Source organism: Novosphingobium sp. BL-52-GroH (assembly GCF_044813085.1).
GTDB lineage: Bacteria > Pseudomonadota > Alphaproteobacteria > Sphingomonadales > Sphingomonadaceae > Novosphingobium.
In genome coordinates this window covers 1,962,162-2,130,000 of sequence record NZ_CP171152.1, presented here as the reverse complement: position 1 = coordinate 2,130,000, position 167,839 = coordinate 1,962,162, and the positions used below count along the sequence as shown (strand labels likewise).

Here is a 167,839-nt window from a genome sequence, read left to right as displayed (position 1 = left end):
GTGCTGCCGGCGGCAATGTCCCGCGCACGCCCACTCCCGAGGCCGCCGCTCCCCGGGATGCCGCACCCGCACCCGCAGCCCCCGCGTGGTGGCGGGAGGCGGGTGATCCGGTGCTTGCGGCCCTGGTGCAGCAGGGGCTCGATTCGAGCCAGGAGATAGCCTGCCGCGTTTCCAGCCTGCGACAGTACGATCGCGAAGTCGCCGAAGATGCCAGGCGCATCGGCGTCAGGCTCGGGCGGCTGCTCGGCGACAAGCGCGTTCGCCCCGATCCCGAGGCCCGGGAGCAGCGCATGGACCGCGTGGCGGCCCGCCGCGCCCGCCTGGCCCGCCAGATCGCGCTAGCCTATGTGGAGGTTCGCCGGCTCCAGCAGGACATCGCCCTGCGCAACGCCCTGCGCGACCAGTACAAGGACAATGCCGAAGTCGCCCAGTTCCGCCGCGAGGCGGGCCTGGCCCCGGCGATCGACGGCGCCCTGGCGCGCTCGCAGGACGAGACCGCCCGGGGCGAACTGGGCTTCGCGCAAGGTCGCCTGGCCGATGCCATTGCCGAACTCGCCCGCCTTCTCGGCGATACGGCCGAAAGCCTGGCCGGCAAGCTGGGCACGCCCGGTGCAATCCCCGATCCGCCCGTCGATCCGCTCGCGATCGCATCGCCCGAAGACCCGCGCCGCGCAGCGCTGGCCGATGGCGTCCTGCGCGAGGCGCGACTGGCACAAGCGCTCGAGGAAGCCCGGCGCACCGTCCGCGATGCCCGCGCCGCCTATCGGCAAGGAGCCGCCGGCTTCTCGACTCTGTATGTCGCGGAAGCTGCCGCCACCGCAGTCGACCTCGCGCTCGTCGATGCCAGGGCGGCCCGGGTGACGGCAACGCTGGACTTGTGGTCCGGGCAGGATGCAGGCTGGTCACGCGAGGGACTCGACCCGCTCTTGGCCGCTTATCCGCCAGTGAAGGACGAGACGATAACGGTGACTGCCGCCTGTGAATGAAGTCGTGACCGAACAAGATGCGCATACGCCTCTCGACGCCCTGCTGGGCGCCGCGCCGCGCCATGTCATGCGCCACTGGCTCAGCCTTCTGGTTCTGGCGCTGGCGGCGCTGGGCGCGGTGACGTTCTTCGTCCGGTTCGTCACGGGCGAGGATTCGCCCTACTATTCCGCACCCGTCGAGCGGGGAAATCTCGTGCCTCTCGTGTCGGAGCGCGGACAAGTGCGCGGATCGGGCGAAGTGACGGTGACGGCGCTTCTCCCGGGCCAGGTCACCTGGGTTTCGGGCAAGAGCGACGGCGAAGTCGAGAAAGGCGAGGTGCTCGCCGTGATCGACGCCGGCCAGGCCGAGAGCACCGTCGCGATCGACCGCTCGCGCCTTGCCGCCGCCCAGGCCGCGCTCGATGCGGCCAGGGTTTCCGCGCAGGACACCGGCTCGCGCCTCGCCCGCTTCGAAAGCGTATGGAAACGCTCGGGCGGACGCGCGCCTGCGCTGAACGAGATCGAGCGTGCCCGCGCCGAGGCGCGCCGGGCCGACCTGGCGGTAACGGGCGCCCGCGCCGAAGTCCAGGCGGCCCAGTTGCAGCTCAAGGACGACCAGGCGCGGCAGGCGGGCTCGGAAGTGCGCGCGCCGATCTCGGGTACGCTCGTGATACGCCATGTCCAGCCGGGACAAAGGGTCGCCGAACAGCAGCCCCTCTTCACGATCGCTGCCGGGCTCGCGCCGCTGACGGTCGAAGTCCCCCTCACCACCCAGTCCACCGCGCCGATCAAGGCCGGCACTCTGGCCCGTGTCCGGCTCGATGCCATGCCCGACACGCCGCAGTCGGCCACGCTCACCCTGCTGCGCATCAGCCCGCCGCCACAGGCCGCGCCGCCGCACGCGGTCTTCACGATCGAAAAGCCCGATCCCAAGGTGCGCCCCGGCATGGCCGCCACCGTCGAGATCGAGCTGCCGGAGCGTCGCAACGTTCTGCTGGTGCCGGATGCCGCGCTGGTATTCGAACCGGCGGCCCGCCAGGGACACCGGCGCGAGCGGATCTACGTGCTCGACGATGGCGAGCCCAAGCGCATCTACGTCACCGTCGGCAGCAGCGACGGCAAGCGTACCGAAGTCTTTGCGAACGACCTTGAACCGGGCGATCGGGCGATCATCGGTTGGCGGGATGCGACGAGCGGTGAGGGCCGGTCAGGCCGCTGACAGGTTTGCAGTGCAACAATACGGGGCCTCGCGCGTATTCGGACCGAGGCAGTTGCGACTACAAAAGGGGTTCATTTTCTGAGCATCGACGGCCAGATGTCGCGCCGCACGGCCGTCAGGCTCTTCGCGGCGCTCGCGGCGGCAAGCGCCATGCCGGGCGGAGTCCGGGCGGCGACGGCAGGGCGCCTCGGGGAAGCGACGCCGTTCTCCTGGGCCACGCTCGTCACACGCGCCCGCGCGCAGGCCCGCAAACCTTACGTCGAAACTCCCGATTCGCCCCGCGCCGCTGCCGACTACGATGCCGCCGTCAAGCTGACCTATGGCGATGCCCAGGCCATCGCCGGCAACGTCCGCCTGTTCCCCGCGACCCGCGGCACCGCACCCAAGCCGGTACGCATCTCCATCGTCGAGAGCGGGCAGGCGCGCGAGATCGTCGATACTGCCGGGCTGTTCGTGAGCAGCCAGAACACCGATGCCGTGGGTTTCCGCGTCATGGACGCCACCGGCCGCAGCGACTGGCTGGCCTTCCAGGGCGCCAGCTACTTCCGCTCCTCCGGATCACGCGACCAGTACGGACTCTCGGCCCGCGCCATCGCCATCGACACCGGGCTTGCCACGGGAGAGGAATTTCCCGCCTTCACCCATTTCTGGATCGAGCAGACCGGGCCGGACACGGTGCGCGTCCATGCCCTGCTCGACGGGCCCAGCCTGACCGGCGCCTATGCCTTCGAGTGCCGAAAGGGCCAGGAGAGCGTGACGCAGGACGTCACCGCCGCAATCTTCCTGCGCAGGAACGTGGCGCAGCTCGGGCTTGCCGCGGCTTCCAGCATGTTCTGGTACGACCAGTCGAGCCCGGCGGCCCGGCGCGACTGGCGCCCTGAGATCCACGATTCGGATGGTCTGGCGATCTGGGCCGGCAATGGCGAGCGCATCTGGCGGCCGCTGGAGAACCCTTCCGCCGCCAAGCTCCATTCGCTGCGCGCGCCCTCGCCCAAGGGCTTCGGACTGCTCCAGCGCGACCAGGCCTTCGATCATTACCAGGACGACGGCGTCTTCTACGACCGCCGGCCCTCGCTCTGGGTCGAGCCCAAGGGCGACTGGGGCGCGGGCGCGGTGTGCCTCTACGAAATGCCGACACAGAGCGAGACGCTCGACAACATCGCCCTGTTCTGGCGCGGCGACAAGCCGGCCAGAGCCGGGGAACGGCGCGACTTCGCCTACCGCCTGACCTGGACCTCGCAGGACCCGACCGCAGACCGCGCCTCGCGCTGCGTCGACGTCCACGAAGGTCCGGGCGGCATTCCCGGCGCGCCGCCGGTCGCGGGCGTGCGCAAGTTCGTCTTCGATTTTGCCGGACCTGCACTTGCCGGACTGACCCGCGACAGCGGCGTTACCCCCGAAACCGACCTACCCAAGGGAGCCATTGTCTCCGCCGTCGCTTATCCCGTTGCCCGCAGCGACGCGCTTTGGCGCGTGATGCTCGACGTGAGGACCGAAGCCTTGAACCAGCCCCAGTTCCGCCTCTTCCTCAAGCGCGGCGATACCGCTCTCAGCGAAACCGTCATCAAGGCTCTCGAAGCATGAGCGTGACGCCTTTCCCCAATCCGCCGATGCTGCCTGCCGAGGCGCCGATCGCGATGCCGGTGCAGAACCTCTACGGCAATCCCCCCGGCGCGCGCGAGGTGCTCACCAGCCCGCACGGAATGCTGGTCAAGCGTCTGCTCCTGCTGGCGCTGACCGCAGTGATCGGGCTGGCCGCGTCGAGCACGGTGCGCATGGAGCTTTCGCGTGACGGGCTGGACTGGGTCGAAGTGGCGCTGCTGTTGTTCTTCGTGCCGCTGTTCTGCTGGATCGCCTTCGGATTCGTCACGTCGACGATCGGCTTCCTCAAGCTCATCACCGGCGAGCATCCCGGCTTCACCGCGCTGCCGAGCCCCGCTTCCAGCCTGCGCCATCGCACCGCCGTGCTGATGCCGGTCTACAACGAAAGCGTCGAGGAAGTCTTCGCCCGCGCCCGCGCCATGGCGAACTCGATCGCCGCGTCGGGCGGCGCGCCGTGGATCGACTTCTTCGTCCTGAGCGATTCCAACCCCTTCCACGGCAAGCGCGAGGAAGCCGCTTGGCGCGAGCTGGCCCGCGAGGCGCCGATCAAGGTCTATTACCGGCGCCGCGAGCAGAACACCGCGCGCAAGCCCGGCAACATCGCCGAGTGGGTCCGTCGTTTCGGCGCGTCCTACGAATGCATGCTGATCCTCGACGCCGATTCGATGATGAGCGGTGACACCATCGTCGGCATGGCCTCGATCATGGAGGAGCGCCCGTCGATCGGCCTGCTCCAGACGGTGCCGATGATCACCAACGCCAGGACCCTGTTCCAGCGCTGGATGCAGTTCGCGAGCGAAGCCTATGGGCCGATCGCCAGCGCCGGACTGCTGTGGTGGTCGGGCTCGGAAGCCAATTTCTGGGGCCACAACGCCATCGTGCGCACACGCGCCTTCGCCGAATCCTGCGGTTTGCCCGAACTGCCCGGCAAGGCGCCGTTCGGCGGCCATATCCTGAGCCACGACATGCTTGAATCGGCGCTGCTGCGGCGGCGCGGATGGGCCGTGCACATGGTCATGATCGGCGGCAGCTACGAGGAATTCCCGCCCACCATCGTCGACATGGCGATCCGCGACCGGCGCTGGATGCAGGGCAACCTGCAGCACCTCCAGTTGCTCGGCGCATCGGGCCTGCACTGGGCCAGCCGCCTGCACCTGCTGATCGGCGCCTCGGCCTACCTCACTTCCCCGGGTTGGCTGCTGCTGATCCTCACCATGATAGGCCAGGTCGCCACGCGCGGCACCGGCGGTTTCGTCACTCTCGCCCCGCCGAGCGTGCTGGTGCTGACGCTGGTGCTGCTGTTCGGCCCCAAGCTGATGGGCACGATCTGGATGCTGGCCGACCGCGACCGCCGGCGCAGCTTCGGTGGCGCTGGCGCGATCCTGCGCACGGTGCCGACCGAGATCGTGCTTGGCATGCTGCTCGCACCGATCACCATGGTCACTCAGACCAAGGCGCTGCTCGGCCTGCTGCTGGGCATTTCGGCGGGCTGGAACACCCAGGCTCGCGACGCTCGCCGCATCACCGTGCGCGAGATCCTGCCGGACTTGCGCGAACACCTGCTGCTGGGCGCCGCGCTTGCCGGAACCGCCTGGCTGGACCCGATGACCGCCTTGTGGCTCTCGCCGATCATCGTCGGCCTCGTCGCCTCGCCCTGGCTCATCAGCGTGACGTCGAGCGAAACGCTTGGCGCCCGGGCCGCGGCGGCGAAGTTCTTCCGCGTCCCCGAGCCCGGCATCACCGAAGCCTCGAGCGGGCCCGAGCCGGAAACCCCGCGGACCACGGATCAGGCGCTGGTCGAAGCCTGAGAGGGGCGTTCAGCCCTCGGCCCGCCCCGCGAAAAGCGCTGCCGCAGCCAGCGGCGCCGAAGGAAAGTAGAAGTGCATGTAGCTCGCGGTGAGCGAGCCGGTCCGATAGAGCGCCTCGCCCTCGCGCCCGTCGGGCGTGCGGGCTAGGCCGCTAGGCACGGCGGGCGTTTCCAGCCGCGAATAGTGGAACGTGTGGCCGCGCAGCGTCCCGCCTTCCAGCTCCATCTGCTGCATACCGAGCCGGGCAAGCCGTGCCTGCATGACCGCCTCTCCCGGCATCAGTCCCAGCATCTCCGCCCGCGTTCCCCGCCCGTCGTCGAGCGCGGTGCAGGCATAGAGCATGCCCCCGCACTCGGCGAGGATCGGGCGGTTGGCGGCGTGATGCGCCCGGATCGAGGCGCGCATCGACGCATTGGCGGCCAGCGCTTCCAGATGCAGTTCGGGATAGCCCCCCGGCAGCCACAGGGCATCGCAGTCGGGCAGCTGCGCGTCGCGCAACGGGGAAAAGAACGCCAGCTCGGCGCCTGCCCGTTCCAGCCATGCCAGGTTGGCCGGATAGAGGAACGCGAAAGCCCGGTCGCGGGCGACGGCGATGCGCTTGCCGGCAAGGCCCGGGGCGATGCCCAGGCGGTCCACTGGCGCTGCGAAGGGCACCGGCGGCGGCAGGTGCAATGCCGCCTCGGGCAACAGCGCCGCAGCCCGCGCCAGCCGCGCATCGAGATCGTCGACTTCGCCCGCCTGCACCAGCCCGAGATGCCGTTCGGGCAGCGCCACGTCCGCCTCGCGCGGGAGCGCGCCGAGCCAGGTCACCGCTGCGGGCACGCTCTGTTCGAGCAGGTGCGCATGGCGCTCGCTGCCGACCCGGTTGGCGATCACCGCATGGAGGTCCAGCCCCGGCCGGTATGTCGCAAGCCCATGGACGAGCGCCCCGAACGTCTGCGCCATCGAGGAACCGTCGACCACCGCCAGCACCGGCAGGCCGAAGCGCTGCGCCAGGTCGGCGGCGCTGGGATCGCCGTCGAACAGTCCCATCACGCCCTCGACGAGGATCAGGTCCGCCTCGGCCGCCGCTTCGTGCAGCAGGGCACGACACTGATCCTCGCCGCACATGAACAGGTCGAGCTGGTGCACCGGCGCCCCGCTGGCCACTTCCAGGACCATCGGGTCGAGGAAGTCGGGGCCGCATTTGAACACGCGCACCCGCCGTCCCGCGTCACGGTGGCGGCGGGCGAGCGCGGCGGTGACCAGCGTCTTGCCTTGGCCGGAGGCGGGCGCGGCGACCAGCAGCGCAGGACAGTGCCTGGATGTTTCCTCGATCATGCACCGCCGCCTATGGAGCTTCGCCGATCCGCGCAAGCACCGGCCTCTTGCGCCCCGCCTCCGGGCAAGATAGTTGCCGCATCGCGCCAGGTTCCCCGCAAGGGGATCAAAAGGGAACTCGGGTGAAAGACCCGGGCTGCCCCTGCAACTGTAAGCGGCGAGCCATTCGGCCACTACGCCATTGGGACCCACGGTCCTGAGAAGGCGGCCGAACTGGCACCGACCCGCGAGCCAGGAGACCTGCCCGGCGCAGTCGTTCTTCGACCGGACAGGGTGCTCCGGCCGGACGAGGGTGCAATTCCTCGCGTGACGACACTCGGACTTCAGCGGCCTGCGGGCCGAGGAGGTCGATGTCGTCTGCCGAAGGAAGTGCCCGTGAATCCCCGATTGTTCGCCATAGTCGCGCTGTCTTCCACCGCCAGTTTCGGAACAAGGAGCTGCCTGTGATGCTCGAACCCGTCGTGCCCGGACCATCGGTCGTCGTGTGCAACACTTGCCGTCTCAGCACCGAAGCCCGCCAGGACGAGCAGGGCCGGCGCGGCGGCGCCTTGCTGGAAGACGCGATGCGCAGCGTCCAGGCCGCCGATCCGGCGCTGCAGGGCGTGGCGATCCAGGCCATGCCCTGCCTCTTCGCCTGTGCCCGCTCCTGCACCGTCCACATCCGCGCACCGGGCAAGGTCGGCTACGTGCTGGGCGATTTCACGCCCGACGCCGAGGCGGCCCGCGCGATCCTCCAATATGCCGCCGCCCATGCCGCCAGCGACGAGGGGCGCGTGCCCTTCCGCGAATGGCCGCAGGGCGTGAAAGGCCATTTCATCACCCGCACCCCGCCGGAAGGCTTCGTCTGTACATGATCCGTTTCGATGACCCCGCCGCCTTCGCCGCCGCCCTCGCCGCCCTGCCCGAGGCCGATGCCGCAGGCCGGGCGGCCGCGCTCGACCGCCAGTCGCGGCTGACCAAGCCGGCTGGCGCGCTCGGGCGGCTCGAGGACGTCGCCGTGTTCATGGCGGGTTGGCAGCGCACCGGGCGGCCCCGTGCGGACACGGTGCAGGCGGTCGTCTTCGCCGGCAATCACGGCGTCGCGGCACGGGGGGTAAGCGCCTATCCGCCCGAAGTCACCGTCCAGATGGTGGCCAATTTCCAGGCCGGCGGCGCCGCGATCAACGCCCTGACGCGAGCCTGCGCGGCGAACCTTTCGGTGGTCGCGCTCGATCTCGACCGGCCGACCGGCGACATAACCCGCGAGGCGGCGATGAGCGTGGAGGAATGCCTCGACGCCCTCAACCAGGGCGCAGCGGCGCTGCTCGACGATACCCAGCTTTTGCTCGTTGGCGAGATGGGCATCGGCAACACCACCCCCGCCGCTGCCCTCTGCGCACAGGCGCAGGGTGGCGAGCCGGGCGACTGGATCGGGCGCGGCACCGGCGTCGACGAGGCGGGGCTGCTGCGCAAGGCGGCAGCGGTCGAGGCGGCACTGGCGCTGCACGGCCCGGCCTGTCTGAATGCCTTCGAGACCTTGCGCCGGCTGGGCGGGCGCGAGATCGCGGCGATGGCCGGGGCCATCCTTGCCGCCCGGCTCCGGCGCGTGCCGGTGCTGCTCGACGGCTTTATCGCCTCCGCCGCGATCGCCCCGCTGGTCCGCGACAACCCGCGCCTGACCGGCCACTGCCTCGCCGCGCACTGCTCCGCCGAAGCCGGTCACGCGCGGCTGCTCGAAGCCTTCGGGCTCGAACCGCTGCTGCGCCTTGGCCTGCGCCTTGGCGAAGGGACCGGGGCAGCGCTCGCCGTGCCGATCGTACGCGCGGCGCTCGCCGCCCACGACGAGATGGCGACTTTCGACGAGGCAGCGGTAGCCGGCCGGCCATGAACGGTTTTCTCGTGCACCTGATGCGCCATGGCATACCGGCCCGGCCCGGCCGCCTGCTCGGCCAGCTGGACGAGGCACCCTTGCCGATCGGCGTCACCCGCTGCGTGGCGGCGGCGGATCGGCTCGATTTCAACCATGTGATATCCTCCGACCTTGCCCGTGCGCTTGTTCCTGCGCGCCGGATCGCCTCCGCGCGTGGTGCTTCCGACACGGTGGACGCGCGCTGGCGCGAACTCGATTTCGGCGCCTGGACCGGGCTCGATCCCGCCGAGGTCGAGCCGGGCGCCTATGGTCGCTTCTGGGACGATCCCGACGCCTGCGCCCCGCCCGAAGGCGAACGGTGGTCGCACTTGTGCGCCCGCGTCGGCGAGGCGGTGCTGCACCTGCACCAGCCCAGCCTCGTCGTCACCCACGGCGGCGCCATGCGTGCGGCGCTGGCCGCATTGTTCCACATGGAACATCGCCAGGTATGGGCTTTCGACCTGCCTTACTCCTGCGTCCTGAGCCTGCGCCTCTGGCCCGACGACGGAATGCCGGCCGCGCAGATCGTGGCATTGAGCGCGTGAAGCACCTCGTCCTCGCGCTCCAGTTCCTGACCCGGCTACCGCTGCCGCCGGTAGAAGCCGATGCGCGGGACTTCGCCGCCGCGATGCGGTGGTTCCCGGTCGCGGGACTGGCGGTGGGCGCCACTGTCGCCATGCCATGGTGGCTGCTCTACGCGCGCGACCCGTGGCTCGGCGCCCTGGCGGGCCTCACTGGCTGGGTGGCGATGACGGGCGCTCTCCATCTCGATGGCCTGGGCGACGTGGCCGACGGCGCAGGCGCTGCCCATCGCGGCCGCGAGCGGCTTTCCGCGGTCATGGCCGACCCGCACGTCGGCAGCTTCGCCGTGGTCGTCATCGTGCTCCAGTTGATCGCCAAGCTGGTGCTCCTCCACGCCATTCCCGCCGACAAGGTCGCGGCGCTGGTGGTGGTGCCGGTCCTGGCCCGCATCGCCCCGATCGCCTGGAGCCTGTTCCTGCCGCCGCTGCACGATGGGCTCGGCACCCGTTTCCGCAGCGGCGTGGGGCGCTGGCATCTCGCGGTCTGGGCGACGATGGCGATCGGGATCGCCTCGGCGCTCGCCCCTGCCTTGCTGGTCCTGTTCCCCGCCGCCGCGATCTGGGGATTGTGGCTGAAAACACGGCTGGGCGGGATATCGGGCGATGGCCACGGCGCCGGGATCGAACTGGTCGAAACCGCGCTGCTCCTCGCACTGGTCCTCGGCGCATGACCAGCGCATTCCTCCACCATGGTGGCCGCCTGACCGAGGCCGCACGGCGCTTCGGCGGTGATCCCGGCGAATGGCTGGACCTGTCGACCGGCCTGAATCCGGCGCCGTGGCCGCTCGCTACGGGCACCACGACCGACTGGGCCGCCCTGCCCGACCCGGACGCCCTCGCCGCGCTGGAGTCCGAGGCGGCCCGCCACTTCGGCGTGGCCCCGGCGCTCGTCTGCGCGGTGCCGGGCAGCGAGACGGCGCTGCGCCTCCTGGCCCCCATGCTGGCCATGCCCGGTCGCGCGCTCGTGCCCGCCTACCGCACCCATGCGGAAGCCTTCGCCATATCGCGTCCCGTCGCTTTCGGTGAAAGTCCCGAGCGCCCCGAAGCGATCGTCCTCGCCAACCCGAACAATCCGGACGGACTCCTGCATACCCCGGCCGCCATCCTCGACTGGCACGCCGGCATCGCCGCCGCCGGAGGCTGGCTGGTGGTCGACGAGGCCTTTGTGGACTGCCATCCGCAAGCGAGCGTCGCGCCCGAGGTCGGCGACGACGGGCGACTCGTCGTGCTGCGCTCCTTCGGCAAGTTCTTCGGCCTTGCCGGCTTGCGCCTGGGCTTCGTGATCGCGCCCGGTGCCCTGCGAGAACCGCTGCGCGCGGCGCTGGGAAGCTGGCCGATCCACGCCGCCGCGCTCGCGATCGGGCGCGCGGCCTATGCGGACGGCGAATGGATCGCCCGGACCCGCGCCGAACTGCCGCGCCGCGCCGCCGCTCTCGACCGCGTGCTGGACCGCCACGGCCTCGCCCCGCAGGGAGTCTGTCCGCTTTTCCGCTATCTGGCCGGTTGCGATGCCGAGGCACTCTTCACGCGCCTGGCCCGGGCCCGTATCCTGTCCCGCCCCTTCGCCAATCAGCCCGATACCTTGCGCCTCGGCGTCCCGGCCGACCCCGCTTCGCTGGACCGCCTCGACAGGGCTCTCGCCCGTGGCTGAGCCGATCGCCGCTACCGCGCTGGGAATCGAGGCGCTGCTGGGTTGGCCGCCGCGTATTCACGCCCTGATCGGCCATCCGGTAGGCCTCTTCGCGAACGTCATCGGGGTGTGCGACCGACGCCTCAACCGCCCCGATCGATCGGACCGCCATCGCCGGATCGCGGGCATCGCCGCGATGGTCCTGCTGATTGCGCTCACCGCCTGCGTCGTCGCCCTCGCCGAGGCCGGCGTGCGAACGCTGGCAGGCGCCTGGGCCTGGCCCGTCCTTGCCCTGCTCGCCTGGCCGGCCATGGCCGCGCGCAGTCTCGACGATCATGTCCGCCCGATCCTGTCCGCGCTCGAGGCCGGCGACCTTCCCGCCGCGCGCCGCGCCGTGGGCATGATCGTCGGGCGCGACACCGCTGAACTGGGCGAGGCCGGCGTCGCCCGCGCCGCCATCGAGAGCCTTGCCGAAAGCTTCTGCGACGGGGTCGTGGCGCCGCTCCTGTGGCTCGTGCTCCTCGGCCTACCCGGCGCGTGGACGCTCAAGGCGATCAACACCGCCGACAGCATGATCGGCCACCGCGAGGAACCCTATCGCGCCTATGGCTGGGCCGCCGCCCGGATCGACGACGTCGCCATGCTGGCGCCCGCGCGCCTCTCGGCGCTGCTACTTTGCCTCGCCGGTGGCGGAGGCTGGTCCACGATGGTCCGCGACCACGGCCTTCATGCCTCGCCCAACGCCGGCTGGCCCGAGGCCGCGATGGCCGGGGCACTCGGGGTCCGCCTTGCCGGGCCGGTCGCCTACGACGGGCTGCTTGCCGCCAAGCCGTGGATCGGCAAGGACGGACGCGAGGCCCGCCCGCAGGACCTGCGCCGCGCCCTCGCTGTATACCGGCGCGCCTGTGCCGTACTGGGAGCGATCGCCTTGATGGTGACAGTGGGAGTTGCCGCATGGCCGGCCTGATGCTGCAGGGAACCGGCTCCGACGTCGGCAAGTCGGTGCTGGTCGCCGGGCTGTGCCGCGCGGCGGCTAACCGGGGCCTACGCGTCCTGCCCTTCAAACCGCAGAACATGTCCAACAACGCCGCGGTCACGCCCGAGGGGGGCGAGATCGGCCGTGCCCAGGCGCTCCAGGCCCTCGCGGCCCGCGCGCCGCTCCATGTCGACATGAACCCGGTGCTGCTGAAGCCCCAGGCCGATCGGACCTCGCAACTGATCGTCCATGGCCGGGTGCGCGGCACCCTGGGCGCGGCCAACTTCCGCGAGGCGCGCCGCCCGCTGCTGCCCGAAGTGCTCGCCAGCTACCGGCGGCTGGAGGCGCGCTGCGATCTCGTCCTCGTCGAAGGGGCCGGCTCGCCGGCGGAAATCAACCTGCGCGAAGGCGACATCGCCAACATGGGCTTCGCCCGCGAAGCCGGCGTGCCGGTGGTGCTCGCCGGCGACATCGACCGCGGCGGGGTCATCGCCGCGATCGTCGGCACCCGCGCCGTGATCGACCCGCAGGACGCGGCGATGGTCCACGGCTTCCTCATCAACAAGTTCCGCGGCGATCCCGCGCTATTCGCCGACGGCTATGCCGCGATCGAGGAGCGGTCGGGCTGGCGCGGCTTCGGCGTGTTGCCCTGGGTGCCGGCCGTCGCGCAATTGCCCAGCGAGGACGCCGTGGTGCTGGAGCGAGGTCTGGGAACGAAGCCCGGCAAGTTGCTCGTCGCCTGCCCGATCCTGCCGCGCATCGCCAATTTCGACGACCTCGACCCGCTGCGCCAGGAAAGCGGCGTCGAAGTCGCGATGATCCCGCCCGGAACCCCGATCCCGGCAAGCGCTGCGCTGATCGTCCTGCCCGGTTCCAAGGCGACGATCGCGGACCTCGCGTTCCTGCGCGCGCAGGGCTGGGACATCGACGTGCTCGCCCACCACCGGCGCGGCGGCGCGGTACTGGGCATCTGCGGCGGCTACCAGATGCTGGGCCGCACCGTGGCCGACCCTCAGGGCATCGAGGGCGAGCCGGGCGAAGTAGCCGGGCTTGGCCTGCTGGACGTCGCCACCGTGCTCGGCGATCGCAAGGCCCTCGCCCAAGTCCGGGGCACCGCGCTTGGCGCCCGTTTCGCCGGTTACGAGATGCACATGGGCATGACCCGGGGGCCCGACGCCGTCCGTCCCTTCGCGCGCCTCGAAGGCGGGCCGGCCGGTATCCGCGAGGACGGCGCCATCAGCCGCGACGGGCTGGTGCTCGGGACTTATTGCCACGGCCTGCTTGCCGGACCCACGCTGCGGGCCGGACTGCTCGCCCGGATCGGCGGCACGTCGGACGGTTTCGACCACGATGCGCGGGTCGACGCCGCGCTGGATGCGCTGGCCGAGGCGATGGAGACCCACATCGACATCGACGGCCTGCTCGCGCTCGCCGGGGTGCGCCCATGACCGGCGCCCTGTTCGTGCTCGGCGGCGCGCGCTCGGGCAAGAGCCGCTATGCGCAAGGCCGGGTCGAGACGCACGCAGGGCCCCTCGCCTATGTCGCCACCGGCCAGCCGTTCGACGACGAGATGACCCTGCGCATCGCTCGCCACCGCGAGGATCGCGGCCCGCGCTGGACGACGCTGGAGGAACCGCTCGATCTTGCCGGGGCCATCGACCGGGCCGCGCAGAATGCCGCCGCAATCCTGGTCGACTGCCTGACCTTGTGGCTTTCGAACCTGATGCTGGCGGAACTTCCCCTCGATGAACCCGTCGCTGCGGCATGCGAGGCCATGCGTCGCTGCCGGGTGCCGCTGGTGCTGGTCTCGAACGAGGTGGGCCTCAGCATCGTCCCCGAAAATGCCCTCGCCCGGCGGTTCCGGGACGAGGCCGGCCGCCTGAACCAGACGATCGCCGCGACGGCCGTCGAAGTACAATTCGTCGCGGCGGGCCTGCCGCTGCGCTTGAAGTGACGGTGGGCGAATCGCTCTCCCAGTCGCCGCCGCCTCCGCCATCGCTCCCGCCGTCCGAACAACCGGCGGACGAATCCGCATCGCACCCCTCCCTCGGCGCCGCCATCGCCATAGCGGCCATGCCTGGAGTTCTCCGGCCGGGCTATGGCGATCGCCTTGAAAAGCGATCCGAAAATGACGGCAAAGGCCAGCGCCGAAAGGACCTCCCAAAAAACCAGTGGGCCAAAAACGGCTCCCATTACCCCGGCGAATATCCATGAGCCCATCGACCGTCTTTCGTATTGTCGATGGGCATGAGATGCTGCGAACGGGCGCGAAGGGTCAGGTCATGCCGACCCCCCCGGCCGTCTCGAGAAAGCAACCAATGCCCGGATTACGCATTATCATTTAGCGAACAAACGGAGAAAGCTCATGGCCAGCGAATGCACCGCCTACCGTGATTCCAAGGGCGGACTCCATAGCAGTCCAGAGAAGGCGACTCTGGAAGACCTTGCCGGCGTGCTGGGCCGCGTCGGTGACGAAGGCGGGATGACCGGCGGTGTCGCGCGCATGATCTTCGACAAGCGCGTCGAAATCGAAAGGGTCTTTGCCGAACACGACGCGATCGTCGCACGATCCGCCGAGGCGAAGGCCGCCGGGGAAAAGCACGAGGGCGGCAGCCCGCCTATCCACGTCGTCAAGTAAGATAGCGCGGAGCAACACTGCCCGAATTTTTGCAACGCGATGTGTGAATCATTGCGTTTGATAGAGCGCTCCGAGTTGACGAAGACCATGGAAACGACTCCCCAACGGAAGAATTTCCATGGCCACCGCTGCTGTCATCGACACCCGCCGCCCTGCCCTGCCGCTCCGCTGCACTTTCGATCCCGAGGACTGGTTCGTCCTTGCCCGCCACTGGTATCCCGTGGCCCTGGCACGCGAGGTCGGACCGAAGCCGATCGGCACGAAGCTGCTCGACCAGCCGCTGGTGATCTACAAGTCGGGTGACGAGGTGGTCGTCGCACTGGACGTGTGCCCCCATCGCGGCGTGCCGCTGAGCCTCGGCACGCAGCAGGCGGGCGGCGTCGTCTGCGCCTACCATGGCCTGAAGTTCGGCACCGGCGGCAAATGCGTCCATGTACCCGCACACCCCGCGCGCGACATTCCCGAGCGCCTCAATCTGACGACTTATCCCAGTTTCGAGCGCTATGGCCCTTCCGCTGCCACCTGCCGTTCACCGCGACGCTGGAGATTCATTTCCCCGACAAGGACCGGCTCGTCATCATGAACGCCGCCTCCCCGGTTTCCGCCAGGGTCACCCGGCTGTTCGCGCCCATCGCGCGCAATTTCGACACCAACCTGCCAGTGCAGGACGTCTACGACTTCAACCAGCGGATATTCGAGGAGGACAAGGCCATCGTCGAGGCGCAGATGCCCGAATGGCTCCCGCTCGACCCTGCCGACGAAGGGCATATCCCGGCCGACATGAGTTCGATGACCTACCGCCGCGGCCTCAAGGCGCTCGGGCTCAAGCGGTTCTTCGGATACTGAAGCCGACTGTCAGGCCGGCCCGGAGCCCGCGTCCCATTCAGGCAGGCGGGTGCTCCGCGCCGCATGCGTGAGCAGCGACGGGAAAGCGCCGGCCAGCCGGCAACCAATCCGTCGCAGGACAGGCCGGTCCAGCATGTTCTGGAGCACCATCGCGCGCAGGATCTGCGATCGTGCCTGCTCGGCAAGGCGCCGGTGGTAGGTCGCGGCATCCTCTCCCGCCACCAGGCAGCGGGCGGCGACGAAGGCACTGCGCAAGGCGATCGCCATGCCGTCGCCAGTCAGCGAGGCGGTCATCGCCCACTGGTCGCCGAGACGCAGCACGCGCGGGTCGCCGAGGTCGCGCGTCGGCAGGCCATAGGCGAGGTTGGCGATCGTCACGGGCCGTTCGAATAGCGGCTCCGCGTCGGCGAGCATGTCGCGCAAAGCCTGCGTTTCATCGAGCCGGTCGCGCACGGCCGGCCAATCCCCGCCGACCTCCACGAACTGCCTGCGCCGCAGGACCACGCACAAGTTGGCGCGCCCGTCCTCGACCATCTGCAGGCCCGCATAGCCGCCTTCGAACAGGACGAGCAGGATCGTTCCGGCAAGACGACGGGATGCGGCCGCGGCAAGCCGGTAGTGCATCTTGAAGCCGACGTAGCCATCGTCGGAACGGCCTGCCGGAGCGGCCCCGTTTTCGCGTATAGGCAGCTTGCCGGAGGCCAGCAGGACATGGCGGCCCTCGCGGCTTCCCCTGTTGGTGCGCGCGGCGGCGCCGTCGAGTTCCAGCACGCGCACCCCGCGTTCGACTTCGGCCCCGGCCTCTACGGCAAGGGCGAGCAGGGCTTCGTCGAGCGCATGGCGGCTGAGCCCGAATGCCCCGAACGGCAGGCGCGCCTCGGCCTCGTTGCGACCCGAGACCAGGCGGACCCGGTCGATCGACGTGGCGCCCAGCGCGCGAAGGTCCAGCCCGAGGTCGCCCAGATGCTGCGCCGCCTCGACCGAAAGGAACTCGCCGCAGACCTTGTGGTGGGGCCCGGTCTGCCGGTCCAGGAGCACCACCTTGCGCCCTTCGCGCGCCAGCAGGCAGGCGGCGGCACTGCCCGCAAGGCCCGCGCCCACGACGAGCACGTCGGCAGGCCCGGTGTCTACCAACTCAGGTCTCGAAATCGAAGCGGAAGCTCTCCGCCGCCATCCCCGGACCGAACGCCAGCGCCAGCCCGGCACCCCGCGCCTGCCCCGCGAGCATGCGGGCGAGGATGAACATCAGCGTGGCGGACGACATGTTGCCATGATCGTTCAGCACCGCCCGGGAGGGCGCCAGCGCCTCTGGCGAAAGGCCCAGGCCGTGCTCCACCGCGTCGAGCACCGTGCGGCCGCCGGCATGGACGGCCCACAAGTCCACCTCGTGCGGCGCGGCGCCGCGCAGCAGGCCGCCGCCATCGTTGCGCCGGGCATCGGCGGCGAGCGCTTCGGCGATGCGCGCCGGCACTTCGCCGCCCAGGTGCATGTCGAAACCCTGGTCGCGGATCGTCCAGGTGATCGCATCGGCCGTGCCGGGAATGGTGACGGCGCGAAAGTCACGCATGGCGATGCCGGCAGGCTCCGCCGTGACCAGCGCGGCGGCGGCGCCGTCACCGAACAGCAGCATGGCCAGCAGGCTCGCCAGATCGCGGTTGCGCTGGAAATGGATGGTACAAAGCTCCAGCGTCACCACCAGCACGCGCGCCTCGGGAGTCGAGCGGACGATGTGATGGGCAAGACGCAGCGAATTGACCGCCGCATAGCAGCCCATGAAGCCCACCACCGTCCGCTCCACGCCGGGATCGAGGCCGGCTTGCGCAACGATCACCTGGTCCAGTCCCGGCGCCATGAAGCCGGTGCAGGATGCGACAACGAGGTGCGTGATCCCCGCCGTCCCCGGATCGAGGCCGAGCGCATCGATCGCCGCAAGCGCGAGGCGCGGGGCATCGCGCTCGTAGCGTTCCATGCGCAACGCGGTGGAGGGCCATGGTCCCTTGCCGTAGAAGCGCTCGACATCGGTGACGGTCCCGTCGGCCAGCGTCACCGGTTCGAGGAAGGAATGGCGCCGGGCTATTCCCGAACGGGCGGCCATGCGCTCGAACAGGCGGCGGGAGCGCTCGTCGCCCAGTTCGGACGTCACGAAGCGGACGAACGCGTCGTGCACCTCGAACGGCGGGTCGGCGGTGCCGATGCGGTTGATGTGGGCCACGGTCGCGCTCACACCCGGCGCCCCACCAGCACGGCATTCAGGCCGCCGAAGGCAAAGCTGCTGGAGACCAGCACGGCGGGCGCGAAGGCCTCGGGCTCCAGCACCAGCGGCAGGTCGCACTCGGGATCGGGGCCTAGGTGGTTGAGCACGGGAGGCGCCACCCCGTCGGCCAGGGCCTTCATGCCCAGGATGAACTCGATGGCGCCGGTCGCGCCGATCATGTGGCCGTGTGCGGACTTGGTTGCGATGACGCGGTGCCTTTCGAGATGGTGGCCGTAGACCTGGCGCAAGGCCGCGGCCTCCGCCTTGTCGTTGAGCGCAGTGCCGGTGCCGTGGCTGGAGACAAGCGCGGGAACGTCGAACGCCAGCCCTGCATCTTCGTGCGCCGCGCGGATGGCGGCGGTGATCCCGGCGATGTCGGGCGCGGTCATGTGGCCGGCATCGCTCGACAGGCCGTAGCCTGCCAGTTCCCCGTGGACATGGCCCCCCCGCGCCCGCGCATGCGCCTCGCTCTCCAGCACCAGCACGGCGGCGCCTTCTCCCAGCACGATGCCGCGCCGATCGCACGAGAAGGGCCGGCAGGTGTCAGGCGAGAGGACGCCCAGCGATTGCCAGCCCACCATCGATCCGCGCGTCAGGCAGGCCTCCGCGCCTCCTGCGACGACGACGTCCGCCCGCCCGCTGCGGATCATGTGCATCGCCTCGCCCAAGGCATGCGCGGAAGAGGCGCAGGCGCTGGACAGCGTGAAGACCGCGCCATGCACGCCCAGCACCATCGCCAGGTGCGCGGCCGGCGCGGTAATCATCGAACTGGGAATGGTCTGGGGATGGACCCGGCTCTCGTCCCTGGCGAAGAGGCGCTCGTAGGCCGTCTCGATCGTCGCGTTGCCGCCACTGCCACAGCCGAGCAGTATCGCGGTGCGCCGTTCCAGCGAGGGGTGCCCGTCCAGCCCGGCATCGGCGACGGCTTCCAGTGCCGCCTCGATCGCGAATGCCGAGATCGGGTCGAGCTTGCCCAGGCGCCGCAGGCGTTGCGCATCGATGCCGGGAAAGCGGTCTTCCCCGTCGGCGGGAGCCTCCACCCATGCGCCCATGCCCGCAGGTGCCGGAGGGACGAGCGGGCGGATCGCGCCCCTGCCCTCGCGCACGCGCGCCCAGTTCGCCGCGACGCCCCGGCCCAGGCCGCTGACGCAGCCCATCCCGGTGACGAGCACGCGGGGGGCCGCGCTTTCGATCGAGGCCTGGGTCACCGGGGTGCCGCAACCCCGATGCGTTCGAGCAACTGGCCCAGCGTCGTCTCGCGTGACAGTTCTTCCGGCTCTATTTCCACCCCGTACCTGTCTTCCAATTCGAACAGCAGGCTGACGAGGTCGAGCGAGGAGATATCAAGGGTGGCGAGAGTCGCTTCCGGCCTGAGCTGCTCCAGCGGCAGGCCCGTTTCCTTGGCGATCAGGGCCATGACGTCGTCGTGATTCAACGGGCTTGCTCCGTGGTCGCGCGGGTCCAGTGCCGGGTTCGGCAGAACAGGAAAAGGCAGCCGGTCACGTCCAGCCTGTCGGCAGTGCCGAGGCGGATGCTGGCCCGGTAGGTGCGGCCGGCCTTGGGATCGTATGCCTGGCCACCGCTCCATCCCGCACCATCCTTCCCGGAATCGCGCACGAGCCCCGAGAGGATCGGAATTCCGACCAGCATACGGCCGCGCAAGGCGCGATCGGGGTTGTTGACGTCGTGGCTGGGTGCCTTGGGATCGCGCACGGCGACCAGTCGCCCGCACAGCGCAGGCCCGCAGGGCGCAAGCTCGACCACGCCCGACCCGTCGTCGGTCAGCCAGCGGCCGAGCACGCTCGCCTGCGCTTGCGTGGACGCAATGCCCAGGCCGACCACGAGAATGCAGGCCATTACCATGCAGACGCTTCTCATCCGGGCATCCCGCTTCCATTTCAAACGGAGACTGCGCGCTTTTACCAGCCCCCGCAAGCTGCGAGCGCGCAAAGAATATCCTTCGGATAGGTCGGAAACGATGTGATAAATGCACTCGGCCCGCATTGCCGGAGTCGTGCCCTTTCACGGGGATACTGGAGACCGGACATGATCGTTTGGCGTCTCGTCGCTGCCGCTGCCCTCACTCTTGCCACCCAGACCTTCGCCCCGGCGCCCGCCATGTCGCAGGCACCATCGGTTGCGGCAGGTCCCGGTGACGTCAGCACGCTCACCGTGCAACTGTCGAACTTCCAGTTCAGCCCCTCCACGATCACTCTGGACCATGGCAGGGCCTATGCCCTGCGATTCGAGAACCTGGCCTCGGGCGGGCACGATTTTGCGGCGAAGGACTTCTTCGCCGCCGCGACGATCCCGGAAGCGGACCGTGGCAGGATCGTCGGCGGCGCCATCTCGCTCAAGGGCGGGCAGAGCGTCGAGGTTCACCTGGTAGCGCCGCCGACGGGCACCTACAAAGTCCGCTGCACCCACTTCATGCACGGCGCGTTCGGGATGACCGGCAAAATCGTCGTGCAATGAGATCGCTCGCGACCCGCTCCCTCCAAGAAGAGCAGATGGACGCGGCCGAACTCGACGTCGGCACGTACGGCCGGGTGCTGCACGACCTGGCCCGGGTCAACCGCTGGACGCTCACCACCCGGCCGACGCTCGCCTTCCTGTCGCGCGCGATCGGGGATGCGCGCAGCTTCAGCATCCTCGACGTTGGTTTCGGCCATGGAGACATGCTGCGCGCGGTGGCGCGGTGGTCGGCCCGGCGCGGGATCGAGGCCAGGATGGTCGGCGTCGACCTCAACCCGGCGAGCGAGGGGCTCGCCCGGGCCGCCACGCAGCCGGGGCTTGCCATCGACTATCGGACGGGAGACTACGCCGACCAGCCCGAGCAATTCGACTTCATCGTCAGCAGCCAGGTCGCCCACCACATGAGCGACGATCAACTCGGCCATTTCCTGCGGCACATGGAACACGCTTCGAGGCGCGGCTGGCTGGTGAGCGACCTGCACCGCCACGCCTTCGCCTATCACGGCTTCCCGCTGCTGGCGCGCATGATGGGAGTCCATCGCATCGTTCGCGAGGACGGGCAGCTATCGATCGCACGCTCGCATCGGCCGGACGAATGGCCCGAAATTCTCGCACGCTCGGGGCTCGACCCCGGCGCGGTGCGGATTGCGAGACGATTTCCCTTCCGGCTCGCGGTAGAGCGGATTTTCGCGTGAGCGCGGGCCGAGCGGCCCCGCTCGACATAGATCCGGAAGGTATCGGAGAAATGGTGCACCCGACTGGATTCGAACCAGTGGCCTACGCCTTCGGAGGGCGTCACTCTATCCAGCTGAGCTACGGGTGCAACGGAAGGCCGGTTAGCAGAGGGCGGCGGGGGTTTCCAGCGACAAATTCGACTTCGACGCACGACCTTGCGGGACGACTTGTAAGTTCCCGCTATGTTCCTATCATGTGCGCATGGCCGAAGCCGATTCTCTCTCGCTGTCCCCTGCCCCGTCGCAAACCGCATCGGGCGTCGCGCGCGGCATATCTCGCCTGTTTGCGCGCAACGGTATCTGGTGCGTACCCGAAATGCCGCTGCGCTGCGGACGCCGGGCCGATCTCATGGGGATCGATGCCAAGGGTCACGTCATCATCGTCGAGATCAAGGTGTCGCGCGCCGATCTGCTCGGCGACGGGAAATGGACGGACTATCTCGACTATTGCGACCGTTTCTACTGGGGCCTTTCCCCTGCCCTCGACCGCTCGCCGCTGGAAACCGGCGCATTCCTGCCGGAACGCTGCGGCGTGATCGTGGCGGATGGCTACGACGCGGAAATCCTGCGCCCCGCCCCCCTGCACCAGATCGCCGCCGCCCGCCGCAAGGTCGAGACCGAGCGTCTTGCCCGCGCCGCGCTGCGCCGGCTGGTGACGCTGGGCGATCCCCATACGCTCCAATGGGGTTCGGAAGATTGAAAGAACCCGCCTTGCGGCTCGGACCTTCGCCGCAAATGTCAAGCCTGGGCGTAATTTTCTTGCGCTTCGCTGCACCGCACACTATGTAGCGCCTCAGCAACCGGCGCGTGGGGTTATTCCCGCCGCAATCCGTGAGCAGCGTGAGGTCGAGGCGCAAGCCGCCAAGACCGGACCGGACTAGCGGTTGCCACCAATCCCAAGCTTCCTTCCTCACGCAGGGTCGCCCGTAACGACACCTTGCCGTGCGCGCGCTCTTCCTAAAGATTCGTCTTTTCGAACGTGCTCGCCCCCGTGCACCTTTGAAAGTGACTTGATGTCCTATTTCTCCGAACTTGGCCTGGCCGAGCCCATTCTTCGCGCGCTTGCCGTCAAGGGATACACCGATCCGTCGCCGATCCAGCGCAAGGCCATTCCTTCGCTCCTCGAAGGCCGCGACCTGCTCGGCATCGCGCAGACCGGCACCGGCAAGACCGCCGCGTTCTCGCTGCCTTCGCTGCACCGCCTGGCCCAGGACCCCAAGCCGCGCCAGAACGCCGGCTGCCGCATGCTGGTCCTCTCGCCCACGCGCGAACTGGCCGCCCAGATCGCCGACAACATGAAGGGCTATGCGAAGTTCCTGAATCTCACGATCCAGTGCATCTTCGGCGGCGTCCCCGTGGGCAAGCAGGCCCGTGCGCTCGAGCGCGGCGTCGACATCCTCGTCGCCACGCCCGGCCGCCTGCTCGACCTCATCGACCAGCGCGCGCTGACCCTCAAGCACGTCGAGATCTTCGTGCTCGACGAAGCCGACCAGATGATGGACCTGGGCTTCATCGTGCCCTTGAAGCGCGTCGCCAACATGCTGCCCGCCGGTCGCCAGAGCCTGTTCTTCTCGGCCACCATGCCGCAGGCGATCGCCGACCTGGGCCGTCAGTTCATCAACAACCCGGTCAAGGTCGAAGTCGCGCCGCAGTCGACCACCGCGGAGCGCGTCGAACAGTACGCGATCATGATCAACCAGGCAGAGAAGCAGGCCCTGCTGACCCTGTCCTTGCGCGCCGGCCTTGCCGATGACGCGGCCGAGAACGCCACCCACGGCGCCATCGACCGTGCCCTGGTGTTCAGCCGCACCAAGCACGGCGCCGACCGCATCGTGCGCCACCTCGTCGCCGCCGGCATCCCCGCCGCCGCGATCCACGGCAACAAGAGCCAGGCCCAGCGCACCGCCGCGCTCGGCGGCTTCCGCCAGGGCGCGATCCGCGTCCTCGTCGCCACCGACATCGCCGCCCGTGGCATCGACGTCTCGGGCGTGAGCCACGTCTACAACTACGAGATCCCCAACGTCGCCGAACAGTACGTCCACCGCATCGGCCGCACCGCGCGCGCCGGGGCGACCGGCGTCGCGATCAGCTACGTCGCGTCGGACGAGAAGCCCTACATCCGCGACATCGAGCGCCTGACCCGCGTCAAGCTCGACCTGCTGCCGCTGCCGGAAGACTTCCAGAACCAGGCCGCGCGCCTGCCGGCTCCGGCACGTGCTGCCCCGGCCCAGCCGCAGGGCGGTGGCCGTGGCCAGGGTGGCGGCCGCAGCGGCCAGGGCGGTGGTCGCAGCGGCGGCCAGGGCGGCCGTGGTGGCCAGCGCAGCGATCGTCCCCAGGGCGAGCGCCGCGAAGGCGCCGCCGGCGAAGAGGGTGGCGAGCGCAAGCGTCGCTTCCGTCCGCGCGGTCCCAAGGGCCTCGGCGCGCACAAGGGCGCGGTTCGCCGCGCCAGCTGAGCGCCCTGAACGACGCCCGGAGCCTTCGCTCCGGGCCGACTTCACGGTCCAGTAGAAAGGGGCCCGGAGCTGCAGCTCCGGGCCCCTTTTCAGGTCGTCGTCGGGGAGAACGCCGGCGGTCAGTCCGCCAGCAGGTGTTCCTCGGCGATCTTGGCCTTCCAGTGCTGCGGTGCGAGAGTGTGGACGTTGGCACCTTCGCTATCCACCGCGACGGTCACCGGCATGTCCTGCACCGTGAACTCGTAGATCGCCTCCATGCCGAGGTCCGCGAAGCCGACGACCCTGGACTGCTTGATCGCCCGCGCGACCAGATAGGCCGCGCCGCCCACGGCCATCAGGTAGGCCGACTTGTGCCTGGCGATCGACTGCGTGGCGGCCGGGCCGCGCTCGGACTTGCCGACGCTGGCGAGCAGGCCGAGATCGAGCATGGTGTCGGAGAACTTGTCCATGCGGGTGGCCGTGGTCGGGCCTGCCGGGCCGACCACTTCGTCGCGCACCGGATCGACCGGGCCGACATAGTAGATCACCCGGCCCTTGAAATCGACCGGCAGTTCCTCGCCCTTGGCCAGCATGTCGGCGATGCGCTTGTGCGCCGCGTCGCGTCCGGTCAGCATCTTGCCGTTGAGCAGCAGGCGGTCGCCCTGCTTCCAGCTCTGCACTTCCTCGGAGGTGAGCGTGTCGAGATCGACCTTCTTCGCTTCCTTGCTCGGCGCCCAGTGGACCTTGGGCCACTCGTCGAGGTTCGGCGTCTCGAGATAGCTCGGGCCCGAACCGTCGAGGGTGAAGTGCGCGTGGCGGGTGGCGGCGCAGTTGGGGATCATCGCCACGGGCTTGCCGGCGGCGTGGCACGGCCAGTCGAGAATCTTGACATCGAGGATCGTGGCGAGACCGCCCAGGCCCTGCGCGCCGATGCCCAGCGCGTTGACCTTGTCGAAGATCTCGATGCGCAGCGCCTCGATGTCGTTCTGGGGGCCGCGCTGCTTGAGCTGGGCCATGTCGATCGGCTCCATCAGGCTCTGCTTGGCGAGCTTGACGCAGTGCTCGGCGGTGCCGCCGATACCGATGCCCAGCATGCCCGGCGGGCACCAGCCGGCGCCCATCTGCGGCAACATCTCGACCACCCAGTCGACGATCGAATCGCTGGGATTCATCATCTTGAACTTGGACTTGTTCTCCGACCCGCCGCCCTTCGCCGCGACGTCGACCGAGATCTTCGAGCCCGGGACCATCTCCACCGAGAGCACGCAAGGGGTGTTGTCCTTGGTGTTGCGGCGGGTGAAGGCGGGATCGGCCAGCACCGAGGCGCGCAGGCGGTTCTCGGGGTGGTTGTAGGCGCGCCGCACGCCGTCATCGACGACTTCCTGCAAGCTGCGGTCGCTTTCGAGACGGCAGTTCTGGCCCCACTCGATGAAGACGTTGACGATGCCGGTGTCCTGGCAGATCGGGCGGTGGCCTTCCGCGCACATGCGGCTGTTGGTCAGGATTTGCGCGATGGCGTCCTTCGCGGCCGGGCCGACTTCGGCGTCGTAGGCGTCGCCCAGGGCGCGGATGTAGTCCATCGGATGATAGTAGCTGATGTATTGCAGCGCGTCGGCGACGGACTCGATCAGGTCGTCTTCGCGGATAGTCACCATATCTGTCATGGAATTTGCGCTCCCGTTCTGGCGGATAACGTGGATTTGGCCCGAAATCCGCTGAAAGGCGGATTGCGGCGCCGGCCCGCGCCCCCGCCCGACCTCCCACTCAAGTGTACCCTGTCGGGAGGTCGCGCGGGGGCGCGGGCCGGCGCCGCGAACGGGCAGACTTGCGCGCCATAGGCCGCATGGGCGCTATCGTCAAAGTGCTTGAATTGATCGACCGGGGTATTCTCAAATGGCTTGGCGTGATCGGCGCCTTGGCCTAGAAGCGGCCGATAAGTGCCGTCTTCGCCAACCGACTGTTTGGCGCGAATGCCGGTCCTGCTGAACGAATTAGGGAACTTCACCTGATGACCTTGACCGAGGATCGGTCGGTGCCTGCCGGCGCCGCAATCTCCGAAGCGCGCCGCGCGATGATTTCCAGCCAACTGCGCACCAGCGGCGTGAACGAGCCCTGGGTGCTCGAAGCGATGGCCGGTCTCGCCCGTGAGAACTACGTGCCCGCCACCATGCGCGACGCGGCCTATATCGACCGCGCGATCCCGCTGGGCGACGGCCGCTTCCTGGCCGCCCCGCTGGTCCATGCCCGCATGCTGGCCGAAGCCGAACCCGCCGCGACCGACAAGGTCCTGCTGGTGGGCGACGCCGACGGCTATCTCGCCGCGCTGCTGCGCCCGCTCGCCGGTTCGCTCGATACCGTGGCCACCGCGGATGCCGCAACGGCGGGCGAGGGCGGCTATTCGCTCGTCGTGGTCGACGGTGCGGCCGAAATCCTGCCCGAAGCGCTCACTGCCCGCCTTGTCGACGGTGGCCGCGTGGTCACGGGTACGGTCGTGCGCGGCGTCACCCGCCTCGCCATCGGCACCAAGGCCGCGGGCACCGTCTCGCTGCTGCCGCTCGCCGAAATGGGCATACCCGTCCTTCCCGAGTTCGCGGCTCCCAAACGCTGGAGCTTCTGAGCATGGCCCGGTTCGCTAGGCGTACCGGGCTGCTCGCGGGGGGATGTCTGATACTGACGGCTGGCCCGCCTGCGTGGGCCGACACCCTGCGCGATGCGCTGGTCACGGCATACCAGACCAACCCGACGCTGGAATCGGCGCGCGCGCAGCAACGCGCGACCGACGAGGGCGTGCCGATCGCCCGCGCCGCCGGCCTGCCCACGGCCAGCGCATCGGGCACCTACACCGAATACCTCAAGCAGAGCGAGAACTCGTTCAGCGCTCCCTTGCGCACCTTCAACGCCGGGGCCGACCTCGGCGCGCCGATCTATTCGGGCGGTGCGGTGAAGAACCGTATCAAGGCTGCGAAGATCCGCGTCGAGGCCGGGCAGGCGGACTTGCGAGCGACGGAAGCCTCGGTCTTCTCGCAGGTCGTCGCGGCCTACATGGACGTGATCCGCACCGAGGCGATCGTCGGCCTCAACCGCAAGAACGTCAGTGTCCTGCAGACCAACCTGCAGGCGACGGGCGACCGCTTCGAAATCGGCGACCTCACCCGCACCGACGTGGCCCAGTCGCAATCGCGCCTCGCAGTGGCGCAGAGTGACCTGCTCACCGCCGAAGCGAACCTTGCCGGCGCGCGCGAAACCTACATCCGCCTGGTGGGCAGGGCGCCCCAGGCGCTCGAATCGCCGCCGCCGCTTCCGGGCCTTCCCGCCAGCCCGGACGAGGCAGCGGCCATCGCGCTGGATTTCAACCCCGATCTGATCGGCGCCCGTGAGCGTACGCGTGCGGCCGAGAAGGACATCGACGTGGCCGGGGCAGGGCGCCTGCCCACGGTCAGGCTGTTCGCGCAAGGTTCGTACAACAATTACTTCAACACCCTGGCCCGTGGTGTCACCGGGTCCGGCGTGTCGCAGACGGACTCCTCCGCCCAGGCCGGGGCCCAGCTTTCGATCCCGATCTTCCAGGGTGGCCTGCCCGCCGCGCAGCGCCGCCAGGCGCAGGCCACGGCATCGGCCTCCCTCGAACAGGAGATCGCCACCGAGCGCGACGTGATCGCGCAAGTGCGGTCGTCCTATACTTCCTACGTCGCCTCGAACGACCTGATCCGCTCGTCGCAAGTCGCGGTCGATGCGGCCATGCTCAGCCTCGAGGGCGTGAAGGCCGAGAATTCGGTCGGCAACCGCACGATCCTCGACATCCTGAACGCCGAGCAGGAACTGCTGAACGCGCAAGTCACCCTGGTGACGGCGCGGCGCAATGCCTACGTCGCCGGCTTCAGCCTGCTCGCCGCGATGGGCCGCGCCGAGGCGCGCGACCTCAATCTCGACGGCGGCACGCTCTACGACCCGCAAGTCAACTACGAGCGCGTCCGCGGCAAGTTCCTCGACTGGGACGACGATGCCGCACCCGTCGCACGGTCGACACGCACGGTTGACACGCCGGCGCAGGACGGCGAAATTCCGGATTCGCAGCAGCCTTGATCCTGTCTCGGGAAACGGGCAAGCTCATGAGCGAACGGGGAATTTTTGCAATGCGTCAGAACGGTGAACCTTCGGTCGAGGAGATCCTCCAGTCGATCAAGCAGGTCATCGCCCGCGATACCCGTCTCGATGCCCGGCCTGCCTCGCGTCCACGCCGCGACGATCCCCTGTTCGATCCTCTGCCCGATGCGGACGACGAAGACGACGTGCTCGAACTCCAGGAAACCGCGCAACTGCCACCGCCGCCCGCCGCCGAATATCCGGATGATGGTCTCGACGGCACCGATTCTCCGCTGCTGCAGCCCCAGGCGCGCAATTCCATGCGTGAATCGCTGGCCGCGCTCGCCATGCTGTCCGAACCCGGTGCCCAGCCGCAGATCGTCCGTTCGGGCGAAACCTCGCTCGAGGCACTGACCCGCGAACTCCTGCGCCCGGCCCTGGCCGAATGGCTCGACAGGAACCTGCCGCCGATGGTGGAACGCCTCGTCGCACAGGAAATCGCACGGATCGTCGGCAAGAAGGCCTGATCGGGGCAGGGGTGGACCAAAGGTCTCCCGCTCCCTACCTTCGGGGCCTATGCCCAGACCCGATCCCGCGCTGCTCGATCCCGCACGCTACCCGTTTTCCAGCAGCATCGAGCCGCGCTTCAGCGACCTCGACATCAACAAGCACATCAACAACGTGGCGATGGCCGCTTTCCTCGAAGACGGACGCGTGCGTTTCCACCACGAGAGCGGCTATCGCGACGGGCTTGCCGGCCTGTCCTCGATGATCGCCAGCGTCGCGATCGAATACATGGGCGAGGCGCATTATCCCGATCCGCTGACGGTCCATTGCGCGGTGGAGGACACCGGCCGCACCAGCCACCGCCTCGTCCAGCTGGTCATGCAGGACAATCGCATCGTCGCCTTTAGCCGCAGCGTCATGGTGGCGGTCGGACAGCACGGCCCCGCCCCGCTTCCCGCCGCCTTCGCGGACCACGTCGAACACTGGAGGCTGCGGCCATGACCGGCACCCGCGACATCGAGAAGGCCGCCGAGGCCTTCGCCAAGACCGGCAGCGATTCGATCGAGCGTCACATCTTCATCTGCGCGGAACCGCAGAAGGGCGAATGCTGCTCGCCCCACGAAGGCCAGGCGGCGTGGAAATACCTGAAGAAGCGTCTCAAGCAGCTCGGCCTCGACGGGCCAAGGACGGCAAATGGAGGCGGAGTCGCGCGGACCAAGGCGGATTGCCTGCGCATCTGCCACGCCGGCCCGGTGGCGGTCGTCTGGCCGGACGGGGTGTGGTATCACTCCTGCAACGAAGAGGTGCTGGAGACGATCATCCAGGAGCACCTGATCGGCGGCCGCCCCGTCGAGCAGTTCCGTCTGCTTCGCCCCCAGGGCTGAACTTCGTCCCGGCCCGATTCTAGCGCCAATTTACTTGTAAGGGTTGTCCTCGTCGAGCGGATCGTCGATCGACTCGTCATGCCCCGTCCCGCTCGACAGGAACACCAGGCCCATCAAGGCCGAAGCCAGCAGCATCGTGAAGCCCACGCCCAGCGCGGTCGCGATGTAGAAGTGGATCGAGACCATCCCGTTCGAACGATAGAGCAGGATCACCGAGCCTGCGACGAGGCCCACCGTCACCGTCATCATCCAGCGCATGACACGCAAGTAGCGCGCCCAGGCATGCGCGGCCTTCGCGGGATCGTCGAGGGGAGAGCGGGAAATCATGGCCCCAATTTGGCCCCCCCGCGGCCTCGTCGCAAGCAAATCATGGCGGGTGCACGACGCCTTGCGGGCGAATTGGCAGAGGGCGCGCGCCTGTGATACTCTACCGCCGGGGCGATCGGTAAAGACAGGGGCCCTGCGACTTCGCAACAGGGAGAGCATGACGATGACCATTGGTCGCATTATCGAAGGCCGCGACAACGTTGTTACCTGCGACGTTTCCACCACCGTGCGCGAGGCGACGGCAATCCTCGCGGATCGGCGCATCGGCGCCGTGCCGGTGCTCGAGAACGGTGAGATCACGGGCATATTTTCGGAACGGGACGTCATCTACCGCCTGCGCGAAATGGGCGCCGGCGTGCTCGACCTGCCGGTCGGCGAAATCATGACCGCATCGCCGGTGATGGTGGAGCCGGAAACCTCCGTCATCGCGGCGCTGTCGCTGATGACTCGCCGGCGCATTCGCCATCTGCCGGTGGTCCGAGACGGGCGCATGATCGGCTTCGTCTCGATCGGAGACCTGGTGAAGCACCGGATCGACATGATCGAAACCGAAGCGGCAGCCATGCGGGACTACATCCAGACGGCATGACCGTCCGATTCCGGCGACACCGGCAGCGCGCCGGTGCCGCTCTCGTGAAGACAGGCGTCTTGCCGCAGCCCCCCCGCGCGCCTACATCCGGTGCATGGACACCAACAGCCTGACACTGAGCCCCTCGGCCGCGGCGCGCGTTGCCGCGATCGCGAGCAAGCAGGGCAAGCCCGCCATCCTGCGCCTTGCCGTCGAAGGGGGGGGCTGCTCGGGCTTCCAGTACAAGTTCGGCCTCGCCGACGGTCCCGAGGCTGACGACAGCGTGACCGAGACCGACGGCGTGCGCCTGGTGGTCGATTCCGTCAGCCTCGACCTGGTTTCGGGCTGCGTGGTCGATTTCGTCGAATCGCTGGGCGGCGCGGCCTTCAAGGTCGAGAATCCGAATGCGGCGGCTGGCTGCGGATGCGGGTCCAGCTTCTCGGTATGAAAATCTCCACGTTCAACATCAACGGGGTGAAGGCACGCCTTCCCCGCCTGCTCGAATGGCTGGACGAAACGCGCCCGGCCGTCGCTTGTCTGCAGGAGATCAAGAGCCAGGACGAAGGCTTCCCGATCGCCGAGTTCGAGAAGCTGGGCTACAAGGGCATCTGGCACGGCCAGAAGGGCTTCAACGGCGTCGCCATCCTGGCCGACGGCGAGATTCCGGTCGAAGTGCAGCGCGGCCTGGAGGGGGAGCCCGAGGACGAGCATTCGCGCTATCTGGAAGCGGACGTCTTCGGCGTGCGGGTCGTATGCATCTACCTGCCCAACGGCAATCCGCTGCCGGGTCCCAAGTTTGACTACAAGCTGCGCTGGATGGAGCGGCTGCGCCGCCGCATGGCCGCGATCCGTGCCGAGGAGGTGCCCGCGATCGTCACCGGCGACTACAACGTCATCCCGACCGACCGCGACGTCTGGGCACCGCCGGCGATGGCCGCCGACGCGCTGATGCAGCCGGAATCGCGCGATGCGTACTTCCGCCTTCTCGGCGATGGCTGGACCGATGCGCTGGCCACCCACAACCCGCGCGGCGGCGTATGGACTTACTGGGACTACCAGGCCGGCGCGTGGCAGCGCGACCACGGGTTCCGCATCGACCATTCGCTGCTTTCGCCCGAACTGGCCGACCGCCTGGTCGCCTGCGGCGTCGACAAAGTCCATCGCGGCCGGGAAAAGGCCAGCGATCACGCTCCGGTGTGGGTGGAACTTCGCGCCTAGCGAGGAAAAGCGAAGGGCCGGCGATTTCGCTCCGGCACTTCCCCTTATCCCGATCAACGATAGAAGATGTGGTTGTCTACCCGCGCCAGGCGGGTCAGGCGCCACTTGGGCGATACGCGCGTGGCGTGGAAGAACAGCGCGCCCTTGGCGGGGCTCTTCCAGCTGCCTTGGTTGGCGATTTGCGCCACGGCGACGGCTTCGCGCCAGTCGGCCGAGCCTTCGCGCACCGACGGCATCGAGCGGCCGCGAATGAAGGAAAATTGCGAAGGCTGGTACACTACGCCGCAATAGCTGGCGGGGAAGCGGCCCGACTTGGCGCGGTTGACGATCACGCGTCCCACGGCAAGCTGGCCTTCGAGGGTTTCGCCGCGTGCTTCGAAGTAGATGGCACCAGCTAGGCAGCGCATTTCGCTCGACATGTCACCGGGCATCGACTGCTGCGACACCAGTTCCTGGAGCGTATCTGCGTCTTCGGGCTCCGCCTGATCCGTTGCTTCGGCACCGTCCTGCGCGGGCAGGGCCTGGATCATCGGGCGCGATTCGAACTGAACGGGCGGCTTCTGTTCGGTCAGGACCGGAACGAAATCCGATGCTGCCGCGCCCGAGCCCTGGGCGCTCAACAATGCGGTAAATACCGTTGCGGCCAGCGCCATCGCGCTTGCCCACTCAAACTTGGTTCGCATCAAATCATATCAAGGGCGGTGAACCGGTCCGACACAGGCTGGAACGGAATGCCGAGTTAGGGCGTTCTGTCTCCGTCGAGCCTGCCGACGATTCCCCGTCTGCGTGCTAGCAGGGCGACCGAAGTGTAGCCCATGCCGCTTTCGCGCTTGCGAATGGGGCCCTTAAACAGTGCGCCCCGCAAGTCAACCTTGCTCGGGAGCAACCCCGATGAAGCGCTCGGCGTTTGCGATGTCGAGTTCAACGACCCATACGTCGGGGTCCTGCGCCTTGCGGCGATCGAGGTAATCCCGAAGATCTCCGGGCTTTGCCGGGTCCTCGCGACGGGTACACCGCCACGGGCGGGTGCCATCCAGTTCGGGCATCCGCTCGTAGATCCGGGTACCCGCGCCGTTATGCGTCAGGACCGCAAGGATCGTCCCGGCGTCGCGTTCCCCTTTGGCCAGCACCGTCGCGAAGCCGCCGTCGGCCCCGACCTGGCGAATCAGCGCCGAGACTTCGAGATGCGCGGGTAGCCGGGCGTCCAACGTTCAGCTCGAAACTTGCGGCACGGAGTAGCCGGGCAGGCTCGAGAGGGCGATGCGCGAGCGCATGAACGTGCCGGTGCCGCGCCCGCACTCGTCCCCTTCCTCGTCGAGAAGCCAGGATTCGGCCACCAGGACGCGGCGCCGACCGCTTACCCAGCGGCCCTCGGCCACGATGCGCCCGCCCTTGATCGGCTTGCTCAGGTGCATGTTGAACGACGTCGTGAGCAGGAATCGGTCGGTGACGTGCGTGTTGGCGGCATAGAACGCCGCGTCGTCGAGCATCTTGAAGTAGATCGTCCCGTGCGCTGCCCCGGCCGCATGAAAGCTGTCCGGGTCGACCAGGAAGGTGATGCGCGAAAGGCCCTCGCCGGTGATCTCCAGCGAGGAGCGGAACATGTGGTTGATCGGCGCCGAGGCATAGAGCCCCTCCAGCGCGCGCCAGTGCAGCGCTGCACCGGCGGCCTCGCCGCCCGCCGTCAGGTCATGCGGCATCGCGGTCGATGACGTTGCTCAGGAGCCCGTAGAGCGCTTCCGCGCCTGGGGCCGCCAGCAGCGCCTCGCGCATGCGTTCGTCGCGCATCATGCGCGAGATCGCCGCCAGGGCATGGAGGTGGGTGGCGCCGGCACCGTCGGGCGAGAGCAGCCCGAACACGAGATCCACCGGCATCCCGTCCGCCGAATCGAATTCGACCGGCGATTCCAGACGCATGAAGGCAGCCACCGGCCGGCCGAGCCCCGGCATGCGGGCGTGCGGAATGGCGATGCGCCGGCCGAAACCGGTGCTGCCAAGCTGTTCGCGTTCGGTGACGCGCGCCAGCACGGCCTGGTGGTCGAGACCATAGACCTGTGCGAACTGGCCCGCGAGCCTGTCCAGAATGATATCCTTGCTGTCCGCAGCGACCGTGGTGACGGCCTCCGGCAGCAGTGCAAAAAGCCCGCTCATTTCGTTTCTGATACTAGAATTCGACTGGTTTCCAACTTGAATACCCCCAAACCCCCGGCGTTACCCGGGGGTTTCCTTCCTCTCGTCATAGATCAGAAGCGGTTACGCCCAGAAGGCGAATCCGGGCGTCAGTGCGGTTCGACCCAGCCAATCGAACCGTCGCCGCGGCGGTAGACCATATTATGCCGGCCAGTGCCAGCATTTTTGAAAAGCAGCGCCGTAGTATTGCGCAAGTCGAGCATCATGACTGCATCGGAAACCGTGGCTTCCGGTACGTCGACCCGCGTCTCGGCGATGACGACGGGCGCATCGGGTTCGACGTCGTCATCGTTCTCGGCGTGCGATTCTTCGAAGATGATGTAGGCTGCTTCTTCGACCGCGGCGGTGTGGGCGGCCTGCTCGTGGCGGTCCTTGAGACGGCGCTTGTAGCGGCGCAGTTGCTTGTCGATCTTTTCGGCCGACTGGTCGAACGAGATGTGCGCGTCCTGTGCGCTTCCGGTGCCCTTTAGCACCAGATTCTGCATGACGTGCATGATGATGTCACACCGGAAGGCGCCGGCCGGGGCCTTGCTGAAGGTGACGTGCGAGGACAGCGCCCGGCTGAAATACTTCTCGATGATCGCCGTGAGCCGTTCGTTGGCGTGGGCCTGCAGGGCCTCGCCGGTATCGACCTGGTGACCGGAGACGCGGATATCCATGGGCGTATTCTCCTTCGTTAGAGTTCAGGCACCCCAGAGCGGGGTATCGACCGACTTGAGAAACGCCGCGTGCGCGACAAGTTCCTCTTCGGTGGCCGCATGGGGACGCGGCTGACGAAAGATACGGTCCTTCGTGGTGAGAACCTTGATTTCCGTCACGATCTTGGTGGTTTCTGCGACAAGTTCGAGGCCGATCTGGCGACCGCCGCGCAGCTCGACGTAGACTTGCGCCAGCAGTTCGGCATCGAGCAGTGCGCCATGCTTGGTGCGGTGACTGCGATCGATGCCGTAGCGCGAGCACAGCGCGTCGAGCGAAAGCTTGGCGCCGGGATGGCGCACCTTGGCGAGGGCCACGGTGTCGACCATGCGGTCCAGCTTGACGATGGGCATCCCGCACATCGCCAGTTCGGCGTTGATGAAGTTGAAGTCGAACCCGGCGTTGTGCGCGATCATCGGGCTGTCTTCGATGAAGTCGAGGAAGTCCTGCGCGCTCGCCGCGAACAGCGGCTTGTCGGCAAGGAACGTATCGGACAGCCCGTGGACCGCCTCGGCCTCGGCCGGCATCGAGCGCTCGGGGTTGAAATAGGCATGGAAGGTGCGACCCGTGGTCACCCGGTTGACCATTTCGATACAACCGATTTCCACCATTCTATCCCCGTTTTTCGGGTCAAATCCGGTCGTCTCGGTGTCGAAGATGATCTCTCTCATCCCTCTCCATATCTGCCTCGACGCACCCGAGCGCAAGGCCCTGAAAGGGATTATTCCGCTCGGGTCAGCGTCCGCACGATACCGGCCACCTGTTTGCGCGTTTCCTCAAGTGGGATGCCGGTGTCGACGACGAAGTCGGCGAGCGCGCGCTTCTGCGCATCGGGCACCTGAAGTGCCAGAATCTGCTCGAATTTCTCGGTCGTCATGCCAGGCCTGGCGAGCACTCGGGCACGCTGCGCGTCAGCCGGAGCGGAAACGACCGCGACCGCATCCAGCCCCTGGTGACCGCCCTTTTCGTAAAGCAGAGGGATGTCGAAGACGACCAGCGGCGCCTGCGCATTATCCCGTAGAAAGTCGCCTCGCATGGCCGCCACCGCAGGGTGGACGATTCGCTCCAGCCGCGCGAGCTTGTCCTTGTCGCCGAAGACCGCGGCACCCAGCTTCGGACGGTCCACCCCACCGGCCCCGGTAGTGCCGGGAAAGGCCTCCTCGATCAGCGGCAGGAGGGCACCTTCGGGCCCTTGTAATTCGTGCACGGCGGCATCTGCATCGAAGACCGGCACGCCCAGCTCGCGCAGCATGGCGGCGACGGTCGACTTGCCCATGCCGATCGATCCCGTGAGACCCAGGATTTTCGGGCGGGTGTTCATTACACTCATTTCTCGAGCAGCGCGCGCAGCGCCGCATCGCGATCGCGCGGCGGCCTCGCGCCGAAGAAGCGGGCAAAGGCCTCGTCCGCCTGGCCGATCAGCATGGCGAGGCCGTCCACCGTCGCGAAGCCGGCGGCGCGGGCGCTCTGGAGGAACCCGGTGTCGAGCGGGCTGGTGACGATGTCGTAGACCACGCTGCGCGGCGGCGCATGGCTGAAGTCGAAGGCGAGGGGAGGCTGCCCGGTCATGCCCAGCGGACTGGCGTTGATGACGAGATCGAAGCAATGCTCGCGGTCGTCGAAGGCGAAATCGGTGGGATCGGCGAAGTGATCGAGGCCGATCGCATGGTGCTCGCCGCCCGGGGCCAATTCGTCGAGCATGGCGCGCGCCTTGGCGGGATCGCGGCCGGCCAGAACGACGACGAACTTGGCGTCCGCCAGCGCCGCGACGATCGCCCGGGCCGCACCGCCCGTCCCAAGGACGCGGGCCATGCGGAACAGATGGATCTTGTCCACTTCCTCCCGGATCGGTTCGAGGAATCCCGGCGCGTCGGTGTTGTAGCCCGTCAGCGTGCCGTCGGCCTCGCGCACGACTGTATTTACCGCGCCGATCCGCGCGGCCAGGGGGTCGATCCGGTCGAGCAGCGGCATGATCGCCAGCTTGTGTGGCATCGTCACGTTGCAGCCGCGCCAGTCGGGGTCGCTCCGGCGACGCTCCAGGTATTCGTCGAGTTCGTCCAGCTTGACGAGACAATGGGCGTAACGGCCTTCGACCCCCAGTTCGGCGAGCCAGAACCCATGGATCAGTGGCGACTTCGATTGCGCGATCGGATCGCCGATCACTTCCGCATAAGGAACACTCACGAGGCCATCACTCCCAACTGGCGTAGACCCGCCTGCACCTTGAGCAGGGGCATGCCAAGAATCGTGAAATAGTCGCCCTCGATCCGTTCGAAAAGCTGCACTCCGCGCCCCTCGATGCGGAACACGCCGACGCAGGCGGCGACTTCGGGCCATTCGGCGTCGAGATAGCGCTCGATGAAGGCGTCGGAGAGGGGGGCGACGTGGAGCTGCGCGAGCGCGCCTTGCGCCCAGAGCACTTCGCCATCACGCACCAGCGCGGCGGCGCTGTGCAGTTCCATCACTTTGCCAGAGAAGAAGCGCAAGTGCGCGGCCGCGTCTTCGCGCGAGGCCGGCTTGTCGAACCGGCGGCCCTCGCATGAAACCAGCGAGTCGCTTCCCAGCACGAGTTCGCCCGATGTTTCACGTGAAACAACTTCGCCCTTTGCGCGAGCAAGAGCGAGGGCAACTTCCGCAGGTGGGGCATTCCCGAGCGTGGCCTCGATCGCCCGTTCGTCGACGTGCGCTGGCTGGGCACGGAAGGGGACACCGGCGGCGGTGAGCATGGCCTGGCGCGAGGCGCTTTTCGAGGCGAGGACGATCATGGCATTTCCGTTGTTAGAAGACGCGTCTTCAAAGGCGCATCGTCGTCCCGGACTTGATCCCGGACGACGGCGTTCCGTGCGTCAGATCGGCTTGGGGCCGACCTGGCCGGTTTCACCGGCAGCCTTGCGCTCGTTGTAGAGGTTGATGACGGCCGCGGCCGTCTCCTCGATCGAACGGCGGGTGACGTCGATCACCGGCCAGGAATTGTCCGCGAACATGCGCCGTGCATACTTCAACTCGCTGTCGACCGCATCGTTGTCCACATAGTCGGTGTCGGGCGACTGGCTTAGCGAGAGGAGGCGGTTGCGGCGGATCTGGATCAGCCGGTCGGGTGCGGTGGTCAGGCCTACCACCAGCGGACGCCGCAGGCCGAACAGCGCGTTCGGGGGAGGGCTCTCCACCACGATCGGGATATTGGCGACCTTGTAGCCCCGATTGGCGAGGTAGATCGAGGTCGGCGTCTTGCTGGTGCGCGAGACGCCGGCGAGCACGATGTCCGCTTCCTCCCATTCTTCCCAGGCGATGCCGTCGTCGTGGGCAATGGTGAACTGGATCGCATCGACACGCGCGAAATAGGCGTCGTCAAGCTTGTGCTGGCGGCCAGGCCGGCCCTTGGCTTCCTGGCCGAGCAGCGCTTCGAGCGCGTCGGTCACGCCGTCGAGCACGGCGATGGCGGGCAGGCCAAGCTGCTGGCAGCGCTCCTCCAGCCGCCCGCGCGTCTCCTCGTTCACCAGGGTGAAGAAGACCAGGCCCGGGTTCGCGGCGATTTCGCCCATGATCCGATCGAGGTGCTGCTGGGAGCGGACCATCGGCCAGAAATGGCGCAGAACGTCGGAATCATCGAATTGGGCGAGCGCCGCCTTGGCGATCATCTCCAGCGTTTCGCCGGTGGAGTCCGACAACAGATGCAGGTGGAATCGTGCCATGGTCGGCTTCGCGGGCCCCTTGTGCGCGTCGCCCGGCATGGGGTGACGGCTTGTGGATATGTCCCGGCATAAACCACGGGAGCAAACGGGTGACAACTCGTCCCCACCGATTCCTGCCCACTAACGCGATTCAACGAGTCAGGTTCTGGACAGGGCGGCTGACTCGATCCACAGCCTGTGGACAAGGCGGACAACCTTTCGTTGACTCAACCTCGTCCAAGAGTCGCATGCCGCGCTTTGGTCTGTTCATCCGGGCACAAATCGGGCAGTGCGCGCTCGTCCCCGATATCCACAGGACCAACAGACTCCATCATCCTTATATAAAATCTCTATATTTTTTGATTGGACGAAAACGCGATGCCCGGACTGCTTCTCGACACCCTGCGCGGCACCCCCGCGGCGACAAGCCCGATCTGGCTGATGCGCCAGGCCGGACGCTACCTGCCCGAGTACCGCGAACTGCGTGCCGAAAAGGGCGGATTCCTGGCACTCGTCTACGATACGGACGCTGCCGCCGAGATCACGGTGCAGCCGATCCGGCGCTTCGGATTCGATGGCGCGATCCTGTTTTCCGACATCCTTATCGTGCCTTACGCGATGGGGCAGGACCTTCAGTTCCTCGCCGGCGAAGGGCCCAGACTCTCGCCCCGGCTGGTCGATCATGCGCTCGAAAGCCTCATCGCGGTGCCCGAACGGCTGACTCCGATCTACGAGACCGTGCGGAAAGTGCGCGGCGCACTGGCTGTGGACAAGACGATGCTCGGGTTCGCCGGCTCGCCCTGGACCGTCGCGACCTACATGGTTGCGGGCGAAGGCAGCCGCGACCAGCACGACACGCGGGCCATGGCCTATCGCGACCCGTCGGCGTTCCAGGCGATCGTCGATGCGGTGACCGAGGTGACGGTGGAATACCTGTGCGGCCAGATCGAAGCCGGCGCCGAAGCCGTGCAGTTGTTCGATTCCTGGGCCGGGAGCCTGAGCCCCGTACAGTTCACGAAATGGGTGATCGCGCCCAATGCCGCCATCGTCGCGGCAGTGAAGGCGCGCCATCCCGAGACTCCGATCATCGGCTTCCCCAAGGGCTCTGGCGAAAAGTTGCCTGCCTATGCTCGTGAGACAGGAGTGGACGCGGTCGGCATCGACGAGACCATCGACCCGCTCTGGGCCGCGCGCGAACTGCCCGCCGGAATGCCGGTACAGGGCAATCTCGACCCGTTGCTACTGCTCTCGGGCGGGGCGGAACTGGAACGCGGTGCGCTTGCAGTGCTTGATGCCTTCGCCGACCGTCCCCACGTCTTCAACCTCGGCCACGGCATCGGCCAGTACACGCCGATCGCCCATGTCGAGCAGTTGCTGGCCATCGTCAGGGGCTGGTCGCGCTGAATCGGGGCTGACGGCCAAAGGGGGCCCAGGCGCGAGGGGCCCGGACGCTAGAAGAGGTTACATGGAGCAGATATTGTCCACCACCTATCTGTGGCTGAAGGCCGGCCACATCATCTTCGTGATCTTCTGGATGGCCGGCCTGTTCATGCTGCCGCGCTACTTCGTCTATCATCAGGAATCGGAACCCGGCTCGGCCGAGGAACTGCGCTGGATCGACCGCGAGGCGAAGCTGCGCAAGATCATCCTTACCCCGGCGATGATCCTGGCCTGGGTGCTGGGCATCCTCACTGCCACGGCGATCGGCGCCTGGGGCGAGGGCTGGCTCCATGCCAAGCTGCTGTTCGTGCTCGCCCTGTCGGGCTATCACGGCTGGCTGGTGGGCTATGCGAAGAAGCTGGCCAGGGGCGAGCGCCCGCTGACTGGCAGGAAGCTGCGCCTGCTCAACGAAGTGCCAGGGCTGGCCATCGCCGTGATCGTCATTCTGGTGGTCGTGAAGCCGTTCTAGGTGCGCCGGGCTCGGTGATCCTGTCCACGGCATAGCGAGGGGGGTATCGGCTGGGCCTTTCCGCCCGCCCCACTCACAAACCACCCCGCAGATTGATACGTTGACCAAGCCTCGGCCAGCGATTATCTCCGCTCTCGTTCCGGCACAGGGACGCGACACTCGTTCGCGTGCCCGGATCTGCTTTCCCCAAGCCCATCGATCCGCCGGCCGACAGCTCCAATTTCCATCCGGAATCCAAGAAATGCATCTCAAAGAACTCAAGAAGAAATCGTCGGCCGAACTGGTCGAAATGGCCGAGGAACTGGGCGTCGAAGGCGCCTCCACGCTGCGCCGCCAGGATCTGATCTTCGCCATCCTCAAGGAAGTGTCCGAAGACGGCGAGGAAATCGTCGGCCAGGGCACCATCGAAGTGCTGACCGACGGCTTCGGCTTCCTGCGCAGCCCCGAGGCGAACTACCTCGCCGGCCCAGACGACATCTACGTCTCGCCCAACCAGGTCCGCAAATGGGGCCTGCGCACCGGCGACACCGTCGAAGGCGAGATCCGCGCTCCGCGCGACGGCGAGCGCTACTTCGCGATCACCAAGCTCGTCACCGTCAACTTCGACGATCCCGACGCGGTGCGTCACCGCGTCAACTTCGACAACCTGACGCCGCTCTATCCCGACCAGCGCCTCAAGCTCGACTGCCTCGACCCCACGGTCAAGGACAAGTCGGCCCGCGTGATCGATCTCATCTCGCCGCAGGGCAAGGGCCAGCGCGCGCTGATCGTCGCGCCGCCGCGCACGGGCAAGACCGTCCTGCTGCAGAACATGGCCAAGGCCATCACCGACAACCATCCCGAGGTGTTCCTCCTCGTCCTGCTCGTCGACGAGCGGCCCGAGGAAGTCACCGACATGCAGCGTTCGGTGAAGGGCGAGGTCATCTCCTCCACCTTCGACGAACCCGCGCAGCGCCACGTCCAGGTCGCGGAAATGGTGATCGAAAAGGCCAAGCGCCTCGTCGAGCACAAGCGCGACGTGGTCATCCTGCTTGACTCGATCACCCGCCTCGGCCGCGCCTACAACACCGTGGTGCCCAGCTCCGGCAAGGTGCTGACCGGCGGTGTCGACGCCAACGCGCTGCAGCGCCCCAAGCGCTTCTTCGGCGCCGCGCGCAACATCGAGGAGGGCGGCTCGCTCTCGATCATCGCCACGGCCCTGATCGATACCGGCAGCCGCATGGACGAAGTCATCTTCGAAGAGTTCAAGGGCACCGGTAACTCGGAAATCGTCCTCGACCGCAAGGTGTCGGACAAGCGCATCTTCCCGGCGCTGGACGTCGGCAAGTCCGGCACCCGCAAGGAAGAGCTGCTGGTTCCGCGCGACCAGCTCTCGAAGATGTGGGTCCTGCGTCGCATCCTCATGCAGATGGGCACCGTCGACGCGATGGAGTTCCTGCTCGACAAGATGAAGGACTCGAAGAGCAACGAGGACTTCTTCGCGACGATGAACCAGTAACACCAGCAAGCCATAGGGCAGGGGGCAACCTACCTTGGATATCGTCTCGATTCTCGCAGCCGCGGCCCCTGGTATCCAGGGGCCCGGCGAGATCTGGAACCACATCGTCACCGACTTCTCGAACATCGGCACGCCCGCGGCGATGTCGGCGTTCCTGCAGGTGCTGATGATCGACGTGGTGCTTGCCGGCGACAATGCGATCGTCGTCGGCGCCCTTGCCGCGGGGCTGCCGGCGGACCAGCGCAAGAAGGTCATCGCCATCGGCGTGATCGCGGCGCTGGTGCTGCGCATCGGCTTCGCGCTCGTCGTTACGTGGCTGCTGGGCATCGTCGGCCTCGTCTTCGCGGGTGGCCTGCTGCTGCTGTGGGTGGCGTGGAAGATGTACCGCGAACTGCACCACAGCCCGGCCGACGGACAATCGCCCGGCTCGCCCGAGATCGAGGGCGACGAGACGTCCGGCCTCAAGTCCTCGAAGAGCTTCGCCTCGGCGGCGATTTCGGTGGCGGTGGCGGACGTTTCGATGTCGATCGACAACGTGCTTGGCGTTGCCGGGGCGGCGCGCGAGCATCCCGGCATCCTGATCGTCGGCCTGATCGTGGCCGTGGCGATGATGGGCCTGGCCGCCAATTTCATCGCCCGCTACATCGAGCGCTTCAAGTGGATCGGCTGGATCGGCCTGCTGGTGATCGTCTATGTCGCCGGCAAGATGATCTACGAGGGCTGGGTGGACCCGCAACTCGGGATCGCTTCTCTGTTCTGATAGGGTTAGAGCGGAGTTCCGGGGCCATCTCCCCGGAACTCCGCTTCAGCCTCTCACGGAATCAGCAGGGTAGACCCGGTCGTCGCGCGGCTTTCCAGCGCCCGGTGGGCATCAGCTGCATCCGACAGCGCGAAGGTCTGTCCGATTTTCGGGTCGAGCACGCCGCTCGCGATCCGGTCGAACAGTTTCTTCGCATTCGTCGCCAGCATCTCGGGCGTCGCGATATAGTCGGCCAGCGTCGGGCGAGTGACGTAGAGCGATCCGCCGCGCATCAGGTCGAGCATGGTGATCGGGGGCACCGCTCCCGAGGCGTTGCCGTAACTCACCATGACGCCGCGCCGCGCGAGCGAGGCCAGCGAGGCGTCCCACGTGGCTGCGCCGACGCCGTCGTAGACGACATTGCACATGGCCCCGCCGGTGATCTCGCGAACGGCGGCAGGCAGATCCGCGAAGGCGCAGGACAGCGAATGCTCGCCGGGCACCTGGGAGGCCTTTTCGGGAGAACCGGAATGGGCGATCACCGTCACGCCCTTGTCGAGCAGCCACGGCACCAGCAGCGAGCCGACGCCGCCGGCCGCCGAATGGACGAGCGCGACGTCGCCGGCCTTTGCCGGGAAGGTTTCTTCGGCAAGGTAGCAGGCTGTCAGGCCCTTGAGCATGACGGCGGCGGCGATCTCGGGCGAGATGCCTTCGGGAATGCGCATAGCCTTGGCGGCGGGGATCACGCGGTGCGTGGCATAGGCCCCGCCGTTCTGCGTGGTGCCGACGCGATCGCCGACCGCGAGCGCGGTCACCCCGTCACCCAGGGCGACGATCCGTCCGACGCTTTCCGATCCGAGACCGATCGGGAGGGCGTCAGGGTAGAGGCCTTTGCGGTAGTATGTATCAATGAAGTTGAGGCCGACGGCTTCGGTCTCTATCACCACGTCGCCGGGCCCCGGGGAGGGTAGGGCGAAGTCCTCGCGTTCGATCACTTCGGGCCCGCCATGGGCGCGCACGATCATGCGGTATCCGGTCGTCATTATTATGGTGTCTTTCAGCCGATGTGTTCTGCAAAGAACGCCGCAGTGCGTTCGTCAGCCAAGGCCGCTCCGGCCTCGTCGCGGCGGGCGCCGATTTCTGCAGCGAAGCCGTGGTCGAGACCTTCGTAGTCATAGAGAGTGACGCGCGGGTGATCGTCGAGGCCATCGTGAATCGCCTTCTGCGCGGCGGCATCTACGAAATGGTCGGCGGTGGGGATGTGCAGCATCAGGGGCCTGGCGATGGCATGCTTCTCGTGCAGCATCTGGTCGATCATCACGCCATAGTAGCCCACCGAGGCATCGATGTCGGTGCGTGCGGCAACCATGTAGGCGACGCGCCCGCCCATGCAGAAGCCGACGAGGCCGACCTTCTGGACGCCTTGTTCGCGGCGAATCCAGTGGATGGTGGCTTCGAGATCCCGGATGCCGAGGTCGAAGTCGAACTTTGACATGTGGCCGAACGCGGCCTGCAATTCCTCCTCGACATAAGGGCTCAGCTCGATGCCCGGCTGCTCGCGCCAGAAGCTGTCGGGGGCGACCGCGAGGTAACCCTTGGCGGCCCACTCGTCGGCCTTCTTGCGGATGCCGGCGTCGACGCCGAAAATCTCCTGCTGCACAATGATGGCGCCGCGCGGCGTGCCTTCCGGCCGGGCCACGTAGGCCGGGATCATGCCGTCGCCGTCGAGCGTGGGAATTTCGGTGTTGGTGGACATTGGAGTCTCCATGATGGCAGGGGCGCGAGTTAGGCACTTGCAATGGACTTTGCCAAGCGCATGTGTCACCCATGCTGCGAAAATCCAGCGGGAGCCTGCAGATGAAGGTCAATGTCGAGGTCGAATGCTCCCCCGAGGAGGCCCGGCGTTTTCTCGGGCTGCCTGACGTCACCAGGGCCAACGACGTCTACGTCGATGCACTGACCAATGCTATGAAGGGCACCGGCAATTTCGACCAGCTCAACGAGCTGACCAAGCAGATCGCTCCTATGGGCCAGTTCGGGCTGAAGATGTTCCAGCAGTTCCTCGAAAGCGGCGCGGCCATGGCCATGAGTGGATCGAACAAGCCCAGGAAAGACGGCGAGTAGTCGCACCGAGGCTTCTACAAACGCAGCCTCCCGGTTCCCATGGACGATACGATCTTCGCGCTCTCCAGCGGCTCCCCTCCTGCCGCCATCGCCGTCGTCCGCGTAAGCGGGCCACGCTCGGGCGAAGCTCTCGCCACGCTTGCCCAAGGTCTTCCCGAGCCGCGCCGCGCGAGTTACCGCAGCTTGCGTGTTCCACGTGGAACAGTGCTCGACCGGGCACTGGTCCTGTGGTTCCCGGGTCCGCAAACTGCGACGGGCGAGGACTTGGCGGAACTCCATTTGCATGGGGGCAGGGCGGTGCTGGCTGCGGTCGAAGCTGCGCTGGCCGCAATGCCGGGCTTGCGCCGTGCCGTGCCGGGTGAGTTCACGCGGCGGGCTTTCGCCAATGGCCGCATCGACCTGGCCGAGGCGGAAGGTCTCGCCGACCTGCTTTCCGCCGAAACCGAATTGCAGCGCCGCAGCGCCATCGCCATGGCCGGTGGCATGTTCTCGGCCCAGGTCGAGGGCTGGCGCACGCGCGTGCTCACCGCTTCGGCAGCGGTGGAGGCGGTGCTCGATTTCGGTGACGAGGACGACGTCTCGGATCTGCCGCTCGATTTTGCCGCGCGCATCGAAGCACTGGGCGCCGACCTCTCGGCCTGGTTGTCGCGCCCCCGAGCCGAGACCTTGCGCGAAGGCTACCGCGTCGTCCTCGCCGGTCCGCCGAACGCAGGGAAGAGCACGCTGTTCAACGCACTGGTCGAGGATGAGGCCGCGATCACCGCACCGCTCGCCGGCACTACCCGCGACGTGCTGACCCGGGCGGTGGCGATCGAGGGCGTGCCTTTCGTCTTTGCCGACACCGCCGGCCTGCGCGACGAGACGACCGACACCATCGAGGCCATCGGCATCGACCGCGCCCGCGCCGCGCTCGATCGCGCCGACCTCGTGCTGTGGCTGGGCGAGCCAGGGCAGGGTCCGCACGGTGGCTGGGAGATCGCCGCCCAGATCGACCGGGCTGACCATGGGGTTCACCATAGCGGCAGTATCGCCGCGCGGCATCGCGTCTCCGCCGTCACCGGAGAGGGGCTCGATGCGCTGCGCCGTGATCTCGTCGAGACCGCCCGGCACGCGATGCCCCGGCCGGGCGAGGCGGCGCTGAACGCGCGCCAGCATGGATTGCTGGCCGAGGCGGAGCATGCCCTTCGAGCGTCTTTGCATGAACGCGATCCGCTGCTGGTGGCGGAGTGCCTGCGCCGCGCGCGCGTGGCATTCGACGGGCTGGTCGGCCGCGCGACAACGGAAGACATGCTCGACACATTGTTCGGACGCTTCTGTATCGGCAAGTGAACCGATGTTTCACGTGAAACATCGCAAAATGGCTGCATGTCGCTTTGACGCGAATCCCGCTCTGCGGTAAGGCCGCGCGCATGCACTCCTTCGACGTGATCGTGATCGGCGGCGGCCATGCCGGCTGCGAGGCGGCAGCCGTGGCTGCACGCATGGGCGCGCGCGTCGCGCTGGTAAGCTTCGACCTCGATGCCGTCGGGGCAATGAGCTGCAACCCAGCGATCGGCGGCCTCGGCAAAGGCCACCTCGTGCGCGAGGTCGACGCATTCGATGGCCTCATCGCCCGCGCTGCCGATGCCGCCGCGATTCACTACCGCATGCTCAACCGCTCCAAGGGCAGCGCCGTCCAGGGCCCGCGCGTGCAGGCCGACCGCAAGCTGTTCAAGGCGGCGATCCATCGGTTGCTGGACGAGCAGGGCGATCTGACCCTGGTTGCGGGCGAAGCGGCGGCTCTGGTCCTCGAAGGGGAACGGGCGGTCGGCGTCGATCTTGCTGATGGAACCCGGCTCGATGGCCGCGCCGTTATCCTGTGCACCGGCACGTTCCTGGGCGGCACTCTGTTCCGGGGCGAGGAGCGTCTCGTTGGCGGACGTATCGGCGAATTGTCGGCGCAGCGGCTGGCCGCCCAGATGCGCGAGGCGCAGTTGCCGATGGCGCGCCTCAAGACCGGCACGCCGCCCCGGCTCGATGGCCGCACGATCGACTGGTCCCGCCTCGACGAGCAGCCCTCCGATGGCGAGGTCTGGACGATGTCCGCGATGGAGCAGGCGCGGACGGTGCCGCAAGTGTTCTGCGCGATCACCCGCACCAACGCACGCAGTCACGACGTCATCCGCGCGAACCTCCATCGCTCGCCGCTGTTCTCGGGTGCGATCGGTGCGCAGGGTCCGCGCTACTGTCCGTCGATCGAGGACAAGATCCACCGTTTCGCCGATCGCGATGGCCACCAGGTCTTCCTCGAGCCGGAAGGTCTGAGCACGCACCTGGTCTATCCCAACGGCATCAGCACCTCGCTCCCGGCCGACGTACAGCTGGACATGCTGCGCACGATGGAGGGGCTGGAGAAGGTCGAGATGGTCGTGCCCGGCTACGCCGTCGAATACGATCACATCGACCCGCGCGCGTTGCGCACCACCCTCGAGGTGCGCGCCATCCCCGGGCTCTACTGCGCCGGTCAGATCAACGGCACGACCGGCTACGAGGAGGCGGCAGCGCAAGGGCTGGTCGCCGGACTCCATGCCGGCGCGGCAGTGCTCGGGCGCGAGGGCCCGGCGCTCGACCGGGCCAACAGCTACATGGCGGTGATGATCGACGACCTGACCCTGCACGGGGTCAGCGAGCCCTACCGCATGCTCACCGCCCGCGCCGAATATCGCCTGCGCCTGCGAGCGAACAACGCCTCTACCCGCCTGACCCCGCTTGCCATCGAAGCAGGCGCAGTGGGCGCGCAGAGGCGCGACTGGTTCGCGCGGCGCGAGGTGTCGCGCGCGGCGCTGGCAGAGGCCTTCGACGGGCCGATCTCTGCGACTGAACTTTCAGGCGCAGGCCTCCCGGTGCGCAGCGATGCGGGTCGACTGCCATTGCGCGAGTGGCTGCGGTTCGGAGGCGTCGACATGGACGGCCTCTCGCCATGGGTCGATCCCGCGCTGCTGGCCGATGCCGGGCTGGTCGAGGAGATGGCCGAAGACGCCGCCTATGCCCCTTACCTTGAACGGCAGGAGCGCGAGTTGCGCGACTTGCGCGCGAGCGAGGCACTGCCGCTGGGCGATGCGTTCCCTTATGCCGAGATCCCGGGGCTCTCTCGCGAGATGATCGAGCGGCTGGGCAAGGCGCGGCCGGCAACTCTCGCGGCGGCCGGGCGTCTTCCCGGAATCACTCCGGCGGCGCTGGCGGCGCTGCTCGTCCATGCCCGCAGGGAGGCAGCTTGAATACCACCGAGGGACTGACGACGGAGGAGGGCGCACTCGAATGGCTGCGCGCGCTTCCCGAATGCGACGATGCCGCCATGGCGCGGCTTGGCCTGCTGGTGGACATGCTGGCCGAGGAGAACCAGCGGCAGAACCTCGTCTCCGCCGCCAGCCTCGACCAGGTCTGGCTGCGGCATATCGTCGATAGCGCGCAACTGCTGCCGCATGTTCCACGTGGAACGTCGCGGCCCTGGATGGACCTCGGCACCGGGGCGGGATTCCCCGGACTGGTTATCGCGGCGCTGCGGCCCGAGAGCGAAGTCGTCATGGTCGAATCGCGCAGTCGGCGAATCGAATGGCTCGATCGCGCGCGAATCGCGATGGGACTCGAAAACGCCCGCGTCGTCGGCCAGCGCCTCGAACTCGTCGAATCACAGGCATGCAGTGTGATCTCTGCGCGCGCTTTTGCGCCTTTGGAGAAATTGCTGACGTTATCTTCGCGATTTTCCACAAGTGACACGATCTGGCTGTTGCCCAAGGGGCGTTCTGCCAGCCAAGAATTGGACGACCTTCGCAACTGGCGGCATGTGTTCCACGTGGAACAGTCTTTAACGGACCCGCAGGCAGGCATCATTGTCGGCAAACTTGTCGGCGGGAAGGGTAAGACCAGATGATCCGCATTGCCATTGCCAACCAGAAAGGCGGCGTCGGAAAGACGACCACCGCGATCAACGTCGCCACCGCCCTGGCCGCCACGGGCTGGAAGACCCTGCTGATCGACATCGACCCCCAGGGCAATGCCTCCACCGGCATCGGCGTTTCGGCGTCCGACCGGGGGGCGTCCTCCTACGACGTGCTGGTCGATCGGGTGCCGGTGGCGCAGTGCGTGATGCCCACCAAGATCCCCGGCCTCGACCTGCTGCCTGCGACGGTCGACCTGTCGGGCGCCGAAGTGGAGTTGGTCAATGCCGACGACCGCGCCCACCGGCTCCAGCGCACTCTGGGTCCGGAGCTGGGCTACGACGTCTGCCTCATCGACTGCCCGCCCTCGCTGGGCCTGCTCACGCTCAATGCGCTGACCGCTGCGGATACTCTGCTGGTGCCGCTGCAGTGCGAGTTCTTCGCGCTCGAGGGCCTGAGCCAGTTGCTCCAGACCGTCGAGCGGGTCCAGCAGCGCTTCAACCCGGACCTTGGCATCATCGGTATCGCGCTCACCATGTTCGATCGACGCAACCGGTTGACCGAGCAAGTCTCCGAAGACGTGCGCTCGGTGCTCGGCAACATGGTGTTCGAAACCGTCATTCCGCGCAACGTGCGCCTTTCCGAAGCGCCGAGCCATGGGGTTCCAGCGCTCATCTACGACCACGCCTGCGCCGGCAGCCGCGCCTACATGGCGCTTGCCCGCGAACTCATTACCCGCCTGCCTGAAAAGAGGATAGCGGCATGACCGACGATTCCATCGTCCGCTTCAGCGTACCCGGTATCAACCAGGCGGCTTCGCCCGCTGCTGCCCGGCAGAAATCCAAGGGACTGGGCCGCGGCCTCGGCGCGCTGCTTGGCGAGACCCGGCGCGAGGAGCCGGTGGCGCCTGCCACCGGCGGCAGTGGCGGCGGCGGCGTTCCCGGAGCGTCCTCGCGGGCAGGGGGCCTCGCGGTGCTTTCGATCGCCGAAATCCAGCCCGACCCGCATCAGCCGCGCCGGGTCTTCGACGAATCCGCTCTCGAGGAACTGGCGGCGTCGATCGCCCAGCGCGGGGTGATCCAGCCCATCATCGTGCGCCCGCTCGACAATGGACGCTACCAACTCGTCGCCGGCGAGCGGCGCTGGCGCGCGGCACAGAAGGCGCAGCTCCACGAGATTCCTGCGCTGGTGCGCGAGCTGACCGATCGCGAGGTCATGGCTCTCGCCCTGATCGAGAACCTCCAGCGCGAGGATCTCAACCCGATCGAGGAGGCGCGTGCCTACAACCGGCTGTCGGAGCTGGAGGGAATGACCCAGGCCGAGATCGCCCGCATGGTCGACAAGAGCCGCAGCCACGTCGCCAACTTCCAGCGCCTGCTCGCACTGCCCGACGGGGTGATCTCGCTGGTCGAGAAGGGTGATCTGTCGATGGGCCATGCCCGCGCGCTGATCGGCTGCGACGACGCGGAGGACATCGCGGAAGCGGCTGTCGCCAAGCAGATGTCGGTCCGCGAAATCGAGAAGCTGGTGCGCAAGAAGCAGCGCGGTGATGCCGCTCCGCGCCGTGCACGCACGGCCCGCAACGCGGCCGAGGATGCGGACATCCGTGCCGTGCAGAGCCAGTTGGAGGAGTTCCTGGGCATGCCGGTGAAGATCGCGGCGGACGTCGATCCGACCACCGGCACCGTGACGATCCGCTATGCCACGCTCGACCAGTTGGACCTGATCTGCCAGCGCCTCACCGGCGGCGGGATCTGAGCTGTCGGGTGGTTGGTTGGAGCGGAATGACTTTGTCCTGAATCGTGATCGCGAGCGGAGCGAAGCGACCCGGGCAGTGTGCAATGCCTTTGGTTGCTTCGCTTCGCTCCGCTAGCGATCACGAAGATGGCTATGTTGCGTTACCCAATTCCAGGATGGCCTGCGCTCGAAGCCCCCAAGCCCGACCGGCGGTTCGACGATTTAGAGCACGATTCCTGTCGTTCCGGGCTTGATCCGGGACCGCTGGCAGAGCCGCGCCCACCCCTCGGCAAGGCCCTCGATTACCTTGTCGGGACGATCTTGACGCGCTTGTCCGGCACGACTTTCGAACGCCGGGGAATGACGCGGCGGGCGGGGCGGACCGGAACGTCTTCGTAGACGTATTCGACCGTCTCGGTGCAATGCGGCTGCGCTTGCGGGGCCGGGACCATCATCGCCGGCTGCATGCAGCAGCCCTGCGCGCCGTAGCCGTAGCCATAGCCATAGGCGGGATAGTAGCCGTAGGCCGGACCGCCGGGATAGCCGCCGCCGTGGGTGTAGCGGGCATAGTAGTCGTCGAGATAGGCCTCGCACTCGTCGCGGTTGCGGCCGCGGTCCTCCGCCTTGTCGATCGCGGCGCCTGCCACGGCACCAACGGCGGCGCCGGCCACGGTGCCGACCGTGCGGTTGCCGCGCCCTGCGATGCGGTTGCCGGCGAGGCCGCCGACCGCGCCGCCGATTACGGCACCCCCTATGCCCAAATCGCGCGACGACAGGCGCTGGCGGCAATCGACCAGCCACGCCTCGCGGGCATCGCGATCGTAGCCGCCGTAGGCCGGAGCCTGGTAACCCTCCCGGTCGTAGCCGCGATCGTAACCGTGATCCTCGGGACCTTCCTGGGCAAGCGCGGGCGTTGCGGCGAGAGAGAGCGCGGCAAGGCCGGCGGCACGGAGACGAAGACGCATGGGGGCACCCTTTTCGCGATCGAGGCCCAGTCAGCCCCGTAAGTTAACGCGAAATTTAGCATCGTGTTGCCCGCAAGACCAATGGTCTTGGGGGCGAGCCCTGCCGGGTGTCCCGTTTCGGTGCAGCTTGAGCCGCGGCGGTCAGATCGCCAGCGAGGCGACGGTTGCCAGCAGTTGCAGGCCTGCCGCGTCCTCGTCGTCGAAGCGGCCGGGGGTGGGGCTGTCGAGGTCGATCACCGCGATCACATGCCCGTCGCGCAGGATCGGCACGACCAGTTCGGACCGGCTCGCCGCATCGCAGGCGATGTGGCCGGGAAAGGCGTGGACGTCCGGCACCACTTGGGTCGAACCCAGCGCGGCGGCAGTGCCGCAGACGCCCGTGCCGAAGGGGATGCGGATGCAGGCGGGCTTACCGATGAAGGGGCCGAGCACCAGCTCGTCGTCGATCGCGCGGTAGAAGCCGGCCCAGTTGAGGTCGGGCACGAACTGCCAGATGACGGCGGCGATGTTCGCCATGTTGGCGACCGGGTCCGGCTCGCCCTGGACGAGCGCATCGGCGGCGCGGGCGAGGGCGGAGTAGAGTTCGGGCTTGGCGAGGTCGCTCCGGGGGGCAAAGTCGTACATACGCTCCGGTTAGCGCAACTCGTGGTTGTCGGCTAGGCGGCGTGGCCTTATCTCGATGCCATGAACCCGATCCTCAAAAAGACCGCCATTGCTTCCACCGTGATCGTCCTGGCTGCGGCCGGGTTCGTATATTGGAGCCTGAATTCCCAAACCTCGGACCTGCCGAGCGATGCGACCGCGGGCAAGAACCCCCAACTGGTCGAGCCCAGCGCGCAGTGGATTCCCAGCATCGCTCTCGCCAAGCCGGTGGGCTGGGCCGCAGGCGAGGCGCCCAAGGCGGCCAAGGGCCTCGCCGTGGCGCGGTTCGCGGACGGGCTCGACCATCCGCGCACGATGCTCACGCTGCCCAATGGCGACGTGCTGGTCGCCGAGACCAATGCACCGGCCGGTAACAAGCCCAAGGGCGTCGTGGGCTCGATCATGGGCATGATGATGAGCCGGGTCGGCGCCGGCGATCCCTCGCCGGACCGCATCGTCCTGCTGCGCGATGCCGATGGCGACGGCAAGGCCGAGGTCAGGGAAACCTTGCGCACCGCCGACCTGCACTCGCCCTCGGGCATGGCCTATCGCGACGGCAAGCTCTACGTCGCCAACCACGACAAGGTCCTCGAATTCGCCTTCACCCCGGGCCAGACCAGGCTCGAGGGCAAGCCGCTGCGGACGATGATGGACCTGCCCGGCGGCGGCAACCACTGGATGCGCAATCTGCTGCTGAGCGAGGATGGCAAGCATCTCTACGTCGCGGTCGGGTCGGCCAGCAACATTGCCGAGAACGGCATGGAGGCCGAGACCGGCCGCGCCATGATCTGGGAAATCGACGTCGAAACTGCCCGCCGACGCCAGTTCGCGGTGGGCATGCGCAATCCCAACGGCATGGGCTGGAACCCCTCCACTGGCGAGATGTGGGCGACCGTGCAGGAGCGCGACATGCTGGGCCCGGACCTCGTGCCCGACTACTTCACTAACGTTCCCGTCGGTGCGCAGTACGGTTGGCCCTGGGTCTACTGGAAGACCACGTTCGACGAGCGCGTCGAGTGGCCGATGCAGACTTATATGCTCGAATATACCCGCAAGCCCGAATACGCGATGGGTGCTCATGCCGCAGTGCTGGGCATGACCTTCGCCGGGGGCGGCAACCGCATGGGCAAAGGCTTCGAGAACGGGGCTTTCATCGCCCGCCACGGCTCCTGGAACCGCCGCCCGGCGGCGGGCTACGACGTGGTGTTCGTGCCTTTCGACGCCAACGGCAATCCCAAGGACGTCAAGCCGCAGCCCGTGCTCACCGGCTTCCTCAAGGACAATGGCGATACGCACGGGCGTCCGACCTGGGTGGCCTGGGACAAGACCGGCTCCCTGCTGGTCAGCGACGATACCGCCGGGATCATCTGGCGGGTCAATGCGCCTGGAGCGCAGCCCTCGGCAGCAATCAAGCCGGTGGTGACCGAGCACATGAAGCCGCTCGAGGAACTGCGCGACCCCACCTCGCCGGGCTCGCTGCCGCCGACGATGACCGGGGGCTTCCGCAAGGAAGACGACCGCCTGCTGCCGTAAGCGAGGCGGCAGGGGAACGATAACGGAAACTCGTGGTCCCGGAATCGATCCGGGACCACGTACCGGTTCAGATCGCCTTGCCGGCGCGTCCGGCCAGTTCGTTGACGTATTGCCACGCCACGCGGCCCGAGCGTGCCCCGCGGCGGCGAGACCATTCCAGGGCGTCGCCCGGCTCCCAGTCGAGCCCGAATTCGCTCGCGTAGCCGCCGATGATCGCGAGGTAGGCGTCCTGGTCGCAGTTGTGGAAGCCTACCGAGAGGCCGAAGCGGTCGGCCAGCGCCAGCTTCTCGTCGACGAGGTCGCGCGGGTTGATGGGGTCGTCCTGCTCGGCCATCGAGCGGCCAACGATGGCGCGGCGGTTCGACGTGACGGCGAGGCGCACGTTGGCGGGGCGGGCCTCGACGCCGCCTTCCAGCCATGAGCGCAGGACCCGCGGGCCGGCGCCGTCGCCGTCCTCGAAACCGAGGTCGTCGATGAAGACGAGGAAGCTGCGGTCCACTTTCCCGAGCAGTGCGAAGAGGGTGCTGACGCCGGACAGGGCCTCCTGCGCCACCTGCACGAGGGCGATGCGGCCCGGATGGACGGTGTCGGCGGCGCGGATGGCGGCGCGCAGGACTGCGGATTTGCCCATGCCACGCGATCCCCACAGCAGCATGTCGTGCGCCGCGTGACCGGCGGCGAGGCGCTCGACGTTGGTGACGACGCGGTCCTTCTGGTTGTCGATACCGCGCAGCAGGTCGAGGGCAGGGGCGTCGAGCCGCTCGACGGGGCGGGCGGCACCGCCGGTCCAGACGTAGGCGGGGTCGGCGAGCCAGTCGACCTGCCGCGCGGCCGGCGGGACAAGGCGTTCGAGCGCCTCGGCGATACGGGCCAGGACGGCGGTGTGGTCTTCGGTGCTCGCGGTGGGGGCAGTCATTGCGCGCTTTTCCTTGGCTTTCGTCGCGCGCGGCTATAGCGGCGGGGCATGGACCACGCCAGTCGACCCGTCATGCTTCAGGATGGCCCGGAAGATATTTCCGCGGCCGCCGACCTGCTGCGCGCCGGCAAGCTGGTCGCGGTGCCCACCGAGACCGTCTACGGCCTGGCCGCGCGCGCCGACCGGGACGAGTCCGTTGCCGCGATCTACCGCGCGAAAGGGCGGCCGAGCTTCAATCCCCTGATCGTGCATGTCCCGGACCTGGCCTCGGCGCAGGCTCTGGCACGGTTCGACGAGCGCGCGTTGCAACTGGCGGCAGCGTTCTGGCCGGGGGCGTTGACGATGGTGCTGCCGCTGCGCGATGGCGCGGCGATCGCCCCTGCCGTGACTGCCGGACTGCCCACGCTGGCGCTGCGCTGTCCGGCGCATCCGGTGATGCGCGCGGTGATCGCGCAAGCCGGCCTGCCGCTGGCGGCACCCTCGGCCAACCGCAGTGGCGGGGTCAGCCCCACCGACGCCGCCCATGTCGTCGCCTCGCTGGGTGGCAACGTGGACGCGGTGATCGATGGCGGGGCCTGCGAGGCGGGACTGGAATCGACGATCGTTGCCCTGCGCGAGGACGGGCGCTGGCAGGTGTTGCGTCCCGGACCGATCACGGAGGCGCGGATCGCGGCCGTGCTCGGCACTCCGAGTGAGCCGGTGACGTCGCACGAAATCGAGGCGCCCGGCCAGCTCGCCAGCCACTATGCGCCGGGCAAGCCGGTGCGGCTGGACGCGGCCCAGGCGGAGCCGGACGAGTTTCATATCGGATTCGGAGCCGTGACGGGGGATGCCACGCTATCGGCTACGGGTGACCTCGCGGAAGCGGCGGCGCGGCTCTATTCGCTGCTGCATGCGGGCGCTGCGGCCCCGCATCCGCGCATCGCCGTCGCGCCGATTCCTGACAGCGACATCGGTACCGCCATCAACGATCGCCTCCGCCGCGCGGCGGCGTGAGATGCGGGGTTACCCGCGAGGGTAGTGCAGACGTGCGGGCGTATCGCCTCCACTCGGAAAATGTCCGCGCGTTCCCTTGTCCTCATTGCGAGCCCGGCGAAGGCCGGACGAAGAAAACCAGGGCGATTTACGCAAGATCTGGATTTGCATCGTTGCGCTCGCGATGACGACGAGAGGAAGCGGGTTGCTTGAGAGATCATACCTCGTTGCGTACGCAGACCTGCGCCTTCAAGGCTGCTGATAGCGCGTGCCGGGGTTGAGGTCCTGTATCCTCGCATAGTCGTCGCGGGCCGTGGCGCAGGCGCGTTCGTCGCCGGCGCGGCATTCGCGCAAGTGTTTCTGGTACTGGCGGTCGACCTTGCCGAGTTCCTCCTCGCGCTTGCGCAACTCGCGGCCGCGCTTCTCGTCGGATTCGGACTGGCTTGTCGTGGTCCAGTCCACCGCCTTGCCGGCGACGCGGACCGGGGCGGTCACCACGCTGGCGACGGTACGGACACAGCCGGAGAGCAGGGGCAGGGCGACGATCGCCATGAGGAGGGCAGGGCGCTTGTACATGCCCGTAGGTTCACACGACCGGGATGACAGCGCAATGAACGATCGCGTCGATGCGGTGCCGTTCACCGCAAATGCCGGTCTTCCCGAAATACGAAAGGGCCGCCTCCTTGCGGAAGCGGCCCTTGCGATGTTCCACGTGAAACGGCCGATCAGGCGGTTTCGGCGGTGTCGTAATACTTGGGCGCATGCTCGTTGAGGATCGCGAGGATCTTCTTGAGCGCGGCCGGTTCGTCGGTCTTTTCCATCGCCGCGAGTTCGCGAGCGAGGCGCGAGGATGCAGCCTCGAAGATCTGGCGCTCCGAGTAGCTTTGCTCGGGCTGGTCGTCGGCCCGGAACAGGTCGCGCGTCACTTCGGCGATCGACACGAGGTCGCCCGAATTGATCTTCGCTTCGTATTCCTGGGCGCGGCGCGACCACATGGTGCGCTTCACCTTGGGCTTGCCGGTCAGCGTCTGGAGCGCTTCGCGCAGGGTCTTGTCCGACGACAGCTTGCGCATGCCGATCGATTCGACTTTATTGACGGGAACGCGCAGGGTCATGCGCTCCTTCTCGAACCTCAGCACGTAGAGTTCGAGCTGCATCCCGGCAATTTCCTGCTTCTGCAGCTCGATGACACGACCCACGCCGTGCTTAGGGTAAACGACGTAATCTCCAACATCGAAGGCATCGGCCCTAGTTGCCATGTATCGTCCTTTCACCTGCAGGGTTCCCGTTGTCCCGAACTGGAAGAGAACCGGGGGTGCGACTTCGGCGGCGCATAAACGCCACCACCGCCCGGTCAGATCACTCTCCCAACCGTCTGCTTTCGAACCCTGCCTCACAAATGAAGATGCCTGCCGAACGAGCAGAGGGCTCGGGCAGTTGCACGATCATATAGCACCGATATGCGAAAATTGCCAGAGGTACGAAAACGTTTTCGTTTTCGCGCCTCTGGGCTTGCCCGTAGTAGGGCGGAACGGCGCGATTCCAAGGAAAATCGCACTTCCCTTCAACGACCGGGCGCTGCCCGGTCGCGGTATGCCAGGCTCAGTCGCCCTCGCCGGGTTCCGGGGAGAAGTACTTTTCGAACTTCCCTTCCTCGCCTTTCATCTCGTCGGCGTCCTCCGGTGCGTCCTTCTTCGAGGTGAGGTTCGGCCACTCCGCCGAGTACTTGGCGTTCAGCTCCATCCACTGCTCGAGGCCGCTCTCGGTATCGGGAAGGATCGCCTCGGCCGGGCACTCGGGCTCGCACACCCCGCAGTCGATGCACTCGCTGGGATTGATGACGAGCATGTTCTCGCCTTCGTAGAAGCAGTCCACGGGGCAGACTTCCACGCAGTCCATGTACTTGCACCTGATGCAGGCGTCGGTGACGACGTACGTCATGAGTGCGGCTTCCTTCCTTCAGGCGTCGTTCGAATGGGGCGCTGCTATGGGAAGAGCGGCACCGCCGTCAAGCACTCTGTAGCAGGCTTGCGCTTCGCTGGAAGGTCCACGGCGGACAGGAAGGGATAGGACTTCTATCACCCGCACTTCGGCAGCTATCGGCACCGTCAGCACGTCGCCGGGCGCGATCTTCTGGTGGGAGCGGTCGATGCGGCGGCCGTTGAGGCGGATATGGCCTTCCTCCGCCATCGCCTGCGCGACGGGGCGGGTCCTGGCAAGGCGCAGGAACCACAGCAGCTTGTCCACCCTCATGTGGGAGCGCCTCGCGTCATCCGCGCACCATGTCGGCCAGGGCCGCGAAGGCACCGTCACGGCGGGCGGGGAGGGTGCGTTCCGGCTGAGCCTGGCGGCGGGGCGGTCGCCAGCGCCAGCGGATCGGGGCGGGCGGCCCGTGCGCGTCGCCTGCCAGCGGGCGCGGTACGATCGGCTGGAAGCCGCCGAGGCGGAGCAGCCGGGCATAGCTGGCGGTCGTGAGCCCCATCGACACGGCGCGCGCCGGATCAAGCGTGAAGCCGGCACGGCCCCGGTCGCCCGAGGCGCGCGAATCGTGCGCCTCGCGCAGCAGCTTCTCGGCCATGTCGAGGCGCAGGAGCTGCTTGCCTAGATGACGGTAGCCGGGAGGCGGGCGGCGGTTCCCGGCGGGCAGGGCCGGCGCCATCTGTGGTTCGGGAGCACTGCCGGCCGGCTTGCCGGCGACGTGGGCGAGCTGGCGCCACAAGGCGATCGCCTGCGGGCGCAGCATGGCGGGCACGAAAAGGTCGAGCGCGCCCACCCGTACGCCGAGCCGCGCCAGCATCGGGCGCCGCGCCTTGTCGAGCCGGTCGACGCCGGTTTCCTCGCGCGCCGCGATGCCGCCGCGCTCGACCAGGGTGATGAGCAGGGCGCGAAGGTCGGGCCCGGCATCCGCCGCGCGGCTCGCCTCGTCGAGCCTGGCCAGCGGGGCCAGCGGCGCGAATGCGGTGTCGAGCCAGGCCTCCAGCGCCGCGACGAGCGCCTTGCGCGAAGGTCCGGGCACCGCATCGAGCGTGCGGTCCGGCACCAGCAGCGGTGCCAGCAGCGAGCGGCCCGGGGCCAGGCTCGCCAGCTTGTGGCCGTCCCAGACGAGCGCGCCGTCCTTCAGTGCGATGGCGGCGGTGCCTTCGTGGATGCTCTCGACCAGCGTGTCGGCGCGTTTCTGGAGCAGGATCGACAAGTGGCGCTCGGCCGCCGCCAGCAGCAGCTTGCGGTCGGACAGGCGCGCACCGGGATCGACCTGGAAGGCGAAGCCGCGCAGGGCGCCGATGTGCTCGCCTTCGACCAGCAATTCCTCGTCTTCGAGCCGTACCGAGAGCAGCCCGGCGTCGGTGCCGAGCTTGCGCATCAGCACGGCCGTCCTGCGGTTGATGAAACGTTCGGTGAGCTTGCCGTGGAGCGCGTCGGACAGGCGCGCTTCCACTGCGCGGGCGCGCGCGGCCATCTCGTCGCGGGCGAGCACCCAGTCGGGGCGCTGGGCGATGTAGGCCCAGGAGCGGATCGCGGCGATGCGGCCCTGGAGCGTGTCGATGTCGCCGCCGGTGCGATCGAGCTGGGCGATCTGCCCGGCGACGAAATCGGCGCCGAGTTCGCCTTGCCGCAAGTCCTCCCACAGCCGCGCGACGAAGCGCGAATGGGTTTCGACGCCCTGCTGGCGGAAGTCGGGCAGGCGGCACACCTCCCAGAAGCGGCGGACCTGGGCGAAGCCGCGGACACTGTCCGCCACGGGGCCTTCCTCGGTGAGCCGCTTGAGTACGGCGAGGTCGATCGCCTCGGGAGCGGGGGCGAGTTCGGGGCGGTCCGGCGGGGTCTCGAGATCGGCGATGAGAGTCGCCAGGCTGTCGAAGCGCGGGTCGGGCTCGCGCCAGAACAGCTTGGTCAGGGGTGCGAAGCGGTGCTCCTCGATGGCGTAGATCTCGTCCGCCTCGAATTCGCTGTCGTGCCCGCCGGAGCCGGTGAGGGTGCCGAAGGTGCCGTCCTTCTGGTGGCGCCCGGCGCGCCCGGCGATCTGCGCCATCTCGGCTGTGGTCAGGCGGCGGTGGCGGCGGCCGTCGAACTTCGAGAGTCCGGCAAAGGCGACGTGCTCGACGTCGAGGTTGAGGCCCATGCCGATCGCATCGGTAGCGACGAGGTAGTCGACCTCGCCCGACTGGTAGAGTGCGACCTGGGCATTGCGCGTCTGCGGGGAGAGTGCGCCCATAACCACTGCCGCGCCGCCGCGGAAACGGCGCAGCATTTCGGCGATCGCATAGACCTGCTCGGAGGAGAAGGCGACGATCGCGCTGCGTGGCGGCACCCGGCTCAGCTTTTTCGCACCCGCATGGGTCAGCGTCGAGAAGCGCGGGCGGGTGACGATCTCCACCCCCGGGACGAGGGCGCGCACCAGCGGCTCGATCGTGGAGGAGCCCAGGATCATCGTCTCCTCGCGACCGCGGGCATGGAGCAGGCGGTCGGTGAAGACATGGCCGCGCTCGCGGTCGGCGGCGAGCTGGGCCTCGTCGATGGCGACGAAGGCCATCGAGCGTTCCGTCACCGGCATCGCTTCGGCGGTGCACAGCAGGTAGCGCGCGTCCTTGGGTTCGATGCGCTCCTCGCCGGTGATGAGCGCGACGCTCTTCTCGCCCTTGATCTTGACGACGCGGTCGTAGACCTCGCGCGCCAGCAGGCGCAGCGGGAAGCCGATCATGCCGCTGGAGTGGGCGCACATGCGCTCGATGGCGAGGTGGGTCTTGCCGGTGTTCGTCGGTCCGAGCACGGCCTTCACCCCCGAGGGGGCGTCGTTTCGTGCCGAGGCATTCCGGTCGTAGGCCATTACGCCTTTGAATGTGGCACCGCCGCTCGCCGCTCGCAAGAGTCGGGCTGCCGAAACACCCCCCGCGAATCCACAATCTTAGGCAGGCCTTAACCTTGTAAGGGCATGGAATTGGCGCAAGGCCGCCGTGGGCGGACTCACGCATTGTTACGACATCAGGGTTGCAAAGGGACCGCAGGGTTTGTTCGAGGCGCTCAAGCACGACGGCAGCGATCGTGCCGACATTCAGGACGACGGACGGGTCACCCCACCGATGCGCGAAGCGTCGGTCGTCCTCGCCTTCCCATCGCCTTTCGCCAAAGCCCAGCCTGCCCCACTCGAGCCCGCTCCACTCGAGCCCACGCCACTCGAGCCTGCACCCCGCGAACCGCTTGCGCGCTTTGCCCGCATCCGCGCGGCCATCGAGACCTGGTGTGCCCGCAGCGACCTGGCGCCCGACCTCGCCAGCGACATCGGCAGCCGCGCCTGGCTGCGCGGCATGGCGACGATGCTCGGCCTGGGCGCCGCCGCGATCACGTTCTGCCCCGACTTCACCGCCGTCGAGGCCGCCACCGCGATGCCGCTGCAGGCGCACGAGCGTGACGAATTCCGCAGCCAGTCGATCGCCCCGCTGGCGCTGGGCGCCGACAGCGGCCGCCACATGGGCGCGACGCCGCAAGTGCGCCGGCTCGCCAACGTGCCCGAGCGACCGGCAATCCAGCTCGTCTCCACGCTCAACGGTGGCGACAGCCTGGCGCGCATGCTCGAGCGGGCAGGGCTGGGCGACGGCGACATTGCGCAGGTTTCGCACCTGGTGTCGCAGGCGGTCCCGGTGGGCGACATCGCCTCGGGCACGCAGTTCGACATCACCCTGGGCAAGCGGCTGACCGCCGGAGCCCCGCGTCCGCTCGCTTCGCTCGATTTCCGCGCCCGCTTCGATCTCGACCTGTCGATCGAGCGCAGTAACGGAGGCCTCGCGCTGGTCCGCCATCCGATCCGCGTCGACGAGACCCCGCTGCGCATCCGCGGTACCGTCGGCTCCAGCCTCTATCGTTCCGCGCGCAATGCCGGGGCGCCGGTCTCGGCAATCCAGTCGTACTTGCGCGCGCTCGACAAGTACGTGAGCCTCGAAAGCGACCTCGGCGCGAGCGACCAGTTCGACTTCGTCGTCTCCTACAAGCGTTCGGCCAAGGGCGAGCGGCAGGTCGGCGACCTGCTCTATGCCGGGGTCGAGCATGCCGGGAAGCCGACGCTGCAACTGGTGCGCTGGGGCAAGGATGGCGAGATGTTCCCGGCCGGTGCGGCAGGCCAGGCCCGCAGCGTCGCCATCGGACAGCCGGTCGCCGGCCACATCACCTCGGGCTACGGCGCGCGTCGTCATCCGATCCTGGGCTACGTGCGCATGCATGCCGGCATCGACTTCGGTGCCCCCTACGGCTCGCCGATCTACGCAGTGGCGGACGGCATGGTCACGTTCGCCGGGCGCCACGGCGGCCATGGCAATTACGTGCGCCTCCAGCACGGCGGCGGGCTCGACACCGGCTATGGGCACATGAGCCGCATCGCCGTCTCGCCGGGCACCCGGGTCCGTGCGGGGCAGGTGATCGGCTATGTCGGCTCGACGGGGCTTTCCACCGGGCCGCATCTCCATTTCGAGGCCTATCGCGGCGGCCACACGATCAACCCGTCCGGCATCGCGGTGGTTTCGCGCCCGCAGATCGACGGCAAGGAGCGCGATGCATTTCAGGCGCGGCTCAGGGCGCTGCTGGGTGTCTCGCCCGGCGCGGCGCTGGGTTCGGTGGCGTCCCGTGAGCCTGAAGCGACGCAAGCCGGGCGGGAGATCGACAGGCTGGGGTTTTGACGTCATCCCGGCACGCGCCGGGGTGACGGGCCATCGGGCCAGTACGCAACCTTCACCTCGTACTTCGCAACCCACCCGCGATTGAACGCGTCCCGTTTTTGCGGCAAGCAGCCGGGCATGACCGGCAGCTATCCCCACACCCGCCTGCGCCGCACGCGCGCCACCGCCTGGAGCCGCGCGCTCCACCGCGAGACCGTCCTGACCCCGGCCGATCTGATCTGGCCCCTGTTCATCGCCGACGGCGAAGGCGTGGAGCAGCCGATCGCGGCGCTGCCGGGCGTTTCGCGCTGGTCGGTCGACAAGATCGTCGAACGGGCGAGGGAAGCGATGAACCTGGGCATTCCGGCGCTGGCGCTGTTCCCCTACACCCAGCCCGAACGACGCACCGAGGACGGGCGCGAAGCGCTCAATCCCGACAACCTGATGTGCCGTGCGTTGCGCGCCGTGCGCGATGCTCTGGGCGACGGGATCGGCCTGCTTACCGACGTCGCGCTCGATCCCTACACCAGCCACGGACAGGACGGGCTGATCGACGAGGCGGGCTACGTGCTCAACGACGAGACGGTGGAGGCGCTGGTCGGCCAGTCGCTGAACCAGGCGGCCGCGGGCGCGGACATCATCGCCCCGTCCGACATGATGGACGGCCGCATCGGCGCGATCCGCGATGCGCTGGAGGATGCCGGCCACGTCAACGTCCAGATCATGAGCTACGCCGCCAAGTACGCCTCGGCGTTCTATGGCCCGTTCCGCGACGCGGTCGGCTCGCGCGGGCTGCTCAAGGGCGACAAGAAGACCTACCAGATGGACCCCGGCAATACCGAGGAAGCCTTGCGCGAAGTGGCGATGGACCTCGCCGAGGGCGCGGACACGGTGATGGTCAAGCCAGGCCTGCCCTATCTCGACATCGTGCGCCGCGTGAAGGAACGCTTCGAGGTGCCGGTCTTCGCCTACCAGGTGTCGGGCGAATACGCGATGATCGAGCACGCCGTCGCCGCCGGTGCGGCGGACCGCGATACGATGGTGCTGGAGACGCTGCTCGCCTTCAAGCGCGCGGGCTGCTCGGGCGTGCTGACCTACCATGCCGCACATGCCGCGCGCCTGCTGGGCGGCTGAGGCGAGGAATGTTCCACGTGGAAACCTCCAGGCTGGTGCTGCGCAACTGGCGCGAAGGCGACGTTGAGCGCTTTGCCGCGGTGACCAACACCGCCGCCGTCATGCGCTGGCTCGGCGGGGTCATGGACGCCGACCGGCTGGCGGCATTCGAGGGCCGCGTGTTCGGCTACCAGCAGGACCTGGGCCACACTTTCTGGGTTGTGGAGCGCAAGGCCGATGGCGGGCACCTCTCGGGCGAGATGCTGGGGTTCTGCGGCCTCAAGCTGATCGACGCGCCGGGCGCGACCTTCACCGGCGAGATGGAGATCGGTTGGCGCCTGCGCGAGGAGGCGTGGGGGCAGGGTTATGCCAAGGAGTCTGCCGCCACTTCGCTCGACCTCGGGTTCGACCGCTTCGGGGCCGGGGCGATCTTCGCCATCACCAATATCGAGAACACAGCCAGTTGGGGCCTGATGACCCGCCTCGGCATGGCCCGCCGCAAGGACCTCGACTTCGTCGATCCGCGCTTCGAACCGCCGCTGGGCGATACCATCGTCCATTCGATCACGGCGGACGAGTGGCGCGGCCGGCCGGGATGACCGGACCCCCGCCGAGTTAACTTGTTCTTAGCCATGATCGGCAAGTAGTTGACCTTGCACATGGCTCCGGGGGGCAGCTTCGAAATGACCGATACCGCTCAAGATTTCGCGAGGCCCGCCGATTCCGGCGAGCGGTCCCACGTCCGGCGCGGCCTGTTCGTCGCCACGATCCTGGTTGGCAGTTTCCTGCTTTTCCTGGTGCAGCCTATGGTCGCGCGTATGGCGCTGCCCCGTCTCGGCGGCGCGCCCAACGTGTGGAACAGCGCAATGCTGGTCTATCAGGCACTGCTGCTGGCTGGGTATGCCTATGCCCACCTGCTCGGTCGGCTGACGGTGCGGCGCCAGGCGATGGTCCACGTCGCGCTGCTGCTGCTTGCCGGGCTGACCCTGCCGGTAGGGCTTGTCCCGCTGGCGCCGATCCCCAGACTGCCCGAGGCGCTGTGGGTGCCACTGCTGCTGGGCCTGAGCATCGGGCCGGTGTTCTTCGTCGTCTCCGCGCAGGCGCCGCTCATGCAGCGCTGGTTCGCCGCCGATCCCCGCGCCGGAGAGCCCTGGGCGCTTTATGCCGCGTCGAACCTGGGTAGCTTCGCCGGACTTCTCGCCTATCCGCTGCTGGCCGAGCCGCTGCTGACCCTGCGGCAGCAGAGCGTGGCCTGGACCGCCGGTTTCACGCTGCTCGTGGTCCTGGTGGCGTTGGCAGCCTTCAACCGGCGCCGCCTTCCCACCGCCGCCGCGACGATGGTGCAGGACGAGGAAGCCGCGAGCTCCGTCGGCTGGCGTACCGTCACGCTCTGGCTGCTGTTGTCCGCGGTCCCGTCGGGTCTCATGCTGTCGACCACCACGCACCTCACCACCGACATCTTCGCCATGCCGCTGCTCTGGGTGATCCCGCTCGGCCTCTATCTGCTCAGCTTCGTAGTCGCTTTCTCCGACCGCCGGGGCGGCGTGGCGGTGGTAAGCCGCGCTACGCCGGTGGTGGTGCTTTTCGCGGGCAGCTACGCGATGCTCTCGAACGGCTCGGGCACGCTGTGGATCGTGGGCGGCACCTGCCTCCTGCTGTTCTGCGTGGCGACCGCGCTGCACGGCCGGCTCTACGACGTGCGGCCCGGCTCCGCGCAGCTCACGCGCTTCTACCTCACCATGTCGGCGGGCGGCGCGCTGGGCGGCGCATTCACCGCGCTAGTGGCGCCGATGGTGTTCGACTGGGCCTGGGAGCATCCGCTCCTCGTCCTTGCCGCCGCCGCGCTGATCCCGCTCCGCCCGCTGCTCGACTGGCGCGGCGACGACGGCATCGAGCCGGGCATGGCGCGCATCGCATTGGTCGTGCTGCTCCTCTTCACGCTTTTCCTCGGCTGGCTGCTTGCGGATTTCACGGCAGACGACGACGGTTCGCTGGGTACGATCATGCTGACCGTGTTCCTGACGGGCATCGGCGTGATGCTCATGCCGTGGCGTTGGGCCTTCGTGGCGACACTGGTGATCGCGATGGTCGGGCAGGGCGGCCTGGCGACGATCCTGGCCAGTGCCAGGGGCGAGCGCACCCGCAGCTATTTCGGCATCTATACCCTGCGCGATCATCCCGAAGAGAAACTGCGCACGCTTGCCCACGGCACCACGCTGCACGGCGAGCAGTCGCTCGACCCCGCGCATTCGCGCGATGCGCTGACGTATTACGGTCCCACGTCCGGGGTAGGGCTGGCTCTGGCCGCGACCCCCGCGATCGAGGGGCCGGCGGCGCGAGTCGGCGTCGTCGGGCTGGGCACCGGATCGCTGGCCTGTCGGGCGCAGGCCGGGCAGCGCTGGACGTTCTTCGAGATCGACCCGGCAGTCCTGCGCTTCTCCACCAGCGGGCGCTTCACGTTCCTCAGCCAGTGCGCGCCCAGGGCCCCGGTCGTGATCGGCGATGCAAGGCTGGAACTCGCCGAACTGCCGCCGGCCTCGTTTGACGTGCTGGTGATCGATGCCTTCTCGTCCGACGCGATCCCGATGCACCTGCTGACGCGCGAGGCGATGCAGGTCTACTTGCGCGCCCTGGCACCGCGCGGGCTGCTGATGCTGCACATTTCCAACCGCTACATCGACCTTGCCCCGGTGATCGGCTCCAATGCGCAGGACGCAGGGCTGGCCGCGCTGTCGCGGCTCGACTTGCCCGAGGACGAGACGCGCTATACCCCTTCGCGCTGGATCGCCCTGTCGCGCGATCGCGGCGTGCTCGAGACGCTTGCGCGGGCCCGCCCGGATAGCCCATGGAAGGTGCTCGACGAACGGGCGGCGGGCCCATGGACGGACGACCATTCGTCCATCCTCTCGCACGTCCGCTGGGACAAGCTGGCAGGACATCCATGATCGAGACACGTACCGACATCACTCTGGCCGCGATCAACGGCAAGGCGCCGCGCATCCACTCCAGCGCGTTCATCGCGCCGGGCTGCCGCATCATCGGCGACGTCGAGATCGGACCCGACGTCAGCATCTGGTACAACTGCGTGATCCGCGCCGACATCCACCGGGTCGTCATCGGCGCGCGCAGCAATATCCAGGACGGCAGCGTCGTCCACTGCGACAGTCCCAAACCCTCCAACCCCGATGGCTTCCCGACCATCATCGGCGAGGACGTGCTGGTCGGCCACCTGGCGATGATCCACGGCTGCACGCTGGAAGACCGCGCTTTCGTGGGGCTGGGCGCAATCGTCATGGACGGTAGCTACATCGAATCCGACGGCATGCTGGCGGCCGGCGCCCAGCTCACCGGCAAGCGTATCGGCGCGCGCCAGTTGTGGATGGGCCGCCCGGCCAAGTACCTGCGCGATCTCGACGACGTGGCAATCGCAGCGAACCAGGCCGGCGTGCGCGGCTATGTCGTCAATGGCCGGATGCATGCCGAGGCACTCGGGCTCAAGGGCTGATGGCGCGGCCCAAGGCGGCGCTGCCCGGGCCCGAGGTGCTGCATGCGCTGCTCGACGCCGAGGGCCGCCTCGTGCTGCGCGTGACGCCCGGCGCGAAAACGGAAGCGCTGGAGATCGTCGACGGACGCCTCCTCGCCAAAGTCCGCGCGCAGCCCGAGGACGGCAAGGCCAACGAGGCGGTGCGCGCCTTGCTGGCCCGCGCGCTGGGAATAGCGGGATCGCGCGTTGAACTGATACGTGGGACCACTTCGCGACAAAAGCAGTTCCAGGTGACGATCTTGTAAGGAGCGTTCCACGTGGAACGCTTTGCCTTCCTCAATCTCGGATCAGGCCCCGCAAAGTCTCTATCCGGTCGGCCTCGTGCGCGGGCTTGTCGCTGCGGATGCGGCTGATGCGGGGGAAACGCATGGCGACGCCGGACTTGTGCCGCTTGCTGGCGTGCACCGAATCGAAGGCCACTTCGAAGACGAGTGACTTGTCCGTCTCGCGCACGGGCCCGAAGCGATTGACGGTATGGTTGCGCACGTAGCGGTCGAGCCATTTCAGCTCTTCGTCGGTGAAGCCGAAGTAGGCCTTGCCCACGGGCAGCAATTCCGACCCGGCATCGGGATCGCCGTCCCAGCAGCCAAAGGTGTAGTCGGAATAGAAAGAGCTGCGCTTGCCCGAGCCACGCTGGGCATACATCAGCACGCAGTCGACCAGCAGCGGATCGCGTTTCCACTTGTACCACAGTCCGGTCTTGCGTCCCGCGACATAGGGGCTGTCGCGCCGCTTTAGCATGACCCCCTCGATCGCATCGTCGCGCGCCCGCTCGCGGATCGCGGCAAGTTCGGCGAAGTCGCCGGCCGGGATCACGTCGCTGATGTCGAAGCGCTCCGGATCGAGGCGGGGCAGAAGCGCTTCCAGCGCAGCGCGGCGCATGGTCCAGGGCAGGGGTCGCAAGTCGTCTCCCTCGACGATCAGTGCGTCGTAGAGACGCACGAAGGCAGGGTATTCCGCGCGTATCTTGCGGCTCACGGTCTTGCGCCCGAGCCGCTGCTGGAGCGCGTTGAAGCTGGCCGCGCCGCCCGTCTCGCCGCCCTGGTGGGCGCCGCGCACGAGCAGCTCGCCATCGAGCACGGCATCGATCGCCAGTGCCTCCGCGATTTCCGGGAACGTGGCTGAGATGTCGTCGCCCGAGCGGGAGTAGACGCGGGTTTCGCCAAGGCCGGTTTCCCCCTTGGCGTGCACCACCTGCACGCGGATGCCGTCCCACTTCCACTCGGCGGCATAGTCGGCGAGGTCGACTTGCGTCTCCTCCAGCCCATGCGCGAGCATGAACGGGCGGAACAGCGGCAGGTTCTCGGAACTGGGCGGCGCGGCGCCGTGGGCGGCCCAGTCGAACAGCGCGGCATAGGGCGGCGCCTGGCCGTGCCAGTGCTCTTCGACGTCTTCCACTGCGACGTCGAAGGCTTGCGCGAAGGCGGTCTTGGCGAGGCGCGCCGAAATGCCGATCCGCATGGCACCCGTCGCCAGCTTGAGCAGGGCATAACGCCCATTGGCATCGAGCCGATCGAGCAGGCGCGGCAGGTCGGTCATGACATTGGCGCGGGTCATGCGCGACAAGGCGTCGACTGCCTCGGACACAGTGGGCGGGGAGGGCGCCTCGGCCGGTTCCGGCCAGAGCAGGCTGGCAGTCTCCGCCGAATCGCCCACGTATTCGCGGCTGAGCGTCCACAGCACCGGATCGATGCGTTCGGTCAGCAGGTTGCGGATTGTGGAGCTTTTCACCGCCGGGAAGTCGAGCCCGTCGGTCAGCGCAGCCAAGGCCCAGCCCCGGTCGGGATCGGGCGCGGTGCGCAAGTAGTCGGCCAGGAGCTTGAGCTTGGCATTGCGGCTGCGGGTATAGACCAGCGCGTCGAGGAGGGCAGCGAACTCTTCCATCAGAACTGGAATGGCGCGCGGAGGCGCGAAGGCCTGGGACGGCGCGGGACCTCTTTGCGTCTCCGCGCCGCCGCGTGCGATAATCCTTCAGTCATCCTCGTCCTCATACCCGACCAGCGCCAGCGCCCGGGCCTTGCGTTGGTTAAGCTGGCACCAGCGCAGCATCGCTTCCTCCCGCCCGTGGGTGATCCACGTTTCGGACGGATCCACGTCCAACACCGTCTGCGTCAGTTCGTCCCAGTCGGCGTGGTCGGAGATGATGAGCGGCAGTTCCACCATCCGCTGCCGCGCCCGCTGACGCACCTGCATCCAGCCCGAGGCCATGGCGGTGATCGGATCGGGCAGGCGTCGGCTCCAGCGGTCGCTCAGGGCCGAGGGCGGGGCGATGACCACGCTGCCGGTCATCTCGCCTTTTGCGGCTTCGGATACGAGGCGCAGCGGGCCGAGGTCGACGCCCCAGTCCTCGTAGAGGCGGCACATGCGCTCCATCGCGCCGTGAAGCCAGATCGTGTCGCGGTGCCCGGCAAGGCGCAGTTCGGCGATCACGCGCTGCGCCTTGCCCAGCGCATAGGCGCCCACCAGCACGCAACGCTCGGGATTGGCGGCAAGGGCGGCGAGCAGCTTGGCGATCTCGTGTTCGACCGGCGGGTGGCGGAAGACCGGGAGGCCGAAGGTCGCTTCGGTGACCAGCACATCGCAGGGCGTGACTTCGAAGGGCAGGCAGGTGGGATCGGGGCGGCGCTTGAAGTCGCCGGTGACGAGCACGCGCTCGCCGGCATGCTCGAGCAGAACCTGTGCCGAGCCCAGGACGTGACCGGCGGGAATCCAGGTGGCGTGCACGCTTCCCGGCAGCGCGATCCGCTCGCCGAAGGTAGCCGGCACGGCCCCTTCGTCGGTGGCGTAGCGCAGTTTCATGATCGCCAGCGTCTCGGGGGTGGCGAACGTCTCGCCGTGGCCGCCGCGGGCGTGGTCCGCGTGGCCGTGGGTGACGAGCGCGCGCTCGACCGGCCGGGCCGGGTCGATCCAGCAATCGGCGGGGACGACATGGATTCCCCAAGGTTCGGGTCTGATCCAGGAGAAATCGCGGGCCATCACACAAGAATGGGGCGGAAACCCCGCGGTTCCCACCCCATCTTTTTTCGGCGTCCCGGTGCGAGTCCGGGACGGCGGCCGCTCAGTCGTCCGAGCTGGTTTCCGGCTGGGTGCCGGGCTTCTTCACCCGCTTGGCCGGCGCCTTCTTCTTGGCCTTCGTCATCTTGGGCGCGGAAGGGGTCAGCTCGAAGTTGAGCGCGTCTTCCTTGACCGAGACGTGGACTTCGCCGCCATGGGCCAGCTTGCCGAACAGCAGTTCCTCGGCGAGCGGCTGCTTGACCTTGTCCTGGATCACGCGGGCCATCGGACGAGCGCCGTAGAGCTTGTCGTAGCCGCGATCGCCCAGCCATTCCCGCGCGTCCGAATCGAACTGGATGTGGACGTTCTGGTCCGCCAGCTGCAGTTCGAGCTGGAGGATGAACTTGTCCACGACCCGGCTGATGGTGTCCTTTGCGAGGTAGGCGAAGGGCACGATCGAATCGAGGCGGTTGCGGAATTCCGGCGTGAAGAGCAGCTTCACCGCTTCGTCGCCGGCGTCCTGCTTGGAGACGTCGCCGAAGCCGATGCCGACCTTGGCCATGTCCGAGGCGCCCGCATTGGTGGTCATGATGAGCACCACGTTGCGGAAATCGACGGTCTTGCCGTGGTGGTCGGTCAGGCGGCCGTTGTCCATCACCTGCAGCAGGATGTTGAACAGGTCCGGATGCGCCTTCTCGATCTCGTCGAGCAGGAGCACGCAGTGCGGGTTCTGGTCGATCGCGTCGGTCAGCAGGCCGCCCTGGTCGAAGCCGACATAGCCCGGAGGCGCACCGATCAGGCGGCTGACCGAGTGGCGCTCCATGTATTCGGACATGTCGAAGCGCTTCAGCTCGATGCCCATGATGGTGGCGAGCTGGCGGGCGACTTCGGTCTTGCCGACGCCGGTGGGGCCGGAGAACAGGAACGAACCGATCGGCTTGTCCGGATCGCGCAGCCCCGCGCGGCTCAGCTTCATCGCCGTCGACAGCAGCTCGATCGCCTTGTCCTGGCCGAAGACGACGCGCTTGAGGTCGCGTTCGAGGTTGCCCAGCGCCTTCTTGTCGTCGGAGGAGACCGACTTGGGCGGAATGCGCGCCATCGTCGCGATGACCTGCTCGATCTCCCTGGCGGTGATGGTCTTCTTGCGGCGGCTCGGCGGCACCAGCATCTGCATCGCGCCGACTTCGTCGATCACGTCGATCGCCTTGTCGGGCAGCTTGCGGTCGTTGATGTAGCGGGCCGACAATTCCACCGCGGTCTTGATCGCGTCGGGAGTGTACTTGACCTTGTGGTGTTCCTCGAAGGCCGTGCGCAGGCCGCGCAGGATCTTGATGGTGTCCTCGATCGTTGGCTCGTTCACGTCGATCTTCTGGAACCGGCGCAGCAGGGCGCGGTCCTTCTCGAAGTGGTTGCGGAACTCCTTGTAGGTGGTGGAGCCGATGCAGCGGATAGTGCCGCCCGACAGCGCCGGCTTGAGCAGGTTCGAGGCATCCATCGCACCGCCGCTGGTGGCGCCGGCACCGATCACCGTGTGGATCTCGTCGATGAACAAGACCGCGTGCGGCATCTTCTCGAGTTCCGAGACGACCTGCTTGAGGCGTTCTTCAAAGTCGCCGCGATAGCGGGTGCCGGCCAGCAGCGAGCCCATGTCGAGCGAGTAGATCACCGCTTCGGCGAGTACTTCGGGCACTTCACCCTCGACGATCTTGCGCGCCAGCCCCTCCGCGATGGCGGTCTTGCCGACGCCGGGATCGCCCACGTAGAGCGGGTTGTTCTTGGACCGGCGGCACAGGATCTGGATCGTGCGGTCGACTTCGGGGCCACGACCGATCAGCGGGTCTACCTTGCCGTTCAGCGCCTTCTCGTTGAGGTTGACGGTGAACTGGTCGAGCGCCGAATCCTTTTTGTTGCCGGCGGCGGCCTTGGTTTCGTTCTTGTCCTCTGGCGTCGGGGTGTTTTCGTCGGACGAGCCCTTGGGGCTGCGATCCTCGATCCGCTTGCCGCCCTTGCCGATGCCGTGGCTGATGTAGCTCACGGCGTCGAGGCGGCTCATGTCCTGCTGCTGCAGGAAGTAGACGGCGTAGGAATCCCGCTCGGAGAACAGGGCGACCAGCACGTTGGCGCCGGTCACGGTGTCCTTGCCCGAGGACTGGACGTGCAGGATGGCGCGCTGGATCACCCGCTGGAAGCCGGCGGTGGGGGCGGGGTCGCCCTTTTCCTCGGTCTTGAGCGACTGGTATTCCTGGTCGAGGTACTGGCGCACCACGTCGCCCAGATCGCCGAGGTCCACTCCGCAAGCCTGCATGACCTGGGCCGCGTCGGTGTCGTCGATCAGCGCGAGCAGGAGGTGCTCGAGCGTCGCATACTCGTGGCTCCGCTCGGAGGCGTGAGACAGAGCCGAGTGCAGGGTCTTTTCAAGGCTTTGCGCGAAACTGGGCATTTAAGCGACCTTCATTGTGAGGGACGACTCTCCTTGCGGGGGAGCTTGGCGGACTATGCTTTCGACATCGATATAGGAACGATCAGGAACGTTGCGAGGTTGCCGCCATCGGGCCTTGAGCGAAGCTGCTCGGCTCAAGATGATCGCGGCCTGAAAAGCGCGTCGGCAGCCTGCCGGTGCGCGGAGGACTTGTCGCGGTGCGTGCGGACCCGGGCGATCTCTGCCTCGAGGAGTGCGATTCGCGCGTCTAGTTCGTCCAGCGAATAGCGCTCCAGGCTTTCGCTGGCGAGGAGGCTGGCGGACCCGAAGTTGCCCTCGGATGACCGCAGCCGCGGTCGATCGTCGTCGTCCATTGCAGTGCAGCATCGGACTGTATTTCCTCACTGTCAATGGGTCGAAAGTGTGTTTCCCAGGGCGCAGTGGTGTGGCAAACAGGCACGACATGTTAGCTGACGTTCCTGACGCGACCACGCCTGCCACGATGACGGCCGTTGGTTACGATTCGCCCGGCGGCCCCGACGTGCTGCGCGCCGAAACCACCGCCGTGCCGCGGCCGGGGCCGGGCGAAGTCCTCGTCCGGGTGGCTTTCGCCGGCGTCAACCGCCCGGACGTCGTGCAGCGGCAGGGCAAGTATCCACCGCCGCCGGGTGCGTCGCCGATTCCGGGGCTCGAGATTTCCGGCACGATCGTCGCGCTGGGCGAAGGGGTGGCCGAATTCGTCCCGGGCCAGCAGGTCTGCGCGCTCGTTTCGGGCGGCGGCTATGCGCAGTATTGCCTGGCCAAGGCGGGGCATTGCCTGCCGGTGCCCGAAGGTCTCGCCCTCGACGAGGCGGCGGCCCTGCCGGAGACCCTGTTCACCGTGTGGCACAACGTCTTCGAGCGCGGCCACGCGCGCGACGGGGAAACGATCCTCGTCCATGGCGGCACAAGCGGCATCGGCACCATGGCGGCGATGCTGGGGCGTCATTTCGGGCTCACCGTCATCGTCACTTGCGGTTCGCCGGAAAAGTGCGCGGCGGCGCTGGAGATCGGCGCGCATCACGCGATCGACTACAAGGCGACCGATTTCGTCGAGGAAGTGGCCCGGCTCACCGGGGGGAGGGGCGTCGACCTCGTGCTCGACATGGTCGCGGGCAGCTATGTCGCGCGCAATCTCAAGTGCCTCGCGCCCGACGGCCGCCACGTCACGATCGCGGTGCAGGGCGGGGTCAAGGCAGAGCTGAACATGGCCGTGGTGATGGCCCGGCGCTATACCCTGACCGGCTCGACGTTGCGGCCACGCTCGGACGAATTCAAGGCGCTGCTGACGCAGGAAATCCTCGACTGCGCCTGGCCGCTGGTCGAGGAGGGGGCGCTGCGCCCTGTCATGGATGTCCGCTTCCCGCTCGCCCAGGCGGCGGCGGCCCATGCCCGGATGGAATCTGGCGACCACATCGGCAAGATCGTGCTCGAGGTCGCGTCCTCCCGGACTCGATCCGGGACAGTGGGCGCCCTTTAGACGCGATGTTGCGCCGGGGGATTTTGCAGACGGGCCGCTTCTAAAGACCGCGGGCGGTCCCGGATCAGGTCCGGGCCGATGATGGCTGTCGACGCTTCCTGCGGCAAATGGCGAAAAGCGACCCTTTTGCTTGCCGAATCCGCAAACTTCGCCTAAATCCGACCGGTACGGCCGTCCCGCAGGGGCGGCCCTTATTGTTTCCGCCGGAGATAGAGACATGAGCCAGCCCACTCCGCTGATGCCGCACGCTACCGCATCGTGGCTTGTTGACGTGACTTCGCTGACCTTCGAGCAGATCGCAGAATTCTGCGGCCTGCACATGCTGGAAGTCCAGGCCATGGCCGACGATCTGGCGTCCAGCAAGTATACCGGACGCGACCCCGTGCGCGCCGGCGAACTGACGATGGAAGAGATCGAGAAGGGGCAAGCCAACCCCGAGTACAAGCTGCGCATGCACAAGGCGCCGGTGACCGCGAACCGCACCAAGGGTCCGCGCTACACCCCGGTGTCCAAGCGGCAGGACAAGCCCGATGGCATCGCCTGGATCCTGCGCAACCACCCCGAGGTCTCGGACGCGCAGATCGGCAAGCTGATCGGCACCACGCGCAACACGATCGCGGCGATTCGCGACCGTTCGCACTGGAACATCAACAACATCACCCCCAAGGACCCGGTCACGCTGGGCCTGTGCTCGCAGCGCGAACTCGACGCCCTGGTTGCCAAGGCGGCCAAGAAGGCCGGCATCCAGGAGGACGAGAGCGTCAGCAACGAGCGCCTCACCGACGACCGGACGGCCCTGATCGAGGAACTGCGCGCCGAGCGTCAGGCCCAGGTCCAGGCTGCCAGCGCCGCTGCACAGGAAGCCGAAGTTGCCGCCTGGCTCGAAGCCAAGCGCGCTGCCGAGGCCGAGGAACGCGGTGCCTGAGATGTGATCCGACAGGTTCGGGCCGTCGTGGGCCGAACCTGTCGGTTGTGTTTACAGCGACACACAATCCGCTTGTCCCGCCCGCTCCCGCGGGGCAAAACGTCCGTATGGACGAGAGGATGGGCCCGCGGGCCTGGCGGGATTGTTACGCACATCCCTGTGAGTGGGAGCAGACGTTCGCTCCACTGGCGATGACGGACATGTTGGCGGCCAGCGTCGCGGCGCATGATACCCGGGCGCTCGTCGACTTTCTCGGGCGGCAGTTCAGCTATCGCGCAATCCACGCCGAGGCACGCGGCTTTGCCGCCGGGCTGCAGTCGCTGGGACTGGGCAAGGGGGACCGCGTCGGGCTCTGCCTTTCCAACGTGCCCGCCTACCTTTCGGCCTATTTCGGCGCGATGATGGCAGGGGCGACGGTCGTCAACTACTCGCCCTTCTGCTCTGCCGCCGAACTGGAAGCGCAAGTCGCCGATTCGGGCACGCGCCTGCTCGTCACTCTCGACGTGCCCACCCTGTTGCCTTCCGCGGAGCAGGTGCTGCGCGGATCGACGCTCGAATGGCTGGTCGTGGTGCGCCTGTCGAGCCAGCTTCCGTTCTGGCGCGGACTTGGCCGGCGCGTGTTCCACCGCCGCGACATCGCGACGATCCCGCAGGCGCCGAACGTCTTCGAATGGCGCGAGCTGCTGCTCGACCGCGAGCCCGATCCGGTAGCCATCGACCCGATCGTCGACGTGGCGATGCTGCAATATACCGGCGGCGCCTCCGATGCACCCAAGGGCGTGATGTTCAGCCACCAGAACCTGACCGCCAACGCGCGGCAGATCGAGGCGATCGATCCGCATGCGCACCTGCGCGACGTGATCCTGGGGGTGCTGCCGTTCTTCCACGTCTTTGCCAATGCCTGCGTGCTCAACCGCACGATCTGCAATGGCGGCATGATCGCGCTCTTGCCGCGCTTCCACCCGAGACGCGCGCTGGCGACGATCGAGCGCACCCGGGTGACGGCGATGCCGGGGGTGCCCACGATGTACCAGGCGATGCTCGAGGATCGCCGCATGGTGCGGACGGACCTGTCCAGCCTGTTCACCTGCATCGCCGGGGGCGCGCCGCTTCCAGCCTCGCTCAAGACACGCTTCGAGAGGACCACCGGGGCGAAGCTGGTGGAGGCTTATGGACTGACCGAGACGGCCGGCGTCACCGCGACCAATCCGTTCGACGGGCGCGAGGCGCCGGGATCGATCGGGCATCCGCTGCCCGGAACGGACTTGCGCCTGCTCGCCCGGGACGATGCCACGCGCGACGCCGCGCCGGGTGAACCGGGAGAACTGGCCGTCTCCGGCCCGCAGGTCATGCTGGGCTACTGGAAGCGCACCGATGCGGACGTCTTCGTGGAGAATGACGGCAGGCGCTGGTTGCGCACCGGGGATGTCGCCACGATCGACGAGGACGGCTACGTCCACGTCCTCGATCGCCCGGACAGGACGTCGCCGCCCCGGGCCTGACCCGGGACGACGGCGAAATCACTCCGCCGCGGCGGGGAGGATCAGTTCGGGTTCGGCGTGGGGCAGGCGGGCGATCGCCGGGGGCATCTGGCCACCGTTGGGGCTCAGCCGGCCTTCCAGGCGGGCGCCCTGCTCGATCGTCAGTGCGTCGTAGGCGACGTCGCCCTCGATCCGCGCGGTCTTGAGGATCACCACTTCGCGCGCGGCGACCGAGCCACGCACGAGGCCGGCGATGCGCACCGATTCGGCGCGCACTGCGCCGGTGATCTCGCTGCCTTCGCCCTGGACGAGCGCATTGCAGGCGATGTCGCCATCGACGCTGCCGTCGACGTGCAGGTCGGCGCTGGCCTGGATGTTGCCGGTGATGGCGGTATCGGCGCCGAGCATCGAGAAGCTCGACGTGCCGTGGGGGGTGGTGCGTGCGCTAATGAAGGCCTTGGCCATGTCAGCTTATCCCTTCTCTTGCTTAGTTCTTGTTCTGGGCATTGCGGGCGGCTTCGAGGAACGGGCGCGGATTGACCGGGCGGTCGTTGACGCGCACTTCGAAGTGCAGGTGAGGGCCGGTCGAGCGGCCGGTACTGCCCATGGCGGCGATCAGCGCACCGGCGTCGACTTCCTCGCCGACATGGGCGCGGAAGCCGGAAAGGTGGCCGTAGCGGGTCATCAACCCGTTGCCGTGCGTAACCTCTACGCAATTGCCGTAGCCGGACTTCTGGCCGACGAAGGTGACCCGGCCCTTGGCCGCGGCGTAGATCGGCGAGCCCATCGGGCCGGGGAAATCGAGCCCGGCGTGGAACGCGGCGCCGCCCGTGAACGGGTCCGAGCGGTAGCCGTAGCTGGACGAGACATAGGCGACATGCGCCGGGCTCACCTGCGGGATCGAGGCGAGGCCGTTCTCCAGCGCGTCCATGCGGGCCAGGCTCTGGCCCATGCGGCGGAAGCGGGGATCGACGCTGCCGTCGGCAGAGGTGGCAAGCTTGACCAGTGGGCCACCCTCGGCGCCGCGCGAGCCCGCGGCCATCGCGGCGGGATTGAGACCGAGCTTGCGGATGGCGTCGGTGGCGGCCTGGGAACGGCTGTCGGCGTAGCGGGTCAGGCGATCGACCAGGGCGATCTGCCCGGCTTCGATGCGGGCAAGGGCGCCCGCTTCGGGCAGGGCGGCGCTGATCTTGGTCGCCTGAGCATCGGTCGGCTGGGCCTGGTCCGGCTGCTCGCCCTCTGGGAGGTCGCCGATGTGGGCGTCGACCATCTGCTCGATGAACTTCTGGCGGCGGGCGAGATCGGACGCGACCGAGTCGATGTTGTGGCGATACTGCCGCACGCGGCCTTCTTCACGGGCAACCCTAGCCTCGCGCTGGACGAGGGCGGCTTGCGCGGTGCCGGTGGAGACCTGCGAGAGCGCCAGCGTGCCGACCGAGGCGCACCAGGCACCCAGCACGCCGACCGCGATTCCGGCGGCGATCTTCTGGCTCCGCGATGAAATGCGGATGAAACGGACCTGGCCCTGCGATCGCATGATGAACTCGCGATCAGGGAACGCAGTCCTGAGGCGATCGAGGAACGCCCCGGCTGAAGTGGATAACAAAACGACCCCGCTGGAAATCTAGTGTCTCAGTCCCGGCGGCCGAGTAGCAGGGGGAGATTACCAAGGCGAATCCACTGACCCCAAACGTTTGTCGAATCCGGGCGAATCGAAATGGACTCACGACGAACTGAGGGAAACAACCGGGATTGTCATTTTATTGCCGTCTCGGGCCGCAATCGCAGGGGGCGGAAAGAACAGGATGTCTCACGCGAAGATGTGAAGCCCCTTTGTCATTCGGCGTTGCCTGGGCGCGGCGTCCATCACGAGGGACGGCCTGCGGCCCGCCACTCCTCCGCTTGCGTCTTCGCGTGAAACTTCCTTCGTTCTTCTGCCTCGTGCCCCTTCGATCGGATCGGTGACAACCCAGCGTGCCGGTGGTAGTCGGTCCTCCATGAACCTGCAGACCTCCCTGACCGCCGAATCCCCAACCGACTCCGGCGCGCTTTCGCCCGAAGCGCTGGTCGAACAGCTTGCCCGCGACGGCCGCGCCGCGCAGCGCGTGCTGGCCCGGCTGAGCGATGGCCAGAAGGCCGAGGCCCTGCGCGCCGCCGCGACGGCCCTGCGCGCGGCGGGGGCGGAGATCCTCGCGGCCAACGCCAAGGATATCGCCGCCGGCGAGGCCAAGGGCCTGTCGGGCGCGCTGCTCGATCGCCTGCGCCTCGACGAGGGACGGCTTGCCGGTATCGCCGACGCGGTCGACCAGGTCGCCGCCCTGCCCGATCCGGTGGGCGAGGTCATCGCATCGAGCGAGCGGCCCAACGGCCTCAGGCTCTCTCGCGTGCGCATTCCGATCGGCCTGATCGGCATCATCTACGAAAGCCGCCCCAACGTCACCGCCGACGCCGCTGCACTGTGCCTGCGCTCGGGCAACGCAGTGATGCTGCGCGGCGGCAGCGAGGCGCTCCATTCCAACCGCGCGATCCGCGCCGCGCTGGCGGCGGGCCTCGAGAGCGTCGGCATCCCGGCCGCCGCGATCCAGCTCGTGCCCACCCAGGACCGCGCCGTCGTCGGCGCGATGCTGACCGCGGCCGGGCTCATCGACATGATCGTGCCGCGCGGGGGCAAGAGCCTCGTCGCGCGGGTCCAGGCCGATGCACGGGTGCCGGTGCTCGCCCACCTCGACGGCATCTGCCACACGTTCGTCCATGCCGCCGCCGAACCCGGCATGGCGCGGGCCCTCGCGCTCAACGCCAAGATGCGCCGCACCGGCATCTGCGGGGCGATGGAGACGCTGCTGCTCGATACCCAGTTCCCGGACAGCGAATCGGTCGTCGCCGGCCTGCTCGACGCCGGCTGCGAACTGCGCGGGGACGCGCGGGCGCAGGCGCTCGATCCGCGCATCCTGCCCGCCAGCGACGAGGACTGGGACACCGAATACCTCGACGCCGTGCTCTCGGTCGCCGTCGTCGACGGGCTGGAGCCGGCGATCGAGCACATCGCCGCGCATTCTTCGCACCACACCGACGCGATCGTGACCGAGGACGCCGAAGTGGCGGAGCGCTTCCTCGACGAGGTCGACAGCGCGATCGTCATGGTCAACGCTTCGAGCCAGTTCGCCGACGGCGGCGAGTTCGGCCTCGGCGCCGAGATCGGCATCGCCACCGGGCGGCTCCATGCGCGCGGGCCGGTCGCTCTGGAAGGGCTTACCACCTACAAGTGGCAGGTGCGTGGTTCCGGGCAGGCGCGCCCCTGATTCCCTCGATGCTTCATGCGCAGGCGCGCAGGCGCCGAGAAGAAAAGGGGCTGGTCGCGCAAGAACGCAAAGGCGCGGAGATGCCGTTTCGCGCCGCAGGCCATCGCTACAACCCTGCGCCCGCGCGACCCGCACGCTCGAAAGGGAAGGCGGATTCGCCGCAAGCGCGACACCTGTGCGTCTCTGCGTCTCCGCAGGACCGGACACTGGCTTCTTCTTTTCCGTGCCTCCGTGCCTGCGCGTGAAAACGACCTTCCCCACCCACTCGCGCCCCGGCCCGGTGACGGGCTTGCTCGGCGGCAGCTTCAACCCGGCCCACGGCGGGCACCGGCGAATCACCCTGTTCGCGATCGACGCGCTCGGCCTCGACGAGGCGTGGTGGCTGGTCTCGCCGGGCAATCCGCTCAAGCCGGCGCAAGGCATGGCACCGCTCTCCGCGCGTGTCGGATCGGCGCGGCGGCAGGCCCGCCGGGCACGGATCAGGGCCACCGCGATCGAGCGGGAACTGGGCACGCGCTACACCGTCGACACCCTCAGGGCGCTGCTCCGCCGCTACCCGAAACGGCGCTTCGTGTGGCTCATGGGGGCCGACAATCTGGCCCAGTTGCACCGCTGGAAAGACTGGCGGACTCTGGCTCGACTCATGCCGATTGCGGTCATCGCCCGTCCGGGGTATGATGGTGCTGCCCTCGCGAGCCCCGCGATGGCCTGGCTGGGCCGCTACCGGAGGCCTCTGACCAGTCTTCGCGGTCCGGAAAGGTGGAGCGCACCTGCGCTAGTGACATTGCGATTCGACCCCGATACGCGGTCGGCAACGGCGATACGCCAGGCCGATCCGGACTGGGCACGAAAGGCCGTTGGTGGACTTTCGCGGGATGCAGTCACGTACCGCCCTATCCCTGGAACGCCCATTCCCGGAACTGCAGCGTGAGAGGCCTTGGGCCCCTTTTCCTGCACACCCGGCTTACCAAGCAAATGATCGATCGCGGCCCGGCGGCTTCCGCCGTGCCCGGCCGATCCCTGAAAGGAGCAGACACCTACTAAAATGCCACAGGCACAGATACAGCCGGCCTCAACCGGCGCCACGCCCCCCCTGGCCCAGAGCGCTACCGTCCAGAACGACGATCCGCTTCTGGCTCTCGTCCTCCAGTCGCTGGACGACGACCAGGTGCAGGACCTCGTGACCATCGATCTCGACGGCAAATCCAGCATCGCCGATTTCATGGTCATTGGCTCGGGCCGTTCGACCCGCCAGGTCGCGGCCATGGCCCAGAAACTTGGCGAACGCCTCAAGCAGGGCGGCTTCGGCAGCCCGCGCATCGAGGGTCTGCCGGCAGCCGACTGGGTGCTGGTCGACGCAGGCAGCGTGGTGATCCACCTCTTCCGCCCGGAAGTGCGCAGCTTCTACAACCTCGAGAGGATGTGGGGCTTCGACGGACCGTCCGGCGCGGCCTGAGCGTTCCGCTCGCGCTGCGCCCGCGTTACGAGAGGCCGAGCCCCGGTCGTCGCATGTGACGACCTGAACGACCGGGCCCCTTTCGAATGCCGCGGACCTTTTGAAAGGATGTCGCGCCGGGACTAGCGTTCCGCGCGAATGGGACCATGCTGCTTCACATCATCGCTCGCGGGAAGATCGCCCGTTCGCCCGAGGCCGACCTGCTCGACCGCTATGCGAAGCGCATCGCCTGGCCTTTCCGGCACAGCGAATTGCCCGACGTCGGCGGCAAGGTCCCGCCGCCGGTGCAGACTCCGAGCCGCGACGTCCTGCTCGACGAGCGCGGCAAGACGATGAGTTCGGAGGAATTCGCCGCGCTGCTCGGCCGCTGGCGGGACGAGGGGGTGCGCGAATGCCGCTTCCTGATCGGCGCCGCCGACGGCCACGGCGACGAAGCGCGGACCCGGGCCGACCATCTCCTGTGCTTCGGCCGCATGACCTGGCCCCACCTCATGGCCCGCGCGATGCTGGCCGAACAGCTCTGGCGCGCGACCGCGATCCTCGCCGGGCATCCCTATCACCGCTCCGGGTGAGGGCCTATCACCGCTCCCGGTGAGGATTTGTGCGGCACAGACTAACCCGCCGATAATCTTTCGCTGCCACTAAGGGCCGGTGGAGGTAGCAAGATGATTCACCGCAGGCCGATCGAAATCCTGGGCAAGGCCCTGAACGACCTTGTGGGAGTGGCCGCGTGCTGATCGACAGGGTCCTTCGCAAGGTCCGCAAGGCCGCGCATTACCGCTCCGCGCGCGCGGTGCTGGACACGCCGCCGATCGTTGCGGGGGACGGGCCGGGCGGTGGTGTCGTGATATTCTCGATGATCGGGACGCAAGTGCTGCTGCCCTATCTCGTGGCGGTGAAGTCGCTCCATGCGCGGCTCGGCATGGGCCGGGTGGTTATCCTCGACGACGGCAGCCTGACCGACGCGGACCGCCGCGTCCTCGACCACCACTGTGGCACGCCGCAGGTGCTCCACATCGCCGATGTCGACACCGGCGAGTGCCCCAGGGGCGGCACCTGGGAGCGCTTACTGACGCTGCTCGACCTGCGGGTGCAGGACTACGTGATCCAGCTCGATTCCGATACGGTAACGGTCGGCGACGTTCCCGAAATCCGCGAGGCGATCGCCCGGAACGAAAGCTTCCTGCTGCTCGGTGGCTCCGATGCGCAGGAGCACGGCATCGAGGCGCTGCCCGACTATGTCGCCCATCGCTATCCGCAGGGACCCGTCGCCGCGCCGGCGCATATCCAGGCCCTCGTCGAATCACGCTACGGCTCCTATCCCGATGCGGCGGACCATCGCTACGTGCGCGGCTGTTCGGGGTTCACCGGCTTCGCACGGGGCGGGGCGAGCGACCGGGCAGCGGCGGCGGTGTTTTCGCGCCATGCCACGGCGCTGGTCGGCGAGGACGTGTGGAACCGCTGGGGCAGCGAGCAGGTCGCCTCCAATTTCCTCCTGGCCAACGAGACCGGCACCCGCATCCTGCCTTATGCGCGCTATGCGAACTACTGGAAGCAGGCGATCAACGACGATGCGCGCTTCATGCACTTCGTCGGCACGCACAGGTATTCCGACAAAGAGTACCGCCGGCTTTCGGCGAAGGCCGTCGACGCCTTGCGGTGACTGGCGGGCAGGGGCTCCTGCTGGCAATTTCCGCTCTTCCCGCCCCAGTCGCTCTCCCCTAGTTAATCCGGCGTGAAGCCTGTTGCCAGTTCCCTCCTGATCCTTGCCGCCATCGGCGCCGCTACCTTCGCTACCCAGGCGATGACGCAGGCGGGTGCGCTCTCCGTGCTCGATCCCGCGGTGGACGCGCGGCGGGCGCAGCAGGACATGCTTGCGGCGCGGCGCGAGGGCGCGGCGGCCAGGGTGCGGGCTGAAAAGCTGGAGGCGCGCGCGCGGCAGGTTACCGAGGAGGCCGATCGCACGGCGCGCGAGGCTGCCGCCGTCGCCGCGCGCATTCAGGAGACCGAGGCCGCCATCGCCGCCCAGCGCGCGCGGATGCGGCTGATCGCCTCGCAGCGAGCCGACCTGCGGGCGGAGCTGGCGGAGCGGCAGGGACCGCTGGCAAGGCTCACCGGCTCGCTCCAGCGCCTCTCGCGACGGCCGCCGTTGCTGGCGCTGCTGCGGCCGGGTTCGGTGCGGGATGCCGTCTACATGCGCGCGATGCTCGATACGATGCTGCCCGAAGTGGAGAAGCGCACCGCCGCCCTGCGCGGAGCGATCGAGCGCGGGCGCATGCTGGAAGGGCAGGCGCGGGCCGCCGCCGCCGGGCTTGCCGGGGCGCAGGGACAGATGCGCGAGCGGCGGCGCCAGCTCGCCGTGCTCGAATCGCGCCAGCGCCTTGCCGGGCGCGAGGCGGTGGGGATTGCCGCGCGCGAGAGCGACCGGGCGCTGGCACTGGCGGAAAAGGCGCGCGACCTGGGCGACCTGGTCGCGGAAGTAGGGCGCCAAGGGGCCTTGCGCGAGCAGCTTGCCGCACTGCCGGGACCGATCATGCGCCCGTCGCGGCCCGAGGACTCGCGCGTGGTCGATGCCTCCCAGTTCGTGCCGCTGCCGACGGGACTTTCCAGCTACATGCTGCCGGTTACCGGCCGTCTCGTCACCGGCTTCGGTGAGGATGCGCCGGGCCAGGCGCGCTCGGGCGGGCTGGTGCTGGCACCGCGCGGACAGGCCCAGGCGGTCGCCCCGGCACCGGGCCGCGTCGCCTTCGCCGGCCCCTACCGCGGCTACGAGGGGATCGTCATCATCGAGCACGCCGGCGGCTGGACCTCGCTGGTCACCGGTCTCGCGCGGGTGGACGTGGCGGTGGGGCAGACGGTCGTGGCGGGCTCGCCGATCGGCGCGGCCGGCCCGCGCAGTCCCCGCATCATGGTCGAGCTGCGCCGCGACGGTACGCCGGTCAATCCGCTGCAGTACATCCGCTCGCTTTAGGGAGCGGGTTCACCCCGAGACGCGCAGGCGCAGGGAAGGAGCGCGTGCGACGAAGCCGCCCTTAATCTCGAGGCTGCGCGTTGCGCGGACCGTGGTTCATAGCAATGGCCTGCGGGGCGCGCGACATCTCTGCGCCTCTGCGCCTCCGCGCGGCCCGACACCTTATCTCCGGGAACTTCGCGAAGATGGAGCCCTTATGGACCGATCGGGCCTGCGTTCCGCTGGCGTTCAGCGCGATCGGACGATAGGATGACACGAACCCCCGCCCGGCCCTTTGTGCCGGATGACGATGAAAGAGGCTTTTGCGCCCGATGAAGATCGCCCCGTTCCGCCCCGCTGCCTTCTTCAGGGCTGCGCTGCTGGTTTCCGCCGTCGCGGTCCTGCCGGTCGCGACATCGGGCCTTGCCGCGGTCGACACCCGTGCCAGCGCCGAATTCCAGAAGCTTTTCACCATCTACGAGATCGTCAAAGAGAACTACGTGGACCCGGTCGACGACGACAAGCTGCTCAAGGGCGCGATCGACGGCATGCTGGCAAGCCTCGACCCGCACTCGAACTACCTCGACGGGCCCTCGCTGCAGCGACTGGAGACGATGATCGACGGCAAGTACACGGGCCTCGGACTCTCGGTGATCGAGGACGAGGGCGCGGTGAAGATCATCTCGCCGTTCAAGGGCAGCCCGGCCGAGAAGGCGGGGCTCAAGGCGGGCGACTACATAACTCACCTCGACGGCGTGCTGTACTACGAGCGTGATCTCGACGAAGCCGTGTCCAAGATGCGCGGCGCCGCCGGGACTTCGATCCGCCTGACGATCTTCCGCCAGGGCCGCGATGCGCCGTTCGACGTCACCGTGACTCGCGGTGTGATCGAACTCGAGCCGGTGACCTCGGAACTGAAGGACAACGTCGGCGTGATCTCGGTGAACGAGTTCTCGCGCGATGTCGGCAACGACGTGAACAGCGCGCTGGCCGAACTCAAGAAGCAGGCGGCGCTCAAGGGTGGCAAGCTGGCGGGCCTGGTGCTCGACCTGCGCTCCAACCCGGGCGGTTCGCTGGACGAGGCAGTGGCCCTGTCCGACCTGTTCCTGGACAAGGGCGACATCGTCTCGCAGCGCGGCCGCAATGCCGCCGAAAACCAGTTCTACCGCGCCGAATCGATGTTCAAGGGCGATGCCGCCAAGGGCCTGCCGGTGATCGTGCTGGTCGATGCCGGCTCGGCCTCGGCTTCCGAAATCGTCGCCGGCGCGCTGCAGGACCAGCATCGCGCGGTCATCATGGGCGAGCGCACCTTCGGCAAGGGCTCGGTGCAGTCGTTCCTGCCGCTGGACGCCAAGAGCGCGGTCAAGCTCACCACGGCGCGCTACTTCACGCCTTCGGGGCACTCGGTGCAGGAGGGCGGAATCGTGCCCGACATCAAGGTGCCGCAGCTGTCCGACCCCGATGCCCGTGCCCGGGCCGAGCGTGCGGTGCGCGAGTCCGACTTGCGCGGCCACCTCATCAACGAGGCCTCGCTCAAGGACAAGGACCTCGAGACCGACAAGATGGACGACCCGCGCTTCAAGGTGACCGCCGCCGAACTGGAGAAGCAGGGGATCAAGGACTTCCAGCTAGACTACGCGATCTCGACGCTGAAGCGCACGGCCGGCAAGCCCGCGCTTGCCGCAGCGACCAAGCGCTGACGGCCGGCAGGAGCAGTTCCCATGGCCGTTCCCGTCGTCGCCCGCCTGCGCGCCGCGCGCTGGCTCGCATTCGGCATACCCGTCGCGCTGCTGGGCGGGGCGCTGGCGAGCCAGTACGTCTTCGGACTGGTGCCTTGCGAGATGTGCTGGTGGCAGCGCTATCCGCACATGGCCGCGATCGTACTGGCGGGCCTGTCGTTCCTCTGGCGGCCGGTGCGCCCGCTCGTCGCGGTCGCGGCGCTGGCGGTGTTGATTTCCGGACTGATCGGCGGGTTCCATGCGGGGGTCGAATACGGCTGGTGGGAGGGCCTCACCGCCTGCACCGCCAGTCCGCTGGCCGCCGGCGGCGACCCGCTTGACGCGATCATGAACGCCCCGGTGATCCGCTGCGACGTGGCGCCCTGGGACCTGTTCGGGGTTTCGCTGGCGGGCTGGAACTTCCTGATCTCGACAGCAGGGGCGCTGGCCGTGTTCGGCCTGATCGCCAGCAGCGGCAACTCCGGCGGAAAGGCCAAGCGATGAACGCAGTCTCCAGGCGCAGCGAACGGATGCTGCGCGTCGACCAGGCCGGCGAATACGGCGCGACGCGGATCTACGCCGGCCAGCTCGCGGTCATGGGTACGCGGGCGCCGCTCTCCACCGAAGTCGCCGGCATGGCCGCGCAGGAAGCGGAGCACCAGGCCCGATTCGACGCGATGATCGCGCAGCGCGGCGTGCGGCCCACCCTGCTGCAGCCGGTGTGGTCGGTGGCAGGCTATGCGCTGGGCGCCGCGACCGCGCTGATGGGCCCGGAGGCGGCGATGGCCTGCACCGCCGCGATCGAGACCGAGATCGAACGCCACTACAGCGAGCAGATCGAGGAACTTGCCGGGGACGATCCGGAACTGGGCGAAGTCATCCGCGAATTCCGCGACGACGAGCGCGAGCACCGCGACGCCGCGCTGGCGGCGGGCGCGGAAAAGGCCCCGGCCTATCCGCTGCTGTTCCACGCGATCCGCATGGGCTGCCGCGTGGCGATCAAGCTTTCGGAACGGATCTGACCCCTCGGGGGTTTGTTCGGTAAAAGCGCCGCCGCTTAAGCTATCGTTCAAGCCGCGACGCACCTATACGGGGCACATGCCCGCCGCTACCGACTGACTGGAGCCTTCGCGATGACCCGCCTCCTGACCACTGCCGCACTTGGCGCCCTTGCCGCCCTGACGCTGACGGCCTCCCCTGCCTTTGCGCAGGAGGATGCCGGGCTCGGTGGCGGGGACGAAAAGGTCAACCAGCTCATCATTTACGGCGAGGACCCGTGCCCCCCTTCGGGATCGACGGAGATCACTGTCTGCGCCCGCAAGCCGGAAGCCGAGCGCTATCGCATTCCCGAGCCACTGCGGGGCATTGATTCCCCCAAGGCCGACGCCTGGACCAACAAGGTCGAAGCCTACGAGACGGTCGGCGCCTTCGGCAACCTCAGTTGCTCGCCGGTGGGCGCCGGCGGCTCGCTGGGCTGCACCCAGCGGCTGATCGACCGCGCCTACGCGGAAAAGAAGAACGGCTCCGACGTTCGCTTCGGCGAACTCATCGCGGCCGAACGCGAGAAGCGTCTGTCCAGCATCGACCAGGACGCCGCCGCCCAGCAGGCCCGCGTCGAGGAAGCCGAAAAGGCCTACTTCGAACAGCGCAAGCGCCAGGAAGCCGAAAGCGACGCCGCCAGCGACACTACGACCACGCCCCCGATGCCCAAGTAACGCGCTGGCCGCGCACGCCGGACCGCGCATGTCGCGTCCGCTCTGGATGCCGCGGCCCCTCGGGCCTCGCAATGACGACGGAACGGGGGAGGGCGACCGTGCTCCCGCTTCTCCCACCGTGCTCGCCCATCGTCATCGCAAGCGGAGCGAAGCAATCCAGGGCGGCCAACGGCGCGCCACGTCCTGCGAACCTTCGTGCCGACGCCGCGGTCCAAGCCGGGCTTCGTGGCTTGAAACCCGAACGCGCTTGTCTTGCGCCCACAAATCCGCACAGAGAAGCGCCGTGTGGGGGCATTCGCGCCGAAAAGGCGGCGTTCTCCCCCGCATGAGGGTCGCCAACTGAAGGGAACGGGTACGCGCGATGGTCGTTGCGGGTTCGATTGACATCTTCCATGCCGTGGCCGGGCTGCTGGTCGGTACTCTGGTGGGGCTCACCGGCGTCGGCGGCGGCTCGCTGATGACGCCGCTGCTGGTGCTGCTGTTCGGGATCAGCGCCAAGACCGCGGTGGGCACCGACCTGCTTTTCGCCGCCATTACCAAGATCGCCGGATCGGCCGTGCACGGCTCGCGCGAGACGGTCGAGTGGACGATCGTCAGGCGCCTGGCCATGGGCAGCATCCCGGCCGCCCTCGTGACGCTGGCGGTGCTGGCGAGCATCGGCAAGGTCGGCAAGTCGACCGAGCACGTCATCCTGGTCTCGCTGGCCTGCCTCCTGGCGCTGACCTCGTTCGCGGTGATCGGGCGCAAGTGGCTGTTCCGCCATGCCCAGGACTTCGAAGCCATCCGGTCGCGCGGCCGGGTCATGGGCGGCACCGTGGCGCTCGGTGCGCTGATCGGCGTGGCCGTATCGGTCTCCTCCGTGGGGGCAGGGGCGATCGGGGTGACCGTGCTGCTAATGCTCTATCCCCGCCTGCAGATGGCGCGGATCGTAGGGTCGGACATCGCCCACGCAGTGCCGCTGGCCCTGATCGCGGGTACCGGCCACTGGATCATGGGCGATGTCGACGGGCGGCTGCTGACGAACCTGCTGATCGGCTCCATCCCGGGCGTGGTGGTTGGCAGCTACTTGTCCACCAATGCGCCGGACAAGGTCCTGCAGCCCCTGCTGGCGGGCGTGCTGGCGCTTTCGTCGTGGCAGCTCTTCGTGAAGGCCTATACGCCCGAAAAGGTGAAGATCGAGGCGATCTCGCCAGCCAAAGCAGGTGAAGCGCCGCGTTGAGGACCACCTCGTCCCGGACCGGATCCGGGATCGTGGGGGACTCTTGAGGCGGTAGTTCGCGATGGGCCACTGCGACGTGGCGTTCTGACGCAAGATGGGCGCGGTCTTGCCCGACGGCCCGGGTCTAGCGCCTTGCGACGAAGACGGGCGCCGACAAACGAAAGGGCCGGGAGTGACCCCGGCCCTTCGTCGTCCTGCGCTCCGGCGGTCGTCAGGCGAGCGCGATGTCCGGGGCGTCTTCCTGCTTCATGCCGACGACGTGATAGCCGCAGTCGACGTGATGGGTCTCGCCCGTGACGCCCGAGGCGAGGTCGGACAGCAGGTACAGGCCCGCGCCGCCGACGTCCTCGATCGTCACGTTGCGGCGCAACGGCGAGTTCAGCTCGTTCCACTTGAGGATGTAGCGGAAGTCGCCTATGCCGCTGGCCGCCAGCGTCTTGATCGGTCCGGCGGAGATCGCGTTGACGCGGATGCCCTGCGGCCCCAGGTCGTTGGCGAGATACTTCACCGAAGCCTCCAGCGCTGCCTTGGCCACGCCCATGACGTTGTAGTGCGGGACCACCTTCTCCGCACCGTAGTAGGTGAGGGTCAGGATCGAGCCACCGTCCGACATCATCGGCAGCGCCCGCTTGGTCACTGCCACGAGACTGTAGGCGGAGATGTTCATGGTCATGAGGAAATTGTCGAGGCTGGTGTCGACGTATTTCCCGCGCAACTCGTTCTTGTCGGAGAAGCCGATGGCGTGGACGAGAAAATCGATCCTGCCCCAGCGCTCCTCGATCTGCGCAAAGGCAGTGTCGAGGGCTTCCATGTTCGACACGTCGCAATCGATGAGGAAATCGCTGCCCAGGCTCTCGGCCAGCGGCCTCACCCGCTTGGCCAAGGCTTCACCCTGGTAGGAAAAGGCGAGTTCAGCGCCTTGTTCGTGCAGCTTCTTGGCGATTCCCCAGGCCAGCGACTTGTCATTTGCAAGGCCCATGATGAGGCCGCGTTTACCGTGCATCAGACCAGTCATTCGTTTCTTCCTGTATGTCCTTGTCGTTCGGCCGCGAGGTTCTGTCTCGGGCCGTGGCGGGGCTTGCGGGCATGTCTGGCATCTCGGGAGCCCCCGCGAGCGCCGCGTTGAGTTCGGCACCTACAACCATCCCTAGTCCCACAAGCCAGAAAAAGAAAAGCGCGATCATCACCCCGGCGAGGCTTCCGTACGTAAGATCGTACATGAAGAACGTCTGGAGCACCTTCGGCAGCGCGAACGCGACGAGTAGCCACCACCCGGTGACGAGCGCGGCGCCGGGCCATTTCGGGCATTTGCGCTTCTGGTAGGCGGAGGGTGTGAGCAGGTAGAACAGCAGGTAGATCGAGCCGAACAGCGCGCCCGCGCTGATCGCGCCGGAGATCGCGATCTGTTCGGAGAGGTCGTCGAGGCGGGGGAACAGGGCCGAGATGATCGCCTCGCTCGCCGAGATCAGGACCTGCGAGGACAGCGAGATCAGCAGCAGCAGCACCGATCCGAAGATCAGCCCGGTGGAAATCAGGCGCGAGCGCCAGAAGCGCGGGCGCTTGGTGGTGTTGTAGGCACGGTGGAGGATGTCGCGGATCGTCTCGACGAGGCTGGTGGCGGTCCACAGGCCGAACAAGCCGCCGATCCACAGCAAGTGCCCGTGCCGCGCCGCGGCGACGTCGTGGGCCACCGGACCGAGCACTTCGGCGACGCGTGGCGGGATCGCGCTCAGCACCGCGTCGATCGAAGCGCCGAGTCGGTCCTGCTCGCCCAACGCCGAGAAGATCGCGGCAAGGGCGATGAAGAAGGGGAACAGCGCCAGCAGGGTCATGTAGGCAAGGTTGCCGGCATGGATGAAGCCGTCGTCGTACGTGCCATGGACGACGCGCATGAGGATGCGGAAGAAGCGGGTGCCCGGGCCCGCCCGCTTCCTGATGTCGCGCTTGATCTTGTGGCGCAGGGCCTCCGGGCGGGGCCGGCCGCCCGTCCTGTCCGCCGGGTCGGCGGGCATGTCCGGAGTGTCAGCCCCCAAGCTTGCCGCGCACGTCGCGGCCGTCGCTCCAGCCTTCGAGCCGGTGGGCGAGGTCGGCGCCGCTCTCGCTGTCGGCTTCGGGAAGGACGATCTGCAGGATGATGTACTGGTCGCCGCGGCTGGCATCCTTGCGCGTCATGCCGCGCCCCTTGAGGCGCAGCACCTTGCCCGAGCTGGCGCCGGCCGGGACCGAGAGCATGACCGCGCCCGAAGCGGTGGGCGCCTTGACCTTGGCCCCGCGCAGCGCCTCGTCGAGCGTGATCGGCAGATCGAGGCGCAGATCGTCGCCGTCCTGCTTGAAGAAGGGATGCGCCTGGATCTGGAGCGTGACGATGGCATCGCCCGCGCCGCCGGGGCCGGATTCGCCCTTGCCGGACAGGCGCATCTGGGTTCCGTCCTCGAGCCCGGCGGGGAGCTTGAGGTCGATCGTCTTGCCGTCCGACAGGGTGATGCGCTGGGGCTTCAGTTCCGCCGCATCGAGGAGCGGGACGGCGAGGCGGTAGTTCACGTTGGCGCCGCGCGGGGCGGCACGGCCACGGCCTCCCATTCCGCCAGCACCGCCACGCGCGCCGCCGCCGAAGATGCCGCCGAAGATGTCCTCGAGGTCGATGCCCTCGTCGTTGCCGAAACCGCCGCCGAAGCCGCGCTGGCCACCGTGCCCACCGCCGAAGCCGGCACCTCCGAACCCGCCGCCACCGCCGAAGGGGCCCGCCGGATTGCCGTCGGCGTCGATCTCGCCGCGGTCGAACTGGGCGCGCTTGGCCTTGTCGGAGAGGAGGTCGTAGGCGTGCGTCACTTCGTTGAAGCGCTCGGACGCCTTGGGGTTGTCCTTGTTGGCGTCGGGATGGAATTCCTTCGCCAGCTTGCGATAGGCGGACTTGATATCCTTCTCGCTCGCGCCGCGCGATACGCCGAGGGTGGTATAGGGGTCTGCTGCCATGATGCCTGCCTAGCTAGGTTGCGTTCCGGCTTTGGACAAGCATTACGATGGGGTAGGGCGTTCCTATCCACCCCATCTTCTGCAGCGAAGGAGAGGAGTGGTGTTCTTCGACTCTGCTCGACACGAACCCGAGATTGCTGTTTGACCGGAACCTGAAACGCCAAGAGCAGGACCATATCCCAGTGTCGACCCACCCCGATGCCGAGCAGGCGCGCGAAGTCATCCCCCACGGCGATCCCTTCGCGCTGTTCAACCGCTGGTACGACGAGGCCCGCGCCGCCGAGCCCAACGATTCGAACGCCATGGCGCTCGCCACCGCGACTCCGGACGGCCTGCCCTCGGTGCGCATGGTGCTGCTCAAGGGCCACGGGCCGGACGGCTTCGTGTTCTACACCAACGGGCACAGCCGCAAGGGGCGGGAAATCGCAGCCAACCCGCAGGTCTCGCTGCTGTTCCACTGGAAGAGCCTGCGCCGCCAGATCCGCATCGAAGGCACCCTCTCGCCGGTGAGCGAGGCGGAAGCCGAGGCCTATTTCCATTCGCGCGCCCGCGATTCGCAGCTCGGCGCGGTGGCGTCGGACCAGTCCGCCCCACTCGATTCGCGCGAAACCTTCCTCGCCCGCTACGAGGAGGCGCGCGCGCGCTTCGAAGGCGGTGAGGTCGAGCGTCCGGCGCACTGGGGCGGCTGGCGGGTCCGGCCGCTCGCCATCGAGTTTTGGCACGACCGCCCCTACCGCCTCCACGAGCGCCGCCGCTTCGAACATGGCGCGAACGGCTGGGCCAGTACGCTGCTCTACCCGTGAGCGAGGCGAACGGTCAGCTCAATCGCCGGGCCGCCTACGCCAGCATCGCGGCGGCGAGCCTGCTGCTGGCGATAAAGGGCTACGCAGCGTGGACAACCGGCTCGACGGCGATGCTGGGAAGCCTTGCCGATACCGTGCTCGATCTCGTCGCCAGTATCGCGACGCTGGTGGGGGTATGGATCGCGGCGCAGCCGGCGGACGACAAGCACCGATTCGGCCATGGCAAGGCGGAGGCCATCGCCGCGCTGTTCCAGATCGTGCTGATCTCGATCTCGGCGCTGGGCATCGCCAGCCGCGCCGTCGGACAGTTCTTCGCAGGCAACCGGGTCGAGGCGGCGGGCGAGGGCATCGGCGTATCGCTGGCGGCGATCCTCGTGACCTTCGCGCTGATCGCATGGCAGCGCCACGTCGTGCGCCGCACCGGCAGCCTGGCGATCGCGACCGACAGCGTCCATTACCAGTCGGACCTGCTGCTCAACGTCGCGGTGATCGCGGCGCTGGCGCTCGACCAGTACGCCGGGCTGACCGGAGCGGATTCGCTGTTCGGGCTCGTCATCGCTGCCTGGCTCGGCTGGGGTGCGTGGAGCGCGTCCGAGCAGGTGCTCGACCAGTTGATGGACCACGAATGGCCGGCCGAGAAGAAGCAGCGCTTCCTCGAGGTGCTGGCGCGCAACCCCGACATCACCGGCGCCCATGACTTGCGCACGCGTACGTCGGGCAACCGCGACTTCGTGCAGTTCCACGTCTGGGTCGACGCGAACATGACCGTGAGGGATGCGCACAAGGTGATGGACGACCTGGAAGCGCGCCTGCGCGTCGAGTTCCCCGACACCGAGATCCTGATCCACCCCGATCCGGAAGGCCTCGTCGACGAGAAGGGCGATGCCGGCAAGGACGTGCTGCCGCCGATCCGGGTGGGGGACTGAGGCAAGGCCGCCCCGCTGCTACTTCCCCCGCAGTGCCGCCACGCAGGCGGCGCGGTCTACGTCCTGCCCGTCTGACGAACGGCGCGCCTCGACATAGCTCGCGTGGGGCTCCTTCGAGGACGTGCTGGGATAGAGGAACACGTCGAGCACGCAGGCGGTCCCGGTGAACTGCAGCTTGCGGGCATCGCCTTCCCACACGTCGAGGCGAGGCTGGCCGAACAGGTGCACGAGTTGGCCCTGGTTGGCGCCGATCACGCTCTCGAGGCCCGGCGCCATCTGCACAGCCGCATCGCGCGGCGCGGTGCGGGTGGGCTGGCGGACCGGAGGCACTGCGGACGTGCGCTTGGGAGGCTGCGGCGTGCTCGAGACCCCCCCGCTGGTGCAGGCGGCGAGGGCCAGGGCCAGCGAAGCGGCGGCCAGAGTACTGCGCCAGGCCGGCAAACGGGCCTGGAACGGGGGAAGGGAAGGGGGCGTCATGATCGGCTTGGTCATCGTGAGCGGGGCATTGCGCGGCGCCGGGAGCGAGTCAACGCCCCATCGTCCGGGCGGCGCTTGCCGAGCGGCAGGGCGCGCGCTACTCGCGAGGCAACGCCTTATCTTCCGGTTACTGAAGGACTCCCTCCCCACATGACGCAACCCAAGCTGGACGTCATCGCCATCGGCAATGCCATCATCGACGTCATCGCCAACTGCCCCGACGCCCTGATCGACGAACTCGGTCTGACCCACGGCGGCATGCAGCTGATCGACGCCGACCAGGCGCGCACCCTCTACGCCGCGATGGGCCCGGCCCGCGAGGTTTCGGGCGGTTCCGCCGCCAACACGCTGGCCGGCCTCGCCGCGCTGGGCGCGAAATGCGGCTTCGTCGGCCAGGTCGCGGCCGACCAGTTGGGCGAAGTCTTCACCCACGACATCCAGGCCGCCGGCATCGCATTTTCGATTCCCCCCCGCGTTGGCGAGACGCCGACCGCACGCTGCCTGATCTTCGTGACCCCCGACGGCCAGCGCACGATGAACACGTTCCTCGGCGCCTCGCACCTGCTGTCTGACGAGATGGTGGACGAGGCGGTGATCGCCGATGCCGCGGTGCTCTACCTCGAAGGCTACCTGTGGGACCCGGTCGAGCCGCGCGCGGCGATGCGCAAGGCGATCGCGGCGGCGCGCGCCGCCGGTCGCAAGATCGCCTTCACGCCTTCGGAATCCTTCATCATCGACATGCACCGCCTCGATTTCCTCTCGCTGATCGAGGACGGCGCGATCGACCTGCTGTTCTGCAACGAGCACGAGATGGCCTCGCTGACCGGCCTGGCCGGGTTCGAGGAAGGCCTTGCGGCGCTGAGCGCCAATGTCCCGGTGCTGGTCGTCACCAAGGGTGCCCAGGGCGCCGTGGCGCTGGCTGGCGGCGAGCGGGCCGAAGTGGCCGCCCAGCCGATCGACAAGGTCGTCGACACCACCGGCGCGGGCGACCTGTTCGCCGCCGGCTTCCTCTATGGCCACGTTCGTGGCAAGAGCCTTGCCGATAGCCTCAAGATGGGCTCGATCTGTGCCAGCGAGATCATCTCGCACTACGGCGCCCGGCCCGAATGCGACCTCGCGGACTTCGTCAATCAACGCATGTGATCGAAAGGACCCCGGCTTGAGCTGTCCCGCGCTGATCGACTTCGAAGCGAGTTGCCTGCCCGAATATGGGCAGTCCTATCCCATCGAGGTCGCCGTGGCGCGCACCGACGGCTCGAGCCGGGCCTGGCTGATCCGCCCGGTCGATGCCTGGCGCTACTGGGACTGGTCGGACGAGGCCGAGGCGTTGCACGGCATCAGCCAGCAACTGCTCGACGACGAGGGCCTGCCGCCGGCGCAAGTGCTCGCCGAGATGGCTGCGTTCGTCAACGGGTGCCCGGTCTATGCCGATGCCGACCTCGACCAGTATTGGCTCGAGGTTCTGTGCCAGGGCGTCGGCGCCGGGCTGCCGTTCCCGGTGCACTACCTCGGCGAATTCCTGAAGGAGCGCGGCTACACGCGTCCGCAGGTCGTCACCGCTCTGGAGGAGGCCAAGCGCCGGCTGCCCAAGGAACACCTGGCGCGCGAGGACGCCAAGCGGCTGGCGCTGGTGGTCCGGTTGCTGCTGGAAGGGACGGTCTGACCGGGTAGATGCCGCAGGGCGCTCCCGATCCTCCCCATCGGTTCGCGACAGGGAGGAGTTGTTCGGGCGATAGACTGCGAACGATGCGGCGTTCGCAGTCTTGAGCGCGACGCGTCACTCCGCCTCCGCAGAACCTCCGCCCAAGCCCCGCTCAGGGCATCCCGCTCGGCTCTTCCACCGGCACCGCGACCTGTGCTCGCCCCTGTTGCGCCGCTTCCAGTTGCCCGAGGCATTGCGCCTTGCGCCGTTCGCGTGCGTCGGACAGGGCCTGGGCGGTCTGTGCTGGTAGGGCGCAGTCGCGGGCGGGGCGGATCGGGCGCTTGGCGAGGCAGCCGCTCTCGGTGCTGAACAGGTCGTCGGCGCAGTCCTCGAAGGCGGACTGGTCGGCGTCGTGCATGCTCTGGCAGGTCTGCGTCCAGCGCTGCTTGTACGACAGTTCGGCGAAGTTGACGCAGTCCTGGTACTCGCCCTGCGCCGCCGCTTCGCGCCGTGCGCGTTCGGCCAGGGCCTGGCTTTGCCGCGCCTCTTGCTCCTTGCGCTCGGTCATCGCCAGCGTCTGGCGACGCACGTCCTGCGCGGGGAGGTAGATGCCATAGTAATAGCCCACGCCCGCCCCTGCGAGCAGCGCAGCCACCGCCAGCGACAGCTTCAGGATAGGGTCGGCGTGCTCAGGTCGTAACTTCATAAAGGGCACCATCGAGGTTTGCGGCAAAATGGCTCGGCGCAAGGAAGCAGGACGAAGGAATATGTCGATATTTCGAGGTCTGTCGGCACAAGTCTTTCGTCTCCAACCGGAGCGACCTTGAAGGGGCAACCAGCCCCTGGCGGCCCTTCGCCCCGAGCGGTTCGCCATTCGAGCGCCGCGATGGTGCGCTTTATGGGACTACGACCTAAGCATCGGCGCTTTCGCGCGCCACTTCGCGCCAGCCGATGTCGCGGCGGCAGAAGCCGTCGGGGAAATCGAGGGCGTCGACCGCCGCATAGGCCTTCGCCTGCGCATCGGTGACGCTGCCCGCCCGCGCCGTCACTGCCAGGACGCGGCCGCCGCTGGCCACCAGCGTGCCATCGTCGAGCGCGGTGCCGGCGTGGAAGACGCGAGCCCCGTTGGCCTCGGCAGCAGGGATGCCGTCGATCCGGCCGCCCTTGGCCGGAGTACCGGGGTAGCCCTTGGCGGCCATCACCACGGTCAGCGCCACGTCGGCGGAGAAGCGCGGCGGCTCGATCGCGGCAAGGCGGTTCTCGGCGCAGGCGTGGAGCAGTTCGACGAGGTCCGATTCCAGGCGCATCAGCATAACCTGGCACTCGGGATCGCCGAAGCGGCAGTTGTATTCGATCAGCTCGGGGCCCTTGGCGGTGAGCATCAGGCCCAGGAACAGTACGCCGGAATAAGGCATGCCCTCGTTGGCCAGCGTGCGCACGGTGGGTGCGATGATGCGGGTCATAGCCAGCGCTTCCAGCTCGGGGGTGAGCACTTTCGCCGGACTGTAGGCGCCCATGCCGCCGGTGTTGGGGCCGGTGTCGCCATCGCCCACGCGCTTGTGGTCCTGCGCCGAGGCGAAGGGGACGATGGTGGAGCCGTCGGTCAGCGCGAAGAAGCTGGCTTCCTCGCCTTCGAGGAATTCCTCGATCACCGCTTCGGCGCCGGCTTCTCCGAAGCGACCGGCGAAGATGTCGCGCACCGCGTCTTCGGCTTCGGCCATGGTCATCGCCACGGTCACGCCCTTGCCGGCGGCGAGGCCATCGGCCTTGATGACGACCGGCGCGCCGAATTTCGCCAGCGCGGCCATGGCGGCGGCCTCGTCGGTCACGCGCTCGTAGCCGCCGGTGGGAATGCCGGCGCGGGCGCAAAGGTCCTTGGTGAAGCCCTTCGAGCCTTCCAACTGGGCGGCGGCCTTGCTCGGCCCGAATACCGCGAAGCCCTCGGCGCGCAGCGAATCGGCGAGGCCGTCGACCAGCGGTGCTTCGGGCCCGACGACGACGAGGCCGATCACGTTGGCCTCGCAGAAGGCCAGCACGGCGGCATGGTCGGTGGCATCGAGCGGGATGCAGGTCGCGAGTTCGGCGATGCCGGGATTGCCGGGTGCGGCCCACAGGGTATCGCAGCGTGGGGATTGCGCCAGCTTCCACGCCAGCGCATGTTCGCGGCCGCCCGAGCCCAGTAGCAGGATGTTCATTACCCGTGCCTTCCAATCAATTCTTCGACGACGATGATTACGCGGATCGTTCGGGGGGGCTGGTAGCGAAGGAGACCGCCGGGGACAACGCCGCGCCGCTGTCGATCAGCGAGATTTCGAACCTGCTAAAGCGCACCGTCGAGGATCGCTTCGGCTTCGTGCGCCTGCGCGGCGAGCTTTCTGGCGTCAAGCGCGCGGCCTCGGGCCACCTCTACTGCGCCCTCAAGGACGACAAGGCGCTGATCGACGGGGTCATGTGGAAAGGCGGCGCCCAGCGCCTCGCCTTCCGTCCCGAAGACGGTATCGAGGTCATCGCCACCGGCAAGCTGACCACGTATCCCGGCCGCTCGAAGTACCAGGTCGTCATCGAAACGATGGAGATCGCCGGTGAAGGCGCGCTGCTCGCGCTTCTGGAGAAGCTGCGCGCCCGCCTTGCCGCCGAGGGTCTCTTCGCGCCTGAGCGCAAGCGCGCGCTGCCGTTCCTGCCGCAAGTGATCGGCGTCGTCACGTCGCCCACGGGCGCGGTGATTCGCGACATCCTCCACCGCCTGGCCGACCGTTTTCCCAGCCGGGTGCTGGTCTGGCCGGTGCTGGTGCAGGGCGAAGGCTCGGCGCAGCAGGTGGCGAACGCGGTGCGCGGCTTCTCGGCGATCCGGCCCGGCGGCCCGGTGCCGCGCCCCGACCTCGTGATCGTCGCGCGCGGCGGCGGCTCGATCGAGGACCTGTGGAGCTTCAACGAGGAAATCGTCGTGCGTGCGGTCGCCGAATCGTCGATCCCGGTGATCTCCGCCGTGGGGCACGAGACCGACACGACGTTGTGCGACCATGCCGCCGACCGTCGCGCCCCGACGCCCACCGCCGCTGCCGAAATGGCGGTGCCGGTGCGCGCCGAACTGCGCTCGCAGATCGACGAGATGGTCCTGCGCATGCGGCGCAGCGCCTTGCGTCCCGTCACGCTGGGGCGCGAGCGGCTGGAGGCGCGCGTCCAGCGCCTGCCCAAACCCGAGGCCATCCTCGCCGCCAAGGCGCAGAAGCTCGACGAACTGTCCGAACGTTTGCGCCGCGGCCTGCGCGATGAAGCCGCAGCCAAGCGCGAGGCGCTGCACCGCGTCGCCGGCAAGCTCTCGCTGCCGCTGCTGCGCCACCGCGTGCAGTCCTGCAACGAGCGGCTGGCCCGCGCCGGCCTCACCCCGCGCCTGCTCGAGCGGCGCTGGATGCTGGCCCGCGACGGGCTTGCCCCGGTCGCCCGCGTGCTGCCCCAGCTCGACCCGCGCCTGCCGCTCCAGCGCGGCTATGCATTGGTCAAGAACGCCGGCGGCAAGGCCGTCACGAGCCGCGAGGCGGCGGCGGGCGAGACCGGCCTCGTCATCGAGTTCCGCGACGGCGAGCTGGCGGTTTCGCTCGGCGGCGAAGCAGCGGGCGCGACGCCTGCCGCATTGGCCACCCCGCCGGCCCGCAAACCCGCGCGGCCGGTTTCCGCCACCCCGCGACAGGACGATTTGTTCGGATCGTGATGGTCTGCTAAGGATGTTCCATGCTGATGTCCTCCGCAGACCGCCCCGCCAAGCTCGCCTATGGCCCCAACGGCTTTCGTGTCCTAAGCGCGGGTCACTACGTGACTTGCGCCGTGACCGGCGAGAAGATCCCGCTCGAACTGCTGCGCTACTGGAGCGTCGAGCGGCAGGAGCCTTACGCCACCCCCGAAATCGCGACCAAGCGCCTGCTCGGCCAGGCCTGAGCCGGCCGCCGCCTGGTCGGCATGCTCGCCCTTTGTTTCACCCGTCATCCTGAACCTGTTTGAGGGCCCATGTCGCCGTTCACTCTGCCGGGTGATCGGCAAGATCGACCCTGAAACAAGTTCAGGATGACGGTTCCTGTTGCGCGCCAGTCGGACGGTAAGGCTCTCATGCGATTGCTCCCCAAGGCACTAACTCCCGTCCTCGTCCTCGCCATCGGCACTGCCCTTGCGGTTCCGGTGATTATCCGTGCGGCGCAGAACCCGGGCATCGCGCCGGTGGCGCCTGCCGCACCGGTCAAACCCGTGGCGATCCCCTTCACCGGCGAACTGACCCAGGGCGGCTGGATTCGCGGCACTTTGCCCAAGGGCATGCGCTCCCTCTCGCTCGATGGAGTGCCCATCAAGGTCGCGACGGACGGCGGCTGGTTCGCTGCGTTCGATCGCGATGCCGGGCCGCAGGCGCTGCTGCGCACGGTCACCGCCAATGGTTCGATCGGAGAGCAACGCATCGCCGTCGCCCCGCGCGCGTGGCAGATCGAGAACGTCAACATCGCCCGCAGCCCCGGTGGTCCCAGCGAGGCATTCATGGCGCTGCGCCGTCCCGAACTGGCGCGGATCAATGCGGCGCGCACGCTCGTCACCGATGCGCAAGGGTGGCGCCAGCACTTCATCTGGCCCGCGAGAGGCCGCATCTCCGGCCGCTTCGGCTCGCAGCGCGTCTATCGCGGCGAGCCGGGCGCCTACCACTCCGGCCTCGACGTCAGCAGCGGCACGAGCGGTACGCCGTTCGTCGCCCCGGCCGATGGCGTCGTCATCCTCGCGGCGCAAAAGCCGTTCACGCTGGAGGGCAACCTGCTGATGCTCGACCACGGCATGGGGCTCAACAGCGCGTTCCTGCACTGCTCGCAGATCCTCGTGAAGGAGGGCGACCACGTCCGGCAGGGGCAGGTCATCGGCCGCATCGGCATGACCGGCCGGGCCACTGGCCCGCACCTGCACTGGTCGATCAAGTGGAACGAGGCGCGACTCGATCCGCTGCTGTTCACAGGTCCGATGAATTGATTGGGCGGCGCGGCTTGCCAAGCCCGCCAATTCACCTATTCAGCCATGGTGCGCCGCAGCATCGCTCTCCTGATAGTCGCCCCGGCGCTCCTGTGCTCCTCCTGGGTCCACTCGCCCGTGCCGCGCAGGCCCGATGGCGACCACCCCGACCTGACGATCACCCGAGAAGCGCTCCCCGCCCCTGCGGTCATGGCCTCGTTCCTGGGCCCGTTTCGCATGGAAGGGGCATGGCAGTTCAAATCGTCGAACCGGCGGGTATTCGGCTATTCCTCGATCACTGTGCGCGGCGACGGCCGGCCCCTCGCCTTCAACGACGGCGGAGCGGTGCTGTCGTTCGCGTTTCCGGGCCAACCCTGGCGCAGGCCGGTCGCCAAATGGATCAGGTTCCGGGGAGAGCAGAAGGACAAGGCCGGGCACGACGTCGAATCGGTGGCGCACGATCCGAAGACGGGGCGCTACTGGGTGGCTCTCGAAGGCTCCAACCACATCGTGCGGCTGTCGCCGGACCTGGCCGAGACGGGCAGGGTGGCTCCCGCGGCGATGGCCGGCTGGGGCCTAAACACGGGCGCCGAGGCCATGGCGCGCCTGTCGGACGGGCGCTTCGTGGCGATTCGCGAGATACCGTCCTCGCTGTTCGAGACGCGTCTGCACGAGGCGGTGCTGTTTTCCGGCGACCCGATCGAGCATCCCCGGGCACAGCGGTTCCGGTTCGACGCGCCGGACAACTTCTCCGTCGTCGACATGGCGGTGCTGCCGGACGGGCGTGCGCTGATCCTGATGCGGCGCCTGCTTTGGCCCATGCCGATGCGCTTCGCAGGGAAAATCGTCATCGCCGATACCGCGCAGATCAGGCCGGGAGCGACGTGGCATTCGGCCCCGCTCGCCTCGCTGGCCTCGGTGCTGCCGGTCGACAACTTCGAGGCGATCGCAGCCGTGCCGCAGCCGGACGGGCGGATCGTCGTATGGCTGATGTCAGACGACAACGACATGCGTGTCCTGCAGCGCACGCTGCTGTGGAAGCTTTCGGTCGATCCGACGAAGTTACCTCGGCCTGAATGAGATGCGCCTGAAGTCAGACACGAAAAGGCGCGCGAAGCTCTGCCTCGCACGCCGTTTCAAGCGGGTATCCTGACGCGCTCCCTTGTGGGGAGCGGCGCAATCAGGCGGCCTGCTTCTTCTTCAGCTCGCGCTTCACCTTGACGGCGCGCGGCGAGAGCTTCGAGTCCGAAGCCTTCAGCAGCCAGTTGTCGAGGCCGCCGTTGTGCTCGACCGAACGCAGGCCGTTGGTCGAGACGCGGAACTTGAAGCTGCGGTCCAGGCCTTCCGACAGAAGCGTGACGTTCTGGAGGTTGGGCAGGAAGACGCGCTTGGTCTTGTTGTTGGCGTGGCTGACGTTGCAGCCGACCTGGCGGCCCTTGCCAGTCAGTTCGCAAATGCGGGACATGGTCTACTCTCGCTCGAAAAAGATCTGTTGCCGTAGAAACGGGAAGGCGCGCCCTTAGCGAGTCACCCCGGCAAGGTCAAGTTGCACACAGGTTTTTAGGCGGCTAGCGCAAACCCATGACTCGTTGGCCACTTCCCGAATACATGGCTCTAGCCCTGGCGCAAGCCCGCGAAGCCGCCGATTCCGGCGAAGTTCCGATCGGTGCCGTCGTGGTGAAGGACGGCCGCGTCCTCGCTGTCGGCCGCAACGGCCCGCGCGAGCGGCACGACCCGACCAGCCATGCCGAGATCGAGGCGATTCGCGCCGCGGCCAGGATTCTGGGAAACGAACGACTTGAAGGCTGCGAGCTGTGGGTGACGCTGGAGCCCTGCGCGATGTGCGCCGGCGCCATCGCCCACGCACGCATCGCCCGGCTCTACTACGCCGCCTCGGACCCCAAGGGCGGGGCCGTGGAGCACGGCGCGCGGGTGTTCGACCATCCGCAGTGCCTGCACCGGCCCGAGGTCTATTCGGGCATGGGCGAGGCCGAATCGGTGGAACTGCTACGGGGGTTTTTCCGCGAGCGGCGTTGAGGGAGAAGATCGTCGTCCCGGACGAGGATCAGAGCCCCCGCCAGATCTTCAGCGGCGCCGACTCGGCCGGGCCATATTGCCGCGGTGCACAGGGCCCGGGGCGGAAGTCCTTGCCGTAGCAGAGGTGGATTTCGCGCAGCCAGCCGGCCCGGCTCGTCTCGATCCCGATCGATTCGCGTCGCCAGCCGCGATTCGCCGCCACGAATTCCTCGCGCAGGTCTCCCGCCGTCAGGTCCTTGCGGCGCGAGAGACGGTCCGCGTCCGGCCAGTGTATCGACCGCCACAGGATCGCGCTGACGCGGAAATACTTCGCAGGCGTCGCCACCATGCAACTGCCGTGCTTGGCCCATTCGTGCGCCAGCAGGCCGGGCGAGGGCGTCATGCACAGATGCTCGCGCAAGTCCCGTGTCGAGGGCAACGGTTGCGTCGCGCACCACTGCGGCGAAGGTCCGCGCGCCGATTCGGGCCACAGACCGTGCAGCACGAAGCCGAACCGGCCGTTGGCCCTGGCGCATTGCATCGAACGCGTGTCGCCACTGGTCTTGCAGTGATCGGGCGACCAACTCGCGGCGAGCGTGTAGCCTGCGATCGGCGTGCGGCGCGCCGGTCCGTCGGGAGAAACCGGGCGCACGGGCGCAATCGTGCGCGGCACGGTGCATTGATAGGCCTGGGCGAGCGCGGCCCCGGGCAAGGTGGCCAGCAGCGCTGCGATCAGCGCCCCAGCCAGCCTCACAGGCCCAGTCTCATAGGCCCAGTCTCATAGGCCCAGTCTCATAGGGGCGTGAAGTCCAGCCCGATGTCGGCGGCGGGAGCGCTTTGGGTCAGGCGGCCGACCGAGACGTACGTGACGCCGGTGGCGGCGATGGCGCCGATGGTGGCGAGGTTGACGCCGCCCGAGGCCTCGGTCGGCACCCGGCCGGCAACGACCGCCACGGCCTCGCGCAGGGTGTCCGGGCCCATGTTGTCGAGCAGCAGGTGATGCGCGCCGGCCGCGATGGCAGGTTCGATCTGGTCGAGGCGGTCGACCTCGCAGATGATTTGCGAGACCCCCGCCGCCTTGGCCCTCGCCACCGCCTGGCCGACGCCGCCGGCGACGAGGACGTGGTTGTCCTTTATCATCGCCGCGTCCCACAGGCCCATGCGATGGTTTTTGGCACCGCCCTGGCGGGTCGCGTACTTTTCGAGGTGGCGCAGGCCCGGAATGGTCTTGCGCGTGTCCAGTAGCGTAGCATGCCCCGCCATGGCATCGACGTACTGGCGGGTCATCGTCGCGATGCCGGAGAGATGCTGCACGGTGTTGAGGGCGCTGCGCTCGGCGGTCAGCATGGCGCGGGCATTGCCCGTCAACTGCATGAGGTTGGTTCCGGGCGGCACCTGAACGCCTTCTTCGACGAGAACCTCGATCTCCATCGCCGGGTCGAGCTTGCGGAAGAACGCCGCCGCGATCGGCAGGCCGGCGACGGTGATCGCGTCGCGCGAATCCATGACTCCGGAAAAGCGCGCCGCGGCCTCGATCACGCTCTCGGACGTGACGTCGCGGCCGCCGCCTGGAAGGCCTGCACCGAGGTCCTCGGCCAGCGTTGCATCGACGAAGGCGGCGAGGTCGAAACCGTAGATCGAAAACGAAGTCATGCCCGCGTCTTTTGCGCGTTCACATCGCGTTGTCGACCCTTCATGCCCTGCCCGGGGAATCGGAATTAATGCACGAACCGCGCGATCACGTCGCGGTACGAGCGGCTGACTTTCACCTGCGCGCCGGAATCGAGCACCAGGAAGCACTCGCCGTTGGTATGCGGCTTCACCTGACGGACCTGGTTGAGGTTGACGATCGTCGAGCGGTGCACGCGCTGGAACACGCGCGGGTCGAGTCGGCGTTCCAGGTCCTTCATCGTCTCTCGCAGGATCAGCGAGTTGTCGGCGGTGCGGATGCACATGTAGTCGCCCGCGGCCTCGATGTGCTCGATCGAATCGACGTCGATGCGGAAGATCTGGCCGCGATCCTTGATGTTGATGAGCTTTTCGTAGCGATCCGCGTTGGGGTCGCTTTCCTCGGGCATGTGGTCGACCGCATCGGGGGCGACTTCGGCGAGGACGGTCTTGAGCTTTTCCGCTTCCTCGGACGAGCGCTTTTCCGACAGCCGCTGGCGTACGCGGGCGAGGGTGTCGTCCAGCTTGCTCTCGTCGACGGGCTTCATCAGGTAGTTCACCGCGTTGGCCTCGAAGGCGCGCACGGCGTGTTCCTGGTAGGCGGTGACGAAGACGAACAGCGGCGGCTCGATTTCCATCACGCCCTTGACCACCGAGAAGCCGTCGAAGCCGGGCATCTGGATGTCGAGGAAGACGAGGTCGGGCTTTTCCGTCTTGATCTTGCGGATCGCCTCGCGCCCGTTGGCGCAAGTGTCGATGATCTCGACATCGGGATATTTTTCGAGCCGAAGCTGCAGGCCCTGGATGGCGAGTTTCTCGTCGTCGACAAGGATCGTGCGGATGGTCATTAGTTGTTTTCTCCGGACCGGCTAACGCGCGCGGCCCAAAAAGGTTTCATCGCGCCGCCTGAACGGGCTGGCGCATGGGCTCGGAAATGTCTTCGGTGGCTTCGCGGCGCTCGACGGGGAGTTCGATGACGACGGCAAAACCGCCCTCGAGCGGCTCCACCGTCTCGAAGCGATGCTGATCGCCGTAGGCCTGCGACAGGCGGTCGCGGATGTTGGCCAATCCAACGCCGGTCGATACCGGCTCCCCTCCATCGTAGGTCATGCCCGACAACCTGTTGTCGGTGGTGGGGCTTTGCAAGCCCGGGCCGGTGTCCGAGACGGTGATGCGAAGCATGGGGCCGACGAGTTGCGAGGCGACGGTGATCTCGGCCCCCGCTTCCTGCTGGCTGACCGCATATTTGATCGCGTTCTCGACCAGCGGCTGGAGCAGCAGCGAGGGCAGCAGCGCGCTTTCGGTTGCGGGATCGATGTCGAACGTGGTGCGCAGGCGTTCCTCGAAGCGCATGCGCTCGATGTCGAGGTAGAGTTGCAGAGTCTCCACTTCCTGCGCCACGGTGACGCGGGCGGAGGGCTTGTTGACCAGCGTGTAGCGCAGGAACGAGGAGAGGCGGCTGAGCATGGCGTTGGCCGGCTCGGTCTGCTTGAGCAGCACCAGGGTGGAGATCGAGTTCAGGGTGTTGAACAGGAAGTGCGGGTTGAGCTGGTAGCGCAGCATCGCCAACTGGGCGCTGGTGGCCTGGTTCTCCAGCCGGATCATCTGGTCGTTCTGTTCTTCCACCTGGAGGTAGAAGTTGACCATGAAGTAGAGCGCCGTCCATGCGCCCAGTAGCGTCGCGTCGAGGTAGAACACCCCGACGAACAGCTGGGCGAAGCTGGTGTCGGCATCGATGCGCCACAGCGAGATCACCCAGGCGTCGATGAAGGCATGCAGGCCCACTGCCAGCGGCAGGGCCAGCAGCGTGATGCCCCAGGTCACCAGCGCGCGCTGCCGGATGAGAGTGCGGTAGACGACCGACAGCACCAGCGAGATCGAGAACCCCGTGATCGTGGCGATCAGCGGCTGCACCAGCGAGATGAGCGGCAGGTTGTTGGCCAGCAGCGACATCGAGCGCAGCACGAGGGCGCCGACCCAGCCCACCAATTGGAGGCGCCAGAAGGCTTTGTCCTTGTCGGCAAAGAAGGGGATCGGCTGAATGGGCAGAACGCTCATGCCAGGGAGCCTAGCCGAACTTGGGCCCGTTGCAAAACGCGAGAGGCCCGGATTTCCTCCGTCATCCCGGACTTGATCCGGGACCGGGGTGCACTTTTCAGGCGATCGCTCGCGATGGCCCACCGCGGCGTGGAGTCCTGCCGTAGTCGCGCGGGGCTTTGGCCGCCGTGCCGGGTCGAGTCCGGGACCGCGATATCACTTGCCCCGCGCGGCGGTTACGGCCTCGGAAAGCTGGTCGATGCCGACGGCGCCGGCGATCAGGCGCTCGCCGGCGATCCAGCTCGGCGTGCCGGAGAAGCCGAGGCGCTGGGCGATCTCGAGGTTGCGGGCCAGTTCCGCCTCCACCGTCGGGCTGGCGGCGATGCGGCGGGCGCGATCCATGTCGAGGCCGATCTTCTGCGCGACGGCCTCGATGGTGGGCTTGTCGACCTGGCCGGCGGCGAACATGGCGTCGTGGAATTGCGGGTACTTGCCCTGTTCGGCGGCGGCGAGCGCCATCTTGGCGGCCTCGGGGCTGTGCGGGCTGATGATCGGCAGTTCGCGGATGACGATGCGCAAGTCGGGGTTCTTGGCGATCAGCCCGGCAACGTCGCCCAGGCTCTGGCGGCAGTAGCCGCAGGCGAAGTCGGTGAATTCGACCAGCGTGACCTTGCCGGCGGGATTGCCCAGCACGGCACCGGGGAACGGCGTCTCGACGTTCTGGCGCACGCCGGCAAGGGCTTGCGAGGCCTGGCGCTTCTGCAGGTTCTCCATCGCCTGGGGTAGGATCTCGGGGTGGTCGAGGATGTAGTCGTGGACGACGTGCTCGACCGCGACGCGCCCGCCGTACCAGCCTCCCGCGGCCACCAGCACGAGGGCTCCGGCGATCATTGCGAACTTCGTGGCGTTGCCCATGGTCTTGAAAGTTACCTGTGTTGCTGGTGCGCGAAAGTATTCTGAAACCGGGGCCGTCGTTGCGACCCCGGCGAAGGCCGTGGGGAAGCCATCCAGGGACGTTCCTGCATATCCCTAGCGGGGCTTCTTGCCGCGCTCCAGTTCGGCGCGTGCCTGCATCTCGATGTCCTGCGCGCGCAGCCAGTCCGGCGTGCCGGACGGAAGCCCGGCTTCGGCCGCCTGGGCGCTGCGCAGGGCCTCGTCCATGTTGCCCGAGAGCACCTGCTGCTCGGCGCTGGCGAGGTAGGCGCGGGGCATGTCGCCGTTGGCGGCGTAGATGACGCCAAGCTGATACCAGGCGAAGGGGTTCTCGCGATCGCGCGCGACGGCGGTCTTGAGCACGCCCTGTGCCTCCTTGAAGTTGGCCGGGTCTTCGGTCGCGATCAGGGCGTGGCCGAACAGGGTGGCGATCAGCGGGGCGTTTCCGGACAGTTCGGTCGCCTTGCGCAGCGGTCCCATCGCCTCGGCCGCCTTGCCCGCTTCGAGCAGGATCTGGCCGTCGAGTTCCAGGAAATAAGGGTCGTTCGGGTCCGAGGCGATCAGGGCTTCGGTCTCTGCGCGGGCCTCGTCGAACTTGGACTCGCGGTGATAGGCATAGGCGCGGGCGTAGCGGGCCGGCACCGAATTGTCGGTGACGGGATAGCGGCGCATGACCTCGCGCGGGGTGGCGAGGTAGCCGAACAGCTTGGCCTTGGCGCGCACGAAGCGCTTCTGGAGGGCTGCGTCGTCCGGCCTGGTCCAGGCCGGGTCCTTTTCGTAGGTGTCCTGCAGGGTTGCGATGCGGTCGCTGGTGAGGGGGTGGCTGGAATAGAATTCGTCGCCGTCCTTGGGGCGGTAGCCATAGCGGAATTCCAGGTTCTGCAACTTCTTGAAGAACTCCACCGAGCCGCGCCCGCTGATCCCGGCAGCGGAGAGATACTGCGCGCCCGCCGCGTCGGCCGAGGCTTCCTGCGAGCGGTTATAGGCAAGGTACTTGCCCATCGCTGCCGACTGGCCCGCCATGATGACGCCCATCGCCGCCTCGCCGCCACCGGCCGCCGCGGCCGCCGCACCCAGCAGCAGCGAGAGCAGCGAGATGTTGGTCGCGCTCTTGCCGCCCAGGTTCAGCACGGCATGGCCGCCGGTGACGTGGCCCAGTTCGTGGGCGATCACGCCCTGCACTTCGGCGGCGGTGTCGGCCTCGTCGATGAGGCCGGAATTGACGTAGACCGCCTGGCCGCCGGCGACGAAAGCGTTCACCGATCCGTCGTTGACCAGCACGATGTCGACGTTGTTCACGCCCAGTCCCGAGGCCTTGACGATCGGCGCGGCCATGTCGTGAAGCAGCGCCTCGGTCTCGGCGTCGCGCAGGATCGACTGTGCGCTCGCGGGAGCGGCCGACAGGCCGAACAGCGCGAGGACGGTGAGGAACAGTGCGGGACTTCGCAGCTTCGGCATCGTTCCTCTTGGGGACCGCACGGGCTTAACCGGCGATGAAGCCGGGGGAAGGAGCACGTCTAGAGCGGGATCGCGTAAGGTTGAACCACTTTCGTCATGGCACGCGTCGGCGGCGAGTTACGGCGAGGCTGAACCTGCCGTCGTCTCGGCGACCGGAACAAGATCGGGCAGGCGCAACGCCCGCGCCTTCACGGGGGCGGCGTCAGCCCAGCAGGTGCCTTGCGGCGCGCTGGAGCAAGGCCTCGTCGCCGCTCACTTCACCCACCAGCACCACTTCGCCCCCTTCCAGCCGGCGGGCGACGAGCACGGTGAATTCCTCGCCGTCGCGGGCGAGGGCGGCCATCGGCCGGGCTTCGATCGCGCGCAGGCCGCGCACCAGCTTCTCGCGGTTTCCGAGCGGAGCCGCGGTTTTGCCGCCGTCCTCGCGGCGCAGGCGGCGCTCCTCGCGAACCAGGGCCTTGAGGCCGCCAGGGGTGGCGCCGAGATGGTCGGCGAGCATGCCCCGGCCCATGCCGAGGCGCTGGCCGTGGGCGATCGCGGTGGTGAACTCGGCAAGGCGGGTCTTGTCGTAGTCGGCGCCGAAGACGAGCTTGACCAGCGGCATCAGCGGCGCGCGCTCCTGTACCTTGAGGCCGGCGTCCTCGACCAGCTCGGCGAAGTCCTCGGGCGCCTCGATGGCGGCGAGCGCGAAGTCGTAGGCGCGCCCGATCGCGTCGTAGAGCGCCTGGTGCGAGCGTTCCTCGCTGCCCCGCGCCAGCAGGGCCAGTTCGCGGGCCGAGGCGAGCCAGTCGGCCAGGCCCATCTCCTCGTGGGTGAAGGATGTGGGCTCGGCATCCATGGCGAAGCCGGGGCGCGGCAGTTCGATAGGGGCATAGGCGCCCGGCACGGGCAGGCCGAGGTCGACGGGCCCGTCGGCCCATTCGGTCAGCGGTTCGGGTCCGCGCAGCATGGCGGGGCGGGCGTCCCTGGACCTGGTGCGCACCGGCGGGTCGCTGTCGACCGTATCGGCGCGTTCCTTCCAGTTGATGACGCCGTAGATGAAGTCGATCCGCGCGCCATCCCGCGAGAACGGCAGCAGGATGCCGCGATAGAGGATCGTCACGCCGGCATGGTTGACGAACTCCGCCTCGAACCCGATCGGCGCCTCGTTGGCGAGGATCTGCATGTAATGGTCGGTGATGCGCGAAAGCAGCGAGCGGCTCGGCACGTCCTGGATGTGGCGCAAGGGTCCGTCGGCGCCGCATTCCTGCGCCAGCAAGGCGCCGAGGTAGGCAATGGCGGGATTCTCTATGCCGCCACCCGCTTCCGTGATCTTGGTGTCCGTGACGTCGCCCTGCGTGAAGTCGAGCAGGACGCTGCGAGGGCCGAAGTCGGGCAGGGTCTCGGGGCGCAGGTCGGCGATGTCGGGAAAAGTGCGCGTGCCGAGCAGGCTGGCCCAGAAATTGTAGGCCCGCACCTGCATGCGCCGCTCGTCGTTGCCGACTACCGGTGCGCGCGAGCCGGTGTCCAGGTCGCCCGGGTCCGTATCGAGCCCGTCGTGACCGGAAAGCTGACCGCCCAAAGTATCCATTTCGATTCCCGAGTCACCCCTGTTGGACGCCCATTCTGGCGCAACAGCGTGAAATAAGGCTTAAGTTGCGCCACGTAGGCTGCCGCGGAGGGGAGCGGATCGGTGCCGCATCGAGAAAAACCCCGCAACGACGTTGGCCAAACGGCTTTTCACGCCTGTTTGAGCACGCCCTCGCCCAGTTTCGGCAGCGGCGCGACGATGCGCAGGAGCACGAACGAGACGATCAGGAAGATCGACCCGGCGTGCAGGGCGAACGGCAGGCTCTTCCAGTCGGCCAGCGCGCCCCAGGCCCACGATCCCAGCGCCATGCCGCCGAACGTCACGGCCTGGTAGATCGACAGGCAGCGACCCAGGATCGCTTCGGGCGAGCGCAGTTGCACGGCGGTGTTGATGGTCGTGAGGATCATCACCCAGGCCATGCCGGCCACGAAGGCGGCGGGCAGGGCGTAGAGGATGTCGTGGACTTCGGCGATCAGCGAAAGCGCGAAGACGAACATTCCCGCGCCGATCGCCAGGATTCCCTCAAGCCCGAACTTGCGGCGCAGCGAGCCGGTGAACGGCGCGGCGACGATCGAGCCGATCCCGAACAGGCCCAGCATCAGTCCGAAGTCCAGCTCGCTGCCGTTGACGTTGGCGCTGACGACGGCGGGTAGCAGGGCCTGGTAGGCCGCCAGGCTGAAGCCCAGCGCGAAGCCGCGGATCAACAGACGGCGCAGCGGGCCGTTGGCGGCGCAGAAGCGAATACCCACGGCCACCGCGGGCAGGATCGGGCGACGGTCGACGGGTCGCGCCTCGGGCTTCCACCAGAGCAGCACGCCGATGAGGCCGACATAGCTGATCGCGTTGATCGCGAAGGCGAAGGAGACGTCCCAGATCGAGATCAGCATCCCGCCCAACGCCGGGCCGATCGAGCGGGCGATGTTGAACGAGATCGAGTTGAGCGCGATCGCCTGCGGGATTTCGCGCGGCTCCACCTGCTGGCGCACCGAGGCCTGCCAGGCGGGCGAGTTGAGCGCGGTGCCGATACCCACGCTCAGCGTGAAGGCGAGCAGCAGCGCCGGCGTCAACAGGTGCGCATAGGCAAGCCCGGCCAGTGTCGCGGAGACGACGAGCATGCCGACCTGGGCCACGAGCATGACGATTCGCCGATCGTAGTTGTCGGCGATGGCGCCTGCGAAGACGCCGAACAGCATGATCGGCACCGTCGCCGAGGCCTGGACCAGCGCGACGAGCTGGTGCGAGGGTGTCAGCTCGGTCATCAGCCAGGCCGCGCCCACGCCCTGCAGCGTACCGCCCAGGTTCGAGAACAGGTTGGCGATCCAAATCGCGCGGAACACGGGGTAGCGGAACGGCGAGAACGCACCGGTCCGCGGCGGCGGGACCAGTCCGCTCGTCGTCGCTTCCACCGCCTTTTCGACGGCGTGCTCCATCACATCCTCGTGCCCAGCCACGTCATCGGCGTAAGACGGCCGGGGGCCGGGGGCAACCCCGCCTATAGAAGATATCGCATCCGGATCGTCAGGCGAACAGTTTCGCCCTCCACGGCGAAGGCGGCGCGCTCGAACCGGGGCGGTCCCATGCGCACCGGGGCGTCGCGGGAGAAGCCGTAGCCCTCGCGCGGGATCATCAGGCGAGTGTCGAGCTTGCCGTTGCCGTTCTCGTCGTGGACCAGCGAGACGGCGTAGTGCCCCGCCGGCACCGTGCCGAAGTCGAGATGGACTTCGGGCGCGGCCGGCACTTTCAGCTTGTGGGCGAGGGGGTCCTTCTCGCAATCGGGAAAGGCATCCGCACGGGTCGTCAGGCAGGCGAGGACCTGGCCCTTGGAGGAGCGCAGGTCTGTCACCGTGGCCGTGACCGAGGTCGCGGCAGGCGCCGTCGCCCCCAGCATCACCGCGCCGGCGGTCAGAGTGAGGACAGCCCCCGGTCGGTGCCGCACAGATGGTCCCAGTGGCGGAAGTAGAGGCCGTAGTTGCATCTGTAGCTTTCGTGGTGCCGGTTGTGATGGCTGGCGGTAATCAGCCAGCGGCCGAGGCGCGATTCGACAAGGGCGCTGGGAAACAGCTCCCAGCCCATGTGGTTGGTGATCCCCATGACCGTCATGACGAGCAGGACCGTGCCCAGCGCGCCGACGTGGATGGGGACCAGGAACACCAGCGCCGGCACCACGACGGCGCCGGTCAGGGCCTCGACCGGATGGAAGCTCATCGCGGCCCAGGCGGTGGGCGGGCGGCTGGCGTGATGGACCGCATGGGCGAGGCGGAACACGCGGGGCGTGTGCATCCAGCGATGGGTCCAGTAGAACCAGGTGTCGTGGAGCAGGAGGTAGACCAGCACCGATACGGGCAGCCACCATAGCGGCCGGGCATGGACGTCGCTGTAGATCTGCGTCCAGCCGCGCTGTTGCCAGCCCCAGGCGACGATGCCGGCGGGAATGCCGTAGATCGCGGCGGACAGCAGCGACCAGCCGATCTCGCTGCGGATCTGCCGGTCCAGCCCCCGATAATGGCCCGGCCTGACGCGTCCGGTGATCCAGGCGAAGAGGCCAGAGGTGAGCAGGTAGCGCACTCCCACGATCGCCGTCATGGCGAGGGCGGAGCCAAGGACCGCAAGGAGGGGAGCGTCGAGCGCCATCGGCGCTGGACTAGGCGCTATGGCAGGACAGGGAAAGGTAAAACGGGAGGGCGACGACGGATTCGCCGCCTCGACGAACTGCTGACGGCTTCCGATCGGCGAACTGGCGCGAGGCGCCGGTTTCGCGCTATTCCGGACAGTCATGGCTTCCGATACATCCTATCCGCGGGTTCCGGCGCGGCTCGTCCTGCTTTCGCTCGCAGCGCTCTGGGCCTGCTACTTCATCGTCGCCACGCTGCGCGGGGCGGTCATGGGGTTCGACCTCGCCTGGCCGATCATCTCGCGACGGCTGACGATCTGCATCGTCTCGATGCTGGTAATGGCGGCGGTCTGGCCGCTGCTGCAACTGCTAGACCGCAAGTCCGGGGCAATGCGCCTGGGCATCGTGCTGGTCGGCGCCCTGCCGCTTTCGCTGGCGCTGAGCACGGTCAACGACGTGATCTTCGCCGACATCGACGTTCCCGCCGCCTATGGCGACAAACAGGATGCCGCGGCGATCAAGGCCGGCAACGTGCGCATCTCGCGCGACGAGGCCGGCAACATCCTCGTCGACCTGCCCAAGATCGAGGTGCCCGAGCCGCCGGCACCGCCAGCGCCGGGCGAATCCGGGACACCCGCATCTCCGGCGTCCCCGCCCGCGGCGGGCTCCGACGAAACCGAAGACTCTGGCGAAAACTCCGGCATCACCATCCACACCGGCGAGGCGCTGGGCCATGGACTGGGGCGCTGGGCGGCGATCGCCGACACCGCCTTCGGCCGCTACTTCCTGGTGCTCGCCTGGGTCGCGCTCTACTTCGCGCTGGCCAAGGCCGAGGAAGCGCGGGCGGCGGAGCGGCGCGAGGGCGAGTATCGGCGCGCGGCAGAGGCGGCGGAGCTGCGATCCTTACGCTACCAGGTCAATCCGCATTTCCTGTTCAACACGCTCAACTCGCTTTCGGCGCTGGTGATGACCGGCCGGCAGGACGATGCAGAGGAGATGATCCAGACGCTGTCGACCTTCTACCGCCGCACTTTGTCGGGCGATACGACCAACGACATTCCGCTGGCGGACGAGATCGAACTGCAGCGGCTCTACTTCGCGATCGAGGCGGTGCGCTTCCCCAATCGATTGTGCACGAACATCGATGTTGACGACGCCGTTCTCGATGCGAAAGTTCCGGGCATGATCCTGCAGCCGCTCGTCGAGAACTCCGTGAAGTATGCCGTCGCCGCCACCCAGCGACCGGTCACGATCTCCATCGAGGCGCGTCGCGAAGGCGGCCAGCTTGTGATCGCGGTCCATGACGACGGGCCGGGAGAGCGCGGGGACGGGTCGGCGGGAAGGGTGGAAAGCTGCGGCATCGGCCTTGCCAACGTGCGCGACCGGCTGCGGGCCCGTTACGGCGAGGTGGCCACGATAAAATACGGCAGGCAGTCGAGCGGCGGCTTCGCCACGATCCTGCGGATGCCGCTGGAGGCGCAACGTGTCTGATCCCAACGGTACTCCCCCGGCCGGGCCCCTGGCCGGTCTTGCCGCGCCCTTGCGTACCCTCATCGTCGACGACGAGCCGCTGGCGGTCGAGCGCATGCAGGTGATCTGTTCCCGCATCGAGGGAATCTCGGTGATCGGCACCGCCAGCGACGGCCAGGCCGCGCTGCGGCTGATCGAGGCTCTGGGCCCCGATCTCGTCCTGCTCGACCTGACGATGCCGGAGACCGACGGGCTCACCGTTGCCCGCAGGCTCGGGGCGCAGGAGAACGCGCCGGCGGTGATCTTCGTCACCGCGCACGACGAGTTCGCGGTCGAAGCGTTCGATCTCGATGCTGTGGACTACGTGCTCAAGCCCGTGGCGCCCGACCGGCTGCAGCGCGCGGTGGCGCGCGTGGTGTCGCGCCGGGGCGAGCGGGCGCAGCCGCCGGCGAGCCGCTGGCTCGAGGAATTCTGGGTGCCGCACCGATCCGAACTGGTGCGCGTGGCCTCGGCCGAAGTGCACCGCATCGACGCCGAGCGCGACTACGTGCGGCTTCATGTGGGCGCGCAGAGCTACCTGCTGCTCCAGACCATCACCAGCCTGGAGGACCGGCTCGATCCCGAGCGGTTCATCCGGATCCACCGCAGTTGCATCCTGCAGCGCAGCCACGTCTCGGGCCTCAGGCACGAAGGGCTGGGGGTATGGTCTGCCGAAACGGCCGACGGCCAGGCCCTGCGCATCGGTCGCACGTATCTTCCCGCCGTAAAGAAAATGGCGGGCCGCTAGGGCCCGCCAGGTTTTTTCCGGGTCTTTTCTCTTTTGGGACCTGGATGAATGGGGGGAAGCCTCAGCCGCCGAGGCGGTTGTCGTCGGCCTTGTCGATCACGGCGGCGACACGCTCGCGCACGTTGCTCAGGGCCTGCGCGTAGCAGGCGCGGTCGACGGTGGACTGGAGATGGGTGCCGGTGGCCGGACGCTCGACGCGGCAGACGTTGCGGGCCGCCCTGGCGATGCGTGCGTCGAGTTCCTTCTGGCCGGCGATGGTCGCCAGGTCGAGGTCCTTGTATTCGACGGCGGTCGTCTTGGTCTGGGCGAAGGCGGCGGGGGCTGCGAACAGTCCGACGGTGCAAAGGGCAGCGGCGGCGAACAGGGCGGACTTGGGGGCGATGGTCTTGAACATGATGATTTCCTCCTCAGGGTTGAGCCTTGGGGAAGAGTTTCTCCGTCCGGCTCGATGAGTGTGATGTGCACCTGTTCGCCCCGCCGATCACGCGGGGGTCGACTGCCGGTCATGGCCGGTCGACCAACGCTGCGGCGGGCGGACGAACGACGTTCCCGGCCGACGAACGACTTGCAACGACGATGCTCCCGGCTGGCCGTTGCTTGCCGATTCGTGCGCGGCGCGCCTCTCGCACGGCGCTGGCGCCGGCGGGCGCCGCGCGTTAGAGTCTGTCCGGTCGGCTGCAAGCGGACAAACTCCAGAGTGACCGTCCATGCTGTCGATCGTCTTCGTATTCTGCTTAGGGGTGCTCAACTTCGCCGCGCACAAGGCGGTGATCGAGAGCGGGCATCCCATGCTGGCCCAGGTGCCCTGGTTCTTCCAGTCGCTGGGCGGGCGGCTGAGCCTGGTGGTCGAATTCGCGATGCTGCTCGGCGCGATGATAATGGCCGCGGCGGGATCGGTCGGTTGGGCCTGGATCTATGCCTTCTATACCGGCCTCAACGGGCTTTCGGCCTGGCTTATCTTCAGCGGCCGCGTTTGACGGGAACCGTCCGCCGCTCCGGAGGCTTTTGCGCGCATGACGAACGAGAACGCCAAGACAGTCTGGCTGGTCTGCAACCCGGCCAGCGGCAGCAACGATGACGAGGCGGTGACGGCGCTGGCCGAAGCCTTCGTCGAGGCGGGCCTGGACCTTGCACGCATCGTGCGCTTTCCCGACGATCCCGCCCCGTCGCCCGCCGATCTCGACACAGCCGGGGTCGACATCCTCGCCGTGTTCGGCGGCGACGGGACCACCCATTCGATCGTCGCCGCCGCCTATGGCTGGCGCGGCGCGGTGCTGGTGTTGCCGGGCGGGACGATGAACCTGCTGGCCAAGCGCATGCATGGCGACGTGCCGGCCCCCGAGATCGTCGCGCGCCTCCTCGGAAATCCCCTCAAGACCGCGCGTCCCAACGTCATCCGCACGCGTCACGGCATCGGCTTGACCGGCTCGCTCGCCGGGCCGGGCACGGTATGGAACGAGGTGCGCGAGGCGATGCGCAATGCCAGCGTCCTCGAATTCGTGGCCACTGCGCGCGAGGCGATCAGCCAGTCCGCCAATGGCGCCAAAGTGGTGTGTGCCGAGGTCGACTGCGGGCGCGAGGACGGCTATGCGGCCATCACCGTGGTCCCGCACGAGGACGGGCTGGAGGCCAACGGCTACTACGCGGAATCGCTCGCAGACTATGCAGGGCAGGGCATCGCCCTGCTCAACCGCAATTTCCGCGACGGCCCGCACGACGAGCTGGGCCGCCACAAGCGGCTGCGGCTGGTCTGCCCCTCGGGCGAGCCGATGGGCCTGCTGGTCGACGGCGAGCCGTTCGACGGCGGCGCGGAGGAAATTTTCGAACTGGCGCCTTGCGAGGTAGACCTGGTGACGACGAAGGAGTTTGACGGATAATGCACGGAAAGACGGGCGCCCTGTACAGCGGTCCGTTGCGGCTGTTTCACCTCAGCGACATCCACTTCGGGTTGGAGGATCGCCGGGCGATCGAATGGGCCAGGGAGTGCATCGAGCGCGAGAAGCCGCACGCGGTCGCCATCACCGGCGACCTGACGATGCGCGCGCGCCATCCGGAATTCCGTGCCGCCTGCGAATGGATATCGGCGCTCGACGTGCCGGTGACGGTCGAGGTGGGCAACCACGACATCCCCTATTTCAACCTCTACGAGCGGTTCTTCGCGCCCTACAAGCGCTTCAAGAAGATCGAGCGCATTCTCGAGACGCAGCTGGACCTGCCGAACCTCGCGATCGTGCCATTGCGCACTACCACCCGCGCACAGTGGCAGCGCTTTCCCTGGTCGAACGGCTGGGTGACGCAGCACGCGCTGGACCAGACGCTGGCCGCGATCGATGCGCTGCCCGAAGGCACTCGCGTCCTCGTCGCCGCGCACCACCCGCTGACCGAACGGCGCGCCGACGGCAAGCTGCTGACGATCAACGGCACCCGCGCGATGGAAGCGCTGGCGCAGCGCCGGATCATGGGCATCATGACCGGCCACATCCACGATCCCTTCGATCTCATCGAGCAGACCCCGGCGGGCCCGCTGCGGATGATCGGCGCCGGCACCCTGTCGATGCGCATTCGCTCGACCCCGCCCAGCTTCAACGAGATCGTCATCCACGGCGATCGGGTGGAGGTGACGGCCCGCAACCTCGAACAGGTCGCGACGAGCGACATGCAGATCGACGAAGTGCCCGAGAACGCGTTGCCCCCGCGCAGTCCCGAAGAGCCGGTCTCGCCGGTGGGTACGGTGCCGCCGGTCGATCCGCCGGTGCACTGATGGCCCGGGCTAAAGTAACAATATCGCCGTCCCCGACCTGATCCGGCCCGACCTGATCCAGGACCGCGGGGTACTCTCGACGCACCGCGTCACGACAGCCGCCCGGCCGTCCCTTGACGAACGTGCGCTCCAGCACGCGAACAGCAAAAGGCCGCTCCGTCTTTCGACGGAACGGCCTTCACATGTTCCACATGGAACATCAGTAGTCGTGGTCGATGTCCCCGATGCCGTTCATGCGGCTGCGCAGGGTGGCCGGCTTGCGGACCAGCGTCACGTTGCCCGCACCGTTGATCTCGACGTCGACGGTGCCGGTGGCGCCGAGCGTCACGTCGCCGACGCCGTCGATGCGCACGGTGGCGTCGCGGCCCTCGACCTTGCCGAGGTCGATGTCGCCCGCGCCTTGAGACGTCACGAACATGCGGGCGACCTTGCCCGAGGCGTCGAGGTCGATCGCGCCGCGCGAATTGAGGCGCAGGCTTTCCTGGTCGAGGCCGGTGAGCGTCACGTCGCCCGGGGCGTCGAGGTCCAGCCCGGCGATCTCGGGCGCGGTGATGCGCACCTTGATGCCGTGGTGGATGTTCATCGAGCCTTTCACCGAAAGGCGGCTGTTTTCCCAGACCAGCCGGTCGACGATGCCGGCGGGGCCTTCGACGGTCATCTCGGGCTTGTCGCCGCGGGTGAAGACCAGTTCGACCGGGATCTCCATGGCAAGCTGGCTGCCCGGCTGCAGCGCGAAGCTGCGGGTCTTGCGGGGATCGTTGTCGTGGTTGTCGTCCTTGTCGAAGGTCCAGTTCAGACCGTCGCTGGCCTCTACGTCGTGGCGGAAACGATCCCCGCCGACGGCCCAGGCGGCTCCGAACGCGACGATCGAGAGGATCACGCCGCTGGCGAATACGATGAGCAGCTTTCTGAGCATCTTCTTGTCCTTTCTATCGCGTTCAGTTTTCTGAGTGGATCGCGGGCTCGATCACCCGGTAGTGCAGGCGGCCGAACCACATCAGGGCATTGACGATCCAGATGCTGACCAGCGTGAGCAGCGCCGCAGCGGCCACTGCCGCGCTCATGAGGCCGAGGCCTCCCAGAATCGCGACCGCTATGCCGCCGGGAAAGCCGCTGAAGGGACCGGCGATCAGCACGAAGCCGCCCGCCACGAACACCGCGATCGTGGCCACGAACAGGCCGAACATGACGCCCAGCAGGGGTAGCACGATCGGCAGCAGGATCAGGATGTCGATGGTGGCGAGGCCCATGAAGGCCAGGATCGCGCTCCAGGCGGAGGAGGGAGTGCCCTCGCTCTTCCAGTTGCGGAAGCCCGCCTCGAAGCGCAGTTCGCGGGCCAACCTGCCGGGGTTGCCCAGTGCGGCAGCGACTTCCTCCTCGCTGCGACCCTCGGCGAGGGCCGCCTCGAAGTGCTCCTCGTAGTCGGCGACGATCTCGTCGACCGTGTCCTGCGGCATGCCCTTGAGGCCGGCCTTCAGGCGCTTGATGAACTCGTTACGCTTCATGGCTGGATTCCCCTTCCTGCACGCTGGTCGGCTCGGACGCTTCTTCGGCGACGTTGGCGGTGGTGTCCGCGGCGGCGATCAGGCCGTCGACGGCGGCGGTGAAACCGCGCCACTCGCCGACCTGCTCGGCAAGCCGCGAGCGGCCGGTTTCCGTGATGCGGTAATACTTGCGCGAAGGACCCGAGGGCGATTCCTCGAGATACGTCGCGACAAGACCTTCGGACTGCATGCGGCGCATGAGCGGGTAGATCGTCCCTTCGCCCATATCGACCGCGTCGGCCATGCGGCTCGCGATCTCGTAGGCGTAGCTGTCACCGCGTGACAGCAGGGCGAGCACGCACAGGCCGAGCACTCCCTTTTTCAACTGGATTTCGATTTCGGACATCGAATCATCTCCTCGATGACCCACTGTATATCGACAGCTACTGTGTGATGCAAGATACCTTGCGAAAGAAAGTACAGGGCGGTGCACGATACCTTGTTATGGCTAGGTATCGTGCGGTGCATGACGGGTAGGGTCGAACGACGGTCCATCGTCTCGGACCTGATCCGGGACCGTGGGTACTCTTGAGACGAATGCTGCGATGGACCAGTGACGCCGCGTTCACACTCAAGCTGGTCGTGGCCGTGCCCACGGTCCCGGGTCGAGGGCAGGACGACGAGGCTTCCTCTGCTGCTTCTCCCCGCCTACGCTGGGCTCATGGCCACTCCCTACCATCCCCCGGTGAAGCGCTCGGTCGAGATCGCCGGACACAAGACCTCGATTAGCCTGGAGCCGGTGTTCTGGGATTTGCTCAAGGAGGTCGCGGTACGCGAGGGGGTGCCGGTCAATGCGCTGGTCGCGCGCATCGATGCAGAACGGCTCGAGGCGACGACGCCGCCGGGTCTGGCGAGCGCGATCCGGGTCTGGCTGGCGACCGCGGGTGCGCGTTGAGCCTCAGGCCGCTCGGCGCAGTTCGGACTTGCCGCGCACGATCTCGTCGAGGCTGATGGGACCCCAGCCGGTCAGGTGCGCCGAGACGCACAAGTGACCGTCGATCGCCAAGCTACTGCCTGTGCGCCCGTGCAACACGGGCATTTCCAGCGGCGCCGTGGCCGGATCGCTGGCGAGGAAGAACGTGCCGTCCGGTGTTTCCAACACGCGCCCGTCGCCGACGCTGGCGTAGCGGCCGGTGGCGAGGCAATTCCAGGCCCGCGGATCGTGGGCCCCGCGTATCAAGTGCTTGGTGCCGGGCAGGTCGCCAAGGTGGACCGGGTTGCCCACGTTGCCGAGAATCCAGACCGTATCCCCCGGCGCGACGCGAGCACGCCAGACTTCGCAGATGCGGCGGGTCATTTCGGCGCTATCGGAAAAGCCGTAGGGATGGGCGTGGCGTGCGCAAGTACCGTTGAAATGCAGGTCCGCGACAAAATGGATCGCCATCGCCTCATCCTCGTTCAGCAGGTGGCGCCGGTGCCGTTCCCGCAAGCCTTTCAACGGCTTGGGAGGCCGATTCGTTCCACTGTTCCGGTTCGCTAGCGAGCCGCCGTTACGAAAATGCGACTAGGCGATGCCGCCATTCGAAAAAGCGGGCGGAAGCCTTCGCTCCCGCCCGCCTGTTTCGATGGCCCGTCCGTCAACTTAGTAGGTGGACGGAGGATCGCTCGCGGGGAAGCTTTCGTCGATCGCCTCGTCCGTCTTGCTCCAGGACTTGGGCGGATGCGTCATGTGTTCCGGTCCGGAACCACGTACGTCGGGACGCTCGCCGCCGGCAAAAGCCGCTTCGAGCTTTTCCTTGTTCGCATATTTGTAGAGCGCGTAGCCAACGGCGCCGGCCGCGGCCAACTTGATAAGGCCCATGTCGATTCTCCTCTCGATATTCTTCGAAAGGGACAACGCGTCATCGTGTCGGAAGGTTTCTGGGATTCGGCAGGGACGACGGGGCCGATCCCGTTTCGCTTGCCCACGCCGTTACCCCGAACCAGGTCCAGGGCGACGGCGTGGAACGATGAGAGCTTGGCGGCAAAGCGAGCGCTACCGCCCGCCCTGTCCCGGTCACTCGCCGCCGACGCGTTCGATCTGGGCGCCGACCAGGGCCAGCTTCTCTTCCAGCCGCTCGTAGCCGCGGTCGAGGTGGTAGAGGCGGTGGACCTGGGTCTGGCCCTCGGCGGCGAGGCCGGCGATGACCAGGCTCATCGAGGCGCGCAAGTCGGTCGCCATGACGTCGGCGCCGGTCAGGCGGTCGACGCCGTGGACGATGGCGGTGCGGCCCTTGGTCTCGATGCGGGCGCCCATGCGGTTGAGTTCGGGAACGTGCATGTAGCGGTTCTCGAAGATCGTCTCGGTCAGCACGCTGGAGCCTTCCGCACGGCACAGCAGCGCCATGAGCTGGGCCTGCATGTCGGTGGCGAAGCCGGGGTACGGCGCGGTCGACAAGGTGACGGGGCGCAGCTTGCCCTCGGCGGCGACGTGGAGGCCGTCGGCCTTGGGCTCGACGTGGACGCCGGCATCGCGCAGCGCCTGGACGGTCGCTTCCATGTCCTCGATCTTCGCACCCTTGAGCGTGACTTCGCCGCCGGTGATCGCCGCCGCGCAGGCGTAGGAACCGGCCTCGATGCGATCGGGCATGACCATGTAGGTCGCGCCGTGGAGGCGGGGGACGCCGTGGATGGTGATGTCCGAGGTGCCGATGCCCTCGATCTGCGCGCCCATGGCGACGAGCAGGTTGCACAAGTCGACGATCTCGGGCTCGCGCGCGGCGTTGTGCAAGGTGGACTTGCCGTTGCACAGCACGGCGGTCATCAGCGCGTTCTCGGTCGCGCCGACGGACACCACCGGGAAGGAGTAGCGCCCTCCCGGAAGGCCGCCGTCGGGCGCGATGGCGCGGACGTAGCCGGCCGCCATCTCGATCGTCGCGCCCAGCGCCTCGATCACCTTGAGGTGGAGGTCGATCGGGCGGTTGCCGATGGCACAGCCGCCGGGCAGCGACACGGTCGCCTCACCCATGCGCGCCAGCATCGGGCCCAGCACCAGGATCGAGGCGCGCATCTTGCGCACGAGGTCGTAGGGGGCCACCGAACTGGTGATCCGCGTCGCCTGGAGCGTCATCACCCGGCCGAAGTCCTCGGGGCGCGAACCGGCGATGGCGGTCGAAATGCCGAACTGGTTCATCAGGTGCTGGAAGCCGTCGATGTCGGCCAGCCGCGGCAGGTTGCGCAGCGTCAGCGGCTCTTCGGTGAGCAGTGCGCAGGGTAGCAGAGTCAGGGCGGCGTTCTTGGCACCCGAGACGGGAATCGTGCCGGAAAGGCGCTTGCCGCCCTCGATGATGATCTTGTCCATGGGCCCGCTTTAGCGGGAAAAGCGGCGCGAGCAACGGGACCTCTATCAAAAGAACGACGGATTAAACGTTCCTTAGGGTTAACGTGGCCTTGTTGCGTAATGCGTGTTTAGGCGCTTTAACCGCACTGCAACATGAGCGAGGCACGATCCGGTTCCATGAGTGAGAACACCTTCCGCAAGCCTGTCCGCAAGGCCGTCTTTCCCGTCGCCGGTCTCGGCACCCGCTTCCTTCCCGCCACCAAGGCGATTCCGAAGGAGCTGCTGCCGGTCGTCGACCGTCCTCTGATCCAGTACGCCGTCGACGAGGCGCGCGAGGCGGGAATCGAGGAGTTCGTCTTCGTCACGGGTCGCGGCAAGACCGCGATCGTCGAGCATTTCGACACCGCCTACGAACTCGAGGCGACGATGACCGGGCGCGGCAAGTCGCTCGAACCGCTGGAGCCGACGCGCATCCAGCCGGGCAACCTCGTCACCGTGCGCCAGCAGGTGCCGCTGGGCCTGGGCCATGCGGTGTGGTGCGCGCGCGCCGTGATCGGCGACGAGCCCTTCGCGATCTTCCTGCCCGACGAACTGATGTACGGCACCCCGGGCTGCATGGCGCAGATGGTGGAGGCCTACAACGAAGTGGGCGGCAACCTGGTCTCGGTGCTCGAAGTGCCTGTGGAGGAAGTCTCCAGCTACGGCGTGATCGCGCCCGGCGCCACGCTCGACGTTCTTGGTGGCTCGCTGACCGAAGTGAAGGGCCTGGTAGAAAAGCCAAAGGTGGAAGAGGCGCCCTCGAACAAGATCGTCTCGGGCCGCTACATCCTCCAGCCCGAGATCATGGGACTGCTGGGCAGCCAGGGCAAAGGCGCCGGCGGCGAGATCCAGCTGACCGATTCGATGGCCAAGCTGATCGGCCAGCAGCCGTTCCATGCGGTCACCTTCGCCGGCCGCCGGTTCGATTGCGGCTCGAAGCTGGGCTTCGTCGAGGCGACCCTGGCGATCGCGCTCGACCGTCCGGACCTTGGCGACGAGGTGCGGGCCATGGCGAAGAAGCTGCTCGGCTGATTTTCGAGCCGTCGGACCGAGTAAAAAGCGCGCTGCCCTCGGGCGGCGCGCTTTTTGCGTTGATGGTGCGTCGCCATCCCGGATCAGGTCCGGGACGAATCGGCCTTCAGGTGAATCGCGCCAGCAGTTCGCGCGCGCGGTCGCAGTCGCGGTCCATTTGCTCGATCAGCGCGTCGAGCGAATCGAACTTCGCCTCGGGCCGCAGGAAGTGGTGGAACGCCACCTCGATCTCCTGCCCGTAGAGATCGCCCGCGAAGTCGAAGAAGTGCGGTTCCAGCAGTTCCTTGGGCGGGTCGAAGGTCGGGCGGATGCCGATGTTGGCGGCACCGGTCACCACGCGGCCGTCGGGCATGCGGCCAGTCACGGCGTAGATGCCGTAGAGCGGGCGCAGATAGGTTGCCATGTCGAGGTTGGCGGTGGGAAAGCCGATGGTGCGACCCAGCTTGTCGCCGTGCTGGACCCGACCGCGGATCGAGAACGGGCGGGTCAGCAGGCGCTCCGCGGTCGCGCAGTCGCCGCTCTTGAGCGCGTCGCGGATGCGGCTGGACGAGATCGTGCCGGTCTCGTCGCTGACGGGGCCCACGGTGCGCCCTTCGAGCCCGTGGCGCGCGCCGATTTCGCGCAGGACCTGGGGGTTGCCGCCGCGCGCCTTGCCGAACGTGAAGTCGTTGCCGGTGACGACGCCGGCCGCGCCCATGTGGCGTATCAGCATTTCCTCGACCCAGTGGTCCGCCGGCATCTGCGCCATGGCGGCGTCGAAGTGCAGGACCAGCATGGCGTCGGCCCCGGCAGCGGCGAACAGCTCCTGCCGCTGGTCGAGCGTGGTCAGGCGGAACGGTTCGGCGTCGGGCTTGAAGTGGCGTACCGGATGGGGATCGAACGTGGCGACGATGGCCGGGCGGCCTTCCGCGCGGGCCCAGCGGATCGCCTCGCCGACGACGGCCTGGTGGCCCTGGTGGAACCCGTCGAAGTTGCCCAGCGCCAGCACGGCGCCGCGCAGCGAATCGGGAACAGGCAGGCGGTTGTCGAGGCGAATCATGGGTGCAGAAGCCTATAGGTCGCGCTCGAGCGTCACGAAAGCATATGCTGGAAAGGCGCCCTCGGCCGGGTGCTCGTCGCGGGCGACTTCGCGCCATTCGCGGCCGGGCTCGGGCATATGCGTGTCGCCCTCGTAATCGCCGTGGACCTCGGTGAGTTCGATGCGCCGGGCGAGGGCGACGAACAGCGCATAGACCTCGGCGCCGCCGATCACCGCGACCTTTTCGGATCCCGCCAGAGCCAGCGCCTCGTCCACCGAATGCGCGACTTCGGCGCCGGGGGCTTCCCACGCGGCATCGCGGGTGAGGACGATGTGCCGGCGACCGGGGAGCGGGGCGGGGAAACTCTCGAAGGTCTTGCGGCCCATGATCATCGGGAGGCCCATGGTCATCGCCTTGAAACGCCTCAGGTCGGCGGGAAGCCGCCAGGGCAACGCCCCGTCGCGCCCGATCGTGCCGTTCGCCGCACGGGCGTAAATGAGGACGATTTCGGTCATCGGTGCAAGCGCTTCGGGACGCTCATCCCAGCGTCAGCCGGGTCACGTGGCCCATCTTGCGGCCTGGGCGCGCGGCGGCCTTGCCGTAGAGGTGCAGGTGATTGGCGGGATCGGCGAGGATTGCCGGCCAGTCGTGCGCCTCGTCGCCGATGAGATTGCGCATCTCGACGCCCCTGGCGGCAAGGCCTGTGCCGCCCAGCGGGAGCCCGCAGATTGCGCGGACGTGGTTTTCGAACTGGCTGGTGACCGCGCCCTCGATGGTCCAGTGGCCCGAATTGTGGACGCGCGGGGCCATCTCGTTGAACACGGGGCCTTGCTCGGTGGCGAAGAATTCCAGCGTCAGCACGCCGACGTAGTCGAGCGCCTTGGCGACCTTGGCGGCGAGTTCGCGCGCGATGGGGACTTGCGCCAGCAGCGCGTCGGGTGCGGGCAGGGTGCTGAGCGCGAGGATGCCGCTCTCGTGGACGTTGTGCGCCGAATCGAAGAAGCGGATGTCGCCGTCCGCGCCCCGGCACAGGATCACCGAGAACTCGGCGAAGAAGGTGACGAAGCCCTCGTAGATCAGCGGTGCGTCGGGAAGGTCGAGGCCGTCGGCGTCCTCCGCGGTCATGATCCGCCACTGGCCCTTGCCGTCGTAGCCGTCGCGCCGGGTCTTGAGGATGCCGGGCGCGCCGATCGCGGCGATGGCGGCGGCAAGGTCGGCGGCGCCGTCGACGGGAGCGAAGGGGGCAGGGGTGCCCCCCAGATCGGTGACGAAGCGTTTCTCGGCGAGCCGGTCCTGTGCGGTTTCCAGCGCGCGGGCATGGGCGAGCAGCGGGGTATCGCCGAGCGCCGCGAGCGGAGCGACGGGGACGTTCTCGAACTCGTAGGTGACGACCGCACAGTCCGCGGCGAAGGCGGCCATGGCCTCGGCATCGTCCCAGGGGGCGCACGTGAACTGGGCGCAGACGTCGGCGGCGATCGAATCGGCCTCGGGCGCGTAGACGTGGCAGCGGTAGCCAAGCTGGGCCGCGGCCATGGCGATCATCCGGCCGAGCTGGCCGCCACCGAGAATGCCGATCGTTTCGCCGGGGGGGATCATTGCCTTGATTCGCCTGCCTTGTGTGCCGGCCCTTCGGGGCCGGCGGAATGGTGTGTCATGGGGGCCGGGGCCCGTTGGAGAGCCGGTCTAGGAATCAGTATCTGCCTTGCCGGGCGGGAATGGACAGAGGCCATGGCTCATCAGACCGGCCGTTCGGCCACGCTCGCGGTCTGCGCGGCGCGCAGGTCCTTGAGCCGTCCGGCCAGCGCCGCGTCGGACGTCGCCAGGATCGCGGCGGCCAGCAGGCCGGCATTGGCGGCGCCCGCCTCGCCGATCGCCAGGGTGCCCACCGGAATGCCGGCGGGCATCTGGACGATCGAGAGCAGGCTGTCCTGCCCCGAAAGCGCCTTGGACTGGACCGGCACGCCGAGCACCGGAAGATGCGTCATCGAGGCGATCATGCCGGGCAGGTGGGCAGCGCCCCCGGCCCCGGCGATGACGACCTTGAAACCCTCGCCGTCCGCGCCCTTGGCGAAGTCGACCAGGCGGTCGGGCGTGCGGTGGGCCGATACGATCCGCGCGTCGTAGGCGACGCCGAGCTTGTCGAGCATCTCGGCGGCCTTGATCATGGTCGGCCAGTCGGACTGGCTACCCATGACGATCGCGACCAGCGGCGCAACGGGGGCGGCTTGGGCCACGTATCAGCGCTCCGAGAGGTAGTAGCGGTCGAGCACCGCGAGATCGTCGTCGAGGTCGTAGACGATCGGCTGGCCGGTCGGAATCTCGAGGCCGGTGATCTCGTCGTCGGAAATGCCCGAGAGGTGCTTGACCAGCGCCCGCAGCGAGTTGCCGTGCGCGGCGACCAGCACGGTCGAGCCGGCGTGCAGGTGCGGCACGATCGAGCCTTCGTAATACGGCAGGACGCGCGCGATGGTGTCCTTGAGGCTTTCGGTCATCGGCACGTCGATCCCGGCGTAGCGCGGGTCGGCCGAGAGATCGAACTCGCTGCCGCGTTCGAGCACCGGGGGCGGGATGTCGAAGCTGCGGCGCCAGATCTTGACCTGGTCGTCGCCGTGCTTGGCGGCGGTCTCGGCCTTGTCGAGGCCGGTGAGGCCGCCGTAGTGGCGCTCGTTCAGGCGCCAGTCCTTGGTCTCGGGAATCCACAGGATGCCGGCCGCTTCGAGCGCCAGGTGCAGCGTCTTGATCGCGCGGGTCTGCAGCGAAGTGAAGGCGACGTCGGGCAGCAGGCCCTTGTCCTTGAGCAGTTCGCCGGCGGCGCGGGCCTCGGCCTCGCCCTTTTCGGTCACGTCCACGTCCCACCAGCCGGTGAAGCGGTTCTCGAGGTTCCATTGGCTCTGGCCGTGGCGGAGAAGGATCAGGCGAGGCAAGGCGTAGCTCCCTTAATGGCTGGACCGGATACGGGCGGGTCAGGCCGCAGGCCCTAGCTTTCCGGGGGCGATTTGGGAAGCCCGGCCGAATCGTCATTATTCGGAGTCGGGGAAATCGTCCTGCGCGTTTGCCGACAAGGCGCGGGCCTGGGTTTTGCGGCGCCGCAGGTTTTCGCGCAACTTGGCCGCCAGCCGATCCTCGCGGGTCGGCTTTTCCGGCGGTTTTGCGGGGCCTCCCGATGTCGCGCGCTCGTCGTCCATGGCCTCGGGAATGCCGTCGTGTTCAACAAAGCGCAAGCGGCGCTTGACAATCGAAGCGGCTGCGGACAATAGCGCCCCCCTGTCCTGGGTCGCCAGGGCACGCCCCGCTGGCCGGGGCCGGAACGGCGCTGCTGTAGCTCAGTGGTAGAGCGCACCCTTGGTAAGGGTGAGGTCGGGAGTTCAATCCTCCCTAGCAGCACCATTCCCCCTTCTTCTCCTCCATCGCGATCATCGATCCCGTCGTCCCTGGTTCGATCCGGGACCGGCGGCCCGGAACCGTGGGCAAGGCTGCGCCCACCTCGCGTCAGGCCGCGACGCCGCCATGGCTCACGGCAAGCTATCGCCTCGAGGGTACTCAGCGCTCCCCGATCGGTCCAGGACGACGGTGCGCGCTTGTCACAAAACTGTCTCCGCATTCTCACGTGAGTGTCATCAAGCCCGACTAGGGCGCCCTGCAAGACAGAACGTCACAACAGGGAATCCCTCCAGTCATGACCCGCTCGCTCCAGCTTCTCGCCGGGCTGCTTGCCTCGGCCTCGTTCGCCACCATCGCCCAGGCTGGCGAAATCGCCGGCCACGTCAATGACGCGACCGGCGCGCGCGGCCTGCAGTCTGCCGCGGTCCGCATCGTTGAACTGAACCGCACTGCCGAGACCGACCGCGCGGGCAGCTACGTGATTGGCGAGGTTCCCGCCGGCACTTATACGCTGGAGGCCCGCTACGTCGGCGCCGAAGTGACGACGCAGAGCATCACCGTGCCCGCCAAGGGGACGATCGCGGGCGATTTCAACCTTCCCGCGATCGGCGGCGGCGACATCCTCGTCGTCGGCCTGGGCGCCAACATCTCCAGCGCCCTGTCGCGCCAGAAGGCCGCCGACGGTGTCGAATCGGTCCTGACCCGCGACGCGGTCGGCCAGTTCCCCGACCAGAACGTCGCCGAATCGCTGCGCCGCCTGCCGGGCCTCAACATCCTCAACGACCAGGGCGAAGGCCGCTACGTCTCGGTGCGCGGCCTCGATCCCGACCTCAACGGCACCTCGGTCAACGGGGTTCGCCTGCCCGCGCCGGAATCGACCGCCCGTTCGGTGGCGCTCGACGTGATCTCGTCGGACACGATCGAATCGATCGAGGTGAAGAAGAGCTTCACCCCCGATATGGACGGCGATTTCATCGGCGCCTCGGTCGAGATCAACACCACCAGCGCTTTCGATTCGAAGAAGAACCGCTACTCGCTGAGCGCCGAGGGTAGCTGGAACGACTATTCGGGCAAGGTGACGCCCAAGGCCTCGTTCGACTTCACCCAGAAGATCGGCGACGATTTCGGCATCGCCGGCTCGGTCAGCTACTACAAGCGAAAGTTCGAGACCGACAACGTCGAGGCCTCCGACTGGACCGAAGCCGAGAACGGCCAGGCCTGGGTGCAGAGCCTGGAATACCGCGACTACGACGTCGAGCGCACCCGCATCAACGCGGCGCTGTCGGCCGACTGGCGCGTGTCCGACACCACCAAGGCCTACGTGCGCGGCAACTGGGCGCAGTTCGACGACCACGAGTACCGCCGCCGCACCACCTTCGACTTCAGCGAGTTCGAGGATGACGGCCCCAGCTCGATCAGCGGCGGCACCGCTTCGTTCGACACCGACGACAACGAGATCACCATCGAGCGCGACCTCAAGGACCGCTTCGAGCGCCAGCGCATCCGCTCGGTTTCGCTGGGCAGCGACACCGACACCGGGACCTGGAAGTTCAACTGGCAGGCGAGCTACGCCAAGTCGACCGAGAAGGAGACGTTCTCGCTCGACCCGATGCGCTTCGCCGCCGACTTCGACGACGAATCGGGCGTCGTCATCGATGTCGACAACTCGGGCCGGTACTTCCCGAGCTATTCGGTGGCCAGCGGCGCGGGCGCGGTCAACACCGCGTCGAACTACGCCTTCGACCGCCTCGAACTGACCACGCTGTCCGACAGCCAGGATCGCGAATGGGCGGTCAAGGCCGACCTCGCGCGCACGTTCGCCGGCGACAACGGCGACTTCACCGTCCAAGGCGGCGCCAAGGCGCGCTGGCGCAAGAAGTCCTACGACTTCAACATGACCCGCTTCGACGACTACGACGGCGACTTCACGCTCGCCGACGTGCTGGGCAAGCAGACCTACCGCCTGCTCGACATGGGCCCGGTTGCCGACAAGGGCGGCTCCGCCGACTTCTACCTGGCCGATCCCACCGGCTTCGAGGTCAACGCCGACGACAGCCTGATCGACAGCTCCAGCAGCGACTATGCGGTGACCGAGGACATCACCGCCGCCTACCTGCTCGGGCGCTGGGACAGCTCCACCCTGCGGGTGATCGGCGGCGTGCGCATGGAGCACACCCGCAACAAGCTGAGCGGCAACCTCGTGGCGATCACCGAAACCGAGGACCCGCAGGACGAGGACGAGACGATCACCACGATCGACGTCTCGCCGTTGTCCTTCAAGCGCAGCTACACCAACTGGCTGCCCAGCCTGACGGTGCGCTACAGCCCGGAGCAGAACCTGGTCGCTCGCTTCGCCGGCTACAAGACGATCGTGCGCCCCAAGCTGTCGCAGCTGCCGCCGCTCTACTCGATCAACGAGGACGGCGAGGCCGAGTTCGGCAATCCCGACCTCAAGCCCTACCAGGCCTGGAACTTCGATGCCGGGTTCGAATACTACTTCGCCAACAACGGCGCATTCACCCTCGGCGCCTTCTACAAGTCGGTGAAGGACTACACCTACACCAGCTTCACCACCGAAGAGGGAGAGATCAACGGCGTCGCCTATACCGAGCTGCGCCAGCCGGTTAACGGCGACACTGCCGAGATCGCCGGCGTGGAAGTGAGCTACAGCCAGGTCTTCTCGATGCTCCCTTCGCCCTTCGACGGCCTGCTGACCCAGCTCAACTACACCTACACGTACGCGCGCGGCACCGTGCTCGACGAAGATGGCGTGGCGCGCCGGATCAACCTGCCCAACGCGTCGAAGAACACGTTCAACGTCGTGCTCGGTTACGAGAAGGGCCCGGTCAGCTTGCGCGCCGCCGGCACCTTCCGCGACAAGTACCTCGACGAGGTGGGCGACGCCGCGGACCAGGACCGTATCGTCAACCAGCACTTCCAGCTCGACCTCTCGGCCAAGTACAAGCTGACCGAGAACATCCGCCTCTTCGCGGACTGGGTGAACGTGAACAACGCCAAGTATTATGCCTACCAGGACTTCGCCGGCGCCCAGCGCCTGCTGCAGTACGAGGAGTACGGCTCGACCGTGAAGTTCGGCGCGCGGGTGTCCTTCTGATGCGCGTCGGCATGATCGCCAGGCTGGGCTCGGGAGCGCTGCTCCCGGCCCTGCTGATCGCCGGCTGCGCCACTACGGGCACGGGCACGGGCACAGGCACGGGCACCCCGGGCCCAGCTCCCGAAGTCGCCGTCCCGCGGCCGCGCTATCCGGCGACGGACATTCCCGCCCAGGCCGAGACCACCCCGGTCGGCACCGGCAATGCCGATGCCGCCGACGATCCGGCGATCTGGCGCAATGCGGCCAATCCCGCGGCCAGCCTGCTGCTGGGCACCGACAAGAAGGCCGGTCTCTACGTCTACGGCCTCGACGGCCAGGTGCGTGATTTCGCCCCCGCCGGCGCGCTCAACAACGTGGACTTGCGCGAAGTGCCCCAGGCCGACGGCTCCACCCGCATCCTTGTCGCCGCCAGCGATCGCACCGACCGGGCCGAGCCCCGGATCGCGCTGTTCGGCCTCGACGGGCAGACCGGCAAGCTGACCTCGCTCGGCGCCGAATCGTTCCTCGCGCCCGGCCACGCTGCGGCCGAGGCCTATGGCTTCTGCATGGGCGCACCGCTGGTCGCCGGCGAACTGGCGCGCGCCTACGTCGTGCTCAAGGACGGCACCGTTGCCGAGAGCCGCCTCGTGGAGCAGGGCGGCCGCATCGCCGCCCAGCATCTGCGCGACGTCAAGTTCGCCACCCAGTCCGAGGGCTGCGTGGTCGACGACGTGACCAGGACGCTCTACGTCGCCGAAGAGGACGTGGCGATCTGGAAGGTGCCGCTTGGCGCCGCCACGCTGGCCGCGAAGTCCTACGCCCGCGTGGGCGAGGCGGACGGCCTCGTCGACGACATCGAGGGCCTCGCCATCGCCCGCCAGCCGGGCGGCCGCGCGTTCCTCGTCGCCTCCAGCCAGGGCGATAACGCCTATGCGCTGTTCGACCTCGCCACCGACAAGCCCGCCGGCCGTTTCCGCATCGACGGCGGGACGCTCGGCGGCACCAGTGATACCGACGGGATCGAAGTGATCCTCGGCGATTTCGGCCCTGCCTTCCCCGAAGGCGTGTTCATGGCGCAGGACGGCGACAATGCCCCCAACGCGCAGAATTTCAAGCTGCTGTCCTGGCGTGCGATCCGCACCAAGCTGGGGCTGTGACCATCCGTCGTCCCGGCCCATGCCGGGACGACGCGCTATGCATTTGCCGCGGATACGGTAAGGATCGCGCCATGGTGAGGGAATCGAATCGATGAGACGGATCGGCGCCGTGGCGGCACTGCTGGGCCTCGTCGTGCCCGGCGTCGCCCATGCCGACGTTCTCCAGATCGGCGATGCCGGGGCCGAATGGATCGCCGGAGGCCCCGCCGTGCCCGCCGTCGCCCAGGGTCGCGGGCAGGAGCTTGAAGCCCCGCTCGAGGTCGACACCGCGCTGCATCCCCTCTCGATCACCGAGGCGCTCGACGCCGCCGGGCCCGTCCGCTGGCGTACCCGCGTTGCCGTTCTGGCCGCGAAGTACGACATCAGCCCCTCGCTGCTCGAAGCGGTGGTGTGGCAGGAGAGCCGCTGGAACGAACTGGCGGTCTCGCCCGTCGGCGCGCGCGGTCTGGCGCAGCTCATGCCCGGCACCGCCGCGCAGATGGGCGTCGATTCCGCCGATCCCATGGCCAACCTCGAAGGCGGCGCGCGCTACCTGCGGCTTCAGCTCGACGCGTTCGGCGGCGATATCGAAAAGGCGCTGGCCGCCTACAACGCCGGTCCCGCCCGCGTGGTCCGGGCCGGCGGCATCCCGAACATCCGCGAAACCCGCGCCTACGTCGCTGCGATCATGGGCCGGCTGGCGGACCCGGTGCGGCAGTAGGCCGCGCAGAAGAAAGAGGGACTTCACGCGAACACCCGAAGCCGCAAAGGGGGCACCCGCGGCAACGCCGCCTTCTTCCCGAGGAGTAAATGGCGAAGCGCCGGGTGGCGGAAAACAGGCCCGCCGCGCGCAAGCGAAACCTTTGCGCCTCCGGACCTTCGCGTGAGCCGACCTTCTTTGCTCTTTTCCGCGTCCTTGCGTGAAACCCGGGCAGTGCGCACACGCCCTTCCAACAAACCCGCATTTGCTCTAGTGCGCGTGCCGTTATGACCGAAAAGCGCGACTACCGCAGCACCGTCTTCCTGCCGAAGACCGATTTCCCCATGAAGGCCGGGCTCCCCCAGAAGGAGCCGGGTATCCTGGCGCGCTGGCAGGCCGAGGGCATTTACCGCAAGACCCGCGACGCGCGCGTCGGCCGCGAGCAGTTCATCCTCCACGACGGCCCGCCCTATGCCAATGGCGACATGCACATCGGCCATGCGCTCAACCACATCCTCAAGGACATGGTGGTGCGCACGCAGACGCTGCTGGGCAAGGACGCGCCTTACGTTCCCGGCTGGGACTGCCATGGCCTCCCGATCGAGTGGAAGGTCGAGGAAGAATACCGCAAGAAAAAGAAGAACAAGGACGAGGTCCCGGCGGAGGAATTCCGCGCCGAATGCCGCGCCTATGCCCAGAACTGGGTGAACGTGCAGCGCGAGCAGCTCAAGCGCCTGGGCATCAATGGCGACTGGGACAACCCGTACCTGACGATGGACTTCCAGGCCGAGGCCACCATCGTCGGCGAACTGCTCAAGTTCGCCCAGAACGGCATGCTCTATCGCGGCGCCAAGCCGGTGATGTGGTCGCCGGTGGAAAAGACCGCGCTGGCCGAAGCCGAGGTCGAGTACGAGGACATCACCTCGACCCAGATCGACGTGGCGTTCGAGATCGTTGATTCGCGGTGCACCGCTGTCCGTGGTGCGCGCGCGGTTATTTGGACTACTACGCCGTGGACGATCCCGGTTAACCAGGCCCTCGCGTACGGCCCTGAAGTCGAATACGCGGTTTGCCGATTTGGCGATCGTATGGGGGATCATGATCGCCCTGCACCTGAAGGCAGTGTGCTCATCGCGGCTGGGCTGGTTGAACAATTTGCGGCACGCGTTGGTTTCCGCGTGATCCCGATGCAGATCATAAAAGGCTCCGACCTCGCCGGCACCATCGCGCGGCATCCCATGCACGCGCTCGGCGGCTTCTTCGCCGAGCCGCGTCCGTTCCTGCCCGGCGACTTCGTCACCACCGAGAGCGGCACCGGCCTCGTCCACATGGCGCCCGACCACGGCGAGGACGACTTCGACCTCTGCAAGGCCAACGGCATCGGCCCCAAGTTCGCGGTCGAAGCTGACGGCAAGTACCGCGAGGACTGGCCGTGGCTGGCGGGACAAGGCTCGGTCATCAACCCCAAGTTCAACGCGCCCGACGGCCCGATCTGCTCGGACTTGCGCGAAGCCGGCGGCCTGCTCGCGGCCTCGGCCGACTACAAGCATTCCTACCCGCACTCGTGGCGCTCGAAGGCCAAGGTCATCTACCGCTGCACCCCGCAGTGGTTCGTGCCGATGGACAAGGCGATGACCCACATCTCGCCCAAGTCCGCGAGCGAGAACAGTTGGGAAGCCGAGGGCGGGGCGATCAACCCGTCCGAGGAGGGCGAGTTCGCCTCCCCCACCTTGCGCGCGGCCGCGCTGGCCGCGATTGCCGAGACGCGCTTCGTCCCCGACAAGGGCCGCAACCGCATCGGCGCGATGGTAGAAGGCCGGCCTGACTGGGTCCTATCGCGCCAGCGCGCCTGGGGCGTGCCGATCACGCTGTTCGTCGATCGCAAGACCGGCGAATATCTCGTCGACGAGGCGGTCAACGAGCGGATCATCAATGCCGTGCGCGCGCATGGCGTCGATGCCTGGAGCGACGAAGCCGCGCAGGACCTGCTCGGCCCCGACTACGATGCCGAGGACTACGAGCGCGTCGCCGACATTCTCGACGTCTGGTTCGATTCGGGTTCGACCCACGCCTTCGTGCTGGAATCGGGTCGCTGGCCCGACCTCCTGCGGCCCGAGGGCTATACCGGCCCCAAGGCCGACCTCTATCTCGAAGGCTCCGACCAGCATCGTGGCTGGTTCCAGTCCTCGCTGCTGGAAAGCTGCGCCACGCGCGGCCATGCGCCCTACAAGGCGGTGCTGACCCACGGCTTCACGATGGACGCCAAGGGCTTCAAGATGTCGAAGTCGCTGGGCAACACGATCAGCCCCTTGAAGGTCATGGAGACCAACGGCGCCGACATCATCCGCCTCTGGGCGCTCTCGGTCGACTTCACCGAAGACCACCGCATCGGCGACGAGATCCTCAAGGGCGTGGCCGACCAGTACCGCAAGCTGCGCAACACCTTGCGCTACCTGCTGGGCGCGCTGGACGGCTTCGAGGAGGCCGAGCGCATCGGCGTGGCCGAAATGCCCGAGCTGGAACGCTACGTGCTGGCGCTGCTGGGCAAGCTGGACGCAACCTTGCGCGAGGCGGTCGAGGCCTTCGACTTCAACACCTACGTTCGCGCGCTGCTCGATTTCTGCAACGAGGACCTCTCGGCGTTCTTCTTCGACATCCGCAAGGACTGCCTCTACTGCGACGCGCATGACGACCCGAAGCGCCGCGCCTACCGCACCGTGCTCGACACGCTGTTCCATGCGCTCATCCGCTACGCCGCGCCGGTGATCGTCTTCACCGCCGAGGAGACGTGGCAGAGCCGCTATCCGGGCGAGAGCGTGCACTTGCTCGAATGGCCCGAAGTCCCGGCCGCCGAGGCCGACATCGACAAGTGGCAGGAGCTTCGCTCCTTGCGCGCGGCCGTCACCGAGGCGATCGAACCGCTGCGCCGCGAGAAGATCGTCGGCTCCAGCCTCGCGGCCGAAGTCACCGTGCCCGACACGGCGCCCGAGGCCGATCTTGCCGAACTGTTCATCACCGCGAAAGTCACGCGCGGGCAGGGCGAAGGCGTGAGCGTCACTCCTTCCCATGACCACAAGTGCGGCCGCTGCTGGCGCCACCTCCCCGAAGTGACCGAGGACGGCGACTTGTGCGCGCGCTGCGACGACGTCGTCGGCGAAGTGGAGGCGCCCGCGTGAGCGGCGCCGCCAGCCACATCGCCAACCCCTGGCGCAACCGCCTGATCGGCCTGCTGGTCGCGGCCGTGGTCTTCGCGATCGACGTCGCCATCAAGGACTGGGTGGTCTACGGCCTGCGCCTGTGGGAGATCGGCCAGCTCCGTCTGCTGCCGTTCTTCAACCTGACTTGGACGCAGAACTTCGGCGTCTCGCTCGGCCTGTTCACCGCCGGCTCGCCTGAGGCGCGCTGGGTGCTGGTGGCCTTGACCGGGGCGATCGCCGGATTCGTACTCGTCTGGCTGCTGCGCGAGCGCAAGCTGGCCGATATCGTCGCGCTCGGCATGGTGCTGGGCGGGGCCGCGGGCAACATCCGCGACCGGATCGCGGTGGGCTACGTGGTCGACTATGCCGACTTGCATATCGGCAATTTCCGCCCCTTCCTCATTTTCAATCTCGCCGATGCGGCCATCACCATCGGCGTCCTGATTATCCTTGCCCGATCCCTGCTTTCGCGCGAAAAGCCCGATGCAGCGGCGGAACCCGCCCCGGAGAATTTGAATTGATGCGCATGAAGAAAACCGGAGCCCTCGTCCTCGTCGCGACCGGCGCCGTCCTGTTGTCGGCATGTGGCAGCACCGGGCTGTTCAACCGCAGCCGTCCCGACGAGTTCGCGGTGCAGCGCCAGACTCCGCTGGTCGTGCCGCCCGACTTCTCGCTGAGCCCGCCCAAGCAGGGCCAGCCTCGCCCCGCCGACGAATCGCTCCAGCAGCAGACGCTCGACGCGCTGTTCGGTGGTCCGCAGGCCCGCAGCGACATCGAGAAGACGACGCTCGGCCTCGCCGGCACCTCGGACCCGGCGATCCGCTCGACCGTGGGCGATCCGGCGACCTACACCGTCGCCAAGGGCCAGGTGACCCGCGCCATCCTCGCCGCTCCAGAAGGCGACGGGCGCGATGCGCAGACCGCCGTCGGCACCTGAGGATTTCTAGCACAAGTCTACGAAGAGGCCGGGCGAAAGTCCGGCCTTTTTCGTTGGGCGATGGCGACACCACCCTGGATCGTCGTCACCTTCGATCGTTCTTGCGAGCCTTGCCCATCGGGCCGGGCGCTCAACCTTCGCCGCTGACCCCGTCGCCGGCATCGTCGTCGCCCCTGGTGCTGACGAGGATCTTGTCGATCTTCAGTCCGTCCATGTCGATCACCTCGAAGCGCCAGCCCTGTTCGTCGAAATGCTCGCCCTCGCGCGGGACTTTCTTGAGCACGGCGAGGACGTAGCCGGCCAACGTCGCGAATTCGCGGTCGTCGGGCAGGTCGATGCCGAGCCGGTCTGCCAGCGCATCGGCGGGCATGGCGCCGGACACCAGCAGCGAACCGTCCTCGCGCTCCACCACCATCGGCTCGTCGCCCTCGTCCTGGTGGGCGACGAACGTGCCTGCCAGCGCCGCCAGAACGTCGGACGGCGTGACGAGGCCTTCGAGGTGGCCGTATTCGTCGTGGACCACCGCCATCGCCACTTCGGCGGTCTGCAACTTGCGCAGCGCGTCCATGGCGTCGAGCTGGTCGGGGATGACTTCGGCCTTGCGCATCATCGCGCGCACGTCGACCGGGCGGCCGGCGACGAGGCAGGCGAGCACTTCGCGGACCTTGAGGATGCCCACGATGTTGTCGGGCGAACCGTCGCCGGCGACCGGCAGCAGCGAGTGGGGCGAGGCCTCGATCTTGGCGCGCAGCTGGCTCTCGTCGGCGTCGACATCGATCCAGTCGATCTGGTTGCGCGGGGTCATCAGTTCGCGCACGGGGCGTTCGGCCAGGCGCATGACCCCGGTCATCATCGCCCGTTCCTCTTCCTCGATCACGCCGGACCGCGTGGCCTCGGCGAAGATCATGTGCAGTTCCTCGGCAGTGAGCTGCTCGGAATCGCCGCGGCGGATCGAGAAGAGGCGGAGGATCAGCGCCGAGGAGCGGTCGAGCAGCCAGACGAAGGGACCCATGATCGTGGCGAGCACGCTCATCGGGCGCGCCATGACAAGGGCCACCGGCTCGGCCATGCGCAGTGCCAGTTGCTTGGGCACCAGTTCGCCGACCACTACGCTGGCATAAGTCGTCGCCATGATGACCAAGGCGAAGCCGGCCTCGCCGGCGAAGCGCACCGGCAGGCCCAGCGCGGCCAGGCGCTCGCCCACCGGGCCGCCGAGGCTGGAGCCGGAGTAGGCGCCGGCGACGATGCCGATGAGGGTGATGCCGATCTGCACCGTCGACAGGAAGCGCCCCGGGTCGGCGGCTAGGTCCAGCACGGTCCTGGCCGCCTTGCTCCCCTTGTCCGCAAGTGCCCTGAGGCGTGGCGCACGCGCCGAGACGATGGCCAGTTCGGACATCGAAAAGAGGCCGTTGACCAGGATCAGGCCGGCGATGATGAGGAGGTCAGTCCAGGGAAAGGGCGTCACAATGACCGATCGCTAGCAGAGATTGCCGCAATAGCGAAGCGCTCGTGGCATCGTGCAATGCTTTGCAACTTGCCGGGCGCCGGGAACACAATCGTACACAGAGGGTTGAGGCGGCATCATCCATTTGCCATTCATGCTCACTACCGCACACAGATGCCTGTAAGCCATGCTTTTCAAGGGCACTTAGGCAAGCGCATTTAGGAGGGACACATAATGAAGAATTCGCGCCTGATTACCTCGGCCGCCGCCGTATTTGCGCTGGTCACCGTCTCTGCCTGCGTCACCGACCCCAACACGGGCGAGCGTAAGGTCTCGCGCACCGCGATCGGCGGCGTCGGCGGGGCCGGCCTCGGCTATCTGCTCGGCAGCGTCATCGGCGGCAAGACCGCGCGTATCGTCGGTGCGGGCATCGGCGGCGTTGCCGGCGGTGTCGTCGGCTATCAGATGGACAAGCAGATCAAGGAGCTCAAGGAGCAGACTGCCGGTTCGGGCATCGACGTCAGCCAGCAGGGCGACGGTATCCTGCTGAACCTGCCCGACGTGACCTTCGCGGTCGATTCGACGGTCATCAGCCCCTCGTTCCAGACCTCGCTGGACAAGGTCGCGCAGTCGATGATCCAGTATCCCAACAGCCTGATCGACGTCTACGGCCACACCGATTCGACTGGTTCGGCCGCCTACAACCTCGACCTGTCCAAGCGCCGCGCCGATGCGGTGGGCCGCTACCTGATTACGCGCGGGGTCTCCTCTTCGCGCATCCAGACGCAGGGCATGGGCAAGGATCACCCGGTGGCCGACAACACCACGCCCGAGGGGCGCGCGCTCAACCGCCGCGTCGAGATCAAGATCACTCCGGTGACGACCGACGACGTCAACGCGGCGAAGTAACGCCAAGGCCGCGTAAAGCGGAACCCGAGGGGTCGGTGCGCAGGCACCGGCCCCTTTTGTCGACCACGCCCCCTCCCGAGGCCCGCCGTCCACCGGGTGGCTTCGAGGATGCTCGCCTTCCATCGGCAAGACCGCGCGCCGGGCACCGCCCCGGTACGTTCTTTCACCGCGGTAACTTGAAACGTCACGCCCAACAGGTAGTCTGGGTCCAAACCGGGTCCGGGGGGAACTGATGCGTTTCAAGAAGTTGGCGGCGATCATGGCAATGGTGCAGGCCGCGTTCCTCGCTCCCGGCCTTGCCCATGCGGCTTGGCTCGAATCGTCGAGCGAACACTTCGTCATCTATGCCGACGACAGCGAGCGCGACATCACCCGCTTTTCGCAGCAGCTCGAACGCTACCACGCGGGCATGGTGCTGTTGCTCGGGTCCAAGCTTGCCGCCCCAAGCCCCTCGAACCGGGTAACGGTCTATGTCGTGAAGAACGAGCGGGAAGTGCGTGAATTGTACGGCGAGAACAGCAAGTACGTCGGCGGCTTCTATCTCCCGCGTGCCGGCGGGTCGTTGGCGATCGTCCCGGCCGTGCAGGCGACGGACGGGGCCATCACCTGGTCGATGGTCGTGCTTCTGCACGAGTATGCCCACCACTTCCAGATATCCACCAGCGCGATGGCCATGCCGCGCTGGTTCACCGAGGGTTCGGCGGAATTCTTCGCTTCGGGCAAGTTCGAGAGCGACGGCAGCATCTGGCTGGGCCGGCCTGCGAACCACCGCGCCGGAGAACTGCTGTACGCCCGGGACGTAAAGGCAGCGGACCTGCTCGACCCCACGGAGTACGACAAGCGCAAGCCCGGAAGCTACGACGCCTTCTACGGCAAGAGTTGGCTGCTCTACCACTACCTGACCTTCAGCGAATTGCGCGGCGAACCGCGCAAGGGCCAGCTCTCTCGGTATCTCGCGCTGTTGCGCGAGGGCAAGGGCCAGCGCGATGCGGCTATCGAGGCTTTCGGCGATTTCGGCGTGCTGGAAAAGGAACTCGACAGGTACATGGCCAAGTCGAAGATGGGTGCGTTGCGGTTGACGGCCGACAAAGTGCCGATCGGGGAGATCAAGGTACGCGCCCTGGCGGCCGGGGAAGCCGCGATCATGCCGGTGCGCATCCGGTCCAAGCGCGGCATCTCCCGCGAGGAGGCCCCGGCGCTGCTGGTCGAGGCCCGGGCGGTGGCCGCGCGCTTCCCGTCCGATGCCGCCGTTCTGTCCGCCCTTGCCGAGTGCGAGTACGACGCCGGCCACGACAAGGAAGCCGTCGCTGCGGCCGACGCGGCGCTGAAGCTCGATCCCTCGCAGGTCAACGCCTATGTCGAGAAGGGTCTGGCGTTGTTCCGCATCGCCCCCGAGGCGGACGATACCGCGGCCGCCTACAAGGCCGCGCGGGCGCCGTTCCTCGCGCTCAACCGGATCGAGAACGACCATCCGCTGCCGCTGGTCTACTTCTACCGCAGCTTCCTGGAACAGGGCAGGGAGCCACCCCAGATCGCCCTGGACGGATTGGTCCGCGCCACCCAGCTCGCTCCTTTCGACCAGGGGCTGCGCATGAACCTGGGCCAGTCGCTGATGCGTGCCGGCCGGCGCGACGATGCGCGCAACGTGCTGCTGCCGGTAGCCTACGACCCGCATGGCGGCGGCATGAGCGAGTTCGCCCGCAAGGTGATCGCCCGGATGGAAAAGGAGCCGACCTGGAAGGGGCAATGGGACGAGGCGGAGGAGGGCGCCGCCGGGGACGCGGGCAAATGAACGGCGTGCTTCCCGTGACCGCGCGTTTTTAGGCGAGGTCGGCAAGTGAGCGGGGGCCCCGCCTGCGTGGGGACGACCGCAACCAGCTGAGCGACCCGGGATGGTTCCCGAAACCCACTCTCAGGCGTTCCCTCAGGCGGAGTAGCGCACCGCGCGATCGGCAAGGCGCTCCACGGCCGCTGCGTGGATGCCGGTCGAGGCGACCATTACCCCGAAGGCACGGGGGTCGTGCTTGTTGTAGTTGAGCGGCTTGCCGAAGGCATCGGTGACGACCGCACCCGCCTCGCGTGCGATCAGGCCGGCGGCGGCGATGTCCCACTCGTAGCCCCAGCGCAGGGTCACGAGCAGGTCCGCCTCGTCGGCGGCGATCATCGCCATGCGCAGCGCGATCGAGTTGGGCTGGTCCACCAGCAGGAGGTCCGCATCCTCGGGGGCAAGTTTCTGTGCCGGAACGCGCGAGCCGGCCAGCGAATCGCGGTGGCTGGCGACGAGGCGCGTGCCATTCCGCCAGGCGCCCTTGCCCGCCTCGGCCGACCAGAACTCGCCGCCGTCCTCGCGCTGGCGCACGGGCGCGTAGAGATAGCCGAGCAGGGGGCGGCGCGTGTTGACCAGGGCCACCGAGATCGCCCAGCCGGTCCGGCCGCGGATGAAGTCGCGCGTGCCGTCGATCGGGTCGACCAGCCAGACCAGCTCGTGCCCCTGCCGCTCGGGACTGTCGGTCGTCTCTTCGGAAAGCCATCCGGCCGCGGGCAGGAGCTTGCGCAGCTCCGTCTTGAGGAAGGCGTCGACTTCGAGGTCGGCCGAGCAGACCGGGCTGCCAGGCGTCTTCTCCCATGAGTCGAGGCTGTGGCCGTCGCCCGGCCAGCCTGCCAGGGCGATGCGCCCCGCCTCGCGTACGATGGCTTCGAGCCTGTCTCGGTCAATCATTCGGATGGGACATTGCTATTGCGTCTTCTTATCAATTGTGGTGCGGCAAATTGATCGCCGCCTGTCAACTTGCGCAGGATGCGGGCCTTTTCAAGCCGCCGGGGATGTGCTTAGGCGGCGGGGCAAAACTATGGCTACGGCGCCTTCCCAAGGAACCTCCAGCAGAAAAGCGATTTGAGCGATGAACATTCACGAATATCAGGCCAAGGAACTGCTTGCGAAGTATGGCGTGGGGATTCCCGCCGGTATTGCGGCGCTGACCGTAGAGGAAGCGGTGGCCGCCGCCAAGCAGCTGCCGGGACCGCTCTACGTCGTGAAGGCGCAGATCCACGCGGGCGGGCGCGGCAAGGGCAAGTTCAAGGAGCTGCCCGCCGACGCCAAGGGCGGCGTGCGCCTCGCCAAGTCGATCGAGGAAGTCGAGGCTTTCGCGCAGGAAATGCTCGGCAACACCCTCGTCACCATCCAGACGGGTGATGCCGGCAAGCAGGTCAACCGCCTCTACGTGACCGACGGCGTCGACATCGCCAAGGAATACTACCTCTCGATGGTGGTGGACCGCGCCTCGAGCCGCGTCGCCCTGATCGTGTCGACCGAAGGCGGCATGGACATCGAGGAAGTCGCCCACTCGACGCCCGAGCGCATCAGCACGATCACCATCGACGTCGCCACGGGCTTCCAGCCGCACCACGGCCGCGCCGTCGCCTTCGCGCTCAAGCTCACGGGCGAACTGAACAAGCAGGCGCAGAAGATCTCGAAGCAGCTCTACGAGGCCTTCGTGGCGCTCGACTGCGACATGCTCGAGATCAACCCGCTGGTGGAAACCAAGGACGGCAACCTGCTCGTCCTCGACACCAAGATGAGCTTCGATTCGAACGCGCTGTACCGTCACCCCGACGTGCTGGCGCTGCGCGACGAGACCGAGGAAGATCCGGCCGAAGTCGAGGCGTCGAAGTACGACTTGGCCTACATCAAGCTCGACGGCGACATCGGCTGCATGGTCAATGGCGCGGGCCTGGCGATGGCGACGATGGACATCATCAAGCTGAACGGCATGTTCCCGGCCAACTTCCTCGACGTAGGCGGCGGCGCCAACAAGGAAAAGGTCACCGCGGCGTTCAAGATCATTCTCGCCGATCCGGCGGTGAAGGGCATCCTGGTGAACATCTTCGGCGGCATCATGAAGTGCGACGTGATCGCCGACGGCATCGTCGCCGCGGCCAAGGAAGTGAACCTGCAGGTTCCGCTGGTGGTCCGCCTCGAAGGCACCAACGTCCAGCAGGGCAAGGACATCCTGGCAGGCTCGGGCCTGCCGATCGTCGCCGCCAACGACCTGGGCGATGCCGCACGCAAGATCGTTGCCGAAGTACAGAAGGTAGCCTGACCCGGGTCCGGTACGCCTCGCGCGTACGATCACATGTCGGTTACGGATACGGCGGGGGTTTCGCGACCCTCGCCGTTTCTGCATGGTGTCGAAGCCTGTATGACCGGCGCCGAAGCTCAGCTATCCGTTACCCAAGCTCTTCGCGTTTCGGCGGGGGTTGACGCGAGGGACGATGAACGCGATAGCTCGCCCATCAGAGTTTAATCGCGCGGTTAAATTTTCCGTCCAGCAGTGAGAGGACAGATCGCAATGAAGATCCTCGTGCCCGTGAAGCGGGTGATCGACTACAACGTGAAGCCTCGTGTGAAGGCCGACGGCACGGGTGTTGACCTGGCCAACGTCAAGATGAGCATGAACCCGTTCGACGAGATCGCGGTGGAAGAAGCCATCCGTCTCAAGGAAGCGGGCAAGGCGGAGGAGATCATCGCGATCTCGGTCGGGCCGGCCAAAGCGCAGGAAACGCTGCGCACCGCGCTGGCGATGGGCGCCGACCGGGCGATCCTGGTCGAGACCGACGCCGAAGTGGAACCGCTCGCCGTCGCCAAGATCCTGAAAGCCATCGTGGGTGAAGAGAACCCGGGCCTTGTGATCCTGGGCAAGCAGGCGATCGACGACGATTCGAACCAGACCGGCCAGATGCTCGCCGCGCTGCTCGCACGGCCCCAGGGCACGTTCGCCAGCAAGGTCGAGATCGACGGCGATTTCGTCTCGGTCACCCGCGAGGTGGACGGCGGCCTGGAGACGGTGAAGCTCTCGCTTCCCGCCATCGTCACCACCGATCTGCGCCTCAACGAGCCGCGCTACGCCTCGCTGCCCAACATCATGAAGGCGAAGAAGAAGCAGCTCGATGTGAAGTCGCCGGCCGACTACGGCGTCGACATCGCCCCGCGCCTCAAGACCCTCAAGGTCTCCGAGCCGCCGGTGCGCGTCGCCGGCATCAAGGTCGCCGACGTCGACGGCCTCGTCGCCAAGCTCAAGGAACTGGGAGTAGCCTGATGTCCAAGACTCTCGTCTGGGTCGAACACGACAACGCCTCCGTCAAGGACGCGACCCTCGCCGTCGTCACCGCCGCCTCCAAGCTGGGTGAAGTGCACCTGCTGGTCGCAGGTTCCGGCTGCGCCGCCGTGGCCGAGGAAGCCGCGCAGATCGCGGGCGTGGGCAAGGTCCACCTCGCCGACGACGCCGCCTATGCGCATGGCCTGGCGGAAAACGTCGCCCCGCTCGTCGCCGAGCTGATGGGCCACCACGACGCCTTCGTGGTGCCCGCCACCACCACCGGCAAGAACCTCGCGCCGCGCGTCGCCGCGCTGCTCGACGTGATGCAGATCTCGGACATCCTCTCGGTCGAAGGCGAGAAGACCTTCACCCGTCCGATCTACGCCGGCAACGCGATCGCCACGGTCGAATCGAGCGATGCCAAGCTGGTCATCACCGTGCGTGGCACCGCCTTCGACAAGGCTGCCGCCACCGGCGGTTCGGGCACGGTCGAGGCCGTCTCGGGCACGGGTGACGCGGGCCTGTCGAGCTTCGTGGGCGCCGAGCTTGCCAAGCTGGAGCGCCCCGAACTGACCAGCGCGAAGATCATCGTCTCGGGCGGCCGCGCGCTGAAGGACGGCGAGACGTTCGAGCAGGTCATCATGCCGCTCGCCGACAAGCTCGGCGCCGCCGTGGGTGCCAGCCGCGCCGCGGTGGACGCAGGCTACGTGCCCAACGACTACCAGGTCGGCCAGACCGGCAAGATCGTCGCGCCGCAAGTCTACATCGCGGTCGGCATCTCGGGCGCGATCCAGCACCTGGCCGGGATGAAGGATAGCAAGACCATCATCGCCATCAACAAGGACGAGGACGCACCGATCTTCCAGGTCGCCGACATCGGCCTCGTCGCAGACCTCTTCAACGCCGTGCCCGAACTCACTGGGAAGCTCTGAACACTTCTTCGGTATCGCAATAATTTAACCCCCGGATGCAAATCCGGGGGTTATTTCGTAGGCACAGCGTTTGAAATGCGGTCGCAGCAGGCTGCTAAGGGGAAGCCGTCATGAAGCATGCCCTCCTCACGGTGGCCGCTCTGGCCGTTCTTGCGAACGTTCCCATCGCACAGGCCGCCGAAGATCGTGTGGTACTGGAGCCGATCTCTCCATGGAATGTGGACTGGGGCAGCAGTTCCTGCGATCTCACGCGCTGCAGATAGGCCCACATTGCTTCGCATCCGTCAGGACGGTCTGAACGCCTATGTGGAGCTTGAAATTGCCGGGCCGTCCATCGGACGGATAAAGGCAAGCAAGGGTGTTCAGCTTGATTTCGGCAACGGATCACTTCTGGCCGCAGGCAATCCGCAACACGCGATCAACTCGATTTACGGCCAATCCCTCATCGTTCAAGCGCGGCTTACCCCGGGCGATGGCAAGCGTCCCGACGACAGGAGCGGGCCCAGCGCCGAATTCGAGCGACAGATCGTCCAGATAGGCATTGCTACGTCTGCCGGGCCTCTGGTTATCAAAACAGGGAAAATGTACGCGGCGCTGCAAGCCTTGCACAAGTGCGCCGACGACATGTTCACGGGATGGGGCATTTCCCCCAGTACTCGCTCGGAGCTGGCTCAAGAGCCGAGGATCGTTGATGGAACAGCCTTGGCAAGAGCGGTGGATCAAGCCTACCCGAAGGCCTTGAAGCGCCCCGGCAAGATCGACAGGGTCGAATTTCTCGCAGTTGTGGATGCGAATGGCGTCGCCACTGGCTGCCACGTTACCCGATCTTCCGAAGAAGGGTTCAACGAGCACGTTTGCAGTGCAGTTCTCAAGGCTCGCTTCAAGCCTGCACGCGATGATAGCGGCGCCCCTGTAGCATGGTACTACAACGGCGCGGTTGTTCACCATCCTGGCTAGAGCGGTCAGTGGTCCGTCGCCGCCGGTAACCGTTCGAGCAGTTGCAGCAGGGCGCGTTCATCCCCGTCGCAGGTCTCATGCTCCCCATAGCGCACGAAGCCCAGCCGGGCCGCCAATCGCTCGGAGGCGGTGTTGCCTTCCTCGATCATGCAGCCGATTCGGCGCGGGCCGTGTTCGCGGTCGAACCAGGCGAGCACGGCCTCCATCACTTCGCGGGCGATGCCCCGGCCGCAGTGGTCGGCGCGCACGATCCAGCCCGCCTCGGGGACATCGTCCATGCCCAACTGTGGTCCAAAGCCGCGCCACGAATGGAACACGCCGCAGCTAGCGACGATCTCGGTCCCGCCCTTCTCGCGCACCGCGAAGCTGCCGTAGCCGTGGAGCATCCAGGAACCGGCATTGCGCATCAGGCGGTCGAACTGCGCCTGCCGGTCCGCGCGGCCGGGGCCGAGGTAGCGACGGGTCTGCTCGTCCGCGAGGATGCGGCACATGCCAGGGAGGTCGGCGGCGGCGGGGCGCCACAGCTCGAAGCGGTCGGTCAGGAGGAGCGGTTCGTCATTCACAGCAGCCGATCGATGGCATGGATGCACACGCCGAACAAGCCGCCCACGAGCGTGCCGTTGATGCGGATGAACTGGAGGTCGCGGCCGACCGCGCCTTCGATGCGGTCGCTCACGGTGCGGGCATCCCAGCGCTTCACCGTCTCGGAGACCAGACGCACGATCTCGTCGCCGTAGCGCGCTGTGACGCCGACCAGGGTGCGCCGGGCGAAGCGGTTGATCTGGGCCTGGAGGCGCGGATCGTCGCGCAGGGCGCCGCCCAGTTCGCCCAGCATCGTCGTCAGTTGCCCCGCGAGTGCTGTGTCGGGGCTGCGGGCCGCGTCGATCAGCTTGCGGCGCAGGCGTTCCCAGACCGACTGCCACCACTGCCCGACCGCCGGGTTGGCGATCAGCTCGCGCTTGGCGTTCTCGACGCGCTCGCGGGTCTCGGGGTCGTTGACGAGCTTGTCGGCCAGCTCCTCGAGCATCAGGCCGACCTTGGCCTTGAGCGGGTGGTCCGGCTGGACGATCATCTCGGCGAGCAGCTTGTAGAGCCCGTCGAGCACGGAATTGGCGATGCGGCCGTCGAGGCCGGTGAGGCGCAGCAGGCTGTGCGCGCGCTCGCGGATCATGGAGCGGACGATGTCCTCGTTGGCCTCCAGCGCTTCGCCCGCCCAGCGCACGGCGCTGTCGATCAGCGGCAGGTGGCGGCCGTCGGCGATCATTGCAGTGAGGATCTGGCCGAGCAGGGGGGCGACTTCCACCCGCTCCAGTTGTCGGGCGAGGCCGGCGCGGACCTGGTTGCCGAGGCGCTCCGGGTCGAGCGACTCGAGCACGTCGGCAACGAGATTCGCGGCACCTGCACGGATGCGCGACTGCCCGCCGCGGCCGGGATCGGCAAGGAATCCGCCGGCCGCGCCAGCGAAGTTGAAGCCGACCACCCGGCGGGCGACGACCTGGGGGGTAAGGAAATTGTCGCGCAGGAACGTCGCCATCGTATCGGCGATGCGGTTCTTGTTCACCGGGATTATCGCGGTGTGCGGGATCGGCAGGCCGAGCGGGCGGCGGAACAGGGCGGTGACGGCGAACCAGTCGGCGAGGCCGCCGACCATCGCCGCCTCGGTGAAGGAGATCGCATAGCCCAGCCACGGGTCCCAGGCGGGGTGCTCGCCGCCCAGGCGCCGCAGCACGACGAAGGCCACGGCCATCGCCAGCAGCAGCCCGGTGGCGAACAGGCGCATGCGCCTGGCCCGATCCTGCGGGACGACCTTCAGCGCTGCTCCCCCTGAACTTCGCCCGGCTGGCGGCAATGTGTACCTTTCCTTATTCGGCCCTAGCTCATTTGACCAAAGTCATTCGGCCGGATGCGCCTGGGCCCGGCCCTCGGTGCTGCCCGGACCATGCAACTTGGGGTCGTACGTCAGCAGCGACTTGCGCAGCTTCGGCCCGATCCTCTTCTCGAAACCATCGGCGAGGCTGAAGGCTGCCGGCACGATGACGAGTGTGAGCAGGGTGGAGAGCACGAGCCCTCCGATCACCGTCACCCCCATCGGCGCGCGGAAGGCGCCGTCGCCCGAGAGCGACAGGGCGGTCGGCACCATGCCGGCGGTCATGGCCACGGTGGTCATGACGATCGGCTGGGCGCGCTTGTGGCCGGCGTCCATGATCGCGTCGAGCTTGTTCACGCCCTTGGCCATTTCCTCGATCGCAAAGTCGATCAGCAGGATCGAGTTCTTGGCGACGATGCCCAGCAGCATCAGGATGCCGATGTAGACCGGCATCGAGATCGGCTCGCCCCACATGGTCAGCGCCAGCATCCCGCCCAGCGGCGCGAGCAGCAGCGAGGCCATGTTCACCAGCGGCGAGACGAAGCGCTTGTAGAGCAGCACCAGCACCGCGAAGACCAGGAAGATGCCGCTGACGACGGCGACGATGAAGTTGGCGATCATCTCGCCCTGCCACTTGTCCTCGCCAACGGGGGCGTTGGAGACGCCGGCGGGCAGGTTCTTCATGATCGGCAGCTTCTGGATCGCCTCCATCGCCGGCCCCTTGACCTGGCCCTGGCCGAGGTCTGCGCCCACGAAGATGCGGCGTGACTGGTTGTAGCGCTGGATCTGGGTGGGGCCGGCGCCGAAGCGGATCTCGGCGACGCGGCTGAGCGGCACCGAGCCGCCGCTGGCCGTGGCGACGGGGAGGTTCTCGATCGTCGAGAAGTCCCGCCGCGAGGTGCGGTCGAGGATGACGCGGATCGGAATCTGGCGGTCGCTCAGCGAGAACTTGGCGGTGTTCTGGTCGATCTCGCCCATCGTCGCGATGCGGATCGTCTGGCTCAGCGCGCCGGTGGTCACGCCGAGCTGGGCGGCGAGGTCGAGGCGGGGGACGATGACGAGTTCGGGGCGCTGGAGGTCGGCCGCGATGCGCGGGGCGACGATGCCGGGGATCGAGCGCATCTGCTCGACGAGAGTCTGCGCGGTCTTGTTGAGCAGTTCGGAATCGCTGCCCGAGAGCATGACCGAGATATCGCGCCCGCTGCCGAAGCCGCCCGACTGCGTGGCGAAAGTCACGCGCGCGTCGGGGATGTCCTGCAGGGTGGGGGCCATGCGGCGTTCGAACTGGATGCTGGTCGCCTTGCGCTCGTTCGCCGGCTTGAGGACGATGTAGAGCGTTCCCGAGCCTTCGCCCGCGAATTCCAGTACGCGCTTCACTTCAGGCTGCTTTTCCAGCAGGCGGCTGACGCGGCCGGCGATTTCCTCGCTCTGCTCGAGCGTGGTGCCGGGCACCATCTCGATCTTGACCTCGCTGGTATCGTTGTTGGTGTTCGGCTGGAACTGCTGGGGGAGCCCGGCGAGCAGCGCGAACGTCACCACGAGGGCATAGATGCTGGCGCAAAAGGCGTAGAAGCGATGGTCGTGCATGCGCGCGATCACGCGGTCGGTGAAGTAGCGATACCACCGGCCCAGCGCGCCCGCGAAGGCGGCGAGGAAGCGCAGGAGCTTGCCCAGCCCCCAGATCGCCAGCGGAATGCCCAATGGTGCGAGCACCGCAGCCAGGACGAAGGCCGACTTTTCGAGGCCCACCTTGGTCAGGCCGCCCTGCAGTGCCGAGAACAGGCCGGCGGCAAGGCCGAGGCCGGCGCCCAGCAGCAGCGCGAAGGCGAGGGCGGCGATGATCGTGTACCACCAGGCGCGCGGTTGCGGCACCAGTGCGGCCTTGCGGCGATGCGCCTCGCGGCTGTCCAGCGTCCAGGCCAGGACCTTCATGTAGAGGTCCATCGCCCGCCCGCCGCCGTGTTCGGCATGGCCGTGCGACTTGAGGAAGTAGGCCGCGACCATCGGCGTGATGATGCGCGCGACGGCGAGGCTCATCAGCACCGCGGCGACCACGGTGAGACCGAAGGCCTTGAAGAACTGCCCCGGAATGCCCGGCATGAGGCCGACCGGCAGGAACACCGCGACGATCGAGAACGTGGTCGCAACGACCGCCAGGCCGATCTCGTCGGCGGCGTCGATCGAGGCCTGGTAGGCGCTCTTGCCCATGCGCATGTGCCGGACGATGTTCTCGATCTCGACGATGGCGTCGTCGACCAGCACTCCCGCGACGAGGCTGAGCGCCAGCAGCGACAGGAAGTTCAGCGTGAAGCCGAGCAGGTCCATGAACCAGAAGGTCGGGATCGCGGATAGCGGGATGGCGATCGCCGAGATCATCGTCGCGCGCCAGTCGCGCAGGAACAGGTAGACGATCACGATCGCCAGCACCGCGCCTTCGACGAGCGCTTCCATCGAGCTGGTGTACTGCCCGCGGGTGTAGTCCACCTGGCTGAAGAGCTGGGTGATGTGGATGTCGGGATGGACCTTGCGGATCTCGTCGAGCTTCTTGGCGGCCTCGTCGTAGACCGCGACGTCAGATGCGCCGCGGGCGCGTTCGAACCCGAAGGTGACGACTTCGCGGCCATTGACGCGGGCGACGTCGGTGCGGTCGGAATAGCCGTCGTAGACCTTGGCGATGTCGGCCAGCTTGACCGAGCGACCGCCGCCCAGGTTGATCCGCGTCTGCGACAGCGCATAGGCGTCCTGCGCATTGCCGAGTACGCGGACCGACTGGCGCGAACCGGCGATTTCCGACTGGCCGCCGGCAGCATCGACGTTGACCTGGCGCAGCACGGTGTTGAGGTCGTTGGCGCTCACGCCCAGCGAGACCATGCGCGCCGGATCGATCACTACGCGGATTTCGCGGTTGACGCCGCCGTCGCGGCTGACCGTCGCCATGCCGGGCACGGAGAGCAGCGACTTGGAGATGGTGTCGTCGACGAACCAGCTGAGCTGCTCGATCGTCATGTCGTCGGCCGCGACCGCGAAATAGGCGAGGCTGCCGCCGCCGCCGGCCTCGATCTTGGAGACCTGGGGTTCGAGGATGCCGTCGGGCAGTTCGCCGCGCACCTGGTCGACCGCGTTCTTCACCTGGTTGGTGGCGACGTCCGGATCGGTGCCCACGGTGAAGAACACGATGGTGGTGGAACGGCCTTCCGAAGCGGTCGACTGGATCTCGTCGACGCCGGGGATCGAACGGACCGCGCCCTCGACGATCTGGGTGATCTGCGTCTCGATCTCGGTCGGCGCGGCGCCGGGCTGCGAGACGGCGACGTGGACGCCGGGCAGTTCGACGTCCGGCATGTTGTTCACGTCCATGCGGTTGAACGAGACGATGCCGGCGATCATCACGCCGATGAAGAAGACGATCGGAATGATCGGGTTGCGGATCGACCAGGCCGAGATGTTGCGCATGGGTTCAGCCGTCCGTCAGTTGGCGGCGGCGACAAGCCGGGTCTTGACCTTGTCCCCGTCGTTCAGGAATCCGCCGGCGCGCAGCACGATCTTCTCGTTGCCCGCGAGGCCCGATGTGACGATGATACCGTTGCCCGTGACCAGCCCGGTCTTGACCGGGCGGCGATGGACCTTGCCGGCGGTGTCGACGACATAGACGAAGGCGCCCTTGGCGTCGCTCTGGATCGCGGATTCGGGCAGCATCGGCGCCACCACCGCGCCGCTTTCGATCACCGCGCTGGCGAAGCCGCCGGGACGCAGGGCCGGGTCGAACTTGAGCGCGATGCGCGCGGTGCCCTGGCGGGTGGTGGTGTCGATGATGGGCGAGAGCTGCCAGACCTGGCCGATGAAGGTGCGGCCCGAGCCGACCGGCGTGACCTTGGCCTCTACCCCCACAGAAAGTGCCGCGAGATCGTCTTCCGAAAGGTTGGCGAGCAGTTCCATCTCGCCGCCCTTGGCGAGGCGGAACAGTACGCCGCTGCCGCCGCTCACCACTTGGCCCATCTCGACGTTGCGTTCGAGCACGAGGCCGGCGGCCGGGGCGACGATGTTGAGGCGGGCGTTCTGGGCGCGCAGCTGGCCCAGGGTGGCGCGGGCGACGTCGACGCGGGCGACGGCGGCGTCGCGCGTGGCGGTGAGGCGATCGATGTCGGCCTTGGAGATGAAGCCCCGATCGACCAGCTTGAGCCCGCGATCGAGGTTGGACTGGGCGATGCGCGCGTCGGCGGCGGCGACGGCCACCTGGGCGGACTGGCTGGCCGCGGCCTGCGTCTGCACCGAGCGGTCGATCACCGCGAGGACTTGGCCCTGTTGGACCCAGTCGCCCGCCTCGACGCGGATCTCGCGGACCTCGCCGCCTTCGCCCACCGATCCGACCGGCATCGAGCGGCGCGCGGCGAGCGAGCCGGTCGCGCTGATCTCGCCGGCGACGATGGAGCGGCCGGGCACGACGACGGAGACGACCGGCACTTGCGCCGCGTCCTTGCCTGCCGCGCTTTCGTCGGTACCGCCATGTACGAAGAACCAGACCGCGACGACGAGGGCGAGCACGACCACCGCGACGATCCATATCCACCGGCGCGATGCGCGATCGTGCGCGTCGTCGACCAGCGGATTGCCGGTTGCGTCGAATGACTCGTGTCCGCCCGCGTGGGCTTCAATCTTGCTGTCGTAGTTCATCCGGTCACCGCAAGCATCACACGCGCAGCTTGGGCGGCGTGATTTCCCCCGCCGCACGGGCACTCCCGTCCATCCAGGGACGAGCCGCCGATGTGGCATAAATCCACTTGTTCCATATACGGGCCGCAAGGGGGTGGCAATCTGCAGTCGGTCCGCGGCCGACCCGGATCGACGAACGACTTCATGTCCCGAAGACAGGATTGTGCAGCTATATTGTTGCGCCAAAACGCGAAAAAGCGACCGTGAAACCCCGTTCGCGGTCGCCTTTCGACTGGAGCCGGACTTTCCGGCCTCGATCAGTACTTCTGCTGGCGCTCGTAAAGATCGCGGTAGTGTTGGATTCGGGTCACACGAAGGCCCTGCATGCCCGAGCGGTCGACCGCGCGCTGCCACGAGGCGAATTCCTCGAGCGTGAGCTGATACCGTTCGCAGACGTCGTCGATCGAGAGCAGGCCGCCGTTTACGGCCGCAACGACTTCCGCCTTGCGACGGACGACCCAGCGCGTGGTGTTCGCGGGCGGCAGGGACTCGATCGTCAGCGGTTCGCCGAGCGGACCGATGACCTGAGCGGGCCTGATTTTCTGGTTCTCGATCATGTTACCCTCGCTCGCCGTTACCGTTCACGTCGGCGACAGGGCTACTAGTGCTCCCTACGGACTTGCCATTGCTTGAACCATCAAGGTTAACCGGCTTTAACGACGTCTGGTAGGTCGTGAGCTTCGATGCCGCGCAGCCGTCGAAACTGCCGCGGGGCAGCCGCGATGCACCGGGAAACGTGCCTTGCGCGCCGGCCACGTCGCGCGAAGCGAAGAGGCGTGAGCGCAGCACCTGCCAGTCGATGTGGTGGAGATCGGTCGGAAGCTCGAGATCGGCGAACCCGTCACTTGCGCGACCCTGCGCGTCCCCTGTTTGCGGGGTTATGTGGTTACGTGCGATGTTCATGGGCGCTCTATACGACACGCTTGGTCAAGGGATCGTAAAAGGCGGCTTTACCGCTTGTTCACGATTCCCGCCGGTTTACAGCCGATTTTCGGGAATCGCTTCGTTTGTGCACGGCTTGTGCGTGGGTCGCCTGCACGATTTCGGCCTGAGCACTTCCGTCCCCCACCGCTTATCCCCCGCCCTCCCTATCCCGAGTTCGATGCCGGCCGCCGCTCATGCGAATGCGCGGGGTCCGCTTCTGCCTCCGGCCAAATTTCGCGCATCGGGCGTCTTTATGCGGCAGGTAGGAAAAAGCCGCGTTTGCCTGTATGGGAGCGCGCGTGATGACTGCCTCTCTCGATCTCCTTTCCGGCCTCGATGCCGCCGACCTGTTCCAGCTTTCCGGTCCGCTCGCCCAGCGCCGCATCGTGGTCGCCATGTCCGGCGGGGTGGACAGCTCGGTCGTCGCCGCGCTCGCCGCCGCCAGCGGGGCCGAGGTGATCGGCGTGACGTTGCAGCTCTACGACTACGGTGCCGCGACCGGACGCAAGGGCGCCTGCTGCGCCGGCGACGACATACGGGACGCCCGCGCGGTGGCCGATCGCCTCGGCATCGCCCACTATGTCTTCGACCACGAGAGCGCCTTTCGCGAGGAAGTGGTCGAGCGCTTCGCCGACGACTACCTCGCCGGCCGCACCCCGATCCCCTGCATCCGCTGCAACATGGGCCCCAAGTTCACCGACCTGCTGGCCATGGCTCGCGAACTGGGCGCGGACTGCCTCGCCACCGGCCACTACGTCCGCCGGGTGATGGGCCCGGCCGGCGCCGAGCTGCACCGCGCCGCCGACCCCGCACGCGACCAGAGCTACTTCCTCTACGGCACCACCGAGGCCCAGCTCGACTTCCTGCGCTTCCCCTTGGGCGGCCTGCCCAAGACCGAGACGCGCCGGTTGGCCGAGGCGGCGGGCCTGCGCAATGCCGCCAAGCCCGACAGCCAGGACATCTGCTTCGTGCCCGACGGCGACTATGCCAAGATCGTGCGCGCCGTCCGCCCCGAGGGCGAGGCGCCGGGCGAGATCGTCCATGCCGAGACCGGTGCGGTGCTGGGCGCGCATCGCGGCGTCATCCACTACACCGTCGGCCAGCGCCGGGGCCTCGAGATCGGTGGCCAGCCCGAACCGCTCTACGTTACCGGGATCGAGGCGGAGACCCGCCAGGTCCGAGTCGGCCCCCGCCGCCTGCTGGCCACCGCATCGGCGCGGGTGGTGGAGACCAACCGCATAGGCCCGCTGCCGCACGGGAGCCTGACCGCGAAAGTCCGCTCGCTCGCGAAGCCGGTGCCGATCACGCTCGACGGCTCGCTGGGCGACGGGGCCGCTGTCACCATCCGCTTCGCCGAGCCGGAATACGGCGTCGCGCCGGGCCAGGCGGCGGTGATCTACGCGGGCGAACGCGTGGTCGGTGGCGGCTGGATCGATTCGACCCAAAGCGCGGCGTAACCGTCGTCCCGGATCAAGTCCGGTATGGCGCAAGGCTTCAATTCAATCCTGCCACGGCTTCAGTTGGCAGCCTCGATCCTCACGAAAATCGGCGCTTTGCCGAGCAAGCAGCGGCACCGAGCCGGTGATTGCCTGCCTCTCGGTGTCCTCCGACAATGATACGCGCGCGGCGATGCCGCTCAGGCCGGCGATCTTGAGGTCGCCCTCGCAGGCCTTCAGCGGGCGCTGCGAAACGAAGCGGCACACGCAACCGACCCGCGCGCCGTAAGCCGCGCCGACCAGCGCTTCCTCGCGCAGCCCCTGCCATGCCCAGGCGAGCCAGCCTGCGATCGCCAGCAGCGCCAGCACGGTCAGGTTCCGCTTCCAGCGAGAGGGTTGCCGCGTGGGATAGGCGCCCGGATGGGCGGTCCCCTGCTTGTCCCCCGCTCCGGATTTCCCGGCTGTTGCCATTCTTCAGCGCCTCGCACATCACACCGCGCGTCATGCCGGTGCGCCGCCTTCCCCATATCCTCGCCCTCTGCGCGCTGCCAGCCCTCGCCCTGCTGGCGAGTTGTGGACAGTCCGCATCCGAAGGGCCGGCGCCGGCCAGTGCCGAAGCGCAGGCCGCGATCCGTGACGGCGAGGAAGGCGGCGGCGGCGCGCCGCGCCAGGCCCTCGGCCGCGCGATCGACACGCTGTTCGACGAAGAGGCGGTCGGTCGCACCGACGCGCTGCTGGTGATGAAGCGCGGCTCGGTGGTGGTCGAGCGCTATGGCGAGGGCATCAAGGCACAGACGCGCCTGCCCGGCTGGAGCGTGGGCCAGTGCGTCACCGCGCTGATGATCGGCCAGCTTGTCAGCGACGGCCGCCTGCGGCTCAACGAATCGGCGCCGGTGCCGGAATGGCAGCGCCCCGGCGACCCGCGCGGTGCCGTAACGCTCAAGCAGCTGCTGCAGATGCGCTCGGGGCTTCGCCACCAGGAAGCGGGAGTCGCGGGTACGGGGCGAATCGAACGCGAATCGGACCGCATGCGCATGCTGTTCCTCGACGGGCGCGACGACATGGCCTCCTACGCCGAGGCGCAGCCGCTCGAAGCCCCGGCCGGCAAGACTTTCGAGCATTCCTCGGCCAGTGCGGTGATCCTCGCCGACCTCGCCGCGCGGGTGCTCTCGCCCGACCGCGATCCGGCGCGCCGCCGCCAGGCGGTCAGCGACTACCTCAAGAATCGCGTGCTGCTGCCGATCGGCATGGGCTCGACGATCGTGGGCTACGACCGTGCGGGGACGATGATCGGCTCGGGCATGATCGCCAGTTCCGCGCGCGACTGGGGAAAGCTGGGTGAATTCCTGCGCCACACCGGCTCGGTCGGCGGTGCCCAGGTCCTGCCGCGCCGCTGGGTCCAGTTCATGCTGGAGCCGTCCCCGCGCGAGCCCGGCTACGGCGCCGGCGTCTGGCTTAACCGCGCGGCTGCCGGCGACAACGCCCGGCTCTATCCGGGCACCGCGCCGAGGAACGTGTTCGGCTGCATCGGTGAATACGGACAATACGTGATCGGCTCGCCCGACCAGTTGCTCACGGTGGTCCGCATCGGCCACAGCGACCCGGCACAGGAGCGCGAAGTCCACGACCGGCTGGGCTCGCTGCTGGCGCTGTTCCCGGGCGGGAAGGAATAGGGCAACCTCGTCGTCCCGGGCTTGGTCCGGGACGACTGGACCCAAGGAGCGCCTTCCCTCAGACCGTGAAGCTCTCGCCGCACCCGCAGGCGCCCTTGGCGTTGGGGTTGTCGAAGGTGAAGCCGGCGGTGAAGTCGTCTTCCTTCCAGTCCATTACGCTGCCCACGAGGTAGAGCACCGAGGACCCGTCGATGTAGAAAACGCCGCCGGGGGTCTCGATCTTCTCGTCGAACTTGGCTTCCTCGTTCACGTAGTCGACCGAGTAGGCAAGGCCCGAGCAGCCCCGGCGCGGGGTGGACAGCTTGACCCCGATCGCGCCTTCGGGCGCTTCGCCCATGAGCTTGGCGATGCGTGCTTCGGCACCCGGCGTCAGGATGACGGCGGCGGGGCGGGCGCGGGCAGGACGAGCGGTGGTTGTTGTTTCGGTCATGTCAGCCTCTTCTGCCAGAACAGGGCGTTGCCGGCCTCTGGATCGAGTTGATAGTCGCCATAGCCCAGCGACGCGTAGAGGTTCTTGGCGCGGTGGTTGCCGGCGAGCACTTCGAGCGTCACCTTGCAGGCACCGCGCGCGGTGGCTTCGGCCTCGATCGCGGCGAACAGCGCGCGGGCCACGCCCTTGCCGCGATGGCCCGGGAGCACCGAGACGTCGTGGATATTGACCAGCGGGCGCGCCGCGAAAGTCGAGAAGCCCATGAAGCAGGTCGCCGCGCCCACCGCCTCGCCGCCGATGCGGGCGAGGAAGGCGAAGGCGCCGGGCACCGCTGCCAGCGCGGGCGCCAGGCGCTCGCGCACGTCGGCCGAAAGCGGTTCGCCGCCTCCCATCGGATCGCGCGCATAGGCGTCCAGCACCGCGACGAGCGCTGCCGCGTCGGCAGGGTCGGCGAAGTCGGCGCGCGCGATCGCGAGGGAAAGAACAGCAGCTTCGCTCACAGCATTCCCAGTTCCAGCTTGGCCTCGTCGGTCATCTTGGCCATGTCCCATGGCGGGTCCCAGACGAGGTTGACGTCGCAGTCGCGCACGCCGGGCACGGCTGCGACACGCATCTCGACTTCGCCCGGCATCGATTCGGCGACGGGGCAGTGCGGCGTGGTCAGCGTCATCGTCACCGCGACCGAAGCCTCTTCCGAGACCTCGACGCCGTAGATCAGGCCGAGGTCGTAGATGTTCACCGGAATCTCGGGATCGAAGATTTCCTTGAGCGCCTGGATGACGCCCTCGTAGATTGCGCCGCCGGGGCCGGCCGGATCGGCATCGGCGGGCTTTTCGGCGAGGAATCCATCGAGATAGTCGCGGCGGCGTTCGGCCGGGGGCGGCACGGCGTCGTCGACACGGGCGCGCGGCGGGGCCGGCGCGGCTTCGACTTCCTCGACACTGAATGCAGGCTTCTGGTCACTCATCCGAAAATTCTCCGTGTGCGCTCGATCCCTTTCAGGAGCGCCTCGATGTCGGCCTCGTCGCTGTAGAGCCCGAAGCTGGCCCGCGCCGTCGCGGGGACGCCCAGATGCTCCATGAGCGGCTGGGCGCAGTGGTGGCCGGCGCGGATCGCCACGCCTTCTTCGTCCAATATGGTGCCGAGGTCGTGCGGATGCACCCCGTCGAGCGCGAAACTGACGATGCCCAGCGCGTCGTCGGGGCCGAACAGCGTGACGTCGTTGCGCTTGCGCAGTTCGGAGCGCAGCAGCGCGGCCAAGTCGCGTTCGTGGCGCTCGGCACGGTCCAGGCCGATGGCGGAGAGCCAATCCATCGCCGTCGCCATGCCGATGGCCTCGATGATGTTCGGGGTGCCGGCCTCGAACCGCTGCGGGGCCGGGGCGTAGGTTGTCTGCTCGAACGTCACGCGGTCGATCATCGCGCCGCCACCCTGCCAGGGGGGCATGGCATCGAGGATGTCCTTGCGCGCCCACAGCACGCCGATGCCGGTGGGGCCATAGAGCTTGTGCGCCGAGAAGGCATAGAAGTCGCAGTCGAACGCCGCCATGTCGAGCGCCAGGCGGGGCGCGGCCTGGCAGCCGTCCACCAGCAGCCTGGCGCCGACGGCGTGGGCAAGCTTGGCGGCGCGCGCGACGTCGAGCACCGAGCCTAGCACGTTGGAGACATGCGCGAAGGCGACCAGCTTGTGCGCGCGCGTCAGGATGCGCTCGGCGGCGTCGAGGTCGATGCGGCCGTCGTCGGTAATGGGGCAGATGTCGATCTCGACGCCGGTCTTCTTACGCAGCATCTGCCAGGGCACGATGTTGGAGTGGTGCTCCAGCGTCGAGAGCAGGATGCGATCGCCGGCCTTGAGGTTGGCAACGCCCCAGGTCTGCGCGACGAGGTTGATCGATTCGGTGGCGCCGCGCGTATAGACGATCTCGTCCTCGTGCGCGTTCAGGAACGCGGCGACGCGGCGGCGGGCCGCCTCGAAAGCCAGCGTCATGTCGGCCGAGCGGGCATAGACGCCGCGATGGACGGTGGCGTAGTCCTCCCCCATCGCGCGCACGGTGGCGTCGATCACCGCGAGCGGCTTCTGGGCCGTGGCGGCGGTGTCGAGGTAGTGCCAGTTGCCGGCCAATCCCGGGAACTGGTCCTTGAGCACGAGTTCTGCTGTGTTCAGCGTCACAGGCCAGTCTCCACCAGCTTCTCCAGCCGCGCGATGGCCGCCTCGCTCAGCTCGGTCTCGCCGGGCGCGCCGGTGAAGGCTTCGGCGATGAAGGCCTGGAGCATCAGGCGCTTGGCCTGCGGCGGAGTGAGCCCGCGGCTCATCAGGTAGAACAGTCCGTTCGCGTCGAGTTCACCGACCGCGCAGCCGTGTGCGGCCTTGACGTCGTCGGCGTAGATCTCGAGTTCGGGGCGCGCGTTGGCGGTCGCGGTGCGGTCGAGCAGCATGGCGCGGACCGACTGTTCGGCATCGGTGCCGTCGGCTCCGCGCTCGACGGCGATGCGGCCGAGGTAGGTGCCGACCGAATGGCCGGCCAGGACCGTACGGATGATTTGCGCCGAGGTCGCGTTGAGCGACGTGTGGGTGACCTCGGTGACGATCTCCAGCGTCTCGCTGCCGGTCGCCAGTTGCGCCGCGCCGAGCGTGAAGTCGGCACCTTCGCCCAGGCGCACGTCGATGGCGATGCGGCCATAGGCGGGGCCGGCGGTGAGGATGCGCAAGTCGAACTTCGCGTCCTTGCCGAGCGTGATGATCAGGTGTCGGGCAACCGCATGCGCGCCGGTCTCGACGATCTGGTGCGTGGCTTCCTCGCCCGCACCCACTTCGATCTCCTCCGGCAGGATCGGCCAGAGGCCTTGCAGCGCCTCGATGTCCGAGTAGCGGAAGTCCTCGTGCTTGCGGGTGGGGAGGGTCAGTTCGACGTTCATGCGGCGGTCTCTTGCACCACCGCTTCGTAGCCTTCTTCCTCCAGCCGCAGAGCGAGGTCGGCACCGCCGGTCTTGACGATGCGACCGCCGGCGAGGACGTGCACGAAGTCGGGCTTCACGTAGTCGAGCAGGCGCTGGTAGTGGGTGATGAGCAGTACCGCCTTGTCGGGCGCGCGTATGATCGCGTTGATGCCCTCGCCGCAGATGCGCAGCGCGTCGATGTCGAGGCCGGAGTCGGTCTCGTCGAGGATCGCCAGCCTGGGGTCCAGGATGCCCATCTGCACCATCTCGGCGCGCTTCTTCTCGCCGCCCGAGAAGCCGACGTTCACCGGGCGCTTGAGCATGTCCATGTCCATGCGGAGCAGGCCTGCCTTCTCGCGCGCCAGTTTGAGGAACTCGCCGCCCGAAAGCGGCTCCTCGCCGCGGCCCTTGCGCTGGGCGTTGGCGGCCTCGCGCAGGAACTGGACGAAGGAGACGCCGGGAATTTCGACCGGGTACTGGAAGCCCAGGAACAGGCCCGCAGCGGCCCGCTCGTGCGGTTCGAGCTCGAGCAGGTCCTGGCCGTTGAAGTCGACCGATCCGCCGGTCACCTCGTAGCCGGGCCGGCCGCCGAGCGTGTAGCCAAGCGTCGACTTGCCCGCGCCGTTGGGGCCCATGATCGCGTGGATCTCGCCCGGATTGATGGTGAGCGAAAGACCCTTGAGGATCGGCTTTTCGGCGACGGTCGCCTGCAGGTTTTCAATCTTGAGCATGTTATCCCTCGTCGCCCAGGAAGTTGGCGCCGGATCGCGAAGCGACCTTCTTGCGCGCATTGCGCTTGTCGAACGGCACCGCCAGCTCGACGTTGATCTCGCGCACCACGGCGTCGACGCCTTCGAGCACTTCTTCCTCGGAGAAGCGCAGGACGCGGATGCCGACTTCGGTGAGCTTGCGGTCCTGCAACTCGTTGACGTCGGGATTGGAGTCCTCGGCGCTGAGCTGGATCACGATCCAGCGCGAGGGGCAGGCGAAGTCGACGATGGCCGAGCCGACGATCGACTGGCGGATGAACTTCACGCCGCCCAGCCTCGAGCCGGAGAGCTTCTCCCACAGCGCCTTCTGCGCCTCGCTGGGATTGCGGCGCTGGTCCTTGGCACGCTCCTTGAGCGTTTCCAGGCGCGCGCCGGTGACGGCGAACGTGGCCTTCACATCGCCCTTCGGAGCGTTCGTGGCCAGGCTGATGCCCAAGGTCTTGCGGGCGGCGGTCATGGTTTCATACCTTCAAGCTATCCCGAGATGCCGTCCTGTGGCGGTGATCCCGAATTGTCCAAACTATCATAACGATCGGCGACCCAACGAAAAACGCAGCGATCGCAATGGAAAAGAAAGACCATCCGGCAAATCCGATGGTGAGCACTCCGAGCAGCGCCATGAACGCTGCTGCTGGAAGGAGAGCCACAAGCCGGATGATCGTCGTCACCCCACGCTGCCTTCCAGCGAGATCCCCAGCAGCTTCTGCGCTTCCACCGCGAACTCCATCGGCAGTTGCTGCAGCACCTCCTTCGCGAAGCCGTTGACGATCAGCGCCACCGCGCTTTCGGTGTCGAGGCCCCGCTGCATGGCGTAGAATAGCTGGTCGTCGCTGATCTTGCTGGTGGTCGCCTCGTGCTCGATCTGGGCCGAGGGGTTGCGCACTTCGATGTAGGGCACCGTATGCGCGCCGCACTCCTTGCCGAGCAGCAGCGAATCGCACTGTGTGAAGTTGCGCACGCCGTCTGCATTGGCGGCGACGCGCACGAGGCCGCGGTAGGTGTTGTTCGACTTGCCCGCCGAAATGCCCTTCGAGATGATCGTCGAGCGGCTGCCCTTGCCGTTGTGGATCATCTTGGTGCCGGTATCGGCCTGCTGGTAGTTGTTCGTCACCGCGACCGAGTAGAACTCGCCCACCGAGTCCTCGCCGTTGAGGACGCAGCTAGGGTACTTCCAGGTGATCGCGGAGCCGGTCTCCACCTGGGTCCACGAAATCTTCGAGCGCGCGCCCTGGCACAGGCCGCGCTTGGTGACGAAGTTGTAGATGCCGCCCTTGCCCTCGGCATTGCCGGGGTACCAGTTCTGGACGGTGGAATACTTGATCTCGGCGTCTTCCATCGCGACCAGTTCGACCACCGCGGCGTGGAGCTGGTTCTCGTCGCGCATGGGGGCGGTGCAGCCCTCCAGGTACGAGACGTACGAGCCCTTCTCGGCAATGATGAGCGTCCGCTCGAACTGGCCGGTGTTCTCCGCATTTATACGGAAGTAGGTGCTCAATTCCATCGGGCAGCGCACGCCCTCGGGGATATAGACGAAAGTGCCGTCCGAAAAGACCGCGCAGTTCAGCGTGGCGAAGTAGTTGTCGTGCACCGGCACCACGCGGCCCAGCCACTTCTTCACCAGCTCGGGAAATTCGCGGATCGCCTCGGAAATCGAGCGGAAGATGACGCCCGCCTGCTCCAGTTCCTTGCGGAAGGTGGTGGCGACGGAGACCGAATCGAAGACCGCGTCCACCGCGACCTTGCGTGCGCCCTCGACGCCGGCGAGCACTTTCTGCTCCTCCAGCGGAATGCCGAGCTTTTCGTAGACGCGCAGGATCTCGGGGTCGACCTCGTCGAGGCTGGCCAGCGCATCCTTCTTCTTGGGCGCGGCCCAGTAGTAGGATTCCTGGTAGTCGATCGGCGGCACGTTGAGCTTGGCCCAGTCCGGGGGAGTCATCTCCAGCCAGCGGGCATAGGCCTTCAGGCGCCAGTCGAGCATCCACTCGGGCTCGTCCTTCTTGCCCGAGATGAAACGGATGGTGTCTTCGGACAGGCCCTTGGGGCCGTATTCCTGCTCGATGTCGGAGGACCAGCCATGTTCGTAGTCGGCCACGCGGGCAGCGGCATCATGGGCTGCCTGGTCGCGAAGGGGGGCATCGCGTTCAGCCATGCGGGTGGTTTCCTCGGTCATCTCAAACTTCCTCGACGAGCTGGGTCAGCACCACCTGGGCGAGAGCGCCACGAACGGCGGCGTTCACCTGGGGCCAGTGGCCCTTCACGTTGCAGCCTTCCTCCAGCGTGCAGTCGCTTTTCACGCGATCGAGGCAGGAGGTGAGCGCGATGGGCCCTTCTACCGCCTCGACGATGTCGGCAAGCGAAATCGCCGCCGGCGGACGGGCGAGCTTGAGCCCGCCGCCCACGCCCCGCGACGAACGCATGAGCCCGGCGGCGGTCAGCTTGCTCACCAGCTTCTGGACGGTGGGCACGGGCAGGCCCGTCTCCTCCGCCAGTTGGGCTGCCGACACGCGCGCGCGGCTTCGGATCGGGGGGCCGCCGGCCTGCTCGATCAACGCGCAAGTGCCGCAATGCCGCGCTGCGGCGGACATGATTATCACGGCATAGTCTGCCATGCTGGACAGGCGCATAAACGGTGCTTTCCGGACCCGGGTTCAAATCGGAGCGATTTCTTCCGATTTCACCTAGTGCAGCACGCGCCCGGTTTCAATGGGCGTTTCTCAAGCCGCGAGCGGGATTCGACGCGCCCCTTAGCGCGGCACAAGGGACTCGCAAACCATGGAAAATCCATGGAGGTAAAAACAACCATGCCCCGCAGAGGCGGGTCGGGCGCAGAAAAAAGGCGGCTCCCGGTCGAGACCGGCAGCCGCCATCAAGGTAATAAAGAACTCGAGCGCATCCCGCTACGAGCCCTTCGGGTCGCATGGATCGTGTATGCTCCGCCCCGGGCGATTTATTGTATAAACGCGACATGCCCCGCCCCGGTGAATGCCTAACGATGTTTTTCATCTCGCATCCGCAGCGAGAAGAAGCGTTTGAGCAACACCCCTTGCGCGGTTATGCGCGAATCCGTGCTCTACTCATTGATCCGACCCGCCCTTTTCCGAATCGAGGCCGAGAAGGCCCATGGCCTCGCGCTCTCCGCGCTCCGGCTGGCAGCGCCGGCGCGCGCGCCGGCCTGGCCCCCCGCGCTGGCAAGCGAAGTGGCGGGAATCGCCTTTCCCAACCCGGTAGGCATGGCCGCCGGGTTCGACAAGGACGGCGAAGTGCCGGACGCGCTGCTGAGGATGGGCTTCGGGTTCGCCGAAGTCGGCTCGATCACGCCGCTGCCTCAGGCGGGCAATCCCCGTCCGCGCCTGTTCCGGCTGGTCGAGGACGGCGCCGTCATCAACCGCATGGGTTTCAACAACCGCGGCGCCCAGATGGCGGTCGATCGTCTGGAAGCGCGCGCGGGCAGGCCCGGCGTGCTGGGCATCAACATCGGCGCCAACAAGGATTCGACCGACCGCGTCGCCGACTATGCGATCATGGCGAAGCTGATGGCTCCGCTCGCGAGCTATCTGGCGGTCAACATTTCCAGCCCCAACACACCTGGCCTGCGCGCATTGCAGGACGAATCGGCGCTGACCGGCCTGCTCGACGCAGTGATCCAGGCACGCGATGCGGCCTGCGGCGAGGGCCGGCGCCCGCCGGTGTTCCTCAAGGTGGCACCCGATCTCGAGCCGGCGGACATCGACGCCATCTCGCGAATCGCCATCGACAAGCGGCTCGGCGCGCTGATCGTCTCCAACACGACGATTTCCCGCCCCGCCCTGGCCTCGGCGTATCGGGGCGAAGCCGGTGGGCTGTCCGGAGCACCCTTGCGCGACCTTGCCCAGCAGCGCCTGCGCGATTTCCGCAAGGCGACCGGCGGCGCGGTGCCGCTCGTCGGCGTGGGCGGGATCGCCACCGCCGAGGACGCCTGGGCGCGCATCCGGGCGGGCGCCAGCCTCGTCCAGCTCTATAGCGCGATGGTCTACGAAGGACCGACGATCGCTCGCAAGATCTGCAAGGGCCTGATCGAATTGATGAAGCGTGACGGCTTCGCATCGATTGCAGAGGCGGTGGGAAGCGAATAGCCAGTCCTACGATGTCCAGAAGCCTGACCTGGGGGCTGCTTGCCCCGTTCGCTCCCCTTTCCCTGGCCCTGTCCGGTTGCGCCACCCCGACGACCAACGGTGCGCAGCCGATATCCGAGACCGCCTCGGCAGCCAGCGCCGCCACGACGCAGCCCGAGGTCTTCGACAAGGGCATGGTCAGCGCCGCCGATCCGCGCGCGGCGCAGGCCGGCGCGGAGATCCTGCGCCGGGGTGGCAGCGCTACCGATGCGGCGATCGCGACGATGCTCGCGCTGGGCGTGGTCGAGCCGCAGAGTTCGGGCATCGGCGGTGGCGGCTTCCTGATGCTCGCGGACGAGCAGGGCAACGTCGAATCGTGGGATGGCCGCGAGACCGCGCCCAAGGCTGCCACGCCCGCGCGCTTCCTCGACGGCTCGGGCCAGCCGCTGCCGTTCCGCACCGCCGTGGTCGGCGGACGCAGCGTCGGTGTCCCCGGCAATATCGCGCTCGCGGCCAGGATTCACGCCGAGCACGGCAGGCTGCCCTGGGCCGACCTCTTCCAGCCGGCGATTCGCCTTGCCCGCGAAGGCTATGCGCTGTCGAAGCGCGGCCACGATTCGCTGGCCAGGTCGCCCGACACCGCCGCCCACGATCCGCAGGCGCGCGCCATCTACTACGGCAGCGATGGCCAGCCCTCGCCGGTCGGCGCGACGATCCGCAATCCGGCGCTGGCCAGGACGCTCGAAAGGCTGGCCGGCGAGGGCGCAGACGGCTTCTACAAGGGCATCATCGCGCGCGCGATCGCCGAGAAAGTCGCGGCCGAGACCCCGTCCGACGGCAAGCTGACCGAGCCCGACCTCGCCGCCTTTACCGCGAAGAAGCGCCCCGAAGTCTGCGCCCGGTATCGCGTCTACAGGATCTGCAGCATGGGCCCGCCGTCCTCGGGCGCGACCACCGTGCTGGCGACGCTGATACAGCTCGAAGGCTTCGACCTTGCCGCGCTGGGCCCCGGTTCACCCGTTGCCTGGCACCTGATCGCCGAGTCCGAGCGCCTCGCCTATGCCGATCGCGAGCTGTTCCTGGGCGACCCGGACTTCGTGCCGGTCCCGGTCGAGGCGCTGCTCGATCCTGCCTACCTGCGGCGGCGCGGCGCGCTGATCTCGGCGGACAGGACGATGGCAAAGGTCTCCGCCGGCCTTCCCGCGCCGCACCTTGCGCGCGGGGAAGGGCCGGAGGAGCACGGCACTTCGCACTTCGTCGTCGTCGACCGACAGGGCAACACCGCCTCGTGGACCTCGACGATCGAAAGCGCCTTCGGGTCCGGGATCATGGTCGGCGGGTTCTACCTCAACAACGAGCTGACCGACTTCAGCTTCGTGCCCGAGAAGGACGGCGCGATCGTCGCCAACCGGGTCGAGGGCGGCAAGCGGCCGCGCAGCTCGATGGCACCCACGCTGGTCTACGGCCCCGACGGCAAGCTGCTGCTGGTGGTCGGGGCGGCTGGCGGGGCGACGATCCCGGTGCAGGTGATCCGCGCGCTGATCGGCTCGCTCGACTGGAAGCTGCCGGTCGATCAGGCGCTGGCGCTGCCGGTCCTGTTCGCGCCCACCGATACGATCAACGTCGAGAAGGGCTCCAGGCTCGAGGCGATGATCCCCGCGCTCACCGCACTCGGCCATGGTTCGGTCAGGGCGATCGAGATGCCGCTCAAGACCAATGCCGTCGCGGTGGTGGACGGCCGGCTCGTCGGCGCCGGCGACCCGCGCAGCGAAGGTGTCGCAGTCTCCCAGTAGCAACGCGCAAGGCCGGTTGTCGCAACCTGCGGGCCGGCCTAGACGTTGCGCAAACGGAATGCCGAGAGGATTTGGGGGCCACCATGGAAATTGCCGACTTCGACAGGAGCGCGAACGTGGTTTCGCTCTTCCTGTCCCGCGCCGACGCGCTGGGCGACGCGCCGATGCTGCGGGCCAAGCGCGACGGTCAGTGGCATGCGATCAGCTGGGCCGAGGCCGCAAGGCGGGTCTGCCTGCTCGCCGCCTCGTTGCGCCGGCTGGGCCTGAACGCGGGCGAGCGGGTGGTGATCGTCGCAGAGAACCGGCCCGAATGGTGCCTCGCGGACTTCGCCGTCATGGCGGCCGGCTGCGTGACGGTGCCGACCTACACCACCAACACCACGCGCGATCACATCCACATCCTCGAGAATTCGGGCGCCCGCGCGGCTATCGTCTCGACCGCCAAGCTCGGCCGCGCGCTGCTGCCGGCGATCGTCCAGACTGACATGTGCCGCCACGTCGTCGGCATGGAGCCGCTCGTGCCGATGCAGGGCGGGGCCTATGAGACGCACTTGTGGGACGAACTGTTGGAAGGCGACGCCGCGGCGGCGCGCGCCGAAGTCGACGCGCGCATGGCCGGGGTAGGGCGCGAGGATCTCGCGTGCATCATCTACACCAGCGGCACCGGGGGCGCGCCGCGCGGCGTTCGCCAGCACCACGGCATGTTGCTGAGCAACGTGGCCGGCGCGGCGCAGATCATCGAGCAGGATTTCGGCTGGGATCAGGGCCCTGAAAAGCGCGAGATATTCCTCTCGTTCCTGCCGCTTAGCCACGCCTACGAGCACACTGGCGGCCAGCTCCTGCCGATCGGGCTGGGCGGCGAGATCTACTACTCCGAGGGCCTCGACAAGCTGGCAGCCAACATCGAGGAAGTGCGCCCGACCGTGATGGTCGTGGTCCCGCGCCTCTTCGAGGTGCTGCGCACCCGCATCATGCGCCAGATCGAGAAGCAGGGCGCGGTGGCGAACCGGCTGATGGAATGGGCCGTCGCGGGCGGCATGCGCCGCCAGAACGGCAAACGCAGGCTCACCGACTTCCCCCTAGACCTTCTGATCGAACGCACCTTGCGGCCCAAGGTCCGCGCGCGGTTCGGCGGGCGGATCAAGGCGCTGGTTTCGGGCGGGGCGCCGCTCAATCCGGAAATCGGCGTGTTCTTCGACGCGATGGGGCTGACCCTGCTCCAAGGCTACGGTCAGACCGAAGCGGGGCCGATCATCAGCTGCAACCGCCCCGCCGCCGGGGTCAAGTTCGACACCGTGGGCCCGCCCTTGCGCGGCTCAGAAGTGCGGATCGCGCCCGATGGCGAAATCCTCGTCCGCGGGGAACTGGTGATGGCTGGCTACTGGGAGAACGAGGCGGCCAGCGCCAACGTCCTCAAGGATGGCTGGCTGCATACGGGCGACATCGGCCACTTCGACGCCAAGGGTCGCATCGCCATCACCGACCGCAAGAAGGACATGATCGTCAACGACAAGGGCGACAACGTCTCGCCCCAGAAGGTCGAATCGATGCTCACGCTGCAGCCGGAGATCGCGCAGGCGATGGTCTCGGGCGACCGGCGGCCCTACGTCGTCGGACTGGTCGTTCCCGACGCCGACTGGGCCCTGCAATGGGCACGCGACAACGGCGAGACGTTCGATTTCCGCAAGCTGCAGAACCTGCCGGTCTTCCGCACCGCCATCCGCAGCGCGATCGACCGGGTCAACGCCGACCTCTCGGTGATCGAGAAGGTCCGCCAGTTCACGTTCGCGGACGAGCCGTTCTCGATCGAGAACGAGGAGATGACGCCGAGCCTCAAGATTCGCCGGCACAAGCTGAAGGAACGCTACGGCGCGCGGCTGGACACGCTGTACAAGGTGTGAAGTCCCTTACCGCGTCCGAAGCCCGATGACGAGAAGGGCCCGCTTCACGGGACCAGCGTGGTG

The 167,839-nt window shown here is 67.7% G+C and carries 175 protein-coding genes, 2 tRNA genes and 1 riboswitch (2 of these 178 only partly in view); of the genes, 93 read left to right on the top strand and 84 right to left on the bottom strand.

What is annotated here, in order from left to right; translation table 11 throughout:
- From ACFFDA_RS22905 to mdoH, 4 genes are all read left to right on the top strand, one after another.
- Positions 1-986 carry the 3' portion of an RND transporter gene (locus tag ACFFDA_RS22905; RefSeq protein ID WP_404479583.1) on the top strand. Its footprint begins 34 nt before the window's first position, so only the last 986 of its 1,020 coding nucleotides appear in the window; its start codon lies off the left edge, out of view; the stop codon is at positions 984-986.
- Between the two features lie 4 nt (positions 987-990).
- Positions 991-2,184 carry an efflux RND transporter periplasmic adaptor subunit gene (locus tag ACFFDA_RS22900; RefSeq protein WP_404479582.1) on the top strand — a complete coding sequence of 398 codons (1,194 nt, stop codon included), beginning with the start codon at positions 991-993 and terminating at the stop codon, positions 2,182-2,184.
- Between the two features lie 96 nt (positions 2,185-2,280).
- Positions 2,281-3,768 carry a glucan biosynthesis protein gene (locus tag ACFFDA_RS22895; protein WP_404479581.1) on the top strand — a complete coding sequence of 496 codons (1,488 nt, stop codon included), beginning with the start codon at positions 2,281-2,283 and terminating at the stop codon, positions 3,766-3,768.
- The gene (gene mdoH / locus ACFFDA_RS22890; RefSeq protein WP_404479580.1) at positions 3,765-5,594 is read left to right on the top strand and encodes a glucans biosynthesis glucosyltransferase MdoH; all 1,830 of its coding nucleotides are present in this window, start codon (positions 3,765-3,767) and stop codon (positions 5,592-5,594) included. The genes ACFFDA_RS22895 and mdoH overlap by 4 nt, the downstream gene beginning before the upstream one ends.
- A gap of 9 nt (positions 5,595-5,603) precedes the next feature.
- Here the strand turns inward: mdoH and ACFFDA_RS22885 are convergent, their stop codons facing one another.
- On the bottom strand, positions 5,604-6,914 hold the full coding sequence (locus ACFFDA_RS22885; RefSeq protein WP_404479579.1) for a cobyrinate a,c-diamide synthase: 1,311 nt from the start codon (positions 6,912-6,914) through the stop codon (positions 5,604-5,606).
- Positions 6,915-6,985: 71 nt separating this feature from the next.
- Positions 6,986-7,177: riboswitch (cobalamin riboswitch) on the top strand.
- Between the two features lie 183 nt (positions 7,178-7,360).
- Between ACFFDA_RS22885 and ACFFDA_RS22880 the strand changes: the two genes are divergently transcribed.
- The 11 genes from ACFFDA_RS22880 to ACFFDA_RS22830 all read left to right on the top strand — a co-directional run bounded on the left by ACFFDA_RS22880 (position 7,361) and on the right by ACFFDA_RS22830 (position 15,473).
- The gene (locus tag ACFFDA_RS22880) at positions 7,361-7,768 is read left to right on the top strand and encodes a DUF1636 domain-containing protein (RefSeq protein ID WP_404479578.1); all 408 of its coding nucleotides are present in this window, start codon (positions 7,361-7,363) and stop codon (positions 7,766-7,768) included.
- On the top strand, positions 7,765-8,781 hold the full coding sequence (cobT, locus tag ACFFDA_RS22875; protein ID WP_404479577.1) for a nicotinate-nucleotide--dimethylbenzimidazole phosphoribosyltransferase: 1,017 nt from the start codon (positions 7,765-7,767) through the stop codon (positions 8,779-8,781). Before ACFFDA_RS22880 ends, cobT begins: the two co-directional genes overlap by 4 nt.
- Positions 8,778-9,347: a histidine phosphatase family protein gene (locus ACFFDA_RS22870; RefSeq protein ID WP_404479576.1), complete on the top strand. Its 570-nt coding sequence runs from the start codon at positions 8,778-8,780 to the stop codon at positions 9,345-9,347. Before cobT ends, ACFFDA_RS22870 begins: the two co-directional genes overlap by 4 nt.
- A complete protein-coding gene (locus ACFFDA_RS22865; protein ID WP_404479575.1) occupies positions 9,344-10,054 on the top strand; it encodes an adenosylcobinamide-GDP ribazoletransferase in 711 nt (236 codons plus the stop codon). Before ACFFDA_RS22870 ends, ACFFDA_RS22865 begins: the two co-directional genes overlap by 4 nt.
- Positions 10,051-11,034 (top strand): threonine-phosphate decarboxylase CobD, encoded by a 984-nt coding sequence (gene cobD / locus ACFFDA_RS22860; RefSeq protein ID WP_404479574.1) that lies wholly within the window; start codon positions 10,051-10,053, stop codon positions 11,032-11,034. The genes ACFFDA_RS22865 and cobD overlap by 4 nt, the downstream gene beginning before the upstream one ends.
- Positions 11,027-11,980 (top strand): adenosylcobinamide-phosphate synthase CbiB, encoded by a 954-nt coding sequence (cbiB, locus tag ACFFDA_RS22855; RefSeq protein ID WP_404479573.1) that lies wholly within the window; start codon positions 11,027-11,029, stop codon positions 11,978-11,980. Before cobD ends, cbiB begins: the two co-directional genes overlap by 8 nt.
- Complete coding sequence (locus tag ACFFDA_RS22850) at positions 11,968-13,437, top strand: cobyric acid synthase (protein WP_404479572.1); 1,470 nt, start codon at positions 11,968-11,970, stop codon at positions 13,435-13,437. The genes cbiB and ACFFDA_RS22850 overlap by 13 nt, the downstream gene beginning before the upstream one ends.
- Positions 13,434-13,943 (top strand): bifunctional adenosylcobinamide kinase/adenosylcobinamide-phosphate guanylyltransferase, encoded by a 510-nt coding sequence (gene cobU, locus ACFFDA_RS22845; RefSeq protein WP_404479571.1) that lies wholly within the window; start codon positions 13,434-13,436, stop codon positions 13,941-13,943. Before ACFFDA_RS22850 ends, cobU begins: the two co-directional genes overlap by 4 nt.
- Before the next feature lie 411 nt (positions 13,944-14,354).
- Positions 14,355-14,627 (top strand): hypothetical protein, encoded by a 273-nt coding sequence (locus tag ACFFDA_RS22840; RefSeq protein WP_404479570.1) that lies wholly within the window; start codon positions 14,355-14,357, stop codon positions 14,625-14,627.
- Positions 14,628-14,745: 118 nt separating this feature from the next.
- On the top strand, positions 14,746-15,210 hold the full coding sequence (locus ACFFDA_RS22835; RefSeq protein WP_404479569.1) for a Rieske 2Fe-2S domain-containing protein: 465 nt from the start codon (positions 14,746-14,748) through the stop codon (positions 15,208-15,210).
- Entirely contained in the window at positions 15,150-15,473 is a 324-nt protein-coding gene (locus ACFFDA_RS22830; RefSeq protein WP_404482843.1) for a hypothetical protein, read from the top strand. The genes ACFFDA_RS22835 and ACFFDA_RS22830 overlap by 61 nt, the downstream gene beginning before the upstream one ends.
- Positions 15,474-15,482: 9 nt before the next feature.
- On the opposite strand, the gene ACFFDA_RS22825 is transcribed toward ACFFDA_RS22830, so the two are convergent.
- The 5 genes from ACFFDA_RS22825 to ACFFDA_RS22805 are packed head-to-tail and all read right to left on the bottom strand — an operon-like array spanning position 15,483 to position 19,590.
- Positions 15,483-16,607 carry an NAD(P)/FAD-dependent oxidoreductase gene (locus ACFFDA_RS22825; protein WP_404479568.1) on the bottom strand — a complete coding sequence of 375 codons (1,125 nt, stop codon included), beginning with the start codon at positions 16,605-16,607 and terminating at the stop codon, positions 15,483-15,485.
- A gap of 1 nt (position 16,608) precedes the next feature.
- Positions 16,609-17,697: a type III polyketide synthase gene (locus tag ACFFDA_RS22820; RefSeq protein WP_404479567.1), complete on the bottom strand. Its 1,089-nt coding sequence runs from the start codon at positions 17,695-17,697 to the stop codon at positions 16,609-16,611.
- Positions 17,694-18,935: a beta-ketoacyl-[acyl-carrier-protein] synthase family protein gene (locus tag ACFFDA_RS22815; protein ID WP_404479566.1), complete on the bottom strand. Its 1,242-nt coding sequence runs from the start codon at positions 18,933-18,935 to the stop codon at positions 17,694-17,696. The genes ACFFDA_RS22820 and ACFFDA_RS22815 overlap by 4 nt, the downstream gene beginning before the upstream one ends.
- Positions 18,932-19,162, bottom strand: coding sequence for an acyl carrier protein (locus tag ACFFDA_RS22810; RefSeq protein WP_404479565.1), 231 nt, complete (start codon positions 19,160-19,162; stop codon positions 18,932-18,934). Before ACFFDA_RS22810 ends, ACFFDA_RS22815 begins: the two co-directional genes overlap by 4 nt.
- Positions 19,159-19,590 (bottom strand): DUF2147 domain-containing protein, encoded by a 432-nt coding sequence (locus tag ACFFDA_RS22805; RefSeq protein WP_404479564.1) that lies wholly within the window; start codon positions 19,588-19,590, stop codon positions 19,159-19,161. The genes ACFFDA_RS22810 and ACFFDA_RS22805 overlap by 4 nt, the downstream gene beginning before the upstream one ends.
- Before the next feature lie 183 nt (positions 19,591-19,773).
- Here ACFFDA_RS22805 and ACFFDA_RS22800 point away from each other — a divergent pair, with 183 nt between their 5' ends.
- Positions 19,774-20,202, top strand: coding sequence for a cupredoxin domain-containing protein (locus ACFFDA_RS22800; protein ID WP_404479563.1), 429 nt, complete (start codon positions 19,774-19,776; stop codon positions 20,200-20,202).
- Positions 20,199-20,897 carry a methyltransferase domain-containing protein gene (locus ACFFDA_RS22795; protein WP_404479562.1) on the top strand — a complete coding sequence of 233 codons (699 nt, stop codon included), beginning with the start codon at positions 20,199-20,201 and terminating at the stop codon, positions 20,895-20,897. Before ACFFDA_RS22800 ends, ACFFDA_RS22795 begins: the two co-directional genes overlap by 4 nt.
- Before the next feature lie 51 nt (positions 20,898-20,948).
- On the opposite strand, the gene ACFFDA_RS22790 is transcribed toward ACFFDA_RS22795, so the two are convergent.
- Positions 20,949-21,025: transfer RNA gene (locus ACFFDA_RS22790), tRNA-Arg, on the bottom strand.
- A 113-nt stretch (positions 21,026-21,138) separates the two neighbouring features.
- Here ACFFDA_RS22790 and ACFFDA_RS22785 point away from each other — a divergent pair.
- Positions 21,139-21,636 (top strand): MmcB family DNA repair protein, encoded by a 498-nt coding sequence (locus ACFFDA_RS22785; protein WP_404479561.1) that lies wholly within the window; start codon positions 21,139-21,141, stop codon positions 21,634-21,636.
- Positions 21,637-21,949: 313 nt separating this feature from the next.
- Entirely contained in the window at positions 21,950-23,389 is a 1,440-nt protein-coding gene (locus ACFFDA_RS22780) for a DEAD/DEAH box helicase (RefSeq protein WP_404479560.1), read from the top strand.
- A gap of 119 nt (positions 23,390-23,508) precedes the next feature.
- On the opposite strand, the gene ACFFDA_RS22775 is transcribed toward ACFFDA_RS22780, so the two are convergent.
- Positions 23,509-25,032: a fumarate hydratase gene (locus tag ACFFDA_RS22775; RefSeq protein WP_404479559.1), complete on the bottom strand. Its 1,524-nt coding sequence runs from the start codon at positions 25,030-25,032 to the stop codon at positions 23,509-23,511.
- Between the two features lie 344 nt (positions 25,033-25,376).
- Between ACFFDA_RS22775 and ACFFDA_RS22770 the strand changes: the two genes are divergently transcribed.
- From ACFFDA_RS22770 to ACFFDA_RS22750, 5 genes are read left to right on the top strand one after another with little or no spacing between them, the layout of a single operon-like run.
- On the top strand, positions 25,377-25,985 hold the full coding sequence (locus ACFFDA_RS22770; protein WP_404479558.1) for a protein-L-isoaspartate O-methyltransferase: 609 nt from the start codon (positions 25,377-25,379) through the stop codon (positions 25,983-25,985).
- A 2-nt stretch (positions 25,986-25,987) separates the two neighbouring features.
- A complete protein-coding gene (locus ACFFDA_RS22765) occupies positions 25,988-27,451 on the top strand; it encodes a TolC family outer membrane protein (RefSeq protein ID WP_404479557.1) in 1,464 nt (487 codons plus the stop codon).
- A gap of 50 nt (positions 27,452-27,501) precedes the next feature.
- Positions 27,502-27,978: a DUF2497 domain-containing protein gene (locus tag ACFFDA_RS22760; protein ID WP_404479556.1), complete on the top strand. Its 477-nt coding sequence runs from the start codon at positions 27,502-27,504 to the stop codon at positions 27,976-27,978.
- Between the two features lie 49 nt (positions 27,979-28,027).
- Complete coding sequence (locus ACFFDA_RS22755) at positions 28,028-28,459, top strand: acyl-CoA thioesterase (RefSeq protein WP_404479555.1); 432 nt, start codon at positions 28,028-28,030, stop codon at positions 28,457-28,459.
- Complete coding sequence (locus ACFFDA_RS22750; RefSeq protein WP_404479554.1) at positions 28,456-28,842, top strand: (2Fe-2S) ferredoxin domain-containing protein; 387 nt, start codon at positions 28,456-28,458, stop codon at positions 28,840-28,842. The genes ACFFDA_RS22755 and ACFFDA_RS22750 overlap by 4 nt, the downstream gene beginning before the upstream one ends.
- Positions 28,843-28,872: 30 nt before the next feature.
- On the opposite strand, the gene ACFFDA_RS22745 is transcribed toward ACFFDA_RS22750, so the two are convergent.
- On the bottom strand, positions 28,873-29,169 hold the full coding sequence (locus ACFFDA_RS22745; RefSeq protein WP_404479553.1) for a hypothetical protein: 297 nt from the start codon (positions 29,167-29,169) through the stop codon (positions 28,873-28,875).
- A 163-nt stretch (positions 29,170-29,332) separates the two neighbouring features.
- On the opposite strand from ACFFDA_RS22745, the gene ACFFDA_RS22740 reads away from it, so the two are divergent.
- The 3 genes from ACFFDA_RS22740 (at position 29,333) to xth (ending at position 30,955) form a co-directional block, all read left to right on the top strand.
- Positions 29,333-29,758, top strand: coding sequence for a CBS domain-containing protein (locus ACFFDA_RS22740; RefSeq protein ID WP_404479552.1), 426 nt, complete (start codon positions 29,333-29,335; stop codon positions 29,756-29,758).
- A gap of 94 nt (positions 29,759-29,852) precedes the next feature.
- Positions 29,853-30,185: a HesB/IscA family protein gene (locus ACFFDA_RS22735; protein ID WP_404479551.1), complete on the top strand. Its 333-nt coding sequence runs from the start codon at positions 29,853-29,855 to the stop codon at positions 30,183-30,185.
- Positions 30,182-30,955, top strand: a complete 774-nt coding sequence (xth, locus tag ACFFDA_RS22730; RefSeq protein ID WP_404479550.1) for an exodeoxyribonuclease III — start codon at positions 30,182-30,184, stop codon at positions 30,953-30,955. Before ACFFDA_RS22735 ends, xth begins: the two co-directional genes overlap by 4 nt.
- Before the next feature lie 53 nt (positions 30,956-31,008).
- Here xth and ACFFDA_RS22725 read toward each other — a convergent pair whose 3' ends face one another.
- The 10 genes from ACFFDA_RS22725 to ACFFDA_RS22680 form a co-directional block, all read right to left on the bottom strand.
- Positions 31,009-31,638, bottom strand: coding sequence for a cell wall hydrolase (locus ACFFDA_RS22725; RefSeq protein ID WP_404479549.1), 630 nt, complete (start codon positions 31,636-31,638; stop codon positions 31,009-31,011).
- A gap of 183 nt (positions 31,639-31,821) precedes the next feature.
- Positions 31,822-32,163 (bottom strand): DUF1491 family protein, encoded by a 342-nt coding sequence (locus tag ACFFDA_RS22720; RefSeq protein ID WP_404479548.1) that lies wholly within the window; start codon positions 32,161-32,163, stop codon positions 31,822-31,824.
- A gap of 3 nt (positions 32,164-32,166) precedes the next feature.
- On the bottom strand, positions 32,167-32,655 hold the full coding sequence (locus ACFFDA_RS22715; protein ID WP_404479547.1) for a PaaI family thioesterase: 489 nt from the start codon (positions 32,653-32,655) through the stop codon (positions 32,167-32,169).
- Positions 32,645-33,106: a PTS sugar transporter subunit IIA gene (locus tag ACFFDA_RS22710; protein WP_404479546.1), complete on the bottom strand. Its 462-nt coding sequence runs from the start codon at positions 33,104-33,106 to the stop codon at positions 32,645-32,647. Before ACFFDA_RS22710 ends, ACFFDA_RS22715 begins: the two co-directional genes overlap by 11 nt.
- A gap of 128 nt (positions 33,107-33,234) precedes the next feature.
- Positions 33,235-33,804, bottom strand: coding sequence for a ribosome hibernation-promoting factor, HPF/YfiA family (gene hpf, locus ACFFDA_RS22705; protein ID WP_404479545.1), 570 nt, complete (start codon positions 33,802-33,804; stop codon positions 33,235-33,237).
- Positions 33,805-33,828: 24 nt separating this feature from the next.
- A complete protein-coding gene (dnaQ, locus tag ACFFDA_RS22700) occupies positions 33,829-34,512 on the bottom strand; it encodes a DNA polymerase III subunit epsilon (protein ID WP_404479544.1) in 684 nt (227 codons plus the stop codon).
- Between the two features lie 50 nt (positions 34,513-34,562).
- A complete protein-coding gene (coaE, locus tag ACFFDA_RS22695) occupies positions 34,563-35,162 on the bottom strand; it encodes a dephospho-CoA kinase (protein ID WP_404479543.1) in 600 nt (199 codons plus the stop codon).
- A gap of 5 nt (positions 35,163-35,167) precedes the next feature.
- Positions 35,168-36,025, bottom strand: coding sequence for a shikimate dehydrogenase (gene aroE / locus ACFFDA_RS22690; protein ID WP_404479542.1), 858 nt, complete (start codon positions 36,023-36,025; stop codon positions 35,168-35,170).
- Positions 36,022-36,606 (bottom strand): Maf family protein, encoded by a 585-nt coding sequence (locus tag ACFFDA_RS22685; RefSeq protein WP_404479541.1) that lies wholly within the window; start codon positions 36,604-36,606, stop codon positions 36,022-36,024. Before ACFFDA_RS22685 ends, aroE begins: the two co-directional genes overlap by 4 nt.
- A gap of 81 nt (positions 36,607-36,687) precedes the next feature.
- Positions 36,688-37,533, bottom strand: a complete 846-nt coding sequence (locus ACFFDA_RS22680; protein WP_404479540.1) for a pyruvate, water dikinase regulatory protein — start codon at positions 37,531-37,533, stop codon at positions 36,688-36,690.
- Between the two features lie 357 nt (positions 37,534-37,890).
- Here ACFFDA_RS22680 and hemE point away from each other — a divergent pair, with 357 nt between their 5' ends.
- The 4 genes from hemE to ACFFDA_RS22660 all read left to right on the top strand — a co-directional run bounded on the left by hemE (position 37,891) and on the right by ACFFDA_RS22660 (position 41,679).
- Positions 37,891-38,916, top strand: a complete 1,026-nt coding sequence (hemE, locus tag ACFFDA_RS22675; RefSeq protein ID WP_404479539.1) for a uroporphyrinogen decarboxylase — start codon at positions 37,891-37,893, stop codon at positions 38,914-38,916.
- Between the two features lie 61 nt (positions 38,917-38,977).
- Positions 38,978-39,421, top strand: coding sequence for a CopD family protein (locus tag ACFFDA_RS22670; RefSeq protein WP_404479538.1), 444 nt, complete (start codon positions 38,978-38,980; stop codon positions 39,419-39,421).
- Positions 39,422-39,662: 241 nt separating this feature from the next.
- Positions 39,663-40,919 carry a transcription termination factor Rho gene (gene rho, locus ACFFDA_RS22665; protein ID WP_043974266.1) on the top strand — a complete coding sequence of 419 codons (1,257 nt, stop codon included), beginning with the start codon at positions 39,663-39,665 and terminating at the stop codon, positions 40,917-40,919.
- A 34-nt stretch (positions 40,920-40,953) separates the two neighbouring features.
- Complete coding sequence (locus ACFFDA_RS22660; RefSeq protein ID WP_404479537.1) at positions 40,954-41,679, top strand: TerC family protein; 726 nt, start codon at positions 40,954-40,956, stop codon at positions 41,677-41,679.
- A 53-nt stretch (positions 41,680-41,732) separates the two neighbouring features.
- Here the strand turns inward: ACFFDA_RS22660 and ACFFDA_RS22655 are convergent, their stop codons facing one another.
- Positions 41,733-42,701, bottom strand: coding sequence for a quinone oxidoreductase family protein (locus tag ACFFDA_RS22655; RefSeq protein WP_404479536.1), 969 nt, complete (start codon positions 42,699-42,701; stop codon positions 41,733-41,735).
- 14 nt (positions 42,702-42,715) lie between these two features.
- Positions 42,716-43,414, bottom strand: coding sequence for a dienelactone hydrolase family protein (locus ACFFDA_RS22650; protein WP_404479535.1), 699 nt, complete (start codon positions 43,412-43,414; stop codon positions 42,716-42,718).
- 101 nt (positions 43,415-43,515) lie between these two features.
- On the opposite strand from ACFFDA_RS22650, the gene ACFFDA_RS22645 reads away from it, so the two are divergent.
- The 6 genes from ACFFDA_RS22645 (at position 43,516) to ACFFDA_RS22620 (ending at position 49,457) form a co-directional block, all read left to right on the top strand.
- A complete protein-coding gene (locus ACFFDA_RS22645) occupies positions 43,516-43,782 on the top strand; it encodes a DUF6489 family protein (RefSeq protein WP_404479534.1) in 267 nt (88 codons plus the stop codon).
- A 39-nt stretch (positions 43,783-43,821) separates the two neighbouring features.
- Complete coding sequence (gene mnmE, locus ACFFDA_RS22640; RefSeq protein ID WP_404479533.1) at positions 43,822-45,111, top strand: tRNA uridine-5-carboxymethylaminomethyl(34) synthesis GTPase MnmE; 1,290 nt, start codon at positions 43,822-43,824, stop codon at positions 45,109-45,111.
- A 44-nt stretch (positions 45,112-45,155) separates the two neighbouring features.
- On the top strand, positions 45,156-47,039 hold the full coding sequence (gene mnmG, locus ACFFDA_RS22635) for a tRNA uridine-5-carboxymethylaminomethyl(34) synthesis enzyme MnmG (RefSeq protein WP_404479532.1): 1,884 nt from the start codon (positions 45,156-45,158) through the stop codon (positions 47,037-47,039).
- 77 nt (positions 47,040-47,116) lie between these two features.
- The gene (gene rsmG, locus ACFFDA_RS22630) at positions 47,117-47,692 is read left to right on the top strand and encodes a 16S rRNA (guanine(527)-N(7))-methyltransferase RsmG (RefSeq protein WP_404482841.1); all 576 of its coding nucleotides are present in this window, start codon (positions 47,117-47,119) and stop codon (positions 47,690-47,692) included.
- Complete coding sequence (locus ACFFDA_RS22625; RefSeq protein WP_404479531.1) at positions 47,689-48,465, top strand: ParA family protein; 777 nt, start codon at positions 47,689-47,691, stop codon at positions 48,463-48,465. Before rsmG ends, ACFFDA_RS22625 begins: the two co-directional genes overlap by 4 nt.
- Complete coding sequence (locus ACFFDA_RS22620) at positions 48,462-49,457, top strand: ParB/RepB/Spo0J family partition protein (RefSeq protein WP_404479530.1); 996 nt, start codon at positions 48,462-48,464, stop codon at positions 49,455-49,457. The genes ACFFDA_RS22625 and ACFFDA_RS22620 overlap by 4 nt, the downstream gene beginning before the upstream one ends.
- A 281-nt stretch (positions 49,458-49,738) precedes the next feature.
- Here ACFFDA_RS22620 and ACFFDA_RS22615 read toward each other — a convergent pair whose 3' ends face one another.
- Positions 49,739-50,401, bottom strand: coding sequence for a glycine zipper 2TM domain-containing protein (locus ACFFDA_RS22615; protein ID WP_404479529.1), 663 nt, complete (start codon positions 50,399-50,401; stop codon positions 49,739-49,741).
- 141 nt (positions 50,402-50,542) lie between these two features.
- On the bottom strand, positions 50,543-51,025 hold the full coding sequence (locus ACFFDA_RS22610) for a GAF domain-containing protein (protein ID WP_404479528.1): 483 nt from the start codon (positions 51,023-51,025) through the stop codon (positions 50,543-50,545).
- Positions 51,026-51,085: 60 nt separating this feature from the next.
- On the opposite strand from ACFFDA_RS22610, the gene ACFFDA_RS22605 reads away from it, so the two are divergent.
- Positions 51,086-52,576 (top strand): PQQ-dependent sugar dehydrogenase, encoded by a 1,491-nt coding sequence (locus tag ACFFDA_RS22605; protein WP_404479527.1) that lies wholly within the window; start codon positions 51,086-51,088, stop codon positions 52,574-52,576.
- Between the two features lie 67 nt (positions 52,577-52,643).
- Here ACFFDA_RS22605 and ACFFDA_RS22600 read toward each other — a convergent pair whose 3' ends face one another.
- On the bottom strand, positions 52,644-53,492 hold the full coding sequence (locus ACFFDA_RS22600) for a DUF815 domain-containing protein (protein ID WP_404479526.1): 849 nt from the start codon (positions 53,490-53,492) through the stop codon (positions 52,644-52,646).
- 48 nt (positions 53,493-53,540) lie between these two features.
- Between ACFFDA_RS22600 and ACFFDA_RS22595 the strand changes: the two genes are divergently transcribed.
- Positions 53,541-54,488, top strand: a complete 948-nt coding sequence (locus ACFFDA_RS22595; RefSeq protein ID WP_404479525.1) for an L-threonylcarbamoyladenylate synthase — start codon at positions 53,541-53,543, stop codon at positions 54,486-54,488.
- A gap of 228 nt (positions 54,489-54,716) precedes the next feature.
- Here ACFFDA_RS22595 and ACFFDA_RS22590 read toward each other — a convergent pair whose 3' ends face one another.
- The 5 genes from ACFFDA_RS22590 to ACFFDA_RS22570 all read right to left on the bottom strand — a co-directional run bounded on the left by ACFFDA_RS22590 (position 54,717) and on the right by ACFFDA_RS22570 (position 59,292).
- On the bottom strand, positions 54,717-55,043 hold the full coding sequence (locus tag ACFFDA_RS22590; RefSeq protein WP_404479524.1) for a hypothetical protein: 327 nt from the start codon (positions 55,041-55,043) through the stop codon (positions 54,717-54,719).
- A 149-nt stretch (positions 55,044-55,192) separates the two neighbouring features.
- Entirely contained in the window at positions 55,193-55,726 is a 534-nt protein-coding gene (locus tag ACFFDA_RS22585; RefSeq protein WP_160984346.1) for a CarD family transcriptional regulator, read from the bottom strand.
- Between the two features lie 343 nt (positions 55,727-56,069).
- Entirely contained in the window at positions 56,070-56,408 is a 339-nt protein-coding gene (gene fdxA, locus ACFFDA_RS22580; RefSeq protein ID WP_404479523.1) for a ferredoxin FdxA, read from the bottom strand.
- 18 nt (positions 56,409-56,426) lie between these two features.
- Positions 56,427-56,720 carry an RNA-binding S4 domain-containing protein gene (locus ACFFDA_RS22575; protein WP_404479522.1) on the bottom strand — a complete coding sequence of 98 codons (294 nt, stop codon included), beginning with the start codon at positions 56,718-56,720 and terminating at the stop codon, positions 56,427-56,429.
- 16 nt (positions 56,721-56,736) lie between these two features.
- Complete coding sequence (locus ACFFDA_RS22570) at positions 56,737-59,292, bottom strand: helicase-related protein (protein WP_404479521.1); 2,556 nt, start codon at positions 59,290-59,292, stop codon at positions 56,737-56,739.
- A 181-nt stretch (positions 59,293-59,473) separates the two neighbouring features.
- Between ACFFDA_RS22570 and ACFFDA_RS22565 the strand changes: the two genes are divergently transcribed.
- From ACFFDA_RS22565 to ACFFDA_RS22540, 6 genes are all read left to right on the top strand, one after another.
- Positions 59,474-61,132: a M23 family metallopeptidase gene (locus ACFFDA_RS22565; RefSeq protein WP_404479520.1), complete on the top strand. Its 1,659-nt coding sequence runs from the start codon at positions 59,474-59,476 to the stop codon at positions 61,130-61,132.
- A gap of 117 nt (positions 61,133-61,249) precedes the next feature.
- A complete protein-coding gene (hemB, locus tag ACFFDA_RS22560; protein WP_404479519.1) occupies positions 61,250-62,245 on the top strand; it encodes a porphobilinogen synthase in 996 nt (331 codons plus the stop codon).
- Between the two features lie 8 nt (positions 62,246-62,253).
- Positions 62,254-62,823, top strand: coding sequence for a GNAT family N-acetyltransferase (locus ACFFDA_RS22555; protein WP_404479518.1), 570 nt, complete (start codon positions 62,254-62,256; stop codon positions 62,821-62,823).
- 84 nt (positions 62,824-62,907) lie between these two features.
- Entirely contained in the window at positions 62,908-65,169 is a 2,262-nt protein-coding gene (locus ACFFDA_RS22550; protein ID WP_404479517.1) for a spermidine synthase, read from the top strand.
- Complete coding sequence (locus ACFFDA_RS22545; RefSeq protein WP_404479516.1) at positions 65,166-65,729, top strand: gamma carbonic anhydrase family protein; 564 nt, start codon at positions 65,166-65,168, stop codon at positions 65,727-65,729. The genes ACFFDA_RS22550 and ACFFDA_RS22545 overlap by 4 nt, the downstream gene beginning before the upstream one ends.
- Positions 65,729-66,013 (top strand): DUF167 domain-containing protein, encoded by a 285-nt coding sequence (locus tag ACFFDA_RS22540; protein WP_404479515.1) that lies wholly within the window; start codon positions 65,729-65,731, stop codon positions 66,011-66,013. Before ACFFDA_RS22545 ends, ACFFDA_RS22540 begins: the two co-directional genes overlap by 1 nt.
- A gap of 31 nt (positions 66,014-66,044) precedes the next feature.
- On the opposite strand, the gene ACFFDA_RS22535 is transcribed toward ACFFDA_RS22540, so the two are convergent.
- From ACFFDA_RS22535 to ACFFDA_RS22520, 4 genes are all read right to left on the bottom strand, one after another.
- Positions 66,045-67,652: a cisplatin damage response ATP-dependent DNA ligase gene (locus ACFFDA_RS22535; RefSeq protein ID WP_404479514.1), complete on the bottom strand. Its 1,608-nt coding sequence runs from the start codon at positions 67,650-67,652 to the stop codon at positions 66,045-66,047.
- A gap of 87 nt (positions 67,653-67,739) precedes the next feature.
- Entirely contained in the window at positions 67,740-68,744 is a 1,005-nt protein-coding gene (locus tag ACFFDA_RS22530) for a ligase-associated DNA damage response exonuclease (protein WP_404479513.1), read from the bottom strand.
- Positions 68,745-68,826: 82 nt separating this feature from the next.
- Positions 68,827-71,202, bottom strand: a complete 2,376-nt coding sequence (gene clpA / locus ACFFDA_RS22525) for an ATP-dependent Clp protease ATP-binding subunit ClpA (protein WP_404479512.1) — start codon at positions 71,200-71,202, stop codon at positions 68,827-68,829.
- 134 nt (positions 71,203-71,336) lie between these two features.
- Positions 71,337-71,555 (bottom strand): DUF1192 domain-containing protein, encoded by a 219-nt coding sequence (locus ACFFDA_RS22520; protein WP_404479511.1) that lies wholly within the window; start codon positions 71,553-71,555, stop codon positions 71,337-71,339.
- Positions 71,556-71,683: 128 nt separating this feature from the next.
- On the opposite strand from ACFFDA_RS22520, the gene ACFFDA_RS22515 reads away from it, so the two are divergent.
- The 3 genes from ACFFDA_RS22515 (at position 71,684) to ACFFDA_RS22505 (ending at position 75,127) form a co-directional block, all read left to right on the top strand.
- The gene (locus ACFFDA_RS22515) at positions 71,684-72,700 is read left to right on the top strand and encodes an NAD(P)H-quinone oxidoreductase (protein ID WP_404479510.1); all 1,017 of its coding nucleotides are present in this window, start codon (positions 71,684-71,686) and stop codon (positions 72,698-72,700) included.
- Between the two features lie 217 nt (positions 72,701-72,917).
- Entirely contained in the window at positions 72,918-73,625 is a 708-nt protein-coding gene (locus tag ACFFDA_RS22510; RefSeq protein ID WP_404479509.1) for a DUF1013 domain-containing protein, read from the top strand.
- Between the two features lie 200 nt (positions 73,626-73,825).
- A complete protein-coding gene (locus ACFFDA_RS22505; protein ID WP_404479508.1) occupies positions 73,826-75,127 on the top strand; it encodes an AMP-binding protein in 1,302 nt (433 codons plus the stop codon).
- Positions 75,128-75,145: 18 nt separating this feature from the next.
- Here ACFFDA_RS22505 and ACFFDA_RS22500 read toward each other — a convergent pair whose 3' ends face one another.
- Both ACFFDA_RS22500 and ACFFDA_RS22495 read right to left on the bottom strand, forming a co-directional pair.
- Positions 75,146-75,571, bottom strand: coding sequence for a polymer-forming cytoskeletal protein (locus ACFFDA_RS22500; protein WP_404479507.1), 426 nt, complete (start codon positions 75,569-75,571; stop codon positions 75,146-75,148).
- A 22-nt stretch (positions 75,572-75,593) separates the two neighbouring features.
- Positions 75,594-76,643: a M23 family metallopeptidase gene (locus tag ACFFDA_RS22495; RefSeq protein ID WP_404479506.1), complete on the bottom strand. Its 1,050-nt coding sequence runs from the start codon at positions 76,641-76,643 to the stop codon at positions 75,594-75,596.
- Between the two features lie 460 nt (positions 76,644-77,103).
- Here ACFFDA_RS22495 and ACFFDA_RS22490 point away from each other — a divergent pair, with 460 nt between their 5' ends.
- The 11 genes from ACFFDA_RS22490 (at position 77,104) to ACFFDA_RS22440 (ending at position 87,463) form a co-directional block, all read left to right on the top strand.
- Positions 77,104-78,405 carry a glutamate-5-semialdehyde dehydrogenase gene (locus tag ACFFDA_RS22490; protein WP_404479505.1) on the top strand — a complete coding sequence of 434 codons (1,302 nt, stop codon included), beginning with the start codon at positions 77,104-77,106 and terminating at the stop codon, positions 78,403-78,405.
- A gap of 241 nt (positions 78,406-78,646) precedes the next feature.
- Positions 78,647-79,336 (top strand): nicotinate-nucleotide adenylyltransferase, encoded by a 690-nt coding sequence (locus ACFFDA_RS22485; protein WP_404479504.1) that lies wholly within the window; start codon positions 78,647-78,649, stop codon positions 79,334-79,336.
- A gap of 114 nt (positions 79,337-79,450) precedes the next feature.
- On the top strand, positions 79,451-79,861 hold the full coding sequence (rsfS, locus tag ACFFDA_RS22480; RefSeq protein ID WP_404479503.1) for a ribosome silencing factor: 411 nt from the start codon (positions 79,451-79,453) through the stop codon (positions 79,859-79,861).
- Positions 79,862-80,007: 146 nt separating this feature from the next.
- Entirely contained in the window at positions 80,008-80,433 is a 426-nt protein-coding gene (locus ACFFDA_RS22475; protein ID WP_404479502.1) for a 23S rRNA (pseudouridine(1915)-N(3))-methyltransferase RlmH, read from the top strand.
- A gap of 158 nt (positions 80,434-80,591) precedes the next feature.
- Positions 80,592-81,524, top strand: coding sequence for a hypothetical protein (locus ACFFDA_RS22470; RefSeq protein ID WP_404479501.1), 933 nt, complete (start codon positions 80,592-80,594; stop codon positions 81,522-81,524).
- Between the two features lie 72 nt (positions 81,525-81,596).
- Positions 81,597-82,832, top strand: a complete 1,236-nt coding sequence (locus ACFFDA_RS22465; RefSeq protein WP_404479500.1) for a murein hydrolase activator EnvC family protein — start codon at positions 81,597-81,599, stop codon at positions 82,830-82,832.
- A gap of 311 nt (positions 82,833-83,143) precedes the next feature.
- Positions 83,144-84,511 carry a S41 family peptidase gene (locus ACFFDA_RS22460; RefSeq protein ID WP_404479499.1) on the top strand — a complete coding sequence of 456 codons (1,368 nt, stop codon included), beginning with the start codon at positions 83,144-83,146 and terminating at the stop codon, positions 84,509-84,511.
- Between the two features lie 21 nt (positions 84,512-84,532).
- Complete coding sequence (locus ACFFDA_RS22455; RefSeq protein ID WP_404479498.1) at positions 84,533-85,033, top strand: disulfide bond formation protein B; 501 nt, start codon at positions 84,533-84,535, stop codon at positions 85,031-85,033.
- A complete protein-coding gene (locus tag ACFFDA_RS22450) occupies positions 85,030-85,551 on the top strand; it encodes a demethoxyubiquinone hydroxylase family protein (protein WP_404479497.1) in 522 nt (173 codons plus the stop codon). The genes ACFFDA_RS22455 and ACFFDA_RS22450 overlap by 4 nt, the downstream gene beginning before the upstream one ends.
- A 111-nt stretch (positions 85,552-85,662) precedes the next feature.
- Positions 85,663-86,244, top strand: coding sequence for a hypothetical protein (locus ACFFDA_RS22445; RefSeq protein WP_404479496.1), 582 nt, complete (start codon positions 85,663-85,665; stop codon positions 86,242-86,244).
- A 361-nt stretch (positions 86,245-86,605) separates the two neighbouring features.
- A complete protein-coding gene (locus ACFFDA_RS22440) occupies positions 86,606-87,463 on the top strand; it encodes a sulfite exporter TauE/SafE family protein (protein WP_404479495.1) in 858 nt (285 codons plus the stop codon).
- Between the two features lie 211 nt (positions 87,464-87,674).
- Here ACFFDA_RS22440 and fabI read toward each other — a convergent pair whose 3' ends face one another.
- The 3 genes from fabI to ACFFDA_RS22425 are packed head-to-tail and all read right to left on the bottom strand — an operon-like array spanning position 87,675 to position 90,436.
- Positions 87,675-88,478: an enoyl-ACP reductase FabI gene (gene fabI / locus ACFFDA_RS22435; protein WP_404479494.1), complete on the bottom strand. Its 804-nt coding sequence runs from the start codon at positions 88,476-88,478 to the stop codon at positions 87,675-87,677.
- Positions 88,456-89,475 (bottom strand): YihY/virulence factor BrkB family protein, encoded by a 1,020-nt coding sequence (locus ACFFDA_RS22430; protein WP_404479493.1) that lies wholly within the window; start codon positions 89,473-89,475, stop codon positions 88,456-88,458. Before ACFFDA_RS22430 ends, fabI begins: the two co-directional genes overlap by 23 nt.
- 10 nt (positions 89,476-89,485) lie before the next feature.
- Positions 89,486-90,436, bottom strand: coding sequence for a DnaJ C-terminal domain-containing protein (locus ACFFDA_RS22425; protein ID WP_404479492.1), 951 nt, complete (start codon positions 90,434-90,436; stop codon positions 89,486-89,488).
- Positions 90,437-90,618: 182 nt separating this feature from the next.
- On the opposite strand from ACFFDA_RS22425, the gene pdxH reads away from it, so the two are divergent.
- Entirely contained in the window at positions 90,619-91,239 is a 621-nt protein-coding gene (gene pdxH, locus ACFFDA_RS22420; protein WP_404479491.1) for a pyridoxamine 5'-phosphate oxidase, read from the top strand.
- Entirely contained in the window at positions 91,236-92,165 is a 930-nt protein-coding gene (locus tag ACFFDA_RS22415; protein ID WP_404479490.1) for a cation diffusion facilitator family transporter, read from the top strand. The genes pdxH and ACFFDA_RS22415 overlap by 4 nt, the downstream gene beginning before the upstream one ends.
- A gap of 18 nt (positions 92,166-92,183) precedes the next feature.
- Here the strand turns inward: ACFFDA_RS22415 and ACFFDA_RS22410 are convergent, their stop codons facing one another.
- Positions 92,184-92,642, bottom strand: coding sequence for a hypothetical protein (locus tag ACFFDA_RS22410; RefSeq protein WP_404482839.1), 459 nt, complete (start codon positions 92,640-92,642; stop codon positions 92,184-92,186).
- Positions 92,643-92,792: 150 nt separating this feature from the next.
- Here ACFFDA_RS22410 and ACFFDA_RS22405 point away from each other — a divergent pair, with 150 nt between their 5' ends.
- Complete coding sequence (locus ACFFDA_RS22405) at positions 92,793-93,785, top strand: adenosine kinase (RefSeq protein WP_404479489.1); 993 nt, start codon at positions 92,793-92,795, stop codon at positions 93,783-93,785.
- A gap of 16 nt (positions 93,786-93,801) precedes the next feature.
- Entirely contained in the window at positions 93,802-94,305 is a 504-nt protein-coding gene (locus ACFFDA_RS22400) for a hypothetical protein (RefSeq protein ID WP_404479488.1), read from the top strand.
- A gap of 151 nt (positions 94,306-94,456) precedes the next feature.
- On the opposite strand, the gene ACFFDA_RS22395 is transcribed toward ACFFDA_RS22400, so the two are convergent.
- A complete protein-coding gene (locus tag ACFFDA_RS22395; RefSeq protein ID WP_404479487.1) occupies positions 94,457-94,990 on the bottom strand; it encodes a hypothetical protein in 534 nt (177 codons plus the stop codon).
- A gap of 205 nt (positions 94,991-95,195) precedes the next feature.
- On the bottom strand, positions 95,196-96,479 hold the full coding sequence (gene purD / locus ACFFDA_RS22390; protein ID WP_404479486.1) for a phosphoribosylamine--glycine ligase: 1,284 nt from the start codon (positions 96,477-96,479) through the stop codon (positions 95,196-95,198).
- A gap of 5 nt (positions 96,480-96,484) precedes the next feature.
- Between purD and xseA the strand changes: the two genes are divergently transcribed.
- From xseA to ACFFDA_RS22370, 4 genes are all read left to right on the top strand, one after another.
- A complete protein-coding gene (gene xseA / locus ACFFDA_RS22385; RefSeq protein WP_404479485.1) occupies positions 96,485-97,993 on the top strand; it encodes an exodeoxyribonuclease VII large subunit in 1,509 nt (502 codons plus the stop codon).
- Between the two features lie 20 nt (positions 97,994-98,013).
- Positions 98,014-98,217 (top strand): DUF2093 domain-containing protein, encoded by a 204-nt coding sequence (locus ACFFDA_RS22380; protein WP_404479484.1) that lies wholly within the window; start codon positions 98,014-98,016, stop codon positions 98,215-98,217.
- A 168-nt stretch (positions 98,218-98,385) separates the two neighbouring features.
- Complete coding sequence (locus ACFFDA_RS22375) at positions 98,386-99,279, top strand: M23 family metallopeptidase (RefSeq protein ID WP_404482837.1); 894 nt, start codon at positions 98,386-98,388, stop codon at positions 99,277-99,279.
- A gap of 45 nt (positions 99,280-99,324) precedes the next feature.
- The gene (locus ACFFDA_RS22370; protein WP_404479483.1) at positions 99,325-100,338 is read left to right on the top strand and encodes an esterase-like activity of phytase family protein; all 1,014 of its coding nucleotides are present in this window, start codon (positions 99,325-99,327) and stop codon (positions 100,336-100,338) included.
- 100 nt (positions 100,339-100,438) lie between these two features.
- On the opposite strand, the gene rpmB is transcribed toward ACFFDA_RS22370, so the two are convergent.
- Positions 100,439-100,723 (bottom strand): 50S ribosomal protein L28, encoded by a 285-nt coding sequence (gene rpmB / locus ACFFDA_RS22365; RefSeq protein ID WP_404479482.1) that lies wholly within the window; start codon positions 100,721-100,723, stop codon positions 100,439-100,441.
- 116 nt (positions 100,724-100,839) lie between these two features.
- Between rpmB and ACFFDA_RS22360 the strand changes: the two genes are divergently transcribed.
- The gene (locus ACFFDA_RS22360; protein ID WP_404479481.1) at positions 100,840-101,295 is read left to right on the top strand and encodes a nucleoside deaminase; all 456 of its coding nucleotides are present in this window, start codon (positions 100,840-100,842) and stop codon (positions 101,293-101,295) included.
- A 28-nt stretch (positions 101,296-101,323) separates the two neighbouring features.
- Here the strand turns inward: ACFFDA_RS22360 and ACFFDA_RS22355 are convergent, their stop codons facing one another.
- From ACFFDA_RS22355 to ACFFDA_RS22310, 10 genes are all read right to left on the bottom strand, one after another.
- Positions 101,324-102,028, bottom strand: a complete 705-nt coding sequence (locus tag ACFFDA_RS22355; RefSeq protein WP_404479480.1) for a ribonuclease T — start codon at positions 102,026-102,028, stop codon at positions 101,324-101,326.
- A 38-nt stretch (positions 102,029-102,066) separates the two neighbouring features.
- Positions 102,067-102,927: a carboxylating nicotinate-nucleotide diphosphorylase gene (gene nadC / locus ACFFDA_RS22350; RefSeq protein ID WP_404479479.1), complete on the bottom strand. Its 861-nt coding sequence runs from the start codon at positions 102,925-102,927 to the stop codon at positions 102,067-102,069.
- Positions 102,928-102,992: 65 nt separating this feature from the next.
- Entirely contained in the window at positions 102,993-103,790 is a 798-nt protein-coding gene (locus tag ACFFDA_RS22345; RefSeq protein WP_404479478.1) for a LytR/AlgR family response regulator transcription factor, read from the bottom strand.
- Between the two features lie 46 nt (positions 103,791-103,836).
- Positions 103,837-105,000: a sensor histidine kinase gene (locus tag ACFFDA_RS22340; protein WP_404479477.1), complete on the bottom strand. Its 1,164-nt coding sequence runs from the start codon at positions 104,998-105,000 to the stop codon at positions 103,837-103,839.
- Positions 105,001-105,195: 195 nt separating this feature from the next.
- Positions 105,196-105,894 (bottom strand): DsbA family protein, encoded by a 699-nt coding sequence (locus tag ACFFDA_RS22335; RefSeq protein WP_404479476.1) that lies wholly within the window; start codon positions 105,892-105,894, stop codon positions 105,196-105,198.
- A gap of 114 nt (positions 105,895-106,008) precedes the next feature.
- Complete coding sequence (locus ACFFDA_RS22330) at positions 106,009-107,370, bottom strand: M48 family metalloprotease (protein ID WP_404479475.1); 1,362 nt, start codon at positions 107,368-107,370, stop codon at positions 106,009-106,011.
- A gap of 202 nt (positions 107,371-107,572) precedes the next feature.
- On the bottom strand, positions 107,573-108,940 hold the full coding sequence (locus ACFFDA_RS22325; protein ID WP_404479474.1) for a hypothetical protein: 1,368 nt from the start codon (positions 108,938-108,940) through the stop codon (positions 107,573-107,575).
- 149 nt (positions 108,941-109,089) lie between these two features.
- On the bottom strand, positions 109,090-110,370 hold the full coding sequence (locus ACFFDA_RS22320; RefSeq protein WP_404479473.1) for an MFS transporter: 1,281 nt from the start codon (positions 110,368-110,370) through the stop codon (positions 109,090-109,092).
- 62 nt (positions 110,371-110,432) lie between these two features.
- Entirely contained in the window at positions 110,433-110,828 is a 396-nt protein-coding gene (locus ACFFDA_RS22315; protein ID WP_404479472.1) for a DUF2141 domain-containing protein, read from the bottom strand.
- Positions 110,829-110,842: 14 nt separating this feature from the next.
- Complete coding sequence (locus tag ACFFDA_RS22310; RefSeq protein WP_404479471.1) at positions 110,843-111,571, bottom strand: sterol desaturase family protein; 729 nt, start codon at positions 111,569-111,571, stop codon at positions 110,843-110,845.
- Between the two features lie 142 nt (positions 111,572-111,713).
- Between ACFFDA_RS22310 and ACFFDA_RS22305 the strand changes: the two genes are divergently transcribed.
- Positions 111,714-113,042 carry a sensor histidine kinase gene (locus ACFFDA_RS22305; protein WP_404479470.1) on the top strand — a complete coding sequence of 443 codons (1,329 nt, stop codon included), beginning with the start codon at positions 111,714-111,716 and terminating at the stop codon, positions 113,040-113,042.
- A complete protein-coding gene (locus ACFFDA_RS22300) occupies positions 113,035-113,808 on the top strand; it encodes a LytR/AlgR family response regulator transcription factor (protein WP_404479469.1) in 774 nt (257 codons plus the stop codon). Before ACFFDA_RS22305 ends, ACFFDA_RS22300 begins: the two co-directional genes overlap by 8 nt.
- Positions 113,809-113,869: 61 nt before the next feature.
- Here the strand turns inward: ACFFDA_RS22300 and ACFFDA_RS22295 are convergent, their stop codons facing one another.
- Positions 113,870-114,202 carry a UrcA family protein gene (locus tag ACFFDA_RS22295; RefSeq protein ID WP_404479468.1) on the bottom strand — a complete coding sequence of 111 codons (333 nt, stop codon included), beginning with the start codon at positions 114,200-114,202 and terminating at the stop codon, positions 113,870-113,872.
- Positions 114,203-114,515: 313 nt separating this feature from the next.
- Here ACFFDA_RS22295 and ACFFDA_RS22290 point away from each other — a divergent pair, with 313 nt between their 5' ends.
- Genes ACFFDA_RS22290 through ACFFDA_RS22280 form a run of 3 tightly spaced genes read left to right on the top strand, consistent with a single transcriptional unit; the run spans position 114,516 to position 116,569 of the window.
- Positions 114,516-114,785 (top strand): hypothetical protein, encoded by a 270-nt coding sequence (locus ACFFDA_RS22290; RefSeq protein WP_404479467.1) that lies wholly within the window; start codon positions 114,516-114,518, stop codon positions 114,783-114,785.
- Between the two features lie 36 nt (positions 114,786-114,821).
- Positions 114,822-115,685, top strand: a complete 864-nt coding sequence (locus ACFFDA_RS22285) for a diacylglycerol kinase family protein (protein ID WP_404479466.1) — start codon at positions 114,822-114,824, stop codon at positions 115,683-115,685.
- Positions 115,685-116,569, top strand: a complete 885-nt coding sequence (locus ACFFDA_RS22280) for a metallophosphoesterase family protein (RefSeq protein ID WP_404479465.1) — start codon at positions 115,685-115,687, stop codon at positions 116,567-116,569. The genes ACFFDA_RS22285 and ACFFDA_RS22280 overlap by 1 nt, the downstream gene beginning before the upstream one ends.
- Before the next feature lie 199 nt (positions 116,570-116,768).
- Here the strand turns inward: ACFFDA_RS22280 and ACFFDA_RS22275 are convergent, their stop codons facing one another.
- Genes ACFFDA_RS22275 through ACFFDA_RS22265 form a run of 3 tightly spaced genes read right to left on the bottom strand, consistent with a single transcriptional unit; the run spans position 116,769 to position 118,459 of the window.
- Positions 116,769-117,485, bottom strand: a complete 717-nt coding sequence (locus ACFFDA_RS22275) for a GIN domain-containing protein (protein ID WP_404479464.1) — start codon at positions 117,483-117,485, stop codon at positions 116,769-116,771.
- Positions 117,486-117,507: 22 nt separating this feature from the next.
- A complete protein-coding gene (locus ACFFDA_RS22270) occupies positions 117,508-118,074 on the bottom strand; it encodes a DUF1700 domain-containing protein (protein ID WP_404479463.1) in 567 nt (188 codons plus the stop codon).
- On the bottom strand, positions 118,064-118,459 hold the full coding sequence (locus ACFFDA_RS22265) for a PadR family transcriptional regulator (protein ID WP_404479462.1): 396 nt from the start codon (positions 118,457-118,459) through the stop codon (positions 118,064-118,066). The genes ACFFDA_RS22270 and ACFFDA_RS22265 overlap by 11 nt, the downstream gene beginning before the upstream one ends.
- A gap of 315 nt (positions 118,460-118,774) precedes the next feature.
- Here ACFFDA_RS22265 and ACFFDA_RS22260 point away from each other — a divergent pair, with 315 nt between their 5' ends.
- On the top strand, positions 118,775-119,008 hold the full coding sequence (locus tag ACFFDA_RS22260) for a ribbon-helix-helix domain-containing protein (RefSeq protein WP_404479461.1): 234 nt from the start codon (positions 118,775-118,777) through the stop codon (positions 119,006-119,008).
- Between the two features lie 3 nt (positions 119,009-119,011).
- Here the strand turns inward: ACFFDA_RS22260 and ACFFDA_RS22255 are convergent, their stop codons facing one another.
- The 3 genes from ACFFDA_RS22255 to murA all read right to left on the bottom strand — a co-directional run bounded on the left by ACFFDA_RS22255 (position 119,012) and on the right by murA (position 121,393).
- Positions 119,012-119,497, bottom strand: coding sequence for a phosphoesterase (locus tag ACFFDA_RS22255; protein WP_404479460.1), 486 nt, complete (start codon positions 119,495-119,497; stop codon positions 119,012-119,014).
- Positions 119,498-119,695: 198 nt separating this feature from the next.
- Entirely contained in the window at positions 119,696-119,914 is a 219-nt protein-coding gene (locus tag ACFFDA_RS22250) for a hypothetical protein (protein WP_404479459.1), read from the bottom strand.
- A 195-nt stretch (positions 119,915-120,109) separates the two neighbouring features.
- Positions 120,110-121,393, bottom strand: a complete 1,284-nt coding sequence (murA, locus tag ACFFDA_RS22245; RefSeq protein WP_404479458.1) for a UDP-N-acetylglucosamine 1-carboxyvinyltransferase — start codon at positions 121,391-121,393, stop codon at positions 120,110-120,112.
- A 156-nt stretch (positions 121,394-121,549) separates the two neighbouring features.
- Between murA and ACFFDA_RS22240 the strand changes: the two genes are divergently transcribed.
- Positions 121,550-122,443 carry a UTP--glucose-1-phosphate uridylyltransferase gene (locus ACFFDA_RS22240; RefSeq protein WP_404479457.1) on the top strand — a complete coding sequence of 298 codons (894 nt, stop codon included), beginning with the start codon at positions 121,550-121,552 and terminating at the stop codon, positions 122,441-122,443.
- A 106-nt stretch (positions 122,444-122,549) separates the two neighbouring features.
- Here the strand turns inward: ACFFDA_RS22240 and ACFFDA_RS22235 are convergent, their stop codons facing one another.
- The 6 genes from ACFFDA_RS22235 to ACFFDA_RS22210 form a co-directional block, all read right to left on the bottom strand.
- Complete coding sequence (locus tag ACFFDA_RS22235) at positions 122,550-123,482, bottom strand: bifunctional riboflavin kinase/FAD synthetase (RefSeq protein WP_404479456.1); 933 nt, start codon at positions 123,480-123,482, stop codon at positions 122,550-122,552.
- A gap of 12 nt (positions 123,483-123,494) precedes the next feature.
- A complete protein-coding gene (locus tag ACFFDA_RS22230) occupies positions 123,495-123,977 on the bottom strand; it encodes a dihydrofolate reductase (RefSeq protein WP_404479455.1) in 483 nt (160 codons plus the stop codon).
- Positions 123,978-123,999: 22 nt separating this feature from the next.
- Positions 124,000-125,058, bottom strand: a complete 1,059-nt coding sequence (locus tag ACFFDA_RS22225) for a 5-(carboxyamino)imidazole ribonucleotide synthase (protein ID WP_404479454.1) — start codon at positions 125,056-125,058, stop codon at positions 124,000-124,002.
- A 140-nt stretch (positions 125,059-125,198) separates the two neighbouring features.
- Positions 125,199-125,654, bottom strand: coding sequence for a 5-(carboxyamino)imidazole ribonucleotide mutase (gene purE / locus ACFFDA_RS22220; RefSeq protein ID WP_404482835.1), 456 nt, complete (start codon positions 125,652-125,654; stop codon positions 125,199-125,201).
- Positions 125,655-125,699: 45 nt separating this feature from the next.
- Positions 125,700-126,386 carry a 2,3-diphosphoglycerate-dependent phosphoglycerate mutase gene (gene gpmA / locus ACFFDA_RS22215; RefSeq protein WP_404479453.1) on the bottom strand — a complete coding sequence of 229 codons (687 nt, stop codon included), beginning with the start codon at positions 126,384-126,386 and terminating at the stop codon, positions 125,700-125,702.
- Between the two features lie 96 nt (positions 126,387-126,482).
- On the bottom strand, positions 126,483-126,716 hold the full coding sequence (locus ACFFDA_RS22210) for a hypothetical protein (RefSeq protein ID WP_404479452.1): 234 nt from the start codon (positions 126,714-126,716) through the stop codon (positions 126,483-126,485).
- A gap of 58 nt (positions 126,717-126,774) precedes the next feature.
- Here ACFFDA_RS22210 and ACFFDA_RS22205 point away from each other — a divergent pair.
- From ACFFDA_RS22205 to ACFFDA_RS22175, 7 genes are all read left to right on the top strand, one after another.
- Positions 126,775-126,849: transfer RNA gene (locus ACFFDA_RS22205), tRNA-Thr, on the top strand.
- A gap of 289 nt (positions 126,850-127,138) precedes the next feature.
- A complete protein-coding gene (locus ACFFDA_RS22200) occupies positions 127,139-129,958 on the top strand; it encodes a TonB-dependent receptor (RefSeq protein ID WP_404479451.1) in 2,820 nt (939 codons plus the stop codon).
- Positions 129,958-131,094 (top strand): phytase, encoded by a 1,137-nt coding sequence (locus ACFFDA_RS22195; protein ID WP_404479450.1) that lies wholly within the window; start codon positions 129,958-129,960, stop codon positions 131,092-131,094. The genes ACFFDA_RS22200 and ACFFDA_RS22195 overlap by 1 nt, the downstream gene beginning before the upstream one ends.
- 91 nt (positions 131,095-131,185) lie before the next feature.
- Positions 131,186-131,794, top strand: a complete 609-nt coding sequence (locus ACFFDA_RS22190; protein WP_404479449.1) for a lytic transglycosylase domain-containing protein — start codon at positions 131,186-131,188, stop codon at positions 131,792-131,794.
- 266 nt (positions 131,795-132,060) lie between these two features.
- Entirely contained in the window at positions 132,061-134,949 is a 2,889-nt protein-coding gene (ileS, locus tag ACFFDA_RS22185) for an isoleucine--tRNA ligase (protein ID WP_404479448.1), read from the top strand.
- Complete coding sequence (lspA, locus tag ACFFDA_RS22180; RefSeq protein WP_404479447.1) at positions 134,946-135,491, top strand: signal peptidase II; 546 nt, start codon at positions 134,946-134,948, stop codon at positions 135,489-135,491. The genes ileS and lspA overlap by 4 nt, the downstream gene beginning before the upstream one ends.
- A complete protein-coding gene (locus ACFFDA_RS22175; RefSeq protein ID WP_404479446.1) occupies positions 135,491-135,907 on the top strand; it encodes a DUF3035 domain-containing protein in 417 nt (138 codons plus the stop codon). Before lspA ends, ACFFDA_RS22175 begins: the two co-directional genes overlap by 1 nt.
- Positions 135,908-136,037: 130 nt before the next feature.
- Here the strand turns inward: ACFFDA_RS22175 and ACFFDA_RS22170 are convergent, their stop codons facing one another.
- A complete protein-coding gene (locus tag ACFFDA_RS22170; protein WP_404479445.1) occupies positions 136,038-137,372 on the bottom strand; it encodes a hemolysin family protein in 1,335 nt (444 codons plus the stop codon).
- Positions 137,373-137,585: 213 nt separating this feature from the next.
- Between ACFFDA_RS22170 and ACFFDA_RS22165 the strand changes: the two genes are divergently transcribed.
- Together ACFFDA_RS22165 and ACFFDA_RS22160 are read left to right on the top strand one after the other, a co-directional pair.
- The gene (locus ACFFDA_RS22165) at positions 137,586-138,260 is read left to right on the top strand and encodes an OmpA family protein (RefSeq protein WP_404479444.1); all 675 of its coding nucleotides are present in this window, start codon (positions 137,586-137,588) and stop codon (positions 138,258-138,260) included.
- Between the two features lie 232 nt (positions 138,261-138,492).
- Positions 138,493-140,052, top strand: a complete 1,560-nt coding sequence (locus tag ACFFDA_RS22160) for a hypothetical protein (protein ID WP_404479443.1) — start codon at positions 138,493-138,495, stop codon at positions 140,050-140,052.
- Positions 140,053-140,184: 132 nt separating this feature from the next.
- Here the strand turns inward: ACFFDA_RS22160 and ACFFDA_RS22155 are convergent, their stop codons facing one another.
- Positions 140,185-140,979: a 3'(2'),5'-bisphosphate nucleotidase CysQ gene (locus ACFFDA_RS22155; RefSeq protein WP_404479442.1), complete on the bottom strand. Its 795-nt coding sequence runs from the start codon at positions 140,977-140,979 to the stop codon at positions 140,185-140,187.
- 181 nt (positions 140,980-141,160) lie between these two features.
- On the opposite strand from ACFFDA_RS22155, the gene sucC reads away from it, so the two are divergent.
- The 4 genes from sucC to ACFFDA_RS22135 all read left to right on the top strand — a co-directional run bounded on the left by sucC (position 141,161) and on the right by ACFFDA_RS22135 (position 145,245).
- The gene (sucC, locus tag ACFFDA_RS22150) at positions 141,161-142,360 is read left to right on the top strand and encodes an ADP-forming succinate--CoA ligase subunit beta (protein ID WP_404476768.1); all 1,200 of its coding nucleotides are present in this window, start codon (positions 141,161-141,163) and stop codon (positions 142,358-142,360) included.
- Between the two features lie 249 nt (positions 142,361-142,609).
- Positions 142,610-143,356 carry an electron transfer flavoprotein subunit beta/FixA family protein gene (locus ACFFDA_RS22145; RefSeq protein WP_404476764.1) on the top strand — a complete coding sequence of 249 codons (747 nt, stop codon included), beginning with the start codon at positions 142,610-142,612 and terminating at the stop codon, positions 143,354-143,356.
- Positions 143,356-144,288, top strand: a complete 933-nt coding sequence (locus ACFFDA_RS22140; RefSeq protein ID WP_404476766.1) for an electron transfer flavoprotein subunit alpha/FixB family protein — start codon at positions 143,356-143,358, stop codon at positions 144,286-144,288. Before ACFFDA_RS22145 ends, ACFFDA_RS22140 begins: the two co-directional genes overlap by 1 nt.
- A gap of 270 nt (positions 144,289-144,558) precedes the next feature.
- Positions 144,559-145,245 carry an energy transducer TonB gene (locus tag ACFFDA_RS22135; RefSeq protein ID WP_404479441.1) on the top strand — a complete coding sequence of 229 codons (687 nt, stop codon included), beginning with the start codon at positions 144,559-144,561 and terminating at the stop codon, positions 145,243-145,245.
- A gap of 5 nt (positions 145,246-145,250) precedes the next feature.
- Here the strand turns inward: ACFFDA_RS22135 and ACFFDA_RS22130 are convergent, their stop codons facing one another.
- The 6 genes from ACFFDA_RS22130 to ACFFDA_RS22105 all read right to left on the bottom strand — a co-directional run bounded on the left by ACFFDA_RS22130 (position 145,251) and on the right by ACFFDA_RS22105 (position 152,725).
- Entirely contained in the window at positions 145,251-145,808 is a 558-nt protein-coding gene (locus ACFFDA_RS22130; protein ID WP_404479440.1) for a GNAT family N-acetyltransferase, read from the bottom strand.
- Positions 145,805-147,025: a DUF445 domain-containing protein gene (locus ACFFDA_RS22125; RefSeq protein ID WP_404479439.1), complete on the bottom strand. Its 1,221-nt coding sequence runs from the start codon at positions 147,023-147,025 to the stop codon at positions 145,805-145,807. Before ACFFDA_RS22125 ends, ACFFDA_RS22130 begins: the two co-directional genes overlap by 4 nt.
- A gap of 111 nt (positions 147,026-147,136) precedes the next feature.
- Positions 147,137-150,565 carry an efflux RND transporter permease subunit gene (locus ACFFDA_RS22120; RefSeq protein WP_404479438.1) on the bottom strand — a complete coding sequence of 1,143 codons (3,429 nt, stop codon included), beginning with the start codon at positions 150,563-150,565 and terminating at the stop codon, positions 147,137-147,139.
- 15 nt (positions 150,566-150,580) lie between these two features.
- A complete protein-coding gene (locus ACFFDA_RS22115) occupies positions 150,581-151,783 on the bottom strand; it encodes an efflux RND transporter periplasmic adaptor subunit (RefSeq protein WP_404479437.1) in 1,203 nt (400 codons plus the stop codon).
- A 296-nt stretch (positions 151,784-152,079) separates the two neighbouring features.
- Positions 152,080-152,379, bottom strand: a complete 300-nt coding sequence (locus ACFFDA_RS22110; protein WP_404479436.1) for a DUF1153 domain-containing protein — start codon at positions 152,377-152,379, stop codon at positions 152,080-152,082.
- Between the two features lies 1 nt (position 152,380).
- Positions 152,381-152,725 (bottom strand): hypothetical protein, encoded by a 345-nt coding sequence (locus ACFFDA_RS22105; protein ID WP_404479435.1) that lies wholly within the window; start codon positions 152,723-152,725, stop codon positions 152,381-152,383.
- A gap of 323 nt (positions 152,726-153,048) precedes the next feature.
- On the opposite strand from ACFFDA_RS22105, the gene mnmA reads away from it, so the two are divergent.
- Positions 153,049-154,203, top strand: coding sequence for a tRNA 2-thiouridine(34) synthase MnmA (gene mnmA, locus ACFFDA_RS22100; protein ID WP_404479434.1), 1,155 nt, complete (start codon positions 153,049-153,051; stop codon positions 154,201-154,203).
- 42 nt (positions 154,204-154,245) lie between these two features.
- Here mnmA and ACFFDA_RS22095 read toward each other — a convergent pair whose 3' ends face one another.
- Positions 154,246-154,653 (bottom strand): hypothetical protein, encoded by a 408-nt coding sequence (locus ACFFDA_RS22095; RefSeq protein WP_404479433.1) that lies wholly within the window; start codon positions 154,651-154,653, stop codon positions 154,246-154,248.
- A gap of 32 nt (positions 154,654-154,685) precedes the next feature.
- Between ACFFDA_RS22095 and ACFFDA_RS22090 the strand changes: the two genes are divergently transcribed.
- Positions 154,686-155,855, top strand: coding sequence for a serine hydrolase domain-containing protein (locus tag ACFFDA_RS22090; RefSeq protein ID WP_404482833.1), 1,170 nt, complete (start codon positions 154,686-154,688; stop codon positions 155,853-155,855).
- Between the two features lie 58 nt (positions 155,856-155,913).
- On the opposite strand, the gene ACFFDA_RS22085 is transcribed toward ACFFDA_RS22090, so the two are convergent.
- The 9 genes from ACFFDA_RS22085 to ACFFDA_RS22045 all read right to left on the bottom strand — a co-directional run bounded on the left by ACFFDA_RS22085 (position 155,914) and on the right by ACFFDA_RS22045 (position 162,615).
- Positions 155,914-156,285 carry a HesB/IscA family protein gene (locus tag ACFFDA_RS22085; protein ID WP_404479432.1) on the bottom strand — a complete coding sequence of 124 codons (372 nt, stop codon included), beginning with the start codon at positions 156,283-156,285 and terminating at the stop codon, positions 155,914-155,916.
- Positions 156,282-156,785, bottom strand: a complete 504-nt coding sequence (locus ACFFDA_RS22080; RefSeq protein ID WP_404479431.1) for a GNAT family N-acetyltransferase — start codon at positions 156,783-156,785, stop codon at positions 156,282-156,284. Before ACFFDA_RS22080 ends, ACFFDA_RS22085 begins: the two co-directional genes overlap by 4 nt.
- A complete protein-coding gene (locus tag ACFFDA_RS22075) occupies positions 156,782-157,252 on the bottom strand; it encodes an SUF system Fe-S cluster assembly protein (protein ID WP_404479430.1) in 471 nt (156 codons plus the stop codon). Before ACFFDA_RS22075 ends, ACFFDA_RS22080 begins: the two co-directional genes overlap by 4 nt.
- Positions 157,249-158,448 (bottom strand): aminotransferase class V-fold PLP-dependent enzyme, encoded by a 1,200-nt coding sequence (locus ACFFDA_RS22070; RefSeq protein WP_404482831.1) that lies wholly within the window; start codon positions 158,446-158,448, stop codon positions 157,249-157,251. Before ACFFDA_RS22070 ends, ACFFDA_RS22075 begins: the two co-directional genes overlap by 4 nt.
- A gap of 2 nt (positions 158,449-158,450) precedes the next feature.
- Entirely contained in the window at positions 158,451-159,200 is a 750-nt protein-coding gene (locus ACFFDA_RS22065) for a SufD family Fe-S cluster assembly protein (RefSeq protein WP_404479429.1), read from the bottom strand.
- Positions 159,197-159,952, bottom strand: coding sequence for a Fe-S cluster assembly ATPase SufC (sufC, locus tag ACFFDA_RS22060; RefSeq protein ID WP_404479428.1), 756 nt, complete (start codon positions 159,950-159,952; stop codon positions 159,197-159,199). Before sufC ends, ACFFDA_RS22065 begins: the two co-directional genes overlap by 4 nt.
- 1 nt (position 159,953) lies before the next feature.
- Positions 159,954-160,448 (bottom strand): endonuclease domain-containing protein, encoded by a 495-nt coding sequence (locus ACFFDA_RS22055; protein ID WP_404479427.1) that lies wholly within the window; start codon positions 160,446-160,448, stop codon positions 159,954-159,956.
- 207 nt (positions 160,449-160,655) lie between these two features.
- The gene (sufB, locus tag ACFFDA_RS22050) at positions 160,656-162,161 is read right to left on the bottom strand and encodes a Fe-S cluster assembly protein SufB (RefSeq protein ID WP_404479426.1); all 1,506 of its coding nucleotides are present in this window, start codon (positions 162,159-162,161) and stop codon (positions 160,656-160,658) included.
- Position 162,162: 1 nt separating this feature from the next.
- The gene (locus ACFFDA_RS22045; protein ID WP_404479425.1) at positions 162,163-162,615 is read right to left on the bottom strand and encodes an RrF2 family transcriptional regulator; all 453 of its coding nucleotides are present in this window, start codon (positions 162,613-162,615) and stop codon (positions 162,163-162,165) included.
- A gap of 429 nt (positions 162,616-163,044) precedes the next feature.
- Here ACFFDA_RS22045 and ACFFDA_RS22040 point away from each other — a divergent pair, with 429 nt between their 5' ends.
- The 3 genes from ACFFDA_RS22040 (at position 163,045) to ACFFDA_RS22030 (ending at position 167,776) form a co-directional block, all read left to right on the top strand.
- Complete coding sequence (locus tag ACFFDA_RS22040; RefSeq protein ID WP_404482829.1) at positions 163,045-164,103, top strand: quinone-dependent dihydroorotate dehydrogenase; 1,059 nt, start codon at positions 163,045-163,047, stop codon at positions 164,101-164,103.
- Between the two features lie 11 nt (positions 164,104-164,114).
- The gene (gene ggt, locus ACFFDA_RS22035) at positions 164,115-165,875 is read left to right on the top strand and encodes a gamma-glutamyltransferase (protein WP_404479424.1); all 1,761 of its coding nucleotides are present in this window, start codon (positions 164,115-164,117) and stop codon (positions 165,873-165,875) included.
- Between the two features lie 83 nt (positions 165,876-165,958).
- The gene (locus ACFFDA_RS22030) at positions 165,959-167,776 is read left to right on the top strand and encodes an AMP-dependent synthetase/ligase (protein WP_404479423.1); all 1,818 of its coding nucleotides are present in this window, start codon (positions 165,959-165,961) and stop codon (positions 167,774-167,776) included.
- 44 nt (positions 167,777-167,820) lie between these two features.
- On the opposite strand, the gene ACFFDA_RS22025 is transcribed toward ACFFDA_RS22030, so the two are convergent.
- Positions 167,821-167,839, bottom strand: partial view of a calcium:proton antiporter gene (locus tag ACFFDA_RS22025; protein ID WP_404479422.1) — the 3' portion only. 1,121 nt of this gene lie beyond the right edge of the window; 19 of the gene's 1,140 nt are visible here — the last part of the coding sequence; the start codon falls outside the window, past its right edge; it ends in the stop codon at positions 167,821-167,823.

Bases quoted from the DNA above. Each gene is read 5' to 3' on its own strand.
- purE (WP_404482835.1), bottom strand. From the start codon at position 125,654: ATGGGTAGCCAGTCCGACTGGCCGACCATGATCAAGGCCGCCGAGATG.
- ACFFDA_RS22555 (WP_404479518.1), top strand. From the start codon at position 62,254: ATGTTCCACGTGGAAACCTCCAGGCTGGTGCTGCGCAACTGGCGCGAA.
- ACFFDA_RS22455 (WP_404479498.1), top strand. From the start codon at position 84,533: ATGGCCGTTCCCGTCGTCGCCCGCCTGCGCGCCGCGCGCTGGCTCGCA.
- ACFFDA_RS22040 (WP_404482829.1), top strand. From the start codon at position 163,045: ATGCGCGAATCCGTGCTCTACTCATTGATCCGACCCGCCCTTTTCCGA.
- ACFFDA_RS22255 (WP_404479460.1), bottom strand. From the start codon at position 119,497: ATGGCGATCCATTTTGTCGCGGACCTGCATTTCAACGGTACTTGCGCA.
- cobT (WP_404479577.1), top strand. From the start codon at position 7,765: ATGATCCGTTTCGATGACCCCGCCGCCTTCGCCGCCGCCCTCGCCGCC.
- ACFFDA_RS22045 (WP_404479425.1), bottom strand. From the start codon at position 162,615: ATGCGCCTGTCCAGCATGGCAGACTATGCCGTGATAATCATGTCCGCC.
- purD (WP_404479486.1), bottom strand. From the start codon at position 96,479: ATGAACATCCTGCTACTGGGCTCGGGCGGCCGCGAACATGCGCTGGCG.
- sufB (WP_404479426.1), bottom strand. From the start codon at position 162,161: ATGACCGAGGAAACCACCCGCATGGCTGAACGCGATGCCCCCCTTCGC.
- ACFFDA_RS22535 (WP_404479514.1), bottom strand. From the start codon at position 67,652: ATGGAAGAGTTCGCTGCCCTCCTCGACGCGCTGGTCTATACCCGCAGC.
- ACFFDA_RS22770 (WP_404479558.1), top strand. From the start codon at position 25,377: ATGACCTTGACCGAGGATCGGTCGGTGCCTGCCGGCGCCGCAATCTCC.
- ACFFDA_RS22495 (WP_404479506.1), bottom strand. From the start codon at position 76,643: ATGCGATCGCAGGGCCAGGTCCGTTTCATCCGCATTTCATCGCGGAGC.
- ACFFDA_RS22160 (WP_404479443.1), top strand. From the start codon at position 138,493: ATGCGTTTCAAGAAGTTGGCGGCGATCATGGCAATGGTGCAGGCCGCG.
- ACFFDA_RS22450 (WP_404479497.1), top strand. From the start codon at position 85,030: ATGAACGCAGTCTCCAGGCGCAGCGAACGGATGCTGCGCGTCGACCAG.
- ACFFDA_RS22885 (WP_404479579.1), bottom strand. From the start codon at position 6,914: ATGATCGAGGAAACATCCAGGCACTGTCCTGCGCTGCTGGTCGCCGCG.
- ACFFDA_RS22760 (WP_404479556.1), top strand. From the start codon at position 27,502: ATGCGTCAGAACGGTGAACCTTCGGTCGAGGAGATCCTCCAGTCGATC.
- ACFFDA_RS22735 (WP_404479551.1), top strand. From the start codon at position 29,853: ATGGACACCAACAGCCTGACACTGAGCCCCTCGGCCGCGGCGCGCGTT.
- coaE (WP_404479543.1), bottom strand. From the start codon at position 35,162: ATGAACACCCGCCCGAAAATCCTGGGTCTCACGGGATCGATCGGCATG.
- ACFFDA_RS22795 (WP_404479562.1), top strand. From the start codon at position 20,199: ATGAGATCGCTCGCGACCCGCTCCCTCCAAGAAGAGCAGATGGACGCG.
- ACFFDA_RS22085 (WP_404479432.1), bottom strand. From the start codon at position 156,285: ATGACCGAAACAACAACCACCGCTCGTCCTGCCCGCGCCCGCCCCGCC.
- hpf (WP_404479545.1), bottom strand. From the start codon at position 33,804: ATGGATATCCGCGTCTCCGGTCACCAGGTCGATACCGGCGAGGCCCTG.
- ACFFDA_RS22340 (WP_404479477.1), bottom strand. From the start codon at position 105,000: ATGAGCGTTCTGCCCATTCAGCCGATCCCCTTCTTTGCCGACAAGGAC.
- cobD (WP_404479574.1), top strand. From the start codon at position 10,051: ATGACCAGCGCATTCCTCCACCATGGTGGCCGCCTGACCGAGGCCGCA.
- ACFFDA_RS22405 (WP_404479489.1), top strand. From the start codon at position 92,793: ATGACGCAACCCAAGCTGGACGTCATCGCCATCGGCAATGCCATCATC.
- ACFFDA_RS22870 (WP_404479576.1), top strand. From the start codon at position 8,778: ATGAACGGTTTTCTCGTGCACCTGATGCGCCATGGCATACCGGCCCGG.
- ACFFDA_RS22265 (WP_404479462.1), bottom strand. From the start codon at position 118,459: ATGTCCGAAATCGAAATCCAGTTGAAAAAGGGAGTGCTCGGCCTGTGC.
- rho (WP_043974266.1), top strand. From the start codon at position 39,663: ATGCATCTCAAAGAACTCAAGAAGAAATCGTCGGCCGAACTGGTCGAA.
- ACFFDA_RS22520 (WP_404479511.1), bottom strand. From the start codon at position 71,555: ATGGACGACGACGATCGACCGCGGCTGCGGTCATCCGAGGGCAACTTC.
- ACFFDA_RS22165 (WP_404479444.1), top strand. From the start codon at position 137,586: ATGAAGAATTCGCGCCTGATTACCTCGGCCGCCGCCGTATTTGCGCTG.
- ACFFDA_RS22295 (WP_404479468.1), bottom strand. From the start codon at position 114,202: ATGTTCAAGACCATCGCCCCCAAGTCCGCCCTGTTCGCCGCCGCTGCC.
- ACFFDA_RS22805 (WP_404479564.1), bottom strand. From the start codon at position 19,590: ATGGTAATGGCCTGCATTCTCGTGGTCGGCCTGGGCATTGCGTCCACG.
- ACFFDA_RS22645 (WP_404479534.1), top strand. From the start codon at position 43,516: ATGAAGGTCAATGTCGAGGTCGAATGCTCCCCCGAGGAGGCCCGGCGT.
- ACFFDA_RS22590 (WP_404479524.1), bottom strand. From the start codon at position 55,043: ATGTACAAGCGCCCTGCCCTCCTCATGGCGATCGTCGCCCTGCCCCTG.
- ACFFDA_RS22345 (WP_404479478.1), bottom strand. From the start codon at position 103,790: ATGACCATCCGCACGATCCTTGTCGACGACGAGAAACTCGCCATCCAG.
- ACFFDA_RS22530 (WP_404479513.1), bottom strand. From the start codon at position 68,744: ATGGCCCGCGATTTCTCCTGGATCAGACCCGAACCTTGGGGAATCCAT.
- ACFFDA_RS22310 (WP_404479471.1), bottom strand. From the start codon at position 111,571: ATGGCGCTCGACGCTCCCCTCCTTGCGGTCCTTGGCTCCGCCCTCGCC.
- ACFFDA_RS22075 (WP_404479430.1), bottom strand. From the start codon at position 157,252: ATGAGTGACCAGAAGCCTGCATTCAGTGTCGAGGAAGTCGAAGCCGCG.
- ACFFDA_RS22290 (WP_404479467.1), top strand. From the start codon at position 114,516: ATGCTGTCGATCGTCTTCGTATTCTGCTTAGGGGTGCTCAACTTCGCC.
- ACFFDA_RS22510 (WP_404479509.1), top strand. From the start codon at position 72,918: ATGAGCCAGCCCACTCCGCTGATGCCGCACGCTACCGCATCGTGGCTT.
- ACFFDA_RS22765 (WP_404479557.1), top strand. From the start codon at position 25,988: ATGGCCCGGTTCGCTAGGCGTACCGGGCTGCTCGCGGGGGGATGTCTG.
- ACFFDA_RS22275 (WP_404479464.1), bottom strand. From the start codon at position 117,485: ATGCTCAGAAAGCTGCTCATCGTATTCGCCAGCGGCGTGATCCTCTCG.
- ACFFDA_RS22515 (WP_404479510.1), top strand. From the start codon at position 71,684: ATGACGGCCGTTGGTTACGATTCGCCCGGCGGCCCCGACGTGCTGCGC.
- ACFFDA_RS22835 (WP_404479569.1), top strand. From the start codon at position 14,746: ATGGCCACCGCTGCTGTCATCGACACCCGCCGCCCTGCCCTGCCGCTC.
- ACFFDA_RS22610 (WP_404479528.1), bottom strand. From the start codon at position 51,025: ATGTACGACTTTGCCCCCCGGAGCGACCTCGCCAAGCCCGAACTCTAC.
- ACFFDA_RS22750 (WP_404479554.1), top strand. From the start codon at position 28,456: ATGACCGGCACCCGCGACATCGAGAAGGCCGCCGAGGCCTTCGCCAAG.
- ACFFDA_RS22360 (WP_404479481.1), top strand. From the start codon at position 100,840: ATGACTCGTTGGCCACTTCCCGAATACATGGCTCTAGCCCTGGCGCAA.
- ACFFDA_RS22490 (WP_404479505.1), top strand. From the start codon at position 77,104: ATGAACCTGCAGACCTCCCTGACCGCCGAATCCCCAACCGACTCCGGC.
- ACFFDA_RS22090 (WP_404482833.1), top strand. From the start codon at position 154,686: ATGCCGGTGCGCCGCCTTCCCCATATCCTCGCCCTCTGCGCGCTGCCA.
- hemB (WP_404479519.1), top strand. From the start codon at position 61,250: ATGACCGGCAGCTATCCCCACACCCGCCTGCGCCGCACGCGCGCCACC.
- ACFFDA_RS22595 (WP_404479525.1), top strand. From the start codon at position 53,541: ATGGACCACGCCAGTCGACCCGTCATGCTTCAGGATGGCCCGGAAGAT.
- ACFFDA_RS22685 (WP_404479541.1), bottom strand. From the start codon at position 36,606: ATGATCGTCCTCGCCTCGAAAAGCGCCTCGCGCCAGGCCATGCTCACC.
- ACFFDA_RS22785 (WP_404479561.1), top strand. From the start codon at position 21,139: ATGGCCGAAGCCGATTCTCTCTCGCTGTCCCCTGCCCCGTCGCAAACC.
- ACFFDA_RS22600 (WP_404479526.1), bottom strand. From the start codon at position 53,492: ATGACTGCCCCCACCGCGAGCACCGAAGACCACACCGCCGTCCTGGCC.
- ACFFDA_RS22240 (WP_404479457.1), top strand. From the start codon at position 121,550: ATGAGTGAGAACACCTTCCGCAAGCCTGTCCGCAAGGCCGTCTTTCCC.
- ACFFDA_RS22260 (WP_404479461.1), top strand. From the start codon at position 118,775: ATGGCCACTCCCTACCATCCCCCGGTGAAGCGCTCGGTCGAGATCGCC.
- ACFFDA_RS22105 (WP_404479435.1), bottom strand. From the start codon at position 152,725: ATGAACATCGCACGTAACCACATAACCCCGCAAACAGGGGACGCGCAG.
- clpA (WP_404479512.1), bottom strand. From the start codon at position 71,202: ATGCCCAGTTTCGCGCAAAGCCTTGAAAAGACCCTGCACTCGGCTCTG.
- ACFFDA_RS22235 (WP_404479456.1), bottom strand. From the start codon at position 123,482: ATGATTCGCCTCGACAACCGCCTGCCTGTTCCCGATTCGCTGCGCGGC.
- ACFFDA_RS22065 (WP_404479429.1), bottom strand. From the start codon at position 159,200: ATGAACGTCGAACTGACCCTCCCCACCCGCAAGCACGAGGACTTCCGC.
- ACFFDA_RS22655 (WP_404479536.1), bottom strand. From the start codon at position 42,701: ATGACGACCGGATACCGCATGATCGTGCGCGCCCATGGCGGGCCCGAA.
- fabI (WP_404479494.1), bottom strand. From the start codon at position 88,478: ATGACTGGTCTGATGCACGGTAAACGCGGCCTCATCATGGGCCTTGCA.
- ACFFDA_RS22250 (WP_404479459.1), bottom strand. From the start codon at position 119,914: ATGGGCCTTATCAAGTTGGCCGCGGCCGGCGCCGTTGGCTACGCGCTC.
- ACFFDA_RS22115 (WP_404479437.1), bottom strand. From the start codon at position 151,783: ATGAACTACGACAGCAAGATTGAAGCCCACGCGGGCGGACACGAGTCA.
- ACFFDA_RS22375 (WP_404482837.1), top strand. From the start codon at position 98,386: ATGCGATTGCTCCCCAAGGCACTAACTCCCGTCCTCGTCCTCGCCATC.
- ACFFDA_RS22270 (WP_404479463.1), bottom strand. From the start codon at position 118,074: ATGAAGCGTAACGAGTTCATCAAGCGCCTGAAGGCCGGCCTCAAGGGC.
- ileS (WP_404479448.1), top strand. From the start codon at position 132,061: ATGACCGAAAAGCGCGACTACCGCAGCACCGTCTTCCTGCCGAAGACC.
- ACFFDA_RS22550 (WP_404479517.1), top strand. From the start codon at position 62,908: ATGACCGATACCGCTCAAGATTTCGCGAGGCCCGCCGATTCCGGCGAG.
- ACFFDA_RS22110 (WP_404479436.1), bottom strand. From the start codon at position 152,379: ATGATCGAGAACCAGAAAATCAGGCCCGCTCAGGTCATCGGTCCGCTC.
- ACFFDA_RS22585 (WP_160984346.1), bottom strand. From the start codon at position 55,726: ATGGCAACTAGGGCCGATGCCTTCGATGTTGGAGATTACGTCGTTTAC.
- ACFFDA_RS22125 (WP_404479439.1), bottom strand. From the start codon at position 147,025: ATGCGCCTGTTCGCCACCGGGCTGCTGCTGGCGATGGCCGTGGCCTTC.
- ACFFDA_RS22410 (WP_404482839.1), bottom strand. From the start codon at position 92,642: ATGACGCCCCCTTCCCTTCCCCCGTTCCAGGCCCGTTTGCCGGCCTGG.
- ACFFDA_RS22330 (WP_404479475.1), bottom strand. From the start codon at position 107,370: ATGCCGAAGCTGCGAAGTCCCGCACTGTTCCTCACCGTCCTCGCGCTG.
- ACFFDA_RS22440 (WP_404479495.1), top strand. From the start codon at position 86,606: ATGGTCGTTGCGGGTTCGATTGACATCTTCCATGCCGTGGCCGGGCTG.
- sucC (WP_404476768.1), top strand. From the start codon at position 141,161: ATGAACATTCACGAATATCAGGCCAAGGAACTGCTTGCGAAGTATGGC.
- ACFFDA_RS22095 (WP_404479433.1), bottom strand. From the start codon at position 154,653: ATGGCAACAGCCGGGAAATCCGGAGCGGGGGACAAGCAGGGGACCGCC.
- ACFFDA_RS22175 (WP_404479446.1), top strand. From the start codon at position 135,491: ATGCGCATGAAGAAAACCGGAGCCCTCGTCCTCGTCGCGACCGGCGCC.
- ACFFDA_RS22780 (WP_404479560.1), top strand. From the start codon at position 21,950: ATGTCCTATTTCTCCGAACTTGGCCTGGCCGAGCCCATTCTTCGCGCG.
- ACFFDA_RS22725 (WP_404479549.1), bottom strand. From the start codon at position 31,638: ATGCGAACCAAGTTTGAGTGGGCAAGCGCGATGGCGCTGGCCGCAACG.
- xth (WP_404479550.1), top strand. From the start codon at position 30,182: ATGAAAATCTCCACGTTCAACATCAACGGGGTGAAGGCACGCCTTCCC.
- ACFFDA_RS22285 (WP_404479466.1), top strand. From the start codon at position 114,822: ATGACGAACGAGAACGCCAAGACAGTCTGGCTGGTCTGCAACCCGGCC.
- ACFFDA_RS22710 (WP_404479546.1), bottom strand. From the start codon at position 33,106: ATGAGCGGGCTTTTTGCACTGCTGCCGGAGGCCGTCACCACGGTCGCT.
- ACFFDA_RS22575 (WP_404479522.1), bottom strand. From the start codon at position 56,720: ATGAGGGTGGACAAGCTGCTGTGGTTCCTGCGCCTTGCCAGGACCCGC.
- nadC (WP_404479479.1), bottom strand. From the start codon at position 102,927: ATGACTTCGTTTTCGATCTACGGTTTCGACCTCGCCGCCTTCGTCGAT.
- ACFFDA_RS22775 (WP_404479559.1), bottom strand. From the start codon at position 25,032: ATGACAGATATGGTGACTATCCGCGAAGACGACCTGATCGAGTCCGTC.
- ACFFDA_RS22425 (WP_404479492.1), bottom strand. From the start codon at position 90,436: ATGGCAGCAGACCCCTATACCACCCTCGGCGTATCGCGCGGCGCGAGC.
- ACFFDA_RS22395 (WP_404479487.1), bottom strand. From the start codon at position 94,990: ATGAAGTTACGACCTGAGCACGCCGACCCTATCCTGAAGCTGTCGCTG.
- rsmG (WP_404482841.1), top strand. From the start codon at position 47,117: ATGGCGCGGCTTGGCCTGCTGGTGGACATGCTGGCCGAGGAGAACCAG.
- ACFFDA_RS22650 (WP_404479535.1), bottom strand. From the start codon at position 43,414: ATGTCCACCAACACCGAAATTCCCACGCTCGACGGCGACGGCATGATC.
- mnmA (WP_404479434.1), top strand. From the start codon at position 153,049: ATGACTGCCTCTCTCGATCTCCTTTCCGGCCTCGATGCCGCCGACCTG.
- ACFFDA_RS22325 (WP_404479474.1), bottom strand. From the start codon at position 108,940: ATGGATACTTTGGGCGGTCAGCTTTCCGGTCACGACGGGCTCGATACG.
- ACFFDA_RS22740 (WP_404479552.1), top strand. From the start codon at position 29,333: ATGACCATTGGTCGCATTATCGAAGGCCGCGACAACGTTGTTACCTGC.
- ACFFDA_RS22615 (WP_404479529.1), bottom strand. From the start codon at position 50,401: ATGCGTCTTCGTCTCCGTGCCGCCGGCCTTGCCGCGCTCTCTCTCGCC.
- ACFFDA_RS22570 (WP_404479521.1), bottom strand. From the start codon at position 59,292: ATGGCCTACGACCGGAATGCCTCGGCACGAAACGACGCCCCCTCGGGG.
- ACFFDA_RS22755 (WP_404479555.1), top strand. From the start codon at position 28,028: ATGCCCAGACCCGATCCCGCGCTGCTCGATCCCGCACGCTACCCGTTT.
- ACFFDA_RS22840 (WP_404479570.1), top strand. From the start codon at position 14,355: ATGGCCAGCGAATGCACCGCCTACCGTGATTCCAAGGGCGGACTCCAT.
- cobU (WP_404479571.1), top strand. From the start codon at position 13,434: ATGACCGGCGCCCTGTTCGTGCTCGGCGGCGCGCGCTCGGGCAAGAGC.
- ACFFDA_RS22305 (WP_404479470.1), top strand. From the start codon at position 111,714: ATGGCTTCCGATACATCCTATCCGCGGGTTCCGGCGCGGCTCGTCCTG.
- ACFFDA_RS22120 (WP_404479438.1), bottom strand. From the start codon at position 150,565: ATGCGCAACATCTCGGCCTGGTCGATCCGCAACCCGATCATTCCGATC.
- ACFFDA_RS22225 (WP_404479454.1), bottom strand. From the start codon at position 125,058: ATGATCCCCCCCGGCGAAACGATCGGCATTCTCGGTGGCGGCCAGCTC.
- sufC (WP_404479428.1), bottom strand. From the start codon at position 159,952: ATGCTCAAGATTGAAAACCTGCAGGCGACCGTCGCCGAAAAGCCGATC.
- rpmB (WP_404479482.1), bottom strand. From the start codon at position 100,723: ATGTCCCGCATTTGCGAACTGACTGGCAAGGGCCGCCAGGTCGGCTGC.
- ACFFDA_RS22540 (WP_404479515.1), top strand. From the start codon at position 65,729: ATGGCGCGGCCCAAGGCGGCGCTGCCCGGGCCCGAGGTGCTGCATGCG.
- ACFFDA_RS22335 (WP_404479476.1), bottom strand. From the start codon at position 105,894: ATGGGCAACGCCACGAAGTTCGCAATGATCGCCGGAGCCCTCGTGCTG.
- ACFFDA_RS22155 (WP_404479442.1), bottom strand. From the start codon at position 140,979: ATGATTGACCGAGACAGGCTCGAAGCCATCGTACGCGAGGCGGGGCGC.
- fdxA (WP_404479523.1), bottom strand. From the start codon at position 56,408: ATGACGTACGTCGTCACCGACGCCTGCATCAGGTGCAAGTACATGGAC.
- mnmE (WP_404479533.1), top strand. From the start codon at position 43,822: ATGGACGATACGATCTTCGCGCTCTCCAGCGGCTCCCCTCCTGCCGCC.
- ACFFDA_RS22230 (WP_404479455.1), bottom strand. From the start codon at position 123,977: ATGACCGAAATCGTCCTCATTTACGCCCGTGCGGCGAACGGCACGATC.
- mdoH (WP_404479580.1), top strand. From the start codon at position 3,765: ATGAGCGTGACGCCTTTCCCCAATCCGCCGATGCTGCCTGCCGAGGCG.
- ACFFDA_RS22475 (WP_404479502.1), top strand. From the start codon at position 80,008: ATGCTGCTTCACATCATCGCTCGCGGGAAGATCGCCCGTTCGCCCGAG.
- ACFFDA_RS22200 (WP_404479451.1), top strand. From the start codon at position 127,139: ATGACCCGCTCGCTCCAGCTTCTCGCCGGGCTGCTTGCCTCGGCCTCG.
- ACFFDA_RS22850 (WP_404479572.1), top strand. From the start codon at position 11,968: ATGGCCGGCCTGATGCTGCAGGGAACCGGCTCCGACGTCGGCAAGTCG.
- ACFFDA_RS22505 (WP_404479508.1), top strand. From the start codon at position 73,826: ATGTTGGCGGCCAGCGTCGCGGCGCATGATACCCGGGCGCTCGTCGAC.
- ACFFDA_RS22370 (WP_404479483.1), top strand. From the start codon at position 99,325: ATGGTGCGCCGCAGCATCGCTCTCCTGATAGTCGCCCCGGCGCTCCTG.
- murA (WP_404479458.1), bottom strand. From the start codon at position 121,393: ATGGACAAGATCATCATCGAGGGCGGCAAGCGCCTTTCCGGCACGATT.
- ACFFDA_RS22625 (WP_404479531.1), top strand. From the start codon at position 47,689: ATGATCCGCATTGCCATTGCCAACCAGAAAGGCGGCGTCGGAAAGACG.
- rsfS (WP_404479503.1), top strand. From the start codon at position 79,451: ATGCCACAGGCACAGATACAGCCGGCCTCAACCGGCGCCACGCCCCCC.
- ACFFDA_RS22745 (WP_404479553.1), bottom strand. From the start codon at position 29,169: ATGATTTCCCGCTCTCCCCTCGACGATCCCGCGAAGGCCGCGCATGCC.
- ACFFDA_RS22430 (WP_404479493.1), bottom strand. From the start codon at position 89,475: ATGCCCGCCGACCCGGCGGACAGGACGGGCGGCCGGCCCCGCCCGGAG.
- ACFFDA_RS22895 (WP_404479581.1), top strand. From the start codon at position 2,281: ATGTCGCGCCGCACGGCCGTCAGGCTCTTCGCGGCGCTCGCGGCGGCA.
- ACFFDA_RS22190 (WP_404479449.1), top strand. From the start codon at position 131,186: ATGAGACGGATCGGCGCCGTGGCGGCACTGCTGGGCCTCGTCGTGCCC.
- ACFFDA_RS22670 (WP_404479538.1), top strand. From the start codon at position 38,978: ATGGAGCAGATATTGTCCACCACCTATCTGTGGCTGAAGGCCGGCCAC.
- ggt (WP_404479424.1), top strand. From the start codon at position 164,115: ATGTCCAGAAGCCTGACCTGGGGGCTGCTTGCCCCGTTCGCTCCCCTT.
- dnaQ (WP_404479544.1), bottom strand. From the start codon at position 34,512: ATGAGAGAGATCATCTTCGACACCGAGACGACCGGATTTGACCCGAAA.
- ACFFDA_RS22545 (WP_404479516.1), top strand. From the start codon at position 65,166: ATGATCGAGACACGTACCGACATCACTCTGGCCGCGATCAACGGCAAG.
- ACFFDA_RS22620 (WP_404479530.1), top strand. From the start codon at position 48,462: ATGACCGACGATTCCATCGTCCGCTTCAGCGTACCCGGTATCAACCAG.
- ACFFDA_RS22605 (WP_404479527.1), top strand. From the start codon at position 51,086: ATGAACCCGATCCTCAAAAAGACCGCCATTGCTTCCACCGTGATCGTC.
- ACFFDA_RS22500 (WP_404479507.1), bottom strand. From the start codon at position 75,571: ATGGCCAAGGCCTTCATTAGCGCACGCACCACCCCCCACGGCACGTCG.
- ACFFDA_RS22380 (WP_404479484.1), top strand. From the start codon at position 98,014: ATGCTGATGTCCTCCGCAGACCGCCCCGCCAAGCTCGCCTATGGCCCC.
- ACFFDA_RS22280 (WP_404479465.1), top strand. From the start codon at position 115,685: ATGCACGGAAAGACGGGCGCCCTGTACAGCGGTCCGTTGCGGCTGTTT.
- ACFFDA_RS22445 (WP_404479496.1), top strand. From the start codon at position 85,663: ATGACCCGCCTCCTGACCACTGCCGCACTTGGCGCCCTTGCCGCCCTG.
- ACFFDA_RS22145 (WP_404476764.1), top strand. From the start codon at position 142,610: ATGAAGATCCTCGTGCCCGTGAAGCGGGTGATCGACTACAACGTGAAG.
- ACFFDA_RS22315 (WP_404479472.1), bottom strand. From the start codon at position 110,828: ATGCTGGGGGCGACGGCGCCTGCCGCGACCTCGGTCACGGCCACGGTG.
- ACFFDA_RS22460 (WP_404479499.1), top strand. From the start codon at position 83,144: ATGAAGATCGCCCCGTTCCGCCCCGCTGCCTTCTTCAGGGCTGCGCTG.
- ACFFDA_RS22680 (WP_404479540.1), bottom strand. From the start codon at position 37,533: ATGGCACGATTCCACCTGCATCTGTTGTCGGACTCCACCGGCGAAACG.
- ACFFDA_RS22880 (WP_404479578.1), top strand. From the start codon at position 7,361: ATGCTCGAACCCGTCGTGCCCGGACCATCGGTCGTCGTGTGCAACACT.
- ACFFDA_RS22030 (WP_404479423.1), top strand. From the start codon at position 165,959: ATGGAAATTGCCGACTTCGACAGGAGCGCGAACGTGGTTTCGCTCTTC.
- ACFFDA_RS22800 (WP_404479563.1), top strand. From the start codon at position 19,774: ATGATCGTTTGGCGTCTCGTCGCTGCCGCTGCCCTCACTCTTGCCACC.
- ACFFDA_RS22195 (WP_404479450.1), top strand. From the start codon at position 129,958: ATGCGCGTCGGCATGATCGCCAGGCTGGGCTCGGGAGCGCTGCTCCCG.
- ACFFDA_RS22715 (WP_404479547.1), bottom strand. From the start codon at position 32,655: ATGCCGCATGACCTGACGGCGGGCGGCGAGGCCGCCGGTGCAGCGCTG.
- hemE (WP_404479539.1), top strand. From the start codon at position 37,891: ATGCCCGGACTGCTTCTCGACACCCTGCGCGGCACCCCCGCGGCGACA.
- ACFFDA_RS22055 (WP_404479427.1), bottom strand. From the start codon at position 160,448: ATGACCGCCGCCCGCAAGACCTTGGGCATCAGCCTGGCCACGAACGCT.
- ACFFDA_RS22320 (WP_404479473.1), bottom strand. From the start codon at position 110,370: ATGGAGCACGCCGTCGAAAAGGCGGTGGAAGCGACGACGAGCGGACTG.
- ACFFDA_RS22140 (WP_404476766.1), top strand. From the start codon at position 143,356: ATGTCCAAGACTCTCGTCTGGGTCGAACACGACAACGCCTCCGTCAAG.